225 protein-coding genes and 1 pseudogene (1 of these 226 running past the window's edge) are annotated in these 219,779 nt (G+C 72.0%); 110 read left to right on the top strand and 116 right to left on the bottom strand.

The window, feature by feature from the left end; all coding sequences use genetic code 11:
- Window positions 1-409: the 3' portion of an alpha/beta family hydrolase gene (locus ACBJ59_RS01130; RefSeq protein ID WP_375108281.1), read on the top strand. Its footprint begins 182 nt before the window's first position; 409 of the gene's 591 nt are visible here — the last part of the coding sequence; its start codon lies beyond the left edge, outside the window; its stop codon occupies window positions 407-409.
- 42 nt (window positions 410-451) lie between these two features.
- Here ACBJ59_RS01130 and ACBJ59_RS01125 read toward each other — a convergent pair whose 3' ends face one another.
- Both ACBJ59_RS01125 and ACBJ59_RS01120 read right to left on the bottom strand, forming a co-directional pair.
- On the bottom strand, window positions 452-643 hold the full coding sequence (locus ACBJ59_RS01125; RefSeq protein ID WP_090931239.1) for a DUF5999 family protein: 192 nt from the start codon (window positions 641-643) through the stop codon (window positions 452-454).
- 201 nt (window positions 644-844) lie between these two features.
- A complete protein-coding gene (locus ACBJ59_RS01120) occupies window positions 845-1,405 on the bottom strand; it encodes a TetR/AcrR family transcriptional regulator C-terminal domain-containing protein (RefSeq protein WP_375108280.1) in 561 nt (186 codons plus the stop codon).
- 114 nt (window positions 1,406-1,519) lie between these two features.
- Between ACBJ59_RS01120 and ACBJ59_RS01115 the strand changes: the two genes are divergently transcribed.
- Window positions 1,520-1,918, top strand: coding sequence for a hypothetical protein (locus ACBJ59_RS01115; protein WP_375108279.1), 399 nt, complete (start codon window positions 1,520-1,522; stop codon window positions 1,916-1,918).
- A 137-nt stretch (window positions 1,919-2,055) separates the two neighbouring features.
- Here the strand turns inward: ACBJ59_RS01115 and ACBJ59_RS01110 are convergent, their stop codons facing one another.
- From ACBJ59_RS01110 to ACBJ59_RS01100, 3 genes are all read right to left on the bottom strand, one after another.
- The gene (locus tag ACBJ59_RS01110; protein WP_375108278.1) at window positions 2,056-3,402 is read right to left on the bottom strand and encodes an RNA polymerase sigma factor; all 1,347 of its coding nucleotides are present in this window, start codon (window positions 3,400-3,402) and stop codon (window positions 2,056-2,058) included.
- 177 nt (window positions 3,403-3,579) lie between these two features.
- Window positions 3,580-3,924 (bottom strand): hypothetical protein, encoded by a 345-nt coding sequence (locus ACBJ59_RS01105; RefSeq protein ID WP_375108277.1) that lies wholly within the window; start codon window positions 3,922-3,924, stop codon window positions 3,580-3,582.
- Between the two features lie 43 nt (window positions 3,925-3,967).
- Window positions 3,968-5,116, bottom strand: coding sequence for an AMP-binding protein (locus tag ACBJ59_RS01100; protein WP_375108276.1), 1,149 nt, complete (start codon window positions 5,114-5,116; stop codon window positions 3,968-3,970).
- Window positions 5,117-5,198: 82 nt separating this feature from the next.
- Here ACBJ59_RS01100 and ACBJ59_RS01095 point away from each other — a divergent pair, with 82 nt between their 5' ends.
- Entirely contained in the window at window positions 5,199-6,092 is an 894-nt protein-coding gene (locus tag ACBJ59_RS01095) for an o-succinylbenzoate synthase (RefSeq protein ID WP_375108856.1), read from the top strand.
- A complete protein-coding gene (gene menD / locus ACBJ59_RS01090; protein ID WP_375108275.1) occupies window positions 6,089-7,750 on the top strand; it encodes a 2-succinyl-5-enolpyruvyl-6-hydroxy-3-cyclohexene-1-carboxylic-acid synthase in 1,662 nt (553 codons plus the stop codon). Before ACBJ59_RS01095 ends, menD begins: the two co-directional genes overlap by 4 nt.
- 42 nt (window positions 7,751-7,792) lie before the next feature.
- On the opposite strand, the gene ACBJ59_RS01085 is transcribed toward menD, so the two are convergent.
- Together ACBJ59_RS01085 and ACBJ59_RS01080 are read right to left on the bottom strand one after the other, a co-directional pair.
- Window positions 7,793-8,686 carry a 5'-3' exonuclease H3TH domain-containing protein gene (locus ACBJ59_RS01085; RefSeq protein WP_375108855.1) on the bottom strand — a complete coding sequence of 298 codons (894 nt, stop codon included), beginning with the start codon at window positions 8,684-8,686 and terminating at the stop codon, window positions 7,793-7,795.
- 52 nt (window positions 8,687-8,738) lie between these two features.
- Entirely contained in the window at window positions 8,739-10,085 is a 1,347-nt protein-coding gene (locus ACBJ59_RS01080) for a PP2C family protein-serine/threonine phosphatase (protein ID WP_375108274.1), read from the bottom strand.
- 144 nt (window positions 10,086-10,229) lie between these two features.
- Here ACBJ59_RS01080 and ACBJ59_RS01075 point away from each other — a divergent pair, with 144 nt between their 5' ends.
- Window positions 10,230-11,339, top strand: a complete 1,110-nt coding sequence (locus tag ACBJ59_RS01075; RefSeq protein WP_375108273.1) for a M24 family metallopeptidase — start codon at window positions 10,230-10,232, stop codon at window positions 11,337-11,339.
- Here the strand turns inward: ACBJ59_RS01075 and ACBJ59_RS01070 are convergent.
- Complete coding sequence (locus ACBJ59_RS01070; protein WP_375108272.1) at window positions 11,336-11,917, bottom strand: HD domain-containing protein; 582 nt, start codon at window positions 11,915-11,917, stop codon at window positions 11,336-11,338. The genes ACBJ59_RS01075 and ACBJ59_RS01070 overlap by 4 nt on opposite strands.
- Before the next feature lie 41 nt (window positions 11,918-11,958).
- Here ACBJ59_RS01070 and ACBJ59_RS01065 point away from each other — a divergent pair, with 41 nt between their 5' ends.
- The 6 genes from ACBJ59_RS01065 to ACBJ59_RS01040 all read left to right on the top strand — a co-directional run bounded on the left by ACBJ59_RS01065 (window position 11,959) and on the right by ACBJ59_RS01040 (window position 19,250).
- A complete protein-coding gene (locus ACBJ59_RS01065; RefSeq protein WP_375108271.1) occupies window positions 11,959-12,726 on the top strand; it encodes a protein phosphatase 2C domain-containing protein in 768 nt (255 codons plus the stop codon).
- A 102-nt stretch (window positions 12,727-12,828) separates the two neighbouring features.
- Window positions 12,829-15,405, top strand: a complete 2,577-nt coding sequence (locus ACBJ59_RS01060) for a LuxR C-terminal-related transcriptional regulator (protein ID WP_375108270.1) — start codon at window positions 12,829-12,831, stop codon at window positions 15,403-15,405.
- A gap of 171 nt (window positions 15,406-15,576) precedes the next feature.
- On the top strand, window positions 15,577-16,443 hold the full coding sequence (locus ACBJ59_RS01055; RefSeq protein ID WP_375108269.1) for a terpene synthase family protein: 867 nt from the start codon (window positions 15,577-15,579) through the stop codon (window positions 16,441-16,443).
- Between the two features lie 258 nt (window positions 16,444-16,701).
- Entirely contained in the window at window positions 16,702-17,295 is a 594-nt protein-coding gene (locus ACBJ59_RS01050) for an ATP/GTP-binding protein (protein WP_364136067.1), read from the top strand.
- Between the two features lie 23 nt (window positions 17,296-17,318).
- On the top strand, window positions 17,319-17,792 hold the full coding sequence (locus ACBJ59_RS01045; RefSeq protein ID WP_375108268.1) for an Lrp/AsnC family transcriptional regulator: 474 nt from the start codon (window positions 17,319-17,321) through the stop codon (window positions 17,790-17,792).
- Between the two features lie 84 nt (window positions 17,793-17,876).
- Window positions 17,877-19,250 (top strand): glycosyltransferase 87 family protein, encoded by a 1,374-nt coding sequence (locus ACBJ59_RS01040; protein WP_375108267.1) that lies wholly within the window; start codon window positions 17,877-17,879, stop codon window positions 19,248-19,250.
- Here ACBJ59_RS01040 and ACBJ59_RS01035 read toward each other — a convergent pair.
- Genes ACBJ59_RS01035 through ACBJ59_RS01010 form a run of 6 tightly spaced genes read right to left on the bottom strand, consistent with a single transcriptional unit; the run spans window position 19,153 to window position 25,801 of the window.
- A complete protein-coding gene (locus tag ACBJ59_RS01035) occupies window positions 19,153-20,139 on the bottom strand; it encodes an N-acetylglucosamine kinase (protein ID WP_375108266.1) in 987 nt (328 codons plus the stop codon). The genes ACBJ59_RS01040 and ACBJ59_RS01035 overlap by 98 nt on opposite strands.
- A complete protein-coding gene (locus tag ACBJ59_RS01030; RefSeq protein WP_375108265.1) occupies window positions 20,139-21,398 on the bottom strand; it encodes a 6-phospho-beta-glucosidase in 1,260 nt (419 codons plus the stop codon). Before ACBJ59_RS01030 ends, ACBJ59_RS01035 begins: the two co-directional genes overlap by 1 nt.
- Entirely contained in the window at window positions 21,395-22,288 is an 894-nt protein-coding gene (locus ACBJ59_RS01025) for a carbohydrate ABC transporter permease (protein ID WP_375108264.1), read from the bottom strand. Before ACBJ59_RS01025 ends, ACBJ59_RS01030 begins: the two co-directional genes overlap by 4 nt.
- The gene (locus ACBJ59_RS01020) at window positions 22,285-23,247 is read right to left on the bottom strand and encodes a carbohydrate ABC transporter permease (RefSeq protein WP_375108263.1); all 963 of its coding nucleotides are present in this window, start codon (window positions 23,245-23,247) and stop codon (window positions 22,285-22,287) included. The genes ACBJ59_RS01025 and ACBJ59_RS01020 overlap by 4 nt, the downstream gene beginning before the upstream one ends.
- A gap of 3 nt (window positions 23,248-23,250) precedes the next feature.
- A complete protein-coding gene (locus ACBJ59_RS01015; protein WP_375108262.1) occupies window positions 23,251-24,582 on the bottom strand; it encodes an ABC transporter substrate-binding protein in 1,332 nt (443 codons plus the stop codon).
- 22 nt (window positions 24,583-24,604) lie between these two features.
- Window positions 24,605-25,801 (bottom strand): ROK family protein, encoded by a 1,197-nt coding sequence (locus tag ACBJ59_RS01010; protein ID WP_375108261.1) that lies wholly within the window; start codon window positions 25,799-25,801, stop codon window positions 24,605-24,607.
- A gap of 346 nt (window positions 25,802-26,147) precedes the next feature.
- Between ACBJ59_RS01010 and ACBJ59_RS01005 the strand changes: the two genes are divergently transcribed.
- The 4 genes from ACBJ59_RS01005 (at window position 26,148) to ACBJ59_RS00990 (ending at window position 32,068) form a co-directional block, all read left to right on the top strand.
- Window positions 26,148-28,313, top strand: coding sequence for a HelD family protein (locus tag ACBJ59_RS01005; protein ID WP_375108260.1), 2,166 nt, complete (start codon window positions 26,148-26,150; stop codon window positions 28,311-28,313).
- Between the two features lie 910 nt (window positions 28,314-29,223).
- Window positions 29,224-30,729 (top strand): apolipoprotein N-acyltransferase, encoded by a 1,506-nt coding sequence (lnt, locus tag ACBJ59_RS01000; protein ID WP_375108259.1) that lies wholly within the window; start codon window positions 29,224-29,226, stop codon window positions 30,727-30,729.
- The gene (locus ACBJ59_RS00995) at window positions 30,726-31,475 is read left to right on the top strand and encodes a polyprenol monophosphomannose synthase (protein WP_375108258.1); all 750 of its coding nucleotides are present in this window, start codon (window positions 30,726-30,728) and stop codon (window positions 31,473-31,475) included. The genes lnt and ACBJ59_RS00995 overlap by 4 nt, the downstream gene beginning before the upstream one ends.
- Window positions 31,476-31,573: 98 nt before the next feature.
- Entirely contained in the window at window positions 31,574-32,068 is a 495-nt protein-coding gene (locus ACBJ59_RS00990) for an FxsA family protein (RefSeq protein ID WP_364136031.1), read from the top strand.
- Between the two features lie 139 nt (window positions 32,069-32,207).
- Here the strand turns inward: ACBJ59_RS00990 and ACBJ59_RS00985 are convergent, their stop codons facing one another.
- The 3 genes from ACBJ59_RS00985 to ACBJ59_RS00975 all read right to left on the bottom strand — a co-directional run bounded on the left by ACBJ59_RS00985 (window position 32,208) and on the right by ACBJ59_RS00975 (window position 33,932).
- Window positions 32,208-32,552, bottom strand: a complete 345-nt coding sequence (locus ACBJ59_RS00985; protein WP_043625492.1) for an RNA polymerase-binding protein RbpA — start codon at window positions 32,550-32,552, stop codon at window positions 32,208-32,210.
- A 158-nt stretch (window positions 32,553-32,710) separates the two neighbouring features.
- Window positions 32,711-33,328, bottom strand: coding sequence for a hypothetical protein (locus ACBJ59_RS00980; protein ID WP_375108257.1), 618 nt, complete (start codon window positions 33,326-33,328; stop codon window positions 32,711-32,713).
- 97 nt (window positions 33,329-33,425) lie between these two features.
- Entirely contained in the window at window positions 33,426-33,932 is a 507-nt protein-coding gene (locus ACBJ59_RS00975; protein WP_375108256.1) for a nuclear transport factor 2 family protein, read from the bottom strand.
- 34 nt (window positions 33,933-33,966) lie between these two features.
- Here ACBJ59_RS00975 and ACBJ59_RS00970 point away from each other — a divergent pair, with 34 nt between their 5' ends.
- Window positions 33,967-34,446, top strand: a complete 480-nt coding sequence (locus ACBJ59_RS00970) for a winged helix-turn-helix transcriptional regulator (protein WP_375108255.1) — start codon at window positions 33,967-33,969, stop codon at window positions 34,444-34,446.
- Between the two features lie 77 nt (window positions 34,447-34,523).
- Here ACBJ59_RS00970 and ACBJ59_RS00965 read toward each other — a convergent pair whose 3' ends face one another.
- The 7 genes from ACBJ59_RS00965 to ACBJ59_RS00935 all read right to left on the bottom strand — a co-directional run bounded on the left by ACBJ59_RS00965 (window position 34,524) and on the right by ACBJ59_RS00935 (window position 40,971).
- Window positions 34,524-35,957, bottom strand: coding sequence for an MFS transporter (locus tag ACBJ59_RS00965; RefSeq protein WP_375108254.1), 1,434 nt, complete (start codon window positions 35,955-35,957; stop codon window positions 34,524-34,526).
- Window positions 35,958-36,023: 66 nt separating this feature from the next.
- Window positions 36,024-36,821 (bottom strand): glycerophosphodiester phosphodiesterase family protein, encoded by a 798-nt coding sequence (locus ACBJ59_RS00960; protein ID WP_364136078.1) that lies wholly within the window; start codon window positions 36,819-36,821, stop codon window positions 36,024-36,026.
- 39 nt (window positions 36,822-36,860) lie between these two features.
- Window positions 36,861-37,400: a TrmH family RNA methyltransferase gene (locus ACBJ59_RS00955; protein ID WP_364136016.1), complete on the bottom strand. Its 540-nt coding sequence runs from the start codon at window positions 37,398-37,400 to the stop codon at window positions 36,861-36,863.
- The gene (locus ACBJ59_RS00950; protein WP_375108253.1) at window positions 37,397-37,987 is read right to left on the bottom strand and encodes a class I SAM-dependent methyltransferase; all 591 of its coding nucleotides are present in this window, start codon (window positions 37,985-37,987) and stop codon (window positions 37,397-37,399) included. The genes ACBJ59_RS00955 and ACBJ59_RS00950 overlap by 4 nt, the downstream gene beginning before the upstream one ends.
- Window positions 37,988-37,998: 11 nt before the next feature.
- Window positions 37,999-38,946: a VWA domain-containing protein gene (locus ACBJ59_RS00945; RefSeq protein WP_375108252.1), complete on the bottom strand. Its 948-nt coding sequence runs from the start codon at window positions 38,944-38,946 to the stop codon at window positions 37,999-38,001.
- Complete coding sequence (locus tag ACBJ59_RS00940) at window positions 38,943-39,878, bottom strand: DUF58 domain-containing protein (protein WP_375108251.1); 936 nt, start codon at window positions 39,876-39,878, stop codon at window positions 38,943-38,945. Before ACBJ59_RS00940 ends, ACBJ59_RS00945 begins: the two co-directional genes overlap by 4 nt.
- A 91-nt stretch (window positions 39,879-39,969) precedes the next feature.
- On the bottom strand, window positions 39,970-40,971 hold the full coding sequence (locus tag ACBJ59_RS00935) for an AAA family ATPase (RefSeq protein WP_364136004.1): 1,002 nt from the start codon (window positions 40,969-40,971) through the stop codon (window positions 39,970-39,972).
- 55 nt (window positions 40,972-41,026) lie between these two features.
- Between ACBJ59_RS00935 and ACBJ59_RS00930 the strand changes: the two genes are divergently transcribed.
- Together ACBJ59_RS00930 and ACBJ59_RS00925 are read left to right on the top strand one after the other, a co-directional pair.
- Window positions 41,027-41,800, top strand: a complete 774-nt coding sequence (locus ACBJ59_RS00930) for a hypothetical protein (RefSeq protein ID WP_375108250.1) — start codon at window positions 41,027-41,029, stop codon at window positions 41,798-41,800.
- 48 nt (window positions 41,801-41,848) lie between these two features.
- Window positions 41,849-42,712 (top strand): DUF2268 domain-containing protein, encoded by an 864-nt coding sequence (locus tag ACBJ59_RS00925; RefSeq protein ID WP_375108249.1) that lies wholly within the window; start codon window positions 41,849-41,851, stop codon window positions 42,710-42,712.
- On the opposite strand, the gene ACBJ59_RS00920 is transcribed toward ACBJ59_RS00925, so the two are convergent.
- Both ACBJ59_RS00920 and ACBJ59_RS00915 read right to left on the bottom strand, forming a co-directional pair.
- Window positions 42,709-43,356, bottom strand: a complete 648-nt coding sequence (locus ACBJ59_RS00920; RefSeq protein WP_375108248.1) for a response regulator — start codon at window positions 43,354-43,356, stop codon at window positions 42,709-42,711. The genes ACBJ59_RS00925 and ACBJ59_RS00920 overlap by 4 nt on opposite strands.
- Complete coding sequence (locus tag ACBJ59_RS00915) at window positions 43,353-44,765, bottom strand: sensor histidine kinase (protein WP_375108247.1); 1,413 nt, start codon at window positions 44,763-44,765, stop codon at window positions 43,353-43,355. Before ACBJ59_RS00915 ends, ACBJ59_RS00920 begins: the two co-directional genes overlap by 4 nt.
- A 143-nt stretch (window positions 44,766-44,908) precedes the next feature.
- Between ACBJ59_RS00915 and ACBJ59_RS00910 the strand changes: the two genes are divergently transcribed.
- From ACBJ59_RS00910 to ACBJ59_RS00900, 3 genes are all read left to right on the top strand, one after another.
- Window positions 44,909-45,472, top strand: a complete 564-nt coding sequence (locus ACBJ59_RS00910; protein WP_375108246.1) for a ClpP family protease — start codon at window positions 44,909-44,911, stop codon at window positions 45,470-45,472.
- A gap of 1 nt (window position 45,473) precedes the next feature.
- Complete coding sequence (locus tag ACBJ59_RS00905; RefSeq protein WP_375108245.1) at window positions 45,474-46,091, top strand: ATP-dependent Clp protease proteolytic subunit; 618 nt, start codon at window positions 45,474-45,476, stop codon at window positions 46,089-46,091.
- 570 nt (window positions 46,092-46,661) lie between these two features.
- Entirely contained in the window at window positions 46,662-47,423 is a 762-nt protein-coding gene (locus tag ACBJ59_RS00900) for a TSUP family transporter (RefSeq protein ID WP_375108244.1), read from the top strand.
- Here the strand turns inward: ACBJ59_RS00900 and ACBJ59_RS00895 are convergent.
- Together ACBJ59_RS00895 and ACBJ59_RS00890 are read right to left on the bottom strand one after the other, a co-directional pair.
- Window positions 47,370-48,605: an MFS transporter gene (locus tag ACBJ59_RS00895; protein ID WP_375108243.1), complete on the bottom strand. Its 1,236-nt coding sequence runs from the start codon at window positions 48,603-48,605 to the stop codon at window positions 47,370-47,372. The genes ACBJ59_RS00900 and ACBJ59_RS00895 overlap by 54 nt on opposite strands.
- On the bottom strand, window positions 48,602-49,354 hold the full coding sequence (locus ACBJ59_RS00890) for a DeoR/GlpR family DNA-binding transcription regulator (protein ID WP_375108242.1): 753 nt from the start codon (window positions 49,352-49,354) through the stop codon (window positions 48,602-48,604). The genes ACBJ59_RS00895 and ACBJ59_RS00890 overlap by 4 nt, the downstream gene beginning before the upstream one ends.
- Before the next feature lie 44 nt (window positions 49,355-49,398).
- Here ACBJ59_RS00890 and ACBJ59_RS00885 point away from each other — a divergent pair, with 44 nt between their 5' ends.
- The 4 genes from ACBJ59_RS00885 to ACBJ59_RS00870 all read left to right on the top strand — a co-directional run bounded on the left by ACBJ59_RS00885 (window position 49,399) and on the right by ACBJ59_RS00870 (window position 52,077).
- Entirely contained in the window at window positions 49,399-50,370 is a 972-nt protein-coding gene (locus tag ACBJ59_RS00885; RefSeq protein WP_375108241.1) for a helix-turn-helix transcriptional regulator, read from the top strand.
- A 145-nt stretch (window positions 50,371-50,515) separates the two neighbouring features.
- The gene (locus ACBJ59_RS00880; protein ID WP_375108240.1) at window positions 50,516-51,130 is read left to right on the top strand and encodes a LysE family translocator; all 615 of its coding nucleotides are present in this window, start codon (window positions 50,516-50,518) and stop codon (window positions 51,128-51,130) included.
- Window positions 51,127-51,861 (top strand): alpha/beta fold hydrolase, encoded by a 735-nt coding sequence (locus ACBJ59_RS00875; protein WP_375108239.1) that lies wholly within the window; start codon window positions 51,127-51,129, stop codon window positions 51,859-51,861. The genes ACBJ59_RS00880 and ACBJ59_RS00875 overlap by 4 nt, the downstream gene beginning before the upstream one ends.
- 3 nt (window positions 51,862-51,864) lie before the next feature.
- On the top strand, window positions 51,865-52,077 hold the full coding sequence (locus ACBJ59_RS00870; protein WP_127933033.1) for a hypothetical protein: 213 nt from the start codon (window positions 51,865-51,867) through the stop codon (window positions 52,075-52,077).
- Here the strand turns inward: ACBJ59_RS00870 and ACBJ59_RS00865 are convergent.
- Window positions 52,074-52,520 (bottom strand): SRPBCC domain-containing protein, encoded by a 447-nt coding sequence (locus ACBJ59_RS00865; protein ID WP_375108238.1) that lies wholly within the window; start codon window positions 52,518-52,520, stop codon window positions 52,074-52,076. The genes ACBJ59_RS00870 and ACBJ59_RS00865 overlap by 4 nt on opposite strands.
- Window positions 52,517-52,819: an ArsR/SmtB family transcription factor gene (locus ACBJ59_RS00860; protein ID WP_375108854.1), complete on the bottom strand. Its 303-nt coding sequence runs from the start codon at window positions 52,817-52,819 to the stop codon at window positions 52,517-52,519. The genes ACBJ59_RS00865 and ACBJ59_RS00860 overlap by 4 nt, the downstream gene beginning before the upstream one ends.
- A gap of 98 nt (window positions 52,820-52,917) precedes the next feature.
- On the opposite strand from ACBJ59_RS00860, the gene ACBJ59_RS00855 reads away from it, so the two are divergent.
- On the top strand, window positions 52,918-53,259 hold the full coding sequence (locus tag ACBJ59_RS00855; protein WP_375108237.1) for a VOC family protein: 342 nt from the start codon (window positions 52,918-52,920) through the stop codon (window positions 53,257-53,259).
- Between the two features lie 66 nt (window positions 53,260-53,325).
- On the opposite strand, the gene ACBJ59_RS00850 is transcribed toward ACBJ59_RS00855, so the two are convergent.
- Window positions 53,326-54,204 carry a hypothetical protein gene (locus ACBJ59_RS00850; RefSeq protein ID WP_375108236.1) on the bottom strand — a complete coding sequence of 293 codons (879 nt, stop codon included), beginning with the start codon at window positions 54,202-54,204 and terminating at the stop codon, window positions 53,326-53,328.
- Window positions 54,205-54,321: 117 nt separating this feature from the next.
- Here ACBJ59_RS00850 and ACBJ59_RS00845 point away from each other — a divergent pair, with 117 nt between their 5' ends.
- Complete coding sequence (locus ACBJ59_RS00845; protein WP_375108235.1) at window positions 54,322-54,807, top strand: CGNR zinc finger domain-containing protein; 486 nt, start codon at window positions 54,322-54,324, stop codon at window positions 54,805-54,807.
- Window positions 54,808-54,876: 69 nt separating this feature from the next.
- Here the strand turns inward: ACBJ59_RS00845 and ACBJ59_RS00840 are convergent, their stop codons facing one another.
- The 5 genes from ACBJ59_RS00840 to ACBJ59_RS00820 all read right to left on the bottom strand — a co-directional run bounded on the left by ACBJ59_RS00840 (window position 54,877) and on the right by ACBJ59_RS00820 (window position 60,170).
- Complete coding sequence (locus tag ACBJ59_RS00840; protein WP_375108853.1) at window positions 54,877-55,755, bottom strand: LLM class flavin-dependent oxidoreductase; 879 nt, start codon at window positions 55,753-55,755, stop codon at window positions 54,877-54,879.
- Window positions 55,756-56,049: 294 nt separating this feature from the next.
- Entirely contained in the window at window positions 56,050-57,081 is a 1,032-nt protein-coding gene (locus ACBJ59_RS00835; RefSeq protein WP_375108234.1) for a DNA-binding protein, read from the bottom strand.
- Window positions 57,082-57,254: 173 nt separating this feature from the next.
- Entirely contained in the window at window positions 57,255-58,640 is a 1,386-nt protein-coding gene (locus ACBJ59_RS00830) for an alpha-amylase family glycosyl hydrolase (protein WP_375108233.1), read from the bottom strand.
- A 211-nt stretch (window positions 58,641-58,851) separates the two neighbouring features.
- Window positions 58,852-59,220: a hypothetical protein gene (locus tag ACBJ59_RS00825; protein ID WP_375108232.1), complete on the bottom strand. Its 369-nt coding sequence runs from the start codon at window positions 59,218-59,220 to the stop codon at window positions 58,852-58,854.
- Between the two features lie 272 nt (window positions 59,221-59,492).
- Window positions 59,493-60,170 (bottom strand): alpha/beta fold hydrolase, encoded by a 678-nt coding sequence (locus tag ACBJ59_RS00820; protein ID WP_375108231.1) that lies wholly within the window; start codon window positions 60,168-60,170, stop codon window positions 59,493-59,495.
- Window positions 60,171-60,783: 613 nt separating this feature from the next.
- On the opposite strand from ACBJ59_RS00820, the gene ACBJ59_RS00815 reads away from it, so the two are divergent.
- Window positions 60,784-61,098 (top strand): hypothetical protein, encoded by a 315-nt coding sequence (locus ACBJ59_RS00815; protein ID WP_375108230.1) that lies wholly within the window; start codon window positions 60,784-60,786, stop codon window positions 61,096-61,098.
- On the opposite strand, the gene ACBJ59_RS00810 is transcribed toward ACBJ59_RS00815, so the two are convergent.
- A complete protein-coding gene (locus tag ACBJ59_RS00810) occupies window positions 61,067-62,017 on the bottom strand; it encodes an alpha/beta fold hydrolase (protein ID WP_375108229.1) in 951 nt (316 codons plus the stop codon). The genes ACBJ59_RS00815 and ACBJ59_RS00810 overlap by 32 nt on opposite strands.
- A gap of 497 nt (window positions 62,018-62,514) precedes the next feature.
- Here ACBJ59_RS00810 and ACBJ59_RS00805 point away from each other — a divergent pair, with 497 nt between their 5' ends.
- From ACBJ59_RS00805 to ACBJ59_RS00795, 3 genes are all read left to right on the top strand, one after another.
- Entirely contained in the window at window positions 62,515-63,315 is an 801-nt protein-coding gene (locus ACBJ59_RS00805) for a DinB family protein (RefSeq protein WP_375108228.1), read from the top strand.
- 2 nt (window positions 63,316-63,317) lie between these two features.
- Entirely contained in the window at window positions 63,318-64,001 is a 684-nt protein-coding gene (locus tag ACBJ59_RS00800) for an alpha/beta fold hydrolase (RefSeq protein ID WP_375108227.1), read from the top strand.
- A gap of 97 nt (window positions 64,002-64,098) precedes the next feature.
- Window positions 64,099-64,572, top strand: coding sequence for a GNAT family N-acetyltransferase (locus ACBJ59_RS00795; RefSeq protein ID WP_375108226.1), 474 nt, complete (start codon window positions 64,099-64,101; stop codon window positions 64,570-64,572).
- A gap of 50 nt (window positions 64,573-64,622) precedes the next feature.
- Here the strand turns inward: ACBJ59_RS00795 and ACBJ59_RS00790 are convergent, their stop codons facing one another.
- The 3 genes from ACBJ59_RS00790 to ACBJ59_RS00780 form a co-directional block, all read right to left on the bottom strand.
- Window positions 64,623-65,150: a signal peptidase II gene (locus tag ACBJ59_RS00790; RefSeq protein WP_375108225.1), complete on the bottom strand. Its 528-nt coding sequence runs from the start codon at window positions 65,148-65,150 to the stop codon at window positions 64,623-64,625.
- A gap of 72 nt (window positions 65,151-65,222) precedes the next feature.
- Window positions 65,223-65,564, bottom strand: a complete 342-nt coding sequence (locus ACBJ59_RS00785) for a hypothetical protein (protein WP_375108224.1) — start codon at window positions 65,562-65,564, stop codon at window positions 65,223-65,225.
- A 193-nt stretch (window positions 65,565-65,757) separates the two neighbouring features.
- A complete protein-coding gene (locus tag ACBJ59_RS00780; RefSeq protein ID WP_375108223.1) occupies window positions 65,758-66,225 on the bottom strand; it encodes a VOC family protein in 468 nt (155 codons plus the stop codon).
- Between the two features lie 667 nt (window positions 66,226-66,892).
- On the opposite strand from ACBJ59_RS00780, the gene ACBJ59_RS00775 reads away from it, so the two are divergent.
- Window positions 66,893-67,096, top strand: coding sequence for a hypothetical protein (locus ACBJ59_RS00775; protein WP_364137314.1), 204 nt, complete (start codon window positions 66,893-66,895; stop codon window positions 67,094-67,096).
- A gap of 77 nt (window positions 67,097-67,173) precedes the next feature.
- Complete coding sequence (locus ACBJ59_RS00770) at window positions 67,174-68,154, top strand: tyrosine-type recombinase/integrase (protein WP_375108222.1); 981 nt, start codon at window positions 67,174-67,176, stop codon at window positions 68,152-68,154.
- 307 nt (window positions 68,155-68,461) lie between these two features.
- Here the strand turns inward: ACBJ59_RS00770 and ACBJ59_RS00765 are convergent, their stop codons facing one another.
- Complete coding sequence (locus tag ACBJ59_RS00765) at window positions 68,462-68,605, bottom strand: hypothetical protein (RefSeq protein ID WP_375108221.1); 144 nt, start codon at window positions 68,603-68,605, stop codon at window positions 68,462-68,464.
- Between the two features lie 272 nt (window positions 68,606-68,877).
- Between ACBJ59_RS00765 and ACBJ59_RS00760 the strand changes: the two genes are divergently transcribed.
- Window positions 68,878-69,279 (top strand): nuclear transport factor 2 family protein, encoded by a 402-nt coding sequence (locus ACBJ59_RS00760; RefSeq protein ID WP_375108220.1) that lies wholly within the window; start codon window positions 68,878-68,880, stop codon window positions 69,277-69,279.
- Window positions 69,280-69,551: 272 nt separating this feature from the next.
- The gene (locus tag ACBJ59_RS00755) at window positions 69,552-69,893 is read left to right on the top strand and encodes a GNAT family N-acetyltransferase (RefSeq protein WP_375108852.1); all 342 of its coding nucleotides are present in this window, start codon (window positions 69,552-69,554) and stop codon (window positions 69,891-69,893) included.
- Here the strand turns inward: ACBJ59_RS00755 and ACBJ59_RS00750 are convergent.
- Window positions 69,880-70,038 (bottom strand): hypothetical protein, encoded by a 159-nt coding sequence (locus tag ACBJ59_RS00750; RefSeq protein ID WP_375108219.1) that lies wholly within the window; start codon window positions 70,036-70,038, stop codon window positions 69,880-69,882. The genes ACBJ59_RS00755 and ACBJ59_RS00750 overlap by 14 nt on opposite strands.
- Before the next feature lie 795 nt (window positions 70,039-70,833).
- Window positions 70,834-71,757, bottom strand: coding sequence for an AEC family transporter (locus tag ACBJ59_RS00745; protein ID WP_375108218.1), 924 nt, complete (start codon window positions 71,755-71,757; stop codon window positions 70,834-70,836).
- A 307-nt stretch (window positions 71,758-72,064) separates the two neighbouring features.
- Between ACBJ59_RS00745 and ctaD the strand changes: the two genes are divergently transcribed.
- The 3 genes from ctaD to ACBJ59_RS00730 are packed head-to-tail and all read left to right on the top strand — an operon-like array spanning window position 72,065 to window position 75,123.
- Window positions 72,065-73,732 (top strand): cytochrome c oxidase subunit I, encoded by a 1,668-nt coding sequence (ctaD, locus tag ACBJ59_RS00740; RefSeq protein ID WP_375108851.1) that lies wholly within the window; start codon window positions 72,065-72,067, stop codon window positions 73,730-73,732.
- 5 nt (window positions 73,733-73,737) lie between these two features.
- Window positions 73,738-73,995, top strand: a complete 258-nt coding sequence (locus tag ACBJ59_RS00735) for a hypothetical protein (RefSeq protein ID WP_375108217.1) — start codon at window positions 73,738-73,740, stop codon at window positions 73,993-73,995.
- Between the two features lie 51 nt (window positions 73,996-74,046).
- Window positions 74,047-75,123, top strand: coding sequence for a protein kinase family protein (locus tag ACBJ59_RS00730; protein WP_375108216.1), 1,077 nt, complete (start codon window positions 74,047-74,049; stop codon window positions 75,121-75,123).
- Window positions 75,124-75,143: 20 nt separating this feature from the next.
- On the opposite strand, the gene ACBJ59_RS00725 is transcribed toward ACBJ59_RS00730, so the two are convergent.
- Window positions 75,144-75,554, bottom strand: coding sequence for a MerR family transcriptional regulator (locus tag ACBJ59_RS00725; protein WP_375108215.1), 411 nt, complete (start codon window positions 75,552-75,554; stop codon window positions 75,144-75,146).
- Window positions 75,555-75,664: 110 nt separating this feature from the next.
- Here ACBJ59_RS00725 and ACBJ59_RS00720 point away from each other — a divergent pair, with 110 nt between their 5' ends.
- Entirely contained in the window at window positions 75,665-76,072 is a 408-nt protein-coding gene (locus ACBJ59_RS00720; RefSeq protein ID WP_375108214.1) for a hypothetical protein, read from the top strand.
- 10 nt (window positions 76,073-76,082) lie between these two features.
- Window positions 76,083-76,415 (top strand): YnfA family protein, encoded by a 333-nt coding sequence (locus ACBJ59_RS00715; protein WP_375108213.1) that lies wholly within the window; start codon window positions 76,083-76,085, stop codon window positions 76,413-76,415.
- 33 nt (window positions 76,416-76,448) lie between these two features.
- On the opposite strand, the gene ACBJ59_RS00710 is transcribed toward ACBJ59_RS00715, so the two are convergent.
- A complete protein-coding gene (locus tag ACBJ59_RS00710) occupies window positions 76,449-77,504 on the bottom strand; it encodes a LacI family DNA-binding transcriptional regulator (protein WP_364121545.1) in 1,056 nt (351 codons plus the stop codon).
- 150 nt (window positions 77,505-77,654) lie between these two features.
- Between ACBJ59_RS00710 and ACBJ59_RS00705 the strand changes: the two genes are divergently transcribed.
- From ACBJ59_RS00705 to ACBJ59_RS00675, 7 genes are read left to right on the top strand one after another with little or no spacing between them, the layout of a single operon-like run.
- Complete coding sequence (locus ACBJ59_RS00705; protein ID WP_375108212.1) at window positions 77,655-79,292, top strand: FAD-dependent oxidoreductase; 1,638 nt, start codon at window positions 77,655-77,657, stop codon at window positions 79,290-79,292.
- Complete coding sequence (locus ACBJ59_RS00700; protein WP_375108211.1) at window positions 79,289-80,806, top strand: FAD-dependent oxidoreductase; 1,518 nt, start codon at window positions 79,289-79,291, stop codon at window positions 80,804-80,806. Before ACBJ59_RS00705 ends, ACBJ59_RS00700 begins: the two co-directional genes overlap by 4 nt.
- Window positions 80,803-84,090, top strand: a complete 3,288-nt coding sequence (locus ACBJ59_RS00695; protein WP_375108210.1) for a hypothetical protein — start codon at window positions 80,803-80,805, stop codon at window positions 84,088-84,090. Before ACBJ59_RS00700 ends, ACBJ59_RS00695 begins: the two co-directional genes overlap by 4 nt.
- Window positions 84,091-84,146: 56 nt before the next feature.
- Complete coding sequence (locus ACBJ59_RS00690) at window positions 84,147-85,745, top strand: extracellular solute-binding protein (RefSeq protein ID WP_375108209.1); 1,599 nt, start codon at window positions 84,147-84,149, stop codon at window positions 85,743-85,745.
- A 15-nt stretch (window positions 85,746-85,760) separates the two neighbouring features.
- Entirely contained in the window at window positions 85,761-86,714 is a 954-nt protein-coding gene (locus ACBJ59_RS00685) for an ABC transporter permease (RefSeq protein ID WP_375108208.1), read from the top strand.
- Window positions 86,711-87,565, top strand: coding sequence for a carbohydrate ABC transporter permease (locus ACBJ59_RS00680; protein WP_375108207.1), 855 nt, complete (start codon window positions 86,711-86,713; stop codon window positions 87,563-87,565). The genes ACBJ59_RS00685 and ACBJ59_RS00680 overlap by 4 nt, the downstream gene beginning before the upstream one ends.
- 3 nt (window positions 87,566-87,568) lie before the next feature.
- Window positions 87,569-89,644 (top strand): hypothetical protein, encoded by a 2,076-nt coding sequence (locus ACBJ59_RS00675; protein ID WP_375108206.1) that lies wholly within the window; start codon window positions 87,569-87,571, stop codon window positions 89,642-89,644.
- A 52-nt stretch (window positions 89,645-89,696) separates the two neighbouring features.
- Here the strand turns inward: ACBJ59_RS00675 and ACBJ59_RS00670 are convergent, their stop codons facing one another.
- Window positions 89,697-90,461: a PIG-L family deacetylase gene (locus tag ACBJ59_RS00670; protein ID WP_375108205.1), complete on the bottom strand. Its 765-nt coding sequence runs from the start codon at window positions 90,459-90,461 to the stop codon at window positions 89,697-89,699.
- 78 nt (window positions 90,462-90,539) lie between these two features.
- Here ACBJ59_RS00670 and ACBJ59_RS00665 point away from each other — a divergent pair, with 78 nt between their 5' ends.
- Window positions 90,540-91,121 carry a GNAT family N-acetyltransferase gene (locus ACBJ59_RS00665; protein WP_375108204.1) on the top strand — a complete coding sequence of 194 codons (582 nt, stop codon included), beginning with the start codon at window positions 90,540-90,542 and terminating at the stop codon, window positions 91,119-91,121.
- A 38-nt stretch (window positions 91,122-91,159) separates the two neighbouring features.
- On the opposite strand, the gene ACBJ59_RS00660 is transcribed toward ACBJ59_RS00665, so the two are convergent.
- Window positions 91,160-92,389: an epoxide hydrolase family protein gene (locus tag ACBJ59_RS00660; protein WP_375108203.1), complete on the bottom strand. Its 1,230-nt coding sequence runs from the start codon at window positions 92,387-92,389 to the stop codon at window positions 91,160-91,162.
- A gap of 30 nt (window positions 92,390-92,419) precedes the next feature.
- Window positions 92,420-92,872, bottom strand: a complete 453-nt coding sequence (locus tag ACBJ59_RS00655; RefSeq protein ID WP_375108202.1) for a MarR family winged helix-turn-helix transcriptional regulator — start codon at window positions 92,870-92,872, stop codon at window positions 92,420-92,422.
- A gap of 127 nt (window positions 92,873-92,999) precedes the next feature.
- Here ACBJ59_RS00655 and ACBJ59_RS00650 point away from each other — a divergent pair, with 127 nt between their 5' ends.
- Window positions 93,000-93,563 (top strand): dihydrofolate reductase family protein, encoded by a 564-nt coding sequence (locus ACBJ59_RS00650; RefSeq protein ID WP_375108201.1) that lies wholly within the window; start codon window positions 93,000-93,002, stop codon window positions 93,561-93,563.
- A gap of 4 nt (window positions 93,564-93,567) precedes the next feature.
- On the opposite strand, the gene ACBJ59_RS00645 is transcribed toward ACBJ59_RS00650, so the two are convergent.
- Window positions 93,568-93,939, bottom strand: coding sequence for a winged helix-turn-helix transcriptional regulator (locus ACBJ59_RS00645; RefSeq protein ID WP_375108200.1), 372 nt, complete (start codon window positions 93,937-93,939; stop codon window positions 93,568-93,570).
- 39 nt (window positions 93,940-93,978) lie between these two features.
- Here ACBJ59_RS00645 and ACBJ59_RS00640 point away from each other — a divergent pair, with 39 nt between their 5' ends.
- From ACBJ59_RS00640 to ACBJ59_RS00615, 6 genes are all read left to right on the top strand, one after another.
- Window positions 93,979-94,134 (top strand): hypothetical protein, encoded by a 156-nt coding sequence (locus ACBJ59_RS00640; protein ID WP_375108199.1) that lies wholly within the window; start codon window positions 93,979-93,981, stop codon window positions 94,132-94,134.
- Window positions 94,131-94,319 (top strand): hypothetical protein, encoded by a 189-nt coding sequence (locus ACBJ59_RS00635; protein ID WP_375108198.1) that lies wholly within the window; start codon window positions 94,131-94,133, stop codon window positions 94,317-94,319. The genes ACBJ59_RS00640 and ACBJ59_RS00635 overlap by 4 nt, the downstream gene beginning before the upstream one ends.
- Entirely contained in the window at window positions 94,316-94,585 is a 270-nt protein-coding gene (locus ACBJ59_RS00630; RefSeq protein WP_375108197.1) for a hypothetical protein, read from the top strand. The genes ACBJ59_RS00635 and ACBJ59_RS00630 overlap by 4 nt, the downstream gene beginning before the upstream one ends.
- A gap of 348 nt (window positions 94,586-94,933) precedes the next feature.
- Window positions 94,934-95,920, top strand: coding sequence for a hypothetical protein (locus tag ACBJ59_RS00625; RefSeq protein ID WP_375108196.1), 987 nt, complete (start codon window positions 94,934-94,936; stop codon window positions 95,918-95,920).
- A 37-nt stretch (window positions 95,921-95,957) separates the two neighbouring features.
- Window positions 95,958-96,812, top strand: coding sequence for a sulfite exporter TauE/SafE family protein (locus tag ACBJ59_RS00620; RefSeq protein WP_375108195.1), 855 nt, complete (start codon window positions 95,958-95,960; stop codon window positions 96,810-96,812).
- A gap of 174 nt (window positions 96,813-96,986) precedes the next feature.
- Window positions 96,987-100,145 carry a BTAD domain-containing putative transcriptional regulator gene (locus ACBJ59_RS00615; RefSeq protein WP_375108194.1) on the top strand — a complete coding sequence of 1,053 codons (3,159 nt, stop codon included), beginning with the start codon at window positions 96,987-96,989 and terminating at the stop codon, window positions 100,143-100,145.
- A 3-nt stretch (window positions 100,146-100,148) separates the two neighbouring features.
- Here the strand turns inward: ACBJ59_RS00615 and ACBJ59_RS00610 are convergent, their stop codons facing one another.
- Both ACBJ59_RS00610 and ACBJ59_RS00605 read right to left on the bottom strand, forming a co-directional pair.
- Window positions 100,149-100,598, bottom strand: a complete 450-nt coding sequence (locus tag ACBJ59_RS00610) for an SRPBCC domain-containing protein (protein ID WP_375108193.1) — start codon at window positions 100,596-100,598, stop codon at window positions 100,149-100,151.
- A 183-nt stretch (window positions 100,599-100,781) separates the two neighbouring features.
- Window positions 100,782-101,705: a LysR family transcriptional regulator gene (locus ACBJ59_RS00605; RefSeq protein WP_375108192.1), complete on the bottom strand. Its 924-nt coding sequence runs from the start codon at window positions 101,703-101,705 to the stop codon at window positions 100,782-100,784.
- A gap of 104 nt (window positions 101,706-101,809) precedes the next feature.
- Between ACBJ59_RS00605 and ACBJ59_RS00600 the strand changes: the two genes are divergently transcribed.
- On the top strand, window positions 101,810-102,028 hold the full coding sequence (locus ACBJ59_RS00600) for a hypothetical protein (protein WP_375108191.1): 219 nt from the start codon (window positions 101,810-101,812) through the stop codon (window positions 102,026-102,028).
- Window positions 102,029-102,074: 46 nt separating this feature from the next.
- Here the strand turns inward: ACBJ59_RS00600 and ACBJ59_RS00595 are convergent, their stop codons facing one another.
- From ACBJ59_RS00595 to ACBJ59_RS00555, 9 genes are all read right to left on the bottom strand, one after another.
- Window positions 102,075-103,178 (bottom strand): hypothetical protein, encoded by a 1,104-nt coding sequence (locus ACBJ59_RS00595; RefSeq protein ID WP_375108190.1) that lies wholly within the window; start codon window positions 103,176-103,178, stop codon window positions 102,075-102,077.
- Window positions 103,175-103,693: a SigE family RNA polymerase sigma factor gene (locus tag ACBJ59_RS00590; RefSeq protein WP_375108189.1), complete on the bottom strand. Its 519-nt coding sequence runs from the start codon at window positions 103,691-103,693 to the stop codon at window positions 103,175-103,177. The genes ACBJ59_RS00595 and ACBJ59_RS00590 overlap by 4 nt, the downstream gene beginning before the upstream one ends.
- A gap of 100 nt (window positions 103,694-103,793) precedes the next feature.
- Window positions 103,794-104,384, bottom strand: coding sequence for a TetR/AcrR family transcriptional regulator (locus ACBJ59_RS00585; RefSeq protein ID WP_375108188.1), 591 nt, complete (start codon window positions 104,382-104,384; stop codon window positions 103,794-103,796).
- Between the two features lie 59 nt (window positions 104,385-104,443).
- Window positions 104,444-105,310 (bottom strand): aldo/keto reductase, encoded by an 867-nt coding sequence (locus ACBJ59_RS00580; protein WP_375108187.1) that lies wholly within the window; start codon window positions 105,308-105,310, stop codon window positions 104,444-104,446.
- A gap of 108 nt (window positions 105,311-105,418) precedes the next feature.
- Window positions 105,419-107,899 carry an ABC transporter permease gene (locus ACBJ59_RS00575; protein WP_375108186.1) on the bottom strand — a complete coding sequence of 827 codons (2,481 nt, stop codon included), beginning with the start codon at window positions 107,897-107,899 and terminating at the stop codon, window positions 105,419-105,421.
- Complete coding sequence (locus ACBJ59_RS00570; RefSeq protein WP_375108185.1) at window positions 107,896-108,666, bottom strand: ABC transporter ATP-binding protein; 771 nt, start codon at window positions 108,664-108,666, stop codon at window positions 107,896-107,898. The genes ACBJ59_RS00575 and ACBJ59_RS00570 overlap by 4 nt, the downstream gene beginning before the upstream one ends.
- 147 nt (window positions 108,667-108,813) lie before the next feature.
- Entirely contained in the window at window positions 108,814-109,479 is a 666-nt protein-coding gene (locus ACBJ59_RS00565; RefSeq protein ID WP_375108184.1) for a response regulator, read from the bottom strand.
- Complete coding sequence (locus ACBJ59_RS00560) at window positions 109,476-110,696, bottom strand: sensor histidine kinase (RefSeq protein ID WP_375108183.1); 1,221 nt, start codon at window positions 110,694-110,696, stop codon at window positions 109,476-109,478. Before ACBJ59_RS00560 ends, ACBJ59_RS00565 begins: the two co-directional genes overlap by 4 nt.
- A 127-nt stretch (window positions 110,697-110,823) precedes the next feature.
- A complete protein-coding gene (locus tag ACBJ59_RS00555; RefSeq protein ID WP_375108182.1) occupies window positions 110,824-111,210 on the bottom strand; it encodes a winged helix-turn-helix transcriptional regulator in 387 nt (128 codons plus the stop codon).
- Between the two features lie 157 nt (window positions 111,211-111,367).
- Here ACBJ59_RS00555 and ACBJ59_RS00550 point away from each other — a divergent pair, with 157 nt between their 5' ends.
- The 6 genes and pseudogenes from ACBJ59_RS00550 (at window position 111,368) to ACBJ59_RS00525 (ending at window position 115,536) form a co-directional block, all read left to right on the top strand.
- A complete protein-coding gene (locus ACBJ59_RS00550) occupies window positions 111,368-112,327 on the top strand; it encodes a zinc-binding alcohol dehydrogenase family protein (RefSeq protein ID WP_375108181.1) in 960 nt (319 codons plus the stop codon).
- A gap of 36 nt (window positions 112,328-112,363) precedes the next feature.
- A complete protein-coding gene (locus ACBJ59_RS00545; protein WP_375108180.1) occupies window positions 112,364-113,128 on the top strand; it encodes an SDR family NAD(P)-dependent oxidoreductase in 765 nt (254 codons plus the stop codon).
- A gap of 25 nt (window positions 113,129-113,153) precedes the next feature.
- Window positions 113,154-113,330 (top strand): annotated as a pseudogene (locus ACBJ59_RS00540) (nuclear transport factor 2 family protein); the annotation flags it as partial.
- A gap of 44 nt (window positions 113,331-113,374) precedes the next feature.
- Window positions 113,375-113,545 (top strand): hypothetical protein, encoded by a 171-nt coding sequence (locus ACBJ59_RS00535; protein WP_375108867.1) that lies wholly within the window; start codon window positions 113,375-113,377, stop codon window positions 113,543-113,545.
- Window positions 113,546-113,616: 71 nt separating this feature from the next.
- Window positions 113,617-114,162, top strand: coding sequence for a PadR family transcriptional regulator (locus tag ACBJ59_RS00530; protein ID WP_375108179.1), 546 nt, complete (start codon window positions 113,617-113,619; stop codon window positions 114,160-114,162).
- Window positions 114,163-114,213: 51 nt separating this feature from the next.
- Complete coding sequence (locus ACBJ59_RS00525; protein WP_375108178.1) at window positions 114,214-115,536, top strand: FAD-dependent oxidoreductase; 1,323 nt, start codon at window positions 114,214-114,216, stop codon at window positions 115,534-115,536.
- A 155-nt stretch (window positions 115,537-115,691) separates the two neighbouring features.
- On the opposite strand, the gene ACBJ59_RS00520 is transcribed toward ACBJ59_RS00525, so the two are convergent.
- Complete coding sequence (locus tag ACBJ59_RS00520) at window positions 115,692-116,513, bottom strand: SAM-dependent methyltransferase (protein ID WP_375108177.1); 822 nt, start codon at window positions 116,511-116,513, stop codon at window positions 115,692-115,694.
- 99 nt (window positions 116,514-116,612) lie between these two features.
- Window positions 116,613-117,119 carry an AAA family ATPase gene (locus ACBJ59_RS00515; RefSeq protein WP_375108176.1) on the bottom strand — a complete coding sequence of 169 codons (507 nt, stop codon included), beginning with the start codon at window positions 117,117-117,119 and terminating at the stop codon, window positions 116,613-116,615.
- A 57-nt stretch (window positions 117,120-117,176) separates the two neighbouring features.
- On the opposite strand from ACBJ59_RS00515, the gene ACBJ59_RS00510 reads away from it, so the two are divergent.
- The 3 genes from ACBJ59_RS00510 (at window position 117,177) to ACBJ59_RS00500 (ending at window position 118,656) form a co-directional block, all read left to right on the top strand.
- The gene (locus ACBJ59_RS00510) at window positions 117,177-117,746 is read left to right on the top strand and encodes a TetR/AcrR family transcriptional regulator (protein ID WP_375108175.1); all 570 of its coding nucleotides are present in this window, start codon (window positions 117,177-117,179) and stop codon (window positions 117,744-117,746) included.
- Window position 117,747: 1 nt separating this feature from the next.
- Window positions 117,748-118,137, top strand: coding sequence for a tautomerase family protein (locus tag ACBJ59_RS00505; RefSeq protein WP_375108174.1), 390 nt, complete (start codon window positions 117,748-117,750; stop codon window positions 118,135-118,137).
- A 75-nt stretch (window positions 118,138-118,212) separates the two neighbouring features.
- The gene (locus tag ACBJ59_RS00500; protein WP_375108173.1) at window positions 118,213-118,656 is read left to right on the top strand and encodes a hypothetical protein; all 444 of its coding nucleotides are present in this window, start codon (window positions 118,213-118,215) and stop codon (window positions 118,654-118,656) included.
- Here the strand turns inward: ACBJ59_RS00500 and ACBJ59_RS00495 are convergent.
- Genes ACBJ59_RS00495 through ACBJ59_RS00470 form a run of 6 tightly spaced genes read right to left on the bottom strand, consistent with a single transcriptional unit; the run spans window position 118,634 to window position 122,874 of the window.
- On the bottom strand, window positions 118,634-120,556 hold the full coding sequence (locus ACBJ59_RS00495; protein ID WP_375108172.1) for a S9 family peptidase: 1,923 nt from the start codon (window positions 120,554-120,556) through the stop codon (window positions 118,634-118,636). The genes ACBJ59_RS00500 and ACBJ59_RS00495 overlap by 23 nt on opposite strands.
- Complete coding sequence (locus ACBJ59_RS00490) at window positions 120,553-121,056, bottom strand: hemerythrin domain-containing protein (RefSeq protein WP_375108171.1); 504 nt, start codon at window positions 121,054-121,056, stop codon at window positions 120,553-120,555. The genes ACBJ59_RS00495 and ACBJ59_RS00490 overlap by 4 nt, the downstream gene beginning before the upstream one ends.
- Entirely contained in the window at window positions 121,053-121,610 is a 558-nt protein-coding gene (locus ACBJ59_RS00485; protein WP_375108170.1) for a hypothetical protein, read from the bottom strand. The genes ACBJ59_RS00490 and ACBJ59_RS00485 overlap by 4 nt, the downstream gene beginning before the upstream one ends.
- Window positions 121,607-122,053 (bottom strand): DUF6010 family protein, encoded by a 447-nt coding sequence (locus ACBJ59_RS00480; protein WP_375108169.1) that lies wholly within the window; start codon window positions 122,051-122,053, stop codon window positions 121,607-121,609. The genes ACBJ59_RS00485 and ACBJ59_RS00480 overlap by 4 nt, the downstream gene beginning before the upstream one ends.
- Window positions 122,054-122,098: 45 nt before the next feature.
- Window positions 122,099-122,398 (bottom strand): hypothetical protein, encoded by a 300-nt coding sequence (locus ACBJ59_RS00475; protein WP_375108168.1) that lies wholly within the window; start codon window positions 122,396-122,398, stop codon window positions 122,099-122,101.
- Window positions 122,399-122,400: 2 nt separating this feature from the next.
- On the bottom strand, window positions 122,401-122,874 hold the full coding sequence (locus tag ACBJ59_RS00470) for a hypothetical protein (RefSeq protein WP_375108167.1): 474 nt from the start codon (window positions 122,872-122,874) through the stop codon (window positions 122,401-122,403).
- A gap of 304 nt (window positions 122,875-123,178) precedes the next feature.
- Here ACBJ59_RS00470 and ACBJ59_RS00465 point away from each other — a divergent pair, with 304 nt between their 5' ends.
- Window positions 123,179-124,153, top strand: a complete 975-nt coding sequence (locus ACBJ59_RS00465) for a GlxA family transcriptional regulator (RefSeq protein ID WP_375108166.1) — start codon at window positions 123,179-123,181, stop codon at window positions 124,151-124,153.
- 132 nt (window positions 124,154-124,285) lie between these two features.
- Here ACBJ59_RS00465 and ACBJ59_RS00460 read toward each other — a convergent pair whose 3' ends face one another.
- The 3 genes from ACBJ59_RS00460 to ACBJ59_RS00450 all read right to left on the bottom strand — a co-directional run bounded on the left by ACBJ59_RS00460 (window position 124,286) and on the right by ACBJ59_RS00450 (window position 126,801).
- Window positions 124,286-124,867 (bottom strand): helix-turn-helix domain-containing protein, encoded by a 582-nt coding sequence (locus ACBJ59_RS00460; RefSeq protein ID WP_375108165.1) that lies wholly within the window; start codon window positions 124,865-124,867, stop codon window positions 124,286-124,288.
- A gap of 54 nt (window positions 124,868-124,921) precedes the next feature.
- Window positions 124,922-125,983 carry a phosphate ABC transporter substrate-binding protein PstS gene (pstS, locus tag ACBJ59_RS00455; RefSeq protein WP_375108164.1) on the bottom strand — a complete coding sequence of 354 codons (1,062 nt, stop codon included), beginning with the start codon at window positions 125,981-125,983 and terminating at the stop codon, window positions 124,922-124,924.
- A gap of 176 nt (window positions 125,984-126,159) precedes the next feature.
- Window positions 126,160-126,801 (bottom strand): TetR/AcrR family transcriptional regulator, encoded by a 642-nt coding sequence (locus tag ACBJ59_RS00450; RefSeq protein WP_375108163.1) that lies wholly within the window; start codon window positions 126,799-126,801, stop codon window positions 126,160-126,162.
- Window positions 126,802-127,043: 242 nt separating this feature from the next.
- On the opposite strand from ACBJ59_RS00450, the gene ACBJ59_RS00445 reads away from it, so the two are divergent.
- The 3 genes from ACBJ59_RS00445 (at window position 127,044) to ACBJ59_RS00435 (ending at window position 129,088) form a co-directional block, all read left to right on the top strand.
- Complete coding sequence (locus ACBJ59_RS00445) at window positions 127,044-127,490, top strand: DUF2690 domain-containing protein (protein ID WP_364121411.1); 447 nt, start codon at window positions 127,044-127,046, stop codon at window positions 127,488-127,490.
- Window positions 127,491-127,631: 141 nt separating this feature from the next.
- Window positions 127,632-128,225 carry a TetR/AcrR family transcriptional regulator gene (locus ACBJ59_RS00440; protein ID WP_375108162.1) on the top strand — a complete coding sequence of 198 codons (594 nt, stop codon included), beginning with the start codon at window positions 127,632-127,634 and terminating at the stop codon, window positions 128,223-128,225.
- The gene (locus ACBJ59_RS00435) at window positions 128,222-129,088 is read left to right on the top strand and encodes an alpha/beta fold hydrolase (protein WP_375108161.1); all 867 of its coding nucleotides are present in this window, start codon (window positions 128,222-128,224) and stop codon (window positions 129,086-129,088) included. The genes ACBJ59_RS00440 and ACBJ59_RS00435 overlap by 4 nt, the downstream gene beginning before the upstream one ends.
- Window positions 129,089-129,183: 95 nt before the next feature.
- On the opposite strand, the gene ACBJ59_RS00430 is transcribed toward ACBJ59_RS00435, so the two are convergent.
- A complete protein-coding gene (locus ACBJ59_RS00430) occupies window positions 129,184-130,128 on the bottom strand; it encodes a helix-turn-helix domain-containing protein (protein ID WP_375108160.1) in 945 nt (314 codons plus the stop codon).
- A 150-nt stretch (window positions 130,129-130,278) separates the two neighbouring features.
- On the opposite strand from ACBJ59_RS00430, the gene ACBJ59_RS00425 reads away from it, so the two are divergent.
- Genes ACBJ59_RS00425 through ACBJ59_RS00400 form a run of 6 tightly spaced genes read left to right on the top strand, consistent with a single transcriptional unit; the run spans window position 130,279 to window position 135,600 of the window.
- Complete coding sequence (locus tag ACBJ59_RS00425; RefSeq protein WP_375108159.1) at window positions 130,279-130,767, top strand: (2Fe-2S)-binding protein; 489 nt, start codon at window positions 130,279-130,281, stop codon at window positions 130,765-130,767.
- 4 nt (window positions 130,768-130,771) lie between these two features.
- Complete coding sequence (locus ACBJ59_RS00420) at window positions 130,772-131,773, top strand: FAD binding domain-containing protein (RefSeq protein WP_375108158.1); 1,002 nt, start codon at window positions 130,772-130,774, stop codon at window positions 131,771-131,773.
- Window positions 131,770-133,980, top strand: coding sequence for a xanthine dehydrogenase family protein molybdopterin-binding subunit (locus ACBJ59_RS00415; RefSeq protein WP_375108157.1), 2,211 nt, complete (start codon window positions 131,770-131,772; stop codon window positions 133,978-133,980). The genes ACBJ59_RS00420 and ACBJ59_RS00415 overlap by 4 nt, the downstream gene beginning before the upstream one ends.
- Window positions 133,970-135,079, top strand: a complete 1,110-nt coding sequence (locus ACBJ59_RS00410) for a hypothetical protein (RefSeq protein ID WP_375108156.1) — start codon at window positions 133,970-133,972, stop codon at window positions 135,077-135,079. Before ACBJ59_RS00415 ends, ACBJ59_RS00410 begins: the two co-directional genes overlap by 11 nt.
- A 36-nt stretch (window positions 135,080-135,115) precedes the next feature.
- On the top strand, window positions 135,116-135,352 hold the full coding sequence (locus ACBJ59_RS00405) for an alcohol dehydrogenase catalytic domain-containing protein (protein ID WP_375108155.1): 237 nt from the start codon (window positions 135,116-135,118) through the stop codon (window positions 135,350-135,352).
- The gene (locus ACBJ59_RS00400; RefSeq protein WP_375108154.1) at window positions 135,337-135,600 is read left to right on the top strand and encodes a hypothetical protein; all 264 of its coding nucleotides are present in this window, start codon (window positions 135,337-135,339) and stop codon (window positions 135,598-135,600) included. The genes ACBJ59_RS00405 and ACBJ59_RS00400 overlap by 16 nt, the downstream gene beginning before the upstream one ends.
- On the opposite strand, the gene ACBJ59_RS00395 is transcribed toward ACBJ59_RS00400, so the two are convergent.
- The 3 genes from ACBJ59_RS00395 to ACBJ59_RS00385 form a co-directional block, all read right to left on the bottom strand.
- The gene (locus ACBJ59_RS00395; protein ID WP_375108153.1) at window positions 135,587-136,636 is read right to left on the bottom strand and encodes a methyltransferase; all 1,050 of its coding nucleotides are present in this window, start codon (window positions 136,634-136,636) and stop codon (window positions 135,587-135,589) included. The genes ACBJ59_RS00400 and ACBJ59_RS00395 overlap by 14 nt on opposite strands.
- 36 nt (window positions 136,637-136,672) lie before the next feature.
- Complete coding sequence (locus ACBJ59_RS00390) at window positions 136,673-137,809, bottom strand: FAD-dependent oxidoreductase (RefSeq protein ID WP_375108152.1); 1,137 nt, start codon at window positions 137,807-137,809, stop codon at window positions 136,673-136,675.
- A gap of 107 nt (window positions 137,810-137,916) precedes the next feature.
- Window positions 137,917-138,921: a helix-turn-helix transcriptional regulator gene (locus tag ACBJ59_RS00385; protein ID WP_375108151.1), complete on the bottom strand. Its 1,005-nt coding sequence runs from the start codon at window positions 138,919-138,921 to the stop codon at window positions 137,917-137,919.
- A 112-nt stretch (window positions 138,922-139,033) separates the two neighbouring features.
- On the opposite strand from ACBJ59_RS00385, the gene ACBJ59_RS00380 reads away from it, so the two are divergent.
- The 3 genes from ACBJ59_RS00380 to ACBJ59_RS00370 all read left to right on the top strand — a co-directional run bounded on the left by ACBJ59_RS00380 (window position 139,034) and on the right by ACBJ59_RS00370 (window position 141,650).
- Window positions 139,034-139,456, top strand: a complete 423-nt coding sequence (locus ACBJ59_RS00380; RefSeq protein ID WP_375108150.1) for a VOC family protein — start codon at window positions 139,034-139,036, stop codon at window positions 139,454-139,456.
- Between the two features lie 68 nt (window positions 139,457-139,524).
- The gene (locus tag ACBJ59_RS00375) at window positions 139,525-140,553 is read left to right on the top strand and encodes an aldo/keto reductase (protein WP_375108850.1); all 1,029 of its coding nucleotides are present in this window, start codon (window positions 139,525-139,527) and stop codon (window positions 140,551-140,553) included.
- Window positions 140,550-141,650 carry a winged helix DNA-binding domain-containing protein gene (locus tag ACBJ59_RS00370; RefSeq protein ID WP_375108149.1) on the top strand — a complete coding sequence of 367 codons (1,101 nt, stop codon included), beginning with the start codon at window positions 140,550-140,552 and terminating at the stop codon, window positions 141,648-141,650. The genes ACBJ59_RS00375 and ACBJ59_RS00370 overlap by 4 nt, the downstream gene beginning before the upstream one ends.
- A 27-nt stretch (window positions 141,651-141,677) precedes the next feature.
- On the opposite strand, the gene ACBJ59_RS00365 is transcribed toward ACBJ59_RS00370, so the two are convergent.
- The 3 genes from ACBJ59_RS00365 to ACBJ59_RS00355 form a co-directional block, all read right to left on the bottom strand.
- The gene (locus tag ACBJ59_RS00365) at window positions 141,678-142,301 is read right to left on the bottom strand and encodes a peptide deformylase (protein ID WP_375108148.1); all 624 of its coding nucleotides are present in this window, start codon (window positions 142,299-142,301) and stop codon (window positions 141,678-141,680) included.
- A gap of 282 nt (window positions 142,302-142,583) precedes the next feature.
- Complete coding sequence (locus tag ACBJ59_RS00360) at window positions 142,584-143,477, bottom strand: alpha/beta fold hydrolase (RefSeq protein WP_375108147.1); 894 nt, start codon at window positions 143,475-143,477, stop codon at window positions 142,584-142,586.
- A 140-nt stretch (window positions 143,478-143,617) separates the two neighbouring features.
- Window positions 143,618-144,733 (bottom strand): hypothetical protein, encoded by a 1,116-nt coding sequence (locus ACBJ59_RS00355; RefSeq protein ID WP_375108146.1) that lies wholly within the window; start codon window positions 144,731-144,733, stop codon window positions 143,618-143,620.
- A 161-nt stretch (window positions 144,734-144,894) separates the two neighbouring features.
- Between ACBJ59_RS00355 and ACBJ59_RS00350 the strand changes: the two genes are divergently transcribed.
- Window positions 144,895-145,530, top strand: a complete 636-nt coding sequence (locus ACBJ59_RS00350; RefSeq protein ID WP_375108145.1) for an isocitrate lyase/phosphoenolpyruvate mutase family protein — start codon at window positions 144,895-144,897, stop codon at window positions 145,528-145,530.
- A 44-nt stretch (window positions 145,531-145,574) separates the two neighbouring features.
- Here the strand turns inward: ACBJ59_RS00350 and ACBJ59_RS00345 are convergent, their stop codons facing one another.
- From ACBJ59_RS00345 to ACBJ59_RS00335, 3 genes are all read right to left on the bottom strand, one after another.
- The gene (locus tag ACBJ59_RS00345; protein ID WP_375108144.1) at window positions 145,575-145,991 is read right to left on the bottom strand and encodes an ester cyclase; all 417 of its coding nucleotides are present in this window, start codon (window positions 145,989-145,991) and stop codon (window positions 145,575-145,577) included.
- Window positions 145,992-146,122: 131 nt separating this feature from the next.
- Window positions 146,123-146,428 (bottom strand): hypothetical protein, encoded by a 306-nt coding sequence (locus tag ACBJ59_RS00340; protein ID WP_375108143.1) that lies wholly within the window; start codon window positions 146,426-146,428, stop codon window positions 146,123-146,125.
- 141 nt (window positions 146,429-146,569) lie between these two features.
- On the bottom strand, window positions 146,570-147,640 hold the full coding sequence (locus tag ACBJ59_RS00335) for a LuxR C-terminal-related transcriptional regulator (RefSeq protein WP_375108142.1): 1,071 nt from the start codon (window positions 147,638-147,640) through the stop codon (window positions 146,570-146,572).
- Window positions 147,641-147,812: 172 nt separating this feature from the next.
- Between ACBJ59_RS00335 and ACBJ59_RS00330 the strand changes: the two genes are divergently transcribed.
- From ACBJ59_RS00330 to ACBJ59_RS00320, 3 genes are all read left to right on the top strand, one after another.
- Entirely contained in the window at window positions 147,813-148,850 is a 1,038-nt protein-coding gene (locus ACBJ59_RS00330) for an FAD/NAD(P)-binding protein (RefSeq protein WP_375108141.1), read from the top strand.
- Window positions 148,851-148,862: 12 nt separating this feature from the next.
- Complete coding sequence (locus tag ACBJ59_RS00325) at window positions 148,863-149,249, top strand: hypothetical protein (RefSeq protein WP_375108140.1); 387 nt, start codon at window positions 148,863-148,865, stop codon at window positions 149,247-149,249.
- A 107-nt stretch (window positions 149,250-149,356) separates the two neighbouring features.
- Complete coding sequence (locus ACBJ59_RS00320) at window positions 149,357-151,315, top strand: hypothetical protein (protein ID WP_375108139.1); 1,959 nt, start codon at window positions 149,357-149,359, stop codon at window positions 151,313-151,315.
- Here ACBJ59_RS00320 and ACBJ59_RS00315 read toward each other — a convergent pair.
- Together ACBJ59_RS00315 and ACBJ59_RS00310 are read right to left on the bottom strand one after the other, a co-directional pair.
- Window positions 151,300-153,318, bottom strand: coding sequence for a hypothetical protein (locus ACBJ59_RS00315; RefSeq protein WP_375108138.1), 2,019 nt, complete (start codon window positions 153,316-153,318; stop codon window positions 151,300-151,302). The genes ACBJ59_RS00320 and ACBJ59_RS00315 overlap by 16 nt on opposite strands.
- A gap of 346 nt (window positions 153,319-153,664) precedes the next feature.
- The gene (locus tag ACBJ59_RS00310; protein WP_375108137.1) at window positions 153,665-154,195 is read right to left on the bottom strand and encodes a YceI family protein; all 531 of its coding nucleotides are present in this window, start codon (window positions 154,193-154,195) and stop codon (window positions 153,665-153,667) included.
- Window positions 154,196-154,359: 164 nt separating this feature from the next.
- On the opposite strand from ACBJ59_RS00310, the gene sigJ (ACBJ59_RS00305) reads away from it, so the two are divergent.
- Together sigJ (ACBJ59_RS00305) and ACBJ59_RS00300 are read left to right on the top strand one after the other, a co-directional pair.
- Window positions 154,360-155,280 (top strand): RNA polymerase sigma factor SigJ, encoded by a 921-nt coding sequence (sigJ, locus tag ACBJ59_RS00305; RefSeq protein ID WP_375108136.1) that lies wholly within the window; start codon window positions 154,360-154,362, stop codon window positions 155,278-155,280.
- 45 nt (window positions 155,281-155,325) lie between these two features.
- Window positions 155,326-155,619, top strand: a complete 294-nt coding sequence (locus tag ACBJ59_RS00300; RefSeq protein WP_375108135.1) for a hypothetical protein — start codon at window positions 155,326-155,328, stop codon at window positions 155,617-155,619.
- On the opposite strand, the gene ACBJ59_RS00295 is transcribed toward ACBJ59_RS00300, so the two are convergent.
- Window positions 155,606-156,331, bottom strand: a complete 726-nt coding sequence (locus ACBJ59_RS00295) for an alpha/beta fold hydrolase (RefSeq protein ID WP_375108134.1) — start codon at window positions 156,329-156,331, stop codon at window positions 155,606-155,608. The two genes, ACBJ59_RS00300 and ACBJ59_RS00295, sit on opposite strands and share 14 nt — an antisense overlap.
- A 133-nt stretch (window positions 156,332-156,464) precedes the next feature.
- Between ACBJ59_RS00295 and ACBJ59_RS00290 the strand changes: the two genes are divergently transcribed.
- On the top strand, window positions 156,465-157,319 hold the full coding sequence (locus ACBJ59_RS00290; RefSeq protein WP_375108133.1) for a helix-turn-helix domain-containing protein: 855 nt from the start codon (window positions 156,465-156,467) through the stop codon (window positions 157,317-157,319).
- Here ACBJ59_RS00290 and ACBJ59_RS00285 read toward each other — a convergent pair whose 3' ends face one another.
- From ACBJ59_RS00285 to ACBJ59_RS00265, 5 genes are all read right to left on the bottom strand, one after another.
- The gene (locus ACBJ59_RS00285) at window positions 157,320-158,252 is read right to left on the bottom strand and encodes a DMT family transporter (RefSeq protein ID WP_375108132.1); all 933 of its coding nucleotides are present in this window, start codon (window positions 158,250-158,252) and stop codon (window positions 157,320-157,322) included.
- Between the two features lie 99 nt (window positions 158,253-158,351).
- Window positions 158,352-159,197 carry an ABC transporter permease gene (locus ACBJ59_RS00280; protein WP_375108131.1) on the bottom strand — a complete coding sequence of 282 codons (846 nt, stop codon included), beginning with the start codon at window positions 159,195-159,197 and terminating at the stop codon, window positions 158,352-158,354.
- A complete protein-coding gene (locus ACBJ59_RS00275; protein ID WP_375108130.1) occupies window positions 159,194-160,051 on the bottom strand; it encodes an ABC transporter ATP-binding protein in 858 nt (285 codons plus the stop codon). The genes ACBJ59_RS00280 and ACBJ59_RS00275 overlap by 4 nt, the downstream gene beginning before the upstream one ends.
- A 190-nt stretch (window positions 160,052-160,241) precedes the next feature.
- Window positions 160,242-160,721, bottom strand: a complete 480-nt coding sequence (locus ACBJ59_RS00270) for a Clp protease N-terminal domain-containing protein (RefSeq protein ID WP_375108129.1) — start codon at window positions 160,719-160,721, stop codon at window positions 160,242-160,244.
- Window positions 160,718-160,951 carry a hypothetical protein gene (locus ACBJ59_RS00265; protein WP_375108128.1) on the bottom strand — a complete coding sequence of 78 codons (234 nt, stop codon included), beginning with the start codon at window positions 160,949-160,951 and terminating at the stop codon, window positions 160,718-160,720. The genes ACBJ59_RS00270 and ACBJ59_RS00265 overlap by 4 nt, the downstream gene beginning before the upstream one ends.
- A 115-nt stretch (window positions 160,952-161,066) precedes the next feature.
- Between ACBJ59_RS00265 and ACBJ59_RS00260 the strand changes: the two genes are divergently transcribed.
- The 3 genes from ACBJ59_RS00260 to ACBJ59_RS00250 all read left to right on the top strand — a co-directional run bounded on the left by ACBJ59_RS00260 (window position 161,067) and on the right by ACBJ59_RS00250 (window position 164,384).
- On the top strand, window positions 161,067-161,927 hold the full coding sequence (locus ACBJ59_RS00260) for an alpha/beta fold hydrolase (RefSeq protein WP_375108127.1): 861 nt from the start codon (window positions 161,067-161,069) through the stop codon (window positions 161,925-161,927).
- Between the two features lie 89 nt (window positions 161,928-162,016).
- Window positions 162,017-162,904, top strand: a complete 888-nt coding sequence (gene sigJ, locus ACBJ59_RS00255) for an RNA polymerase sigma factor SigJ (RefSeq protein ID WP_375108126.1) — start codon at window positions 162,017-162,019, stop codon at window positions 162,902-162,904.
- A gap of 397 nt (window positions 162,905-163,301) precedes the next feature.
- Window positions 163,302-164,384: a threonine aldolase family protein gene (locus tag ACBJ59_RS00250; protein WP_375108125.1), complete on the top strand. Its 1,083-nt coding sequence runs from the start codon at window positions 163,302-163,304 to the stop codon at window positions 164,382-164,384.
- 159 nt (window positions 164,385-164,543) lie between these two features.
- On the opposite strand, the gene ACBJ59_RS00245 is transcribed toward ACBJ59_RS00250, so the two are convergent.
- Complete coding sequence (locus ACBJ59_RS00245; protein WP_375108124.1) at window positions 164,544-165,281, bottom strand: Type 1 glutamine amidotransferase-like domain-containing protein; 738 nt, start codon at window positions 165,279-165,281, stop codon at window positions 164,544-164,546.
- A gap of 354 nt (window positions 165,282-165,635) precedes the next feature.
- On the opposite strand from ACBJ59_RS00245, the gene ACBJ59_RS00240 reads away from it, so the two are divergent.
- Window positions 165,636-166,424: an STAS domain-containing protein gene (locus tag ACBJ59_RS00240; RefSeq protein ID WP_375108123.1), complete on the top strand. Its 789-nt coding sequence runs from the start codon at window positions 165,636-165,638 to the stop codon at window positions 166,422-166,424.
- Between the two features lie 46 nt (window positions 166,425-166,470).
- Here ACBJ59_RS00240 and ACBJ59_RS00235 read toward each other — a convergent pair whose 3' ends face one another.
- The 6 genes from ACBJ59_RS00235 to ACBJ59_RS00210 form a co-directional block, all read right to left on the bottom strand.
- Window positions 166,471-168,786, bottom strand: coding sequence for an ATP-dependent Clp protease ATP-binding subunit (locus tag ACBJ59_RS00235; RefSeq protein ID WP_375108122.1), 2,316 nt, complete (start codon window positions 168,784-168,786; stop codon window positions 166,471-166,473).
- Window positions 168,787-169,153: 367 nt separating this feature from the next.
- Window positions 169,154-170,629, bottom strand: coding sequence for a glycoside hydrolase family 130 protein (locus ACBJ59_RS00230; RefSeq protein ID WP_375108121.1), 1,476 nt, complete (start codon window positions 170,627-170,629; stop codon window positions 169,154-169,156).
- Window positions 170,626-171,630, bottom strand: a complete 1,005-nt coding sequence (locus ACBJ59_RS00225) for a glycosyltransferase (protein ID WP_375108120.1) — start codon at window positions 171,628-171,630, stop codon at window positions 170,626-170,628. Before ACBJ59_RS00225 ends, ACBJ59_RS00230 begins: the two co-directional genes overlap by 4 nt.
- Window positions 171,627-172,766 (bottom strand): glycosyltransferase, encoded by a 1,140-nt coding sequence (locus ACBJ59_RS00220; RefSeq protein ID WP_375108119.1) that lies wholly within the window; start codon window positions 172,764-172,766, stop codon window positions 171,627-171,629. The genes ACBJ59_RS00225 and ACBJ59_RS00220 overlap by 4 nt, the downstream gene beginning before the upstream one ends.
- Window positions 172,767-172,954: 188 nt before the next feature.
- Window positions 172,955-173,974, bottom strand: coding sequence for a glycosyltransferase family 4 protein (locus ACBJ59_RS00215; RefSeq protein WP_375108118.1), 1,020 nt, complete (start codon window positions 173,972-173,974; stop codon window positions 172,955-172,957).
- A 496-nt stretch (window positions 173,975-174,470) separates the two neighbouring features.
- Window positions 174,471-175,352 (bottom strand): universal stress protein, encoded by an 882-nt coding sequence (locus ACBJ59_RS00210; RefSeq protein WP_375108117.1) that lies wholly within the window; start codon window positions 175,350-175,352, stop codon window positions 174,471-174,473.
- A gap of 520 nt (window positions 175,353-175,872) precedes the next feature.
- Here ACBJ59_RS00210 and ACBJ59_RS00205 point away from each other — a divergent pair.
- From ACBJ59_RS00205 to ACBJ59_RS00170, 8 genes are all read left to right on the top strand, one after another.
- Window positions 175,873-176,130: a hypothetical protein gene (locus ACBJ59_RS00205; RefSeq protein WP_375108116.1), complete on the top strand. Its 258-nt coding sequence runs from the start codon at window positions 175,873-175,875 to the stop codon at window positions 176,128-176,130.
- Between the two features lie 306 nt (window positions 176,131-176,436).
- Entirely contained in the window at window positions 176,437-176,748 is a 312-nt protein-coding gene (locus tag ACBJ59_RS00200) for a UBP-type zinc finger domain-containing protein (RefSeq protein ID WP_375108115.1), read from the top strand.
- Window positions 176,749-176,767: 19 nt separating this feature from the next.
- On the top strand, window positions 176,768-177,769 hold the full coding sequence (locus ACBJ59_RS00195; RefSeq protein WP_375108114.1) for an acyl-CoA desaturase: 1,002 nt from the start codon (window positions 176,768-176,770) through the stop codon (window positions 177,767-177,769).
- Between the two features lie 305 nt (window positions 177,770-178,074).
- A complete protein-coding gene (locus ACBJ59_RS00190) occupies window positions 178,075-178,206 on the top strand; it encodes a hypothetical protein (RefSeq protein ID WP_375108113.1) in 132 nt (43 codons plus the stop codon).
- Between the two features lie 144 nt (window positions 178,207-178,350).
- Window positions 178,351-178,479, top strand: coding sequence for a hypothetical protein (locus tag ACBJ59_RS00185; protein WP_375108112.1), 129 nt, complete (start codon window positions 178,351-178,353; stop codon window positions 178,477-178,479).
- Window positions 178,480-178,531: 52 nt separating this feature from the next.
- Window positions 178,532-178,831 (top strand): hypothetical protein, encoded by a 300-nt coding sequence (locus ACBJ59_RS00180; protein ID WP_375108111.1) that lies wholly within the window; start codon window positions 178,532-178,534, stop codon window positions 178,829-178,831.
- Window positions 178,832-178,892: 61 nt separating this feature from the next.
- Window positions 178,893-179,510: a hypothetical protein gene (locus ACBJ59_RS00175; protein ID WP_375108110.1), complete on the top strand. Its 618-nt coding sequence runs from the start codon at window positions 178,893-178,895 to the stop codon at window positions 179,508-179,510.
- Entirely contained in the window at window positions 179,507-179,716 is a 210-nt protein-coding gene (locus tag ACBJ59_RS00170; protein ID WP_375108109.1) for a hypothetical protein, read from the top strand. The genes ACBJ59_RS00175 and ACBJ59_RS00170 overlap by 4 nt, the downstream gene beginning before the upstream one ends.
- 50 nt (window positions 179,717-179,766) lie before the next feature.
- Here the strand turns inward: ACBJ59_RS00170 and ACBJ59_RS00165 are convergent, their stop codons facing one another.
- Window positions 179,767-180,618, bottom strand: coding sequence for a universal stress protein (locus tag ACBJ59_RS00165; RefSeq protein WP_375108108.1), 852 nt, complete (start codon window positions 180,616-180,618; stop codon window positions 179,767-179,769).
- A 222-nt stretch (window positions 180,619-180,840) separates the two neighbouring features.
- Between ACBJ59_RS00165 and ACBJ59_RS00160 the strand changes: the two genes are divergently transcribed.
- From ACBJ59_RS00160 to ACBJ59_RS00150, 3 genes are all read left to right on the top strand, one after another.
- Window positions 180,841-181,482, top strand: coding sequence for a DUF5994 family protein (locus ACBJ59_RS00160; RefSeq protein WP_375108107.1), 642 nt, complete (start codon window positions 180,841-180,843; stop codon window positions 181,480-181,482).
- 151 nt (window positions 181,483-181,633) lie between these two features.
- Window positions 181,634-182,413: a DUF4389 domain-containing protein gene (locus ACBJ59_RS00155; RefSeq protein ID WP_375108106.1), complete on the top strand. Its 780-nt coding sequence runs from the start codon at window positions 181,634-181,636 to the stop codon at window positions 182,411-182,413.
- Between the two features lie 268 nt (window positions 182,414-182,681).
- Complete coding sequence (locus ACBJ59_RS00150) at window positions 182,682-182,951, top strand: hypothetical protein (RefSeq protein ID WP_375108105.1); 270 nt, start codon at window positions 182,682-182,684, stop codon at window positions 182,949-182,951.
- A 25-nt stretch (window positions 182,952-182,976) separates the two neighbouring features.
- Here ACBJ59_RS00150 and ACBJ59_RS00145 read toward each other — a convergent pair whose 3' ends face one another.
- Together ACBJ59_RS00145 and ACBJ59_RS00140 are read right to left on the bottom strand one after the other, a co-directional pair.
- Complete coding sequence (locus tag ACBJ59_RS00145; protein ID WP_375108104.1) at window positions 182,977-183,882, bottom strand: YihY/virulence factor BrkB family protein; 906 nt, start codon at window positions 183,880-183,882, stop codon at window positions 182,977-182,979.
- A gap of 298 nt (window positions 183,883-184,180) precedes the next feature.
- A complete protein-coding gene (locus tag ACBJ59_RS00140; protein ID WP_375108103.1) occupies window positions 184,181-184,693 on the bottom strand; it encodes a DUF5994 family protein in 513 nt (170 codons plus the stop codon).
- A 328-nt stretch (window positions 184,694-185,021) separates the two neighbouring features.
- Between ACBJ59_RS00140 and ACBJ59_RS00135 the strand changes: the two genes are divergently transcribed.
- Together ACBJ59_RS00135 and ACBJ59_RS00130 are read left to right on the top strand one after the other, a co-directional pair.
- A complete protein-coding gene (locus ACBJ59_RS00135; RefSeq protein WP_375108102.1) occupies window positions 185,022-185,864 on the top strand; it encodes an alpha/beta hydrolase in 843 nt (280 codons plus the stop codon).
- A 112-nt stretch (window positions 185,865-185,976) separates the two neighbouring features.
- Entirely contained in the window at window positions 185,977-186,510 is a 534-nt protein-coding gene (locus ACBJ59_RS00130) for a hypothetical protein (protein ID WP_375108101.1), read from the top strand.
- A gap of 51 nt (window positions 186,511-186,561) precedes the next feature.
- Here the strand turns inward: ACBJ59_RS00130 and ACBJ59_RS00125 are convergent, their stop codons facing one another.
- Both ACBJ59_RS00125 and ACBJ59_RS00120 read right to left on the bottom strand, forming a co-directional pair.
- Window positions 186,562-186,852, bottom strand: a complete 291-nt coding sequence (locus ACBJ59_RS00125; protein ID WP_364137241.1) for an STAS domain-containing protein — start codon at window positions 186,850-186,852, stop codon at window positions 186,562-186,564.
- A 374-nt stretch (window positions 186,853-187,226) separates the two neighbouring features.
- A complete protein-coding gene (locus ACBJ59_RS00120) occupies window positions 187,227-187,778 on the bottom strand; it encodes a hypothetical protein (protein WP_375108100.1) in 552 nt (183 codons plus the stop codon).
- A gap of 303 nt (window positions 187,779-188,081) precedes the next feature.
- Here ACBJ59_RS00120 and ACBJ59_RS00115 point away from each other — a divergent pair, with 303 nt between their 5' ends.
- Window positions 188,082-188,564, top strand: a complete 483-nt coding sequence (locus ACBJ59_RS00115; protein ID WP_375108099.1) for a hypothetical protein — start codon at window positions 188,082-188,084, stop codon at window positions 188,562-188,564.
- Between the two features lie 102 nt (window positions 188,565-188,666).
- Entirely contained in the window at window positions 188,667-191,204 is a 2,538-nt protein-coding gene (locus ACBJ59_RS00110) for a DUF6185 family protein (RefSeq protein WP_375108098.1), read from the top strand.
- A 318-nt stretch (window positions 191,205-191,522) separates the two neighbouring features.
- On the opposite strand, the gene ACBJ59_RS00105 is transcribed toward ACBJ59_RS00110, so the two are convergent.
- Window positions 191,523-192,083, bottom strand: coding sequence for a cysteine hydrolase family protein (locus ACBJ59_RS00105; RefSeq protein ID WP_375108097.1), 561 nt, complete (start codon window positions 192,081-192,083; stop codon window positions 191,523-191,525).
- 186 nt (window positions 192,084-192,269) lie between these two features.
- Between ACBJ59_RS00105 and ACBJ59_RS00100 the strand changes: the two genes are divergently transcribed.
- Window positions 192,270-193,163: a PASTA domain-containing protein gene (locus ACBJ59_RS00100; RefSeq protein ID WP_375108096.1), complete on the top strand. Its 894-nt coding sequence runs from the start codon at window positions 192,270-192,272 to the stop codon at window positions 193,161-193,163.
- Between the two features lie 26 nt (window positions 193,164-193,189).
- On the opposite strand, the gene ACBJ59_RS00095 is transcribed toward ACBJ59_RS00100, so the two are convergent.
- Complete coding sequence (locus ACBJ59_RS00095) at window positions 193,190-195,385, bottom strand: DNA/RNA non-specific endonuclease (protein ID WP_375108095.1); 2,196 nt, start codon at window positions 195,383-195,385, stop codon at window positions 193,190-193,192.
- Between the two features lie 455 nt (window positions 195,386-195,840).
- Between ACBJ59_RS00095 and ACBJ59_RS00090 the strand changes: the two genes are divergently transcribed.
- Window positions 195,841-196,200, top strand: coding sequence for a hypothetical protein (locus ACBJ59_RS00090; RefSeq protein WP_375108094.1), 360 nt, complete (start codon window positions 195,841-195,843; stop codon window positions 196,198-196,200).
- A gap of 100 nt (window positions 196,201-196,300) precedes the next feature.
- On the opposite strand, the gene ACBJ59_RS00085 is transcribed toward ACBJ59_RS00090, so the two are convergent.
- On the bottom strand, window positions 196,301-197,059 hold the full coding sequence (locus ACBJ59_RS00085; protein WP_375108093.1) for a MerR family transcriptional regulator: 759 nt from the start codon (window positions 197,057-197,059) through the stop codon (window positions 196,301-196,303).
- A 10-nt stretch (window positions 197,060-197,069) separates the two neighbouring features.
- Window positions 197,070-197,954 carry a DUF2268 domain-containing protein gene (locus ACBJ59_RS00080; protein ID WP_375108092.1) on the bottom strand — a complete coding sequence of 295 codons (885 nt, stop codon included), beginning with the start codon at window positions 197,952-197,954 and terminating at the stop codon, window positions 197,070-197,072.
- Window positions 197,955-198,143: 189 nt separating this feature from the next.
- Here ACBJ59_RS00080 and ACBJ59_RS00075 point away from each other — a divergent pair, with 189 nt between their 5' ends.
- Window positions 198,144-199,748 carry a BBE domain-containing protein gene (locus ACBJ59_RS00075; RefSeq protein WP_375108091.1) on the top strand — a complete coding sequence of 535 codons (1,605 nt, stop codon included), beginning with the start codon at window positions 198,144-198,146 and terminating at the stop codon, window positions 199,746-199,748.
- On the opposite strand, the gene ACBJ59_RS00070 is transcribed toward ACBJ59_RS00075, so the two are convergent.
- The 10 genes from ACBJ59_RS00070 to ACBJ59_RS00025 all read right to left on the bottom strand — a co-directional run bounded on the left by ACBJ59_RS00070 (window position 199,749) and on the right by ACBJ59_RS00025 (window position 215,126).
- Window positions 199,749-200,426 (bottom strand): response regulator transcription factor, encoded by a 678-nt coding sequence (locus tag ACBJ59_RS00070; protein ID WP_375108090.1) that lies wholly within the window; start codon window positions 200,424-200,426, stop codon window positions 199,749-199,751.
- Entirely contained in the window at window positions 200,366-202,309 is a 1,944-nt protein-coding gene (locus ACBJ59_RS00065) for a sensor domain-containing protein (protein WP_375108089.1), read from the bottom strand. Before ACBJ59_RS00065 ends, ACBJ59_RS00070 begins: the two co-directional genes overlap by 61 nt.
- Before the next feature lie 171 nt (window positions 202,310-202,480).
- The gene (locus ACBJ59_RS00060; protein ID WP_375108849.1) at window positions 202,481-203,704 is read right to left on the bottom strand and encodes an ROK family protein; all 1,224 of its coding nucleotides are present in this window, start codon (window positions 203,702-203,704) and stop codon (window positions 202,481-202,483) included.
- 118 nt (window positions 203,705-203,822) lie between these two features.
- Window positions 203,823-205,073 (bottom strand): serine hydrolase domain-containing protein, encoded by a 1,251-nt coding sequence (locus ACBJ59_RS00055; protein ID WP_375108088.1) that lies wholly within the window; start codon window positions 205,071-205,073, stop codon window positions 203,823-203,825.
- A 111-nt stretch (window positions 205,074-205,184) separates the two neighbouring features.
- Window positions 205,185-205,763, bottom strand: coding sequence for a hypothetical protein (locus ACBJ59_RS00050; protein WP_375108087.1), 579 nt, complete (start codon window positions 205,761-205,763; stop codon window positions 205,185-205,187).
- Entirely contained in the window at window positions 205,760-206,470 is a 711-nt protein-coding gene (locus ACBJ59_RS00045) for a hypothetical protein (protein ID WP_375108086.1), read from the bottom strand. Before ACBJ59_RS00045 ends, ACBJ59_RS00050 begins: the two co-directional genes overlap by 4 nt.
- A complete protein-coding gene (locus ACBJ59_RS00040) occupies window positions 206,467-207,558 on the bottom strand; it encodes a hypothetical protein (RefSeq protein WP_375108085.1) in 1,092 nt (363 codons plus the stop codon). The genes ACBJ59_RS00045 and ACBJ59_RS00040 overlap by 4 nt, the downstream gene beginning before the upstream one ends.
- 82 nt (window positions 207,559-207,640) lie before the next feature.
- Entirely contained in the window at window positions 207,641-208,282 is a 642-nt protein-coding gene (locus ACBJ59_RS00035; protein WP_375108084.1) for a hypothetical protein, read from the bottom strand.
- 153 nt (window positions 208,283-208,435) lie between these two features.
- Window positions 208,436-213,640: a ThuA domain-containing protein gene (locus ACBJ59_RS00030; RefSeq protein WP_375108083.1), complete on the bottom strand. Its 5,205-nt coding sequence runs from the start codon at window positions 213,638-213,640 to the stop codon at window positions 208,436-208,438.
- Between the two features lie 208 nt (window positions 213,641-213,848).
- Window positions 213,849-215,126, bottom strand: a complete 1,278-nt coding sequence (locus ACBJ59_RS00025) for an ROK family protein (RefSeq protein WP_375108082.1) — start codon at window positions 215,124-215,126, stop codon at window positions 213,849-213,851.
- A gap of 242 nt (window positions 215,127-215,368) precedes the next feature.
- Between ACBJ59_RS00025 and ACBJ59_RS00020 the strand changes: the two genes are divergently transcribed.
- The 3 genes from ACBJ59_RS00020 (at window position 215,369) to ACBJ59_RS00010 (ending at window position 219,604) form a co-directional block, all read left to right on the top strand.
- A complete protein-coding gene (locus ACBJ59_RS00020; RefSeq protein ID WP_375108081.1) occupies window positions 215,369-216,709 on the top strand; it encodes an ROK family protein in 1,341 nt (446 codons plus the stop codon).
- 495 nt (window positions 216,710-217,204) lie between these two features.
- Window positions 217,205-218,275 carry an ABC transporter substrate-binding protein gene (locus ACBJ59_RS00015; RefSeq protein WP_375108080.1) on the top strand — a complete coding sequence of 357 codons (1,071 nt, stop codon included), beginning with the start codon at window positions 217,205-217,207 and terminating at the stop codon, window positions 218,273-218,275.
- A gap of 321 nt (window positions 218,276-218,596) precedes the next feature.
- Window positions 218,597-219,604: a sugar phosphate isomerase/epimerase family protein gene (locus ACBJ59_RS00010; protein WP_375108079.1), complete on the top strand. Its 1,008-nt coding sequence runs from the start codon at window positions 218,597-218,599 to the stop codon at window positions 219,602-219,604.
- Here the strand turns inward: ACBJ59_RS00010 and ACBJ59_RS00005 are convergent.
- Window positions 219,535-219,779 (bottom strand): hypothetical protein (locus tag ACBJ59_RS00005; protein WP_375108078.1); only part of this gene is annotated, 245 nt, incomplete at its 5' end. The two genes, ACBJ59_RS00010 and ACBJ59_RS00005, sit on opposite strands and share 70 nt — an antisense overlap.

Below are 219,779 nucleotides of genomic sequence, written 5' to 3'. Positions count from 1 at the left end.
GGTGGCGGGGGCGCGGGCGCCCGGCTCGGCGGTCAAGCAGGACGAGGCCTGGGAGATCGTCCTGCGGAAGCTGCGTGCCCGGCGGCCCGGGCTGCCGATCGTGCAGGGCGGGCGGAGCAACGGGGCGCGGGTGGCGTGCCGTACGGCCAAGGCGGTCGGGGCGGCGGCGGTGGTGGCGCTGGCCTTCCCGCTGCACCCGCCGGGGAAGCCGGAGCGCTCCCGGGCCGACGAGCTGCGCGGCGCCGGGGTCGACGTGCTGGTGGTGAACGGGGATCGTGACCCGTTCGGTGTGCCCGACGCCGCGGACGCCGCACGGCTGGTGGTGCTGCCGGGGGAGGGGCACGACCTGAAACGTGACCCCGCCCGGGTGGGCGAGGTCGTGGCGGAATGGATCATCCGCTACGCGTAGGCCCGGAAGGCCGAGCGGGCGCGGGGCGCCCGCCGGAGCGGCTCAGGCCGCGCCGACCACGGGCCGGTGCGGGGCGATGACGGTGCCGCTGGGCAGGAGCTCACCGGTGTCCTCGAACAGGACGACTCCGTTGCAGAGCAGGCTCCACCCCTGTTCGGGGTGACAGGCGAGGGTGCGTGCCGCCTCGCGGTCAGGCGCCTCGGCATCCGGACAGGCCGGGTCGTGCGGGCACATCGGCGTGCCTCCGATATCTCGTGGGATGCTCCCGTTCTGGAGGGGCGGGAGCCGGCTCGGGTAGTTGTGCTGGCAAGTGTGCGACGTGTGTCACACGTTCCGACATAGTCCGTTCGGACTGTTACAGGAGGGTCCCCGGATCGTGTGACCTTCGACACAGCGTGCCTTATGCAGGATAACGGTCCAAGCGCGACACGCGCATCACGTTTGCAATCCCTTGAGCAGAGCGTCGAGTCCGCGCTCGAAGTCCACATCGGCTCTTTCGTCCCGCCTGACCCATTCATCAACTTCAGGGTCGGCCCATCCCGACTGTTGCACCTCCACCGCCACGCTGCCGAACACGAAGGCCCGAAGCGCGCGTACGGCCTCGGGAGCGTCGTCCAGGCCTCCCTCGGCGAGCTGCTCGGTCTGCTCCCTGATCGCGATGGCGGTGGCGCCCTTGGGCGGCTTGGTCAGCGCCAGGGCCAGCACGCCGGGGTGCTCCCGCAGCAGCTCCCGGCCGGCCCGGCACCACGCCTTGGCCGTCTCCTGCCAGGTGGGGCCCTGCTCGACGTGGACGGTGGTGACGTGCTCGGCCAGGGCGTCCATCAGCGCCTCCTTGCCCCGGGGCAGGTGGTGGTAGATGGCCATGGCCTCCACCTGCAGGGCGTCGCCCAGGCGGCGCATGGTGAGCCGGCGCAGGCCCTGGCTGTCGGCGATGTGGAGTGCGGCCTCGATGATGCGCTCGCGGGACAGGGGGACCGGCGGTCTCTTGGCGGGCATGGTGATCATCTTACTTCGTAAAGGGGCTCGCTCCGGGGCGATTTCCGCACGTGTCGCCGGACGGCGTACCCTTGGCGGTTGAACGAGTACCGACAGTTCGAAGGGGCCGGGTCGATGGCGTTTTTCCGTCCGCGGGTGAGCCGGGAGGCAGAGGTCCGCTACCACGCGGATCAGGAGATCTCCAGGGGCTTTCCCCAGTTGCTCGACAAGGCCCGGGACGCCGAGCTGACGCTGCGCGAGCTGCGCGCCGCCGGGGCCGACGAGCTCGAGCTGCTGGCCGCCGGGCAGGCGTTCGACCGGGCGCTGACGGAGGCGCTGCGGGCCGCCGAGGCGGGGCAGCGGGCCACGTTCGGGGTGAAGGCCTACGACGACCGCATCGCGCGGCGCAAGGCCAAGGCCACCCCGGCGGGGGCCATGTGGACCTCCGAGGTCGAGCGGCTGCGCACGCTGCGGGAGGACAACCGGATGTGGGGCATCCCGCGCATCCCCAGGCCGGTGCCCGCCTCCCGCTGACGGCCGCCCCGAGGCACATGGAAGAGCCCCGGCGCACGATGGTGCGCCGGGGCTCTTTCATGTCAGCCGACTCGGGCTCGCGATCATTGCGGTAGCCGGGCTCTCGTTGAGCCCGGGCCGGTGGCCGTGGCTGGTGTTCAGCTGGCCCAGTCGAGCAGCGGGCGGGTGTTGCTCGGGTGGCGCAGCTTGGACAGCGACTCCTTCTCCAGCTGCCGGATCCGCTCCCGGGTCAGCCCCAGGTGCTTGCCGATCTCGTCCAGGGTGTGCGGCTTGCCGTCCACCAGGCCGAAGCGGAGGGCCATGATCTTCGACTCCCGCGGCGACAGGTTGTCGAGCACGCCGCGCAGCTGGTCGCCCAGCAGCTGGCGGTCGACGATCTCCGACGCCTCGGGGGAGTCGACGTCCTCGATGAGGTCGCCGATCGTGGTCTCCCCGTCCTCGCCGATCGTCGCGTTGAGCGAGATCGGCTGGCGGCTGGTGCGCAGCAGCTCCTCGATCTGGTCCGGCGTCTTGTCGAGCTCGACGGCCAGCTCCTCGGGCGTGGGCTCGCGTCCCAGGCGCTGGTGCATGTCCCGCTCCACCCGCGACAGCTTCGAGAGCATCTCCAGCACGTGCACGGGCAGCCGGATCGTCCGGGCCGAGTCGGCGAACCCGCGCTGGATGGCCTGCCTGATCCACCACATGGCGTACGTGGAGAACTTGAAGCCCTTGGTGTAGTCGAACTTTTCCACGGCTCTGATCAGCCCGAGGTTGCCCTCCTGGACGACGTCCAGCAGGGACATCCCGCGGTCGGTGTACTTCTTGGCGACCGAGACCACCAGGCGGAGGTTGGCCTCCAGCATGTGGTCCTTGGCCAGCCTGCCGTCCTCGACCACCAGGTGCAGGTCATCCTGCACGGCGGCCGGCAGGTCGGGGTGGGTCTCCAGCTTGTACTCGGCGTACAGGCCCGCCTCGATCCGCCGGGCCAGCTCGACCTCCTGCGCGGCGGTGAGCAGGGTGCGGCGGCCGATGGACTTGAGGTAGGTGTGCACCGAGTCACCCATGACGGACTGCGTGTCGTCCAGGTCGAGGGGCTCGTTCTCCAGCTCCTCGGCGCTCAGGGCGAGGTCGTCGGGGACGTCCTCCTCGTGCTCCGGCTTGGCCTCGGACGGGGTGACCGCCTTCGCCGCTTCGGACGTGGCGTTTTTTGCCTCGCCCGCCTTGCGGCCGGTAGTCTTTGCCCGCGAGGTCTTCCTGGCGGTCGTGGCCTTCTTCGGGGTGCTGTTCTTGGGGGCGGTGGTGCTGAGAGACGGCTCGTTCTCCGCGGCCAGGCTCACGCCGGCCTCTGACAGCTCGCGCAGGATCGTGCGGCCTTCAGAGGGGCTGATGCCGGCCTGCGCGAACGCGTCACGCAGCTCCGAGAGAGAAAGGTGACCCTGGGCTCGCCCTCGTTCAATCAGCTGGTCGAGAGTTGCGGGTGGGGTCGCCACGGCGGTTCTGGGCATGAGGACACCTCCTCCGTACGGAGTGGAAGCGATCAGGCAGGTTGTGGTGGGGCGGCTTCGTGTCCGCACGGCGCACCAGTATCAATAACGCCAATCGTCGTTATTTGTTCCCGTGCGCCCGATGCGGGATGAAATAGGGGCGGATCGCCCCATATGCGAACCGCCCCCGGGCAGGTCTTATTCCGTCGAACCGGGTCCGAGCGAGACCTCGGGCATGGGCATGGGCTGGGCGTCTTCCATGCGCTGGTCCGTCCAGTATTCGATGACCTCGCGGGGGTCGGGGTTGACCTCCGTGGAGACCACGATCCCGTCGTCCGGGGGCCCGCTGGGGCTGCTCCCGGGGGCCGGAGTCTGCTGCTCCGGCGGCTGACCGGACGGTGACGCCTTCTCCACCACGGCTCGGGTCTCCCTTGCGACCTGGTCGAGCTTGCCCGCCGAGGCGGCCGCCGCGACTGAGGCGCCTCCGACGACGATGACGCCGACGACGGCCGCGGATGCCCACAGCTTGCGGGTCTGGTCCATGAAGGCTCCCTCCTTCTCCCCAATATGACGCAGCCGCAACTCGTCAGGTTCCTGCCCTCAGACGTACCAGGTCGGTCTTCCCGTTCGGCAGCAGGGGCAGCCGGGGGACCAGCCGCAGGTCGCGCGGGGTGGCGTGAGAGGGAAGCCTATCGCGGCAATATGCCCGCAATTGCGAAAGTGTGAGGGGCGTGTCGGGGTCGGCGGGCACCACGACGGCGGTGACCAGCTCGCCCCATTCGGGGTCCGGCGTGCCGATCACGGCAGCGTCGGCGATCGCCGGGTGGGCGCACAGGACGGCGGTCACGGCGGCGGCCACGACCTTCTCGCCGCCGGTGTTGATGACGTCGTCGGCCCGGCCCAGCACGCGCAGCCGGCCGCCGGTCAGCTCGCCCAGGTCGGAGGTGACGAACCAGCCGCCGTCGAGCGGGGCGGGCGGCTCGGCGAAGCGGTAGCCGGAGAACAGCACCGGCCCCGCGATCCTGATCAGGCCGTCCTCGCCGATCTTGAGATCTACATTGTAAAGGGGCTGGCCGTCGTACACGCAGCCGCCGCTCGTCTCGCTCATCCCGTACGTCGTCACGACCCTGGCGCCGAGGTCGCGGGCCCGATCCACCAGGCCGGGCCGCGGCGCGGCGCCGCCGAGCACGATCGTCCGGAACACCGACAGGTCCGCCTCCAGCTCCACCAGCCGGTGCAGCTGGGTGGGCACGAGGGACACGTGGTGGGCGCCGGAGGTCAGGACCGCGTGCGGGTCGAAGGCGGGATGGATGATCGGCTCGCTCTCCGACAGCAGGGCGCGTACCAGGACCTGCAGGCCGGAGACGTGGGAGACGGGCAGGCAGCACAGCCAGCGCTCGCCCTTGGCGGCCTCCACGCGGCGCAGCGAGGCGGCGGCGGAGGCGCGCAGCGCGGTGGCCGAGAGCATCACGCCCTTGGGTGCGCCGGTGCTCCCGCTGGTGGCGATCACGACGGCCACGTCGTCCGGGACCCCGGTGCCCTCGCTCCTGGGGACCCCGTCGACGTGCGTGGGGCGCAGGGTGTCGAGGACCGGACCGGAGTGGCCGGGAGACAGCGGGAGGACGGCCGGGCCGTCGCCGGACAGCGCTTCGCGGATCGCCGTGAACAGCGCGGGCCCCGGAGGCTGCACAATGGCATGCAGCGGACGGTCCGGATGCGACGGGTTCCTCCACATGCTCGTAAGGTTAATGGCGACAGGTCGGACAGTGGCGCAGGGGAGGGTCGTGACGCGTTCTCCCGTGGTCTTCCGGATCCCCATGCGCACACGATTCCGGGGACAGACCGTCAGGGAAGGGGTGCTGCTGCACGGCTCGGCGGGGTGGGGCGAGTTCTCCCCGTTCCCCGAATACGGCCCGCGCGAGTGTGCCCGCTGGCTGGCGTGCGCCCGCGAGGCGGCCTTCGAGGGCTGGCCGGAGCCGGTGCGCGACAGCGTCCCGGTCAACGCGACGGTGCCGGCCGTGGACCCGGAGCGTGCCCACGACATCGTGCGGCGCTCGGGCTGCGGCACGGCGAAGGTCAAGGTGGCCGAGCCGGGGCAGACGTTCGACGACGACGTGGCCCGGGTGGAGGCCGTGCGCGACGCGCTGGGGCCCGCCGGGCGGCTGCGGGTGGACGTCAACGGCGCCTGGGACGTCGGCGAGGCCGTGCGGCGGCTCAAGCGGCTCGACCGGTTCGACCTGGAATACGCCGAGCAGCCGTGCGCCACGCTCGAGGAGCTGGCGGCGGTGCGGCGGGCGTGCGACGTGCCGATCGCCGCCGACGAGTCGATCCGCAAGGCCGAGGACCCGCTGCGCGTCAGGGCGGCCGAGGCCGCCGACATCGCGGTGGTCAAGGTGCAGCCGCTGGGCGGCGTGCGCAACGCGCTGCGGGTGGTGGAGGCGTGCGGGCTGCCCGCGGTGGTCTCCAGCGCCGTGGAGACGTCGGTCGGGCTGGCCGCCGGGCTGGCGCTGGCGGCGGCGCTGCCGTCGTTGCCGTACGCGTGCGGGCTCGGCACGATGTCGCTGCTGTCGGGCGACGTCGTGGACGACTCACTGGTGCCGGTGGACGGCCGGCTGGCGGTACGCCGTCCTTCGGTGAATTTTCAGCATTTGTCGGCATTTGAGATTGAATCTCCTCAGTGGCTTCACCGGATGCAGGAGGCCTCACGTTGAACCCCGCTACGGCGCTGGCCACGGTGCTGGTCGACGAGCTGGTGCGCTGCGGCCTGACCGACGTGGTGGTGGCCCCCGGCTCTCGCTCCGCCCCGCTGGCGCTGGCGCTGCACGCCGAGTCGCGGGTGCGCCTGCACGTGCGCGTCGACGAGCGTTCGGCGTCGTACCTGGCCCTGGGGCTCGCCAAGCGCTCCGAGCGGCCCGTCGCGCTGATCTGCTCCTCCGGCACCGCCACCGCGAACTTCCACCCCGCCGTGATCGAGGCGAGCGAGTCGGGCGTGCCGCTGCTGGTGCTGACCGCCGACCGCCCGCCCGAGCTGCGCGGCACCGGCGCCAACCAGACGATCGACCAGATCAAGCTGTTCGGCACCGCCACCCGCTGGTTCGCCGAGGTCGGCGTGCCGGAGGACCGCCCCGGGCAGGTCGCCTACTGGCGTTCGCTGGCCTGCCGCGCCTACCAGCGCGCCGCCGGCGCCGGCAACCCCGGCCCGGTCCACCTGAACCTGGCCTTCAGGGAGCCCCTCATCCCCGACGGCGACACGAGCTGGTGCGAGCCCCTCGACGGCGGCGCCAACGGCCCCTGGGTGCGCGCCCGCGTCGCGCCCCCGCCGATCGCCCTGCACATCCCGCCCACCAGGCGCGGCGTGCTCGTGGTCGGCGACGGCGCCGCCAACGTGCGCCGCTACGTCGCGGCGGCGGGCATGGCGGGCTGGCCGGTGCTGTCCGAGCCCAACGGCGGCGCCCGCTACGGCGACCACGCCATCTCCACCTACCACTACCTGCTGGGCACGCCGGAGTTCGCCGATGCCCACCAGCCCGACGTGGTGGTCACGCTGGGCCGCCCCGGGCTGTCGCGGCCGCTGCTGTCGTGGCTGAAGCGGGCCGGCGAGCACATCGTGGTGGCGCCCGACCTCGACCGCTGGCCCGACCCGACCCGGTCGGCCACGCAGGTGGCGCAGGCCGTGGAGATCCCGGTCGCCTCGGGCGACGACACCTGGCTGCACGCCTGGCGGCAGGCCGACCTGGCGGCCAGGGCGGCCATGGACGAGGTCCTCGACCTGTCGGGCACCAGCGAGCCGCGCCTGGCCAGGGACCTGGTGGACGCGCTGCCGAACGGGGCGCTGCTGTTCTGCGGCTCCTCGATGCCGATCCGCGACCTCGACCAGGCGATGCGGCCCCGGCGCGGCATCCGGCTGATGGCCAACCGGGGCGCCTCCGGCATCGACGGGCTGGTGTCCACGGCCATGGGGGCGGCGCTGGCGCACAACGGCCCCTCCTACGCGCTGATCGGCGACCTTTCCTTCCTGCACGACCAGAACGGGCTCATCCTCGGGCCCCGCGAGCCCCGGCCCGACCTGTGCCTGGTGGTGGTCAACAACAACGGCGGGGGCATCTTCTCGCTGCTGCCCCAGGCGGCGGTGCGCGACCCCTTCGAGCGGGTCTTCGGCACGCCGCACGGCGTGGACCTGGGATACGTGGCGGCGGCGACGGGGACGCCGTACAAGCTGGTGGACGACATCAGCGACCTGCCCAAGGCGCTGCGCGGTGAGGGCCCCCGGGTGGTGGAGGTGCGTACGGACCGGGAGGAGAACGTGCTCGTCCACGCCCGGTTGCGCGACGCCGCCCAGGACGCCGTACGCGCCTGCCTGGCCGGCTGACCACCCGGCCCGCCGCCTCCCTCGGCCACCCGGAGCCTTGGGTCAGCCGCCGAGGACGTCGAGGAGCCGGTTGAGAGGGCTGTCCAGGCCGTACCGGTCGGCCAGGCGGACCAGTGCCTCCGGGTCGCGCGGCTTGGCCGGCAGGGTCAGGTCGGTGTCGGGGAGCGGGGCGTCCGGAGCCACCTCGACGACGGCCGGGGCGGCGCGCAGGTAGTCGCGGGCGGCGGCCAGGCGGGTGCGGCTGCCCGCCGGGAAACCGTCGGTGGCGCCCGAGTCGAGGGCTTCGAGCAGGGCGTCCAGGGAGCCGAAGCGGGTGATCAAGGCGGCGGCGGTCTTCTCGCCGACCCCCGGCACGCCGGGCAGGCCGTCGCTGGGGTCGCCGCGCAGGGTGGCGAAGTCGGCGTAGCCGCGGCCGGGGATGCCGTATTTGGCGGTGACGAACGCCTCGTCCACGATCTGCAGGTTGCGGATGCCGCGGGCGGTGTACAGGACGCGGACCGGGCGGGCGTCGTCGACCAGCTGGAACAGGTCGCGGTCGCCGGTCACGATGTCCACGGCGCCCGTGGCGCGGTGGGTGAGCGTGCCGATCACGTCGTCGGCCTCGTAGCCGGGCGACTCCAGGCGGGCGATGCCGAGGGCGTCGAGCACCTCCTGGATCACCGCGATCTGCGGCACGAGCGCCTCGGGCACCTCTTCGGTGTCGCCGTGGGCGACGCGGTGAGCCTTGTACGTGGGGATCGCCGCCACCCGGAAGGCCGGCCGCCAGTCGGCGTCCATGGTGGCCGCGAGCCCGGTGGGGGAGTGCTGGCGCACGAGGGTGGCGATCATGTCGATGAGGCCGCGTACCGCGTTGACGGGCGAGCCGTCCGGAGCCTTGATCGACTCCGGGATGCCGAAGAAGGCGCGGAAGTAGAGGGACGGGGTGTCCAGAAGCATCAGCACCCGTCTATGGTCGCACTCCTGGCGGGTCCTCGCCGGTCGGGCGCCGCTACGGCCCCGGGATGCCCACCGCCAGCAGGCACGCGTCGTCCTCCGGGTTGGGGCCGCCGATGTCGGCGAGCAGGCGGTCCAGCCCCGCGTCCATGCTCCCGTCCGTGCTCCCGTCCGTGCTCCCGGTCGTGCTCCCAGTCGTGCTCCCGATCGTGCTTCCGTTCGCGCGCCCGTCCAGGTCCGCGGCGCCGATCCGGCGGGCGGCGGCCAGGGCCAGGTCGAGGCCGACGTCGATGTCGCGGGTGCGCCGCTCGACCAGCCCGTCGGTGAACATCAGCAGCAGGTCACCGGGCAGTAGCCGGGTGGTGGCCAGCTCGTACGGGCGGCCGGCGGCGGCGCCGAGCAGCACGCCCCTGGGCTGCGGCAGCTGGCTGGCCACCCCGTCGCGCACCAGGATGGGCGCCAGGTTGCCGGCCTGGGCCCAGGCGAGCACCCGGGTCTCCGGGTCCAGGTGGCCCACGATCGCGGTGGCGGTGGTGTCCTTGAGCTGGTGCAGGACGAGCTCGTTCAGCCAGTCCAGCAGCCGGTTGGCGGCCTGCCCGGTCATGGCCAGGCCGACGAGGGCGTGGCGGAGCTGGGCCATGCGCGAGATCGCGGGCAGGCCGTGCCCGGAGACGTCGCCGATGGCCAGCAGCAGGCGGCCGTCGGAGGCCGGGGCGGCCTCGAACCAGTCGCCGCCGAGGTTCGCGGTCTTCTCGGCGGGCACGTACCGCACGGCGATCCTGGTGTGCGGCAGGTCGAGGCAGCCGGCCGGCTCGGGCAGGATGGCCTCGCGCAGGGCGAGCATCACGTGGCGATCCTCGGCGGCCTGCTCGCGGGCCTCCAGGAGCTGGCGGCGCGACTCCGACACCATGCGTTCGGCGCGGCGGCGGCCGGTGATGTCCTGGATCACGCCGTGCATGCCGATCGTGCCGCCGGGCCCGGCCAGCGGTTCCAGCACGACCCGCACGTCGCGCAGGTCGCCCGAGCCCGAGCCCGACTCCGGGCCCGTGCCCGCGCCTGAACCCGTGCCCGAGCCCGAGCCCGGCGCCGAGCCGCGCCGGATGCGGAACTCGGCCCGCACCGGCTCGACGCCCTGCACGGCCGACCACAGCAGGCGGTCGAGCGTGGCCACGTCGGCGGGCACGACATGCTCGGCCAGGTCGGGCAGGGCTATGGGGCCCTCGCGCGGGTCGCGGCCGAAGATCACGTACACCTGGTCGGACCAGATCGTCTCGCCGGTGTGCAGGTGCCACTCCGCCCAGCCCATGTTGCCGAGCCGCTGGGCGTGAGCCAGCCGTACGGCGAGCATCTCGGCGTCGGTCTCGTGGCCGAGCAGCTCGGCCGCGCCTATGACGTCGACCATGGCTCTCATCCTCGAAGCGCGGTGGAATTGGACAATTGGCCCCACAATACGTGATCGATCGTGAACGGTGTGTAGCGGAGGCTTGTCGTGTGGTGAGACCTTTTCGCGGATTTTAGGGAGGCGCCCAACGAGTAGATTGGCCCTGTGACGTCCTCAGACTTGTATCCCGTTTCCCGTCTTGCCGCCGTCCAGGAGGCCACCGCCAAGGCCGGGCTCGACGCCCTGCTCCTCACCCCGGGTCCCGACCTGCGTTACGTGAGCGGCTACGACGCCAAGCCGCTGGAGCGGCTGACGTGCCTCGTCGTGCCCGCCGCCGGGGAGGCCTACATGATGGTGCCCCGGCTGGAGCTGCCCGCCGCGCAGGCGTCGCCCGCCGCGCGGCTGGGGCTGGACTTCGTGGCGTGGGACGAGACCGACGACCCCTACGCGATCGCGGCGGCGCGGCTCGGGCAGGTGGCCAAGGTGGGCCTGGCCGACCGGATGTGGGCGATGTCGTCCCTGCGCTTCCGCGAGGCGCTGCCGCGGGCCGAGCAGGTGCTGGCCGGCAGCGTGCTGCGGGAGCTGCGGATGCGCAAGTCGCCCGGCGAGGTGGCGGCGCTGCGCGAGGCCGGCGAGGCGATCGACTCCGTGCACCGGAGGGTGCCGGAGTTCCTGCGCGCCGGGCGGACCGAGCGCGAGGTGGGCAGGGACATCGCCGAGGCGATCCTGGCCTCCGGGCACGAGACCGTCGACTTCGTGATCGTCGCCTCCGGGCCCAACGGCTCCAGCCCGCACCACGACGTGTCCGACCGGGTCATCCAGGCCGGGGAGCCGGTGGTGGTGGACATCGGCGGGCAGCTGCACAACGGCTACTGCTCCGACTCCACGCGCACCTACAGCGTGGGGGAGCCGCCGGCCGAGTTCGCCGCCTACTACGAGGTGCTGCGCCAGGCCCAGGAGGCGGCCTGCGCGGCGGTGCGGCCGGGGGTGTCGTGCGAGTCGATCGACGCGGCCGCCCGCGAGGTCATCGCCGAGGCGGGATACGGCGACTACTTCATCCACCGGACCGGGCACGGGATCGGGATCGAGACGCACGAGGAGCCGTACATCGTCGCCGGCAACGGGGAGCCGATGGAGGCCGGGTTCGCGTTCTCGGTGGAGCCGGGCATCTACCTGCCGGGGCGGCACGGGGCCCGGATCGAGGACATCGTGGTGTGCGGCGAGAGCGGCGGCGAGCGGCTGAACAACACGCCGCGCGAGCTGGTGATCGTCTAGCGCCTCGGGCTCGCGGCCGGGTAGGCGTTCTGGAAGGCCAGGCGGGCGTCGGCGGCCCCGGCGATGCCGGTCAGCAGGTCGTCCAGCTCCATGAACACCTGCCAGGCCGGCGCCGCGCCCGCGAGGCGGTCCACGACGAGCTGCTCCAGGCCGGGCACCCGCTTGGCCTTCCACACCTTGTCCGCCAGGCTGACCAGGTGGTCCTCGAGGGTGGTGCCCTCCTCCGTCCAGGAGGCGTGGGTGCGGGCGAAGCGGGCCAGCCGTTCGGGCACGCCCCGCTCCAGCAGGAGCCGGTGGCCGTCGATCTCGTGGGCCGAGCCGGGGCCGGACAGCTCGCCCGGGTGCAGGCACTTGCCGATGTCGTGGGTGGCGGCGCCGAACAGGACGGCCTCGTGGTCCACGGCGATCGCCGGGTGGCGGGCCCGCAGCCAGGCGGTCAGGTCGCGGGCCGCGTCGTGCACCGCGCGCAGGTGTGCGGCCAGGCGGGGCGGCGCGTCCAGCGAGCGCAGGAGCTCGTCGGCCGCCTGGGGCAGGCGGGGCAGGGGCGGGTCGGCGAGGGCGCGCTGGAGGGTGGTCACGCTGCCACGATAGGCGGGGCGGCTGTGGCACAGTCGCTGTCATGTTCGCGGAGATCACGTACGCCACCAGGCCCGGCTCGGAGCGGCCCAACGAGGACCTGGTGATCGCCGGGCCGTCGTGGATCGTCGTGCTCGACGGGGCCACGGCGGCGGCCGGGGTGGACAGCGGGTGCTCCCACGACGTCGCCTGGCTGGTGGGGCGGCTCGGCGGGGAGCTGGCGCGGCGGCTGGCCGCCGATGACGGCGCCCCGCTGGCGGCGGTCCTGGAGGCGGCCATCGAGGCCGCGGGGGCGGCGCATTCGGGCACCTGCGACCTGGGCAACCCCGACTCGCCGTCGGCGACGGTCGCCATGGTGCGGTGCGGGGGCCGGGGGCGGCTGGAACACCTCGTGCTGGGGGATTCGGCGGTGGCGCTCTCGCTGGTGGACGGCGGGGTCCGGGTGGTGAGTGACGACCGGCTGGACCGGCTGCCGGGCGGGCGGCCGTACTCGCTGGAGCTGGTGCGGCGGATGCGGAACGCTCCTGGCGGGTTCTGGGTGGCGGGCGCGCGGCCCGAGGCGGCGCGGGAGAGCCTCGCCGGGGAGACGGACGCGGCCGCGGTGCGCGGTGCCGGGGTGTTCACGGACGGGGTCACGCGGCTGGCCGAGTGGTACGGGTGGAGCTGGGAGGCCGTGCTCGGCCTGCTGGCGGGCGAGGGGCCGGCGGCGCTGATCGCGGCCGTGCGGGAGCTGGAGGCGGAGCGGGGGCCGGTCCGGGGCAAGCGGCACGACGACGCGACCGCCGCCTGGGGGTGCCTGACGCGCCGCTGAACGCGGGCTGCTGACGCGTATGGCCGGTTCGAGGCGGTGTGCGGTGTATCAGGCATCGGTGCCGCGGCTCTGGGATGGGCGAGGGCGGCGGAGGGAGTGCGCATGTACGTCGGCAGGACGGAGGAGCTCGCCCTTCTGCGCGCGGAGCTGCGCGCGGCGGGTGGGGGGTCCGCCAGGAGGGTGGCGGTCGAAGGTCCGGAGGGGATCGGCAAGACCGCGTTCATCCACCACGCGCTCGGCGGGGAGGCGGGCGTGCGGGTGCTGGCCGTCAGCGGCGAGGAGAGCGAGCGGGAGCTCCGGCTGGGGGTCATGCGGGAGCTCATGCGGGAGGCGGCGCTGCTGGGCCTGGGGGCAGCCGAGCGGCCGGCGGCGGGGGAGCCGGACGCGTGCGTGGCCGGGCAGGCGGCCTGTGACCTCGTCGCGGGGCTGCCGGCCGGGGAGGTGCTGGCGGTGGTGGTCGACGACGCCCAGTGGGCGGACCGGGCGTCGTTGCGGGCCCTGAGCTACGTCCTGCGGCGGGTACGGGCGGGCCGGGTGCTGGTCCTGGTGGCCTGCCGCGACCTCGCCGACCCGTGGCTGCCGGAGGGCCTGCGGCGGCTGCTGACCGGTGACGGCACCCTGCGCATCGCGCTGGGCGGCCTGAGCGCGGCCGAGCTGGCCGAACTCGCCACCGGCCCCGAACTGGGCGTCACGCTCGGCGAGGCGGCCGCCGCACGGCTGCGCCGGCACACCCTGGGCAGCCCGCTGCACGCCCGTGCCCTGCTGGCCGCGCTGCCGCCGGCGGTCCTGGACGACGACAGCGCGCGGCTGCCGGCACCGGGGACGTACCAGCGGCCCTTCGCCCGCCGCCTGCACGCCTGTGCTCCGCCCGCCAGGCGGCTGGTGGCGGCGTGCGCCGTCCTGGGCGGGAACTGCCCGCTGCACGTGGCCGCGGCCGTCGCCACGGGGATCGACGAGCCGCTGAACGCCCTGGAGGAGGCCGTCGCCGCCGGGCTGCTGCGCGAGCTGCCCGGCCGCCTGGTCGACCTCCCCGAGCCGCTGGCGCGGGCCGCCGCGTACGACGGGATCGGCGCGGGCGCGCGGGCGCGGATGCACCTGGCCGCCTCCCGGCTGACCGAGGACGACGGCGCGGCGCTGCGGCACCGGGCCGCCGCGGCGGGCGGGCCGGACGAGCCGCTGGCGGAGGAGCTGGCCAGGTTCGCCGCCAAGGCCGCGCAACACGGGCTGTGGCAGGAGGCCGCCGCCCATCTCGACCTGGCCGCCGGGCTCACCGAGTCGACGGCGCGCCGCGACGAGCTGCGTACGGCCGTGCTGGAACACGTCCTCATCGGGGGCGACGTGCTCCGCGCGTCCAGGCTCGCCGCGGCACGCAACGCCGACCCGCGCCCGGTGCGCCGGTATGTGCTGGGACGGCTCGCGCTGGCCGCCGGGCGCTTCGAGGAGGCGTCCGAGCTGCTGGCCGAGGCGTGGCGGCACACCGAGCCCGGATCGGCCGCCGACGTGGCCGAGCAGCTGGCCTGGCTGCACCTGGTCACGGGGGACCGCACGGCGGCGGCGCACTGGGCCCGTCTGGCGATCGAGCAGCCCATCCAGGGCGCGGTCGCCAGGCCGTGGGACGTGCTGGCGCTGGGCGGGGCACCCGGCGCCGGCACGCCGGCCGGCGGTCTCGCCGCGGCTGTGGGGCACCTGGCACGCGACGAGGCGGGCCAGGCGTGTGCCGTGCTCAAGCGGGCCGTGGCCGCCGCGGGGCTGCCGCAGCAGCGGCTGCTGGCCACCGGGCTGCTGGCCGCGGCCGAGCACGCCCTGGCGCGCTGGGACGAGGCCGTGGCGCACGCGGAGGGCGCCCTGGCCGAGGCGACGGCGCTCGGGCAGCGGTGGCTGCTGCCGTGCCTGGAGGCGGCGTGCGTGGCGCCCCTGGCCGCCCGCGGGGATCGTGAACGGGCCCTGGCGCACGCCATGGCCGCCGGGACCGCCGCCCGGGGGATGCGGCACGCCATGGGGGAGCGGCAGGCCGGGCTGGCCATGGCGCTGCTGGGCGCGGGCGAGGTGCCGGACGGGGAAGGGGACCCGTTCGTGCCGGACCCGGGGCCCGCCAGGATCGAGGCGCTGGTCGCCGACGGGCGGCTGGAGGAGGCCGAGCGGGCGCTGGCGGCGTACGGCGAGGGCGGGCCCGGGGTGCGCGCCCGGGCCGAGCGGCTGCGGCTGGCGGGGCTGCTGGTGGCCGCGAGGAACGTTCCAACCCAGGCCGAGGAGCGGTTCGCCGGCGCGCTGGCGCTGGTGGAGTCGGGGGTGTGCCCCCTGGAGGAGGCGCGGGTGCTGCTCGACCTGGGCCGGTTGCTGCGCCGCACCGGGCGGCGCCGGGCGGCGGCCGAGCGGCTCGGGGCGGCGCGCGCCATCTTCGAGCGGCTGGGGGCGCGCCCGCCGGCCGAGCGGTGCGCCCACGAGCTGGAGGCGTGCGGGCTGGAGCCGCCCGCCACCGTACGGCTCGGGCTCACGCCGCAGGAGCTCAGCACCGCCACGCTGGTGGCCGGGGGCCTGACGAACCGGCAGATCGCCAGGGAGCTGCTCATCAGCGTCAAGACCGTCGAGTACCACATCGGCAAGATCTACACCAAGCTCGGGATCAGCTCGCGAGTGGCGCTGACCACCAAGCTCGCCGCCTGCGGCCGGGCGTCATGACGGCCCGCTGCCCGGGGAGGTGTCGTTCCCGGGCAGCGGAGCAGGCTGATCGGCCAGGCTGCTGATACCTTGATCGGGAGCTCGTGATCATGAAACAATTCCCCTACAGGTGTATATCCGGGTATTGGGGGTCGTCGCCCATGATCCGCGAGCCGATCGAGCGGCCCTAGGGTGCGGGACGACGAGCTGGAGCAGGCGTTCGAGCTCGGCAGGACGTGCGCGCTGGCCGCGGAGTGCGGCAGGGACCTGCGGCGGTGCGCCCAGATGTACACCGGGCTGTTCCCCGTCGCGGCCTTCGGTGCCGACCTCGTCAACGGCCTGACCCTCTCCAACGCCTTCAGCGCCCCCTGGGCCGGCGCGGCCCGGCTGAAGGTGGTCAACCGGGCCGCCCTGTGGGTCATGGCCGTGGACCGGCTCGTCGACCACACCGCGACCACCCGCGAGCAGGTCAACCGCCTGACCCGCGAGTGCCTGTCCGTCGCCGAGGGGGCCGTGCCGCGCTCGGCGGTCACCCGGTTCCTCGCGGACCTGCGCGACGAGCTGGCCACCGTCAAGGAGTTCGGCGACCTGCGCTGGATCTGGCGCGACCAGCTCGCGAAGATGTTGCTGGGCATGACCACGGCCTGGGTGTGGCGGGAGACCCACGCCCTGCCGACGCTGGCCCGCTACGTCGACAACGCCGACAGCCGGGGCTCGTGCTTCGTGGACCTCTCGCACTGGATCTACACGGCCGACGACTGGGCGAAGGCCCATCTGGAGGAGCTGTGGGGCGTCAGCCGGCAGGTGCAGCGCTATCTGCACCTGCTCGGCGACATGGCCACCTATCGCCGGGACCTGAGCTGGGGCGACCTCAACGTGCTGGCGCTGGGCGTGGACCGCGCCGACGTGGCCGCGGCCATGGCGGAGCTGGCGCGCGAGGCCGAGGACCTCATCGGCCCGGTGGCCGAGCACAGTCCCCGTACGGCCGCCTACCTGCGAAGACAGATCGGTTTCAGTGCCGGATTCACCGATGTTTCGGGCTACGATCGGGCCACGTAACGGCCTCGTCTGATTCCATGACAGACAATCTTGACTCTTGACTTGTTAGATCGGCGAATATCGGGGCTCGATGCAACAAAACGTGACATTTTGTTTCTTGTAAAAGTTTGCGGCTTGAGTGGAAAATGTGGCGTTGCTAGGGTGTCTCGTTGCCAGGCATGTGGATCGATCTCCTCAACGCGCCTTAACAGGTACCACTGACCACGGCACCTCAGGGGTGGGGTCACGCATGCGCGGGATATGTACGGGCGGTGCTGGATGGAATTCGGTCGCACAGACCGTTGGCGGCTGCCGACCGCGATCAAGATTTTGATCGCGGGTGGATTCGGCGCGGGCAAGACCACCATGGTCGGCGCCGTGTCCGAGACCCGGCCTCTTCGCACGGAAGAGGCGCTCACCCAGGTGGGCACGCACATCGACGACCTGTCGGGCGTGGAGCGCAAGCTCACCACCACCGTGGCCATGGACTTCGGCCGCATCACCATCCGTAACGACTACATGCTCTACCTGTTCGGCACCCCGGGCCAGGAGCGGTTCTGGTTCGTCTGGGACGAGCTGGCCATGGGCGCGCTGGGCGCCGTGGTGCTGGCCGACACCCGCCGCCTGGACGACTGCTTCCCGGCCGTCGACTATTTCGAGAAGCGCGGCCAGCCGTTCATCGTGGCGCTCAACTGCTTCGAGGGCACCACGCCGTTCACCGTCGGCGAGGTGCGCTCGGCGATCGGCCTGGAGCCGGACATCCCCATCGTGCGCTGCGACGCCCGCCGCCGCGACTCCGGCAGGGAGGTGCTCATCACGCTCGTCGAGCACGCGATGCGCAGAGGGGTCACCCCGGTCGGGACCATGTCGTGACCACCACCGGCTACCTTTGACCGATGGAGGAGATCGACCGCCGGATCGTCACGTTGCTGGCCCATGACGGCCGCATGAGCTTCACCGACCTGGCCAGGGAGACCGGGCTCTCGGTCTCAGCGGTGCACCAGCGCGTACGCCGCCTGGAGAAGCGGGGAGTCGTCCGCGGCTACGCCGCGATCATCGACCACGACGCCGTGGGGCTGCCGCTGACCGCGTTCGTGTCGATCAAGCCGATCGACCCCGCCGCGCCCGACGACGCCCCCGAGCGGCTGGCCCACCTGGCCGCCATCGAGGCGTGCCACAGCGTGGCCGGCGACGAGAGCTACATCCTCAAGGTCCGGGTGGCCTCGCCGGTGGCGCTGGAGGACCTCCTGCAGCAGATCCGCGCCTCGGCCAACGTCTCGACCCGCACCACGGTCGTCCTGAGCACCCCCTACGAGCACCGTTCCCCCGACGTCACCAGCGAGCCCGCCCCCGGCCCCGACAGCGCCTGACCGGCCGCGTCAAGCCCTTACGAAATGCGGACGGATGCCCCCGGACGCACCCCGGGGGCCGGCTCCGGTGCCACGCTGCACCCCATGAGCCGCCGTACGCTCCTCGCCGCCGCCCTGCTCGCCGCTCAGGTGGCCGTCCTGGCCGCGATCTTCCGCGCGGCCCCGGCGGGCCTGCCCTGGTGGTACGGCGCCGCCTGGGCGCTGTTCGCGGCCGCCGTGTGGGCCCTGCGCGGCGTGCCCGGCCCGGCGGCCGGCCGGCTGGTGCTGGCGGGCGGCCTGGCCGTGATCGCCACCGGGCTCCTCGGGCCGCCCGCGACCAGCACCGACTCCTACCGGTACGCCTGGGACGGCCGCGTCCAGTCGGCCGGCCTGTCCCCCTACGACCACGCCCCGGCCGACCCGGCCCTGGCCGCCCTGCGCGACCCCTGGCTGTTCCCCGCCTGCTCCGAGGGTCACTTCTACCCGGTCGAAGGGGACACGTGCACGCGGATCAACCGGCCCGGCGTGCACACGATCTATCCCCCGCTGGCGGAGGCGTACTTCCTGCTGGTGGACCGGCTCTCGCCCGAGGGGGCCAGGCACGCGCCGCTGCAGGTCGCGGGGGCGCTGGTGGCGGCGGGGGTGCTGGTCGTGCTGGTCGTGCTGCGCCGCCGGGCGGCGAACCGCGCGGTGTACTGGGCGGCGTGCTGGGCGTGGTGCCCGGCCGTGCCCATGGAGGCGGTCAACAACGCGCACGTGGACCTGCTCGCCGTGGCCGCCGTCGTCCTCGCCCTCGGCGCCGTCCCCAGGGGCGCCGTGGCAGGGCGGGGCCTGCTGCTCGGGGCAGCGGTCGCGATCAAGCTCGTCCCCGCCGTGGCGCTGCCCGGCGCGCTGTCGGGGGCCCTGGCCGGCCGGGAGGGGGCGCGGCGGGCGCTCCGCACGCTCCTGCCCGCCGTCCTGCTCGTCGCCGCCGCCTACCTCCCGTACGTGCTCGCCTCCCGCTCCTCCGTGCTCGGCTACCTGTCCGGGTACCTGGCCGAGGAGGGCTACGACGAGGCCGGCGCTCGCGACCGGTACGGCCTGGTGCGCTGGCTCCTGCCCGACTCCTGGGCCCTGCCGGCGGTCCTGGCCGTCCTGGCGGCGCTGCTGTTCCACGTCCTGCGGCACGGCGACCCCGACCGCCCCGAACGCGGCGCCCTGCTGCTGACCGGCTCGGCCCTGCTGCTGCTCACCCCCGGCTACTCCTGGTACGCGCTGCTGGTCGTCGCCCTGGTGGCCCTCGACGGCCGCTGGGAGTGGCTCGGGGTCCCGCTGGCGGGCGCGGCGGCGTACCTGGTTCCGGGGGCGGGCACTCCGGCGTACGCGCTGGCCGCGGCGCTGGTCATCGCGGGGGCGGCGGCTCGTAGTGGCCGCGCAGGCGCGCCTTGGCCGCCTCGGAGGCTCCCAGCCGCTCCAGGCCGAGCAGCGCCGCCCCCATGACCGGCGGCAGGTCCGCCACCACGATCTTGGCCCGCGGCGCCCGCAGCGCGAAGCCCGCGTCCAGCAGCGAGGTCAGCAGCGGGTCCCGGGCGGTCAGCAGGCCACCGCCCAGCACCACCTCCACCGGCGTCTCCAGCAGGCCGAGCCGGCGCAGGCACACCTGCGCCATCACCGTCACCTCCTCCGCCTGCCGCGCCACCAGCGCCCCGGCCACCGCGTCGCCGTCACCGGCCGCCGCCAGCACGCCGGGGGACAGCTCGTGCAGGCGGTCCTCCGGCACCCGGCCGAAGTGCAGGGCCAGCACGAGCTCCTCGACCGTCGCCGTGCCGAAGTGAGCGGTGACCACGCCGGTCAGCGCGGTCGGCTCGCCCCGGCCGTCCTCGGCGCGCGCGGCGTGCCACAGCGCCTCCTCCGCCAGGCTCTGCCCGCCGCCCCAGTCGCCGCTGATGCGGCCCAGCGCCGGGAAGCGGGCCACCGTGCCGCCGGGGGAGACGCCGACCGCGTTGATGCCCGCCCCGCACACCACGGCCACCCCCCACGGCGCCGACGCGCCGGCCCGCAGCAGCGCGAACGTGTCGTTGCGCACCACCACGTCCGCCGCGAACCCCCGGGCGGCGAACTCCCGGGCCAGCGCCTCCTCCTCGACCGGCAGGTCCGCGCCGGCCAGGCAGGCGGACATGTGGTCGAAGCCGTCCATGGGCAGTCCGTCGACGGGCAGGGTGGTGAGGGCCGCCGCCACCACGTCCACCGCCGCCGCCACGCCGTCCCGCTGCGGCGTGAACGGCCCCGCGCGGCCCGTGGCGAGCACCTCCCCGTGCTCCGAAACCACCACCACGTCGGTCTTGCTGTTGCCGCCGTCCACGGCCAGCACGAGCCGGGCGCGCGCCACTAGCCCACCGTCCACGGCAGGTGCGCCCGGTTGGCCTCCAGCAGCAGCCCCGCCAGCTCCTCGGCGGTCTCGTCCTGCCCGACGAGCGGATGGGCGAGCAGCGCGTCCCGCACCCGGTCCGCGCCGCCGTGCAGGGCCGCCTCCAGGGCGAGCGTCTCGTACGCCGACACGTGCGCGATCAGCCCCGCGTACAGCGGCTCCACGGGCGGCACCGGCAGCGGCGCGGCCCCGGTGGCGGTGACGGCCGCGGGCACTTCGATCACCGCCTCGTCGCCGAGGAACGGCAGCGTGCCGGCGTTGCGCACGTTCACCACCTGCGTGTCGCCCCGGTCGCCGAGCAGCGAGGCGACCAGCGCCACCGCCGCCTCCGAGTAGAACGCCCCGCCCCGCTGCGCCAGCAGCTCCGGCTTGGTCACCACGCCGGGGTCGGCGTACAGCTCCAGCAGCCGCGCCTCCATCGCCGCCACCTCGGCCGCCCGCGACGGCTTCGAGCGCTGCTCGCGCACCACCGCGTCGTGGGCGTAGAAGTAGCGCAGGTAGTAGGAGGGGATCGTGCCGAGCCGGCGCAGCAGCTCCGGCCGCAGCCCCAGGCTGCCGGCGATCTCCTCGCCGTGCTCGCGCAGCAGCGCGGGCAGGACGTCCTCGCCGTCGAGGTGGACCGCCCGCTCCCAGGTCAGGTGGTTGAGCCCGACGTGGCCGAGCGAGACCCGCGCGGGGTCGACGCCCAGGGCCGCGGCGAAGCGGCGCTGGAAGCCGATCGCCACGTTGCACAGCCCGATGGCGCGGTGCCCGGCGTCGAGCAGCGCCCTGGTGACGATGCCGACCGGGTTCGTGAAGTCCACGATCCACGCCTCGGGGGCCACCTCGCGCACCGTCGAGGCGATCTCCAGCACCACCGGCACCGTGCGCAGCGCCTTGGCCAGCCCGCCCGCGCCCGTCGTCTCCTGCCCCACGCAGCCGCACCGCAGCGGCAGCGTCTCGTCGACCTCGCGGGCCGCCTGCCCGCCGACCCTGAGCTGGATCAGCACCGCCGCCGCCCCGGCCACCCCCTCCGCGACGGAGGAGGTGGCCAGCACGCGCGCCGGGTGCCCCGCGTGCGCCAGCATGCGCCGCGACACCCCCGCCACCAGCTCCAGCCGCCCGGCGTCCGGATCGATCAGGGCCAGCTCCGTCACCGGCAGCTCGTCGCGCAGCCGCGCGATCCCGTCGACCAGCTCCGGCGTGTACGTCGAGCCGCCCCCGACCACCGCGAGTCTCAACCCTTCACTCCCGTCAAAGTAACGCCCTCGATGAAGACCCGCTGGGCGAGGAAGAACACGATGATCACAGGCGCGGTCACCAGCAGCGTGGCCGCCATGGTGAGGTTCCACTGCACGCTGTGGAACGCCTTGAACGTGGCCAGGCCGAGCGACAGCGTCAGGTTCTCCTGCTCGACCCCGGCGTACAGCAGCGGCCCGTAGTAGTCGTTCCAGCAGTAGAAGAACTGGAACAGGGCCACCGCCGCGACCGCCGGGCGGGCCATCGGCAGGATCACCCTGATCAGCGTCCTGAAGTCGGAGCAGCCGTCCACCTTCGCCGCGTCGGTGTAGTCGCGCGGGATCGTGACGAGGAACTGCCGCAACAGGAAGATCGAGAACGCGTCGCCGAGCAGCATCGGCAGGATCAGCGGCCACAGGCTGTCGGTCAGCCCCAGCCGCGCCCACACCAGGTAGATCGGCACCGCCACGACCTGCGGCGGCAGCATCATGGCGGTGACGACCAGCAGGAACGCCGCCCGCCGCCCCCGGAAGCGGAACCGGGCCAGCGCGTAGGCCACCGGCACCGACGACACCACGGTGAACAGCGTCCCGAGCGCCGCGTACATGAGCGTGTTGCCAGCCCACCGCAGCAGCAGGGACTTCTCGAACACCTCGGCGAAGTTCGCCCAGCTCCAGGTGCGCGGCCACAGGTCGCTGGTCAGCGCCTGCTCGTCGGTCATCAGCGCGGTCAGCGCGATGAACACCACCGGCGCCAGGAACATCAGCGCCAGCGCGATGGCCAGCGCGTGCGTGGCGATCCACAGCAGCACCCGCCGCCTGCGCGCCCTGGTCCCGTCGCGGCGGGCGCTCGGCGCGAGGACGCGGCGCGGCGCGGTGACGGTGGCGCTCATGAGCCCTCCTCGGCCCGGCGGAACTGCCGCAGCAGGATCAGCGTGAAGATCATCGCGGTGCCGAACAGGAGCAGCGCGAGCACGGACGCGTACCCCATGGAGTAGTCGCGGAACCCGGCCTGGAACAGCCACTGCGGCAGCGTGAGCAGCGACTCGTCCGGGTAGCCGGGGGAGAACGAGCTGCCCGGCGAGTCGGTCGCGCCCGAGGCCACCCGGGAGGCGATCATCGCCTGCGCGAAGTACTGCAGGGCGTAGATGATGTTCGTGACCAGGGCGAACATCAGCACGGGCGCGATCACCGGGAGCGTCACGCTGCGGAACTGCCGCCAGGCGCCCGCGCCGTCGATGGCCGCGGCCTCGTACAGGTGCCGGGGCACGTCGAGCAGCGCCGCCATGAAGATCACGGCGAGCTGGCCGCAGCTCCACAGCGACAGCAGCGTCAGGCTGGGCTTGGACCAGGCCGGGTCGCCGAACCAGTCGGGGCCGTCGATCCCGAACAGGGCCAGGAACTGGTTCCACGGCCCGGTGGACGGGTTCAGCAGGAACACGAACGTGATCGTGCCCGCGGTCACCGGCACCAGCGAGGGCAGGTAGAAGATCGTCCGGAAGAACCCGGAGCCGGCCTTCAGCCTGATCACGAGCTGGGCCAGGCCCAGCGAGAACAGCACGGTGGCCGGGACCATGACGAGCACCAGCCACAGCGTGTTCCCCGCCGAGGTGAGCACCCTGGGGTCCTGGAGCAGGTAGCGGTAGTTGGCCAGGCCGACGAACTCGAGGGTGTACATGTCGTAGCGGTGGAAGGAGAAGTACACCGTGGACAGCAGCGGGTAGACGAAGAAGATCGACACGCCGACCAGCCACGGCGACAGCCAGAGGAGGGCGCGCGGGCCCTCCCCGCGCCGCCGCCACACCGGCGCGGGGGCCGGAGCGGGCGGCGGCGCGGGAGTCAGGGTGGCCACCGGTCAGCCTCCGGACAGCTTCAGCTTGTCGTTGATCTGCTTGTCCACGTCCTTCAGGCCGGCGTCCAGGTCCGGCACGTCGCCCTTCTCCCACTTGGCGATGAAGGTGGCGAAGGCCTCCTGGTTGAAGACGCTGTTGACGCTGGCGGGCAGGGTCGAGGTCTTCGGGTGGGCGAAGATGTCCAGGAAGGTCGTGAAATTTGCGTCTTTGGCGAGGTCCGGGGACTCCATCGACGCCTTCGTCGTGGGGACGTTGCGCAGGGCGTTCGACAGGGTCACCAGGGAGCCGGTGTCCATGGTCAGGTGCTTGATCAGCTCCCAGGCGTGCTGCGGGTGCCTGGCGCCCTTCGGCACGCCGATCACGGTGCCGGCGGTGAAGCCGCTGCCGTACAGCTCGGGGCGGTCGTCGGCGACGGGCAGGGGAGCGGTGCCGTAGTCCAGGTCCTTCGCGTCATTGGCGATCATGGCGTTGCGCCACTCGCCGTCGAGGATCATGGCGACCTTGCCCTTGAAGAACGGGTGCTCGGCGCTCCACTCGTCGCCCAGGCTCTTGCGGAACTTCTCCAGCTTGTCGTGGCCGTACCAGTCGACGAGCTCCTTCTGCCAGGTCAGCAGCTCCTTCCAGGCGGGGTCGGAGCCGATGGCCGAGGTGCCGTCGTCGTTGTACCACTTGGCGCCGACCATGGGGCCGAGGTGGCTTGGGCTGTTCTCGTAGTACTGGACGGTCGGGATGAAGCCGGCCACCTTGATCTCACCGTCGGCGTCCCTGACCGTCAGCTTCTTGGCCAGCTCGGTCAGCTCGCTCAGGGTCTTGGGCGGCTGCTCGCCCTTCATCAGGGCCTTGTTGTAGTAGAGGCCGTACGCGTCGGCCAGCAGCGGCAGCGTGCACTGCTTGCCCTCGAAGCCCGAGTAGGAGCGCGCCACCGCCGGCAGCACCGACAGGTCCACGCCGTCCTGCGCGATCACGGGCGTGAGGTCCTGGAACGATCCCGACCTGCACCATTGTGCGACGTTGTCGGTCGTGAACGAGGCCGCCACGTCCGGCGCCTTGCCGCCGCGGATGGCCTGGGTGATCTGGTCGTCCTGGACGCCTTTCACGGCCTTGACGGTGATCTGCGGGAACTTCTTGTTGAAGCCGGCGATGGCCGCCTCGAACGCCTTGACCTCGGCGTCGGTGGAGAAGCCGTGCCACAGCTCGAGCGTGGCCGCCGGCAGGGCCTGCGAGGCGGACCCTGAGGGTTTGGGCTGGGCGCCGAGGGAGGGCCCGGCCTCCCGGTTGGCGGTGCACGCGGTCAGCGCGAGTGCCGCGGCGACCGCCAGGGGGACGAAGCGCACGGGGGGTGCCTCCTGTCATGGATCATGACGGAACGGTGGAGCTGAAGACCTCGTCGCGTACGGCGTCGAGGGCGAGATCGAGGGCGCCGGCCAGGACGGGGTTGCCGTCCACGCTCGACAGGCGGACACGGGGGCGGGGGATGGTCAGGGCGTGCAGTTCGTGCTCGACCAGCTCGCGCAGCGTCTCGCCGCCCGACAGCACCACGCCGCCGGTCAGCACGATCAGCCCGGGGTCGATCACCGAGGTGATGGCGGCCAGGCCCACGGCCAGGCGGGCGGCGATGTCGCGCAGCCCGGCCCTGGCGTCGTCGGCCTTCTGCCCGGTCCGGGCCGCCGCGCGTACGGCGTTGGCGACGGCGTGGCGGAAGTCGGTGCCGCGCACGCCGTACGAGCGCAGCAGCTTGAGCACCGCCGGCCCGCCCGTCAGCGCCTGGTAGCCGTGGTTGGCGTAGCGGCCGGCCTCGCGGGCCGTCGGCGCGCCCGGGGTCGGCATGTAGCCCACCTCGCCCGCGCCGCCGGTGGCGCCCCGGTGCATCCGCCCGCCCAGCACGATGGCCGAGCCGATGCCCTCGTCCGCCCACAGCAGCACGAAGTCCCGGTGGTCGCGCGCGGCGCCGTGCGCCTGCTCGGCGATCGCGACCAGGTTGACGTTGTTCTCCACGTCCACCGGGACACCGAGGCCCGAGCTGAGCGCCGGCACCAGGTCGGGCATCTGCCAGCCGGGCACGTCCTTGGCCGCGGCGTACCCGAGCCTGCCGGTGGTCGGGTCGATCGCGGCCTGCACGCCGATCACGACCCGGCGCAGCTTGTCCGGCGGGTCCGCGCCGCGCAGCGCGGCGTTGAGCCGGTCCACCAGCTCGCCGTGCGGCCGGCGCGGCGTCGGCAGCGTGTGCTCGCCGACGACCGTGCCGGTGATGTCGGCCACCTTGGCCTCGATCCGGTCGGGGGTGACGTCGAGCGCGGCCACGTACGCCGCCGCCGGGTTGATCCGGTAGACCTCCGCCGTACGGCCCGGCAGGCCCTCCCTGACGCCGTCCAGCACGACCAGCCCCGCCTGCTGCAGCCGGGACAGGAGCTGGGACGCCGTGGGCTTGGACAGGCCGGTGAGCGCGCCGATCTCGGGACGGGTCAGCGGGCCGCGTTCGAGGAGGGCCTGCAGGGCGGCGCGATCATTGATGGCGCGTAGCAGACTGGGGGTCCCCGGAACCGGACCGCTCACGGCGTCTCCTTCAGCAAGGTTAGGAAACTTTCCTAACTTGAGACGACCATAAAAAGGCCCGCGCCCGGCGGTCAAGGGTCGAAACCAAGACGTAACCGTACGCGGGAAAGGGGGAAAGTGATGAAGGTGCCTCTACAGGCGTGCTAATGTCGTCGTTTGTCGTAACAACAAGCAGAATGGCCCGGAGTGTCCCATTAACCACAATAATGGTCAGGCGGCAACTCGTCAAACAGAGCTCGCCAGGGAGCAGGCGTACGTCACCGGCCTGTACGACCGCCTCGACACGCTGCGCGAGCGTACCCAGCGGCAGCTCAAAGAGGTGCTGGCCGCGGGCGCCGTCGGCACGATGCAGAACAGGTCCGAGCGCGACACGTTCGCCGACATGTACGCCTTACGCCTCGCGCGGCTCTGGGCGGTCGAGCGCGGCCTGGTTTTCGGACGGCTGGATCACGTCGACGAGGGCCGGCTGTACATCGGCAAGCTCGGCCTGACCGACGACGAGCAGCGGCGCCTGCTCATCGACTGGCGGGCCCCCGTGGCGCAGCCGTTCTACCGCGCCACCCCGGCCGCCCCGATGGGCGTCACCAGGCGCCGCCACCTGCAGACCAAGGGGCGCGCCGTGGTCGGCGTGGACGACGACCTGCTCGACCTCGACTCGCTCACCGACGACGACCGGGCCACGCTCAACGGCGAGGCCGCGCTGCTGGCCGCGCTCGACGAGCGGCGCACGGGCCGCATGCGCGACATCGTCGCCACCATCCAGTCCGAGCAGGACCGCGTCATCCGCAGCGACCTCAACGGCGTGCTGGTCGTCCAGGGCGGCCCCGGCACCGGCAAGACGGTCGTGGCCCTGCACCGGGCCGCGTACCTGCTCTACACCCACAGGGAGCGCCTGGAGCGGCGCGGCGTGCTCATCATCGGCCCCAACCTCACCTTCCTGCGCTACATCGAGCAGGTCCTGCCCTCGCTCGGCGAGACCGACGTGCTGCTGTCCACGGTCGGCGAGCTCTACCCCGGCGTGACCGCCAGTGCCAGGGAGCGGTCCGAGGTGGCCGCGCTCAAGGGCGACCCGCGCATGGCCGAGGTGATCGCCAAGGCCGTGCGCGACCGGCAGAAGGTGCCGCGCCAGCCGATCGAGCTCACCATCGGCCGCATCACGCTCACCATCGACCGCTCCATGCTGGACGCCGCACGGAACAAGGCCACCCGCTCGCGCCGCCCGCACAACCAGGCCCGCGCCGTGTTCGTCCGGTCGCTGCTCAACGCGCTGGCCAGGCAGCAGGCCCGCAAGATCGGCAAGGGGCTCATCGACGAGGAGGAGCTGGCCGACCTGCGCGAGGAGCTGCGTACCGAACCGGTGGTCAAGTCCGCGCTCAACCGGCTGTGGCCGTACCTGACGCCGCAGCGCCTCCTGCTCGGCCTGTACGGCTCCGCCGACCGCCTCGGCTACGCCGCCTCCGCCCTGACGCCCGAGGAGCGCAGGCTCCTGCGCCGCGACGGAGGGGAGTGGACCGAGTCCGACGTCCCCCTGCTCGACGAGGCCGCCGAACTGCTCGGCGAGATCGACGAGCAGGTGCTGCGCGCCAGCGCGCTGCAGGCCGAGGAGGAGCTGGCCGCCGCCCGCCAGGCCGAGGAACGCGAGCGCGAGGCCGAGCTCTCCTACGCCCGCGAGGTCCTGGAGCTGACGGGCCTGTCCGACGTCATGGACGCCGAACGCCTGGCCGAGCGCCAGCGCGGCGAGGGCCCCTACCTCACCACCGCCGAACGCGCCGCCGCCGACCGCACCTGGGCCTACGGTCACGTGATCGTGGACGAGGCGCAGGAGCTGTCGCCGATGGCGTGGCGGGCGGTCATGCGGCGCTGCCCGACCCGGTCGATGACGATCGTCGGCGACATCGCCCAGACCGGCTCGGCGGCCGGGGCCCGCTCGTGGGAGGAGGTGCTCGACCCGTACGTGGCCGGGCGCTGGCGCCAGGAGCGGCTGACCGTCAACTACCGCACCCCGGTGGAGCTGATGGCCGTGGCCGCCCGGGTCCTGGCCACCATCGACCCCGCGCTGAAGGCCCCCACCTCCGTCCGCGAGCTCGGCGTGGAGCCGTGGTCGGCGCCCCTGTCGGCCCTGCCAGGGCTGGCCAAGGCGGAGGTCGGCGAGGGCGGCAAGGTGGCCGTGGTGGTGCCCGACGCGCTGCTGTCCACCCTCGGCACGGAGGTCGCCGCCGTCGTGACCGGCACCGTGGTGGTCTCGCCGGGGGCCGGCCGGGCCAGGGGAGCCGAGGCCCTGGACGCGCCCGTGGCCGTGATGGGCGTGACGGACGCCAAGGGGCTGGAGTTCGACTCGGTCATCGTGGCCGAGCCCGACCTCATCGCCGCCCAGTCGCCACGAGGGCCCAGCGACCTGTATGTTGCTCTCACACGTGCGACACAACGGCTCGGGGTCGTCCACGGGCGGCCGCTTTCGCAGGCCCTCCAGGGCTTGCCAAGCCGCTCTCCGGCACCCGCTAATGGGCTTTGACCGGCTTTAGCGCCACCGGTCAAACATGTCCTACCTGCGAAAACTTGATGTTTCTGCTGATCGGGACACGGTTGACATCTGAGGTGGAGTCGGTAGTTTGCTGCGCAGTCCAGCACGGGACTTGGCCGGTTGGCCGTCTCTGACATCGCCGGATCCTGCGTCCGTGACGGAGCGTGACTTCGTCCACACAGCCAGGTGCAGGGCCGTCGGTCCGTCGAGTCGGGGCACCCCAACCGGGCGGGGGGTTGGACCCGGGACGGGTCCGGGAGCCCAGTAGACAACGGAATTCCGAGCTCGCCGCCGACGAGACGGATCCGGTCCGAAGGGTTTCCGGGCCCTCTTCCCGCTCTCGTGCGCCGGACCGCCACTGCGCCGGGTGGTCCCGTTCCGTCACGGGATCACCCTGCCGCCCCGTTCCCCCTACCGCCTTCTAGGGGCGATATTTCGATCTTCCGGGTGCCGTGCAGACCCGAGCGCGGCCGTGGGGCGGTAGCGTTTTCGCAAGCAGGCGTTTGCGAGGTGGCGAGGAGACCCCGGAGTGGTTCAGGAGAGAACGAGCCTACCGCCCGCCGCCCGGCCCGGCCCGGGCCGCGCGGACGGGCCATCCGAGCCTGCCGCCACCCCCGCGGAGGCCACCTCACCGCCCACCGCCGCCACGGCGGCCGCAGCATCCTCGGAGCCGGAACCCGCGACCGCTACCGGCGCCGTCGCCGGGGCCGCAGCCGGGGCCGCAACCGAGACCGACGGGGCGACCGTCGCGTCCTCTCACAGCGAGCCGTCCTCTCCCACGGAGCCCGGGGAACCGGCCGGCTCCGACGCGCACTCCGGTCCAGGAGCGCAGGGCGGAGGCGGGGAGCGGGGTAGCGAGCGGCCGATCGCCGGACCGGAAGCCGGGCGGGAGTCGCGGTGGGTGCTGCTGGGCAGGGTCGTGGCGGCCGTCGCCGGCGGTCTCGCCCTCTACACCGCCTTCCCGCCGCTCGACTGGTGGCTGTGCGCCCCCCTGGGCATCGGCCTCATCGTCGCCTCCCTCTACCGCACCCGTCCCAGGCGCGCCGCCTGGCTCGGCTACCTGTCGGCGGCCGTCTTCCTGCTGCCCACCGTCGCCTGGGTGCGCACCATCGGCGACGACGTCTGGTTCATGCTGGTCGGCACCGAGAGCCTGTTCTACGCCGCCATGGCCGCCCTGGCCGCGCTCGTGTTCAGGCTGCCCGCATGGCCCGTGTGGTTCGGCGGCCTGTGGGTGCTGATGGAGTGGGCCCGCAGCCTGGTGCCCATCGGCGGGTTCCCGTGGGCGCGCGTCGCCTTCAGCCAGGGTGAGTCACTGTTCACGCCCTACGCCGCGCTCGGCGGTGTGCCGCTGGTGTCGTTCGCCGTCACGCTGTGCGGCGCCCTGCTCGCCCAGGCCGTGCTGTCCAGGCGGGCCGCCGTCGTGCGCAGGGCCGTGCCGGTCGGGCTGGCGCTGGCCGTGCCCGTGCTGGGGCTGGCCGTGCCCAGGTTCGGCGACGAGGGCCGTACGGTCAACATCGGCATCGTGCAGGGCAACGTCCCCGGCCGGGGCATGTACGCGCTCGGCGACGAGCCCGCCGTCGTGCTGAAGAACCACGCCAACGAGACCAAGCGCCTCGCCCAGGCCGTGCGCGACGGCAAGCTCCCCAAGCCCGACCTGGTCGTCCTGCCGGAGAACTCCACCGACATCGACCCCTACCGCGACGAGACCGCCCGGCAGATCATCCACGACTCCGTCCAGGACGTCGGCGTGCCCACGCTCGTCGGGGCGGTCGTGGCGATCGGCGCCGAGCACCGCGCCACCCGGAGCCTCGTGTGGGATCCGGTGACGGGGGCGGGCGACTACTACGACAAGCAGCATCTCGTGCCGTTCGGGGAGTACACCCCGTTCAAGGAGATCGTGCTGGCGCTGTGGGAGCGGGCGAGCCTGGTCGGCAGGCAGTCCGTCGCGGGCGACCAGCCGGGCGACCTGAAGCTGGGGCCGGTCACGATCGGCGCGGTCAACTGCTATGAGGTCGCCTACGACGACACCGTACGCGGCACGGTGCGCGCGGGCGGCACCCCGCTCGTCGTCCAGACCAACAACGCCTCCTACGCCGAGTCCAACCTCCCGCCGCAGCAACTGGCCATGTCCAAGCTGCGCGCCGTCGAGCACAACAGGGCCGTCGTGACCGCCGCCACCACCGGGATCTCGGCATACGTCACGCCGGACGGTAAGGTCTCCTGGCAGACCCGCGAACTTGTCGCGGACATGAACGTGGTCAAGGTGCCCGTGCGCACCCAGGAAACGATCGCCACCAGGGTGGGCGCGCTTCCTGAGTGGGCATTGATGGTGATGGGGGCGGCGGCGGTTGGAGTCGCCGCATGGCGTGGCAGGCGGCGAGGCGATCGGATGAGGAACGACGGATGATGGAGACTCTTGGCCGGGTGCTCGTCGTCGTACCGACCTACAACGAGCGCGACAACCTGCCCATGATCGTCGAGCGGCTGCGCGCCGCCGTGCCCGACGCCCACGTGCTCGTGGCCGACGACAGCAGCCCCGACGGCACCGGCGAGATCGCCGACGGGCTCGCCGCCGACGACGACCACGTGCACGTCCTGCACCGGCCCGGCAAGCAGGGTCTCGGCGCCGCCTACATCGCCGGGTTCCGATGGGGTCTGGAGGAGGGCTTCGACGTCCTGGTCGAGATGGACGCCGACGGCTCCCACCAGCCCGAGGAGCTGCCGAAGCTGCTGGAGGCGCTGGCCGACGGCGCGGACCTGGCGATCGGCTCGCGCTACGTGCCGGGCGGCAAGGTGGTCAACTGGCCGCAGCGGCGGGAGCTGCTGTCCAAGGGCGCCAACATCTACACCCGGGTGATGCTCGGCCTGCCCGTACGCGACGCGACCGCCGGGTTCCGCGCCTACCGGGCCGCCACGCTGGAGAAGGTGGGGCTGGCCGGGGTGGAGTCGCAGGGCTACTGCTTCCAGGTCGACCTGACCCTGCGCACCTCCAGGAACGGGCTGCGGGTGGTGGAGGTGCCGATCACGTTCGTGGAGCGGACGGTGGGCAAGAGCAAGATGAGCGGCAAGGTCATGTCCGAGGCGCTGTGGCGGATCGGCCTGTGGGGCGTCACCGGCCTGCCCAAGCGATTCAAGGGCGCCCCCCGCCACTAGCTCAGGGATGTCCCTGATTTGGGCGGCATGCCGGAACGCTCGGCGGGCTCCGGGCGTTGTTCCTGCTGTAGCGCGCGTGTGCGGAATCGAGGGAAACGATGCGGCTCCTGCTCTTCCTGGCCTTCCTGGTCGTCCCCGTCCTGGAGATCTGGCTGCTGATCCAGGTCGGGTCGGTGATCGGCGGGCCCGCCACCATCGCCCTGCTCATCGCCGACAGCCTTCTGGGGGCCTGGCTGGTGCGGCGGGAGGGCCGCCGGGCCTGGCGGGCGCTGCAGGAGGCGCTGCAGTCCGGCCGCATGCCCGACCGCGAGCTGGCCGACGGCGGCCTCATCCTGGTGGGCGGCGCGCTGCTGCTGACGCCGGGGTTCTTCACCGACGTGTTCGGGTTCCTGTGCGTGCTGCCGTTCACCCGGCCGCTGATGCGCCGGCTGGGCGCCTGGTTCTTCGACCGCCGGGTCAAGAAGCTGGCCGCCTCCTCGCCGTACGCGAACCTCTTCCCGCCGTCCTCCGGCTTCCCCGAAGCGGGCGCGTCGCAGGGCGGTGGCGGCCGGGTGGTGCACGGCGAGGTCATCCGCGAGGACCGCGACTCCTGAAGGCTCGTGAGCGAGCGCCGGGGCACATGACATGTGCGCCCGGCGCTCAGGCATGTGTGCCGGCACTCATGGGCCTGCGCCATTCCGGGCAAGACAAAACCCCCGGGCCGTAGCCCGGGGGTTTCACCGTGAGAGTAGGTCAGGCGCTCTTACGACGTTGGGCCCGCAGTACCGCGAGCCTCTCGTTGAGCACCTCCTCAAGATCCTCGATAGACCGCCGCTCCAGGAGCATGTCCCAGTGTGTCCGCGGGGGCTTCGTCTTCTTGGACTCCGGCTGCTCGCCGTCCACCCGCACCGCGGTGGCGCCGCACATGCGGCACTCCCAGGTTGCGGGGATCTCGGCCTCGGCGGCAAGCGGAACCTCGAAGCGATGGCCCTTAGGACAGGTGTAGGACACCTCCTGGCGCGGGGCCAGATCCGTGTTACGGTCGTTCTCGTAGCTGGTTGCCCCGAGCCGGGTGCCACGAAGCGCGCGCTCGCCCATGTCTAAATGCCTCCTACAGGGCCCCCTTGCGTGGGGGGTCTGTCTCCCACGGTGTCTAACGCTTGGTACCGTGATGGGATTCCCATCCGCGGGGTGATCCAATCGCGGTTGGGGCCTCGGTTATTGACGTGATCGGCGATCAGGCGCGGGGCCTGGGGTTATGCGCTTCGAAGGGCTCGCCGATCGCCGGCCCGCCACAGGGCCGCCGCCGCCCAGAGACCGCCGATCATGATCAGGGCGCCGTGGGCGACGCGCAGCGGGTACGGCCCGAAGAACTGCGGGATGAACAGCACGAATCCCAGCGCCAGCGCCGTGAGACTCCACCTGGGCAGGGTGCCGGAGCGCCAGACGGAGACCGCGGCCATGACCGGGCCGACGGCGAGCAGCACGAGCCCCGCGGCGAACATGGAGACGGGCACGACGCCGTACCTGAACTCCCCGGCCAGTTCCATCAACGCCGGCGTCCCGTCGCGCAGGGAGCGCTGCGCGATCACGTACAGACCGAAGTCCTCGGCCCCGTAGTACGGCAGCGTCAGGCCCGCGCCCGCCCACGTCACCACCGCCGCCCGTAGCGACAGGCGGTCACCGAGCACCTGGTGCAACCCCAGCACGGCCAGGCCCACCAGGACGAAGCCGAGCATCGCGGCCGCGTGCCCGGTCACCCAGGCGGTGGAGGCCATGGCGGCGGCGTCGTCGCCCGACGGGCGGATCGCGGGATAGAGGAAGAAGAGGATGCCGCCGGTGGCGAAGGCCACGGAGGTGAGTCGGGGGGCCATCAGTGCTCCTTGAAGAGGGCATTGCTGCGTTGTGAGAGCAATGCTCTCGCTATGGTGCACTGATGTCAAGAGCGGTGCTCTCGCTTTGGATTGCCGCTTACCGGCGCCCGCGGGTCACGAGGGGGACCAGGGTCCGGTCGCCGAACCTGGTCATCGCCGCCAGCGGCTTGACGGCGGCGCCGACCAGCAGCGCGAGGGCGGGCCGGCCGGTGGCTCTGGCCAGGCCGGGGCCGAGCGCGGCCATCATCGTCGTCAGGGCCGGGAGGGGCCTGATCCACAGGGTGATCTCCTTGATCAGCCCGTCCTCGCCCATCTCGAGGACGGCCGCCTCGTGGAGCTCCATCCGGCCCAGCCGGGCGGTCGCCGTCAGCGCCCGCGTCCGCTCGTCCCCGACGTCGGTCAGGTAGCGCATGTCGGACAGCACGTCCAGCACGACGGAGAACAGCTCCCGTGCCTGCTCCTTGCCCCGGAACTCGGCCCCCGCGCTGAGCGGGGAGTGGAAGACGACGTCGTCGGCGAGCGTGGCCATGAGCGCGTCGAGGTCGTGCGCCTCGCCGGCCCGCCGGTACGCCAGGGCGGGTGAGTCCTGAATGTGAACTGACATGGGTTCACTTTATCAACCCACTATTCTGGGGTCCATGAACAGGTTCGGTGAGATGCACTGCTCCATCGCCCACGCCGCCGGCGTCGTCGCCGAGCCGTGGACGCCGCTGATCCTGCGCGACGTGTTCCTGGGGCTGCGCAGGTTCGACGACCTGGCGGAGGATCTGGGGATCTCGCGCAACCTGCTGACCCGCCGCCTGGAGCACCTGATCGCGGCAGGGGTGATCGAGAAGCGGCCCTACCAGGAGCGGCCGCCGCGCCACGAATACGTGCTGACGGAGGCGGGGCGCGACATCGTGCCCGCGCTGATGACGCTGATGGCCTGGGGCGACCGCTGGGCCACGCCGCCCGGCGGGCCGCCCGCGGTGCTGGTGCACTCCTGCGGCGAGCGCTTCACCCCCGTCGTGACGTGCCCGCACTGCGGGGGCGAGGCCACGGCGGACACGGTGACGGCCGTGCCCGGCCCCGGAGCGGCCCAGGGTCCCGGCACGATGCTCCTGGCCGCCGAGCTCTGACCCCGAGCTCTGCCGGCTGTTCCCAGGCCGGGCCTCGCGTGGCCGGCTCCGCGACGCCCCGGGCGCCGAGCGGGTGCTCAGACCCGCTCGGGCACCTCGTTGCCGGCCGCGCGGATGGCCTTGGGCAGGTTCGTCATGGCCAGCAGCACGAAGCCGATCACGAAGAAGATGATCATGGAGAGGATCGCGGTGCGGTAGCTGTTGGTGAACTGCAGCGTGATCGTGATCGTCAGCGAGCCGATGAACGCCGAGCCCTTGTCGCTGATCTGCAGCAGGCTGAAGTACTCGGCCTCCCGCCCCTTCGGGATCACCTGCGAGAACAGCGAGCGCGACAGCGCCTGCGTGCCGCCCAGCACGATCGCGATCGCGAACGCCATCAGGTAGAACTGCAGCGCCTGCCCCTCGGCGACGAACATGGCCATGGACACGATCGCCGTCCACACCACCAGGCTGGCCAGCACCGTCCGCTTGGTCCCGAAGCCGCGCGCCAGCCATCCGAGCAGCAGCGCGCCGAAGAACGCCACGAACTGCACCATGAGGATCGCCGTGATCTGCACGGTCTGGTCCAGCTTGAGCGCCTCGGAGGCGAAGGCCGCGCTGTTGCCGATGACCGTCTGCACGCCGTCGTTGTAGACCAGGTACGCCACCAGGAACAGCAGCGTCAGCGGGTAGCGGCGCAGCTCGGACAGGGTGCGGCCGAGCTGGCGGAAGCTGCCCCCGACCGAGCGCAGCGCCGTGCTCTCGTGCGCCGGCACGGGCCGGTTGCGCAGCCGCAGCAGCGGGATGATGGTGAACGTGGCCCACCACAGGCCCGCCGACATCATGCAGATCCGCACCGCCATGCCCTCGCTCAGGCCCAGGCTGTCGTGCTGGAGGAAGAGCACCAGGTTGAGGGCCAGCAGCAGCCCGCCGCCCAGGTAGCCGACGGCCCAGCCGCGCGAGGACACCCCGTCGCGCTCGGCGGAGGTGGAGATCTGCGGCAGGAACGAGTCGTAGACCACGACCGACGAGCCGTAGGCCAGGTTGGCCAGGACGAACAGCACCCCGCCCAGCAGGTAGCGGTCGCCCTCGACGAAGAACAGGCCCATGGTGGCCAGCGCGCCGACGTAGGCGAAGCCGCCGAGCATCTCCCGCTTGCGGCCGGTGTGGTCGGCCAGGGCGCCCACGATCGGCAGGAAGAGGATCTGCAGGAACACCGCGACGGTCGTGATCAGCCCGAAGTACGCGGCCGGCCTGATGTCGGCGCCGAGCACGTCGACGTACCCCAGGCCCGGGTTGGCGGCGGCCAGCTGGTCGAAGGTGTCGACGCACGTGGCGGAGGCCACGTTCGCGAAGTCCTTGGCGCAGGCCGCGGTCTTGGCGACCGGGATGAGGTACGGGCCGAGGAAGACCGAGATGACCGTGGTGTAGAAGGCGGAGTTGGCCCAGTCGTAGAAGTACCAGCCACGCTGCTCGCGCCGGCGCGCGCCGGGGGAGTCGTCGAGGGCCGCGGGGGGTGCGGGTACGGGCATGATGTGGTGTCGCTCCTATGCGGCGGGGGCGTCGGGGGGATGCTCTTGTCCGGGCCGGTACGGCCGTCAGGCCGCCATGCGGCCGGGATGCCACAGGCCGCGGCGATCGAGCACGTCGCGCAGGCCGGTGACGTTGTCGGTCATGATGCCGTCCACGCCCAGGTCGAGCAGCTGCTCCATGCGGGCGGTGTCGTTGATCGTCCACACGTGCACCTGCATGCCGATGGCGTGCGCGGTGCGGATCAGGCGCCCGGTGGTGACGCGCAGCCCGCGGAAGCCCACCGGCACCTGCGCGCACGGCACCCCGGCCCGCGACAGGCGGGCCAGCAGGCGGCCGTAGCCGGAGGTGGCCGCGGCGGCCCGGAGCGCGGCGACCCCGCGCGGCCCCAGCGCCGAGCACACCTCCTTGCCCAGCGCCGCCCTGGCCAGCACCAGGCGCTCGTCGGAGAAGGAGGTCAGGCAGATCCGGTCGTAGGAGTTGGTCCGCCTGATCGCCTCGGCCAGCGGCGCGATGGCGGCCGCCTCCTTGACGTCGATGTTGAAGCGGACCTCCGGCCAGGTGCCGAGCAGGTCCTCCAGCAGCGGGATCTCGTGCACCCCGCCGATGCGGGCCCGCCTGACCGCCCGGTAGGGCAGCTCGGAGATGCGGCCACGCCGGTCGGTCACGCGGTCGAGCGTGTGGTCGTGGAAGGCCAGCAGCACGCCGTCGGCGGTGGCGTGCGCGTCTGTCTCCAGGTGGGTGTAGCCGAGCGCCACCGCCCGCTCGAAGGCCGCGGCGGAGTTCTCCGCGCCCTCCGACGCGCCTCCGCGGTGGGCGAAGGCAAGCGGGCCCGGGTGGTCGAGGAAGGCGAATCGGCGGCTCAGCACGTCCTGAAGTATGCCCTTCCCTGGTAAACGGTTCGGTTACGAATCGGGGAGATTCTCCCACTCCTGGCGCCGGGCCTCCGCCAGCGCGATGGCTGCGGCGACGGCGACGTTGAACGAGCCCACCCGGCCGACCTGAGGGATGTAGCAGGCGCCGTCCACGGCGTCGAGCAGGGCGGGGGAGCAGCCGTGGTCCTCGCTGCCGACCACCAGGCACACGTCGCGGCCGAGGTCGGCGCGGTGCAGCGGCACGGCCTCGGCGGTCAGCTCGATGGCCAGCACCGTGAAGCCGCTCTCCCTGGCCGCCTTGACCGCCTCGGTGGCCGGGATCGCCTCGTGCCAGGTGACCAGCCGCTCGGTGCCCAGCGCGGTCTTGCCCGCCTTGGGGTTGGTGGGCGGGGTGGCGTTGCCCGCCAGCCAGACCTCGTCCACGCCGAACGCGGCGGCGCTGCGGAAGATCGAGCCGATGTTGAACGGGCCGGTGACCGACTCGATGATCAGGCCGAGGCGGTTTCCGGTGTTCCTGCGCCAGGTGCGGTTGAGCCGCTTGACGTCGGTGGGGCGCAGCTGCCTTCTCATCGGGTCACCTTCAGGATGCGGTAGGCGGCCCGGCTGGCCTCGCGGGAGGCCTGCCAGCCCTGCTCGCCGAGCCAGCGCTGCAGGGAGTCCGAGCCGAGGTGTTTCTGGACGACCAGGTAGGCCACGCCGTCGGGCGTCAGCCGGGTGAGCCACCTGGTGAGCATGTCGTGCAGGGCCTGCTTCCCAATTCGGATCGCAGGATTAGACCAGATGGCCCGAAATTTCACTTCATCTGGCACATCATCGACATGAACTGACCTTACTTTGTAAAGGCGCGCGGCCTGGGCGTTCCGCTCGGTGAGCTCCAGGCTGCGCCGGTTCACATCGACGGCCCACACGGTCGCCCCGGGCGCCCGCGAGGCCATGGTCAGCGCGATCGGCCCGTAGCCGCAGCCGAGGTCGAGCAGGTCGCCCTCCTGCGGCGGCGGCGGGACGCTCTCCAGCAGCACGCGCGTGCCGACGTCGACCCGCTCGGGGGAGAACACGCCGCTGTCGGTCTCCAGCCGCAGGTGCAGGTCGGGCAGGACGAGATCGACCGACCCCGGCCTGCTCGCGGTGTCCGGCCGCTCGGAGAAGTAGTGCGCCACGTCGCCAAACGTTACGGGATCCGGGAACCGAACAGGACCGCGGCACCGGACACCAGCAGCCCGGCCAGGATCGCGGCCACGATGAACCACTGGGTGACCTCTTGGTTGACCAGCTTGTAGCCGAGCGAGGTGCCGATCTGCTCGTAGACCTCGCGCAGCTCGCTGCCGGACTCGGCGGTGTAGGCGCGCCCGCTGGTGCCGTCGGACAGCGACTGCAGCGTCTGCTTGTTGACCGGCACGTTCACGGGCCTGCCGTCGATGTTGACGGTGCCCTCCTGGGTGCCGTACGCGATCGTGGAGACCGGCACGCGCGCCTGCTGGGCGGCCTCGATGGCCTCGTTGACCGACCGGCCGGAGGTGTTGTCGCCGTCGGACAGCAGCACGATGGCGGCCGGCGGCGGGTCGGTGGCGGCCTGCTGGTCGAACGAGCGCAGCGAGTCGAGCGAGTTGAAGACGGCCTCGCCGATCGCGGTGCCGGGGCGGGTGGTGAGGTTGCCGATGGCGGTGATGACGGCCTGGTGGTCGGTGGTGGGGGAGATGACGACGTTGGCCGAGCGGGCGAAGGTGACCACGCCCACGTTGAAGCGGTCGGGCAGCTCGCGGGCGAAGGCCTGGGCGGCGGCCTTGGCGGCGCTGATGCGGTCGGGCTGGACGTCGTCGGCGTCCATGGACAGCGACACGTCCAGGGCGATCATGATGGTGGCGCGGTCGCGTGGCACGCGTACCTCGTCGGCGGGCTTGGCGGCACCGATGACCAGCAGCGACATCATGACCAGGAACAGCGCGGGCGCGACGTGGCGGCGCCAGCCGGGGCCGGCGGGGGCGACCAGGTTGAGCAGGGCCAGGTTGGTGAAGCGCACGGTGTAGCGGCGGCGGGCGAACATGGCCACGATGTAGCCGGCCACCAGCAACAGCACCAGGGTGAACAGCCACAACCAGCCGGGGGCCAGGAATGTCATGGGGTGGGTCTCCTGTGGGCGAGGTGGCTCATTCGACGCTGGCGCAGGACGAACTGCGCGACGTCGAACACCCAGTCGCGGTCGGTGCGCAGGACGAGGTGGGCGATGCCGGCGCGGCGGAGGGCCAGGCGGGTGCCCTCGCGCTGCAGGGCGGCCGCCTCCGCGTACGCATGCCGAATCTTGGGCGAAAGGTGCACTTCGCGTACTTTCCCGGTCTCGGGGTCGGCGAACGCGACGCGGCCCACGTCGGGCAGCTCGAGCTCGCGGGGGTCGATGACCTCGACGGCCAGCACCTGGTGGCGGGCCGCCAGGCGCCTGATGGGGCGCTCCCAGGGGCGTTCGGCGTCGGGGTCGAGGTCGGGCTCGGCGTCGAGGAAGTCGGAGACGATCAGCCGCATGCCGCGCCGCCTGCGGGTGGCCGACAGCACCTCGATGCCCTCGGCCAGGTCGGGCGGGTCGTCCACGATCCGGCCGCGGGGGGCGTCCATGAGGGAGTGCAGCAGGCCGTACAGGGCGGGGCGGCCGGTGCGGGCGGGCATGCGGTGCACGTACTCGTCGTGCAGGACCAGCGCGCCGAACCGGTCGCCCATGCGGCTGGACAGGAACCCGATCGCGCCGACGGCGGCCACCACCAGGTCGCGCTTGTCGGTGTCGGCGGTGCCGAAGTCCATGCTGGGCGACAGGTCGGCCAGCGCCCAGGTCTCCAGCTCGCGGTCGGCGATGAGGTCGCGTACGTGGGGGATGGTCGTGCGGGCGGTCACCGCCCAGTCCATGCGGCGCACGTCGTCCTCGCCGGGCACGTAGACGCGGCTGTCGCCGGCCTCGCTGCCGGTGCCGGGCAGCAGGCCCTGGTGAGCGCCGTGCAGCAGCCCGTCGAGGCGGCGGGTGACGGTGAGCTCCAGCCGCCGCAGGGCCTGCTCAGCTGTGCTCATCGGTCGCTCACCAGCTCCTCGTTCGCCACGCGGCCGCACTCGTCCCTCGCGCGTCCGCTTCGCTCACCGCGTCGGGTTCGCTCCCGGGCCGTCAACGGCTCTGGTTCCAGACGACGAGGGGCGGGGGGACCGCCTGCAGGATCTGCTTGACGACCTGCTCGGGGTCGACGCCGTCGGCCAGGGCGTCGAAGGTGAGCATCAGCCGGTGGGACATGACGTCCACGGCGACGTCGCGTACGTCGTCGGGCAGCAGGTAGTCGCGGCCGCGCAGCAGGGCCAGCGCCCGGCCGGCCGAGACCAGGCCCAGGGTGGCGCGGGGGCTGACGCCGATCTCGATCGTCTCGCCGAGCTCGGTCAGGCCGTACTCGGCGGGGGTGCGGGTGGACATGACCAGCCGTACCACGTAGTCGGCGACGAGCTGGTGCACCGAGACCTGCTCGGCCGCCTCCTGGAGGGCAAGCAGCTTGGCGGGGTCGAGCACGCGATCGGCGACCGGCGGGGTGACGCTCATGCGGTGCAGGATCTCCAGCTCCTCGTGGGCGCTGGGGTGCGGCACCCGCACGCGGAACAGGAACCGGTCGCGCTGCACCTCGGGCAGGGGGTAGACGCCCTCGGACTCGATGGGGTTCTGGGTGGCCAGCACGATGAACGGCTTGGGCAGCGGGTGGGTGACGCCGGCCAGCGTGACCTGGCGCTCGGCCATCACCTCCAGCAGCGCGGACTGGACCTTGGCGGGGGCGCGGTTGATCTCGTCGGCCAGCAGGAAGTTGACGAACACGGGGCCGAGCTCGACGTCGAACTTCTCGTTGGAGGGGTGGAAGACGCGGGTGCCGACGATGTCGCTCGGCACGAGGTCGGGGGTGAACTGGATCCGGGCGAACGTGCCGCCCACGACGGTGGCCAGGGTGGAGGCGGCGAGGGTCTTGGCGACGCCCGGCACTCCTTCGAGCAGGCAGTGCCCGCGCGCCAGCAGGGCCACGACGAGCCTTTCGACCATGTGGTCCTGCCCGACGATGACACGCCGGACCTCGTCGAGACTCTGACGCAGCAGAGCCGCATCGTTTCCGCCTGGCAACTCTTCGGCGACGCTCATGACGCCATTCCACCAAACGCGCCGCAAACGTGCACGACGCCACGTCTGTGCTTTCATGGCAAACGTGGCAAGTCCCCTGCAGTACGGTGATCCACCCCGGCTGGGGCCCTACGCGGTGCAGGCCCGCCTGCACACGGCGCCGGCCGGATTCGTGTACCTGGGCCAGGCGCCGGACGGGCGCGCCGTGTCGCTGGCCGTGCTGACGAGAGGCGCCGCGTACGACGCCGCGGCGCGCGACCGGTTCATCACCGCCGTCAGGGAGGCCGGCGGGCGGGAGCGGTCCGGGATGCGCGCCTGGCTGGGGCGTCCGGGCCGGCCGCGGGGCGCGGTGCTGGACGGCGTGCCGGAGGTGCTGGACTTCCACGCCGGGCCCGCGCCGTGGGTGGCGGTGCCGTACGCGCCGGGGCGGACGGGGGCCGAGTGGTTCCTGGAGCCGGTCATGGTGGGCGGGACGTTCATCGGGGAGGCGCACGGGCCGGACTTCGTACCGTACTGGCTGACCGATCGGGCGCCCGCGCTGCCGGGGCCGACGAGGCGGCGCCGGCCGCCGACCGAGACGCGCAAGCGGGTGCTGCTGGCGGCGCTGGTGCTGGTGCTGCTGCTCCTGCTGGTGACGACGATCCTGCTGTTGCTGCTGCTCGGGCGGCAGGACAGCGAGCCGCAGCCCAGGCAGCTGCCGCCGACGGTGTTCGTGCCGACGCCGCCGCCGACGCCGGAGACGCCCGTGCCGCAGCCCTCGCCGTCGCAGTCACCGTCGCCGACCGACAGCGGGCAGAGCACGCCCGGCCGGTCGCCGGGGGAGGACCCGGGCGACGAATCGCCGCTGTGACGATATCCGGTTGAGCCTCACGTAACGGGAGGCTTTAGCGTCCGCGGCATGGAATTCATCGTTCACGACACCCTCACGGCGATGGCCGAGCTGCTGGAGCAGCCGGTCGAGCGCCGGCCCGACGCGCTGCGGGAGCTCCTGGCGCCCATGCGCGAGGTCATCCCGGTGCCCGGCGACATCGTCGACATCCACCACCAGGGCGGCGGCTTCCGCGTCGACGCCGACGACCCCCGCTACCTGCCGGCCGTGCGCCGCATGATCGAGGCCGACGTGCTCGGGCAGGTGCGGCGCGAGCTGACCCGCGCCTCCGAGCGGCTGGGCGGGGCCAAGCAGGCCGATTCGCTGCAGGTCATGTTCGTGATGGGCAATCCCGACGACGAGCACCTGATGACGACCACGGGCGGCTACTACGGCATGGGTGGCGCGCCCGGCTGGCTCTACCTGCTGGCCTGGCCCTCGCCGGAGGTGATCGGCCGGATCGGGCATCTCGCGGTGCACGAGTTCCACCACAACGTGCGTTACACCAACGTGGAGTGGAACCCGGTGACCGTGACCGTCGGGGAGCACGTGGTGGCCGAGGGGCTGGCGGAGGCGTTCGTCCGGGAGCTGTCGGGGGCCGAGGCGATGGGGCCGTGGTCGTCGATGGTGACGGGGGAGGCGTTCGAGCGGGCCCACGAGCGGATCATGGCCGACTTCGACCTGCAGGGGATGCAGAACACGCCGGCGTACGTGCTGGGCGACAGCGCCGTGCGCAACTTCGGGCAGGAGCCGCGGGGCATTCCCGACATGGCGGGATATGCGGTGGGGCTGAGCCTGGTCGACCGGGCCCTGGCCGTCACCGGGCTGAGCGCGGCGGAGGCGACCCTGCTGCCCGCCGCCGAGCTGTTGCGGCGCGGTGGCGTGCGTCCTTAGGCGGTGGGGGAGACGAAGCCGGATTCGTACGCGGCGATCACCGCCTGGGTGCGGTCGCGCGCGCCGAGCTTGGCCAGCACGTTGCCCACGTGCGTCTTGACCGTCTCCTGGCTGACGACCAGCTCGGCGGCGATCTCCTGGTTCGACAGGCCCCTGGTCATCAGGCGCAGGACGTCGCCCTCGCGCCCGGTCAGCCGGTCGATGCCGGGCACGCGGGCGGTGCCCTGGGGGCGGCGGCCGGCCAGCGTCCGGATCGCGGCGGGGAACAGCAGCGACTCGCCCGCCGCGACCAGCCGTACCGCCTGGGCCAGGTCGTCCGGGCGGGTGCGCTTGAGCAGGAAGCCGCTGGCGCCGGCGCGCAGCGCGTCGTAGACGTGGTCGTCGTTCTCGAACGTGGTCACCACCAGCACCTTGGGCGGCTCGTCCAGGGTGAGCAGCAGCTCGGTGGCGCGGATGCCGTCGAGGGCGGGCATGCGTACGTCCATGAGGACGACGTCGGGCCGCTCGCGGCGCACCACGGGGATGACGGCGGCGCCGTCGGCGGCCTCCCCGACGACGCTCAGGTCCGGCTCGGCGTCGAGGATGATGCGCAGGCCGGCGCGGACGAGGTCCTCGTCGTCGGCGATCACGACTCTGAGTGTCATGGGCTCGACCGTAGCGGCAGCCGCACGGCCACCCGCCACCCGGCCTCGGTGGGCCCGGCCTCCAGCTCGCCGCGCAGCAGCCGGACCCGCTCCCGCATCCCCGCCACCCCCCTGCCCCCGACCCGCGCGCTCTCCCTGCGGGGTCGGGTGCCATCGTGCGGGTTGCTCACCTCCAGTCGCAGGTCGCCGCCACGGACGGCGGCGGTCAGGCGTACGGGGCCGTGGCCGTGCTTGATGGCGTTGGTGAGCGCCTCCTGCAGGATGCGGTACGCCTCCCGGGACACCACGGCGGGCACCCCGGACAGGTCACCCACCTCCTGGCGCACCTCGGCGCCGGAGGCCGCGACGAGCCCACCGAGATCGGCCAGCGTCGCCCGCGGCACCCGGCGGGCATCGCGATCCTCCGCACCCGCCCAGCGGCCCGAGCCTTCCGCATCGCGGCCCCCCGCCGCGCCGCTCGCCGCGCCGCCCGTCGTGCCGCCCGTCGTGCCGCCCATCACGCCGCCCGTTGTGCCGCCTGGGTGGCCTTTTGCGTGGTGGCCGGCCGTGCCGCTCGTTGTGCGGGCGGGGGGACCGTCTGGGCGGTGGTCGGTTGCACCGCGCCGGTCGTTCGCGCGCAGGACGCCGAGGACGTGGTCGAGGTCGTCCAGGGCGGCGCGGGCCGACTGTTCGATGGCGGCCAGCGCGGTCCTGGCAGTGGCCGGGTCGCGGTCGAGGACCCGGCCGGCCGCGGCGGCCTGCAGGGTGACGACGCTGAGCGCGTGCCCGACCGAGTCGTGCAGCTCGCGGGCCAGCCGGTTGCGCTCGGCCAGCGCGCGGGCGTGCTCCTCGGCGGCGGCCAGCCGCTCGCCGGGGGTGGGGCCGAGCAGGACCGGGGCCAGCCGGGCCAGCAGTTCGCCCGCCCCGGCGGCCATGGCGACCAGCGCGCCGAGCAGCGCCACCCCGCCCACCGCCCACCACACCGCGACCCACCCCGGCGTGATCAGGAACCCGAGCACCGGCGTCGTCCGCCCCGTGAACGGCAGTACGAGCGTGAACAGCGTGAACGGCACGATCGCCAGCGTGCAGCCGCTGACCACGCCGCCGACGCCCAGGTGCAGCGTGAACCAGGCGGCGGTGCGCCGCCGCTCCTGCCAGGACCGTCCGGCCTGCCGCGGCGGGGTCTCGACGCGCGCCCCGAGCAGGCCCTGCGCCGCGCTCACCACCAGCCCCCGCACCGGCAGGAACAGCCCGGTCATCGCCACCACGGGCAGCACCGCGGCGAACACGCCCACCTGGGCCGGCAGCAGCAGGTTGGCCGACTCGCCGCGCACCATGCCCGAGATCAGCACGCCGACCATCATGTACGGCATCAGCAGCGCCCCGCCCAGGATGAGGCACGCCCACCGGCGCGGGAGGTTCCTTCTCACATCCGCGATTGTATGTCGATAAAAATTCGCTGACGGAGTAATGCGCCCTTAGAGAAATGCGCCGCCAGCGAAAAGATTCCATAATTCACGGCCGCCGGGGCTAGCGTTTTTCACAGAAATACCCGCACAGAAAGGCGTCCGTCATGACGGAGACACAGCGCGCACCTTGGCCTGACCAGCTCAGCCACCGCCTGCTGAAGGAGCGCATCGTCGTGCTCGGCCAGGAGGTCGACGACGAGATTTGCAACCGGCTCTGCGGGGAGCTGCTTTTGCTGGCGGCCGAGGACCCCAGGCGCGACATAACGCTTTACATCAATTCACCGGGCGGTTCCGTGCAAGCGGGGATGGCGCTCTACGACATGATGCAGTTCATTCCGTGCGACGTGCAGACGGTGGCGATGGGATTCGCCGCCTCGATGGGTCAGGTGCTGCTGTCGGCGGGCGCGAAGGGCAAGCGCTTCGCCCTGCCCAACGCCCGCATCGTCATGCACCAGCCGCTGGGCGGCATCGGCGGCTCGGCCACCGACATCCAGATCCAGGCCGAGAACATGCTCTACACCAAGCGGCGGATGGCCGAGATCATCGCGCACCACACGGGCCAGCCGCTGGAGCGCATCCAGGAAGACTCCGACCGCGACCGCTGGTTCACCGCCCAGCAGGCGCTGGAATACGGGATCGTCGACCACATCGCAGAAGGGATGAACTGACATGTCCGGCCGATACGTGCTGCCGACGTTCACGGAGCGCACCTCCTACGGCATCAAGGAGATGAACCCGTACAACAAGCTGTTCGAGGACCGGGTGGTGTTCCTGGCGGCGCCGATCGACGACACCGTCGCCAACGACGTGATGGCGCAGTTGCTGACGCTGGAGTCGCTCGACCCCGACCAGGACATCAACATCTACATCAACTCGCCTGGCGGGTCGTTCACGGCGATGACGGCCATCTACGACACGATGCAGTTCGTCCGGCCCGAGATCCACACGGTCTGCATCGGTGAGGCGGCCTCGGCGGCGGCCGTGCTGCTGGCGGCGGGCACGCCGGGCAAGCGGGCGGCGCTGCCGCACTCCCGCGTGCTGCTGCACCAGCCGCACGCCGAGGGCGGGCGCGGGCAGGGCAGCGACCTGGAGATCCACGCCAGGGAGATCCTGCGGATGCGCGACCAGCAGGAGGAGATCCTGGCCCGGCACTCCGGCAGGGGCGTGCTGGAGATCAGGAAGGACATCGAGCGGGATCGCATCTTCACGGCCGAGCAGGCGCGGACCTACGGGCTGATCGACGACATCTACGCCTCGAGGAAGCGGACGCTGGCGAAGACCCGCTGATCGATGCGGCGGCTCGCTGATTGATGATGGGGCGCGGGGCCCCGGATGCCAAGGGCATAGGGAGGTTCCAGGAGGGTCGGAGGGTCCCGAGTTCGCGGAGATCCCGAGGGTTCGGGCAGGTCCCGAGGTGTCGAGCAGGTCCCCGAGGGTTTGGGCGGTCCCGAGGGGTCGAGCAGGTTCCGAGAGTTCGGGGGAGACCGGGGATTGGCTGGAAGGGTCCAGGGGTTCCGGGAAGGTTCCGGGAAGGTACCGGGAGCTCGGGAGCTCGGGAGCTGGCGACTTTGAGGAGTCGGGCGGCGGCGTGTCGTGTCGCGGGGCGCGCCGCTCCCGGCATTCGCCATGTCACGGGGCCAGGGGGTCGGCGGCTCCGTCCTCGCCGGTGAATGTCGTGGCGACGACCAGCAGCCGGGTGCTGCTCCCCGCTTTCGCCCTTCCGTTGGGGAAGCCGTTTCCGGCCTTCGGTCGTGCCCGGCCTGAGCTGCTGTGTCCCCTGAGGTGAGGGGGTGACAAGTAACAGATTTCCGACTTGTACACTCTTGACGTTTCTTGGGGGAATCGGGGGAGTGGCGCGTGCCGCTGGAGCAGATCGTGGTCTTGCTGATCGCAGCGGCCGGGGCGGGGTGGGTCGATGCCGTCGTGGGCGGCGGCGGCCTGCTGCAGCTTCCCGCGATCCTGGTGACCGGCATTCCGACGGTCGAGGCGATGGCCACCAACAAGCTGTCGTCGGTGTTCGGCACCACCTCGGCCGCCGTGGCGTACGCGCGCTCCACCAAGGTGGACCGGCAGGTGGCGATCCCGGGTGCGGTGATGGCCGTGGTGTGCGCCGGGCTGGGGGCGTGGGCGGCGGCGGCGATCTCGGCCGAGGTGCTGCGGCCCGCCGTCATGGTGGTGCTGCTGGCGGTGGCCGCGTTCGTGACGCTGCGGCCGGCGATGGGCGCCGTGCCGGTGCCGCACCTGCGTACCAGGCCGCGGGTGTTCGCGGCAGTGGCGACTGCGGGTGTGGGGATCGCCTTCTACGACGGCATCATGGGGCCGGGGACGGGAACGTTCCTCATCATCGCCTTCACCACCATCCTCGGGCTGGACTTCGTCTCCGCGTCGGCTTCCGCGAAGATCATCAACATCGGGACGAACGTCGGGGCGCTCGTGGTGTTCGGGCTGCAGGGGCACGTGAACTGGGCGCTGGGGCTCAGCATGGCCGTGTGCAACGTGGCCGGCGCCCAGTTCGGGGCGCGGATGGCGCTCAAGCGTGGCGCCTCATTCGTGCGGATCGTGCTGCTATGTGTGGTGGTGGCGATGGTGATCAGGCTCGGCTGGCAGCAGTTCGGCTGAGACCTGCTCCGGGTGGGCCTCTTCGCGGGGTCGGGGTCCGGCTGGGTCGCGGGTCTCGCCGCGCACCCGGAGGGCCGTGGCCGCCAGGGCGACGAAGGCGGCCAGCAGGGCCGGGATGGCCAGTGCCCGCGGCAGGCCCGTCAGCTCGGCGGCGGCGCCGATGAACACCGGGCCCGACAGGAAGCCCAGGTAGCCGATCGAGGCCACCCGTGCCAGCGCCCGTCCCGCGAAGGCCGGGTCGCGGTGGCCGGCGGCCGAGAACACCTGGGGCACGATGCACGACAACCCCGCCCCGAAGCAGCCGAACCCGGCCACCCCCGCCGCCGGGTGCCCGCCCAGCAGCGCCAGACCCAGCCCGGCCGCCGCCAGCAGCCCGCAGCAGCGCACCAGCGGCACCGGTCCGAACCGGGCGGCCAGCCGGTCTCCCGCCAGCCGGCCCGCCGTCATCATGATGGAGAAGGCCGCGTACCCGGCGGCGGCGAACCCCGGCGAGGCCGCCAGATCCTCGCGCAGGTAGACCGAGCTCCAATCGGCCGCGGCCCCCTCGCCCACCAGGCAGCAGAACGCCAGCACGCCCAGGAACACGACCCCCTTCGGCAGCCTGGCCCGCCCGCCACCGGCCGGCGCGGGAGCGGGCGCCGAGCGCAGCGCCCACCGCGCCGCCCACACCGCCAGCGCCGCGATCACCGCCCCCGCAGTCCAGAACGTGAGCGCGGGAGGCAGCCCGTAGTGGGCCGACAGCCCGCCCGCCGTGGCCCCGGCGAACCCGCCGACGCTGAAGACGGCGTGGAAGGAGGACATGATCGGCCGCCCGTGGGCCCGCTCCACCTCCACGGCGTTGGCGTTCATGGCCACGTCCAGGATCCCGTGCACGATCCCGAACAGCAGCAGCGCCCCCGCCAGCGCCCCCAAGCCGGGGGCGTACGCGGCGGGGACCAGCGCCAGGCCCTGCACCAGGGCGGCCGGGATCATGACCCGGTTGCTGCCGTACCGGTCGACCAGGCGGCCCACCGCCGTCATCCCGACGACCGCCCCGGCCGCGATGGCCAGCAGGGCCAGGCTGAGCTGGCCGTCGCCGAGCGCCAGGCGCTCCTTGATGGCGGGGATGCGCGCGGTCCACGTGCCGACGGCCGCGCCGGCCAGGAAGAACAGCAGGTAGACGGCCGTACGCTCGCGTCTCACCCGGCCTCCCTGACCAGCACCCCGGCCGCCACCAGCGCGTCGCGCTCCTCCGGGGGGATGCCCGGATCGGTCACCACCACGTCCAGCCGGGTGATCGGGCACACCGCGCCGAACGCCGTACGCGCGAACTTGCCCGAGTCGCACGCCACGATCACCCGCCGCGCCGAGGCGATGGCCGCCTGCTTGACCGCCACCTCGGGCAGGTCGTGCGCGGTCAGGCCGTGCTCGGCCGACAGGCCGCAGCAGCCGATCACGGCCGTGTCGAAGCGCAGCGCCCTGATCGAGCTCTCGGTGAGGGGCCCCATGAGGTTCAGCTCGCCCTTGCGCACCTCGCCACCGGGCAGCACCAGGCGCACCCGCGGCGCGGTGGCCAGCGACATCAGCGCCTGCAACGCCAGCGGCAGCACGGTCACGCGCCGGTCGACCAGCGCCCGGGCCACCTCCAGCGCGGTCGTGCCGCCGTCCAGCACCACCGCCTCCCCGTCGGCGATCAGCGCGGCCACCTCCATGCCGATGAGCCGCTTGACCTCCACCGCCTCCCGCTCGCGCACCCCGAACGGCGGCTCCTCGCCGCGCAGCAGCAGCGACAGCGCGCCGCCCCGGATGCGGCGCACCACCCCCTGCTGGGCCAGCTCGTCCAGGTCGCGCCTGATCGTCATCTCGGACACGCCGTGCTCGGCGGCCAGCTCGGCCACGGACACGCTGTCCTGGGTCCTCAAGGTGTTCATGATGGCTCGCACACGTTCCATGTGTTCATACAAACACGACATATGTGAGCAATACAATGGGGGGCATGCGTGCCAGCCGTCTCCTCTCGCTGCTCCTGCTCCTGCAGACGCGCGGCCGCATGACCGCGCCGGAGCTGGCCGCGGAGCTGGAGGTGTCGGTCCGTACGGTCTACCGCGACGTGGAGGCGCTGTCGGCGGCCGGCGTGCCGGTCTACGCCGACCGCGGACCGGCCGGGGGTTACCAGCTGCTCGACGGCTACCGCACCCGGCTCAACGGGCTGACGGCCGAGGAGGCCTCGTCGCTGTTCCTGGCCGGTCTGCCCGGCCCCGCCGCCGAGCTGGGACTGGGCGAGGTGGCCGCCAACGCCGAGCTGAAACTGCTGGCCGCGCTGCCGCCCGAGCCGCGCTCGCACGCCTCGCGGATGCGCGAGCGGTTCCTGCTGGACGTGCCCGGCTGGTACCGCTCGGCCGACGACGTGCCGCACCTGAGCGAGGTGGCCGAGGCGGTGTGGGACCGGCGGCCGCTGCACATGACCTACCGGCGCTGGGGTCGGCAGGAGGTGGACCGGGTCATCCATCCGTACGGGCTGGTGCTCAAGGGGGGCTCCTGGTATCTGGTGGCCGCGCCGCCGGACGGCAGCCCCCGTACGTACCGGGTGGCGCGGATCCTGACCCTGGAGACGCTGCCCGGGCGTTTCGCCCCGCCGGAGGGGTTCGACCTGGGCGAGTTCTGGGCGGCGTACGCCAAGGAGTTCCGCGAGCGCATGTACACCGCCGAGGCCGTCATCAAGCTCGCCCCCGGGTACGGTGACCTGCTGGCCTACACCATGGGCGCCGACGTGGTGGGCGCCGCCCTGGCCGCCGCGGGGCCGCCCGACCCCGAGGGCTGGCTCACGCTCACCGTGCCGATCGAGTCGCTCACGCACGCGCGCTGGCTGCTGCTGCGCATGGGCGCCGGCGTCGAGGTGCTCGGCCCGCCGGAGCTGCGCGCGCTGATGGGCGAGGCGGTCGCGGAGCTGGCCAAGCTCTACGGCTGAGGCGGTCGCAGGGACCGGCCGAGCTGTACGGCTGAGGCGGGCCGGCCGAGCCGTACGGCTGAGACGGTCACGGAGCCGTGCGGTCGAGGCGTGCGGACGGAAAACCAGGAGATATTCGGCCCCCGGGTCTGTCAGCATGCCGCGCATGTACCTTCTAGCATTCGCGGGCGCCTGCGTCCTGGTGGCCATGGTGCCCGGGGTCAGCACCGCCATCATCCTGCGCCAGACGCTGCGCGCGGGCCGCGGCTCCGGCCTGGCCGCCACCCTGGGCAACGAGACCGGGATCCTGCTGTGGGGGCTGGCCGCCGCGTTCGGCCTGTCGGCCCTGCTGGTGGCCTCGCAGGTGGCCTACGACGTCATGCGCGTGACCGGCGCCGCCGTCCTCGTGATCATGGGTGCCCAGGCGCTGTGGCAGGCCCGCAAGGGTGCCCCGCCCGCGCCCGAGGGTGAGGTGGTGCCCGGCTGGCGCGGCCCGTACCTGGCGGGGCTGGGAACGTGCCTGGCCAACCCGAAGGCGGCGGTGTTCGCGCTGTCGTTCCTGCCGCAGTTCGTCCCGGCCGGGCAGGACGTGCCGCTGACGCTCGTGACCCTGGCCGTGGTGTGGGTGGCGGTGGACCTGCTGTGGTACGGGCTGCTCATCTGGGCCGTGGGCAAGGCCAAGGAGTGGCTGGGGCGTCCGGCGGTCCGGCGGCGGCTGGAGCGGATCTCCGGCGTGGTGCTGATCGGGCTGGGCGTGCGGATGGTGGTGGAGGCGCGATGACGATCTGGCACGCCGAGCGGGGGACGGGCGAGCCGGTGGTGCTGCTGCACTCGACGGCGACCGACTCCGGCATGTGGGACCACCAGTGGGAGGCGCTGGCCGAGCGCTTCCGCGTGATCAAGGTGGACTTCCGCGGATATGGGCACACCCCCTACCGGGCGGAGAAGCCGTACAACCACGCCGACGACGTGGCCCGCGTGCTGGCCGCGCTGGGTGTCACACAGGCGGCGCTGGTCGGCTCGTCGGGCGCGGGCCGGGTGGCGCTGGAGCTGGCGGCCGCCGGGCTCGCCGGGCGGCTGGTGCTGCTCAACCCCATCTCCACGCTGGAGCCCACGCCGGACCTGCGGGCGTACTGGGAGGAGGAGGGGCGCCTGCTCGAACGGGGCGACGTCCAGGGGGCCGCCGAGCTGAACGCGCGCACCCTGCTCGGCCCCGAGGCGACGGACGTGGCCTGGCGGCGGGTGGTGGAGATGCAGCGGCACGCGTTCGAGGTGCAGCTGGCCGCCGATCCGGAGCCCGAGCAGTTCGAGCACGAGGTGTCGCCGGCGGACATCGACGTGCCGGCGCTGGTGGTGGCCGGCGCGCACGACCTTCCGTACTTCCTGCACAGCGCCCACCACCTGGCCGGCGAGCTGCCCCGGGCGCGGCTGGTGGAGCTGGAGTGGGCCGGGCACCTGCCGGCCCTCGAACGTCCCGAGGAGATCAGTTCGCTGCTGCTGGACTACCTTTAGTGCATGACGAACGACCTGGCGGCCCTCATGAGACAGGCGCAGGACGACGATCCGCTGCTGGCGCTGCACGCCACCACCGCGCTGCGCCGTGAGATCGAACGCCTGGAGGCGGTTCAGGTCCGGCGGGCGCGGGTGGCGGGGCTGGCCTGGGCCCAGATCGCCGACGCGATCGGGGTGAGCAAGCAGGCCGTGCACAAGAAGTACGGCCGCCGCTAGCCTCCCGCCTGCTCGTCCCGGCCCGGCTCCCACTGGTCGGCGAACCAGCCCAGCACGATGTTCCAGGAGTAGCCGCGCCGGATCCGGCCGGCCACGTCCGCCGGCAACGAGTCCAGCCCGCGGTGCTCCAGCAGCACCTCGGTGCCGCCCTCGACGGCGCTGAAGGCCACCTCGATCTCCATCCGGCCGCCCTCGTTGATCAGGTCGGCCCAGACCAGGCGGTGCGGCGGCTCCCAGGTGAGGATCCTGCCGGTGTCGACGTGGCCGCCGTCGGACCACAGCTCGCGCAGGTAGCCGTCCTCGAACCGGATGCCGACCGCGCGGGCGGGGTCGACCCAGCTGTGGCGGCCGCGTACGTACCAGTGGTCGATCTCGTCGGTGAAGACGCGGAACGCGGTCGCCGGGTCGACCGGGACGGTGACGCTGGCCCGTACGGAGTTCATCGGGTGCGCTCCACGTGGTCCTTGAACGAGCCGAGCTGCTCGGTCCAGAACGCCTGCACCTGGTCCAGCCACGCCTGCAGCGCGGTGAAGGGCTCCTGCTGCAGCGTGTAGAGGCGCAGCCGGGCGTCGGCCCCGCCGGCCTCGGCCCGGACGAGACCGCCCGCGCGCAGCACGCGCAGGTGCCTGCTGAGCGCGGGCGCGCTCATCTGCACGGCCTGCGCCAGCTCGCCGGCCGGGCGCGGCCCGTCGCGCAGCAGGTCGATCACCTTGCGCCGGGTCGGGTCGGCGAGCGCCGCCAGCGTGGCGTCGATTTCGTTAACGTTGGTGTTAATCTTTGCCTGCTTCCGTTAGGCTGTTAATCCTTAACGACAGCGACAATTATTGCGGAGGTACGTACATGCCTGTCGAGCTCGGCTACTACACCCTGTCGGTTCGTGACCTGGACCGGGCGGCCGCCTTCTACGGGGCGCTGTTCGGCTGGGAGTTCAAGCGGGAGCACGAGACGTACCTGCACGTCACCAACACCACCGTGCCGATGGGCTTCGTCGCCGGCGGCCCGTCGTCCCAGCCGAACCTGTACTACCACGTCACCGACATCGACGCGGCGGTCGAGCGGGTGCGCGAGCTCGGGGGCCGCACCGGCGAGCTGCTCGACAGCAAGTCGGGACGCGGCTGCACCTGCACCGACGACCAGGGCACCGAGCTGGGCCTGTGGCAGCCCGCCCCCGGCTTCGCCTGACCCGCCCGCGTGCCCCCGGGGCTGTTCGTCAGTCGGGAACCCGGACCGTCGTGATGCCGAGCGTGCTCAGTCGGGGACCCGGACCGTCGTGATGCCGAGCGTGCTCGTCATCGGCAGCAGCCCCGCCTCGAACACCGCGCCCAGGAACGGCGAGGCGAGCTGGGCCAGCCGCCCGGCCCGCTCCTCCCCGAGGAGCCGCCACGGCTCGGCGGCCAGCTCGTCCGTCATCCGCTCGACCTGGTCGCGCAGCGCCCGCCCGCGCTCGGTGGCCTGCCCGTCATCCTGGACCAGCCCCCGCGCGGCCAGCCGCTCCCGGGCCTCGGCCCATTCCTGCTCGCTCCAGCCCCGCCCGGCGAAGTTCCGCACCGGCGCGGCCCCGATCGCCGCGAACGACACCAGCGCCTCGCACGGGTCCAGCTCTGCCGCGGCCAGGGCCGCCAGGTGGCCGTCGCCGCGGTGCTCGCGCAGCACGGTGGCGGCCTGCCACAACACCAGGTGCGGCTCGTCCGGCCACGGCAGGTCCAGGTTGGCCGCCGCGAACGGCCGCCCGCCCACCGTCACGCTCTCGGCCGCCCGCCTGGCCAGCTCCGCCGCCTCGGCCGCGCCCGGCCCGGTCACCTGGTCGCCGAGCAGCCTGCGATAGGTCTTGTCCACCGCCTTCAGTCGCGCCTCCAGCACCTTCTCGGGCGCGGCGACGTCCCAGACGCCGGGCACGTGCCCGGCCACCATGTCCGGGCTGAAGCTGTAGTAGAGCGCGGTGGCGAGCCGCGCGCCGGCCCGCCCGAGCGGCGCCGTGCGGTAGGCGAAATAGCTGGGCCAGCGCGACTCCACGTCGTAGCCGAGGGCCGCCGCCTCCGCGAACGCCTCCGGCGAGAAGTACAGAACGGCGTGGATGGGCTCGAGCTGGTGCCACATGCTGCGGGCGAGCCTCGACAATGCGCTCATCACAATCCCTCACTGTCTAGATAAGCTATGCCAGTGACGATAGAGGCATGGCGCATCACTGGTCAATCGCAAATAGACAGTTATGTCGGGAGGTGGGCGGAGCTCGCCGTCATCCTGGTGAACGAACTGCACGTCACCCGGGCCCGCGGTCGCCCCGTCACCCCGCCCGCCGACCGCCGGGCCGCGCTGGAGGAGGCGTTCCTGCGCCAGGGCTGGACGCCCAGCCGCGCCCTCACGTCCGCGGACGCCGACCGCCTCGCGGAGGTGGCGGCCGAGCTGTACCCCGCCTTCGCCGGCGACGTCACCGCCCTCAACCAGGCCCTCGTACGCCACGCCGCCGTCCCGAACCTGCACGGCGACCCGCCCGTCCTGGCCTTCCACGGGCCCGCGGCGGACCTGCCGGACGCCTGGGCCGCCGACGCCGCCACGGCGCTGGCCATGGTGATCGGGGTGGGGCAGGGGGTACGGCTGCGGTCGTGCGAGGCGGACGGGTGCGAGCTGGTGTTCTTCGACGTCACGCGGAACGCCTCACGACGCTTCTGCGGCCTGTCCTGCCAGAACCGCGCCAAGGCCAGCGCCTACCGGGCCCGCCGCCGCGCCTGACGGCCGTCGCGGTCGCGTGGGGTGGCGCGCGCACGTAGCGCCACCGCGCCGCAGGACAGGTGGCGGACGTCAGCGGGACAGCCGTGCCCGGGCCTCCGCCAGGATCTCGGCCTGCCGCATCCAGTCCCCGCCGTCCAGGCCCAGGCCGACCGCGTCCGCCCCGGCCTCCGCGTACGCCGCCAGCCGATCGGTCACCTGCGCCACCCCGCCGGTGACCGGGATGTCCCGGGCCTCCTCCGCCGACATGCCGTGCATGCCGACCAGGCTGCCGATGAAGGACTCCAGGGCGGCCCGGTCGTCCACCAGGATGGCGTGCCCGCCGACGGACACCGACGGCACCGGGCGGCCGAGCTCCCCGGCCAGCTCCCGCAGCCGCGCCACCTTGGGAGCCAGGCCCGCCGGGCTGATGAGGGACGGGGCCCAGCCGTCCCCGTACAGGACGGCCCGGCGCATGGCCGCCTCCGAGTTGCCCCCGACCAGGATCGGCGGGACGGCTGCGGCCGGCCCCAGCGTGACCTCCGCCTCGCCCACCCGGGTCGGCTCCCCGCGAACGAGTCCCGGCAGCGCCTGCAACGCGGCGTCGGTCCAGCGTCCGCGCCCGCTCATCGGCGCGCCCACCGCGCGCCAGAACGGCGAGCCGGGAAAGCCGCCGATCCCGACCCCGAGCACCACCCGCCCGCCCGACAGGTGCTGCAAAGCCTGCACCTGCGCGGCCACCCACGCCACCGGCCGCAGCGGCAGGCTGAGCACGCCGAACTCCAGCTCGATCCGCTCCGTGGCGGTCGCGGCGGCGGCGAGCACGACCGCGGGATCCCACCCCGGCGTGCCGTCCCCGATGATCACATCGGCCATCCCCACGGCGTCGTAGCCGAGCTGCTGGAGGTGGCGGGCCTGCGCGAGGTCCCGCACGCCGTTCGCGTCCATGGGCAGGCTGGTGGTCAGCCGCATCACGATCCCCCCTGTACGTTGCCGACGGCTAGGTTGCGGACGGCCAGGTTGCGGACGGCCTGGAAAGCCACGCTAGAACCTCAAGCAGAGTTGACATCAACCCCACCGCCGCCGTCGGCACCCCCCATCAGCACGGCCGCCGGTGCCCGCCGCCGCATGACCGCAGTGCCGCAGCGGCTCGCCCTGCCCGTGCGACACCCGCCGTGCAGGCCGTCCCTCGGCGCCGGCACCGCCCGCGACGCGGCCTCGGCTCGGTGCGGGCGCCGGTACCGCTGGGGCGGCCGAGCTCGGGTGTCAGCCGGTGATGTCGGTTTCGATGTGCGTGACGGCCGTCATCGCGCCGTAGGACAGCAGGTAGACGGTGCAGTGATCGCTGAAGCGCCGGTCAGTGGCGCGCCAGGCGGCCACGTCCTCATCGGTGAGGGTCTCCGGCGCCAGCCCGGCCAGGATCGCGACCCGAGCACCCAGAACCTCCTGCTCCGACAACCCCGGCAGCTCCGGCAGCTCCAGCAGCCCCGGCAGCCCTGTCAGCGCCTGGTCCACGTCGCCGAACAAGCGGCGCCCCCGGTGCTCGGCGATCACTCGCGTGACCGCGCTCGCCGCCGCCGGTGAGAGCAGGCCGCTGCCCTGGGCCGCGGTGGCGACCAGGGCGGCGTACGCCGTGCCGATCGGCAGGCCGGCTGCCCACTTCGGCTCGGGTCCGGTGGGCAGCCCGTCCAGCAGCGGCAGCGTGGCGCCCGGCCGCAACTCCTGGCCGAGCTCGCGCAGGACGGGGGCACCCTCGAACGGCGGCTCGTCGTCCGGGTCCATGCTGCCCGGCGTCAGCCCGGCCGGCAGCATGGCCGCCGACACCCGGTTGACGAAATGCCCGAACAGCGCGGTGCCGACGTACTCGGCGGCCCGCTCGCGCGGGAACGGCGCCGGCTCCGGCTCCCGGTTCGCCACGCCGGTGGCGGCCGCCCAGCTCAGCAGCGCCGCGAGCCGCTGGTCGCCGGGCGGGTCACCGCGCTCGACGGTGTCGGCGAGCTCATGCTCGCCCAGCAGACGGAGCACCGACAGGAACGCCTGGACGTCGTACTCCAGCCTGTTGGCCTGCGCCACCCCCAGCGCCACCACCATCTTCTCCAGCTGCGGAACGTCCCCCGCGAGCTGCGCCTCCCGCATCAGTGACCAGCCGGCCGCCATCACCTCCGGTGCGGGCGACGTCATCATCACCGCCGGCCCGATGCTGCTGAACTCGGCGTTCACCTGCGCGTACACCTCAGCCACCACGCCCTTGGCGCGCTGAGGGGAGACGGGGGTGATGTGGCGGATCAAAGACGACATGGACGATGCCCTTCATGGTGGTCGTGCTCGGCAAGGGTTCGAGCATCGCCGCCGGGGACTGGCCGTGTCGTCGTACGGGCGGAGACAACGTGCGTTACTTCGCAGGGGGTACGGGCGGGCGCGGCTACCGCTGCGGAGGTACTCCCGAGGGGCGCGCCTGATGAGGGGTGCGGTCAAGCGCGGGAGGAGAGGATGCGCCAGCCGTGGGGCGGGACCAGGGCCGGGTCGTCGTTCGCCGGCGCGCCCGCCTCCGTCACGAGGGTCGCGTGCTCGTCGGTCAGCGGGAAGCGGCGCGGGGCGTCGTCCAGGTTGAGCAGGGTGAGCAGGGTCTCGCCGCCGTCTCCGGCGGTATGCAGGGCGGCGCCGTGGTTGTCCAGATTGTGCACGCTGGTGCGGGCCCGGGCCAGCCAGGGGCGTCGGCGGCGCAGGGCTATCAGGCGGCGGTGCAGCTCGAACACCTCCCACGCGCCCTCCGGCAGATCGGCGGAGAAGGCGCACGGCGCCGCGGGCTCGGCGGACTCGGCGGACTCGGCGGGCTTGGTGGGCTCGGGGGTGGCGGGGAAGGCAGGGGAGTGGTCGGGGTCGCGGAGTGCGGGCGTGGCGGGGAAGGCCGGGCGGATGGCGTCGTCGCCGCCCTCCCGTTCCTCCTTGACGCCGCGCAGGCCCAGCTCGTCGCCGTAGTAGACGCTCGGCACGCCCCCGACCGTGAACAGCACCGCCAGCGCGTGGCCCAGGTGGCGGGGGTCGTCCAGGCGGCTGGCCAGGCGGGTGACGTCGTGGTTGCCGGTGAAGGTCTGCGGGGCGAAGGTGGCGAGCATGGCGTCGTGCCGGTCCAGGGCGTGCGCGAGCTCGTACAGGTTGCGGTCGTTGAGCGAGCTCCAGAGGGCCTTCCACAGCTCGTACTGGGTGACGGAGTCCAGGCCCGAGCGCGCGACGTAGTCGGCGTAGTCGCCGTGGATGACCTCGCCGACGAACCACGCCTGCGGGTGGCGAGCCCGTACGCGGGGCAGCACCGCCTTCCAGAACCCGGCCGGTACGGCGTAGGCCGCGTCCAGCCGCCAGCCCGAGGCGCCCCGGTCGAGCCAGTGGGTCAGCACCGAGGCGACATGATCGCGTACGCCCTCCTGCCCGTGGTCGAGCGCGACCAGCCGCCCGTGACCCTCGAAGGTCTCGACGTCGCCGTCCGGCCCCCGCCTGAGCCAGCCGGCGTCGCCGGTGAAGGAGCGGCCGACGTGGTTGAACACGCCGTCGAGCACGATCCGCAGGCCGCGCTCGCGGGCCTCGCCGACCAGGGCGTCGAAGTCGGCGTCGTCGCCGAGCCGGGGGTCGAGGGCGAAGTGGTCCACGGTGTCGTAGCCGTGCGTCTCGGAGGCGAAGATCGGGCCCAGCAGCAGCCCGGTGCAGCCCAGCTCCGCCACGTGGTCCAGCCAGGGCAGGAGCCGGCGCAGCCGGTGCCGTACGGGGCCGTTGCCCGGCGTCGGCGGGGTGATGGGGGCGCCGGTGAAGCCGAGCGGGTAGACCTGCCACCAGATCGCCTGGTCACTCCACGAAGGCGCCATGCCCTTTACGGTAGACCGAAATCCCCGCCACGCCTCCGCCCGGGTGCCGTCCCGTCTACCCGTCCGGTACGCCCCACTTCTCGCCGCGCCTCCCGCTTTCCGGCGCCACAAACCGTGCCGGGCAGGCGTTCGGTCGTCCACCGAAGGCCTGCCCGCTCATGGATCGCCCCCGCCGATCGGCGATCAGCGATCAGCGATCAGCGATCAGCGATCAGATCGTCACGCAGGGCAGGCCGACCGAGTTCCACTTCCCTCCGACGCGGGACCAGCCCTCCGCGCAGACCTTCCCGCTGCCCTTTCCGGCGTAGCGCCGGGTGTCGTGGTTGGCGGGCCAGTAGCCGTTGGGCGAGCTGACCCTGGGCCGGCCGGGGCCCCAGAAGTCCAGGTGACCGTCCTGAACGTTGGTGTGGTCGAATTCGCCCCAGACCTGATATCCGGAGCCGGTGTAGGCGGTGTAAATGCATACGTTGTTGTTGCAGCCGGATGGCCCGTTCTCGTCGGCTCGGGCCGTGCCGGCCGACGCGAAGAGCGTTGCGCTCGCGGCGAGCATGGAGAGGCCGAATGTGATGGGTCGACGCATGTGTTTCCTTCCCCCGGTTGAATGTCCGGCCGCAGCGCGGCCCGTACGTCTCCATTTTCATGGGTCAGGGGGCATTGCTCCAGGTCAGAAATAGGACATTGACCGGACAGGGGACGGACATATCGTGGACGATTTCGTCGCTTGTGAATTATGTGTGCCGCGGAGTTGAAGTCGTGTCACTGGTGATATTGGGATAATTCGGCGCGGGGGCGGTGCGATTTTGAATGACTTTGCTGGAATTGAGGGGGAAATCGGTGCATTACGGTTGGAGTTCATCGTGGACGCGTGGTCAGGTGGGTGAGGATCAGGTCGGCCACCTCGTGCGGGGCCTGGAGGTGCATGTCATGGCCGGTGGCGAGGTCGGCGAGGGAGAGCAACGGGGTCTGCTCGGCGGCCGCCGTCAGTTCGCGGGCGAAGCCCCGGACGTAGGCGTCGAAGGCCGCCGAGACGTCCGGGGGCAGCATCGCGCTCAGGTCGGCGCCGCTGGAGGAGACGACGAGGAGGGGGCAGCGGGGGCGCCGGTAGACGTCGAGCAGGTCGAGCGCGTCCATCTGGGCGATGAAGTGGGACATCTCCGGATCGTTCGTTGTCTCCTCGGCGAGGAACGCGCGCATCGTACGCTCGGCCTCGACCGGGTCGACCCCCTCGAAGGGGCCGGTGGGATTGGTGTGCCCGTCCAGGTTGACCGCGAGCGGGCATTCGGGGTGTTCCGTCGCCCATAGTGCTGCGACGATGCCGCCCAGGGAGTGCCCGGCCACGGCTGGGCGCGTCAGGCCGTGGCGCTCGATCGTCTCGCCCACGTACGCCACGGCCCCGGCCCAGGACCACGAGCCCAGTTCCGGCAGCTCGACCGCCACCGTACGCAGGCCCGCCGCCTCCAGCAGCGGGGCGGCCGATCGCCAGTCCGCAGACGTGCGCCCACCGCCCGGCAACAGGAGAATCTCCACCACCCCGGCACCTTTTCCGACCGGCGTCCCACCCCGCAACCCGATTTCGTCCGTATCCGTTCAGGCTCGTCGTTGATCCGCGTTGGGTATGGGGCGGAGCGCCGGTTTCGGGTGAGTGTGGGTGTTGCGGGATTGTGTTCGTACCTCGAGGGGGTTTCCTCCTCTGGTGAGCGCGATGATCTGAGCCGTGAGGAGTCGCTGGCCGCGTTGGCCGAGCGGGATGCGGCGTCGCGGCCTTGCTGGCCGAGATCGAGCAGCTGAAGCGGCGGGTACGGTCCGGCGGCGCGGGCCAAACGGGTCAGCAAAGCCGAAGAAGCCTTCGCCTCGGCCGCGTGGTGGGCAGGCTGGGCATGAGGGTCACGCGCTGGTGCGGCAGGCCGAATCGGACCAGGTGACCATCGTGGCCCCCATGCATGCGTCGATTGCGGTCGGACGCTGGCCGGTGTGCCTGGGCAGGTCGCGGCCAGGGGGTACGTATTCGACACCCCGACCTGGACGCCGATGACAGCCGGGTACAACGCTGCTGGACCGGCCTGCCGCCCAAGCCCTGACCGACGTCGCAGCGACTGTCGCCAAGGCCCGCGCCGAAGCCGCCACCGCACTGGATGACGACGTCTTGAACGCGTTGCGCGCCCGCTACGACACCGCGGTGGCCAGGGGCACGGCCACCAGCGCCCACCAGGTCTGGCGTTCTGTGGTCGACTTCACTGTGCCGTTCACCCCCACCGAGCAGCCGCAGCGTACGCACCGCAGCTGCAACTGCCTCATCCGCTCCTACCTCGGCACCGCCCGCAACCACGGCATCCATCCGCTCGACGCCCTCACCAGAAACCCCTGGATGCCCGCCACGAACGGCCTGATCCATCACGGGCCAGAACGGATGCGGCTCATCGTCTCGTTCAGTCCGCCCGCGCGGCATGGATCGCGGTGAAGGCCAGGAGGGGTGCGGCGGTCCGTGGCGGATCCTCGAGCATGGGTGAGTGTCCAACATCGGGCAGCAACTCGACTCTCGCACCCGGAACGGCGTGGTAGCCGGCGGCGGAGGAGGATCGCCATCTCCGGTCTTCCTTGCCGAAGATCACCAGCAGCGGCTTGCCGAGGACCTTCAGCCGATCGGGTAACGCGCGCTGCTTCAGGTAGTCGTCGGCTGCCCGTGATGTCGCGGTGAGCGCGGGGTAGGTCATCCCGCGTACATCGTTGACGAGCTGCTGTGGGATCTTGTAGCCGCGGCGGCTGAACGCGGTGTCCAAACCCTGACGAACAATCTCGTCCGTCCGAAACCGCCACAGCAGTTGCCCGACGACGGGGACGAACAAGAGCTGGCCGACGAGCCCGTCTGAGAAGAAGGCGTCCAAATGGGGACCGGAGTCGATGAGCGCGAGCGCGGTCACCAGGTCGCGTCGTTGCTCGGCGAGAGCGGCGGCGACCGAGCCGCCGGTGGAATGGCCGGCCACGATGGCGCGCTCGACGCCGAGCCGGTCCAGTGCCTCGCCGACCCGGCGTCCCTGCTCCGGGATCGTATAGCCGCCGCCGGCCGGTTTGGCTGACCGGCCGTGCCCGAGCAGGTCGACCCGGATGACGCGATAGGACCTCGCCAGCATCGGAACCAGCGGGTCCCACCAGCGGGTCGACGCGGCGAGCCCGTGGATCAGTACCAGTGCCGGGGCATCGCGGGGGCCGTCCTGGTGCACGTAGGTGTTCCCGCCCTCGAGAGGCAGGGTCGAGTCCCCAGAGGCCTCGCCGCCCTGCCGCGCTACCGCCACCGTGTTCACGACGAGCAGTGCGGCGACGGCGAGCAGGACGGCCGAGGCGATCAGGCGGCGCCGTCGGCGGCTTACCGCGCGGTTCACGTGCGGTTCCCGCTCAGAAGACCGCGGATCGGTGTCGTCGAACTGGCGGGGTCATCGAGCCCCGGGGGAATAGTCATGAGCCCACTGTCGCGGCCGGTGCGCGCCGGTGGCTTGGACAAATGTCCGTCTCAGTCGGTTCGCGTGGCCTGGGACGAGGCAGTCCGCCATGCACGAGCGTGACGATGCGGCTGTGTGGGACGTCGTACGCCCAGCGCGGCCCAACCGAGTGGCCGCTGTCACCATGGCCGGGTTTGGTGACCGTGGCATGACCCTGCCGGCCTGGCGGGGTGTCCGTGAGGCGAGGCGTCCGGTGGGGAGATTGCGGGACCAGGAGGCACCCGGCGAGATGGGCGGGAACAGGAGTGGGACCCGGGAGGCGGGTGGTGGTCGTGGACAGGTCGGCTGGATCTCTCATCCTGCCGGCGGCCGTCCTCCGTGGCGTCTCACGGGCGGAACCGGCAGCGGATCGTCCGGAACAGGTCCTACCCTGATGCCCCATGACCGAGTTCCACGAGCAGGATCTCAGCGGAGCGGACTTCGAGCGCGTGAGCCTTCGGGCCGCCACCTTCAGCCGGGTGTCCCTGAATGACGCCCGCATGCAGGCGATCGACTTCACCGGCGCGCACATCCGCGGCGCCCTGTTCAACCGGAGCCGGCTGCGCGGCGTGGAGCTGGTCGACGTCGAGATCAGCGGCGAGCTGGGGCACGTCGTCGTGAACGGCGTCGACATAGCCCCGCTCGTCGACGCCGAGCTGAACCGTCGCATGCCCGAACGGGCGAAGATGCGCCCCCGCGACGCCGACGGGTTCCGTGAGGCGTGGGCGATCCTGGAGCGGCGGTGGGCGGACACCGTCGCCCGCGCGAGGACGTTCCCCGAAGAGGCCCTTCATCGCAGCGTCGACGACGAGTGGTCCTTCATCCAGACCCTCCGGCACCTCAACTTCGCCTCCGCCGCCTGGGTGGGCCGGATGGTCCTCGGTGACACCTCGCCGTGGCATCCGCTGGACCTGCCGTGGGACGGAGCACCGGGATGGGACGGAATCCCGTGGGACCGCGCGGCACGGCCCTCGCTCGACGAGGTGCTGGCGGTCCGAGGCGAGCGGCAGGCGATGGTGCGCGGAGTCATGGAGTCGCTCACCGACGACCAACTCGCCTCCGAGGTGAGCCGCACCGAGCCGGGCTGGCCGCAGGAGGAGAACTTCCCCGTCAAGGACTGTCTCAGCATCGTCCTCAACGAGGAATGGGAACACCGTCTCTACGCCGAACGTGATCTGACCGCACTCGAGAAAGACAACTGATCATGGACATCCTGCTCATCGCCGGCCTGTGGCTCGATGGATCCGTATGGCGCGAGGTCGTGCCCGAGCTGGAGGCGCTCGGCCACCGTCCCGTGCCGATCACCCTGCCCGGGCAGGGCGACGGAACAGCCTCGGCCACGCTCGACGACCAGGTGGCGGCGGTGCTGGCGGCGGTGGACTCCACCTCGGAGAAGCCGATGGTGGTGGGGCATTCCGCCGCCAGCACCCTGGCGTGGCTGGCCGCCGACGCCCGGCCGGAGCGGGTCGCCAAGGTCGCGCTCATCGGCGGCTTCCCGGCCGCCGACGGGGCGGCCTACGCCGACTTCTTCGAGGTGAAGGACGGTGTCATGCCCTTCCCCGGCTGGGGGCCGTTCGAGGGGGCGGACTCTGCCGACCTCGATGAGGAGGCCAAGGAAAGCTTCGCCTCCGCCGCGATCCCCGTTCCCGAGGCGGTGGCCAAGGGCGTGGTGCGCCTGACGGACGAGCGGCGGCTCGAGGTGCCGGTCGTCGTCGTGTGTCCCGAGTTCACGCCCGCCCAGGCACGGGGATGGATCGACGACGGCGACGTGCCGGAGCTCGCCGAGGCCAAGCACCTCGACCTCGTCGACATCGACTCGGGCCATTGGCCCATGATCACGAAGCCGGCCGAGCTCGCCCGGCTCCTTGCCGCGGTCGCCGACGGGTGAGCGGTGGCGGCTGTGTGGCGGGGGTCGGCGAGCGGCGGGGCCGGTGGGGGAGCGGCGGTGCCTGGGGGTCGGCCGGGTCCCCTTTAGCATGGGGATCATGGTTGCCATCAGGAGTGCTTCGTCCGGTGACGTGGAGGCGATCGCCGCGCTGATGGACCGGCGGCGGGAGACGTACGAGCAGCACCAGCCGGTCTTCTGGCGGCGCGCGGCCGACGCCCGGGCCCGCCACACGGCCTTCCTGGCCATGCTGGTGGACGACCCGAAGGTCATCTGCCGGGTCGCCGAGCGGGAGGGCGGTTTCGCCGGGTTCGCTATCGGCTCGCTGGTGCCCTCGCCTCCCGTGTACGACCCGGGCGGGCCGACGTGCACCCTCGACGACTACGCGGTGATGGACGACCACGACTGGGCCACGATCGGCGTCGACCTCCTGCGCGCGGTCACGGACGAGGCCCGCCGGCGTGGTGCCGTCCAGGTCGTGGTGGTGTGCGGTCGCGAGGACGGCGCCAAACGCGAGGCGCTCGGCCTGGCCGGGCTCTCGATCGCGTCGGAGTGGTGGACCGCCCCGCTGTGAGCGGCCGGCCCCAACCCCCTGCCCGGCCCGACGTACCTACGCGGACCTCCCTACGCGGACGGCCGTTCCGCCTCGGCCGCGTCACCGATGGGGACGCCGCGCAGGCTGAGCAGCAGGAGCAGGGCGCAACTCCCGGTGAGGGCGATGTCGGCGACGTTGCCGACGAAGAGGCCGCCGTAGTCGATGAAGTCGACGACATGCCCCTGGGCGAAGCCGGGCGGGCGGAAGAGGCGGTCGAGCAGGTGGGACGTGGCGCCGCCGAGCAGCCCGCCCAGCGCCACCGTCCAGCCGGGGGAGCGCAGCCGGCGCCCGGTGTAGAGGATGCCGGCGACCGCGGCCGCCGCCGCCAGGGTGAACACCCACGTCACGCTCTCGCCGATCGAGAACGCGGCACCGGCGTTCATCAGCAGCCGGAACCGGATCACCTGCGGGATCACCGTGATGTTCTGACCGTCCGACAGCGCGGAGATCGCCCAGAGCTTGGAGCCCTGGTCAACGAGCAGCACCACCGCGCCCAGCACGAGCATCCACCCGTACAGGCGCAGCCCTCGTCCCTTGGAACCACGTACGTCCGACACCCACGCCTCACAATCTCCGGCTTTTCGCATCGAATCTAGCGGGGCGCGCGCCGCCGTGCGGAGCTCAGGAGATCACGTTCCGGGGAGGGAGGCGTAGGGCAGCGGAGCCGCCTCGCGGGCGTTGTGGACGGCCGTGACGAGCGCCGGCTGCTGCCGCACCAGAGCGATCAAGATCGTCGGCAGGATCGGCGCCGAGCAGGCAGTCGCACGGATCCGCGCCAGAGAGTCTTGATGGTCAAGAAAAGCAAGATCGTCGTCGCCGAGCGCCGCAAGGCCGTTGTTCTGTGCCACGCCGAACGCCGGGCTGGGCTGAATGAGGCCAACCGGACTGGGCCACGGAAGCGGGCCGAGGCCGTACAGCAACTCCAGGGACAGCGCCTGCTTGCCGCTGAAGCCGGAGTAGAGCGCGCCCATGGTGTGGCCGGCCGCCTCGGCGGATCTCCTCCACCGAGGCGCCGGCGAACCCGTTGCGAGCGAACACCCGCGCGGCGGCCTCCAGGAGCCGTTCCCTCGTACGGGGCCTTGGGACTCGTCGCGGCTCAGCCGACGGGGTGCGTCATCGTCATTCACATAGCGGACGCCATTCGGATGATCCTTGCTGTGCCGATCACCCGGCAGCCTCCTCCAGCGCCTTGATGTCGATCTTCTGCATCCCGAGCATCGCCTGCATGGCCTGCTGGGCCTTGGCCGGGTCGGGGTGCTGCAGCAGCTCGTGCAACCGGCCGGGGATGATCTGCCAGGACAGGCCCCACCGGTCCTTCAGCCAGCCGCACTGCGACTCCTCGCCGCCCTCGGTGAGCTTGGCCCACAGCTCGTCGACCTCCTCCTGGGACTGGCAGTCGACGTAAAGCGAGATGGCCTCGTTGAACGTGAACTCCGGGCCGCCGTTCAGCGCCAGGAACCGCTGCCCGGCCAGCTCGAACGAGACCATCATCGCCGTCCCGGCCGGACCGGGGCCCGCCTCGCCGTAGCGCTGGACGTCGAGGATCCGGGAGTCGGCGAAGAGCGAGGTGTAGAAGGTGGCGGCCTCCTCGGCCTGGTTGTCGAACCACAGGTAGGGGGTGATCTTCTGCATGGTGAATCCCTCCATCGGGTGGGTTGTCGTTGTCGTCACCAACGCGTCGAACGCTCCCGACGCGGATCGACATGAGTTCAGAAGATTTTTTCGGCGCTCGCAGGCCCTGGATCAGCCGAGATGGCGGCGCCGATCGCGGTCATGATCGGGATGGGCGGGCGGGTGGTCACGAGGACGGTTCCGCTGGCCAGGCGCCGGGCGGTGTGGAACAGAACCGGAGTCCCCTGCGACGGCGAAGACTGCTGCTGTCCGGCTGGGCCGGGGCGGTGACGATCCGGCAGTGGGGGCGCCGGTACGGCGTGCGGTGCTGAGCGGGAGTCGCTGAAGGCGGACCTGAAGGGCCGGTGCTCGGCGGGTGGTCCGTTCGAGTTGGCGACGGCGACGGGCGTTCGTACGGGTTCGGGCATCGGCTATTGATGCCGATAGGGATGGAAGCGCGGCGGATCTGAGCACGCCAGCGAGGAAGATGATCAATTCGCGGCGCCAGGCGGCGTGAACCGTCGGGTGTCGCCCTGTTGCGTCGTGTGGTGGCCGGTGTGGAGGCGATGGTAGGCGAACCTTGATAATCACGCTCCGAGATCGATAAGAGCGGAACATAATTCAGGTTATGTTCCGCTCCGCGTGCTACGCTCGAAGAAGATCACCTATCAGCGAAGGAAGATCACCCATGAGCGTGCGATCATTTCCGCTGACCCTGCGCGTCGCCGTAAACGGAGCAACGCCAGATGAGATCAGAGAGGCCGCCGTGGCGCAGGCCCTCTCGTTCTTCGGGTCGAGTGCCGAGTTGGACGTCATCAGCGCAGAAGCGGAGCCGGACGGGGAGCATCACAACCGTTACCACGCGACCGTCGTCTTCCGGAAGGTCGCCTGATGAGCCTTGCCAGCGAGAGCATCGGAAAAGATGCCTCCGGTGGGGCAGCCGCGGCCGTACGGCGTCGGTGACGATCGATGACCGCTGAGCCGGCCGTCGCCCGGGGCGAAGAGGTCACGCTTCCGCTTGTCCTGCCGCCGCTCGTCATCGAGATCACGCACCTGTGGCTGGAGACCCGCCGGTCGCCGAACACCCGCGACGCGTACCGGCGAGCGATCCGGCCGTGGTTCACGTACTGCGAGCGCATCGGGCTGGACCCGCTGGAGATGTCGGTGCGGCACGCCGAGCTGTACGCCCGGTGGATGGTCGAGACCGCGTTCGCGGCCGGGGACGATCCGCCGGCGCCGAAGACGATCGCGCAGCGGATGTCGGCGGTGTCGGCCTGGTACAAGTACCTGATCAAGAACGACGCCGCGAGGTTCAACCCGTTCGCGGAGGCGGGCAGGCCGAACATCCCTCGACGCCGCTCGGAAACGGCGGCCCTGACGGAGGGCGAGGCGCACGCCCTCGTCGAGGCGGCCGACAAGGACCACGGCCGGGAGCGGCTGCGCACCGCGGCGCTGATCCGGCTGCTGGTCCAGGTCGGGGTGCGCATTTCGGAGGCGGTGGACGCGCAGGTCGACGACCTCGGGTTCGCACGTGGCTACCGGACATTGCGGCTGGCGCTGAGGGACGGCAAGCCGCACCACCGGAAGCTGCCGGTCGAGACGGCGTACGCGCTGGACCGGTACCTCGCTGAGCGGGCGCGCCGGGCGGGCGTAGAGCTGCGGGACCTTCGGGGGCCGCTGTTCGCCACCGCCTCGGGCCGCCCGCTCCCGCGGGAGAAGGCGTGGGAACTGGTCCAGCGGATCGCTCGCCAGGCTGGGATCGAGTCGAAAGTGACGCCGCACACGCTGCGGCACACCTGGGCGTCGGTCGCGGAGGCGCGCGGTGCCAAGCCGCGCGAGATCCAGGAGGCGCTGGCACATGAGTCGTTCGAGACGACGCTGATCTACCTGCGTTCGCGGGATCGACTGGAGGAGGATCCTTCGCAGCTGGTGGCGTCGGCGATCGAGTAGGAGGTCTACGTGCCCACGTTGAGAACGAGCGGAGCTGGACAAGTCGGCGTGGGCGCACGCGCCACGGCGATGCGATAAACCTGGGAACGTGGGCCCTCGTTCGGTGTGCGGCGGCTGCCGGTGCTCGGTGGTGAACGCCGAGGATGTCGAGCGGTTCCGGCTCGTGCGCGTCTGGGTGATGCGGCGGGAGAAACCGTCCGGCATGCGCCGCCGCAGGCGCCTTGCCCCCGCCCGAACAGAGGGCAGTGCGGTGGTCTCGTTTTTCCTCGCCGGAGGGCGGGGGCAAGCCTGGCGCCGCGCGGAGTTCTTACTGCACGCAGATGTCACCGGGGATCAGATCGCAGAGGGCTCCGATTGGATCGATTTGGGCTGCGGCTGGTGCTGTGGTGCCGATGACCAGCACCGTGGTGGCGAGGGTGGTGGCTGCGAGGGCGGCCAGAATGCGACGCATGTACGTCTCCTCCAGGGTGGTAGGACCTGACACTCCATATTTACCCAGAGTAAGATCGTTGCTACTTTACGTTATGGTAAGGGTGGTTGGCGAAGGGGGACTAGGCCCCTTACCTGCCCAAACGCCATTGGATCGTTGTTGGCAGGCGCTGCCAGGCCGTCCTGGGCACACGGTGGTCACGCAGTGGGCGTACTCGTTCTCACCTGGCCCCAGCACTACCTATAACCAAAGATCTATGCCATCCCACCACGCAGCTGCGGCAGGGTGACCATATGAGAGCCGACACACACCCGAACGCCGTGCTTACCCGGCGCTTGTACGATCTGATCGGCAATGGCGATCTCACCGGTTATCTCGACCTGATCGCCGACGACGCCGTCTTCCACATCGGCGGCGACAGCATCGTGGCAGGCGAGCATCGCGGCAAGGACGCCATCATCAGGCTCGGCATGCTCGTGCTCGAAGAGACGGGCGGCACCTTCCAGACCGGGCTGCTCTCTGTACAGGCCAACGACTCTTACTCGGTCACTCTGCACCGCTGGACAGCGGAGCGCCGTGGGGAGCGCGTCGAGATGGACAATTTCAACGTCTACGGCTTCGAGCGAGGGCTGGTCGTGGAACGCTGGGAATATGTGGCCGACCAGCGCGCCCACGACGCTTTCTGGCGCCGATGACGGCTCGGCTGACGCCTTCAGCGGTCAGGCAGCCGGGTTCCCAGCGCTGATCTCCAGGTGGCGCACGTATTACCCACTACCAGCGACAAAGCAGCCATGAGAAATGAAGATCACGATTTACGGCTGGAGTGTTGGGGGTGGCGCTGACGGGTGATCGCGACCATTTAAAGGACATCGGATGGACCGAAAGCCGATCTCGCTGGCGTCGCACTGAGACGTTTCTGCAGGTCGCCGACATAACGACAAGCCGCGACAGCCGGTAGCCGGGCGGCATCGACGGCGAGCCGGTCGCGTTCTTGGCCTACCGCCGCATCCAGCACCCCGCGACTCGCAACCTGAAGATGGAGCACAGGTTGGTGGTTCTGCCCGACTATCAGGGGCTCGGCATCAGGAGCCGCCTCTCTGAGTGGATGGGGCAGCGGCTGTACGAGGAGGGGTTCCGCCACCAACGTCCTCGTGATCGGAGAGCACGGTTCAGCTCTCCCTGTGCGGCCGGGACGGGATGCGGCACTTGGCGGCTGCCCGTACGGCATGAGGGCCCGAATCCCGGGAGCGTGGGTTCGGGCCCTTCGCTACGCGTGCCGCTGACGAGGGTTGCGCCTAGTAGACGATGAGCGACTTGTCGTAGTTGAGCACGTCCTGGAGGACCTGGTTGATCAGCGGGGGGTCGGTCGGCGCGGTCTGGGCGGCGGCGGGGGCAGCCAGGGCAGCGATTCCGATGCCAGTGGCGGCCATGACGGTTGCGATGCGGTAGAGCATGTACAGCGCTCCTTGTGCTGATGAGGTTCCGGTTCTTTATGGATGGTTGCCTTAATCCATGTGACAGACCGTAGTCATTGGTTACATGCCGCTATCGTGCGTGTCTGCACTGCATGTCTCACGGTGGGCAGCGAGCGCGCCAACGGCGGGCTTCGGCTCGACGGCTGGTCGGGCGTCCGTGACCAGCCAGTGACAGCCGCCGAGCACGGCCCACCGCGACGAGCTGTTCACCGATTCGAGGATCATGCCGCGCAGCAGCGGTCCGTCGAGGGCGCCCCCCGTTCTTCGACGAGCAGCGCCGCCCATGGCTGCCGGACGCGCGGTACAGGGAGGCAGGCCGACGTGCGGGCCTGGGAGGAGGCGCAGCAGGCGACGATGTCGGGCCAGTCCCCGCCGAACCTGTGGTGCCTGACCTGGAACGGCTGACCTTCATGGACAGCACGGGACCTGGCCGCCACCCGACGGGCTCTGGCGTCGCTGCGTAAGAAGGTGAAGTCGCGCCCGGACCGGCGGTCGCTCACCTACCTCATTGGCCAGCTCGACAAGCGGGTCGCCGATCTGCGGCGCAGCCCCTGCAGCCTGCCGGGGCCTCAGGAGTTCGAGTGCATGCCCGAGATCGCCTTCGTTGATGCGGGTTGGGCCAGCCTGCAGTCCGATCTGCAGAACCAGACTGCTGGGCGTGCGCGATGTGCCGGCCCGCGTGCTCCGGATCCCCGGCGTGCGGCAGTTCCGTTCCATCCGGAAGAAGATCGCCGAGGCTGGAGACGTGCGCCGTCACGCTGGATCACCTCCGCATCACCCCAGCGTGGCGCCGATCGCGGTCATGATGGGGATGGACAGGCCGGTGGTCACGAGGATGGTTCCGCGAGCCAGGCGACGGGCGGTGTCGTAGGTGACGGCGTACACGTAGATGTTCTGGGCGGTGGGCAGTGCCGCGAACAGGGTGGCGGCCAGCAGGTGCGTGCCGTCCAGGCCGAGGAGGAAGCGGGCGGTGACGTACGCGACGGCGGGCTGGACGAACGCCTTGAGGGTGGCCGCCAGGAAGATGTCCTTGCCGACGCCGTTCTCCTCGGGGGCGGTCGTCGTGCGGCGCGAGCCGTACAGGCTCAGGCCGTAGGCCAGCAGCGCGACGGGTACGGCCGCGCCGCCGAGCAGGTCGATCGGCCGCATGACCGTGACCGGCAGCGAGATCCCGCTCAGCGCGAACGCGAGCCCGAGCAGCGAGGCCACCGTGAGCGGGTTGCGCAGCGGGAGCAGCAGCGCCGCCCGCGGCGAGCGGGAGCCCTTGTCGAGAATCTGGAACGAGAGCGGGGTGAGCACGAGCAGTTGGAAGAGCAGCACGGGGGCGACGAGCGCGGCGTCGCCGAGCACGTAGAGCGAGATGGGCACGCCGAGGTTGCCGGCGTTGACGTAGGAGGAGGCCAGCGCGCCGATCGTGGCCTCCCTCGTGGTGCGCCGCCACGCCAGCTTCGCCACCAGGACGAACACCAGCTGCGTGAACGCCACCGCGATGACCTCGGTGAGCAGCACCGGCGACAGCAGCGCGCCGAGGTCGGCCTTGGACACGGTGGCGAACATCAGCGCCGGCGTCGCCACGAAGAACGCCAGCCGTGACAGCACCAGCTCGTCGCTGGCCCGCAGCAGCCCGATGACACCGATGACGTAGCCCAGCACGGCGACCGACACCAGAGCGGCGAACGCCGCGACAACCCCCGACACCCAATACCTCCCAAACTGGACGTTCAGGAGCGTATCGGAGACCTCTCGTGTGGCCTGGTAGAGCACCGGCGGCGCGGGCGGTGCGCGTGCTCGACGGGGCCGAGGGACGGGTGCGCGGCGGGGGCTGAGGGCCGGACCGGGGTCAAGGAGTGCGGAGGGTCGCGTACAGAGAATCCCCAGAAACGGTACGGCCCGGATAGTGCTCACGGGAGGGGGTAAAGCCCGTCGTACGACGCTGACCTGGGAAACAAGCTGCCGGGCCGGGCATCGCAGGCATCACGGGGCAAATGGGGGATCTTCGGTGACCATCGACGAACCGCGCACTGACGAGCCGTTGACGTCCGCCCTGACGCCGGTCGAGGTCACGTCCAAGGGACGACTGCTGGCGAGCTGGCTGGCGACCACGGACCACAAGGTCATCGGCTACATGTACCTCATCGCCTCCTTCATGTTCTTCGCGTTCGCGGGCGTGATGGCCCTGCTCATCCGGGCCGAGCTGATCCACCCGAACCTGCAGCTGATGACCAACGAGCAGTACAACCAGCTGTTCACCATGCACGGCACGATCATGATGCTGCTCTTCGCCACCCCGCTGTTCGCCGGGTTCGCCAACGTCGTCATGCCCCTGCAGATCGGCGCCCCGGACGTGGCCTTCCCCCGGCTGAACGCGGTCAGCTTCTGGCTGTTCCTGTTCGGCGGGCTGATCGCGGTCAGCGGTTTCCTGACGCCCTCGGGAGCGGCCAGCTTCGGCTGGTTCGCCTACACGCCGCTGTCGGACGCGATCTACTCACCCGGCGCCGGCGGAGACCTGTGGGTCATGGGGCTGAGCCTGGCCGGCCTGGGCACGATCCTCGGCGCGGTCAACTTCATCACCACGATCATCTGCATGCGGGCGCCCGGCATGACGATGTTCCGGATGTCGATCTTCACCTGGAACGTGCTGCTGACCAGCATGCTCGTGCTGATGGCGTTCCCCGTGCTGGCCGCCGCCCTGCTCGCGCTGGAGGCCGACCGCAAGCTCGGCACGCACGTCTACGACCCCACCAACGGCGGCGCGATGTTGTGGCAGCACCTGTTCTGGTTCTTCGGCCACCCCGAGGTGTACATCATCGCCCTGCCGTTCTTCGGGATCATCACCGAGGTGCTGCCCGTCTTCAGCCGCAAGCCCGTCTTCGGCTACATCGGCCTGGTCGGCGCGACCATCGCCATCGCCGGGCTGTCGATGACCGTCTGGGCGCACCACATGTTCCCGACCGGGCAGGTGCTGCTGCCGTTCTTCTCCTTCTTCACCTTCCTGATCGCCGTCCCGACCGGGGTGAAGTTCTTCAACTGGACCGGCACGATGTGGCGCGGGCACCTGACGTTCGAGTCGCCGATGTTGTTCGCGGTCGGGTTCCTCATCACGTTCCTGCTGGGCGGTCTGACCGGGGTGATCCTCGGCTCGCCGCCGCTGGACTTCCACATCACCGACACCTACTTCGTCGTGGCGCACTTCCACTACGTGGTCTTCGGCACGGTGGTGTTCGCCATGTTCGCCGGGTTCTACTTCTGGTGGCCGAAGATGACCGGTCGGATGTTGCACGACGGGATGGGCAAGCTGCACTTCTGGTTGCTGTTCATCGGCTTCCACACCACGTTCCTCGTCCAGCACTGGCTGGGCGTGGCCGGCATGCCGCGCCGCTACGCCGACTACAGCGCCGCCGACGGGTTCACCGACCTGCACATGATCTCCTCGATCGGCGCGTTCATCCTGGGCGCCTCGACGCTGCCGTTCCTCTACAACGTCTGGTACACCGCGCGGCACGGGAAGAAGGTCTTCGTCGACGATCCCTGGGGCTTCGGCAACTCGCTGGAATGGGCCACCTCCTGCCCGCCGCCCCGGCACAACTTCAGCTCCATCCCGCGCATCCGCTCCGAACGACCGGCCTTCGACCTGCACCATCCGCACTTCGGCCGCGCGGCGGAAGTGGAGTGAGCGCCATGGACAGCCTGTCGCCGCAAGAGCGGCTGATCCTGGCGGAGATCGAGCTGGAGCTGCTGCACGGCGGGGCCCGGCTGGCCGGCCGGTTCGAGGAGTTCAACGCCCGGGCCTGCCGGGAGGGCCCGCAGCGCTTCGCCCCGCACGTCAGCCGGTGGGAGGTGGTCGCGATCCTGGCCATTGTGCTGGCGGTGACCGCCGTCCTGACCCTGGTGATCCTCTCCTGCGGGACCGGTACGGCGGCCGGGTCGCTAGGCTGATCATCGCCCGGGCCGGGCCGGACGGGCGCGGCGGGCCGGATCGGAGGACCGGTGTCGCACGAACCTTCCAGGTCGCGTCAGGCGCGGCTGACCTCGTACGCGGCCGTCTCCACGTCGCTGGCCCTGCTCGGCGACGACGAGCTGGCCCGGCTGCTGGACGAGGCGGCCGTCCCGCTCGGCGCCGGCATCGGCGGGACGTCGGCGCGGCTGGAGGTCGAGGGGACGCCGGTCTTCGTCAAGCGGTTGACCCTCACCGACCTGGAACGGCAGCCCGGCAACGTGCGCTCGACGGCCAACCTGTTCGGCCTGCCGCCCTTCTGCCAGTACGGCGTCGGCTCGATCGGCTCGCCGGGCTTCGGCGCCTGGCGGGAGCTCGCGGCGCACACGATGACCACCGACTGGGTGCTGGCGGACCAGTTCGCGGGATTCCCGCTGATGTACCACTGGCGCGTGCTGCCGCACCCGGCGCCCGCCCTGGTCGAGCAGCTGGCCGACGTGGACCGGGCGGTCGCCTACTTGGGAGGCGGGACGGAGGTACGCCGCCGCATCGAGGCGCTCCGCACGTCGTCGGCGAGCCTCACGCTGTTCCTGGAGCACCTCCCGCAGAACCTGCACCAGTGGCTGAACACCCAGGTGGAGGCGGGCGACGAGGCCGCCGTCCGGGCCTGCGCCGTGGTGGACCGGGGCCTGCGCGAAGGGGTGTCCTTCATGAACTCCCGCGGGCTCATGCACTTCGACACGCACTTCGGGAACATCATGACCGACGGGCGGCGCCTCTACTTCACCGACTTCGGGCTGGCCACCTCCTCCCGGTTCGCCCTGTCGCCGGAGGAGCGCGACTTCCTGCGCCTGCACCGCACCTACGACGAGACCTACGCGATCTCCTATCTGGTGTACTGGCTGGTCACCGCTCTGTACCGGGAAGAGCGGCGGGAGCTGGTGCGGGGCTGGGCCGGGGGCGGGCGGCCCACCGGGGTTCCCGGGGAGATCGCTGAGCTGCTCTCCCGCGACAGCCTGCTCACCACCGTGATGTGGGACTTCTACGGGAAGCTGCGGGACGAGAGCAGGAAGACGCCGTACCCGGTGGAGGAGGTCCGCCGGATCGCCGAGCGGCCGGCCGCGGGCTGACCGGTCGGGTCGGGGGCCGGTCAGTTCGGGGGATCGGTCAGTTCGGGGGGCCGGTCAGTTCGGGGGCTGGGCAGGAGGCGGCAGTGGCCGGCGCGGCAGTCGGCCAGGCTCTCGACCGCGGCCCGGCGGGCGCGGGCCAGTTCGGCCATCTTGGCGTCGATCCGCTCCACCACCACCTCCAGCCGCCATCGCTCGCTGTCGCAGGTGGCGCCGCCCGCGTCGTGGGCGGCCAGCGCGTCGGTGACCTCGTCGAGCGTGAAGCCCAGCTCCTGCAGCGCCTTGGCCATCCGGATCCGCTCCACCGCCGAGGGGCCGAAGACGCGGTAGCCCGACGGCCTGCGCCGGGCGGGGGGCAGCACGCCGCGGCGCTCGTAGAAGCGTACGGTGTCCACGCTGACCCCGGCCTCCCGCGCGACCTGACCGATCCGCACCGGCCTCACTCCTTGACTCTGGACCTGAGTCCAGACTTTAGGCTGCCGGTGACCGGTGCCACAAGGCCCGTAAGGCCCGAAGGCCCGCAAGGCCGTGAAAGGAGCCTGACATGGACATTCCCCCTGCTTCCACCCCCGTGGTCTGCGACATGACCGACGCCACCGACACCCCCGAGCAGCGCCTGGCCGAATACCGGCGGCTCTTCGGACAGGCCCTCGCCGGGCGGGAGCGGACCGGCGCGGGCATCCGCTTCCGGCTGCGCGCGGAGCCGGGCGTGGAGGCGTGGGTACGCGACCTGGCCGCGCGGGAGAAGGCCTGCTGCGCGTTCTTCGCCTTCGACATCACCGTCGAGGGCGGTGAGGTGCTGTGGGACTGCGCGGTGAGCGACGACGAGGTCGCCCGGGCGCTGCTGGAGGAGTTCTACCAGCTGCCCGACACCATCGGCGGCGATCCGGCCGGGGTGCTCGACCGCCTGACCGGCCGGGGCCTGCGCATCACCGGAGCCGCGGGCGCCTAAGGTGATCGGCATGGCCGTGCTGCGCTCCATCGCCCTGTTCGTCCTGGCCGCCGTCGCCGAGATCGGCGGCGCGTGGCTGGTCTGGCAGGGCTGGCGGGAGCAGCGCGGCCTGCTGTGGATCGGCGCGGGTGTGCTCGCGCTGGGCGCGTACGGGTTCGTCGCCACCTTCCAGCCGGACCCGAACTTCGGCCGCATCCTGGCCGCCTACGGCGGCGTCTTCGTCGCCGGCTCGCTGGCCTGGGGCATGGTGATGGACGGGTTCCGCCCCGACCGCTGGGACGTGATCGGGGCGCTGATCTGCCTGGTGGGCGTGGCGGTGATCATGTACGCCCCGCGCGGCTGACCTCGCGCGGCGCGAAGGTGCGCGGCCGCGCCGTCAGGGAGAGGGGCGCGCGGGCGCCACCGTGCCGTCGAGCGTGTGGGTGCACGGCAGCAGGATCTGCCGCTCGTAGTCGCCGGCCGGGTCGGTGATCTGCGAGGTCAGGAGGTTCACCGCGCGGCGGCCCATGGCGTTGCGGGGGATGCGGAGGGTGGCGAGCGGGTCGAGCCCGGACTCGCCGCCGGGGTCGTCGACGAGGAGGACCAGCGACAGGTCGCCGGGGATCTCCAGGCCGCGCAGCCGGGCCATGGCGACCAGCACCCGGATCAGGCTGACCGCCTCGACGAGGACGGCGGTGGCGCCGTCGCGGACGGTCTGGTCCAGCCACTGGGCGGTCAGGTCGTCGGGACGGGCGAAGACGGGTTCGGGCACCGGCAGCCCGAAGCGCTCCAGGGCGGCGCGGAAGCCCTCCCACCGGTCGGTCTGCGGCTCGTCGCGCTTGGCCTCGCCGAGGTAGGCGAAGGTGCGGTGGCCCAGGCCGACCAGGTCGTCCACGATCCGGCCGGTGGCGGCGCGGTAGTCGCCGCCGACGTAGGAGATCTCCGTGCCGGGGACCTCGCGGTGGCCGATGTAGACGAACGGGTGCCGGTCGGCGGCCAGCCGGGTCAGGTCCTCGCGGTGCGTGTGGTGGCCGAGCAGCAGGCTGCCGTTGGCCTGGCGCAGCCCGTTCGTGGAGCCGCTGTAGATGCGGCGTACGCCGTCCTCGTTCGGGGCCGCGGTGAACAGGACGAGGTTGCAGCCCTCGATCCCGGCCTGCTCCTCGATGCCCTGCAGGAACTCGAAGTAGTAGTCCCGGGCGCTCGTCGGGAAGATCGGCTCGAACGTGTGCACGCCGAGCAGCAGCGGCGCCTGCCGGCCGCCGCCCGCCGCGCGTTGCTGGCCCGCGGAGACGTATTTGAGCTGCCGGGCGGCCCTGAGCACCTTGCGCTGTGTCTCGGCCGAGATGCGGCCGAGGTCGCCCGAGCCGGTCAGCACCATCGAGACGGTCGACTGCGACACGCCCGCCTCCCGTGCGATGTCCGCCTGGCTGGGCCCTCCCCTTGATCGCGACATGCCCCGATTGTGCATTAGCAATAACCGGGTTGTCCACTGCTGATATTTGCAGAGCTATCAGCTATTGACATGCGCATTTGGCCGAGGCTTAACATGTGCGAAACCTGATGGCCTGGCGCAGAGAAAGCAAATAAATTAGCAATGAGTGACATGAAGGTTGATCTGCTGGTGGTGGGTGGCGGGCTCGGGGGAGTGGCCGCCGCGCTGACGGCGGCCCGCCTGGGCCACCACGTGGTGCTGACCGAGGAGACGGACTGGCTGGGTGGTCAGCTGACCTCGCAGGCCGTGCCGTCCGACGAACATCCCTGGATAGAGACCCCGCACGTCTCCTCCGGCTACCGGGAGTTGCGCGACCGCATCCGTGACTATTACCGGCGCAACTATCCGCTGCTCCCCGAGGTGGCGGCGCAGCAGGTGCTCAACCCCGGTTTGGGCAACGTGAGCAAGCTGTGCGTCGAGCCGCGGGTGGCGCTGGCGGCCCTGGAGGAGATGCTCATGCCGTACGTCTCCGCGGGCCGCATCACCGTCCTGCTCGACACCGTCCCCGTACGGGCGGAGACCGACGGCGACCGGGTGACCGCCGTGACCGTGCGCAGCTCCCGCACCGGCGAGCTCACCACGGTCGTCGCGCCCCTGGTGGCCGACGCCACCGAGCTGGGCGACCTGCTGGAGCTCACCGGCACCGAGCACGTGATCGGCGCCGAGTCGCAGGACGAGACCGGCGAGCCGTACGCCTCCCCGGTGGCCGACCCCACGGACCAGCAGGCGATCTCCTGGTGCTTCCCGCTGGAATACCGGCCCGGCGAGGAGCACGTCATCGACAAGCCCGCCTCGTACGACCACTGGAAGACCCACGTCGACCCCTTCTGGCCGGGCCCGCAGCTCTCCTGGGAGAAGATCGACATCCACACCATGAAGGGCCGGGTCAACCGGATCTTCGAGGGCGACATGGACGCCGTGAGCCTGGCCGACCTGTGGCACTTCCGCCGCATCCGGGCCCGCACCCAGTTCGACCGCGCGGTCATCGACACCGACATCACGCTGGTGAACTGGCCGAACATCGACTACTGGGAGGCGCCGCTGCTCGGCCCCGGCGCCGACCGGGAGAAGGCGCTGCAGCGGTGCAAGGAGCTGTCGCTGTCGTACCTGCACTGGATGCAGACCGAGGCGCCGCGGCCGGACGGCGGCCAGGGCTACCCGGGCCTGCGGCTGCGACCCGACCTGACGGGCACGGCCGACGGGATGGCGAAGGCCGCCTACATCCGCGAGTCGCGCCGCATCCGGGCCCGGTTCACGGTGCTGGAGCAGCACATCGCGGTCGTGGACCGCCCGGAGGGCGCCGGGGCCGAGCGGTTCGCCGACTCGGTGGGCGTCGGCCACTACAACATCGACCTGCACCCGAGCACGGCCGGGATCAACTACGTCAACCTGGAGGTCTACCCGTTCCAGCTCCCGCTGGGCGCGCTGGTCCCGGTCCGGATGCGCAACCTGCTGCCGGCCAACAAGAACATCGGCACCACCCACATCACCAACGGCAGCTACCGGCTGCACCCGGTCGAGTGGAGCATCGGCGAGGCGGTCGGCGCGCTGTCGGCGCTCTGCCTGAGCCGCGGCACCGAGCCGCACGCCGTGGCCGACTCCACCGACCTGACCGAGGAGCTGCAGCGCCTGCTCACCGGCACCCTCGGCGTGCCGGTCGCCTGGCCGGAGGACATCGCCGTCATGCGCCCCTCGCAGGCCCGCAAGAACGCCACCCCCACCTACGTCCTGCCCGAGCGGCGCGCATGAGCCCGGCGACCGACGAGCCAGACGTCGTCATCTACGGTGCCACGCTCGCCGGCATCATGGCCGCGCTGCGCCTGCGCCTGCGCGGGCTCAGCAGCCTGATCCTGGAGCCGACCGGGCACGTGGGCGGCATCGTCGCCGGCGGCCTGGTCAAGAGCGACCCGCCGAACATCCTCGCGGCCCTGGCCGGGCTGACCCGCGACCGCTTCTTCGGCGGCATCGGCCGCGAGTACGGCTCCACCGAGCCGCAGTACCGCTTCGAGCCGAAAGTCGCCGAACGCGTCGCCCGGCGGTTGCTCGCCGAGGCGGGCGCCCAGGTCGTGACCGGCGCCCGCGTCCACGGCCCGGCGGACGTCGAGACGCGGGGCCGCCGGATCGTGGCGGTGCTGGGCCGGCGGGCCCGGTTCTTCATCGACGCCTCCTACGAGGGCGACCTGATGGCCGCCGCCGGGGTGCCGTACACCTACGGGCGCGAGCCGCGCTCCCGCTACGACGAGCCGTTCGCCGGCGTGCTCCCGCACCGGGCGCTGCGCCGCAGCGAGTTCTCGCCCAACAGCGGCTACCCGGTGGGCCCGCCCCCGGCCGAGCCGCCGGGCGAGGGCGACGCGAAGACGCAGGCGTACAACTTCCGCGGCGTGCTGTCCAAGGCGCCCGACCGGCTGCCCTTCACCGAGCCGGACGGGTACGACCCGCGCCTGTACAGCCTGCTCGGCCAGCTCGTCCGGCGGCGCGGCCTGGCGGGCCTGTCGGACATCGTCACGCACACCGCCCTGCTGCCGCCCGGCGACAAGTACCAGACCAACCAGGCGTTGTTCATCGGCTTCGACCTGCCGGGCGCGTCGTGGGACTACCCGGACGGCACCTGGGTGCGGCGCGAGGAGGTCATCGCCGAGCACGTGCGCTGGCACCAGGGCATGCTCTACTGGCTGAGCCACGACCCGTCGCTGCCGGAGTCGTTCCGCGCCGACACGCGCACGTTCGGGCTGCCGGCCGACGAGTTCACCGACAGCCCGTACGGCGCCGGCTTCCCGCACGCCCTCTACGTACGCGAGGGCCGCCGCATGATCGGCCAGTACGTCCTCACCCAGCACGACCTGCGCATCCCCGGCAACACGAAGGCGACCCCGGTGTGCTGCTGGAAGTACGGCATCGACTGCCACATCGTCCAGCTCTACCCGGAGGGTCAGGACACGATCGCGGGGGAGGGCCCGCCCAGCGGCACCGAGTACAACGAGCCGGCCGACCTCTACCAGATCCCCGCCGAGTGCCTGTTCCCCGCCCGCGGCGGCATCGAGAACGTGGCCGTCCCCGTCTGCTTCTCCGTCAGCCACGTCGCCTGCCTGTCGGCCCGCATGGAGCCGAACTACGGCATGCTCGGCGAGGCCGCGGGCGAGCTGGCCGCCCAGTCCCTGCGGACCGGGCAGGCCGTGCAGGACTACCGCTACCCCGACCTGGCCGCCGCCCTCGAGGAGCACGGCAGCGTGCTCTCCCTGCCCGAGCTGGAACTCCGGACATGATCCCCGACCCGCCCTTCCAGCCCGGCCCCCTCGACGCCGCCGCGGGGTGGCGACCGCACCGGATCGAGGTGCCGCTGCACGTGGGCGAGGCCCGTGACCGGTGGGTGCTGCGGCTGGCGTTCACGGCCGGGCACGGGCCCTGCCCCGACCTGGAGATCGAGATCGACGGCGAGCACCGCGGGCTCATCCACCCCGAGGTGCGGCGCGAGGACCGTGCCGAGGTGTACCGGCACGGCCCCATCGCGGGCGAGGTGCTGGCGGAGGTGCCGATCCCCGGCTCGATGCTGCCGCCGGGCGAGCACGTCCTGGCGATCACCACGACCCTGGATCCCGAGGCCGCGACCGGCCCGGTCACGATCCCCGACGGGCAACCGCACCGGCACCGCGAGCAGTTCGGGCACCATTTCGGCAGCGGCATCACCTGGCGCTCGATCACGCTGGCGCCCGCGACCGGGCCGCCGCCCGCCCCCACGCTGCGGGTCACGCCGCTCTACCTGCACGACGGGCACGAGCTGGTCGAGCTCACCGCCCCCCTGCCCGCCCGCCGGGCGGAGGTCCGGCTCGGCGGCCGCACGTACGTCTTCGACCTGCCCGGACGCGACTTCGGCCAGGCCCGCGTACGCTTCCCCGTCCCGGAGGCCCGTGGCCCGGCCGAGGTGTCGGTGGACGGCGGCGAACCCGTGACGTTCACCCTCACCCCGGCCCGCAGGTGGACGCTGCACCTCATCCCGCACGTGCACCTCGACGTCGGCTACACCGACAGCCAGGGCAAGGTGCTGGAACTGCACAGTCGCAACCTCGACCGGGCCCTGGCGGCGCTGGACCGCGACCCCGGCTTCGCCTTCTCCGTGGACGGCTCACTGGTCCTGGCCCAGTACCTGGCCACCCGCTCGGAGAAGAGCGCCGGTCGCGTGCTCCAGGCGCTGCGGGACGGCCGTATCGCGGTCAACGCCTTCCACAGCCTCTTCCTGTCGGGGGTGGCCTCGCTGGAGGAGATCTACCGGGCGGCCTACCTGGCGGCGCGGTTGCGTGACGAGCACGGCGTGCCCGTCACGTACGCCAACCTCACCGACGTGCCCTCCTACAGCGCCGCCGTGCCGTCCGTCCTGGCCGCGCTGGGCATCGACGGCTTCGTCGGCATCGAGAACCACCACCGCGGCGGCAACGCCGACAGCGACCTGCAGCACCTGCTGAGCCCGGTCATGTGGGAGGGCGTCGACGGCTCGCGCGTGCTCACCCACTTCTCCGACACCTACTCCCAGCTGCGGTTCATGGTGGGCGACCCGCAGACGGTCGAAGGCGGCGCCCACGCGCTGTGCCGCCTGCTCGCCCGCTACGAACGGCCCGACTACCTGCCCCATGATCTGGCCGTCATCGGCACCCACGCCGACAACGAGGACCTCGCCGACGGCGACGCCGGCTTCGCCGCCCGGTGGAACGCCGTGTACGCCCACCCCCGCATCGTCGTCTCCACCATGGCCGGCTACCTGGACGCGGTCCGGCCGCTGGCCGACCGGCTGCCGGTGTGGCGCGGCGACGGCGGCAGCTACTGGGAGGACGGCGTCGGCACCGGCGCCACGGTGGTGGCCGAGCACCGGCGGGCCCAGAGCGCGCTGCCCGCCACCGAAGGGCTGGCCGCCCTGGTGGCGCGGGCGGAGCCGGCCTACCGGCCCAACCGGCAGGCGCTCGACGACGCCTGGGAGGGCGCGCTGTTCGGCGCCGAGCACACCTGGACCTGGTCGCACGCCCTGGCCCACCCGCACGGCGAGCAGGTCGGCGACCAGCTCGACTGGAAGCGCCACCAGGTCCACACCGCCCTGCGCACCGCCGTGGACGAGGGCCGCCGGGCGCTGAGCCAGCTCGGCGAGCTGGTCACCACCCAGGGTCCGACGCTGCTCGTGCACAACCCGCTGAGCTGGGCCAGGGACGTGGAGGTCGAGTACGAGTCCACCGCGCCGCCGCCGCTGCCCGCCGAGGTCCTGTCCGACTGCGCCGGGCTGCGCCGCTACCGGATGACCGTCGCCGCGGTGCCCGCCTTCGGCTACCGCACGATCCCGCTCGCCGACCCGGCCGAGCTCGCACCGGGGGAGGAGGACGGCCGCGGCGCCTCCTCGGGCGATCACGACGAGGGCTGGCAGGAGGTGCCGCCCCGGCTGGTCACCGATCTGTGGGAGGCCGAGCTCGACCCCGCGACCGGTGCCGTGCTCGGGCTCACCCACCGGCCCACCGGCCGGCGGTTGCTCGACGGGCCCCTCGGCCAGGTGCTGTACGTCCGCAACGGCCCGTCCACCCGCATCGCGACCGGGCACAGCGGTGAGCCGCACCACCACCCGCCCGCTCCCCGCACCTCGCTGAACGGCCGCCGCCCGCACGCCGACCCGCCGGAGCTGGACGTCTTCCCGGCGGCCATGCGGCCGGTCGGGCTGCGCCGCACGTACGACGGCTGGCGGCTGCGGGCGGTGGGCAGCGCGCCGAGCCTGCCGCACGTCGAGGTGGACGTCCTGCTCAGGGACGCCGACGACCGCGTGGACGTGCTGGTGCGCCTGGAGAAGGAGCGCGAGCCGGCCAAGGAGGCGGTGTACGTGACCTTCCCCTTCGCGGCCGAACGCCCCCGCTTCCACTACGACCGCCAGCAGGGCTGGATCGACCCCGCCGCCGACCACGCCCCCGGCGCCTGCCAGGAGTGGTTCACCACCCAGCACGGCGTCGTCGTCGCCTCGCCGGCCGGCGCCGTGGCGTGGACCTCGGCCGACGCCCCGCTGTTCACCGCCGGGGACATCGTGCGCGGCGCCTGGCCCGAGCGCTTCGCCCCCGCGAGCGGCACCATCCACTCGTGGGTCATGAACAACTACTGGCCCACCAACACCCCGCCCGAGCAGGACGGCACGCTGACCCTGCGCTACGCCTTCCGCCCGCTGCCCGCGTTCGATCCGGTGGCGGCCGGGCGGCTGGGCCGGGAGGTCCGGGCGGCGCCCATGGTGTCGGAGGTGAGCAGGCTCGACAAGTTCGACACCGGGCCGCGCCCGCTCGCCGCGCCCGCCGGGAGCCTGCTCGACCTCGGCCTGCCCGGCTGGGTCGCCGCGACCGTGGCCGAGCCGCGCGACCGTACGGGACTGCTCGTCCGCCTCCAGGACCTGTCGGGTCACGGCGGCGAGGTGCGGCTGCGCCACCCCGGCCGGATCGTGCGGTGCCGGGCCGACGAGACGGAGCTCGGCGAGCCGCCCGAGCTCGGCGGCACCGTCCGGCTGGACCCCTGGCACGTGATCACCCTGAAACTCCGATAGGCCCCGACGGACCTCCCCGACGACTTTCCGACAACCCCCCGACGAAAGGAAAGGCCATGTCTGACGCGCGTCACAGCAGGCGCCAGTTCCTCCAGCTCACCGGGAGCACCGCTCTGCTGGCCGCCTCGGGCGGCCTGCTGACAGCGTGCGGCTCGCCGTCACCCCAGGCGAGCCCGCAGGGCGCGACGCGCAAGGCGGTCTTCCCCGCCTACGTCCCGTCCGGCGTTGTCAAACCCGACCTGCCGGCCACCGCCGACGGCGTGCTGGCCGCCTACTACACCTACCCCGCCCAGCCCGTCACCGCCTTCACCGACAAGCCAGGGGAGGGGCTGGGCGAGGTCAGCGTGCTGACCAACATGTTCAACCCGGTGCCACCCGGCCCGGACGCCAACCGGTTCTGGCAGGAGCTGAACACCCGGCTCGGCGCCACGCTGAACATCACGATGGCGCCCGCCGTCGACTACGTGAGCAAGCTGTCCACCGTCGTCGCCAGCGGCGACCTGCCCGACATCCTCATGCTGTCGGCCAGCCTGGCCAACCGCTCGCAGATCCTCACCCGCCTGTGCGCCGACCTCAGTGATCTGGTCTCCGGCGACGCCGTCAAGACCTACCCGTTCCTGGCCAACATCCCGCGTGACTCCTGGCTGACCACCGCCTACCAGGGCGGCGTCTACGCCATCCCGATCCCGCGCGCCATCGTCGGCACGATCATGTTCGCCCGCTCCGACCTCATCGCCGAGCGCGGCCTGAGCGGCGAGCCCAAGAGCTACGACGACTTCCTCGCCCTGGCCAAGGGCCTGACCGACCCGGCGAAGAACCGGTGGGCCTTCGGCAGCGCCAAGGGCGTCATCATGTACGTCGGCACCATGCTCGGCGTGCCCAACACGTGGCGGGAGGAGGGCGGCAGGTTCACCTCCGAGCACGAGGTCGAGGGCCGCAAGGAGGCCATCGCCAAGACCGCCGAGATGGTCAAGGCGGGCCTGTTCCACCCCGACGCCATCGGCGCCAAGCTCAACCTGCGCGACCTGTTCGGCAACGGCACCATCGCCCTCAACTCCGACGGCTACGCCGCCTGGGACATCCTCGCCGACACCTACAAGGTGGACGTCGGCGCGGTGGTCTCCCCGGGCCCCGCCCGCGCGGGGCAGGCGAACTTCGCCATCACCGCGTTCAAGAAGGCCGACCCCGGCCGCCTCGCCAAGCTGCTGCGCATCTGCGACTGGCTGAGCGCGCCGCTCGGCACGAGCGAGTACATGTTCCGCAAGTTCGGCGTCGAGGGCACCCACTACACGATGAAGGACGGCGCGCCGGAGCCGACGAGCCTCGGCAAGGCCGAGGTCAAGCTGCCCCTCGAGTACGTCGCCGACGCCCCCCACGTGCTCGGCCCCCGCCCCCGCGAACGGGTGGACGCCCAGCGCGCCTACCAGGAGCGCGTCGTGCCCGGCATCGTCCGCAACCCGGCCGCCGCCCTCTATTCCGAGACCGCCGTCAACAAGGGCGGCACCCTCATCAAGATCATCGATCAGGCCGAGCTCGACATCGTCTTCGGCCGCAAGCCCGTCAGCCACTGGGACGAGGTCGTCAAGCAGTGGCGCAGCCAGGGCGGCGACCAGATCCGCCGCGACTACGAGACCGCGCTGGCCAAGGGCGACTGAGCGATGGCGCTGGACGTGAAATCCCCACCGGCCCGCCCAGCCGCCCCGCCGCGGCGCGCGACCCCGAAGGCCTCCCGGCTGCGCAGGGACGGGCTGCTGCTCCTGCTCGGCGTGCCGGGCCTGCTCGTGATCCTGCTGTTCCACTACGTGCCGATGCTCGGCAACGTGATCGCCTTCAAGGACTACCAGCCCTTCCTGGGCATCTGGGAGGCGCCGTGGGTCGGCTTCGAGAACTTCCGGGTGATCTTCAACGGTGACCCGGCGTTCCTCAACGCGCTGGTCAACACGCTGCTCATCTCGCTGGTGCAGATCATCTTCGTCTTCCCCGTGCCGATCGCACTGGCGTTGCTGCTCAACTCGCTGGCCGGTGCGCGGGTCAAGCGGCTGGCCCAGTCGATCCTCTACCTGCCGCACTTCATGTCGTGGGTGGTCGTCGTCGCGATCTTCCAGCACATGCTGGGCAACGCGGGCCTGCTGAACGCGTTCCTGCGCTCGCACGACCTGGCGACGCTGCCGCTCCTGGGCAATCCCGACCTGTTCCTGGCCCTGATCACCTCGCAGGTGATCTGGAAGGACGCCGGCTGGGGCACGATCATCTTCCTGGCCGCGCTCTCCCGCGTCGACCCCGAGCTGTACGAGGCCAGCGCCATGGACGGCGCCTCCAGGACCCGCCAGCTCTGGCACGTGACGCTGCCCGGCATCCGCGGCGTGATCGTGCTGATGCTCATCCTCAAGCTCGGCGACGTGCTCACCGTCGGGTTCGAGCAGATCATCCTGCAGCAGGCCATGGTCGGCACCGAGGTGTCGGAGGTGCTGGACACCTACGTCTACACCTACGGCGTGGTCGGCGGCAACTGGGGCGTGGCCGCCGCGGTCGGCCTGGTCAAGGGGCTGGTCGGGCTGGTGCTCGTGCTCGGCGCCAACAAGGTCGCGCACCTGCTGGGCGAGAGGGGGCTGTACTCCAAATGATCATTCGTACCGTCAAGGGCGTGGTCGTGGCCGCCTGCTGCGCCCTGGTGATCCTGCCGTTCCTCGCGGTCCTCTCCACCAGCCTGGCCGACCAGGCGCAGGTCACCGCCACCGGCGGCTATGTCCTGTGGCCAGACCGGCCCAACCTCGACGCCTACCGGGCCATCCTGGCCGGCGGGGTCGTCACCCGGGCGCTGGTGGTGTCCGTCGGCGTCACGGTCGTCGGGACGCTGCTGTCGCTGACGTGCATCACGCTGCTGGCGTACTCGCTGAGCCGGCCGGGCTCGCTGCTGCACCGGCCGATCCTGCTGGCCGTGCTGTTCACCCTGCTGTTCGCGCCCGGCATGATCCCGATGTACCTGACGATCAAGCAGCTCGGGCTGCTGGACTCCTACTGGTCGCTCATCCTGCCGGGGCTGGCCAGCGGGTTCCAGATCATCATCATGCGGGCCTTCTTCCAGGAGATCCCGGGCGATCTGATCGACGCCGCCCGCATCGACGGTGCCAGTGAGCTGCGCATCCTGCTGCGGGTCGTGCTGCCGCTGTCGAAGGCGGTCATCGCCGTCGTCGGGCTGTTCAGCGCGGTGGCGTACTGGAACGCGTTCTTCAACGCCATGCTCTACCTCAACGACACCGAGAAATGGCCGTTGCAGCTGGTCCTGCGCACGTACGTGGTCGACAACAGCGCGCTCGGCGTCGACGCGGCGGACCTGTCGGGCGGCTTCCTGCCCCCTCCCCAGTCCATGCAGATGGCGATCCTGGTGCTGAGCCTGGTCCCCATCGCGATCGTCTACCCGTTCCTCCAGAAGCACTTTGCCAAGGGCATCCTCATCGGCGCGGTGAAAGGCTGACACATGAAGATCAACGAGGACCGCCGTCGGATTCTGTCGGTGTTAGGCGCGGGCGGCGCGGCCGCCATGGCGCTCAGCGCCACCCCCGCGCAGGCCGCCAAGCGCGACGTCCGGCAGATCGCCGGCGTCACCGACCTGCGCACCACCCCCGGCCAGCCGGGGGAGCAGATCTACCTGCTGGGCTACCACCAGGCCGAGCCCGGCGTGACGGCCACGCCGGGCCGCGGCGGCGGCGACCTGTACTGGGACGAGACGAGCACCGCGCCCGACGACGGCGGCACCGTCTTCGCCGTCGCGGGCGTGGCCACCGGCCGGTGGAAGCGGCCCGTCGCCGCCACCGTGGACCTGGCCTGGTACGGCTGGCGCGGCACCGGCACCGACGACGACACCCAGCGCCTGCAGAGCGCCGTCGACGCCCTGCCCACCGGCGGCACCATCGAGATCGGCCCCGGCAAGGTGCTCGTCAAGAAGACGATCTCGGTCAAGCGCGTGCCCATCACCTTCGACGGCGCCGGCCACACCGACAGCCTGGACCACGGCACCCAGATCCTGCTCGACACCGGTGCCGCCGACGGGTTCGTGCTGACCGGCGTGCACGGCGGCGGCTTCCGCAACCTGCAGATCCGCGGCCTCGGGCTGAGCGGCGGCGCGATGATCCGCACCGAGCGGGCCGGAGCGGCCAAGGAGGACGGCAACTACATGCTGGCCTTCACCAACGCCCGCTTCCGCGACGGCCACAACGGGCTCGTGCTGCGGGCCTGCAACACGGTCAGGTTCCAGAACTGCGTCTGGAACACCTTCACCGGCGACCAGGTCATCCTGCTCAACGGCGTCGCCGACGACCAGCGCGCCGACCCGGTCGAGTTCGTGCAGTGCGGCATCGCCGCCGGCAGCGGCAACAAGGTCACCGACAACGTGGTCATCGACGGGCTCGGCGGATCGATCAAGTTCATCGCGACCGCCATCCTGTTCGGGCGGCACGGGCTGTGGATGCGCAACACCACCGGCAGCACGGCGCTGCCGAAGTTCGTCTACTTCGAGGGCGGCGGCTTCGAGAACGGCTACGGCGTGCCCGTCCTGCTGGAGGCGGGGGCGCAGGCCCAGTTCGCCAACACCTACATCTCCGCCGACGGCGAGCTCGACAACGTCCGGGTCGGCCCCAAGTTCGTCGGCGGGGTCACCTTCACCGGCTGCGTCATCCGCGGCGCCGGCCGCAACGGCATCGACGTCGCCTCCGCCCGTACCACCGTGACCGGCTGCCTGATCGGCAACAACGGCCGGATGGCGCACCCCGACTTCGCCCGGCAGATCAGCTCCGTGGCCGGGAACGGCTCGGGCGGCGTCCGCGTCACCACCTCCGCCCCGCACGGCTGGGAGAGCGACGACCGCGTCACCGTCTCCGGGATCACCGGCCTCGACGGCGCGTGGACGATCCAGGTGGTCAGCCCGACGGCCTTCGACCTCAAGGGCGCCGAACCCGGCACGTACACGGGCAGCGGCCAGGTCTACCGGCACGGCGCCGGCATCAACATCCGCGCGGAGGCCACCCGCGTGGTCGTCACCGGCAACGCCATCGGCGGCTTCGTCGGTGACGGCGTCAACCGGCAGGACTACGGCATCGTCAGCGCCTCGCCCGACGTGCTCATCACCGGCAACGACCTCAACGGCAACCACGCCGGCGCGTACGCCCTGACCGGCGCGCAGACCGCGCAGACCCGCGCCACCGGCAACAAGGGCGTCCAGCAGATCGACGGCTGGCTGACCGCGCGCATCGACGGCGCCGTCACCGACGGCCTGCACGACCTGTCCAACCTGCTGTACGCCGACGGCCAGCGGCTGCGCATCGTCCGGGTCTCCAGGAAACTGGGCGCGGGCACCTGCCAGGTGCGGCTGGACGCCGACGGCGACAGCGCCGGCGGGACGGCGACGGGCGCGACCACCACGTTGCAGTCCACGACGCTCACCTCGCCGTACGTGGTGGACGGCACGTCGGTCGCCAGACGGCTGCAACTGCGGGTGCTCGGCAGCACCGGCGCCAGCGGGCTGGTGGTGCAGTTCGGCTACCAGGTGATCGCCTGACCGGACGGCGCCGGGCGCAGCGCGTACCCGTACCCAGGTACGCGCTGCGCCGTCAGCCGCGCAGGGTCGTGGTCCGACTCCCGCCGGCGTAGGCCACCCGGCGGTACCACTCGTTGGCCAGCATCTGGGCACGGGCGTGCTCGGGCAGCGAGGTCAGCAGCGTCATCGAGGCCCCGCGCCCGACCTCCGACTCGTGCGCGTGCATGGCCGCCCACTTGCGCTCCGCCCACGGCCCGACGTCCAGGTGGGCGGCGATCTGGTCGTCGGGGACCCCCGGCAGCGTCTGGCCCGGGTCCGGGGGCGCCCCGAAGACCGCCTGCCAGTGCGACACGACGACGGAGCGCGGGATCGTGGCCAGGTAGACAGCCCGGGGCCGCCACGGCTCGCCCGTTCCGGGGTAGAGCTGGTCGTATCCGGCCGCCTCGACCGCGGCCAGGGTGACCCGGTGGGCGTGCACGTGGTCGGGGTGGCCGTAGCTGCCGTAGCCGTCGTAGGTGAGCACGACGTCGGGCCGGACGTCCCTGATGTGCCCGACCAGCCGCCCGACCGTCTCCTCCAGCGGCACGTCCACGAAGCGCGGGGCGCCGGGGGCGGACTCGGGCTTGCGGGCGTCGGCGTAGCCGAGCAGTCTCGGGCTGCCGGCGCCGAGGAGGCCGAGGGCGCGCTCCAGCTCTCCGGCCCGCCCCGTCCCCTCCGCCCAGGTGCAGGTCACCACCGCGGTCCGGGCGCCCTCGTCGGCGTATCTGGCCAGGGTCCCGCCCGTCCAGATCGCCTCGTCGTCCGGGTGGGCATGTACACACAGGAGCCCGAAGTCCACCGTTGTCCCCCTGTAAGGCATGATCGAGGTCGTTCATCGTAGCGGCCCGTCTCCCCATGCGAACCCGGAGGAACCCGTATGCCCCAGCTCCTGCCGCCGGTCGTCGCGCGCGGGTCGTTCGGCAAGGCGCCGCAGCCCGTCCTCACGTCGGAGCGGAACCTGCTGCTGAGGCCCTGGGCCGCGGCGGACGCCCCCATGATCGTCGACGCGTTCAGCGACCCGGCCACCCGGTACTGGCACGGCCGCTCCGTGGAGTCCGTCGCCGAGGCCGGCGACCTCATCGACGACTACACCCGCGGCTGGAGCGAGGAGACCAGCGCGAACTGGGCGGTGGTCACGGACGAGGGCGAGGTGCTCGGCCGGGTCGCGCTGCGCACCATCGACCTGGAGCAGGGGGAGGCCGAGGTGGCGTACTGGATGCGGGCCGCGGCGCGCGGGCGGGGCGCGGCGCCGGCCGGCGTCCGCACGCTGAGCGCCTGGGCCTTCGGCATCGGGCTGCACCGCCTGTTCCTCAACCACTCCGTCCGCAACGCGGCCTCCTGCCGGGTGGCGGAGAAGGCCGCGTTCGCCCTCGAGGGCACCAGGCGCAGCGCCTACCTGCACTCCGACGGCTGGCACGACGTGCACCTGCACGCCTTGATCGGTCCGGAGCCCGGGTAGGTCGCGGAGCATGCCGGCCCCGGCGATGCGCCGCTCGGTCAGCGGCGGCCGCGGAAGGTGCGGCGCAGGTCCCCGACCCACTCGCCGGGGATCTCCCACGGGATGAAGTGCCCGCCCCGGTCGTGCACGGCGATGTTGACGTGGTTGTACCAGGCGGCCCGGTCGCCGTCGAGGAAGCCGCGCACCCGCTGCTCGCCGGTCGTCACGCCCGGCGGGTTCTCGTAACCGACGAACGTGATGCCCGTCGGCGCCTCGACCACCGGCCGGCGGTCGTGCGACGGCGTCCACGGGTAGCGGTTGTTGTTGGCGTAGGTGCGGATCGAGGTGTCGATCGCGTCGCCGGCCCAGAAGATCGTCGCGTGGGTGAGCAGGTCGTCCTTGGTGAACACGCTCTCCAGGTCCCCGCCGTTGTCGGACCAGCGGGCCCAGCGCTCCAGGATCCAGGCCAGCATGCCGGTGGGGGAGTCGGCCAGCCCGTAGCCCAGCGTGGAGGGGGCCAGCACGTGCGCCGCCAGGTGCGCCGCGAAGCGCCGGTCCAGCTCCAGGATCCGGGCGCGCACGTCGGCGGGCAGGCCCTCCGGGATGGGCATCCCGCCGCTGAGGTCCCAGGCGCGGTCGCCGTTGAACATGGTGAGCTTCTGCGCCGAGCCGATGTGGATGCCATGCAGCTCGCCGGCGTACTTGTGGCCGAGCTGGCCGGTGACCAGCGCGCCGACGTCGCAGCCCGCGGCGGCGTACCGGTCGTGTCCGAGCACGCCGGTCATCAGCTCGTGCCAGACCTCGGCGATCTTCCAGAAGTTCATGTCCGGGTGGTGCGGCAGCGGGGTCGAGAACCCGAACCCCGGCAGCGACGGCACGATCACGTCGAACGCCTCCGCCGGGTCGCCGCCGTGGGCGGCCGGGTCGGCGAGCGGGTCGACGACCTTCGACCAGTGCCAGAAGGTCCACGGCCAGCCGTGGCTGAGGATCAGCGGCACCGGGTCCGGGCCGACGCCGGGCCTGCGCATGAAGTGCACCGGCACGCCCCCGACGTCCACGCGGTAGTGCTCGTAGGCGTTGATCGCCCGTTCGGCCGCCCGCCAGTCGAACCCGTCCGCCCAGTACGCCACCAGCTCCCGCAGGTAGCCGGCGCGCACCCCGTAGTAGCCGTCGTCGTTGCCCGCGTCCAGCGGCCACTTGGTCCTGGCCAGCCTGTGGCGCAGGTCGTCGAGCACCTCGTCCGGCACGTGCAGCGGCACCGGACGGAGGGGGAACGGTCGGGTCGGCATGGAAAGTCTCCTCCTGATCTTCGGGGCGCGTCAGCCTTCGAGGCGGGCGGCGATCTCGGTCAGGCGGGCCAGGACGCGCGCCGAGCCGGCCAGTGCCACGCGCTCCTCGTCGCTCAGGTGGTCCACCAGGCGGGACAGCCTGGCCACCCGGTCCGCGTGACGGGAGCGGACGACGTCCCTGCCCTCCGGGGTGAGGTCCAGCAGGACGGCGCGCCCGTCGCGGGGATCGGGGCGGCGTGACACCAGCCCGTCCCGCACGAGGTTGGCCACCAGGCTCGTGAGCGCGGGCTGCTTGAGCTGCTCGGTCGCCGTCAGATCGGTCAGGCGCAGCGGGCCCCTGCGGTCGAGCGTGTGCAGCACGGACAGAGCCGAGAAGCTGAACCGCCGGACCGAGGGCAGCCGGATGAAGTAGGCGTTGAAGTCCTCGATCACGGTGGTCAGCCCGTCGAGGTCCACCACAGGGCGGTCCGGCGAAGGCGTCACGCCGCATTTATATCAAAGTTCGATGTATGTCTGACCGGAAGGATGCCGTAAACAATCCGTAAGCGATCTCCGCGAAGCTGAGGGCACATCAGGGCACCACCACTGAAGCACCGGAAGGACGAACCCCATGCGTACGTTCAAGCTCCAGGTCCAGACCACCGTCGACGGCTACATGGCCGGCCCGAACGGCGAGATGGACTGGATGAAGATGCCGTGGAGCGACGACATCAACACCTACATCGACGCGCTCACCGAGCCGGTCGACTGCATCGTGCTCGGCCGCAAGCTCGCCGAGGGCTTCATCCCGGCCTGGGCCTCCGAGCCCGAGCACGAGACCAAGGAGTCCATCGACTGGATGAACAACACGCCCAAGGTCGTGGTCTCCAACACCCTCACCGAGTCGCCCTGGGCGAACGCCACCGTCGCGGGCGGCGACCTGACCGAGATCGTGAACCGGCTCAAGGCCCAGCCCGGCGGCGACCTGATCGCCTACGGCGGCGGCACCTTCGTCTCGAACCTGATCGCCAAGGGCCTGCTCGACGAGCTGCACCTGTTCGTCAACCCGACCGCGATCGGCGCCGGGATGCCGGTCTTCCCCAAGCTCGACACCAACCAGCGCCTCCGCCTCGTCGCCGCCCGCGCCTTCGAGTGCGGGATCACCGCGCTGCACTACGAGCCGGAGCGCTCCTGAGCCGTCAGTTGCGGCTGTCGTAGTCCCGCCTCGCCGCGACCAGCGACGGGATGGCGCGGCGGGCCCACTGCGCCAGTGCCTCCAGGGGCTCGCGGATGTCCTCGGCCAGCGGCGTGACGGCATATTCGACGCTCGGCGGCGAGTCGGGGCGGACGGTCCGGGTGATCAGGCCGTTGCGTTCGAGGTTGCGCAGGTTGAGCGTCAGCATGCGGCGGCCGATGCCCTCGATCGCCCGCTCGAGCCGGCTGAACCGGCGCGGCCCCAGGCCCAGCTCGACCAGGATCTGGATGCACCACTTGTCGCCGATCAACGCCAGCACCTGGGGGAGCGGGCATTCGTCGACCTGGTCCGTTACCGCGGTGTTCCGTCGCGACAAGGAAGTGCCTCCTTCTTCTCCGGCGACGGCCCGCCCGTCGTGCTGCAGCCCGGGATGTTCGAGGACGGCGGGCACTGGGCGCACCTCGGCTACACCGAGGTCCTGGCCGCCTCCCACACGGTGATCGCCATCGACCCGCTCGGGCTGGGGGCGAGCGACGCGCCGCCTTCTGGGGGTACTCGCTGGGCGCCATGACCGGCTACGCGGTGGCCGCGCACGCGCCCGAGCGGCTGACCCGGCTGGTGGCCGGCGGCTTCGACCCGGACGGTTTCCGGTCGCGGGTGCCGGGCGTGCTGGCCGCGCTGGGCTGCCGGGCGACTTCGACGTGTACGAGATCGTCAAGGGTGGTGCGCTGGAACACCCGTACCAGGTTGCCGTGATCGAGGCCGGCGACCCGGCCGCGCACCGAGCCAACTACGACATGTTCTCGCGCGAGCCCGGCCTGGGCGGCGAGCTGGCGGCCTCCGGGGTGCCGACGCTGATGTACACGGGCACGGCCGATCCGTGGCACGACCCGATGCGGGACTACGCGCGGGCCCACGGCGCAGGGTTCTTCCCGGTCCCCGACGCCGACCACGGCGGGGCCCCGCGGCGGACGGCCGAGGTGCTGCCGCGCGTGCTGCCGTTCCTGGGGGCCGCTCCGTGAGAAGATCGAGATCATGATTGGACTGCCTGGCTCCAGCCGCCCGGGCGCTCACGCCCGCGCGACGGCCACCGACGCCTCTGTTGCCGCTGTGAGGGTGGGTACGGTCGAGTGCTGAGCATGCCCCGAATCGACGACGCGTCCGGACCGGCCGGGAGCCTGCGGGCCGCGTTCTTAGGCGGACCCGGAGGCCCGGGCCGCGACCCGCGCCCGGTTGCGGCGACTCCGGCCACAGCGGCCCCGGCCCCGGCCCCGGCTGTGGCCCGCCCGGCAGAGGCGGCAGCGGGACCGGGCGAGGCGGCGGCGGGACCGGCTCAGGCGGCGGGACCGGCTCAGGCGGGCCCAGCGGAGATGGGCCGAGCGGGGACGGGCGGTCCGGGGATCGGCGGTCTCGACGCGGGCGGTCTTGAGGCGGGCGGTCTTGAGGTCGGCGGTTCCGGGGCGGCCGGTTCCGAGACGGCCGGGGTCGGGGCGATCGGCGGGTTGCGGCCGCGCCACCGTCCCGGTGACGGCGGAGACGTGCCCGCCGCCGACGTCGGCCTCGTGGAGGCCCTGGCCCCGCGGACCCGCCGCACGGTCGCCGCCTGGCTGCTGGACGGGCCGTCACCGGCCACCCGCCAGACCCGCCTGCAGGTCCTGGCCGCGTTCCTGCGCTGGCTGCACGCCGTGGAGCCGGACCTCGACCCCCTCGCCGTCACCGGGGCCCACCTCGACGCCTACTGCGCCGGCGCGCTCGCCGGCACCCTCACCGTCGGCGTACGCACCCCCGGCAGGCCCCTCGCCCCGGCCACCGTGGCCAGGAAACGCGCTGTGCTGTCGTCCTTCTACACCCACGTCTGGCGCAGCGGCGCCGTCCGCCATGACTCCGTGCCCGGCGAGTCCCGGACGCTGACCCGGGAGGACCGGCGGCAGCTGCGCCGGGGCATCGCCCGGCTGGCCGCCGACGGCCGACCCGCCGAGGCGGCTGCCGTGGCGCTGCTGGAGGCCACCGGCGCCACCGCCGACGCCCTGGCCGGCCTGACCCTGCAGGACCTGCGGGCGGTGAACGCCGGCGAGCCCGCCATCGTGACCGTGCACGACGGCCGGGGCGACCTCGTCGCCTTCCCGGTGCCGGAGCCGGTCCGCCCGCTGCTGCGCGCCCTGTCGTCGGCCCGGACCCCCGGGGAGCCGCTGCTCCGGCGGGCCGACGGGCAGGCCGTGGACGTGCGGTGGCTCAGGGCCGCGCTCACCGACGCCGCCCTGGCCGGCGGCATGCCGAGGGCGCGGGCCGAGCTGCTGGACCCGTACCTGATGCGCGCCACGACCGTGACCGAGCTCCTGCGCGGCCGGGCCACCTGACGGGTCGACGGCGCACGTCATGCCCCCGGGAGGCGAGATGGGAGCATCCGGCGGAGAGCCGGGCGGGCTCCGCTCGTCGCCGGTGGTGTTCGCCGCGGGGGCGGCCGTGGGCACGCTGGGCGGCATGATCGGCCTGGGCGGCGCGGAGTTCCGGCTGCCGCTGCTCATCGGCCTGTTCGGGTTCGCCGCGCTGGCGGCGGTCATCGTGAACAAGGCGATGAGCCTGGTCGTGGTGGTCGCCGCGCTGCCCGCCCGGCTGGCGGCCGTCCCGCTCGCCGAGCTGGGGGCGCACTGGACGGTCGCGGTGAACCTGCTGGCCGGGAGCCTGCTGGGGGCGTGGGCGGGCGCGTCCTGGGCGGTGCGGATGCGGACCGCCACCCTGTACCGGGTGCTGGCCGGGCTGCTGGTGCTCATGGCCGCGGCCCTGGTCCTCACCCACGTCACCGTCCTGGGCGCGATGGCGCTGCCCGGCCCGGTGCGGGCGGTGGCGGGGATCGCGGCCGGGTTCGGCATCGGCGTGGTGGCCGCCATCATGGGCGTGGCCGGCGGGGAGCTGCTGATCCCGACGATCGTGCTGCTGTACGCCGTGGAGATCAAGGTCGCGGGCAGCCTGTCGCTGCTGGTGTCGCTGCCCACGATGCTGGTGGCCTTCGCCCGCTACAGCCGCGACAGCAGCTTCGCCGTCCTGGGCGCCAACCTGCGCTTCACCGCGATCATGGCGGCCGGTTCCGTCGCGGGGGCGCTGCTGGGCGGCCTGCTGCTGGGCGTGCTGCCGGACGCGGTCCTCATCCCGGGCCTGGCCGCCATCCTGCTGGTCTCGGCGGTCAAGCTGGCCCGCCAGGCCGTGCCGGAATCCGGCGGAAAGATCACCGGGAGCGGTACGGCCGGGTGATGGCATCACCCCTGGGGAAGGCCGTCCTGCCGGTCGCCCTGATCTCGGTGCCGGCAGGGTGCGGGCGGCTGCGGAGCGGGGAGCCGGTCGATCGACGCAGTCGCCTCCCGCAGTGCTGGAGGGGGCGTTAAATGTTCTTTTCGTGCGTTTACGGCCGCACATAAGGTGACGAGCATGCGTTTTGGAGTCTTGGGGCCGCTGGCCGTGTGGACCGACGCGGGGGACGCCGTCACCGTCCCCGGTCTCAAGGTCCGGGCCGTCCTCGTGGACCTGCTCGTCCACGTGGGCCGTCCGGTGTCCGTGGACCAGCTGGTCGACGACCTGTGGGGGAACGAGCCGCCGGGCAATCCGGTGGGCACGCTCCAGGCGCGCGTCTCACAACTGCGCAAGGCACTGGAGGACGCCGAACCCGGCGGGAAGAACCTGGTCGTCTCCCGCGCGCCCGGCTACCTGCTGCGCCCCGACGACGGGGCCGTCGACGCCACCCGCTTCACCGCGCTGCTGGCGCGGGCCGAGGCCGCCGACAGCCACAGGACCAAGGCGGGGCTCCTGGCCGATGCGCTGGCGTTGTGGCGGGGCTCGGCGTACGCGGACTTCGCGGACCAGGAGTACACCAGGTCGGCGATCCTCCGGCTGGAGGAGCAGCGGTTGTCGGCGCTGGAGCAGCACGCCGAGGCGCGGCTGGAGCTGGGCGAGCACGGGCTGCTGGTGGGCGAGCTGGGCGACCTGGTGGCCCGGCATCCGCTCAGGGAGCGGCTGCGTGCCGTGCACATGCGGGCCCTCTACCGCGCCGGACGCCAGAGCGAGGCCCTGGCGGGGTACGGCGAGCTGCGCGACCGGCTGGCCAAGGAGCTCGGGCTGGCCCCCGGCCCCGAGCTGGTCGCGCTGCACCAGGCGATCCTCGGGCAGGACCCGGCGCTGAGCGTGCCCGCCGAGCGGCCCGTGACGAACCTGCCCGCCTCCGTCAGCAAGCTGATCGGCCGGGACGAGGCCGTGGCGGAGGTGTGCGCGCTGGTCGGGGAGGAGCGGCTGGTGACGCTCACCGGCACCGGCGGGGTCGGCAAGACCCGGCTGGCGCTGGAGGCGGCGAACCGGCTGGTGGACGGCTTCCCGGACGGGGCCTGGCTGGTCGCGCTGGACCAGGGATTACGCTTCCCGGCCGAGGCCGTCATGGCGGCCCTGGACATCCGTGAGGACGCCGCTCCCAAGGCCACGGGCGCCGGGGACGAGGCCGACAGGGCGCCGGCGCGTCAGCTGGCCGCCGCCCTCAGGCCCCGGCGGATGCTGCTGGTGCTGGACAACTGCGAGCACGTGGTCGACCAGGTCGCCGAGCTGACCGAATTGCTCCTGCGGGCCTGCCCTGACCTGCGCATCCTGGCCACGAGCAGGGAGCCGCTGGCCGTGGCCGGCGAGGTGTTGTGGAGCGTGCCGCCGCTCGACGTCCCCACCGCCGCCGACCTGGCGACCATGGCCAGGTCCGACGCTGTCAGGTTGTTCGTGATCCGGGCCGCCGCCTCCACCCGCGGCTTCGCGCTCGACGCGGGCAACGCGGCAAGCGTCGCGCAGTTGTGCAGGCGGCTCGACGGCATCCCGCTGGCGCTGGAGCTGGCCGCCACGCGGGTGCGGGCGCTCGGCGTGCGGGGCGTGGTGGCCCGGCTGGACGACAGGTTCCGGCTGCTGGCCTCCGGCCAGCGCGGCGCCCCGGCCCGCCAGCAGACGCTGACCGCGGTGATCGACTGGAGCTGGGACCTGCTGTCCGAGGACGAGCGCGTGGTGCTGCGCCGCCTGGCCGTGCACGCCGACGGGTGCACGCTGGAGGCCGCGGAATCCGTCTGCGCGCAAGCCGGTCTCGATGTGCTCGACCTGCTCGTACGCCTGGTCGACCGCTCGCTCGTGGTCGTCGCGGACGCCCCGGCCGGAGTCAGGTACCGGCTGCTCGAATCGGTGTCGGCGTACTGCGTGGCCAGGTTGTCCGACGCCGGCGAGCTCGACCGGGTACGCCTCGCGCACCTGCGCCACTACCTGGCCCTGGCCGTACAGGCGGAACCGGGACTGTACGGGCACGAGCAGCGCGACTGGCTGCTGCGCCTGGACGCCGAGGCCGCGAACATGCGGGCGGCACTGGACACGGCCGTCGCCCACCGGGACGGCGAGAGCGCGGCGCGGCTGGTGAACGCGCTGGCCTGGTACTGGGTCCTGCGCGGCAGGCTGGCCGAGGGCAGGCGGTCCCTGGCGACCGCGCTCGCCATCAAGGGGGAGGCCGCTCCCGGCCGGGCCAGGGCGGCGGCCTGGGAGGCGGGGTTCGCGCTCATGCTGGGCGAGGACGTCGAGTGGGAGGCGGCGGTCGAAGCAATCGAGGACCCGGGTGAGAGGGCCCGGGCCCAGCTGTTCGTCGCCCTGCACATCAGGGACATGGCGGCCGGGCAGGACCTGGCGCGCAGGGCGCTGGCGACATTCAGGGCCGTCGGGGACCGGTGGGGCATCGCCGTCGTGCTCAGCAGGCGGGCCAGGGACGCGTTCACGCGGCGGGACGTCGTGGCGCTGGAGCGCGACGGCGAGGAGAGCGCGCGGCTGTTCACCGAGCTGGGCGACCGCTGGGGCCTGCTGCGCGCCACGGAGTGGCTCGGCGGGCTGGCCGAGATGGCGGGCGACTCCGAGCGAGCCAACCGGCTGTTCGGCGAGGGACTGCGCATGGCCGAGGACCTGGGGTTGTGGCCGGAGGTCGCCAAGCGCATCGCCTGGCTGGGCTGGATGGCCATGCAGACCACCGACTACGACCGTGCCATCGAGTTCTGCGAACGCGCCATGAAGCTGGCCATCGGGCAGGGATACAAGGAGGGTGAGACCATGGCCGAAATGGGCCTCGCCTTCTCCGCGCGCCGGGCCGGGCGGCTGGACCTGGCCGAGAGGCACCTGCGCCACCTGCTCGAAGGGGTGCCGCGCGACCCGGACATCGAGCCGGACCTGCACCTGCCGACCACACTCATCGAGCTGGGCCACCTCACCGAGCTGCGCGGCGATCCGGCCGCGGCCATGGACCTGCACAGGGAGGCGCTGGCCGCCGCCAGGAAGATCGGCGACCCCAGGACGGCGGCGTGGGCCGTGGAGGCCGCGGCCCACGCCTCGGGTCCGACCGAGCAGGCCGCCAGGCTGCTGGGGCTGGCGGCCGCGGCCAGGGAACGCAACCAGACTCCCGGGAGCCCGTCGGAGCTGAGCGAGATCGAGCGCGTCGCGGCCGTGGTGCGCGCCGCGCTCGGGGAGGAGACGTTCAAGGCGGCCTACGAGCAGGGTGCCACTCACAAACTCGACGAGGCGTACGAGCTGATGAGGTGATCTCTAGTCCACCTGCTCGGCCAGGCGGTCGAAGAACTCGATCCAGCCCGCCTTGGCCTGCTCGGCGTGCTCCTGGTCGGTGTTGACGCCGTACTGGTGGAAGCGCATCTCCGTCCGGTCGCCGCCGTCCACCGCCGTGAAGTCGATCGTCACCACGGACGCCGGCCCCTCGCCGGGATCGTCGGGGTCGCCGGTGGTGAAGACGAGCCGCCCAGGGCCCTCCACCTCCCGGTACGTCCCGCCGAGCGTCACCTCGAATCCCTCGTCTCCCACCAGCGCGACATGCCAGATCCCGCCGGGCCGGGTGTCCAGAGTGATCCGGTCCACCGGAGTGGCCGGCATCCGGGGCCCGAACCACCGCGAGAAGCGCTCGGGCTCGGTCCAAGTAGCCCAGACCAGCTCGCGGGGGGCGTCGAAGAGGCGAGTGATCTCGTATTCGGCGGTCTGGGTCATCGTTCTGCCTTCCGTGCTCGGTTTCGATGACTCCAAGGTGCCGGGCCACGCTTACGATCCCCTTCTTGTGGGCTTAAGCGCTCCCCGGCGGCCGGACAGGGCGGCGCCGACGGCCGCCGCCACCGTCCAGCTGCCGAACTGGTCGGCCTGGACCTGAGCCAAGGAGAGCCGCTCCGGGTAACGTCAGGACCCGCCATCGTGGCGGTACCCGGCCGGAAAATCCGTTTCGAGGAACGCCCGGGCCTGCGCGGTGATGTGGTCGCGGCGCCAGATCAGCGTCAGAGGGCGGCCCAGGGCGGGCTGGCGCAAGGGGAGGGTGACCAGCCGCGGGCCCAGGCGCCGGGCGGCCGAGCGCGGCATGAGGGCGATGCCGAACCCGTGCTCGACCAGTTCGGCCAGCAGGGCCAGGTCGTCGGTCTCGGCGCGTACGTCGGGGGCCAGGCCCGCTTCGGCGCAGGCATGCTCCAGCGCGGCACGCAGCCCGGTACCGGGAGTGAGCGTGACGAGCGGCTGCTCGTGCAGGTCGGCGAGAGCGGCGTCGGCGCCGGCGGCGAGCGGGTGCCCGGCGGCGACGGCGATCACGAGCGGCTCATGGCCGAACTCGCGGGCGGCCAGTGTCGCAGGCAGTCGCTGCCCGGTGGGGCCGGCGGGCAGGCGAGGGCCCGCGGTGCCGATGAGGGCGGTGTCGAGGTCACCGGCGACCACCTGCTGGACGAGTTGCTCCGGGTCGCCGGTGCGTACGGTGAGGCGTACTCGGGGGTGGCGGCGCTGGAAGTGGCCGAGCCGGTCGAGCAGCGTCGCCGGCGGCGCCGGGACGGTGCCCATGGTCAGGTGCCCCGCCAGCACGCCCCGCAGCGCGGTGACCGCGTCCCGGCCGGTGGCGGCCGCCTGGAGGGCGGCACGGGCGTGGGGCAGGAAGGCCTGCCCGGCAGCGGTCAGCCGGACCTGCCGCTCGGTCCGGTCGAAGAGCTTCTCGCCGAGTTCGCGTTCGAGCTGGGCGATCTGCTGACTGATGGCGGGCTGGGCGACGTGGACGCGGGCCGCCGCACGGGTGAAGCTGCCCTCTTCCGCCACGGCCAGCGTGTACCGCAGCTGGCGAAGCTCCATAAGCCCTCCTTATCGTGGTGCCTAAGGATCATATCTTGGACTTATGGGACGCGTGGCGGCAGGCTGGGACGTACACACCCCGGCCCGCTGGAAGGAGACAGCTCATGTCCCGTCACCACCAGGCACTGATGGTCTGGATCGCCGTCCTGCCCACCCTCACCGTCGTGCAGTTCGCGCTCGGCGGCCTGCTGGAGGCGGTCCCGCCGTACCTGCGGCCGCCGATCGTCGCCACCCTGGTGGTGCCGATCGTCGTCTACGGGCTGCTGCCGCGACTGCAGCAGGTGCGCGCCCGGCTGACCAGGGCGCGGGCGGCCGGCGAGTGAATCCGATCGGTCGCCTGAACCGGCTCGACGCCTTGCGGAACACGGCCTAGTCGCCGGGCTGCGACACCGCTCCCGGCAGGGTCAGGCGGGTGATCCTGGTGCCGTAGCGGGCCAGCAGCCGGGCCTTCCCGGTCGTGACGTCCACCCCGTAGCGGCTGCGTCCCTTCCGGCCCAGGTACTCGACCGACACCTCCGACCCGCTCCGCCACACGGAGCTGTCGACGGGCCCCTGGTCCGCGGGCATGCCGTGGACGGCCACCTTCCGCAGGGTCCGCCCGGTCCGGGCGTCGAGCAGGGTGAGCCTCGGCTTGCCGCGGTCCTTCGTGTCGAACGCGGCCACCGTCCGGCCGTCCGGCGCGACCTCGCTGAAATTGATGAACACGCCGTCGAAGCGCACCGGCTTGCCGCCCCCCGTGATGGGCATGAGCCACAGGTCCGTCTTGATGTACCGGACCAGCTGGACCACGCCGCCCTTGATGCCGACCACCTCGTACCTGCCGTCCACCGGCATCGTCCCACCGGTACGCGTGTCGATCAGCAGCGCCGGCTCCTTGCTCCCCTCCCGGGGGTCGAAGAGCAGATGACGGCCGTCGTCGGAGACCGCGAGCATGGAGCTCGTACTGATCCGCTCCTCCGGCACCCTGACGGGCGAGGTCACCTCGGCCCCGGTCACCAGGTCGCGCACCACGTGCGCCTGGGCGTCGCGGCTGTAGTAGGCGAGCAGGCGCCCGTCCCGGCTGATCGCGACCGGCACGGTCTCCTGCCCGGTGCGGGCGAGCGCCTGCGGCACGCGGTACGTCCGGCCGGCGGCCGTGACCACCCGCCACTCCACGTCGTCGCAGTCGATCGTCCGCGCCTCGCGGTCCACGCGGCACGGCGTCTGGTACGCGTGGTCGAGCGCTCCGACCCCGCCCCCGGGCAGGTCGGGCAGCGTGGCGGCGTCCTGCTGCGGCGTGGCCCGGTCCGCCGCCCACCGCCACGGCAGCGCCACGGCCGCGCTCGCCGCGCAGAGCACCGCGACCGTCGCGACGGAGGCCAGCGCCACCGTGGCCCGCCTCCGGCGCCGGTGACCGGCGATGGCCACATCGGCCAGGTGCACCAGGGGAGCCTCGGTGGCGAGGTCGCCCAGCGCCTCACGCAACCTCGTCATCGCGTCACCTCTTCGAGCTGGGGGTCGGACAGCAGGTGGATCAGCTCGGGAGCGATCGTGCGCAGGCGGGCCAGCGCGTGGTGGGTCTGGCTCTTGACGTTGCCGACCGAGCAGCCGAGCACCTCGGCTGTCTGCGCCTCGGTGAGGTCCTCCCAGAAGCGCAGCACGATCACGGCCCGCTGCCTGGGGCCGAGCCTGGCCAGCGCCTGGCGCAGCACGATCCGGTCGAGCGCGGACTCGTCCGAGGAGACCCCGCGCTCCGGCACCTCGGCGCTCGGCAGCTCGAACCTCGGCCGGCGGCGCCACGAGATGTACTGGTTGACCAGCGCCTTGCGGGTGTAGGCCTCGGGACTGCCGCCCCTGGACAGCTTGCCCCACTGCCCGACGACCTTGATCAGCACACTCTGCAGCAGGTCCTCGGCGAGATGGGCGTCGCCCGTGAGCAGGTACGCGGTCCGCATCAGAGCTTGCTGGCGGGCCAGCACGAACTCGCGGAAGCCGTCGTGACGGTCCAATGTGTTCTCCTCTCGCCCGTTCCCAACGCCATCCGGCGGGCGAAAGGTTGCACCCCGGCCCGCGGCGATCCCGCCGCGCGTGCCGGGGCTCGCGAACCGTTCAGCGATAGGGGTCGATCGCGCGCCGCATGGCGTCGCGGACCTGCTCGGGAGAGTCTCCCTGGCGCAGGCTGGTGAGGGCGGCGCCGCCGACCGCGCCGCACATGCCGCCGACCAGGGCGGCCGCGCCCACCCGGTCGAGCTCCTCGGGGCAGGCCCGTAGCAGCGCGTCGGTCAGCTCGGCGTGCGCGGCCAGGAAGCGCTGCAGCAGCCGGCCCTGCGCCGCGGGCGAGGAGGCCAGCACGTCGGCCCGCAGCCGCGCGGGCCCGCCGGCCAGGTCGGCCTCCCAGGTGCGGGCGATCATCTCCTCGATCGCCCGCGCCAGGACCGCGGCGGGCTGCTCGCCGGGGCGCCGCCCGGCGACGGCGGCCAGCCCGAGGTCCATCCGGACCTCGGTGTTGGCCAGCAGCACGTCCTCCTTCGTGGGGAAGTGCAGGAAGAAGGTACGGGTGGACACGTCGGCCGCCGCGGCGATCTCGGCGACCGTGGTCCTGTCGTATCCCTGCCGCTCGAACAGCCTCAACGCCTCGGCGATGAGCGCTTCCCGCGTGCGCTGCTTCTTGCGTTCCCGGCGCCCCGGTTCCTCCACCATAGGGATCCCGATGCTAGTCCCATCGGCCCCCTGAGACGCCGCGAGAGGCGATCAAGGGACTAGCCGAGGCGGGCGAGCTCCTCCTCGCTGAGCTCCAGCGTGGCGGCGGCGACGGAGTCGAGGATGGTCTCGGGGCGGCTGGCGCCGGGGATCGGGATGACCACCGGGCTGCGGGCCAGCTCCCAGGCCAGGCAGACCTGCTGCGGGGAGACGCCGTGCGCGGCGGCGATCTCGGTGAAGGCGGCGTTGCGCTCGCGCAGCTCCCCGGTGCGGCCGATGCCGCCGAGCGGGGACCACGGCAGGAAGGCCAGCCCGAGCTCGGCGCAGACGTCGATCTCGGGCTCGCTGGAGCGGAACCGCGGCGAGTACTCGTTCTGTACGCTGACCAGGCGGTCGCCCAGGATGTCGTGGGCGAGCCTGATCTGCTCCGGATTGGCGTTCGAGATGCCGGCCCGCTGGATCTTGCCGGCGTCGTGCAGCTCCTTCAGCGCGCCGATCGTCTCGGCGTACGGGACCTTCGGGTCGGGACGGTGGTGCTGGTAGAGCCCGATGCTGTCCACACCGAGGGCCTTCAGCGAGCGGTCGCACGCCTCCTTGAGGTACGACGGGCTGCCGTCGACGTCCCAGCCCCCGGGGGTGCGGGTGTGGCCGCCCTTGGTCGCGACGAGCACGGCGCCGGCGTCCCCGCCCCACATGGACAGGGCCCGGGCCACCAGGCGTTCGTTGTGGCCGACGTCCTCGTGGGAGGGCGTGTAGGCGTCGGCGGTGTCGAACAGGGTGACACCGGCGTCCAGGGCCGCGAGGAGGGTACGGATCGACTGCGCCTCGTCGGGCATGTGACCGGCCACCGACATGGGCATGGCCCCGAGCCCGATGACCCCGACCTGGAGGTTTCCGATGGCGCGCGTTGGCATGGCGTTGTGCATGGCAACACCTTGTCTGCTGGAGCGCACTCCAGGTCAAGCCGGCCGGGGACACGTTCGGCGAGAGGGGCGCCGGTCGCGAGCGGTTCGCCACGGTCGAGGCCCGCCCGGTCACGTCTCGGCGAGAGCGTCCACCGGCGTCGCCCGGGCCGCCCGCCGGCCGGGCAGGACCGAAGCGAGGACGCCGGCGACGGCGGCCACGACGGTGACCCCGAGTGTCTGCGGCACCGACATGGCGAACTGGATGTTCTCGAGGTTCAGCTGGCCGCTGACCGCGTGGGCGCCGACCCAGCCGAAGAACGTGCCGGCGGCGATGCCGACGGCGGCGCCGACGAGACTGAGCAGGGCCGCCTCGATGGCGAGCATCCAGCGCAGCTGCCGGCGTTGCAGTCCGAGGGCACGCAGTAGCGCGGACTCGCGGGTCCGTTCGAGCACCGACAGACCGAGGGTGTTGCCGACGCCGACGAGCGCGATCAGGACCGCCACCGCGAGCAGCATGGTGGTCAGCGCCAGCAGCCGGTCCAGGGCCGTGTGGTAGACGTACTTCGCCGACAGCCCGCCGCCGACCTCCGCGCCGGTGAGGGGTTCGACGACGGTACGCAGCTGCGATCGCAGCTCGGTGATGTCGGCCCCCGGCCGGGCTTTCGCCCACGCCGTGCCGACCGGGGCGTCGCCGTCGAGGGTCGAGAGCACGCGGGGTGCGACGATCAGCGCGTCGGCGGGTGCGAGGTGGTCGGCCTCGACCGGTAGGGTGACCGACCCGGACCGGCCGGTGACGGTGACCGGGCTGCCGGCCCGGATGCCGGCGTCGGAGAGCAGGTACGGGTCGGCGAGGATGACTCCGGCGGTGATCGGCGGGTGCGGGGCCGACACCAGGGCCATCGCGTCGGCGTCGGGGCCCAGCGCCCGGACGCGCTTCGGTTTCCCGCCGCCCTCGAAGGTGACCCGCGCCGACCGTACCCCCGTGACGTCGGCGATCCCGGCGACCGCGGCGATGTCGTCGGCGGCGCGGGCCGGCAGCGGCCCGTCGAACATCGACACGGTGACGTCGACCGGGAAGCGGGCGTCGAGATTGCCGTCGGCCGTCGCCTTCATGCTCGCCGCGCCGACCTGGAGGGCGACGACCAGCCCGACGGCGAGCATCAGCGCGGCACCGGTCGCGGCCGCCCGGCCGGGATTGCGCAACGTGTTGTCGGTGGCCAGCCGCGCGGTCGGCCCGGTGCGACGCAGGGTCGAGCCCAGGCCGCGCAGCAGCGCGGGCAGGTACAAGCCGACGGCGGAGAGCAGCCCGACGGCGCACACGAACGACCCCGCGACGGAGTACAGCAGCGCGAAGGCGGTGTCGGCGAAGCCGAGGCCGATCGCGGCCAGCCCGAGGACGACCATGGCGAGGGAGCCGGTACGGCGGACGAGTGACGTCCGGCGCCCGGTCGCGTCGCCGGCGACGGTGCGGAGCGCCTCCAGCGGTGCGATCACGGCGGCCCGTCGCGCCGGCACCAGCACTGACAGCACCGCGATCGCGACCCCGACGAGGGCGACGGCGGTCACCTGCCCGGCCGGTACGGTGAGCGGCCCGCCCAGCACGACCGCGACCACGGCCGAGAGCGCCACGCCGAGCCCGACGCCGAGCAGCGACCCGATGGCGCCGATCGCGGCCGCCTCGACGAGCAGCCCGCGCTGGATCTGGCCGCGCTGGGCGCCGACCGCCCGTAGCAGCCCGATCTGCCGGCGCCGCTGTGCGACCAGGATCAGGAACGTGTTCACGATCATGATGCTCCCGACCAGCAGGGCGACCGCGCCGAACACCAGCAGCAGGAGCTGGAAGATGAACACGCCCTGGGTCTTCTCGGACATCTTGCGCTGGGCGAATCCGGAGGACGTCTCCACCCGGTTGCCTCCGGCCACCGCCTCGACGTCTTCGGCGAGCCGGTCCTGCGGGACCGTGCCGTCGCCGATGACGAGGATCTCGGTCTGCAGCGACGTGTGGATCGAGTCCGCGGCGGAGTAGAACGACGGTGCGACGAAGGAGAACTGCGCCAGTCCGGACAGCAGCTGGTTGCCCTCGTGGGTGAGGCCGGTGACGGTCAGCGTCGCCGAGGAGTTGCTGTCGTTGATCGTGATCCGGTCGCCGACGCCCAGGTTGAGCTGCCGCGCGGTGAGAGTGGTGAGGACGATCTCGTCGGGCGTCCCGGGCCAGCGCCCCTCGGTCAGGTCGGTCCAGCGCAGCCCCGGGTTGGCCGGCACCGACTGCTGCTGCACGTACTCGGAGGAGCCGGTCACCCGCCCGCGGGAGAGGAAGCTGAGGTCGGCCGAGGCGACCCCGGCCACCTCCGTGATCCGGGCGACCAGGCGGGCGTGCGCGGCCGGGTCGCCGGTGCCGACGGTGACCACGACGTCCGTCTCGGCGGTCCGGGCGATGACGCTCCGCTCGAACGCCGCCGTCTCACCGGCGAGGACGGTCACGGAGGCGGTGAGGTAACCGACGCTGATCATGATCGCGACGACGACGGCGATCACGCGGCGCGGGTTGTGGCGCAACTCGGTGAGCGCTGTGCGGGCCATGGGGAAGCGGGTCTGACGGCCGGTGGTCATGCGGCGAGCCTCCGCATCGCGCCCAGGACCGCGTCCGCGGTGGGGCCGTTCAGCTCGTCCACGATCCGCCCGTCGCTGAGCAGCAGCGCCCGGTCGGCGTACGACGCGGCGATCGGGTCGTGGGTCACCATCACGATCGTCTGGCCCAGCTCACGGCAGGAGCGGCGCAGGAAGCCCAGCAAGGTCGCCGCGGTGTGGGAGTCGAGGGCGCCGGTCGGCTCGTCGGCGAAGACCACCTCCGGTCCGGTCACCAGGGCACGCGCGATCGCGACCCGCTGCTGCTGCCCACCGGACAGCTCGGCGGGACGGTGGTGCAGACGGTCGCCGAGACCCAGCGAGTCCACGACCGCTGCGAGCCGGGCGGGGTCCGCCGGACGGCCCGCGAGCTCCAGCGGCAGCAGGATGTTCTGCACCGCCGTCAACGTCGGGAGCAGGTTGAACGACTGGAACACGAACCCGATCCGGTCTCGCCGGACCCGGGTCAGCTGCCGGTCGTCGAGCGCGGAGATGTCCTGGCCGCCGATGTACGCCTGGCCGCCGGTGGGCCGGTCCAGCCCGGCCAGGCAGTGCATGAACGTGGACTTGCCGGAGCCGGACGGGCCCATGACGGCGGTGAACGTCCCGCGCCCGAAGGCGGCCGTGACGCCGCGCAGCGCCGGTACGGCCGTGTCGCCGGTGCCGTAGGTCTTGGTGAGGTTCCGTGCGGCGGCCGCGGATGTCGTGTCCTGCGGCTCCCGGCGGTCCACGGCGGAGCTGTGTGCGGTCATGAAGACCCCGTCTGTCGCTGCTGATTTCGTCGCGTCCCAACGTATGGAGCAGCGGGCGGGCAACAGATCGGCCCACGGTCCGGACCTCGGCACGGCGTCTGCGACCGTGGTCGTAGGACCGGGGTCGTGGGATGACGTGGCCGGGGATCACCGGCGGTCCAGTGTGGCCACGCCGGTCTCGAACGCGAAGAGCACCAGGGCGACCCGGTCGCGGCACTGCAGCTTCGACAGCAGGTTGCCGATGTGGGTCTTCACCGTGCCCTCGGCCATGTGCAGCCGGGCCGCGATCTCGGCGTTGGTGGCGCCGGACGCGATCGCGTCGAGCACCTCGACCTCCCGGGGTGTGATCAGCCCGAGGCGTTCGTCGGGGGCGGCCGGCCCGCCCGGCAACCGGTCGACGAAGTGAGCGATCAGCCGCCGGGTCGCGGACGGCGCGACGACCGAGCCGCCGGCGGCGACGCCGCGGACCGCCGCCAGCAGCTCCTCCTGGCGGGCGTCCTTGAGCAGGAACCCGGCCGCGCCGGCGCGCAGCGCCGCGAACACGTACTCGTCCAGATCGAACGTGGTCAGGATGAGCACTCGCGCCGGATGGCCGAGCCGGGTCAACCGCCTGGTCGCCTCGACGCCGTCCATGACCGGCATCCGGACGTCCATCAGCACCACGTCGGCGTCGACGTCTTGCAGCTTCGTGACGGCTTCCCGGCCGTCACCGGCCTCACCCACCACGGTCAGGTCGTCCTGCGTCTCGATCATCATCCGCAGCCCGGCGCGGACGAGCCGCTGGTCGTCGACGAGGAACAGGCCGAGCGTCATCCGCCCGCCGATCCCGTCGCACGGTGCGCCGGCAGGACCGCGTGCACTTCGAAGCCGCCGCCGGCGCGAGGGCCGGCGGTCAGAGTGCCGTCGTGCATCTGGACCCGCTCCCGCATCGCCGCCAGGCCCGTGCCCCGGCCGTCGGCGGCCGACGCCGCGCCGTACCCGTCGTCGCGGACGACGAGGTCGATCGCCCGCTCGCCGATGTCGAGCCGTACGTCGACCGCGGCGTCGGGCCCGGCATGCCGCAGCACGTTGGTCAGACTCTCCTGGACCACGCGGTACACCGTCATCCCGGCCACCGGGCCGACCTGCCGCCGGTTGCCGACGACCCGCAGCCGGACCCGGCCGTCGAGCCGGGACACCAGCTCGTCGATGTCGCCGATCCCGGGCGCCGGTCGGTAACTGGCCTCCGGCCGGCCGGTCGCCGCCGGTCCGTCGCCGCGCAGCATCGCGACCAGCTCCCGCAGGTCGCCGAGGGCCTCCCGGGCCGTCTCGGCGATGGTCTCCAGGATCTCCGGGGCACGCTGCGGGGACCGCGCCGTCAGCGCCCGGCCGCCCTCGGCCTGGACCGCGATGACCGACAGCGAGTGCGCGACGATGTCGTGGACCTCCCGGGCCACCGCGGTGCGTTCCTCGGCCGCCGCCGCCTGGACGGCACGTTCGTGCTCGGCCAGCGCCAACCGCTGCCGTTCGGCGCGTTCCCGGTCCCGCCGCTCCCGAAGCTCCTCCCGCTCGCGGGCCCGCCGGCCGGCGACGTACGCGGCCACGACGACGGCGCCGCTGCCGGCGATCGAGGTCACCCAGTCCCGCAGGGTCGGCGATTCCGGACGGCCGGTCAGCCACCGGGCCGGCCCGACCACCGCTCCGATCAGCGCCACCGCCAGCGCGGCCCGGGCCGCCCCGATCCTCGACCAGCGGGCCAGGCTGTGCACCACGACCGGCACCGCCACGACCGACAGCGTCGAATCGGCCAGCACCACGACGTGGACCACGGCCGCGACGGTCACCGCGGCCAGCGCCGCCCACGGGTAGGCCCGGCGCAGCACCAGCGGGGCGCACATCGCCACGACGAGCGCCGCGTTGGGCAGGCGCGGGTAGACGGCGATCCCGGCCGCGGCCAACCCGATGGCGAGCCGGGCGTCGCGGAGCAGGAGGCCGGCGGGGTGGGTGTCGAGGAGCAGCCGGCCGGCGGCGGAGCGGTGCGGAGAAGGCATGGCGCACACCACCGTAGACGAGATCGGAGCCGCCGCCATCCGACCACGGTCGCAGTCAGCCGGCCGCGACGTGTCCGCGGATCGCGCGGCCCAGCCCGTCGATCGCCTGGTAGGTGGGGTGCCGTGGTCAGCGGGCGTCGAAGGCGGTCCTCGAGTCCAGGATGCCGGCGGCGTTGTCCTCCGCCCAGCCGGCCAGGGCGCGGACGACCTCCAGCAGGCTGAACCCGCGCGCGGTCAGCGCGTAGTCGACCCGCGGCGGCTTGGTGTCGTGGACCGTCCGTGTCACCAGGCCGTCCCGCTCCAGCCCCCGTAGTGTCGCGCTGAGCATGCGCTGGGTGATGGGCTCGCTCATCCGGCGCAGCTCGTTGAACCGCCGGGTGGTGTCGCCCAGCTGGCAGATGACGACCACCGACCACTTGTCACCGATCCGTTCGAGAACGTCGCGGATGAGGTCGCGGCCCTGCTCGCACAGATCGGCGGCGGTGTCGTCCAGCTCCGTGATCGGATGCGCCATGTGCGCAGTATACGAGAGATACCAGGTTCCGCACGGGGTGGTTCTTCCGGGGATACCTGGGCACGTTGAAGTGCTCTCTTGTCACGTTCACCGCAGCGGTGCCAAGGTACGAATTGCGAACCTGGTATACGAAGAGAACCGCCTTGGAGCTGCGACTATGCGAGCAATCGGATTGTATGAGTTCGGCGGGCCCGACGTTTTGCGGGTCGTCGACCTGCCGGAACCGCATGCCGGGCCCGGGGAGGTACGGGTGCGGGTGCGCGCGGCCGCGGTGAATCCGGCGGACACGCTGCTGCGCTCCGGCGTGCACGCGCGGGCGTTCGCCGGGGTGCCGGCTCCGTACGTGCCCGGGATGGACATCGCCGGCGTGATCGACGAGATCGGTCCGGGGGCGGAGACCGAGCTGTCCCCGGGGGAGCCGGTGATGGCGATGGTGATGCCGCTCGGCCCGGCCGCGGGCGGCTACGCCGAGTACGTCGTGCTGCCGGCCGGCTGGGTCGTCCGCGCGCCCGCGGGCACCGATCACGCGGCGGCGGCGACGCTGCCGATGAACGGGCTCACCGCGCAGCTGACGCTTGACCGGCTGGCACTCGCCCCCGGCTCGGTCCTGGCCGTGATCGGGGCCGCCGGGACGCTCGGCGGGTACCTGGTCCAGCTGGGCAGGCACGCGGGGCTGACCGTGGTCGCCGATGCCGCGCCCGCTGACGAGCCCCTGGTCCGCCTGTCCGGCGCGGCCGACGTCGTGCCCCGGGGGTCCGATGTCGCCGCACGCATCCGGGACCGGTATCCGGACGGCGTGGCCGCGATCGCCGACACCGCGCTGGTCGGGCCGCGGCTCCTCGGCGCCGTACGTGACGGCGGCACGTACGCCCGGTTCCGCAGCAGCGGGGAACCCGGCGCCCACGAGGTCGACGGCAACGGCCGGATCACGGTGCGGACGCCGTTCGTCCCCGACTACGCGGGCCGGACCGACAAGCTGCACCAGATCCGCCGGCTGGCCGAGGACGGCGTGCTCACCCCGCGCATCGCGGCGACCCTCCCCGCCGCCGAGGCGCCCGACGCGCACCGGCGGCTGGAGGCCGGCGGGCTGCGCGGCCGGCTCGTGCTCACCTTCTGACCTCACTCACCATCACTGACAAAGGAGTTAGCAGTCATGTCCGCACGTTTCGCAGGGAAAGTCATCCTGATCACCGGCGCCACCTCCGGCATGGGCCGTGCCACCGCCGAGCGGATCGCGGCCGAGGGCGGGCGGGTCGTCCTGGCCGCACGCGGCAAGGAAGCCGGCGACGCGCTGGCCGCCGAGCTGCGTTCCGCCGGAGGCGAGGCCACGTTCGTACCCGCCGACGTGACGGTGGAGGCGGAGGCGGCGGCGCTGGTCCGGCAGGCGGTCGAGCGGTACGGCCGGCTCGACGGCGCGTTCAACAACGTCGGCGCCGCCACCGCGATCGGCCCGGTGACCGACATCGACGGCGACGCCTGGCAGGCCGACCTGGCGCTCAACCTCAGCAGCGTCTTCTTCGGCCTGAAGCACCAGATCCCCGCGCTGCGGGCCGCCGGCGGCGGCGCGATCGTGAACAACGCTTCCGTCCTCGGCGTCACCGGGGCGGCGGGCATGGCCTCCTACAGCGCCGCCAAGCACGGCGTGGTCGGGCTCACCCGCTCGGCGGCGCTCGACGTGGCCACGGCCGGCGTACGGATCAACGCCCTGGTCACCGGCGGCGTCGACACCCCGCTGACGCGGGCCAACCTGGGCCCGACGCCGGAGGAATCCCTGCGCGCGGCCGCGGCGATGCACCCGCTCGGCCGGATCGCCCGGCCGGAGGAGATCGCGGCGTTCGCGGCGTTCCTGCTGAGCGACGAAGCCGGCTTCATCACCGGGGCCGCGCTCGCGATCGACGGCGGGATGACCGCCGCCTGACGAGCGGCGGCGAACGATCGAATCCATGCTCCGTGACGCGTTGCGGCGCCTTGTCGACATCGAAGAGATCAAGCAGCTCAAGGCGCGCTACTTCCGGTTCCATGACACCAAGGACGGGGACGGATGGCTCAGGCTGTTCGCACCGGAGATCCACCTCGAGGTCGACGGGACGGTGCTCCGCGACCCCGCCGAGCTGGTCCGCATCACCAGCGGCTGGAACGGGAACGCGATCGCGGTGTCTGGAGCATGGACGGCTATCTCGAATGGCCCGAGAAGGACGGCCTGCCGCAGGGAATGCGCGGCTACGGGCACTACCACGAGGAATACCGGAAGATCGACGGCAAGTGGCTGATCAGCCGCCTGCGCCTGGATCGCCTGAAGCTCGAGGTGTTCGAGGGCGGCCTGCCTCCCGTGTGAGGTCGATCCGGAATGCCGGTCTTTGCGCGCACCCCTTGCGCGACTTCAGCTACTCGTGTTTGAGTACTCATATGCGAGCAACCCGCCTGTTCATCCTCGGCGCCCTGGCCGACGGCGGCCCCATGCACGGGCACCGGATCCGGGCCGCCGCGCAGGTGGACCGGGTCGAGCTGTGGGCGGACGTCAAGCCAGGCTCGCTGTACGGCGCGTTGCGCCGGATGGCCGACGAAGGCGTGGTCGAGGTGGTCCGCACCGAGCAGGAAGGCAACCTGCCCGCCCGCACGGTGTACGGCATCACCGGCAAGGGCCGGGCGGAGCTGGTCTCGCTGATCAGATCCGTCCTCGCCGACACGAAGCTCCGGCCGGACCCGATCCAGCTGGTGCTCCTGCACGGCGGCGAGATCGGCCCCGACGAGCTGCGCGCCGCCGTCCAGCGGCGGCGCGACGCCTACGCCACCCAGCTCGGTTTCTGGCGCAACCTGCGCGTCGAAGCCGAGCCGTATCTGACCAGGCTGGAGGCCGTCGCCTTCGACTACACCCTGATGCGCCTGGAGACGGAGCTGGCCTGGCACGACCGGCTGTTCGCGGAGCTCACGGACGCGACCGGACAGCCCTGACGGCTTCGGGCGCGCCCCGAGGCCGCGCCCTCTACCAGGAGGCGGGAACCCATGTCCCCAAGGCGCCTGAACGTCGCCGTGATCGGCGGCGGGATCGGCGGGCTCTGCCTGGCGCAGGGCCTGAGACGCGCCGGCGTGCAGGTCACCGTGTACGAACGCGACCGCACCGCCGACTCACGGCTCCAGGGCTTCCGGCTGAACATCGATTCGGCCGGGAGCCTCGCCCTGCACGCCTGCCTGCCACCCGCCCTGTGGGAGCTGCTGGTGGCCACCGCCGGCGACCCGGGCCCCGGCATCAGGTTCCTCGACGAACGGATGCGGCCACTCGTCCGCATCGGCCGGGACGACCGCGAACCAGACCCGCTGGATCCCACCACCGGCCGGCACGCGGTCAGCCGCGTCACCCTGCGCAGGCTGCTGCTGGCCGGCCTGGACGACGTCGTCCGCTTCGGCAAGGAGTGCACCGGCTTCACCCGGACGGACGGCGGGACGGTCACGGCCACGTTCGCCGACGGCACCACCGCGACCGCCGACGTGCTCGTCGCGGCCGACGGCGCCGGCTCCCGGGTATGGGCGCAACTCCACCCCGCGGCCGGCCGCGACACCCTGCCCGCGACGGCCGTCGCCGGCAAGCTCTTCCTCACCGAGGACAACCGGCGATGGCTGCCGCAACAGCTGCTGGCCGGCATGAACGTCTTCTGGCCGCCCCGCGACTTCCTGTTCACCGCGATCTTCCGCAGGCGCGAGGATCCGGCGTCGATCGCCGCCCGGCTCGGCGACCGGGTACGCGCGCTCGGCCTGGACCCCGACCGCCTGCTGGCCGACGCGCGGGACGACGACTACGTGCTGTGGGCGTTCATCGCGCACCGCGACTGCCTGCCCGCGGACTTCACGCCCAAGGCCCGGGCCGATCCGGCGGCGGTGCGCGAACTGCTGGCCCGGCGGACGGCCGGCTGGCATCCCGACCTGCGCCGGCTGCTCGCCGACTCGACCCCGGACACCCTCTACCGGACCGAGTTCAGCGCCGCCGTACCCCTCCGGCCATGGCGGACGGGCAACGTCACCGGGCTCGGGGACGCCGTGCACCACATGCCCCCGGTCGGCGGGCTCGGCGGCAACACGGCGCTGCGCGACGCGCACCGGCTCTGCGCCGCGCTCGCCGCCGCCGACCGCGGCGACATGCCGCTGCGGCAGGCGTTGCACGCCTACGAGGCGGAGATGCTGCGCCACGGGTTCCGGACCGTTCGGGAGGTCGTCCGCAACACCGGCGCCGCGATCACCCGCAGCCCCGTCAGGCGGTCGGCGAGCCGGTGGTTCTTCCGCGCATGCGGAGCCGTCCCGCCCCTCGGCCGGGCGGCGCTCGGGGAGCACTGACGTCGCCGCCCGCGACGGTGTCCCAGCGGCACCGCGCCGAGCAACGTCGACCAGACGGGGGTCACGTACGTCACAGTGGCCACCCCTCGCCGGGGAGGCGTCCATCAGCGTGGGGGACCTGGACGACGATCCCTGCCTGCGTCCTGACGCGATCGTCAGGGGCGGACGCGGGCGACGCCTCCCAGCACTCCGCCCTTGGCCAGGCCCGGCGGCATGTACGGGTCGTCGTTGCGCCAGTCCTGGACGGGCACGATCCCGGGCTCCAGCAGCTCCAGCCCGTCGAAATAGCCTCGTACGGTCTCGCGGTCGCGCCAGGCGATGGACCCGGAGGCGGAGCGCCGGTAGACGCCCTGGGCCTCGGCCATCTTGTCGGCCTCGCCGGCCTCCGGCTCGATGTAGCTGTGCGAGATCACCAGGTGGCCACCGGGCACCAGGGCGTCGCGCAGGGTGGAGACGATCGCGGCCACCTCGTCGTCGTCCTGGAAGAAGTGGAAGACGGCGGCCACGACGATCGCGACCGGGCGGCTGAAGTCGAGGTGGGCCGCCGCGGCCTTCAGGATGTCCGCGGGCCGGTGCAGGTCGCCGTCGAGCACGAAGGTGTCGGGGTTGTCGGCGAGCAGGGCCTGGGCGTGGGTCAGCACGATCGGGTCGTTGTCGACGTACACGACCTTCGAGCCGGGCGCGGCGCGCCGTACCACCTGGTGCACGTTGTCCTGCGTGGGCAGGCCCGTGCCGATGTCGAGGAACTGCCGCACTCCGGACTCGGCGATGTGCCGAACGGCGCGGACGAGGAAGCCCCGGTTGGCGCGGGCCATCTCGCGCACGTCGGCGCCGCTCTCGCGGGCGAGCCCGACGATCTGCTCGGCCGCCTCCCGATCCGAGTGGAAGTTGTCCTTCCCGCCCAGGTAATAGTCGTACATCCGCGCGACACTGGGGATCGTGGGGTCGATGCCCGGTGGAGCCTGCTCGTCCGCCATTGCCCTGCCTTCCTCGCCTGCACGGGATCATACGAGGAAACTCGGACTTCTTGTGATCTTCCACCGCACAATCCGCGCCGTTCACCGGATCGCCCGCGCTCAGGCGCGCACCCAGGCGAGCACCTGAGCCGCCATGCCCCGGCCCGACTCGAACCCCGACTCGAACACGGTCGGGATCAGCGTGCGCCCCTGGGCGGCGTCCGCCACCGCGTCGTCGATCCACTCCGGTGGCGCGCCGCGCTCCCGCAACCGGCGTACGCGCTCGTCGTCGGGGCAGTCGAGCAGCGCCCAGCGCACCGGCTCCTCCCACCGCGCCCCCGGCGCGACCTCGGCGGCGTCGGGGATCGGGCACAGCAGCAGCACGGGGTGCCCGGCCCGGCGCACCATGGTCACGATGCGCGACCACATCCGGTCGTAGGCCGGCCACACGGGCGCGGCCGCCGGCTCGGCGATGGGCACCCCGATCAGCTCGCCGTCCTCGAGCAGCTCGTCCATGTCCATCACGACCAGCCCGTCGGCGGCCCGGAGCAGGTGGGGGAGCAGGGTCGTCTTGCCCGCGCCGGGCGCGCCCGCGAGGAGGTGGAGAGGTGCGCGATGATCGTCCATCCGGCCGATCGTACCGGCCCGCACGCGTTGTACCTACTAGTATGTATGCTCGTCGTCATGGACACGAGGGAACGGCTCATCCAGAGCACCCGCGAGCTGCTGTGGGAGCGCGGCTACACGGGCACCAGCCCGAAGGCGATCCAGGAGCGGTCCGGTGCCGGCCAGGGCAGCATGTACCACCACTTCCACGGCAAGCCCGACCTGGCGCTGGCCGCGATCGGCCGCAGCGCCGAGGAGCTGAGGGACAGGGCGGAGGCCGCGTTCGCCGGCCCCGGCACCGTGGCCGAGCGGGTCGCGGCCTACCTGCGGCGGGAACGGGACGCGCTGAAGGGCTGCCCGGTCGGCCGCCTCACCCAGGACCACGCCGTGATGGCGGATCCGGACCTGCGCCGGCCGATCGAGGAGACCTTCGCCTGGCTCACCGACCGGCTGGCCGGGCTGCTGGCGCGGGGCCGCGCGAGCGGCGAGCTCGACGCCGGGCTCGACCCCGTGGCCACGGCCACCGCACTCGTCGCGGTGCTCCAGGGCGGCTACGTGCTGGCCCGCGCCGCCGGCTCGGCCGACGTGTACGCCCAGGCGGTCGAGGGCGCCCTCGGCCTGCTCACCCTCCGGAAGGAGAACGCCTGACATGCCCTTCGTCCGCATCGACGCGTTGACCGCCGACACCGACCGGCTCGACGCGCTCGGCCGTGCCGTGCACGACGCCCTCGTCGAGACCATCGGCATCCCGCCCGACGACCGCTTCCAGGTCCTGACCGGCCACGACGGCAGGACCAGCACGCTGCGCTACGACGGCTTCCCCGGCGTCCACCGCGACGACGGGCTCGTGTACGTCGCGATCACGCTGCGCTCCGGCCGCACGCCCGCGCAGAAGCAGTCGCTCTACCGGCGGATCGCCGAGCTCGCCCACGACTACGCGGGCACGGAGCCGCGCAACGTTTTCGTCACCCTGGCCGAGAACGAGTCCGCCGACTGGTCCTTCGGCCACGGGGTGGCGCAGTACATCGAGCCGTCCTGAGGCGGGGCGGCCGTCGCGGCGCGCACCCTGAGGTGTGTTCCGTGGAGCTCGTAGGTCCGTGCGTAGAATGCCCGGATGCAGACGCCGCTCAGGTACGCCGCCGCCGGCTCCGTGCTGGCCGCGCTCCTCGTCGGTGTCGGGCCCGCCCGGGCCGAGCCGCCCACCTGGCACGACCTGTTCCCCGGGCTGCCCCGCGACCTTCCCGCCCAGGCCGGAGGGCCCGTCGTCACCGACGGCCGCCACCTGCCCGGGACGGTGCCGCCCGGCGTGTACATGGCCCCGGCCGGCCACTGCCGTTTCACCTTCGAGCTGACCCGCGAGGCGCGGCAGGCCAACCGGATCACGCTGTCGGCGGACAGCTCCGGACCGGAGCCGCGCGGCCCGAAGCACATCATCGTCCACGAAGAGGGCGAGGACGGCATCATCGCCGCGTACGTCCTCTCCGGCGGCTGCGAGTGGAGGCGGGTCGGCAGCGTCGAGGACGCGCGGCGGTGGTTCAGCGAGTACGCCGGCTCCTGACGGGCCGTTCAGCGGTGCGGCCGTGACCCGGGGCCGGCTCGCCGAGCCACCGGTCGAACCACTCACGCGTACGCCGGAGCACGTCGAGCCGGTGACCGCGCTCCCTGAACGCGTGCCCCTCTCGCGGGTAGACCACGAACTCGTGCTCGACGCCGAAGCGAAGCAGCGCCCGGTGAAAGAACGTCGCCTGACCGAGGGGCACGTTCGTGTCGTTCTCTCCGTGCAGGATCAGCACCGGCGTACGGATCTTCGAGGCGTACGAGATCGGGCTGAGCTCGTCGTGGCGGTGCGGCCCCGGCCCCTCCCAGCCGACGCTGCCGCCCAGCCCCGCCTCCAGCGTGCCGAGCTCCCCGGTCGCCGCCTGCATTCCCCAGTCGCTGATCCCGGCGCCCATGATCGCGGCCCTGAACCGATCGGTCTGCCCCACCGCCCAGGCCGCCATGAAGCCGCCGTGGCTCCACCCGCCGATCCCGAGGCGATCCGGATCCGCGATCCCGGCGTCGATCAGCGTGTCGATCCCGCTGCTGATGTCGGACCATTCGTCCAGGCCGACCCGGCCCGCCACCGCCGCCGCGAACGCGTGGCCATGGCCCTCACCGCCCCGGGGATTGGGCAGGAAGACCGCGTACCCGGCGGTCGCGAGCCACTGCCCCGGGGGGAACGAGCCACCGCCGAACTCGTCGGCGTGCCGCGCGTACGGGCCGCCGTGCACCAGGGTGACGAGCGGGAAGGGGCCGTCCTGGCGGCTCCGGCCCGGCGGCAGGATCAGCAGCCCGTCGAGGCCGAGCCCGTCGCCGGCCCGGTAGGACAGGCGTTCCTGCGTTCCCCACCTGATCCGGCGCAGCTCCGGCGTGGTGTCGCCGAGCCGGATCAGCGGGCCGGCGGGCGGCCCGGAGTGGACGCTGCGCGGAGCGTGGGCGGTGCTCGCCACCACCGCGATCGCCGCACCCGAGCGGCTCGCGGTGAGCGAGTCGAGCCGGCCGGCACGGGTGGACACGCGCTCGAAGCGCCGCGAACCGGGGTCCAGCCGGTATACGGCGGTGTCGAGGCCGTCGGCGAACAGCGCCAGCGCCGAGCCGGACGCGGTCTGCGCCAGCTCGGCGGGGCAGACGGTCATGTCCGAGGTCAGGTTGCGATGCTCACCCGCCGGGCCGGACACCGCGACGTCGAACACGGCACAGCCGCCGACCGGACCGGGCGGGGTCACCGCCAGATAGGCCACGTGCCAGCCGTCCCGCGCCAGCCACCAGCACAGGGAACGGGCCTCGAGCTCGACCCCGCCGAGATCGCGGACCGTCCCGGTCCCGGGATCCACCACGTGGAGCTCGGCGGTGTACGTGCCGGGATCGACCTCCGGGCAGGCCCAGCTGATCACCGCCAGCGGGCCGCCGTCCGGTCGCTGGACCGCCTCGACGACGTGCCGGTCGCCGAGCCCGTCCACCGCCCGCAGCTCGCGCGTGCCGAGATCGAGCAGGCGCAACCGGTCGTTGCGCCCGCTCTTCCCCCACACCAGCGCGTCGCCACACCCGTCCGCGTCGTCGGGCTCGTCCGTGGCGATCACGGCGACCGTCCGGCCGTCGGCGAGCGGCTCGTGGCCGGAGATCCTGCCCCGCCAGGTGGTCAGGGGTTCGGGTGCGCCGCCGTCGAGGCGTAGCCGGTGCAGTTGCCCGTCCGACCGGAAGAAGATCGACATCGAGTCCGGCGCCCACCTCGGAGGCCCCTCGCACCCCGTGCCGCAGGGCAGCCGCGCGGGAGGCGAGCCTGCCGACGCCACCCACAGCTCGCCGGCCGGGGGCGCCACGTACGCGACCCGGGAGCCGTCCGGGGAGATCACCGGGGACCGGGGCAGGGCGGCGTCGACGAGCAGCTCGGCGGTGAGCCGCGGTGTGCGGTCGGTCACGCCGGGGACCGGTCCGTTCGCAGGAAGTCGGGGGCCGCGCCGTTCCAGGCGGGGGCGTTCAGCGTGTTGAGGGCCGTGACGATCTTCCGCTCCTCGTAGGTGAAGTGTGACTCCAGCAGCGCGGCCAGGCCGTCCAGCTCGGCTCGTACGTCCCGGGGCCGTGCCGCCGCGTCCGTGTCCAGGGTGTCGAGCAGCTCCTGCAGCTTGCGGAGGAGCTCGCTGACCTGGTGGTGGTCGCGGGTCAGCTCCTCCAGCACGGGGCGCAGCTCGGGGAACTGCTCGGCGAGGGTGGGAAACGCGGCGGCGTCCTCGCCCGTGTGGTGGCGCTCCAGGGCGGAGCAGAAGGCCAGGCAGTGAGCACGGAGGTCGCGGGGGCGTCCGGCGTGCCCCGCCAGGTGGGCGTCGATGCCCTCGCGGAGCCCGGCCAGCTCGTCGCGGAGCCAGGAGTGCACGCTGATCAGCTGATCGCCGAAGGCCTTGAGCCGGTGGTCGGGGGTCACGCGTGTCCCACGCGCCAGACGACGTCGTCGAGGAAGCTCTCGATGGCCGTGGTCACCCGCCCGAGCGCCTCGGTGCTCTCGTGCAGGGGGCCCGGCAGCATCAGGCCGTGGTCACCGCCGCCGATCTCCAGCACGTACGGCGTGAGCTCCCGCGCCACCGCCCCGTCCCAGGAGGGGTCCGCCGTGCCGCCGATCAGCAGGAACGGTGCCGTGGCCCGGCGCAGCGCGTCCAGGCAGGCGGGCCGGGTGATCAGCGGCGTCAGCCACACCGCCGGCAGGCCGCGATCCGCCGCCACGGCCGCGCCGAACGAGCCGAGCGACTTGCCGATCAGCAGCGGCCCGGGCAGCGGCTCCACGACGGGTTTGACCTGCCCATGGACCCAGGACGGCCACTCCTCCAGGGGGTGGTCCTCCGGCGCGGCCCAGCGGATCAGCTCGAGGCGGGCACCACGACGGGCGGCCGCCTGGCCCGCGTAGAAGAGCATGCCCACCTGCGGTCCGTAGTTCCGGCCGGGGATCACGACGGCGTGCCGGTCCTGCCGTGCTTGACTCATGAGCGAACGCTATCGGCCTCCTGCACCGGCTCTCCAGCCCCGGACCGGCGGGACAGGCGGGCGCGGATCCAGCCGGTGATCGACGGCCCGCCCGCGAAGCACCACAGCGCGATCACCGGGTCGCAGATCGCGCAGCCGAAGGAGGAGTGCTCGGCGAAGGGGAGGATGGGGCTGCCCTTCAGGTGGTGCACCACGTCCCAGGCGGTGTGCAGCAGCCAGCCGATGCCGATGAAGGTCCAGCTCTCCAGCCCCCGGTACGCCACGTAACTCATGACGACCGGCAGGACGAGCTCCCAGTAGCCGAGCCCGCCCCCGCTGAGATAGGCGGCGCCCGCGCCGCCCACCACGACGGCGTTGAGGTGGCGCCGGTGCGGCTCGGGGACCAGGGACATGCAGCAGACGGCGACGAGGCCGATCACGATCGGCAGGATGAAGGACAGCATGGGGAGCGACATTCCGTTCTGCGAACAGGGGTGATGGGGGCGTCGTCAGCGGGGGCGGACCTGCTCGGCTCGCTCCGCCGTCGCGGCCGGCCGCCGCACGGCCAGGCGCCGCACGGCCAGCAGCCCGCCGATTCCCGGCAGCAGCGCCAGGCCGGTCGTGGCCAGGCTGCGCCGCGGGTGGCGGGCGGCGGCGATGACGGTGAACAGGTACGCGCAGCCGTGGAGGGGGCCCATGAGGGAGGAGACGGCGGGCAGGTGCGCGGTGGCGAGGTTGCCCAGCAGGACGACGAGCGAGCCGAGCTCGACCGCGGCGGCGATGCGCAGAGGTTGTCCGGTACGGCTCACGCTCACACCCCCGTCGTGGAGCCGGGGCGGACGATCATCAGGACCGTCACGATGGCCCAGAGCAGGTTGAAGACGCCGGTGAGCATGCCCAGGCGGGCCGTGGCGGCCCGTACCGTCGAGGTGCCGGTGCCGGTGTGGTCCAGGTCGGTGAGGAGGCGCTCCTGGCCGGGGAGGACGAGCAGCGCGAGGACGCCGGCCGCCGCGGCGGTGAGCACGATCGAGGTGATCAGCCACGCGTCGGTGAGGACCCCGAGACTGCCGGCGGTGGCGAAGCCGAAGACCGGCACGGCCAGCCCGACGACGGAGTAGACGCGGCAGATGCGGTGCAGCAGCCGCACGGAGGCGAGCGCGGGCGAGCCCGGCCCCGCCTCCCGGGCGCGGCGCATCGCCGCCGGGAACATGCCGGCCGCCACGGTCACCGGACCGATGGCGACGATGGCGGCCAGGACGTGTACGGAGAGGAAGAGCTTCGTCATCGGCCGGCCCCGGCCCCCCGCTGCCCGGTCACCTTGGTGGCGTTCAGGACCTCGTACGGCGCGACGACCTCCATCGGGTCGGAACCATCGAACAGGACCACTTGAGCACGCATACGTGCAGCTCCAATTTCCGGGTGGCGGAATCGTGCGGAGCAAGGCTAGAACGGCCGTCCATCGGCGCCCCATGGGCTGAATCGACAATTTCCAACGGGTTCCCGCCACCCGGCACGGTCTGGGAAAGCCGGCCAGGCAACTGGCTGACCTGCTCTTTCGTGGATGGCGAGTTCTCGCCTACCGTGTCCCCATGCACACGGTGGCGGTCCTGGCTCTGGACCATGTGGTGGCGGCCGACATGGCGACCCCGATCGAGGCGTTCGGGCGTGCCCGGCTGGCCGACGGGCGCCGCCCGTACCGCGTCCTGGTCTGCGCGGCCACGCCGCAGGTGGTCACCGACACCTTCACGATCATCGCCCCGCACGGCCTGGAGGCGCTCCGGGAGGCTGACACGATCATGGTGCCGGGCTGCTCCGAGCAGGGCTCGCCGCCCGGGCCCGAGGTGCTCGACGCCCTGCGCGCCGCGGCGGCCACCGGCACCCGGATCGCCTCCATCTGCGCGGGAGCGTTCACCCTGGCGGAGGCCGGGCTGCTGGACGGGCTGAGCGCGACCACGCACTGGGTGGCCGCCCACCGGCTGGCCGAGCGGTTCCCGCTGGTGGACGTGCGGCCCGACGTGCTCTACGTCGACAACGGGCAGATCCTGACCTCCGCCGGGGCCGCCGCCGGCCTGGACCTGTGCCTGCACATCATCCGGCGGGACCTCGGCTCGGCGGTGGCCGCCGACTCGGCCCGGCTGTCGGTGATGCCCCTGGAGCGGGAGGGCGGGCAGGCGCAGTTCATCGTGCACGCCCAGCCGCCCGTGCCGCAGGGGTCGCTGCTGGAGCCGGTGCTCTCCTGGATCGAGGACAACCTCGCCCAGGAGGTCACCCTCGCGGACATGGCCGGGCGCGGCGGGCTCAGCGAGCGTACGTTCAGCCGGCGGTTCCGGGAGCACACCGGCACCACGCCGCTGCAGTGGCTGCTGCGGGCCCGCGTACGCCGGGCGCAGTTCCTGCTGGAGACCACCGACCACGGCGTCGAGCGCATCGCGGCGCAGGCCGGGTTCGGCTCGGCGACCGCCTTCCGCGAGCGGTTCAAGCGCGTCGTCGGCGTCACCCCGCAGTCCTACCGCGCCTCCTTCCGCGCCGCGCCGGATCCGGACGGCAGGGTGGGCCGCGCTTGACCGTTGCTGTCGTTCGGGGCGATGGCGGCCGCGGCCCTGGTGGCGCGGGTTCTCGCCCTGCCGTTCGTCGCCCGGGTGCGGCCCTGGGGAGGCGGTCAACCGGTCCCCGCCCGGCGGCGCCGGACGGCGGCGTCAGGGCGCCGGGACCTCGTCCAGGTGGATGCGCCCCCCGCTGTGGTCCAGGATGGTGAGGAGCTCCACGGGACCCTCGTGGGCGCCGATCGAATGCGGCGTCATGGTCGAGAACTCCGCCGCGTCGCCCGCCTCGACCAGGATCGTGCGCTCGCCCAGGTGCAGCCGGGCGGTCCCGGACAGCACGGTGAACCACTCGTGGCCGGGGTGCACCTTCAGATGCTCGGCGCCGGCGGGCCGGTCGGGGGTGATGCGCAGCTTCGCCACGGTCACCCCGTGGAGGGAGCGCTCGCGCGACAGGAGCCAGCTCGTCAGCCCGGGAGTGTGACAGGGCTGCGGCCGGATCACCACGTCCTGGTCGTCGGCGGACTCCACGAGCTGGTCGAGCGTGGTGTCCAGGGCCCGGGCGATGGGGACGAGCTGGTCGAGCGCGATCCTGCGGCGCCCGGTCTCGATGCGGCTCAGGTTGGACGGGCTGATGTGGCAGCGGGCCGCGAGCACGTCCAGCGACCAGCCCCGCGCCAGCCGCAGGCCCCTGATGCGCTGCCTGATCACGCTGTCCAGGTCGAAGTCTTGCGTCATGGGCAAGAGTGTATGCCCCTCGGGCATGGGCCTGCGGGAGGCCTCTCGGGCCGGTCAACCGGTGACCCCGAGGCGGGCGCGTACCTTGGCGAGGAGGTCGTGCGGGAGCGGGGCGTAGCCGTACAGGGAGAGGTTGGACTGGCCGGCGTCGCCGGCGGTGTAGCGCAGGAAGGCCCGCACCAGCGGGTCGGTGTTCTGCGAGCAGGCGATCTCGTACGTGACCAGGACGATCGGGTAGGCGGCCCGGACCTTGGTCCGGTAGTCGAAGCGCACCACCAGGTCGTCGTCCCTGCCGACGATCTTGGCGCCTTCCAGGGCCTTGGAGGCGCTCTGGGGCGAGAGCGCGACGAACTGGCCGGAGGCGTTGCGGACCCGGGCGGTCCGCAGGCGGGCCTCGCTGGCGAAGCCGTACTCCACGTATCCGATGGAGTCCACGGTGTGCTGGACGGCCTTGGTGACCCCGGTGGAGCCGGTGACGCTCTGCCCGGCGCCGTTCCACTTCCTGGACGGCTGGTGCGGCCAGTGGCCCGCCGCCTTGAGGTAACTGGTGAAGTTGTGGGTCGTGCCCGAGTCGTCGGCGCGGTGGAAGACCCGGATGTCGGTGCGCGGCAGGCGCCTGCCGGGGTTGTCGGCGACGATCTGCGGGGCGTCCCACCTGGTGATCCGCCCGCTGAAGATGCCGGTCATGGTGGTCGGTGAGAGCTTGAGATCCGGTACGGACGGCACGTTGTAGGCCAGCGCGATGGGCCCCACGACCATGGGCAGGTGTACGGCGCGGTTGCCGCAGCGCCGGTCGGCCCGCACCTGCTCGCAGGGCCGCATCGCGACGTCGGAACCGGCGAACGCGGTGGTGCCCGCGACGAAGTCACGGATCCCCGCCCCAGATCCGTTGTCCTGGTAGTGCACGCGCAGCCCGGGGTGGTCCCGGTGGAACTCGGCCCGCCAGGCGTCCATCGCGCCCTTCTGCGCGCTGGATCCGGAGGCGTAGATCGATTTCATGACGGGCGGGCTCTGCGGCACGTCCTCGCGGGTGAGTATCACGGCTCCGCTCAGACCGGCCGCGCAGGCGGCCAGGGTCAGAGCGACGATTCCCGCGATCCATGTCAGCTTTGCCATTCGACCGAGGCTATGAAGCGGTCGTGTCCGCCCGGTGAATCGACCGTCAAGCTCCCTGCCGGAAACGGTCATTTCCGCGTCAAGTGTCATATTTTCGGCAGATCGCACGCCTTCGTCCTGCCGGTGGCCGCGCTGAGTCTCGGCGCCGGGGGCGCACCGGTGGCTCGTGGCCGCCGTCAGGCGAGGTAGCCGTGCAGGAAGGCGCGGACGCCGGAGGTGACCATCTCGTCCACCTCCCGCTCGTCGGGAGCGGCTACGAGATAGGGCGGGGTGCCCGCGGCGATCAGCAGCATGAGGTGGAGGGCGGCCCGGTCGGGGTCGTCGGTGCGCAGCAGCCCCTGCTCCGCCCACCGCCGCAGGTGACCGGCGAGCTCGCGGCGGACCCGTAGCGGCCCGGTCTCCTGCCAGGCGTCGATGACGGCCTGGGGGACGTGCCCGGCCTCGGCGTTGATCTGGCGTACGAGGGCGAAGTGCTCCGCGTGCTCGGCGGTCATCGGCCGGGCGAAGTCGCGGCCGAACTCCACGAGGTCGGACTCCAGGTCGGTGATCTTGCGCAGGTGGCGGTCGATGACGGCGATCTGCGCCTCGGCGGCCCGCCCGGCGCTCTCCTGGATGACGGTGCGGAACAGCTCGGTCTTGTCGGTGAAGTGGTTGTAGATGGTACGGGTGGAGACCCCCGCGGTGGAGGCGATGGCGTCGATGCTGGCCCGGGTGTAGCCGTCACGGGCGAACACCGTGAGCGCCCCGGCGAGGATCGCCCGGCGCTTGTCGGCCAGCCCGCCGCGTGGCCGTGACGGCGTGCTGTTCGTCCTGGTCATAGCCCGGGTTCTCCGCATCTCTTACAACGAACGTTTTATCCATTACCATGCACGTTGTACTTTACCTCAGGTCCACGTCCTGCTCTGCGAGATTGTCCAACGGCGTCTCTGGACAATGTTCGGACGAATATCCGCCGATTCTTTCTTGTCGCCCGGGCGGAAGGCCGATTGCATTCCTGGCGGAGAGATCGGGCCCAGCCGGCACACGATCTGACCTTCCCTCGGAAAGGAGTCGGTTCGACATGAGGATCCGCGTAGCAGCGGTGGCGGTGTCCGTGACGGCGATCGCGTCGCTCGGGATGGCCGCGGGACCCGCGAGCGCCCACCCGTACGACGGAAAGGACCCGTACCGGAGCGGGTGTGCCAACAGCAAGGTGAACACCGGGAAGAAGGCCGCGCTGAAGAACGAGATCGGCGACGTCCTGGGCACGATCCGGCTGTACTACTCCCGCCGCTGCGGCACCAACTGGGGCGAGGTGACGGTTCCCAAGAGCGCTTCCGGGAGCATCACCGTGTTCACCAGCAGGACGAGCAGATCCTTCAGCTACCGCCCGGGGAACGGCGGGCACCACTGGGGCGACATGGTCTACGCCCCCAGCGGCGTCTGCGCCAAGGCTTCGGGGACCGTGACGGCCGGGATCGGCCGGGTCAACAGGGGCAGCGGCACCACGCCGAAGGCCTGCGACTAGCCCGGCGTTCCGGCGGACGGCCCGGCTCGTCATCGGCTGAGCCGGGCCGCCGCCTTCCCGGGCGAGGGTGCGTCCGCCGGAAATCCGTTTTGCAACCTAGGCCCTCTAGGCTATACCTAGAGAGCCTAGGAAGGACAGCGCATGGTGCGGGCGGGGCTGACGGTGGAGCGGGTGACGATCGCGGGCGCCGAGCTGGCGGACGAGGTCGGGTTCGAGCAGGTGACCATGTCGGAGGTGGCGCGGCGGCTGGGCGTGAAGGACGCGAGCCTCTACACCCACGTCCGTAACGTGGAGGACCTGCGCGGTCGGATCGCGCTGCTGGCCGCGGACGAGAAGACCGTCCGCATCGCCGAGGCGACCGCCGGCCGCGCGGGCAGGGACGCGCTGGTCGCGTTCGCGAACGCCTGGCGCGACTACGCCCGCGAGCATCCGGGCCGCTACACCGCGACGCAGACCCCGATCCAGATCGACCCGGAGCTGGTCGCGAAGGCGCCGGGACCGCGGCGCGCGATCGAGCTGACCTACAGCATGCTGCGCGCCTACGGGCTGGCCGAGCCCGACCTGACCGACGCGGTGCGCGTGCTGCGCAGCACGTTCCACGGGTTCGTCGCGCTGGAGGCGGCGGGCGGGTTCGCCCACGAGCGCTCGCCGCAGCAGACCTGGGTCCGTGCCCTCGACGCCCTGCACACCCTTCTGGAGCGTTGGCCCCCGTCCCGAGAAGGAGACCAGAAATGACCACCCCGACCGCCGGCAGCCTGCGCGTGAGCGGTGCCACCCTGCACTACGAGGTACGCGGCGAAGGGCCCCTGCTGCTGCTGATCCCCGGAGGGTCGGGCGGGGCGGCGTCCTTCGACGGCGTCGCCGGCGACCTGGCCGCCGACCACACGGTCGTGACCTACGACCCGCGCGGCATGTCCCGCAGCACGCTGGACGATCCGGAGGCCGAGCAGCACGTGGCCGAGCACGCCGACGACGCGTATCGGCTGCTGGAGCTGCTGTCGCCGGGCGAGCCCGCCCGCGTGTTCGGCGCCAGCTCGGGCGCGATCGTCTCCCTGCACCTGCTCGCCACCCACCCCGAGCGCCTCGAACGCGTCGTCGCGCACGAGCCGCCGGTGGTGGAGGTCCTGCCGGACGCCGACGAGCATCGTGCCCTCATCGCCCGCGTACGCGAGACGTTCCGCGCGGAGGGGCTCATGCCGGCGATGGCCGTGTTCGCGGCGGGGCTGAAGAAGGACGGGGACGGGGACGGCGGCGACGCCGACGCCGATGCCGACGCCGGGGCCGGGGCCGAGGTCAGGCTTCCGCCGCAGGCGGCGGCACGGGCCGAGCAGACGATGGCCAACCTGCCCTACTTCGTCGGGCGCATCGTCCCCGCGTTCATGTCCTACACCCCGGACGTCCACCGGCTGGAGCGGCTCTCGGACCGGCTGGTGCTGGCGTGCGGCCAGGACTCGGCCGGCGAGCTGCCCTACCGACCGGCGGCGTTCCTGGCCGAGCGCTTCGGCACGGAGCTCGTGCACTTCCCCGGCGGGCACACCGGCCTGACCACGCACCCCGCCGAGTTCGCCGAGCTCCTCCGGAAGGTCTTCCGCGCCTGACCGCGCCCCGCCACCGGGATCAACCTCCCACGACCTGCACATGGACGGCGGCCTGCCGGCGACCCGAGGGGCCCGGCGAGCGGGCCTGAGCGGGCTCAGCGGCCGCCGGCCGACCGGTCACGGGACGCGTCCGCGCCCCAGCTCGCCAGCAGGCGCAGCGCCTCCTCCGACGCCGAACCGGGCTCGGCGTGGTAGGTCGACACCGACTGCTCCTGATCGCCGGGAAGCGTGAAGTTCTCGTAGCGGAGCGTCAGCTCACCCGCCAGCGGGTGCCTGATCCGTACGCTGCCGTACGCCTTCCTCTTGACGTCGTGGGCCGCCCACAGCCTGCGGAAGTCCCCGCTCTTCCTGGACAACTCCCCGATCAGCGCCGCGAGCAGCGGATCGTCCGCGTGCAGCCCGGCGTCCAGCCGCAGGTTCCCCACCACGTCGGAAGCCTTGGCCTCCCAGTCGGCGAAGAGCCGCCGGGCCGCCGGGTCGAGGAAGGCGATCCTGGCCCAGTTCCGCTCCTGCGGGGCCCGCGCCGCCCAGTCGCCGAAGAGCGCCGAGGCAGTGCGGTTCCACGCCAGCACGTCGGGGCGGCGGCCCCACACGTACGCGGGCACGCCCTCCATCGCCGTCAGCAGGTCCAGCAACGCGGGCCGCACCCGCTGGCGCTGCGGCGCGGGCCGCCGCCTGCGCTCCTTCGGCTTGGCGAGGTGCACCAGGTGGGCGTGCTCGGCGTCGGAGAGCTTGAGCGCACCGGAGATCGCGTCCAGCACCTCGACCGAGACGTTGCGGGCGTTGCCCTGTTCGAGGCGGGTGTAATAGGCCACCGAGACCCCGGCGAGCTGGGCCAGCTCCTCCCGCCTCAGGCCCGGCATCCGGCGTGACCGGCCGTGCTCGGCCAGCCCCACGTCGCCCGGCTTCAGCCGGGCCCGGCGGGTGCGCAGGAACGCGCTCAGCTCGGCGCGCGGGTCCAGGTGCCGCTCATGCCCCGGTTCCGGGCCGGGGCCCGGCACCGCTGCCGGGTCGGTGCGGAGGCCGGGACGGGTAGCCATGCCTCCAGTATCACGCCAGGTGGGCAGGGTCGATACCGCCGGCCTGACCCTGCTGGTGGTAGGCACACGGGACGTACGCGGAGCGGGGGTCTGGGTAACGACGCACGGCCGGAGCAACCTGGATGGCCTACGAAGGGTTGCGGCATGTCGATGAATGACTTGACGGTGGAGCTCGCCTGCACGGTGAACGGCGAGCAGGTCCGGCTCAGGTTGGACCCGAGGGAATCGCTGCTCGACGTGCTGCGCGAGCGGCTCGCGTCGACCGGCTCGAAGAAGGGCTGCGACCAGGGCCATTGCGGCGCCTGTACGGTGCACGTGGACGGCCGGCGGGTGGTGTCCTGCCTGACGCCCGCGGTTCAGGTCGCCGGTCAGGCCGTCACCACCATCGAGGGCGTCGCGGGTGACGGCGGCGGCCTGCACCCGTTGCAGCAGGCATTCATCGACAACGACGCGTTGCAGTGCGGCTACTGCACGCCCGGCCAGATCATGTCCGGCATCGCCTGCATCGCCGAGGGCCACACCGGGACCGACGACGAGATCCGCGAATACCTCAGCGGCAACATCTGCCGGTGCGGCGCGTACGCGGGCATCGTCGCGGCGGTCCGGCAGACCGCGGACGCGACGCGGAACGGGGCCTGACGTCATGCGCGCCTTCACCTATCTCGCGCCGGAAACCGTGGACGCCGCCCTGGACGCGCTGCGCACCGCCCAGCCCGGCACCAGGATCCTGGCCGGCGGCACCACCCTGTACGACCTGATGAAGCTGGGCATCGAGGCACCGCCTGCGGTCATCGACGTGCACCGGCTCGCCGAGCTGAACACCATCGACGTCGGCGAGCGGGAGCTGGTCCTCGGGTCCGGCGCGCGCATGGCCGATGTGGCCGACCACCCGGCGATCAAGGCCGGCTACCCGTGCCTGTCGGAGTCGCTGTGGCGCGCCGCGTCGCAGCAGTTGCGCAACATGGCGACCGTCGGCGGGAACCTGTTGCAGCGCACCCGCTGTACCTACTTCCGCGGCGGTTCGGAATTCCCCTGCAACAAGCGCGAACCGGGCAGCGGCTGCGCCGCCATCGGCGGCCACGACCGTGGCCACGCCCTGCTCGGCGGCAGCGACTCGTGCATCGCCACCTACGCCGGCGACTTCGCCATCGCGCTGATCGCGTTCGACGCCGTCGTGGACGTTGCCGGACCTGACGGCGAACGCGGCGTGCCGATCGCCGAACTCCACGTCGAACCCGGCGACGACCCGGCCCGCGAACACGTGCTCGCCCCGGACGAACTCATCGTCCGCATCCGGGTGCCGGCGACTCCGGCCGGACGTGGATCCACGTACCTGAAGATTCGCGATCGCGAGTCCTACGCGTTCGCCCTCACCTCGGCCGCCGTCACCCTGACCCTCGACGGCGACGGCGTGGTCGGCGAGTGCCGGATCGCGCTCGGCGGTGTCGCCACCCGCCCGTGGCGGGCGACGGAGGCCGAACGGAGCCTGCTCGGTCAGCGGCTGACCCCGCGGACCGCCCGCCAGGCCGGAGAGGCCGCCTTCGCCGCGGCCCGCCCCGGCACCTCCAACGGATTCCGCGTCGAACTGGGCATTCGCACGGTCGCCGACGCGCTGCGCGCGGCAGGAGAGCGAGCCACCCGATGACCGTCACCGACACCCCCGCCACAGGTATGCCACCGCTGGACACCCGCCGCGTCGATGCCTACGAGAAGGTCACCGGCACGGCTCGTTACAGCGCGGACCGCGTACCGGAGGGCGTCGCGTACGCGGCGTTCGCCACCGCGCGGATCGGCAAGGGCCGCATCGTGGCGATCGACACCTCGGCCGCCGCGGCCGTGCCCGGCGTTTTGCTGGTGGAGACCACGTTCGGCCCGGACGAACTGCGCGACGTCGGCTTCGTCATGGCCGGCGGGCACGCGGTGCAGAGCCTGCAACCACTGCGCGGCGACCACGTCGCCTACCGAGGCCAGCCGATCGCCCTCATCGTCGCCGACAACCTGGTCGCCGCGACCGAGGCAGCGCGGCTGATCACGGCCGAGTACCGGCCGGAACCGTTCACGGTGAAGATCGACGCCGCGGGCGCCGACACCCTGCTGCAGGAGCGGGCGATCCCGCTGCCACCGCTGGCCGACATCAGCATCGGCGACGCGGACGCGGCGTTCGAGGCCAGCCCGGTGCGGATCACTGGCACCTACGAACACCCCGCGCAGCACGCGGTGCCGATGGAACCGCACGCGAGCGTCGTGCGCTGGGACGGCGACAGGCTCATCGTCGACGACAGCACGCAGAATGCGAACGCGGTGCGCTTCGGCCTGGCCACCCAGCTCGGCCTGGACCCGGCCGACGTCGAGGTCAGCTCGCCCTACATCGGCGGCGGGTTCGGCAACAAGAACTCCCTGTACGGGCACCTCGGGCCGATCGCCATCGCCTCCCGCCGGCTCGGCCGGCCGGTCAAGATGGTGCTGCCCCGGCCGCAGACCTTCCACCTCGGCAGCTTCCGCCCGAACTCGGTGCACACCGTACGGCTCGGCGCGGACGAGAACGGCAACCTGCTCGCCGCGATCCACGAGGTCGACCAGCAGACCTCGAGACACGACCTGTTCCCGTGCGAGGTCACCACGGTCTCCTCCCGGCTCTACGCGGTGCCCGCGTTCCGCGGCCGGCAGCGCCTGGTGCGGACCGATGTGCAGACCCCCGGTTTCATGCGCGCGCCGTGGGAGAGCCCGGCCATGTTCGCGTTCGAGTCCGCGATGGACGAGCTCGCCCACGCGACCGGCCGCGACCCGGTGGAACTGCGGCTGGCCAACGACGCCGCGGCCGACCCGGTCACCGGTCTGCCGTTCTCCGGCCGGCACCTGGCCGAGTGCCTGCGTCGCGGCGCGGCCCGGTTCGGCTGGGACCGGCGCGATCCGCGGCCAGGATCGATGATCGCCGAGGACGGTACGATCCTCGGCTGGGGCGTGGCGGCAGGCTGCTATCCGGGCGGCATGGTGCCCGCCGTCGCGCACATCACGGCAGCGCAGGACGGCACCGTCACCGTGGCCGTCGGCGGGCACGAGATGGGCCAGGGCATCCGCTCGGCCATCGCGCTGCTCGTCGCCCGCGACCTCGGCGTGCCGGTGAACAAGGTGATCGTGCAGGTCGGCGACACCCGCCTGGTGCCGCAGCATCTCACCGCGGGCTCCTGGGGCACCGCGACCGCGCTGCCCGCCGTGCGGGCCGCCATCGAGGAGCTGCGCAAAGCCCTGGATGTCACCGGCCCCGGCGGCGTGGACATCGCGGCCGCGGTCCGCGCCCAGGGCAGATCGGTGGTGACGGCCGAGGCCACCACGCTCGCGCCCGGCCAGACCCCGGAGATCCTCAAGCGGCTCGACGGCGGCTTCCTCGCCTACGCCGGCCCGGTCTACCCCGAGTTCGTCACCTTCAGCTGGATCGCGCACTTCGTCGAAGTGCGGATCGAACCCACCACGCGGCGCATCCGGGTGCCGCGGGTGGTCAGCGTCGCCGACTGCGGCCGGGTGGCCAGCCCGGTCACCGCGGCGAGCCAGGTGCGGGGCGCCGTGGTGTGGGGGATCAGCGCCGCACTGCGCGAGGAGAGCGACGTGGACGAGCGCTTCGGCGGGTTCCTCAACACCACGCTGGAGGAGTACCCGGTGCCGGTCAACGCCGACATCCACCGGATCGAGGTCGAGTTCATCGACGAACCCGACCTGCTGTTCAACCCCCTCGGCGTGAAGGGCGTCGGCGAGGTCGGCATGGTCGGGGTGGCCGCGGCGGTCGCCAACGCCGTGCACCACGCGACCGGCCGGCGCATGCACCGGCTGCCGATCCGGTTGGAAAATGTCCTCTGAGCAGCTGGCGGTGCCGACGGCCGCACCATCTGCCGGCGCCCTCGACAACCGCCCGTCGGTCAGCCGGCCGGACGCGCTCGGCCCGGCCGCGCTGGCCGCCGCCAGACGGCACCAGCCGCCGCGCGGCCTGATCGGCCTGGGCTTCGTCGTCCCCGTCACCGTGCTGCTGTCCGTCGGCGCGGGCGGTGCCCACCACTCGTTGATCCTGCTCGGGCCGATCATCACGTTCGCGCTGCCGGTCATGGCGATGATCGCGTTCTGGTGGGAGGACTGGCCCGGCACGCTGCTCCCGCGCCCCTGGTCCGGCCTGTACGACACCGCGATCGTCGCGGCCGGCGGCGTACTGCTGACCATGCTCGGCCAGCTCGTGGTCAACGGGCCCGACCTGGTCGGCGTGTTCGCGCCGGGCCCTGCCCACCCCGGCGCCTATCCGGCCACGGTGCAGCTGGCCGGCGGCATCTTCACGATCATGCTGCAACTGACCCTGGTCTGCGAACGCCGGCCACTCAGGGGCCTCGGCCGGGTCCCGGCCGGTCTCGCCGCCCTGGCGCTGTGCTGGCTGCTCGGCCTGATCGCCTGGGCGGTCGCGGTGCGCTCGCACGCGATTCCGGGGGAGGACTACGGTGCCTGGTGCACGTCGATCGGCCTGTGGCAGATGATCTTCTACACCGCCTTGCGCGGCTGGCCGTTCGCGCGGATCGGCCGTGAGTGGCTGCGGCTGCTGCTCGGCAACGCGGTCGTGATCGCCTGCGGGTGGGGCAGTTACCTGCTCGCCGACGGCCTCACCTGGCCTGGAACCCGGATCACCGCGGTCGCGGGTGCCGGAATCGGCGGCATCCTGCTGGTGTCCATGCTGTTCGAGGTCTGGCCGGCGATCCGGGTGACCAGGCTCGCGCCGGGTCGCGCCATCGCCGTGTCGGTCGCGGCACTCCTCACCGCGCTGCTGGTCTGGTCGCTGCCGATGCTCGCCCACACCCTCGGCGTGCCGCAGGAGCGCGAATGGAGCTGGACCACGCACGTCACGTTGAACGCGCTGAGCACCGTGGTGATCCTGCACGTCGCGGTGTGGCGACGGTGGCCGGTGCGGCGACCGTTGTAGAACGTTACAGAGACAACCCGAAACCGAGGTCCACTCATGTTCACGGCCATTGCCACCGCGGCCGATGCGCCGCTCACGGTCACCGAACGCGACGTGCCCGAACCCGGCCCGGGCGAGGTCCTGGTCGAGATCACCGCGTGCGGGGTCTGCTACACGGACCTGGACGTGCTCCAGGGTCACTGGCCCATCGCCCGCTTCCCGGTCGTGCCCGGCCACGAGATCACCGGCGTGGTGGCCGCCGCCGGTCCCGGCGTGTCGTGGCCGACTTCGTGACCCCGCTGCCGGAAGGGCTCGACCCGGTCGCCGCGGCCCCGCTGATGTGCGCAATGGCGCTCAACCGGTTGCACACCCTGATCAATCCGTCCGGCTCCCCGCATGACGCGCGGGACACCCTCGCGTTCTCGGTGGCGCACGGCATCCTGCCCGAGTTCACCCCGATCGGCCTGCGCGACGCCGACACGGCGCTCGACGCCATGGCCGAGGGGCACTCCGGCAGGCGGTCGGTCATCAGCTTCGGCTGACCAGGGGGACGCAGTCGAGGAGGAGGTGGCCGAGCGGGGTGCTGCGGACTCCGGCGAGGTGGAGCCCGGCCTCGGCGGTGATGGCGGCGTAGTCGTCGGCGGTGCGCTCGCGTCCGCCGTTGAGCACCAGCATGCGCAGGCTCATCTCGGCGAACATGGCCGCGTCGGCATCGCCCGGTGTGTCGATCACCACGACCCGTCCGTGCGGTCCGGCCGCCTCGGCGCACCGGCGCAGGATCAGTACGGCCTCGTCGTCGCCCCAGTCGTGCACCACCCGCCTGACCACGTACACGTCGCCCCCGGCGGGCAGCGGATCGAAGAAGCTCTGGCCGGCGAACTCGCACCGCGCCTCCAGGCCGCTCTCGGCCAGGTGCCGCCGGCCCCGCTCCACGGTGTCCGGCAGGTCCACGAGCGTGGCCCGCAGGTCCGGGTCGGCGCGCAGCAGGCCGGCGAGCAGGGCCCCGGTGCCGCCGCCGACGTCGACCACGTGCCGCACGCCGGACCAGTCGTACGCCTGCACCGCGTCGGCGACCTCGTCGGCCACGGAGGCCATCATCGCGTCGAAGGACGCGCCCATCTGCGGGTTCGTGGCGAGATAGCGCCAGATCGGGGCGCCGAAGACCGTCTCCCACGCCGGTTGCCCCGTGCGGACCGTGTGCAGCAGGCCGGTGAAGGCCAGGTCCATCTGCCCCCCGAAGCCGCCCAGGTCGAGCCGCTCCCGCATGCCGGACGGGTGGCCGGACGCCAGCAGCGCGGCGGGCCCGTTGACGGCGAACCTGCCCGGCTCCCGTTCGGTGAACACGCCCCGGCAGACCAGGAGCCGCAGCAGCCGGGCCAGCGCGTCGGCGTCGGTGCCGGACCGGCGGGCCAGCTCCTCGACGGGCACCGCGTCGCCGGCCATCAGATCGGTGAGCCCCAGCGAGGCCGCGACCCGCACCGCCATCGGCGTGACCAGGTCTGTCACGGGGGCCAGCACTTCCCAGGCCGCGTGCCAGGCCGACGACCGGCCGTCATGATCGTCTTCCGTCACGGTCACGTCACGACCCCCTCTGCACGCGGGACGGGCCCGAGCCTACCCCTGCGTCACCCGCCCCGGAAGATCGGAGAGGCGGTTGCTGAAGCGGGCCAGCATGGCGGTCTGCATCGTCTCGGGGAACAGCCGGGCGATCATCGGCGGGATGCGCCAGTTGGCGGGATTGCGCCTGGCCAGCCGGGAGACCAGGGAGATGCGCGGGTAGCGGGCCCTTTCGTAGGCGCGCAGCCGTACCGACGGGTCGCCGCCCTTGGCGAGCTCGCGCCCGAGCACCCACGCGTCCTCGAGCGTCTGGTTGGCGCCCTGCCCCAGGGTGGGCGGCATCGTGTGGGCGGCGTCGCCGGCCAGCGTGACGCGGCCCTCGCCCCAGACCTTGCGGACCCTGTTCCAGTGGTGGCCGAAGAACTCCAGGTCCTGCTTGGTGGCGGCGGCGAGCACCTCGGGAACGGGCGAGGCCCAGTGGCCGAACCGGCGCCTGAGCTCGGCCAGCGGCGCGGCCGGCCGCGGGTCGGCGGGTGACCAGCGTACGTCGAACCACCACTGCAGCAGGCCCTTCCCGGCCGGCATGAGCCCGCAGGCGCCCTCCCGGCCCGAGATCATGAGGTGCCGGGTCGTGTCGGTGATGTCGATCCCGATCGGGCTCAGCCCCTGCCACGTGCCGAACGTGGCCGGCCGGACGGTGCCGTCGCCCCACAGCTGCCGCCGTACGACCGAGTGGTGGCCGTCGGCCCCGATGAGCAGGTCTCCCGTGGCGGTCGACCCGTCGGCGAAGGCCGCGGTGACCCGGTCGCCGTCCTGGGTGACGTCCCGGCAGGCGACGCCGTAGCGGACGAGGTCGCCGGGCAGCCCGTCGGTCAGGCGATCCTGCAGGAGGCTTCGGGGGACGGCCTGGGTGGGGAAGCCGTACCGGTCGGCCGCGTGGGCGATGTCCATGGTGGTACGCAGCCGGCCGTCGGAGGCCAGCCCGTCGATCCGGTCGATCCGGGCCCCGGCGCCGGCCAGGCTCACGCCAAGATCCTCCAGCACGGCGTTGCCGTTGCTCCAGACGAGTAAGGCCTTGCCGCCCGTCCGGGGCGCCGGGGCCTGCTCGAAGACCCGCACCTGGTGACCGGCCGCCAGCAGCACGCGGGCCACGGCCAGGCCGCCGACGCCGGCGCCTATGACAAGGACGTCCATATTTCCTCCACTCCGGAGTATCTTCAAATCGAAGATACGCCTGGGGGTGGCCGGTCCCGGAAGTGGCTCACGGGCTCGCGGGCTCACGGGCTCACGGGCTCGCGGGCTCACGGGCGGCGGGGCGGGGCGGGCGCGCCGGTCGCGGCGGCGGAGTAACGGCGGGCCAGGAGCGCGAAGGCGTCCTTGAGCTCGGCCGGCCCGACGACCTCGATGTCGGCGTCGAACCTGCCGACGGCGGCGGCCAGGCCGGGCCAGGACCACGAGCCCAGGACCACCCGGCAGCGGTCCGGGCCGAGCGCCTCGACGACGCCGTCGCGGGTGTAGCCGGACACCATGTCGGCGGGCAGGTCGAGGATCACCTCGCCGCGGCAGGGCCAGTCGCCCGAGCCGTCGGAGCCGCGGAACCGGCCGCTCACGAAGCCGGCCACGTCACCTCCGGGCAGCTCGCGCGGGGTGAAGCGGGGCCCGGTGGGCGTGCGCGGGGTGATCCGATCGGCGCGGAAGGTGCGCCAGTCCTCGCGGTCGAGGTCCCAGGCGACGAGGTACCAGCGCCCGCCCCAGGTGACGAGGTGGTGCGGCTGCACCCGGCGCGGCGGGGCCTGCCCGCCGCCGTTGTCGGCTCCCGGCTGGGCGTAGTCGAAGCGCAGCACCTCGCGGGCGTGGACGGCGGCGCCGAGCGCGGTGAGCACGCCGCCGTCGACCGGCGGCTCCGGCCGGGTCGCGGGCGGCTCGACGGCGGTGACCCGGAGGGTGTCGATCCGGTGGCGCAGCCGCGCGGGCATGACCTGGCGGACGGTGTTCAGCGCGCGCGACGCGGCCTCCTCGATGCCGGCCCCTGACGTGGCCGCGATCTGGAGCGCGACGGCCAGGGCGACGGCCTGCTCGTCGTCGAACAGCAACGGGGGCAGCTCCGCGCCGGCCTCCAGCCGGTATCCGCCGTCGGGCCCCTTGAAGGTCATGATCGGATATCCGAGCTCGCGCAGGCGGTCGACGTCGCGGCGCACGGTGCGCGGGCTGATGTCCAGCCGCTCGGCCAGCAGCGCTCCCGGCCAGTCCCGGCGCGTCTGGAGCAGCGAGAGCAACGCCAGCAGCCGCGCTGAAGTTTTCGGCATGCCCTCCATGTTGCCGCAAGTAGCGGCCACACCCTGACCGCTACTCCTGCGACTGTTTGTCCCGCGCCGGACGACGGCGTGCACGACGAATGATCGAAGTCAGGAGCCAAGAATGTCCGTCAAGTCCGTCACCCACCTGAACTTCCGGGGCGACGCCCGCGCGGCGCTCGAGTTCTACCGGTCCGTGTTCGGCGGTCACCTCGCCGTCGTCACCTACAAGGACGCCGGGAACGTTGACGACCCCGCCGCGGCGGACCAGGTGATGTGGGGCCAGGTGGCCGCGGACAGCGGTTTCCACGTGATGGCGTACGACGTGCCCGCGGGGATGCCGTGGGACCAGGGTGAGAACGCGTTCTTCGTCTCCCTGCGCGGCGACACCGCGGAGGAGGTCACCGCGTACTGGGAGAAGCTCTCCGCCGGGGCGACCGTCGTGCGGGCGCTGGAGCCCGCGCAGTGGTCCCCGCTCTACGGGATGCTCAGGGACCGCTTCGGTGTCGTCTGGGTCGTGGACGTCGCGAGCGAATACAACGGCTGAGCGTCCGGCGTGGTGCGGGACGCCGCACCACGCCCCCAGAGGAAGATCGAAGGGACATCCACATGAGAATGCGGCCTTTGGGACGCACCGGAATACAGGTCAGCCCCTATTGCCTGGGCACCATGCTGTTCGGCCGGGTCGGCAATCCCGACCACGACGACTGCGCCCGCATCATCCACCGGGCCGTCGACGCCGGGATCAACTTCATCGACACCGCCGACGTCTACTCCTACAGCGAGACCGAGGAGATCGTCGGCAAGGCGCTCAAGGGCCGCCGCGACGACATCGTCCTGGCCACCAAGGTGAACGGCCCGATGGGCGACGACCCCAACCGGGCCGGCAACTCCCGGCGCTGGATCGTCACCGAGGTCGAGCACTCGCTGCGCCGCCTGCGTACGGGCCACATCGACCTCTACCAGATCCACCACCCGGACCCGCGGACCGACATCGAGGAGACCCTCTCCGCGCTGACCGACCTCATGCGCAGCGGCAAGGTGCGCGCCATCGGCACCTCCAACTTCCCGGCCGCGGACATCGTCGAGGCCCAGTGGGTGGCCGAGCGGCGCGGCCTGGCGCGCTTCCGCACCGAGCAGCCGCCGTACTCGCTGGTCAACCGCGGCGTCGAGCGCGAGGTGCTGCCGGTCTGCGAGCGCTACGGCATGGGCGCGCTCGTGTGGAGCCCGCTCGCCATGGGCCTGCTCACCGGCCGCTACCGCAAGGGCCGCGAGGTGCGGACCTCCGGGAACCGGATGGCCTGGGTGCCCAGGCACATGACCGACCAGCGCACCCTCGACACCGTCGAGCGACTCGCCCTGCTGGCCGAGGAGGCCGCGATCCCCTTGACCCACCTGGCGATGGCGTTCGCGGTCGCCCACCCGGGCGTCACCTCGGCGATCATCGGTCCGCGCACCATGGAGCAGCTCGACGACCTGCTGGCCGGCGCCGGCACCGTCCTCGGCGACGACCTCCTCGACAGGATCGACGAGATCGTGCCTCCCGGCACCGACATCGGCCCGCTCGACGTCGCCTACCGGCCGCCGGCCCTGACCCGGGCGGCGCTGCGGCGGCGGCCGGCCGGCGAGCGCGTCGCGGCATGACCGTTCTCGGAACCCGGGCGCTCAACCGCGCGACGCTCGCCCGGCAACTGCTGCTCGACCGCTCCGACATGCCGGCCCTGGACGCCGTCGCGCACCTCGGCGGACTGCAGGCGCAGGAACCGCAGGAACCGTTCGTCGGGCTCTGGTCGCGGCTGCGCGCGTTCCACCCGGCGGTGCTCTCCGACCTGCTGACCGGGCGGCGCGTGGTGCGTACCCACCTCATGCGGCGCACCGTCCACCTCCTCGCCGCCGACGACGTCCTGGCCTGGCGGGCCCGCCACGACGCCATGCTGCGTCAGCGGGTGCTGGGGACCTACCGCCGCGAGCTCGCCGGGGTGGACCTCGGCGAGCTCGCCGCGGCGGGCCTGGCGGTGATGGCCGACGGCGAGCCCCGCTCGATGGGCGAGCTCGCCCGGGCGCTGGCGGGGCGGTGGCCCGAGCCGGGGCCGCGGGCGCTGGGGGAGATGCTGGTGGCCGCGCTCCTGCCGATGGTGCAGCTGCCGCCGCGTGGGGTGTGGCGGGCGCGGGCGGGAGTGCGCAACGCGCTGCTCTCGTCCTGGCTGGGCCGCGAGATCGACCCCCTGCCCCCGGACGGCGGCGACCCGGTGGGCCAGGCGCTCGTACGGCGCTACCTGGCCGCGTTCGGTCCCGCCGCCACGGCCGACCTGCGCGCCTGGTGCGGCCTGGCCGGGCTGCCGGGCGCGGTGGCCGCGATGCGCGGGGAGCTGGTCGCCTTCCGTGACGAGCGGGGCCGCGAGCTGCTGGACCTGCCCGGCGCGCCGCGCCCCGACCCCGACACCCCCGCCCCGGTACGGTTCCTGCCGGCCTTCGACAACGCGATCCTCGGCTACCACGACCGCGGCCGGATCATCGACGACGCCCACCGCGGCCTGTCGGTCGCCGGCGCCCGCGTCGTCCTCGTCGACGGCCGGGTCGCCGCGACCTGGAACGCCGAGGCCGGCACCGTGACCGTCCTCCCGCTGCGCCCCTTCTCCCCGGCCGACCGCGAGGCCGTGGCCGAGCAGGGGCGGGCGCTGGCGGCGTTCCTGTCCGACGGTGACGGCGACCGCGTACGGATCGCCGCGCCTCCTCCTTGAGCGGCCGGTGGATCGCCGGGCCGGTCGTCAGCCCTGGGCCTGCGGGGGAGCCCAGAAGCGCTCGTAGTTGGCGGTGGTCGACAGGGAGCGCGGCTCCGCGCGGTCGAGGTAGAGCATGCCCTTGAGGTGGTCGGTCTCGTGCTGGGCGATCCGGGCCGGCCAGCCGGACAGCTCCATCTCGTACGCGTGCCCGTTCCCGTCGAGCGCCGACAGCCGCACCTCCGCATGGCGCGGGACGACGGCGGTCAGCCCTTCGACGCTGAGGCACCCCTCGTAGAAGGCGTGATAGCGGGACCCCAAGGGGGTGACGACGGGATTGACGAGCTCCAGCGGCGGCTGGCGCACGCGCTCGCGCTCCGCGGCGATCTCCGGCGGCACGTCGGCGGGGTCCTCGATGACGGCCAGCGCCAGCGGGATGCCCACCTGCGGCGCGGCGAGCCCCACCCCGACGCCCGGCAGGTGCAGGAACATCGCGTCGAGCAGCTTGCGCAGCAGGCCGTCGGGGAGCTGGCCGTCGTACGGCTGGGCCGGGCGGCGCAGCACGGGGTCGCCCACCTGGGTGACGGACCAGGGCCGGGGCGCCGCCAGCAGGGCATGCACCCGCTCGACCAGCTCGTCGCCGCCGGTGGCGGGCTTGTGCTCGATACGCAAGGGGGGGTCCTTTCCGATCAGCGGTCGCTCAGCAGACGATAGAGCACGCCAAGGTCGGGTACGGAGCGTTCCGGGCACCGGCGGCCAGGAGCCTGCTCGCCACCGGCACGACGATCCCGAGCTGGTGATCGCCGCGGTCCGGGACGTCCTGCACAGCGTACGGACCGGGAACCGGCTCGACGGCGCCCCGCCCGAGCGGATGCCGACGACCCGCGACGCCGGTCCGCTCTAGCCCGCTCGGTCAGGTCGGCGTGCTGCTGTGTGGGTGGTGCCTCGACCGTGTCACGAAGGGCGGCCGGTGTGTGCGGTGATCGCCGCGGCGAGGGACGGTACGACCGCGCGGGGCAGGGCGTGGCCGAGGCCGGGCACGGTGACGAGGGTGGCGCTGGGGATGGCACGGGCCAGCCGGGCGGCGTGCGGCGGCGGGGTGATGGGGTCCTCCGGCGCGTCGATCACCAGGGTGGGCACCGTGACGTGCGCGAGCTCGGCCCCGCGGGCCATGCCCGACTGGTCGGCCAGGGCATGGGCGACGGGACCGCGCCAGGTGCCGCTGTGGGCGGCGATCCGGCGTTCGAGCCCGGCGAACTCCTCGGCGTCGAACGGCAGGACGTCGCCGTTCAGCACCCGCCAGTGCTCGACGCGCCAGCGCAGCTCCGCCTCCTGGTCGCGCTCCTGACCGAGCTCCGCCCACAGGGCGAGCAGCCGGGGGTCCGGCCCGGGCAGGTCGTCGTCGGCGATGGCCGGATCGGGGGCCGCGCCGCCGAGCAGGGCGGAGCCGAAGATCGTGGCGCTCAGCAGCCGGTCCGGGTGGTCCAGGAGCAGCAACTGCACCAGCGTGCCGCCCAGAGACATCCCGACCACATGGGCACGCGCGATCCGCAGCGCGTCGAGGACCGCGATCGCGTCGTCCGCCAGCGCCCGGATCGGGTAGGGGCGCTCGTCGAAGGCATGGGTGGAGCGTCCGGTGTCGCGGTGGTCGTAGCGGACGACGAAGTGGTCGCGGGCCAGCAGCTCGACCAGCTCGTCGGGCCAGCCCAGCCCGCTCGCGTTGGCGCCCATCACCAGCAACAGGGCTGGACGCTCCGGGTCGCCGGCCGTCTCCACCCACAGGCGGTTGCCGTCCGTGACCGCCACGAAGGTCTCGTCGCGGCGTAGGGGGTCGGTCAATCGGGGCATGGCGTCATCCTCATCGGTCCGGGTTCAGGAGGGCTTCACCATAACACGAGACGGTACGTCTCGTCTCGCGTGCGCAGGTAAGTACGGACTGCCCGGCCGTCCCGCCGTCGCCGGTCCGGGCGGGCGTCGGTGCGCACGGCCTAGGAAGCGAGCAGGTCCAGGGCGAAGCCGTAGACGAACAGGAACAGGCCGAACCACCGCAGCGGGTGGGCCGGGCGTTCGCGGTCGAGCAGCCTCGCGAGCCCTTCGGTGACGACCCTCGCGGGCAGGTGGACGGCGTGCAGCCAGCGCTCGTAGAGCTCGCCCTCACCCTGGGACAACACCGCCACGATGGCCACCGCGATCACGCCGGACGCGAGGGTGAACCAGTCACCCAGGTACACCTGGGCGTAGGCCGACACCAGCACCGCTCCGAAGAAGAGGAAGAATCCGGCGAGCAGGGCCGTGCGTCCCATCGACCGCCATCTGCGGGTCCGGTGCAGCCGTGCGGCCTCCCCGGCGGTGAGGCGCTCGGTCATGAGCTCCCACACCATGGCGTACAGCCGCTTCTCGTCCTCGGAGGTGATCGCCCGCCCGTCGACCTCGCCGCTGAACCGGGCATGGAGGACGCGGTGGTCGAGCAGGCTGAACGGCGCCTCGTCCGGCACGTCCACCACGCTCTCGGCGTCGACCAGGACGGGATCACCGTGTTGCGCGTGCTGGACGCCACCGATGGGCGGCCCCACCAGCAGCGGGCGGGTGACGATGTGCTCGTGCAGCCAGGCGGCCATCCGGAGGTTGGTGTCGGTGCTCCGGCGCTCGGCGATCCTCGGGTCGATGCCGCGCTGCCGGAGCCGGGCCCGCTTGCCCGCCTCGCGCAGCCTGTCCGGGTCGGCAAGGTCGATCAGGACGACCAGGCCGGCGGCGAACTGCAGCCCTTTGCCGATCCGCCCCCACCACAGCATGGTGGTGAACCCCAGCCGGACCTCCTCGGTGCTCCCGCCGTTCCCCCACTGCGCCAGGACGGATCCGAGGCCGTTGGCCGCCGCCCAGCCGACGCTGAGCAGGATCACGACCGCGTACAGCGTCCGCCGCCTGCGCTTGCGTCCCCCGGCGCTCAGCCGCCGGCCCCACCTCGACCAGAGCACGGCCACCGTCACGCACGCGGCGACGGCGACGATCGTGGCGAGCACGCCCATCGCCAGGCCGCGCTCCAGCTTGGCCAGCGTCGCCACGACGACGATCAGCAAGAAGAGCCAGAATCCGACGACGCGCATGGTTCACACCGAAGCGCCTGCGCGCGGGGCCGTCCAGTGGGTTCCTCATATCGCCGTGACGGGGTTCCGGGAGGGGCGCATCCGGGGCTCGTCGAGGCTCACGTGACCGGTGGCGGGCGCCGGGTAGGGGGCGCGGGACGAGGGGACGGGGGACAGGGCACATGACACGACACACGACCAGGTTGCGGGAGCTGATCGGCGCTCCCGAGATCCTGGTGGCGCCCGGCGCGTACGACGGGACCGGCGCCCGGCTGGCCCAGGAGCTGGGCTTCCGGGCGATCTACCTCAGCGGTTTCCAGACCTCGGCCAGCGTGCTGGGCCGGCCCGACGTCGGCTATCTGACGCTGACGCAGATGGTGGCACGGGTCGCCGCCTTCGCCGAGGCCGTGGACCTGCCGCTGATCGCCGACGCCGACACCGGTTACGGCAACCCGCTCAACGTACGGCGCGCGGTACGCGAGTACGAGGCGGCCGGCGCGGCGGCGATGCACATCGAGGACCAGACCTTCCCCAAGCGCTGCGGGCACATGCTGGGCCGCCATGTCATCGCCGAGGAGGACATGATCCAGAAGATCAGGGCGGCGGTGGACGCGCGGCGCGACCCCGACTTCACGTTCGAGGCGATCCTGGACGACGCGATCGCGCTCGGCGGCACCGTCACCGGCGAGCACGGCGTGGGCCTGCTGAAGAAGCGCGGCATGCACGCCGAGCTGGGCGAGGACGTGCTGGCACTGCACCGCGCGATCAAGTCGGCCCTCGACCCGGCCGGGATACTCAACCCCGGCAAGGTCATCTGAGGAGGCGTGGTCCCAGGTGGCGGGCGGTGACGTTACGCGAACCTTCAGAAGGCCGGGATCTCGTCAGGGACGAGGTTCGCCTGGCGCAACAGACCGTACACGTCGGTCTCACCCCAGAACTCGACAATCTTGCCTCTTCGAAGTCGGTATGACTTGATCCCCGTCATGGTCAGGTCCCTCCCCGTGCGGTCGTGCGTGTAGGTCAACGTGAAGGCCACGGTCACCCGGTCCTCGGCCGCGAAGAGATCGTCGATGCGTACGCGGCAGTTCGACAATCCGGGGGTCAGAATCGCCCCTTCGGGGTGGTGCCGTCCTCGCACGTGCTGTCCCGCGCCGTGGATGAGCACATCCTCCGCTACAAGCTCCTCAAGGTCGGCTACCTGGCGTGTCTCGAAGATCCGGAGATAGCGACGGACCACCTCGGCATTGCGCCGGGCGCTCGAATCGGGTGCGTCAGGCATGTGACAACCCTATTCATCCGGCGTGCGAAAGGGCGGCGGGACGGCAGGGACCGGGTGGCGTCACGTCGGCGGACGGCAGCGGCGGGCGCCGGTGACTCCACCGGTTTTCGGCGGGTCCCGGCGCTGCCTGACTAGGCCGCGTCCACGCAGCGGACCGTGACCACCGCGAAGAACACCAGCGTGCGCGGATCCTGGGAGACCACCGACTCGAACACGTCGCACTCGGTGAACCCGTGCTTCAGCGCGTTCAGCCTGGCGGCGCTCTCGGCGTCGGCGAGCGCGACGTCCTCGTCCAGGTTCTTGGCGAACCCGTTGAACAGGGCGCCGGCCTGCACGGTCGCGCCGGCGGAGGCGGGCAGCGCGGCGACGGCGGCGCCGGCACCGGTCAGCGTGACCGCCGCCAGCGCGACCAGCAGCTTCTTCATCCGGTAGGTCATGGGATCTCCTCGTGGCTCGATCAGTGGGCCTACATCCCATGGGCGTGCCACCCCGTTCCACCGCCGTGCCGCAGATCCCGGCTCACGTACCAGCCGCGCCAATCCACCGATCGGAGTCCGGGGTGTGCGGGGAGCCCGGACCTACCGCTCGGCGAACAGCCGCGCGACGAGCTCGCCCCGGCTGGAGACCCCCGTCTTGCCGAAGACGGCCTTGAGGTGACCGCGGACGGTGTGCGGGGACAGGAACAGCGCCGCGGCGATCCCGGCGGTGGGCAGCCCTTGCGCGACGAGCCGGGCGATCTCGAGCTCGCGCGGCGTCAGCCCGTACGCCTGCGTGACGATGACCGCCAGGTCGGCGGGGGCCGCCGGCTCGATGACGAGCGCCGCCGGGCCCGGCCGCCCGCCCGGGCCGGTGAGGCAGGAGGCGTGGCAGGTCAGCCACCGGCCGTCGACGGTGCGGATGCGTACCCGGGCGGTGCCGCGGTCGCGGCCGCGGGAGATGGCCCGCGCCTGCAGGGCCGTGCCGACCACCCAGATGGGCAGGCTCAGCCCCAGGGCCGACGGCACGGAGGGGCCGTCAGTCAGCAGCGCGAGATAGTGGCGCGCCTCCTCGTTGATGGACGTGGCCTCGCCGTACTCGTCGAACAGCAGCAGCCCGGGAGCGGACGCGCGGGTCGCGCCGCCTGGCGCGGCGGGACGGGCGAACCGGCGGAGCCGGTCGGCCAGCGGCGCGGACAGATCGGCGAGCAGCGCGACCTCGTCCGGGCCGAACGCCGCGCCCGGCCGCATCCGGAAGAGGCTGACCACACCCCACGGCCGATCGCCGGTCCGCAGCACGGCACGCAGCTCGTCGTCCACGCCCTGGGCTCCCAGCAGGCGGCGGAAGCGGGCACTGCGCGCGGGCAGGTCGCCGGTGGCCGCGCGCAGACCGGCCGCGGGAACGGCGGCCCGGGCCAGGTCCCGGAACGCCAGGACGTTCTCCTCCAGGAGCTCGCTCTCCCAGTAGGCGCCGCAGCGTTCGCCGGAGCCGAGGTTGTCCACCAGCATGGGCGCGGTGACGAGGCCGGTCTCGGGATCCGTGGCGGTCCACACGGCCGCGTCGTACGGAACGAGCCGCCGCAGCCTGTCCGAGGCGCGGCTGAACAGCTCCAGCGCGTCGCCGGCGCGCTCGGCGGCGGACATCACCTCGGCATGGCGGCGCCGCTCGGTCACCAGGGCTCCCTCCTGTGCTGTGTACGCCGGTGAAGCCTGCCCGATCCTCCGCCCGGCGCCAACCCCCCGTTTGGGGGGATCACCGCCCGGCGGTCGCCCGAGGCGGGGGATGGGGATCGGCGGCGGTGACCGGAAGGCTCAGGACCTCAGGAGACGCTACGAGAGGACAGACATGGACATCGCCATCGTCGGCGGGGGCGCCGCCGCCGTCGCGCTGCTGGACCAGCTGGCCGCCACCGCCCCGGGGTCCGGTGGCGTCACGGTGTTCGAGCCGTCGGCGCACCTGTGGCGAGGCCGCGCGTACGCGCCCGACCTGGACTCGGTGCTGGTCAACTCCCCGCCCGCCCTCATGTCGATCCGCCCGGGGGACTTCGGCCACTACGCGGCCTGGCTGGGCGAGCGTGGGCCGGCTCACCTCGACGCACTGCTGGGTCAGCCGCTGGTCCCCCGCGCGGTCTACGGCGGGTACCTGGCGCGGACCGCCGAGACGGCCCTGGCCACGCTGCGCGGCCGCGGGTGGCACGTGGACGTGGTCCCGGCCCGCGTCACCGCGCTGGCCGGCTCGGGGGAGCGGCCGGTGCTGCGCACCGAGGACGGGCAGGCGCGCGAAGCCGATCACGTGGTCCTGTGCGTGGGCGCCGGGACGCCCGAGGACCTCTACGGCCTCGGCGGGGCCCCGGGTTTCGTGGCCGACCCGTACCCGCTGGCGCGCACGCTGGAGGGGGTGGCCGCGGGGAGCGCCGTGGCGGTCATCGGCAGCGGGCTGACCGCGGTCGACGTCGTCGTCTCGCTCGCCGCGCGCGGCCACACCGGCCCGATCCGGCTGGTGTCGCGCAGCGGCCTGCTGCCGTACGTCTGGCAGCGCCCCCTCGGCCACCAGCCGCGGTACGTAACCGCCGAGCGGGTGGCGGCGCTGCACCGCGAACACGGCGCCGTCACGCTGGACGACCTCGTCCGGCTGCTGCGCGCCGAGCTGGCCGAGGCGGGTGAGGACTTCGACGACTTCGCGGCCGGCGTGCTGGCGGCCCCGTCGGAGGATCCCGTCCGGCGGTTGCGGCGGGAGCTCGCCGCCGTCGGCGATCCCGAGATCGGCCGCCGCGTCCTGCAGTCGGCCGCGCACAGTGTCGGACCGTACGCCTGGCGGCTGCTGCCCGAGGCCGACCGCGTCCGGCTGCGGCGCCACTTCCGGCTGGCGACCAGCCTGGCCTAGCCCATGGTGCCGGTGAACGCGTCCATCCTGATGGGGTTGTTCGACAGCGGGCAGCTCACCGTGGCCAGGGGCGTGCGCGAGATCGAAGCGGCGCGGGGGCGGTTCCGGGTGCGCTGCGACGACGGTACGTGGGACGACGGTACGTGGGACGCGGACGTCGTCGTCAACGCCGTGAACCCGCCGCCCCGGTCGGTGCCGCCCGCGGCCGCGTCCCTGGCCGGCTCCCTGGTGGCGGGCGGCCTGGCGGCGCCGCACCCCGCCGGCGGGCTGGTGCCGGCCGATCCGCGCCTGCACGTGGTCGGCGACCTGGCCGGCGGCGGCTCGTTCATCACCGCGAGCATCCCGGGCGTCGCCGCCCAGGCCGCCCTGGCCGCCCGAGCCGCACTCGCGCTCCGCTGAGCCACCTGCCGCCGGGCGCCGGGCGACGGGAGTGGGGACACCCTCTTGCCAGGATCCGCTGAGCGAATTACGGTCGGGTCCGTTATCTAACGATCGCGGAGGTCTCCATGCGGGTCATCCTGGTGGCGCTGCTCGTCGCCTTATCCATCTCCTCTCCGGCCCGGGCCGAATCGACCGCGTCCCCACCCACGGGATGTGGCTTCCACACTCTCGGCACGCTGCCCCTCACCGGCGCCACCACCGCGGGCACCGCCCTGGACGCCCGGTACCCGCAGGGCCCCCGCGTCTACTCCGTCACCTCCAGCGCCTCCGGCCCGGCGCTGCTGGGGATCCGGGACGCACGGGACGGCCGCTTGATCGGCGAGCGGCCGCTGCCCCTGGCGCTGGGCTCGTGGGCCGTGACCGTGGCCCCCGACCACTCCGTCTACGTGGGGAGCTACAACGCCACGGCCGGCGCCATGGGCCGCCTCTTCCGCTACAGCCCGGCCACCGACCAGGTGAGCGAGCTGGGCATTCCCATCGCGACCGAGACGTTCGTCTGGACGGTGGCCGCCACCCCCGACGGATCTGCCGTCTACGGCGGCACCTCGCCGTCGGGCAAGCTCTTCCGGTACGACACCGCGACCGGCCGCAGCACCGACCTCGGCAGCCCCGTGCCCGGCGACCAGTTCGTGCGAGACCTCGCCGTCGGCGAGGACGGCACCGTGTACGCCGGCGTCGGCGCGCTCAGCATGAAGGTCGCGGTGCTGACCCGCGAAGGGACGGTCGAGCGGGTGATCGACCCGCCCGTCCAGGGCAACGGCTACGCCTACGACGTGGACGTGGCGGGCCGTTACCTGCTGGTCCGCTTCGTCACCTCCACGGGCGCCAACCCGATGGGCGTGTACGACCTGGTCACGAGCAGGTGGAAGGACGTCGTCGAGGACGTCGACAGCCTGACCGTCGGAGGTGGCCGCCTCGGCGCCGACCTCTACCTGTTCCAGAACGACGAGCTCGTCAAGTACGACCTCAAGTCCGAAAAGATCACGAAGCTGGGCTTCAAGGACTATGGTGACGGCGCGGCCCGCCCCCTCGGCTGGGTCGGTCACACGCTCGTCGGCACCAGCTCGACGGGCCGCATCTGGCACTTCGACCGCAAGAAGGGCCAGGGCGAGCTGCTCGACGCGACCCTGACCGGCCAGCACGTCAGCATCCGTTCCCTCGGCACGGGGCCGGACGGCCGCGTCTACGCCGGCGGCTTCTTCACCGGCGGCCTGGCGGCCTACGACCCCGCCGGCGGGCAGACGCAGAACTGGCCGGACGTCGGCCAGAGTGAGGGCATCGTCACCCACAAGGGCAAGCTCTACCTCGGCGTCTATCCGGGAGCCCGCATCTACGAGTTCGACGGGAACGCGCCCCGGCTGCTGCTCGACCTCGGCGGCCAGGAACAGGACCGCCCGTTCGCGATGATCTCGGCCGGCGACTGGCTCGCCTTCGGCACGGTGCCCAAGTCGGGCACGCTGGGCGGCGCGCTCGGCCTGCTCGATCCCGCCACCGGCCGGTCGGTGATCAGGCGGAACATCGTCCCCGGCCACAGCGTCGTGGGCTTGGCCTACCGCGACGGCGTGATCTACGGCGCCACCTCCGCCTTCGGCGGCACCGCCACTCCCCAGGGCGAGGCGGCGGCGTTCGCGTACGACGTCGCCACGGACGCCGTGCTGTGGCGGACCACCCCGGTCGCCGGCGACCTGGCACTCGGCTCGATCGCCTTCGACGGCGAGGGGCGGCTGTGGGGGCTGACCCCCGACACGCTGTTCGAGCTCGACCCGGCGACCGGGCGGACGGTCCGTTCGGTCAAGCACCAGACCTACCCGTGGGCCACCGCCACGCAAGTCTGGCTCGACACCAACCTGGTGTTCCACCAGGGGTTCCTCTGGGGCAAGGTGCAGGGGAAGGCGTACCGGATAGATCCGGGGACGATGGCGTTCACGCTCATCGCCCGCCCGATCTCCAACCTCCTCCTCGGCCCTGACGGCCACCTCTACCTGTCACGCTTCGAGAACTTCTACACCTACCGGATCTGCTGACGGGTCAGCCGGAACAGGCGTGGCCCCTCGGCGAAGTAGACGTCTCCGGACCCGTGCACCGCGAGCTGGTGCACGGGTCCCTGCTTCACCACGGCGTGCCGTCCGGTCAGCGGGTTCAGGGAGAAGACGTACTGGCCGGCGTGCGCTCCGTACAGGGTCAGGTCACGCCGGTTGAAGGTGAGCTGCCCGCTCGCGCTCTTGCTGTCCGACAGCGTGACGCGCTGGGTCACCTTGCGGGCCGTCGTGCTGATGGAGAACACCTCGCCGCCCGCGATGCCCCACAGCCGGCCCAGCGCGTCGAACGTCAGCGCCGGGACGGCCGGCTTGCCGGTGGCGGGGACGATCTCCCACAGCAGCCGGTCCTCCTTCACCGACCAGGCGAACACCTTGGCTTCCGGCTGCGTCGGCGGCGTGGCCGACTGGCCGCTGTAGATGGAGGTGCCGCCGTACAGCACGCCGTCGCGGTAGGCGAGCGAGACGATGCTCTGGTCCTTGACCACGTTACGCTCGGCGTGCTTGAGCGCCCCCGTACGCGGGTCCCAGATCGCCAGCACGCCGCCCAGATGGCCCAGGTCGGGCATGGTGCCGGCGGCGAGATAGCGGCCCGCCGAGGCCAGCGCCCGCGGGCGGATCTGGTGGTCGGAGGCGAAGTCGAACAGCCGGGCGGGGTTCGGCGCGGGGCCCGGCTCCGGGCTGGGGGAGTACTCGGTGCTGTGCCACGGCAGCTCGGGGTCGTAGGCGTAGACCCTGGCCTCGGGGTAGGCGCCGACGTAGAGCTTGCCGTCGTGCGCGGTCATGTCCTCGCTCTGGGAGAACGTGTGGAACTCGGCCCGCTCGCCGGTCTCCGGGTCCAGCGCGGCGAAGCCGCCGTTGAGGAACCCTCCGGCGTACATGCGCCGGTCGGGGCCCTCCGCGAGGGCGGTCACGTCGATGGGCTCACCCCTGACGCCCGTCTGCACGAACGACTTGGCCCCGGTCTGCGGGTTGTAGCGGAACATCAGGCCGCGCCAGAGCAGGCCGACGACGCTCTTGCCCGGATAGTCCGGCAGGCCCAGCTCCGCCCAGCCGATGCCGCGCGTGTTGGCGACGCGGCCCGTGATCGGCACCCCCGTCCCCGTGGTGGTCTTGGTCCTCGCGTCGTAGCGGACGAGCTCGCCGTCCCTGACCAGGTAGACGGCGCCGTCCTGGTCGGGGGGCGAGACGTCCAGGCCGTGCGCGGATTCCAGGACGTCGCTCCACCGTCCGGCGGCGATGTCCCACACGTGCAGCGGCCCGGGGGACGCGCCGCCGTAGCGCACGTAGAGGTGACCGGCGGCCACGTTCACGTCGTAGGCCCACTTGCCCGCGGGATCCAGGCCGTCGGGCACGGGGAGTTGCCTGGCCGCGCCGGAGACCGCGTCGATCTCGAAGACGGCGGCGGGGGCCTCGGTGCCCGCGTAGATCTTCCCGTCGGCATAGGCGACGCTGCGGACGTAGGCGTGGGACGAGGAGAGCCGGCCGTAGTCGCGCACCCCCGTCGCGGGGTCGTAGGCGAACAGGCGGCCGCCGGGGGAGGTGCCCCCGTAGACCGTGGCGCCTTCGCCCGCGGCCACGGACCAGATGAAGTTCTCCGAGGCCAGGGGCCGGCCGAGATCCGTGATCCCGCCGCCGTCCGTCCAGCGGTAGAGGCGGCCGTCGCCGTACGTGCCCGCGTACACGCTGCCGTCGGGGGTGGCCTCCAGGGCCCACGAACCGCCTGCGCCCGGCAGGTCGTACCTGGCCTTCTCGGCGCCCGTGGCGGGGTCGACGGCGTTGAGGTGAGCGGGATCGCCGGAGGAGGCGCCCCACAGGACGGTCTCGCCGCCCGGCCCCGCCGCCACGACGCCGCCGATCAGCAGCACGTCCTCGAGGGGGATCCCCAGGTCCTCGATCCGGCGGGCGGTGGCGTCCGCAGGAGCCGAGACGGTGAACGCGGCGAGCACGGCCGCCAGCCCGGTCGCTAACGATCGTTTGATTAAGGTCATGACCGAAATATTGAAACGCGCGCCATGTCGCGTCAAGAGGGCATTACGGTAAAGGCCGAAACCAAGTAGCCGATCCTCCGCGCATGGTGAGTCACCGGGTCTCGGCGAACGCCTCCGACGCTCAGCCGGTGAGGAACTCGCGGACGATCGCGGAGAACCCGGCCGGGTCGCTCTCGTGGACGGTGTGGCCGGTGGGGAGCTCCGCGAGCCGGGTGCCGGGGCGGAAGGCCAGGCCCCAGCCGTCGGGGCGGGCCGGGCCGCCGAGCCGCTCCAGCAGGGCGCCGCGAAGCTGACCGTCGGCGCCGGCAACGTCTTCCGGTACGCGGCGGGTGCCCGGCGGGGCGGGTCAGGAACGCCGGATCGCGACGACGTCGAACTCCAGCGCCACCTCGGGGCCGACCATGACCGCGGTCGCGGCGTTCCAGTTCACGCCCCAGTCCATGCGGTTGACCGTGACGCCGCCCCGGAAGGCGACCTGGTCGCCCCGCGCGCCGGTCAGCTCGACGTCGACGGTGACCGGCCTGGTCACGCCGCGGATGGTCAGGTCACCGGTCATCCTGAAGCGGGTGTCGCCGACCCGCTCCACCCCGGCCGAGACGAAGGTCACGGTCGCGTGGTCGTCCAGGCCCAGGAACCGGCGGCGCAGGTGCTCGTCGCGCCGCCGGTTGCGCGTCTGGACGCTCCTCGCCTGGACCGTCAGCTCGGCGCTCGACCTCGACGGGTCGTCGCCGTCCAGATGGACGCGGCCCTCGAACGCGTCGAACTGCCCGCGCACCCTGGTGGCCATCGTGTGCCGGGCGACGAAGCCGATCCGGGTGCGGGCGGTGTCGAGGACGTAGTCGCCGGTCAGCGCGCTGAGAGGGGTCGTGGTCGTCATGGCTTACTCGCTCCTGGAAGGGAAGGGGGTTACGCGGTCCCGCTGCGAGTACGACGACGTGACCCGGCAGAATGTCAGCTTCCCGCGTCGCATCACATTCCGGGGTGCTGTCTCGTCGGGTGTGATGAGGGCAGCCACGTGCAGAAGGAAGGCCGGCGACAAGCATGACCACGAGAACCGAGCCAGGGGACGGCCAGGTCGATCCGGCTCTGAGCGCGATCATGAGCGAGCGCCGGCAGCTGATCAACCTGGCGTACCGGCTCCTGGGCTCCCTGGCGGAGGCCGAGGACGTCGTGCAGGAGACGTACGCCCGCTGGTACGCCATGTCGCGGCAGCAGCAGGAGGCCATCGAGACCCCCGGCGCCTGGCTGACGACGGTCGCCAGCCGGATCTGCCTCGACCTGCTCGGCTCGGCCCGGGTCCGCCGGGAGCGCTATGTGGGCGAGTGGGTCCCGGAGCCGGTGCCGGACCGTATGGAGTGGACGAGCCCTGAGGGGGACCCCGCCGACCGCGTCACCCTCGACGAGTCGATCAACATGGCCTTCCTGGTCGTGCTCGAATCGATGAACCCGGCCGAACGCGTCGCGTTCATCCTGCACGACGTCTTCCGCTACTCCTTCGACGAGGTGTCCGAGATCGTCGGCCGTACGCCGGGCGCCTGCCGCCGGCTGGCCTCGGTGGCCCGCCGCCGCATCCGGGAGGCCCAGGCCCCCGCGACGCCGAACGCCCGGCAGGCCGGCATCGTCCGGGACTTCAAGCGGGCCTGGGAGAGCAAGGACATCGACGCCCTCGTCGGCCTGCTCGCCCCCGACGTCACGGGGATCGCCGACGGCGGCGGCGTGGGCGGGACCATTCGCCGCCCGATCGTCGGCGCTGCGCGGCTCGCTCGCTTCCTGGTCAAGGGCTTCGAGAAGGTGCCCGGACTGGCGCTCCTGGAGCGCACGGTCAACGGTCAGCCCGGCCTGGTGGTCCAGCAGGACGGCGTCACCGTGGGGGTGATGGCCTTCGACCTCGCGGACGACCGGATCACGCACGTGTGGGCGGTGTCGAACCCCGACAAGCTCCGCCCCTGGACGGCGGACTGACGCGCGGGGCCTGAGGCGGTCGTGACGTGCTCGGCCTTGTGCTCGGTGAGCAGGCCGGCTCACGGGCCCGCCCTCGTCGTGGCCGCCGGGGAAGGTGAGCACGTCGGCGGCGCGGCCCTGGACCCGGATCGCGGGCAGGGGGCTGCCGCACGGGCAGGGGTCGGGACGGGTCAGGACCCGGTCGCCGAGGTCGTGGCGCAGGATCGGCTGCACCCGGTTGACCAGGTTGCTCACCAGGGCCGTGTGCGACAGCTCGCCCGGCGGGACCGGCCGGTGGTCGGCGTCGACCGGCCCGGGCGCCGCCGGGGCCGGGTCGGGGAGCGGGTCAGCCGAGCTTGAGCAGCAGGCCGGAGAGCTCGTCCGGCATGGTGATCATGCAGTCGTGGCCGGTCTCCAGCTCCCACACCTGCGCCGGGCTGCCGTTCGGCTGGATCGGCGGGACGGGCCGCCGGGTGATGCCCTCCGGTACGCCGGCCACGCAGTGGATGTGTGTCCGCGGGATCGCGTTCGCCGCCGGGTTGTCCAGCCGGACCGGTTGCTGGAGGCAGCGCACCGGCTGATCCGACAACAGCGTGCGCAGCCAGGCGGCGTCCGCCGGGTCGGTGACCCCGAACAGGCCCATGGGCGGCGGCAGCTCGGGCAGCGGCGGGATCCGCCAGCCGGCCCCGGATCCGGCGGCGCGGTCGATCAGCGCCTGCGTCATGGGCTGGACGTCGACCGCGCTCTCGCCGTCCTCCGGCACCATCGCGTCGAGGTAGACCAGGTGGGCGATGCGATCCGGGACTTGGTCGGCCACCGACGAGATCACCAGCCCGGCGTAGCTGTGTCCCACGAGGATCACGTCGGTGAGGTCTTCCGCGGTGACCAGCCCGGCGATGTCGCCGACGTGGGTGTCGAGCCCGACGTCGGGGCCGAGCAGGTGGGCCTTGTCGCCGTAACCGGTCAGCGACGGGGCGAGCACCCGCTGCCCGGCCGACGCCAGCAACGGGACCACCCGCTCCCAGCACTGTCCGCTGTGCCAGGCGCCGTGTACCAGCAAATATGTTGACATGGTGTAGCTCCTTGGTGGGGTAATCGTGCTGAAGGTGAGGTTTCCGCTCGCGTTCGGCCGGAGCCAGAGCCCCCGCGATCCTGGGGGTGACAGGACCAGGCACGTACGAGGTCGCGCAACCTACAGTGGAGACATGAGGGACGAATCCCACCTTTTGGGCGATTACGTACGCGCCCGCCGCGAGCTCGTCACCCCTGAACAGGCCGGAATCCCCGTCCACGGAGCGCGGCGCGTGCCGGGCCTGCGCCGGGAGGAGGTCGCGATGCTCGCCGGCATCAGCGCCGACTACTACCTGCGCCTGGAGCAGGGCCGCGACCGCAACCCCTCCGCGCAGGTCCTCGAGTCCCTCGCCCGCGTGCTGCGGCTCGACGACGACGCGACGGCGTACCTGCTGCGGCTCGGCGCCGGCCGGCCACGGCGGCCGCGGCGCCGGCCCGGGAAGGAGACCGTCCCTCCGGGCACCGCCAAGCTCGTCGCCACGCTCCCGCTGCCCGCGTACGTCGAGGGCCGCTACTTCGACGTCCTGGCCGCCAACACCCTGGCGACCGCGCTGTCACCGCGCCTCGCGGTGGGGGGCAACCGCCTGCGGGACGTGTTCCTCGACCCCGCCGAGCAGGCCCTCTTCCCGGACTGGGAGGACGCCGCGGCGGGCATGGTCGCCGGCTTCCGCAAGTCCGTCGGCACCGACACGGACGACCCCCGATTCATCGAGCTCGTCGGCGAGCTCTCCCTCGCCAGCCCCCGCTTCAGCCGGCTCTGGGCCCGCCACGACGTGAACACGTGCGAGGGCGCATCCAAGCACATCGACCACCCCCAGGTCGGCGGCCTGCGGCTGAACCGGGAGAGGCTGGGCGTCAACGGCACGGCCGGCCAGACGCTCGTCGTCCTCCATCCGGACCCCGGCACCGACACCGCCGACAAACTGGCCCTCCTCGCCTCCGTCACGCAGACGGGACCGGCCGCCGGAGCCGCGCGCATCGACCGCTGATCAGGAAGCGGCGACGACCGGGCGGCGCGAGGCGGAGCGGGTCGCGGTCTGGGCCAGGAGCGCGCCGGACAGCAGGATCGACCCGCCGACGATCTGGAACCCGCTCAGCGTCTCCCCGAGCAGCCCCCAGGCCACCAGCGCCCCGCCGACGACCTCCAGCGACGCCACGGTGGCCCCCACGGCGGCCGACAGCCGCCGCACGGCGTGCACCCCCAGGATGTACGCCACCACGGTCGCGACCAGCACCATCCACAGGTACGCCACCAGCACGGGCAGCCGCTGACCATCCGCGGCGGGGGCGACGGACACCGTGAACGCCTCCCACCTGACGTCCCAGGGCCGCGCGAACGGGATCAGCACCACGGCCGCCCCCGTCATCCCCCAGGCGATGAGCCCCAGCGGGTCCACGTCGGCCCCGAAGCTATCGTTCATCAGGAAATATCCGGCCGAGCACGCCCCCGCCAGCAGCCCCAGCACCAGGCCCAGCGCGTCCAGCCGTACCTCCTGCCACACCTCGGCGACGATCCCGAGGCCCACGACCGCGACGACCGCCCCGACGTACGCGGCCGGCGCGAGCCGTATCTTGTGTACGAGCCGGACCCACGCCACCACCATCACGGGCGCCATGTACACCAGCAGCAACGCGATCCCCACCGGCAACCGCGTGATCGCCACGAAGTACAGCGACTGCACCCCGGCCACCGCCATCACCGCGTAGAGCCCGAAGAACGGCAACCTGGAGCGGGAGATCCGCAACGCCCGCGGCCTGGTCACGGCCAGCACGGCCACCAGGAGCAGCCCCGCCCCCGCCATCCGCGCCCACACGGCCTCGAACGGCGTCAGCCCGGCGGTGATGAGGTATTTGGCCATCGGCCCCGAGAACGCGAAACACGACGAAGACATGAACGCGAGCGCGAGCCCCGCATACCTCATCCCACACCACCTGCACCGTCATCACCGTCCAGCAGGTTTGACGCTGACATGTCCGACCTTCGGCACGCAACGGGATAAACCCGGCCGGGGGTGGTGGCGTCACCCGATCCGCTGGAGGGCCCGCTCGCGGCGGGCCGCCACGCCGGAGCCGGACTCCCCGCGCGCCATCCGGCGCAGCAGCACCGGCGCCAGCAGGAGGCCGAGCACCGCCCAGGCGCCCAGCACGCCGACGGTCTCCAGGTGCCGCCAGGACTCGCCGATCTCCACCGCGGCCGCCGAGTCCGGCAGCAGGGCCGAGCGCACACCGAGGCCCATCCAGTAGATCGGGAAGATCTGGGCGATCGCCTGCAGCCATTCGGGCAGGACGGTGATCGGGTAGAAGATGCCGGAGATGCCGATCACGGCGAGGAACGGCAGCTGGATGAGCCCCTGGGCGCGTGCGCCGGTGAACACCGAGCCCAGGACCGCGCCGAGGGGCAGGGTCGCGAGCAGGCCCAGCGCCAGCACCCAGGCCAGGGCCGGCCAGGAGCCCAGCCCGATCGCCAGCCCTTCGACGATGAGCAGGCCGGGCACGAGGAAGATGGCCAGATCGGCGACCAAGCCGCCGGAGACCGAGATCACCTTGCCGACGAGGTAGGCGGGCATGCCGTGCGGGGTCGCCTTGGCACGCAGCAGGGTGCCGTCCTCGCGGTCGGCGGTCAGCTGCTGGCTCATGCTGATCATGACGGTCGCGGCGTTCATGCCGAGGATGCTGGGCAGGGCCAGCGCGCCGAGCAGCAGCCCACTGGTTCCGAACGACATGTCGCGGATGAAGAACATGACGGCCAGCATCAGTCCCGGCCAGAGGAAGTGGGAGAACAGCTCGGCGCCGTTGGTGAACGACTGGCGCAGCTCGATCAGGCCGCGGGACCAGCCCGCGCGCAGTGTCGCCGTGGCGGGGTTCATCGGAGGGCGTCCTCGGGGGTCTCGGCCTGGCGGACCAGGGTGAGGTAGGTCTGTTCCAGGGAGGCCCGGTGGATCTCCAGCTCCTGGATGTCGTCGCCGAAGCGGGCGAACAGGTCGCGGGCGAAGCGGGTGGAGTCGCCGGTCGTCTCGACGAAGCGCTGACCGCCCCGCGACCAGCGCACCTCGTCCGGGCCGGCGATCCGCCGAGCCAGCTCGGCGGCGGTGCCGTCGGCGATGATCCGGCCGCCGTCGAGGACGAGGATGCGGTCGGCGAGCTTCTCGGCCTCGTCCAGGTCGTGCGTGGTGAGCAGGACGGTGGTCTGCCCGGCGCCCACCAGGCGGCGCATCAGGTCGTGGAACTCGCGTCTGGCCTGAGGGTCGAACGCCGCGGTCGGCTCGTCGAGGAACAGCAGCTCGGGCCGGCCCACGAGGCCGATCGCCACGTCCAGCCGGCGCCGCTGGCCGCCCGAGAGGGTCCTGAGCTTCTTCCGGGCGTGCTCGGTGAGGCCGACCGTCTCGATCAGCTCGTCCGGGTTCCAGGGCCGCGGGATCTCCGGGGTGGCGAAGGGGGCGTAGTAGGTGCCGAGGTGGGCGAGGAACTCGCGTACGCGCCATTTGCCATGGTCGCGCCAGGACTGCAGCACGACCCCGAGCCGGGCCCGCCACCGCTCGTCCCCGTGCTCGGGGTCGGTGCCGAGCACCTCCACCCGGCCCTGCGAGCGGGTGCGGAAGCCCTCCAGGATCTCGATCGTGGTGGTCTTGCCCGCTCCGTTCGGCCCGAGCAGGGCCAGCACCTCGCCATGGTGGGCCCGGAAGGTGACATCGTGCAGCACGTCGACCGAGCCGTAGCGCATGCGCAGCCCGTCGACGTGAGCGCGACCTGCTCGCTGCTCGTCATGAGATGACCTCTCTTCGTGATCGGACGCCCTCGCGAGGGGGAGACATGCCGGTGGGATCCGGCGCGAGGGCATGACATGTCGCCGCCCGGGGATCACATGAGGGGACGGCGAGCAGGGGATCAGGCGCGGCCGCGGTGGGCCGGTTTCACCAGCTGTCGTGGGCGAGCGTCCGCCGGGCGCGTGCCATGAGGTCCACGCGGTCGACACCGGCCAGGGCGAGCGCCCGCGGGACCGTGCCGTGCTCGGTGTCCAGGATGCCGAGCAGCAGATGCGCGGGGCGGAGGTCCTTCTTGCCGGTGGCGGCGGCGAATCCGCGTTCGATCGCGAGCCGGGCCGAGGCGCCGATCTTGGGCGGCTTGGGATCGCGGCTGGGCGCCGGAAGGGTGAAGGACGAGAGGGACACGCCGACCGCGTTCAGGCTGCGCTCGAACTCCCGGGCGAGCGCGTCGCTGATCGCCTGCCGCCCGAGCCCCGCGCCGGCCAGCACGCGGTGGGCGGCGGTGCCCTCGTGGGCGGCGATCGCCAGCAGGAGGTGGTGGGCCTCGGTCGCCGGGGAGCCGTCCTCCCGCGCCTGCGCCGCGCCCTCCTCCAGGATCGCGTTGATGTAGTGGTCGATCGCGCTCACTGGCGCCTCCTCAGCGTGACGCCGGCGGCGATGAGCCGCTTGGCGTGCTTCTTGTGGACCGCCTGACGGGTGACACCGAGGGACTCGGCGACGTCGGGCCAGCTCCAGCCCGCGCGCATGGCCTGCTCCACCGCCGCGTCCTCCAGCCGGTCGGCCAGGCGCCGCAGCGCGACGACGGCCGCCAGCGCGTCGGCCGGGTCCTCGGGAACGGATAGGTCTTCTGCCGACATGCAAGCAACCTTAGTTGACTAATTCCGGGATAGTCAACTAAGGTTGCTTACAGCGACTCCTGGCCGGTGACGTGCCGAATGTCACAGTCCAAAGCGTCCGTCTCGTCCTTGGGGCATGAGTCGTAACCGGAAAGGCGATCCCGCGCCCACCGACGCGCACCCTCGAACCGGCCGGCCCGGCCCGCGCGGGCCGGCGGTCACCAAGGCCGGTGCCGGGCCGCCGCTGGTGCTGCTGCACGGTGCCGGGTCCGCGCGCTCGTCCTGGGAGCCGGTGCTCGACCGCCTGGCGGGCTCGCACACGGTGTACGCGGTGGACCTGCCGGGCCACGGCGAGTCCGAGCCGCTGAGCGGCGGCCACGCGTCGACGCCGCGCCGGCTCGCCGAGGTCGTGGCCTCGGCCTTGGACGAATGGGGTGTCGGCACGCCGCACGTCGCCGGGCACTCGGTCGGCGGGTGGACGGCGCTGGAGCTGGCGAATCTCAGGCCGGTCGCCTCGCTGACCCTGCTGGCCCCGGCCGGTCTGTGGAAGAAGGGCCAGCCGACGTACTGCCTCGTGAGCTTGTTCCTGACCTGGGCCGGGTGCCGCTTCGCCGCGCGGCCGCTCACCGCGCTGGCCCGCCGCGCCTGGGCCCGCAGGCTGCTGTTCTGGCAGCTCTTCGCCCATCCCGAGAGGCTCAGCCACCAGGACGTGGTCCGCGACGTCACCGCCTTGGGGCGGGCTCCGGGTTTCCTGCCGACCTTGTGGGCCGTCCGGAAGATCCGCTACCGGGCGAGGCGGGACGTGGTCGCGCCGGTGACGCTCGTCTTCGGGGCCTCGGACCGCCTGCTCCTCGCCCGGCAGTCCCGGTTCACCGACCAGCTCCCGCCGCACACCCGGCAGCTGGTCCTGCCGGACGCCGGTCATCAGCTGGTGAGCGACGCCCCCGAGGCGGTCTCGCGGCTCATACTCGCGACCACGGAGACGACGGCGCCGTGATGTCACACTCGGACGGTCAACGTCCCGCGCTCCTGGGGGCCCAGGAAGGTCTCGCCGGACGGCGACCGCGGCGAGCGGATCTTCGGGGCATGGCCGGGCTGAGCGGCGACCGGGAAGCCGAGCTGTCGGTCGGCTACGCCGCGGCCCGCTCCCACCTGACCCGGGTGGCGTACGCGATCCTGGGGACGGTGTCCGAGGCCGAGGACGTGGTCTCCGAATGCTGGTTCAAGCTCGTCCGCGCCGACCGGGAGGATCGCGTCCAGGACGTCGGGGCCTGGGCGACCGTGGTCGTCGCGCGGGAGGCGATGGACGTGCTCCGGTCCGCACGGGTACGCCGTGAGACCTACACCGGTCCCTGGCTGCCCGAGCCCCTCCTGGCTCCCGTGGCGGACCCGGCCGACCGGGTCACGCTCGACGAGTCCGTCAGCTTCGCGCTGCTCGTCGTCCTGGAGTCGCTCACCCCGGCGGAGCGCACCGCCTGGGTGCTCCACGACCTCTTCGGCCTGACCTTCGAGGACGTCGCCGCGACCGTCGGCCGCACCCCGGCGGCGGTACGCCAGCTCGCCGCCCGGGCCCGCAAGCACGTCGGCGAGGGCGCGCCGCGCGTCGACGTCGACCGTGACCATCACCGCCAGGTGGTCGAGCGGTTCCTGGCCGCCGCGTCGGGCGGCCACCTGAGAGCCCTCGTCGCGATCCTCGACCCCGGCGCCGTGCTCACCAGCGACGGCGGCGGCAAGGTCAACGCCGCCCGCCGGCCCGTCCACGGCGCCGAACAGGTCGCCCGCTTCGTGCTCGGCCTCATGGGCAAGGCCGGACCCGGCCACGTCCTCACCCCGGTCGCCGTCAACGGCGTTCTCGGCGTGGCCGGGCATGTTCACGGCAGGCTCGACACGGTCGTCTCGTTCACGGTCGCCGGCGGGCTGGTCCATCGGGTCGACTTCGTACGCGCCCCGGACAAGCTGCGGCTCCGGTTTTGACGCTCGGAAAAGTAAAGCCTAGGCGATGTCCCTAAAATCGTGAAATCCGGGGAAGGATCGTTATACCCGAGTGGTTCCTCTACATATTGGCCTAATAAGAGAGGTCACTATTCATGGGAGGGAACCATGATGATCAAGCAGTACCTCGGATTGCTGGGATTCCGGCAGCCGTACCCGGATCCCCGGTCGCCCAGTGGTGGTTCTGACAGCAGCCGCAGCTCGCGCCGACGGAGGCGCCGCCGCTGACAGCTGTGACCCGACCACAATCGAACAGTACGACGTGGCCAGAGGGCGGCGTGAGCGCGATGTCTGAACGCTCGACGCCGCCCTCTGGCGTTCCCGTCCTGTAGGGTTCCGGCAGGTTACTGCGAACCACTTGCAACAGCAGAGGATGCGGATGTCGGACACCCCCTCGTCCATTCGGCGGTCGTTGTTCCTGCATGCGCCGATCCGGCGTGGCCCGCGCGTGGTGCTGCGGCAGATGCTGGAGCTCGTCGACGACGACACCCCGCCGGACGGCCCCGACGGTCCCGTCGCCGTGCTGGAGCGGGGGCTGGCGCACCTGCTCGGTAAGCAGGCGGCGCTGTTCTTCCCCAGCGGGACGATGGCCCAGCAGGTGGCGCTGCGCGTACACGCCGACCGGCGGGGGCGCCGCGCCTTCGCCGCCCACCCGCAGTCGCATCTGGACGTGTGGGAGGAGCAGGGCTACAACGCCGTGCACGGGCTGTGGCTGCGCCGCACCGGCGACCCGCACGAGCTGATGACGGCCGGCGACCTCGCGGCAGCCGCCGGCGAGCCGCTCGCGGCGGCCGTCTGGGAGCTGCCGCAACGCGACCTCGGCGGCCTGCTCCCGGAGTGGGCGGAGCTGTGCGAGCAGGTCGGGCTCGTACGGGCCACCGGCGCAGCCGCGCACCTGGACGGCGCCCGGCTGTGGGAGGCCCAGACCTACTACCGGCGGCCCTTCGACGAGATCGCGGCCCTGTTCGACACGGTGTACGTCTCGCTTTACAAGAGCCTCCAGGGAGTGCGCGGCGCCGTGCTCGCCGCCGACACTGAGACCGTCCAGGCCGCTCAGGTGTGGCGCCAGCGGCTCGGCGGCGGCATCCGCGACGCCTGGCCGCTCGCCCTGGCCGCCCTGGTCCACCTGGACACCCTGGCCGAGCGCATGCCCGCCTACCGCGAGCACGCGATCGCCATCGCGGCCGCGATCAACGCCGACGGCGCCGCCCGAGCCCACCCCGACCCGCCGCAGACCCCGATGTTCCACATCCATCTGCCGGCCCCCAAGCGGGCCGTGGAGCGGGCCGGCGCGGAGCTCCTGGCCGAGCACGGCATCCAGCTGTGGGGCCGGGTGCGGACCGTCCCGGATCCCTCGCGGTGCAGCTTCGAGGTCAGCGTCGGCGAGAACGCCATGGAGTTCACCCCCGACGAGGTGGCCGCCCTCCTCCGCGACCTGCTGACCCGGGCAGGGCCCGACTGACCGGCGGATCCGCACACCTGCACCGCCAGCACCGCCTGCACACCGCCTGCACCGCCTGCACCGCCTGCGCCGCCTGCGCCGCCTGCGCCGCCACCCGCCGAGGCGCGTCCTCCGAGGCCCCGGTCCCGACGCGGACCCGGGGTCTCATCCGGCCCGGGGTCAGGCCGGCGGGGGCGTCCAGAGGCGGGCGGGCAGGGCCGTCTCGCGGTGCTTCCCGTCGCCGTCGGGCTCGACGAACCACGCGTTCCTGCCGGGCAGGACGGCGAGCGCCTCGTGGCAGCGGGTGCCGACGAAGTGCAGGGCGACGCCGTCCTCGGTGGCGTACCCGGCGGGGAGCGTCCCCTCGGCGACGAACCGGCGGAAACTGGACCGCCGGGGCTGGTCGGCCAGGTCGTCGTGGACCCCGTTGCTGAACGGCAGGAAGCCCAGGCCGTCGTCGACGGCGTCGAGGTCGTCGCCGTAGGAGTCGGTCACCCCGCCCACGTGCCAGCACAGGCTGCCCGCGCTCTGGCCGGCCAGCACCACGCCCCTCTCCCAGCACTCACGCAGGATCGCGTCGAGCCGATGCGCGCGCCACACCGCCAGCAGGTTGATCACGCTGCCGCCGGACACGAAGATCACGTCCTGGGCCAGCAGGTGGGCCCGCACGTCGGGCACGTTCGGCTGCGTGAACAGCCGCAGGTGGGACAGCTCCGCCTCGCCGAACGAGCCGGCCCGCGCGTACCAGCCCTCGATGAGCTCCCGCGAGTCACCGGCCGCCGTGGCGATGAGGCACACGCGCGGCCTGCGTACGTCGGCCAGCCGCATCGCCTGCCAGATCTGCACGCCCGGGTGCCGGAACCCTTCAGGGGGGTACAGGACGCCGGAGCAGGCCAGGATCTGAGGTTCTCTGATCATGGGCACCCATCCTCCGGCCCGGTGAGGCGCGCCCGCAAGGTCGCCGGGCACAGCCAAGATGATCAATCAGGCCGAGCGCCAAAATGGCTCGGTGATGAGCGGAAGCCAACCTTACGCTCCGGACGTTTTCTAAACCCATTGCCGCATTTTGCTTTCCAGGGAAATGTCATTTCATACCCCGGGATTATCCTGGAGTTACCGAGGATATTTCGAGCGTTGGCTTTCAGGTCGGCGTCGCCCCCGGCGATAGACGATGGGCCCTGGAAGGGGCCGGGCAGGCCAACGATCATGAATGTTCTGACGAATCCCGCGCCGCTGAGCGCCGTTGGTGCACCGCCCACGACCGACTCCCAAGTGCGCCTCTGGCTGGATCCTCTTGTTGACCGGCAGAGTGCCAGGGACGGGGTGTGGTGGCCGTACTCCTGCGACGCCGCCGCCGAGTTGCCGGGTCTCATCGCCGCGGTCGACCAGCGGTTGGGCCAGGTCGTGCTGCGCATCGGCCTGGATGCCGACACCTGGGCCGACATCCCTTACCGTGTTCCCGCCCGGGGCAGGCAGGTCGCGGTGGAGTGCCTGCGCGCGGCCGATGCTCATCTGGTCGTCCTGGCCTTCGCCGACGCCGAGCCCGTCACGCTGCTGGTGGTGCCGCCCTGCATCGGAGCCGCGCACGCGCACGACGCGTACGCGCCCGCCGAACCGGCCACCGGCACGCCCGAGGCCGACGCCTTCGCCGACTGGGAAAACGAGCGTGAACACCACATCGGGGTGGACTCGCCGCTCGATCAGCCGGAACCCGCATCCCTGCACCGATCCGAGAGCCGCACGATCGTCATCGACGCTTACCCGCTCGGCACAGCCGACCGGTCGAGGCCGACCACCGTCGGGCTGTCCGGCGAGATCGACATCTCCACCAGCCCGGCGCTGCGCTCGCGCCTGGAGGACGTCCTGAAGTCCAGCACGCCGCTGCTCGTCCTGAACCTGTCCGCGGTGTCCTTCTGCGACGCCTCCGGCTTGGGCGTCATCGTGAACATGCAGCGGCACGCCCGGCTCATGGGCATCACCGTGGCGCTGGCGGAACCCCGCCCGTTCATGACCAGGCTGCTGCACATCACCGGGCTGGACCGCAGCCTGCCCATGGTGTAGCCCGGCTTCCCGGGGACCGGCCTGATCGTGCGCGGCGCCGCCCGTCTCAGGCGGGCGCCGCCACGCCCTGACGCAGGTCGCTGGGCGCGCTCTCGCTGGTGAAGACGAACCCGAGGCCGTCGACCGTGACCTTGGCGATCTGCCCCGGCCGGAGGTCACCGTAGAGGATCTTCTCCGACAGCGAGTCCTCCAGGTCGCGCTGGATGGTCCGGCGCAGCGGCCGGGCGCCCATGACGGGGTCGTAACCCCGGTCGGCCAGCAGCTGCTTGGCCTCGGGCGAAACCTCGAGCCCCATGTCGCGGTCCTTCAGCCTGGCGCCGACCTGGACGAGCATCAGATCCACGATCTTGATGATCTCGGCCCGCGTGAGCTGGTGGAAGACCACGATGTCGTCGACACGGTTGAGGAACTCGGGCCGGAAGTGCTGCTTGAGCTCTGCCCGTACCGCCGAGTCCATCCGATCGTGGCCGAAGTCGGCGGACTTGGCGAACCCGACCCCGATGCCCTTGGAGATGTCGCGGGTGCCGAGGTTGGTGGTCATGATGATGACCGTGTTCTTGAAGTCCACCACCCGGCCCTGGGCGTCGGTCAGGCGACCGTCCTCCAGGATCTGCAGCAGCGAGTTGAAGATGTCGGGGTGGGCCTTCTCGATCTCGTCGAACAGCACCACCGAGAACGGCTTGCGCCGCACCTTCTCGGTGAGCTGGCCGCCCTCCTCGTAGCCGACGTAGCCGGGAGGCGAGCCGAACAGCCTGGAGACGGTGTGCTTCTCCATGAACTCCGACATGTCCAGGCTGATCAGAGCGTCCTCGTCACCGAAGAGGAACTCCGCCAGCGCCTTGGACAGCTCGGTCTTACCGACCCCGGAGGGACCGGCGAAGATGAACGAGCCACCGGGACGGCGCGGGTCCTTCAGACCGGCGCGGGTGCGCCGGATGGAGCGCGACAGGCCCTTGATGGCGTCGTCCTGACCGATGATCCGCTTGTGCAGCTCGTCCTCCATGCGGAGCAGGCGCTGCGACTCCTCCTCGGTCAGCTTGAAGACCGGGATGCCGGTGGCGGTCGCCAGGACCTCGGCGACCAGCTCCTCGGTGACGACGTCCTCGACGTGCGCGCCGTCCGAGGCGGTCATCCGGTGGATCCGCAGCCGCGCCCCCGCCTCGTCGATCAGGTCGATCGCCTTGTCGGGCAGGTAGCGGTCGCTGACATAGCGGTCGGCCAGCTGCGCGGCGGCCACCAGCGCGTCGTCGGTGATCGTGACGGCGTGGTGCGCCTCGTAGTGCTTGCGCAGGCCCTTGAGCATCTCGATCGCGTGGCTGAGCGAGGGCTCGGCGACCAGGACCGGCTGGAAGCGGCGGGCGAGCGCGGCGTCCTTCTCGAAGTGTTTGCGGTATTCGTCGAGCGTGGTCGCGCCGATCGTCTGCAGCTCGCCGCGGGCCAGCATCGGCTTGAGGATGCTGGCGGCGTCGATCGCGCCCTCGGCGGCGCCCGCACCCACGAGCGTGTGCAGCTCGTCGATGAACAGGATGATGTCGCCGCGCGTGCGGATCTCCTTGAGCACCTTCTTCAGGCGCTCCTCGAAGTCACCGCGGTAGCGCGAGCCGGCGATCAGGGCGCCGAGGTCGAGCGTGTAGAGCTGCTTGTCCTTCAGCGTCTCGGGCACCTCGCCGCTGACGATCTTCTGTGACAGGCCCTCCACGACGGCGGTCTTGCCGACGCCGGGCTCGCCGATGAGAACGGGGTTGTTCTTGGTCCTCCGGGAGAGGACCTGCATGAGCCGCTCGATCTCCTTCTCGCGGCCGATGACCGGATCGAGCCTGCTGTCGCGGGCGGCCTGGGTCAGGTTGCGGCCGAACTGGTCGAGCATCGCGGAGGTCGGCCGGGGCGCCTCCTGGAAGGCCATGGGCGCGGCCGGCTGCTCGGTCGTGCCGCCGGAGAGCGACTGGAGGATCCAGTCCCGGACCCGCCCGGGATCGGCCTCGAGCTTGACCAGCACCTGGGTGGCCACGCCTTCGCCTTCGCGGATCAGCCCGAGCAGGATGTGCTCGGTGCCGATGTGGTCATGACCGAGCTGCAAAGCCTCGCGGACCGAGAGTTCGAGGACCTTCTTGGCACGCAGGGTGAACGGAATGTGCTCAGACTCGGCCGGCCGGCCCTGGCCGATGATCTCCTCGACCTGCCGGCGAACCCCCTCAAGGCTGACGCCGAGACTCCCCAGAGCCTTCGCGGCCAAACCCTCACCCTCATGGAGCAGACCGAGCAGGATGTGCTCGGTGCCGATGAAATTATGGTTGAGCGTCCGGGCCTCCTGCTGGGCCAGGACGACGGCATGCCTCGCTTGGTCGGTGAACTTCTCGAACATCTCAAGCCTCCTGGCCGAACGGGGTATGCCGGGTGAGCGCGGCCGTCTGTCAGCGGGGCACCGTGTCGGCGGGGCGCACGGCCTCGGCTTCGGGCCGTGCTCGATCAGCGGGTCTTCGGTGCCGGCCGTCGGCCATGATGCCCCCAGGTGGTTCCCACGCGTTCCACGGAACGGGCGGTGTGATCACCGCGCGACATCGTCCGGCGTACTGAGTCGGCGACTGCTGGCCTTGGCATGGGTCTGCAAGGGAGACCTCGTCGGGGCTCCGGCGGGTGTCCCGCCCAATTGCCAGCTTAGTACCCATTACGGTGATTGCTGCTGATTAAGCCACCGGCCGAACGAGGCACTCGCGTGCGGGGCGGCCTGCTCAGTGTGGTGGACGCATCGCCCCGACGAGAGTGGGGACCGGCACGCGGGCGAATCCGATGCGAGTGTCGCTCGCCCCGTAGGGCAGCCACACGGCGTCGTCATGGAGCAGGCCGCCGCAGGAGTAGACGACGTTGGGCACGTATCCGTCGCGCTCGGTGCCACCGGCGGTCAGGAGCGTGCCGGGGAGTTCGGCGATGACGCGATGCGGCTCGTCGGAGTCGAGCAGCAGGGCGCCCATGGCGTAGTCGCGCATGGGGCCGACGCCATGGATCAGGACGAGCCAGCCGAACCCGGTCTCGATGGGGGACCCGCAGTTGCCCACCTGGATCAGTTCCCAGCCGCGGCGAGGGGTGTGCAGCGGGACCGGCCGTTGCCATCTGTTGTGCCCGTCGAGGGTGGTCAGGCCGATGGTCTCGCCGTCGGAACGGCACAGCGCCAGCCGGCGTCCCCCGACCGGCCGCGGGAACAGGGCCATCCCCTTGTTGACGGCGGCGGGGCCGCGCATGGGGGTGACCGCGAAATGCCGGAGATCATCGCTTTCGATCAGGTGGGAACGGATGTGCCGCCCGTCGTACGCGGTGTAGGTCGCGCGATACGACGGCCGGCCGTCCTCGTCCACGACCCGTACGAACCGCGCGTCCTCCATGCCGTTGCTCTCGTCCGCGCTCCCCGGCCAGAGCACCCGCCGGTGAAGGGGAAGGTCGGCCGGGAAGGCCACGCCGTAGTCGGAGCGCGTCGCGCGGCGCATCTCCTCCACGGTTCGCTGGGTGGTGGTTCGGGTGAGCAGGTCGGCGGGCAACCGGCCGATCGCCTGCTCGAAGTCGTCGTCGTCGAAGCGTTCCGGCAGGGACTCCAGCATGGTCGCCGTCACCTCGTTGTCCCAGGCGTCGTCGGAGAGCCCCGCGGCGAGCAGGTCGCGCCGGTGGTGGGTCCGGTGCCGGCGTCCGACGGACAGGACCCCGGAGCGGTCGGCGAGGGCCAGGTCGGAGCCCGGACCGAGCACCGCCGCGGTGAAGCCGATGGAGGACAGGTGTCCCTCGCCGATCTGCCGCAGGCTGATCGCCACGCGCAGCTGTCCGGGGCCCAGACCGGACTGGTCGGGATGGGGGACCATCGAGGGGTTGCACACCGCCGCGGCCTCCACGGCGTACTCGTGGCTGAAGTAGGCGCCCACGAGGAGGCGGGCCGGCAGGGACAGGTCCGCCTCGCGCGGGATGCGATGGCGGACCAGGTCGTGGTGATGGGCGAAGACCGCTTCGAGGTCGTGGTGCCGGCCGCCGAATCGCCGCAGGGTCTCCTGGAGCATCCCGGTCGTCTGGTCGTCGTCGAGGAGCATGATGCGGTCGATCAGCGCAGCGGCTCGTGTCCGGGTGAGCGCGGCGTCCTCGCCGGGCACGAAGAGCTTGATGATCACTCTTCGCGGGTCGGGAGCGAGCGTCGGGCCGAGCCGCGTGGCCAGATCTCCGCTGGTCATGGGCGCCGCTCGGCATACTGCATGGTGGAGATCAGCGCGAGGGTCGACTCCGCGCCCTGGTTGAGGTTCGGGCCGTGCTCGGTCAGGCCGTCGTAGCCTCCGCCGGTCGCCGGGTCCCACATCAGGGCACCGGCGTCGTTGGCGCCCTGGAACCACGCCACCGCCTGCCGTACCTTCTCCCGCCACGCCCGGTCACCCGTCGCGCGGGCGGCGGTGGCGCAGGCGTCGGCGAGTGCGGCCACCTCGATCGGCTGCTGGTCGAAGCGGGATCGTGGCGCGTCCGGGCGCCAGCCGGTGGCGGGAACCACCGCGAGCCGGCCGTCCCTCGTCTGGATCTCCCACAGCCAGGCGAGCATGTGCAGGCCGGAGGCGAGCAGCTGCCGGTCGTCGCTCAGCTCTCCGGCGGCGATGGCCACCTCGGCGAGAGCGGCGTTGGCGTAGGTCAGGTGCGGTTGCGGCCACGGCCAGGAGGGGTTCTCCGAGGGAGTGCCGATCGCCGCCGCGGCGTCCGTCAGCAGGCCGGCGGCCACGGTGCTGTCAGGACTGGCACGCAGCACCTCGGCCGCGCCGAGCCCGGCGAAGACCATGGCGCGCGGATGCGGGGAGCGCTGTTCGGCGCCGAGGGCGAAGGCGAGCAGCGCCTCCTCCCGGATCCACGGAGCCGGGCTGCGGGCCGCCGCGGTGCCCAAGCCCCACATCGCCCGTCCCCACCAGTCGCCGACGCCCGGCCGGTCGCTCCAGCGCCGGTCGAAGGAGAGCCGGTTGCGGAACGCGCCGGTACGGTCCTGAGCGTGGGTGAGGAAGGCGAGGTAGGACTCCGCCAGCCGGGTCAGCCGGTGGGCGGGGTGCGGCTCGCGGCTGACGACGACGAGCCCGCGGGCGACGTCGTCGGTGCAGTAACCGTGATCGCGGCGGACGAGAGCGCCCCGGGCGTGCTCGAACAGCCCGGTGTCGTCGCTCAGCCGGAGCAGGTGCCGGTAGCCGGGGGTGAGGGCGCTCATGGCAGCATCGCGACCGCCGGGGCGGGCCGCCCGGCGACGAGCGCGCGGACGAGGCCGTCGTACCGGGCCGCGACCGCGGGCCACAGCAGGGTCGGGATCAGGCCGCGGGTACGCCCGGTGAGTTTGCCGGCCAGCCCGGGTTCGGTGAGGACCCGGCGTACGGCGGAGGCGAGCTCCGTGGGGTCCCCGTGCGGAACGAGCAGTCCAGGACCGCTGGAGAGCAGCTCCACGGCGTGCGGGAACGAGGTGGCGACGACCGGCACGCCCGCGGCCACGGCCTCGATGAGGACACCGGAGGTGACCTGCTCCGCGGAGTCATAGGGCAGGACGACGACGTCTGCCGAGCGGACCAGCCGGCTCAGCGAGTCCTGGTCCCGGTAGACAGGGTCGTGCCGGACGGCCGTGGACACCCCGAGCCGGGCGGCGAGCTCGTACAGCCCGTCACGATAGGCCTCGCCCTGGTGCTCCAGCACCTTGGGGTGGGTCTTTCCGGCGATCGTGTAGATCGGTGGCGGGTCGAGGCCTCCCAGGAGGGCCAGCGCGCGCAACGCCCACTCGATGCCCTTGCCGGGGCCGAGCAGTCCCCAGGTGAGCAGGTGCGGACGGGAGCGGCGCTGGGCCGGGACCCGCATGTGGTCGGCGGCCCCGTGCGGAATGACGAACACCTTGCCGGTCTCCACCCGGTAGCCGGCCGTCAGCCGGTCACGAGCGGTGCCGGTCATGGTCACGATCGCGTCGGCGGCGGCGGCGATCTCCTCGAGCAGGGCCTTCTGCCGGGGAGTGGGCCTGGCCAGGACGGTGTGCAGGACCACGATGCTCGGCACGGTGAGGCACCGGAGCAGCGGCAGGACGTCCTGGCCGTCGCGACCGGGGTAGATGCCGTACTCGTGCTGCACGATGGCCACATCGAAGCTCTCCAGAGCGGTGGCCGCGGCTCTCCAGCCGCCGAGTCCGCCGGGGGTCCAGGTGTGCACGACCCCGGGCTGCGGGCGTTCGTCGTCGCCTTCCGCGGTGACACGGACGATGCCGCCGAACAAGCCGCCCCCGGTGAGATGGGCGGCCAGCGCGGAGTTGAAGGTCGCGAGACCGCACTGGGTGGGCGGATGGGTGCTGAGAAAGCCGTATGTGAAGGCCAACTGCCATGCCTTTCGGTCGGCCGCACCAGAAGGGATGCCGATGCGGCTCGTTCGGTGAAGACGGCTACCCCGTCAGGATGTGCGGTGGAACCCGGAGCCTTCACCGGGGGCCCGTCCTCATGCGGGGGCCCGGCTGTCGCGACCCTCGGCCGATGGCGTGGTCTACGTCCACCTGACAGTATCAGCCGCTAACTTCGTCCTAATATTTCGCGATAGATGCGCAAGTAACTGGCCACCATCTGATCTGCACTGAACCTGCGTTCGGCCCGCGCGCGGCAGCCCGCGCGATCGACCGTCGAGATGCGCGCCAGCGCGGTGACCGCCTCGTCGAGGCCGTCCACCAGGAAACCCGTCACTCCGTGGTCCACGACTTCGGCCATGGATCCGCGCCGGTAGGCGATGACGGGTGTGCCGCAGGCCATCGACTCGACCACCGACAGGCCGAAGGGCTCGTCGAACGCGATGGGATGCAGCAGGGCGGCCCCGCCGCCGAGGATCTCGCCACGCCGTCCAGGTCCCACCGATCCGAGGTACCTGACCCGCTCTCCGTCGACCTTCGGAGCGACCTCCTTCTCGAAGTACCGCTCGTCCTGGACGATCCCGCAGATGGTCAGCGGCATGCCGGCCCGCCGGGCGATCTCGATGGCCGTGTGTGTGCCCTTGTCGGGATGAATGCGGCCGAACGCGATCAGCCGCCGGCCGCCCACCGGGTCGAAGGGGAACGCGTCGAGATCGATGCCGTGGTGCACCGTGGCGACGTAGTCCAGCTCCGGGGCCCGGTCCGCGTCCGAGATGGACACGTAGGCGGACCCGGCACGGGCGTAGGCCGGCAGGATTCCCCTTCCGGAGAATCCGTGAACGGTGGTGAGCAACGGGGCCCGGCAATGCTCGGCGAAGGCCAGGGGCAGCCAGTCGAGATGGTTGTGCACGAGGTCGAACTCGCCCGAACGGCTCAACGCGTGCGCGACATGCATCGCCTCCCACACCCGCCCGTCGAGCGATGGATCGTCGGCGTACCCGCGCGGGCACACTCCGTCCAGCGATGCGGAAGTGACGGAGTCCAGCGTGGCGAACAGCGTCACATCGATCCCGGCGGCGGTGAGCCCCTCGGCGAGCAGGCTCGTGACCTGCTCCCACGGGCCGTAGTGGTGCGGAGGCGTACGCCAGGCGACCGGTCCCAGCAGCGCCACCCTCATCTGCCGCGACATGGGCACCCTCACTCCTTCCGACGCTCGTCCGTCCCGAGCCAACGCCACGGGGGGCCGGACGGAAACAGCCGATTTCGCAAGGCGCCATCACCACAACTGATCACCAGAGGTCCGGCCGCTCCCGGGGACGAGATCGGTGGTGGCGGACCGGCTTGGCATGATGGGGAAATTTGAGGGCAAAGGTGGCGGAGGCCAATGGGCTGCCCCGTCCCCCGGTGGTCCTTCATCTGCGATCGCGTACCGATCGCGTGGAGTGCATGAAGGTTGCTGATGCACGGTAGGCGCAAGTCCGTCGTTTCTGTCCGCCCCTCACCCATCCTCGATCCGCCGCTCGCCCAGGGCGCCGTCGGCGGCATTCCGGGCCCCGATCCGATCCCGCCCGCGGCGATGCGGGACAGGCCGCAGGCGATGCGGCCGATCCGGGTCGTCGCGCCGTCGCCGGTCGGCCCGCGGCTGGTATGCGGCGACGTACCGGTTTGACCCGTGACCGTGGTCGTCAGTCCGGTGGCGGGGTCACGGCCACCGGGCAGTGAACCTCGGACAGGGCAGCCTGCGTGACGGCCCCCAGCAGGGTGCGTTTTCCGGAGCCGAGCCCGCTGCGCCCCAGTACGAGCAACGTCGCGCCCCTGGCGGCTTCGACGATCGCGCGCGGGGGCCGCTCGGCCACGAATTCGGTGGTCACCGGCACGTCCGGGTACTGAGCGGTCAGCGCCGACACCACCTGCTGGAAGCGGGTCTCCGCTCCGGCCCGCACCGCCGCGGCGTCCACGAAGGGGAGCCGGTCAGGCCCGGGCAGGGCACCGGGATCCCACCAAGCGCAGACGGCCGTCACCGTGCCGCCACGCAAGGTTGCCTCGCGCAGGGCGAAGCCGAAGGCCTCCTGACTCGCGGGGGAGCCGTCGACGCCGACAACGATCCGGGCGCCGTAGTGGTCCGCCGGCTCGGCCGCGGGGCGGACGACCACCACCGGCCGGGCACTGTGCGCGGGCACCTGCACGGCCGCCGACCCCACCCTCAGGTCCTCGAATCCGCCCACCCCCCGGGAGCCCAGCACCACGAGTTCGGCCTCGTGCGCGGCCTCCAGCAACACCGCCGAGACCGGGCCCTTGGTCAGGAGCGGCCGGACCTTGATGCCGGTCCGATATTCGCGTACGTGGTCGGCCCCGTTCTGCACCACGGTGGTGGCGACGTGCTCGACCTGCGCCAGTATCTCCTCGCTGATGGGGCGCAAGGGGTATGGCCACTGCCACGCGTGGCAGACCAGTACCGGACAGTCCCTTAGCTGCGCCTCCTCGGCCGCCCATCGCAACGCCTGCTCGCTTCCCGGTGATTCGTCGTAGCCCACCAGGATGGACCGCCCGCCATCACGATCTCTCACTCTGCCTCCCGAAAGGGACCAAATTCGTCTGCTTCGGAGGTCAACTTCCCTCCATCGCCGACTGGAGTCCCGTAGCCGACAAGAGTTTGGACTTTCGCGAAAACGCCTTTCGGGTGTGGTCGGCCACCGCGGTCGCCGGGATGTGGCGGGCCCGCGGATCGCCCTCGATCCGCGGGCCCGCGAGCTCGACGAGCGGCGTGATGTGCGGGAGCCGGTCGGAATTCGTTCTGGTGTGAGATCGTCGCGGTGGTCATGCTGTCTCCTGCGGTCGGGTGGCAGGGGACGACGCGGCCAAGGGGGAGGCGGCCATGAACACGATCGCTGTGGCCGTCGTGAGCAGAGCAGTCGGGTGCCGTGATGTGATCGTCCAAGAGGGTCGACCAGACGGAAGGCGGCAATCTGTGTCCTGCTTATCACCAGGTGTGAACACCCCGTGGACGCCGGCATGGCGACCGGGCCGGTTCGACGGCTGCCCCTCATGGCGTGTGTCGTGGGATCGAGGACGGCAAGGTGAACGACGTTGAATGCCCGACCTTCGCGGCCGCCGGACCCGAACGCCGACGTGGTTCAGGCACTGGCCGAGGTCTTGAAGGAGATTGGCATCGCCGCGCGCACGCTCGCCATTCGGCGCGCGGTGAGCATGGCGTGCCGCGATGACCGGCAGCGGCTCGCCGCCTGCCTGGATGCGATGACGCCCGATCAGCTCGCCGAGGTGGCCGCCGCCGCCCGCTTGCTCAGCACCGAGGCCGAGCAGGCGCTCGCCAGAAGGGAGGAGTGACGGGCTGCGGCCGTCTCAGAAGATGGCCCGGACCCGGTGCGAAAGCGGCGCGGACGCGGCGTTCCCGAATGCCCGGCTCTACGCGCCTCGAACGGCATGCCATGCGGACGGTCAAAGACCGACTCGGCTTCCGTGGCGCGTTCGGCGTCGAATTCCACGGCATATCGGGAACGTGCTGCAGGCTCGCTATCGCGGTAGCTGATGAGCTTAGCTGGGATTGCGTGTTTCCGTCCGCTCGCGGGTCACCTTGACTGGTCGGTGACCAGACGGCGCAGCTTGCGTCGCTGTCACCGTGAGGGGGTCGTCATGACCCTGGACATACAAGGAACAGACGCCACCGACCGCTCGGGCCTGAACGGTCAGGCCCCACGCTGCGATCACGTCGACCAGTTCTCGGCTGTGGTGTACGGACTGCCCGAATGCAAGCAATGCCTGGCCCTCGGACAGACCTGGATGCGGCTACTGGTGTGCCTGACCTGCGGGTGGGTGGCCTGTTCCGACGATTCGCGCGGCGGCCACGCCCGCGCCCACTACCAGGAGACCGACCACCCGGTGGTCGCCACCCTGGGACCGAGGTCGACCTGGCGCTGGTGCTACGTGCACCGCCGGACCGTGTAGACGAGACGAAAGAAGCCATGTGACCATTTCCGAGCAGGCGGCGGAACGCCGCCAGTACTACGACGGCACGTCGCCCTTCCCCGGGGCGGAAGAGCACGTTCCTGCCGGCAGGGCCCAGGTGGGGCTGACGGCCGCGATCGTGGTCCTGCCGTTCATCGCGCTCGGCGTCGCGATCTTCCTGGCATGGGGGCAGGGAGTCACGTTCACCGACCTCTTGCTGGCGGCGATCCTGTACGTGGTGACCGGCCTGGGGGTGACGGTCGGGTTCCATCGGCTGCTCACCCATGCCTCCTTCACCGCGCGGCCGTGGTTGCGCGTGACGCTGGCGGTCGCCGGGTCGATGGGCTTCCAGGGGAACGTGATCGACTGGGTGGCCGTGCACCGCCGCCATCACGCGTTCACCGACCGGCCGGGCGATCCGCACTCCCCCCACCCGGACGGCACCGACCTGCGCGGGCAGCTTCGGGGGCTTGCCCACGCCCATCTGGGCTGGCTGTTCGCCGACGACCGGACCCCGGCCGACGGGTACGCCCCGGACCTGCTGGCGGAGCCGGCCATGCGGCGCGTCGCCCGGGCCTTCCCCGCGTTGTGCGCGCTGTCGCTGGCGCTGCCGTTCCTGGCCGGGTGGGCGTTCTCCGGCACCCTGTACGGCGGCCTGACCGCCTTCCTGTGGGCCGGGCTGATCCGCATCGCGCTGCTCCAGCACGTCACCTGGAGCGTCAACTCGCTCTGCCACGTCATCGGCGACAGGCCCTTCAAGACCCGGCGCCACGACCGCTCGACCAACGTGTGGCCGCTGGCCCTGCTGTCCTTCGGCGAGAGCTGGCACAACGGCCACCACAGCGAGCCCAGCTGCGCCCGGCACGGTGTGGATCGCGGCCAGGTCGACCCGTCCGCCGCCATGATCCGCCTGTTCGAGCGGGCCGGCTGGGTGAGCGACGTGCACTGGCCCGACCACGAGCGCACCCAGCGCCGCCGCGCCGGCCCGCCACCACCCGCCCGCGCCCCGGCAGGAGACTGATCGATGCAGCCTGCGGCTTCGCCGCCTTCATGGCCGCCCACCGGTGTCGCGTTGTCGTGGTGATCGGCCGGGCGAGGCCACCGCCCCAGTCCTGTGCCGCGTCCCGCGTACGAGAATGCTCATCGATTCCAGTGATAACCGCGACCGTGATTGCTCGTTTCCGCATCGTCGGCCGGGAAGCACACTGGGGCTCTACGCCGCGTATCCGCGGCGAATCCGCAGGCTCATGGCTCATGGACGTGTACGGATCAACGAGATCCACGCCCGGGCCGGATGACCGAGCTGCGCGGTGAAAGGAAAGCGCGATGAGCTTGCGATGGGAGATCGACAACAAGGTACAGGCCCTCAAGGGCTGGGTCAGGCGGCGCTTCGGCCGCGCGACCGGTAACCAGCGTCGCCAGGTCGCGAGCAAGGACGTTCCCACTCCGCCACGGTAGCGAGCCTGGCAGCCGCTCTGCCGGCAGATCCAGCGGCTGGAACGAGCACTCGGCGTGAGCCTGCCGGACCGCGGCCCCCTGCTTCGACCGGTCCGGAAGACCGATCCCGTGCAGCCATCGATGCACCGCCAGAGGAGTACGGCCATGGACATCATCGCCTGGAACATCCTCGGACCGGTCGCCGGTGCCGTGGCCGGAATGCCGGCAGTCGTGCCGCCCGGCCACCACCTGATCACCGGCAGACGCTCGAATCGCCGGGCAGGCCGCCGATGAGCCCGCCGAGCGCCCTGCGAAGCTCGCGCCCCGGCTGTGGCGGAAAGCTCGCGTGATGGTCATCGCCGGAGCCATCGCGGTCATCGCCTTCGGCGCCATCCTCACCTTCGCGCCGGACGACGGGTCGGTGGGCGGATTCGCACTGCGTGGCGCGGGGATCGTCCTGATGCTCGGCGGTGCTCTCGGATTGTTGCTGGCCTTGCTCCGCACCGGGTCACGCTGGAGCCAGTCGACCGCCCGCAGCCGGCAGGATGCCATCGACCACCGGCCACGCCCGAATCGGAAAGAGCCGGTAGGCCACGCCGCCAGGCGAGCTCGCGGCCACGGACCTCCCGGTAGTCGCCCGCCCTGACCAGCCGGGAGAGACGGTTGACCGGATCCTCATGCAACTCGTGGAGACAGACATGCCCTCGATGACCACAATCGTCGCGGTCGCTGTGGTGGCGATCCTGGTCGCGGCCATCGGTTTCGTCATGGTGCAGCAGCGCTGGGAACGCATTCTCCGGCACGTCACCCGCCGAAACCAGGCCGTGCCGAACGAAGCAGACGACCGCAGCGGGGCCGAGCAGGATCCACGAGCCCGGCCAGGGCGAATCGCCACCCTCGACATCAAGCCGCTCACCTCCGAGTCACGGCAGGCCTGCATCGAACGCTGGACAACGATCCAGAAGCAGTTCGCCATCGCGCCGGGCCCGGCAATGAGCGCGGCTCACCGGCTGGTCACGGCCACCATGACCGAACGGGGATATCCCACCGAGGACCTCGTCAACCGGGAACCGGAATGGCCGGTGGTGCACGGCCGGACGCTGCACCGCTACCGGCAGGCCCACGAGATCAGCGCCCGCGCCGCCCAAGGCAGTGTCTCCACCGAGGACCTGCGACAGGCCATGGTGCACTACCACGTCCTGTTCCAGGACCTTCTCGACGACACCGGCGAACACCACCCTCAGCTCGCCGAGGGCACCCGCTACGACCAGCCGACGCTCCAGGGAGACCCCCGGACCGTCTCGCGAAAAGGTGACACGACATGAACCTGCACAACGACGACGAACACGAACACCACCACGAAACCGCTGACCTGCCGCCGCTCCCGCTCGTGCCCGTGCCGAGGCCCGGCAACGAAGGCAAGAGCAGGCTGCCGCCGCCATCTGACAAGCTCGTGTTCGGCCCGGTAGCCCGGTCCGACGTATCGCCGGCGCCGCCCGAGCCGCTGGTCAGCAGCGATCCTGCCGGCTGACCTGCTCTGCCGGCCGCCGGCCGGGGCTCAGGTCTCCGGCCAGGGCGCCGTCATGGCCGTACCACCACGACGGAGCTGCGCGCGTGGTGCAGGACGCCGAGGGTGACGGATCCGAGCATCACGGTGCCGATCGCTCCTCGGCCCTGGGAGCCCACGACGACCAGATCCGCCTTCTCGGAGGCGCGGGCGAGGGCGTCGACCGGGTGGGCGCGCCGGACGTCCTCGATCACCTGGACCTGCGGATATCGCTGCCGCCATCCCAGGAGGATGCCGGCAGCGGTCCGACACTGGGCGGCGTGGATCTCGTCCAGGTCATGGGCGCTTTCGGGGATGTGGGCGTGGGGCGGCGGTTGCCACGCGTACACGGCGCGCAGCCTGCTCGCGCGGAGCATCGCCTGCTCGAAAGCGTACGCGAGGGCCGGTTCACCGGCGTGATAGTCGTCCAGCCCGATGACGACCTCCCCATGGGCGACGTCGGGAGCCGCGCGGACGACGACCACGGGACCGTGCGCGTGCCCGGCCACGTGGGTGCTCACCGAGCCCAGCACGGCTCCGGGGAAGCCACCAAGGCCTCTGGCGCCGATCACGATCTCGGCGGAGTTGCCGGCTTGACCACGCAGCACCGCGGCGGCGGCACCCTCATGGAGCTCGCCGGCGACGTCGAGGCCGGGCTGTCGCTTGCGCGCGACCTCCTCTGCCTCGCTCAGAACGCTCTGCGCGCTGAGCGCGATGGCATCACCTTGGTCCGGGGTGGAGAACTTGGCGATCTCGTACGGCGAGCGGTCCACGACGTGCACGATGCGGAGCCGGGTGGCCGCGCGTGCGGCGGCGTCGGCCGCCCATTCGACGGCTGCGGTCGCGGCTTCCGACCCGTCGGCTCCCACGACAATGACACGATTCATGGCTCCTCCATATTTGGACCGGCTATTTGCTCATCGCTCGAAACGGCAATATGCAGGGCTCCGAGCTGTCCCAAGGATGCTCTCCGGACCGGGAGCAGGAAACAAGTAATCGCCGACCTTGTTATCACCACGATCGATAACCGTGCTGATTTCACCGATAACGACTTGATGTCGTTCCTTTTCTCGCGAAAAGAGGTACAATGAAAATACCGAGGACATTTCGTGCGTTGGCATTCAGTTGGCGTCGCCCGCGGCGATAGACCACTTCCGGCCCATGATTCGGGCTTGACAGGCCAGGCAGCGATGATGACAACAACAACATTCCGCACACCGTCGAACCCCATTACCGCTGCCGTCCCCCCGGCTCATTCCGCGCTCAGGCTCAGCCTGAACGCCCTCCTTGACCGGAGAGGCACGGTCGACGGGGCGTGGTGGCCCCGCAGCCGCGACACCGCCGGCGAACTGCCCGCCCTCATCTCGGCCGTCGACGAGCGGCTTGGCAGGGCCGTTCTGCGTGTGGGCCTGTATCGGGACGCATGGGACAACATCCCGGCCCGCATCCCGGCCCGCGGCCGCCAGGTCAGGGTGGGCTGGTTCCTCAGCGCCGACCCACACCTGATCACCCTGAGCGTCGCGGGGACCGCGCCCATCACCTTGCTGGTCATTCCCCCCGGCACCGCGAACGTCCAGGCCATGGCCGCGCTCACGCTCGCCGCCGCAGGCACGGTCGGTGTCCGTCCCGCTGACATCCTCCAGCCCGGTGCCGCGGACGAGGGCACACCCGGCCGCGACGGCTCGGCCTCCTGGGAGAACGAGGGTGGCCGCCTCACCGATCTCGAGCCCGCGCGACCCGCCGTAACCTGAGCCTGCGCCGCGGCGCCGTTCCCGGCGGTCACCGACTTCCGACGAAGACGGACACTACCCGGTCCCTCGGCGCGACCAGGGACGCCCGTAGCTGGGCGCTCATGTGCGACCCCCGCCTTCCTCCGGCTCTCTGACAAGAGAGGAACCGACCATGAGCTCGACAACCCCGTTCGCCACGCGAGCCCCCACACCCGCGGTCCGGCCGTACCCGATCCGGGTGCACGCCCAGCAGGACGTTTCTCTGTCCCGCTGGTTATGGCTGGTGAAATGGCTGCTGATCGTTCCGCACGTGCTGATTCTGATCCCGCTGTGGATCGCCTTCTGCCTGCTCACCCTGATCGCGCTGGTCGCGATCGTGATCACCGGCCGGTATCCGCGGCCGATCTTCGACTTCAACGTCGGTGTTCTCCGCTGGAGCTGGCGAGCGGGCTATTACGCCTACAACGTGCTCGGCACCGACCGCTACCCGCCGTTCGCGCTGCGGGAGATCCCCGGATACCCGGCCGGACTGCGCGTCGAGTACCCGGCGCGGCTGCACCGCGGTCTCGTTCTGGTGAAGTGGCTCCTGGCCGTCCCGCACCTCCTGGTCGTCGGGATCCTGTTCAGCGGCAGCGCGTGGTTGAGCCGGCAGGCCGGCGGCGAGATATGGAGCTGGGGCGGCGGCGGTCTGGTCGCACTGCTCGTCCTGATCGCCGGGGTCGCACTCGCCGTCACCGGCCGGTACCCCCGGCCACTGTTCGATCTCATCCTCGGTCTGAACCGCTGGGGGCTGCGGGTCGCCGGCTACGCGGCCCTGATGACCGACCGGTACCCGCCCTTCCGTCTCGATCTCGGCGGAGCCGACCCAGGAGCCGACCCAGGAGCCGACCCCGGCGGCACAGCCGTCCCGAGCCGGGAGCCCGCCGCTCACTCCGGTCTGGACACCGCGTAGGAGATCACGGGGGAGTGCCCGCTACGTGGGCACTCCCCCCGACCTCACGCGGTGGTCCCCCCAGCGACCCGACTGGCGCCGACCTACGACGTCGCGCCCCGGCATCACCCTGCACGATGCCGGGGCCTCCCTCCCAAGAAGCTGTCTCCAATGAAGGGGCGGACACCGCTTCGGCGGCGGTCCTGGCAGCGGCTCATCAAAGAGCGCAGCATCGCCGAGTACGCCGGATGGCTCGCGAAGAGAGTGATCATGGGTCACGATGGCCAGTATGAGCAACGACGACGATGACGCGCGCGCCGAGCTGGAGGAATGGAGCGAGTTCATCGGCCGGATCCGTTACGACGGGCCACGTCCCGGTGACGCCGGCGACGAGCGGGTGGCCGACGAGGCGGTGTCCAACGAGTTCTCCAGCTGGGGGCGACTCGACGGCTCCGCCGAGATGAACAACCTGATCTGCCGCGCCTTGGAGATCGGCTACCTGCGGGCGTTGCAGGACGTGCGCGAGCAGCGCATCGCCGGGCTGGGCCCCACCGTCTGACCTCGGTATGGACGGCGCGGCCCGCCTACGCGGGTCCCGATCGGTCTGACCGCGTGGCCAGGTCGGTGACGTCCCCGGTGGCGCTGGTGGCCGCCAGCGCGGTGGCGAACAGGATGAGCTGGTTGAGCACCTTGAGGAAGAGCAGCATCGCCACCGCCCCGGCGACGACCTGGTAGGCGGGGTTGGCGGCGGTGAGGTTGAGCAGGGCCTGGCCGAGCGTCTTGAGGATCTCCAGGCCGATCGTGATGACGAGCGCCGGCGCGATCAACCGCCGTAGCGGCAGGTGCAGCCGTGGTGGCGCGGTCAGCAGCGCCATGGCCAGCAAGGTGTTGACGGCCAGTCCCAGCACGAACGCCGTCACCGACAGCACCCCCCGGGCCGGGGTGGCGTCCACACCCACGGTGCTCACGGCGAGCCAGGTCAGCACCCACTCGGCGGCGAAGGCGACGGTGAGCGACAGGGAGAGCAGCACCCCGAGCCCGGCCACGATGCCCAGGTCGATGACCTGGCGCAGGAAGAAGTTGCCCGGATACTCCTCGAGCCGCCAGATCGCCCTGGTCGCCGAGCGCAGCGTGTCCATCCAGAACAGGCCCGTCAGCGGCAGCACCACGCAGGCCACCAGCCCGGCCGTGCCTCCGGCGTTGCGTAACGCCTGCACGTCCAGGCGCGGGAAGGTGTCGCTCAGGTAGCGCTGCATCTCGGTCAGCGCCGGCGGATAGTCCAGGATGCGGCTGAGGATGGCGAATCCCAGCAGGGCCAGGGCGAAAGTGGCGAAGAAGGCGTAGTAGGTGAGCGCGGCCGACAGCCGGCCGGCGTCGGCCTTGTCGTAGCGGATCAGCGCGCGGACCGTGTGATCGAGCCAGCCGTGCCGGCTCCTCGCACGCTCCCAGCCTGCCGCCATCCGGCCGGCCCAGCGGCGCGCGGCGTTCATGGCCGCACCCGGTACGTCGGCGGGATCCGGCCGTGATCGCGCGCCGGGGTCGTGTCACAGAAAATGGCTCACCGCGCCGTAGTGAGGAGCTGACAGGGGGAATGCCCCCTACCCCTTGGCGCTGATTTCATCTCTCCAACCTGCCCTGACCGAGCGAGGCGGTGTCGATGACGGTCATGGGCGTCTCCTCGTTGGAGAAACTGGAACGGATGGGAAGCCTGCCGGCCGGAGATCGGCCCGCCGCCATTACCGGCGGTGCCCTGAGCCGCTCAATCCGGCCGGCAGGCGGTACGTGGGGTCACACGGGTGCTGACCGTTCGCCGGTCGAGGTGGCCGTCCGGCCCTCGTTCACCCTGTCGAGGATGCCGTCGAGCGCCAGGCCGGCGATGTCCTGGGCGGAGAGCCGGAGCGTCGCCTCGGCGGCCCCGGCTGGCGTGCCCGGCGGGATGACCAGCAAGACGACCGGATCGCCCGAGGCGAAGCTGAGAGTGATCACGCGCGGGTCGGTGTAGCGGAACCAGCCGATGCGGACCTGCCGCCCGCGGGCCGGAACGCGGGGCGGGATGTTCTGCCACGCATCCCCATGGACGCCGATGCGGAGCGTGACCCGATCGAGCAGCCGGTCGGCGGCGGCGATGAGGCCGGGCAGTTCGGCCGCCGCGTCGGAGGAGCGGGGCCACCAGGCTCCGTCCACCACGGACCGGTGGTTCGGCAGCGGGTGGAGGGTGAGCCGTGCCGCGGAATCAACCTGCGGGACAGACGACGACGGGGAGCCGAGCGGTGCCGGTTGAGGAAGAAGCGTCGACGTCATGCTCGCCTGACCTGTCCGGGCCCGTCGAAGGGCCGGTGGTGGTTCGCCGCGGGCGACGCCGACCTGAGTGCCAACGCTCGAAGAGTCCTCGGTTTCCTTATCGTACCCCGTGACGGGGTGATGTCGGTCTCCTCCGGTTATCAGCTGAGGAGATGAGCCTCGCGTGTATTGCCCGTTTCCTCGGGCCGCGTACTGCTGTCCGCTGGAGGCGACGACACGGATCTCGGAGGCACTCGTGGCAGCCAACCCCCATCCCCTGAAGGTGGCCGGCACCCGGCGACCTCCACGGCTGCCGGCAGCCTGACCAATGACCTTGCAGGAGAGCCCCATGACCGACAACACAGAGACCAAGCCCCCCATCGTCCTCATCCATGGGTTGTGGCTGACCCCGCGCGCCTGGGAACACTGGATCGAGCGCTACACCGGGCTCGGCCACCAGGTGTCCGCCCCGGCCTGGCCCGGCATGGAGATCGAGGTCGAAGCCCTGCGCAAGAACCCGGAGGTCATGAACGGCCTGGGCGTCACCGAAGTGGCCGACTTCTACGAGAAGATCGTCCGCGAGCAGACCCGGCCGCCCATCATCGTCGGCCACTCCTTCGGCGGCCTGATCACGCAGATCCTGCTGGACCGCGGCCTCGGCGTCGCCGGCGTGGCGATCCACCCCGCCCCGATCCAGGGCGTGTGGCGGCTGCCGATCAGCAGCCTGCGTTCGGCCTTCCCGGTCCTGTCCAACCCCGGCAACCGCTCCAGGACCGTGGCGCTGAGCGCCAAACGGTTCCATTACGCGTTCACCAACACGCTGACCGCGCAGGAGTCGGAGGCGATCTACCAGCGTTACCACGTGCCCGCCCCCGGCCGGCCGCTGTTCCAGGCCGCCACCGCCAACCTGCGACGGCACCCCGCCACCAGGGTGAACGTGCACAACGACACCCGCGCCCCGCTGCTCCTGATCGCCGGCGGCGCCGACCACACCGTCCCCGTCACGCTCGTACGGGAGACCTACCAGCGCTATCGCAAGTCCCGTGCGGTCACCGACTACCAGGAGTTCGCCCGCATGCCGCACTTCTCCCTCGGCGCCCCCCAATGGGAGCGAGTAGCCGATCACGTCGTCTATTGGGCCGAGCGGCACATCGCGAGATCCGCCAGGAAGAGCGGCGGAGACACGCGGTAGGCGGCGCCGTCACGCGCTCATGGGAGAGATCGCTAGGGTGTGGCATGCGTTTCGCCAGACGTGAACGCTCCGCTCCGCCCTCCGGCGGCTCGCCCACGGGAAATGAGTGCTGATGCTGACAGGGTTCTTACGCGACCAGTGCTTCACGACGGCGTGGTTCGGACTGATGGCCTTCGTGTGGTTCGGCTGGGCTCAGGAGGACCCGGATCGGCGCTGGAGGATCTGGCTGGGCGCGGGGTCGGTGCTGGGCGTCGGGTTCGCGGTGGCTTACGGGGTGCTGACCGCCGCGAACTGGGGCCAGCCGAGCGCGCTGGAGGGGAAGTACGCCTGGTTCGGCGTCCTGGTCGCGGCAGAGGTCGTCGCCGCGGGAGCCGGGTGCCTCGTGCTGGCCAGGCGCGGGGCGTCCCGGTGGATGGCGTGGTGGGTCGCGCTGGTCGTGGCGGCGCATTTCCTGCCCCTGGCGCTGTTGCTGGAGGACCTCGGTGTGGCGGTCGTCGGTCTCGTGCAACTGGTCGCGCTCGGCGTGGCGGCACGAAGCCTGCGCGGCGCCACCACGCCGACCAGCCGATCGGCCGGGCCGATCATGGGCGCGACCTTGCTGCTGAGCGCGGCGATCAGTGCCGTGCTCGCCGCGCCAGGACTGTGAGGACTTTCGCGGGTGGGCGACCGGCTCCGGTCCGGCGGCGAACCGCGAAAGTCACAGCAGGACGCGATCCAGCCCGGTCAGCCGCAGCAGCCGGGCCATGAGCACCGGCACCGCCACCAGCCGCAACCGCCCTCCCGCCCGTACGGCCATGAGCCGGCTCACCACCAGGGCCGACAGCCCTTGCGCGTCGATGAACGACACCCCGGCCACATCCAGCACCACATCGGCCCGCCGCTCCCGCAGCGCCCGGCGCACCGCCGTGCACAGCGCCGGCTTGCCGACGATGTCCAGTTCCCCGGACACCACCAGCGTGCCCGGTCGCCGGCCGTCCTCAATCGTCACGCCACCCACCGCGCCGCTCCGCCCTCTCCGTGAGGGGACCGGACGAGACGCCCCCTCCGGCGTCCCGCCCGCACGTCGATGGCCTGCGGATCCGCCTCCGTCACCGGCCCCTTGGTCTCCCCACCAGCGGGCTCGGCTGTTTGCTCGAGGTGCGTGTCGCAAGGTCTGGGCGGCACGGGCAGCTGCGCACGCAACACGCGCTGCCACACGACCGAAGATTGCTCATAGTTATCGATCGCATACAAAGAGAAGTGTAGTGTCGCTGCGGCCATCGCAAGGCGCAATTCCGTCAATCCACTACTGATGGCAGGTGACGAACGCGCCGGGTGAGATCAAGAGGGGGACTGGGTTCGGTCAGCGGTGACGGTGCGCCGTCATGCCGGGACCGCCAAGCTCGGCCGGCCCTGGAGCGGCCGGCCGGATACCGGCCCGGTCAGAGGTTCGCTCCACAGCCGCCGCAGGTTGTCGATGGCGGAGATGTCCGGCAGGTCCTTGGGCCGGCGAGCGGATGCCTTCCACGCGAGGACGTCGCCCAGCCGCATGAACGGGATCCCGTCGATCAGATCGGCGGTCTCGATGAGGCGGTGCGTCGACCATCCGGGCGTCCAGCGGTCGACGAACTCGATGGCGAACGCCGGGTGGTTGATCACCTGCCCGTGGCCGGACGGGGCCGCCCTGGGCGTGACCCCGAGGGCGAGCGCGATGCCCCACGCGGCGCCGCGGGCCAGCACGTCCAGGTCGCCCATGCAGGTCCGCAGATTGCGTACGTACAGGACGGCGGAACCGCACACCACGTAGTCGCCGTACGGGAGGTTCAGCCGGGCGAGTTCGGTGAAGAGGCCTGCCGGGTCCGTCACCAGCGTGCGCGGCTGCGCCACGGCGGCTGGATGCCGCGGCGGCGCGTCGGCGCGAAGCCGGTACATCATGTGTTCGTCCTTCGGGCTGGGGGATGTGAGGGTGCCGCGCCGGCCGGGGCCGCCATGACGGTGGCGATCAGCGCGAGGAGGAGGAGTACGGCCGCCCAGATGCGTCTGGCTGCTGCGGGATCGCGGGTGCCCCCCCGGCCTTCGGCGAGCACGGAATCCGGCCTCCCCCACCATCGCCCCTGGCCTTCGATCGTTCTGCGCACATCTACCCGCTGGCCTGGTGCTCCTGCGCACAGCGCGGCGGCTCCGGATGTGATGTGCTTTGACGCCAAGAGAGGGAGGATTCGGGGGAGTTGCCCGCCGGTGAGCTTCGTTCGCCGCAAGGAGGAGACCGTGGTCGCCGCGCCGCCCCCGAACGCTTTGCCGCTGCTCACGATGACCGCGGTGGGCGCCATGCTGCTCGCCGGCCGCGGCAGCCCCGTGCTGTGCGGGCCGTGCCCTGGAAACAGGGTGCAACTCATCGCGGACCAGGCGATCCTGGCGGCGGGGCGGACCTACGAGCTGTGCGACGGACGGGGGCCATGCCAGGAAGGCGCCTGGGTGGTGCCCACCGGCACCGGCGCGCCCTCTGCTGCGGTTCCGGCCTTCGGCGTCTCACTGCCGGGAAAGCTCCAGGACTATTCACGCGTGACAGTCAAAGCCGTCGTACGTGACCAGTCCGGGCGGGAGATCGGGGAGAGGCAGGCGACGTTTCCCGAATATCAGCCCATTGAGCACCCAGAGACCTGTCAGTGCCAGGACGCTTCCGTCGAGCTGCGGGTGAGGGCGACGGTCGGCCGCTCCTGACCTTTGCGGGTTCGCTCACTGCGAACCGTGATCGTCCCGGGGCTCGCACCGTGGTGAGGGCGGGAGCCATGGTGACCGCCGGGATACGATTCCGAATCATTCGTGATCGACGGGTCCGCGCCGCACCTCTTCGCCGTCAGCATGTGCCTCATGCTGCGCCGCCTGCGTTCGGGTCCGTTCCCGGCACGGACCCGCCTCGCCGCCCGTCCGACCCGGATCCGGAGATCGGACCGGCGCCCGTGGAAACCGGGGGAGAAGGCCCTTCTGGCGTCCCTCCTGCTCTCCGCGCTCGCTCTGACCGGGGCGGTGATGGCGATCGTCGACACCGGCGTGAACCACCCGGCCACGGCCGCCGGCTGCCGCGCGGACGTCCTGGCGGACGCGAGGATGACGGCCAGGCTGGCGGTCGTGGCCGACCACGTGGACATCCCGTCGATCCGCAGCCGGTTCACCGTCTCGATACCGGTGAGCTGGCCGTGGACCGGCGACCTGCTCGCCCATCCCGAATCGGCCGGATACCGGCACGCCATGCGCTGCCTGTTCGGCCCCGCCGGCGAGTCCGGCAGCGAGTGGGAGGAGCGGCGGCACCTTCCCACGGTGGAGATCGGCGACTCGACCGTGACGGTCGCGGACGAGGTGGAGACCTCCGCCAACAACGCCGGCACGGCCACCGCGGTCGGCCCCTGGCGTACGGACCTCACACCCGCGGTGTGGAGCCTCACTCTCGCCGCCCCCAAGGCGCTGGACCGGGCGACCTGGGAGCGGATCGACGTACACCTGCCTGCCGGTTGGACCTCCGACCCGGGACTCACCCCGGACACGGCCCGGGCCGGCGTCCTGACCTGGACGGACAAGACGGCGTTACGGGAGCAGCCGGTCCTCACCCTGACGCCTGACCTGCAGGCCCGCGCGGTGGTGGCCATGGCGGAGGTCCCGGGCAGCACGTGGGCCTTCGCCATGGAACACCTGTCCTATGCCGCCGTGCTGGCCTGGGCCCTGGTGGCGGTCCGGCGGGCGCGCGCGGAGGAGCCCTGGCGGGCCGAGCACCCGCGACGGTCGGCCGGCTCCGACAGCCGGCGGTACCTGGCGGCCACCTCCCGCCGGGCGTACCGCATCCTCCTGCTGCAGGTCGTGGTGTCGCTCGCCGTCGTCGCCGACATGGTCCTCTACGACGCGCTGGACACCGGGGGGATCCTCGACACGGAGCCTTGGAGGCAGCTGTACATCCTGCTCGACGTGCTCTTCTGGACGTCCATGATCGTTGTGGTGGCCAGGATCGGCGCGTTCCGCATCCCCCTGTGGGGAATCGTGCTGATGGTCCTCGGTCCCTTTGTCGCCGACGAGTCCGGAATCCTGCTGAACGCCTACATCGTCACCCTGACCGTCGTCATGACCGTGCTCCAGCTTCTCCACGTGATGCGCGATCGCCCCTTGGACGAACAGGTGGGGCGGGTCCGCCGCTGGGTGGTGCTCGGCGGGCTCGCGATCGCGACCGCGGCGATCGCGGTCTTCGTCAACCATCACGCACAGCGTGTTCCGTACTCGAACTGGCTCCACGACAAGGTGCAGCCCTTCGACGAGCTCGTGACCGGCGTCACCTGGTACAGCTGGGACCTGGCGCTGACACTCACCGACCTGCTCGCCGCTGTCACCATCCTCGCCGTGATCGCGCAACTGCACGCCAGAACCGCGGTGCACGGCCCGCTCGCGGCCGGGCGCGACCTCGCGCTGGTCATCTGGGTCTTCGCGGCGGCCACGTTCGACTGGACCGACAGCCTGCTGGGGACCTCGTTGCCCCTGTCCGTGGTCGCGGCCGGGCTCGTGCTCTGGCTCGCGCTGGCCTGCAGCCGGTCATGGGCGCCGCTGAACCGGCCGGCGGTTCGCGCCGCCGTGGAACGGCTGCCCGGCTCGGCGGTACAGAAGCACGCCGCGCTGCTCGACGAGGCCCGCAGGCGTTATCGTTCCTCCCGCGCGGAGCAGGATGAGCGGGACGAGCCCGCGACGGACGACATCGACTACGTACGCCTGGCCTTCGCGTACGGGCCCCACCTCGACCCCTGGCGGACGGCCCGTTTCGCCGCCGCCATCACGGGCGCGCTGGGCTGCGTTCCCGCGATCTGGTTCCTGTACGCCGAGCTCAGCACGCCGTACTGGAGCGTCGCCGGCGGGCAGCCCCTCGGTGGGCTGCGCGTGCCCGCGCTGGTCCTCCACGAGATTCTCTTCTGGTCCGTTCCCGGCCTGCTGCTCGGCCTGCTGTGGCGGCATCTGCCCGGCCGGGCCGGCGCGATCAAGGTCCTGCCGATCGCCGTGAGCTATGTCGTCGCCGCGCTCGGGCACCAGCTGGTGTCGCGGCTGATCGGCCAGGACCCCGCCGTCTGGACGGTGCAACGCTCGCTGCTCGTCTGGGGTGTGCTGTCCATGGCCGCCATCGCGATCGACGTCAAGACCGTGCGCCGGCTCGAACGCCGGCCCACGACCACCAGGAACGATCTCGCCGCCCTCTACGGGTTCGTCGGCTGGCCGGCGCGCCTGAGCGGGGTGCTGCCGCAGGTGGTCGCGGTCGCGCTGATGGTCTACGTCGTCCTCCAGCCGGACGCCGGCCTGGTGCAGAGCGATCCTCTCCAGGTCCTCAAACGCTGAGGCGGGGTCACGGCCATCGTCGCCCGCACCCGCGGCCTGGCCAGGGGCTGCGGCAGTCCGGCCGGCTGGACGGTCGGTCCCGTCATCGCCGCGGTGTCGGCTGCCTGAGCACCTCGGTGAGGGCCGAGATGCTGTGATCGCCGTGGCCCGCCTCAGCCGCCGCCTCACCAGGTCGTGGAGCGGGGCGAGCCAGGCCGTGTCGACGCTCGTCTCCTTGGCCAGGTCCTCGTCGTGGGGTGCAGTACGGAGGAAGCGGCGTCGGTGTAGTCGCCGCTGTAGTACAGCAGGGTGTCCGGCGCTCCCACGGCCGAGGGCCGGTCACAGGCGGGCGGTCCACTCGTGGCCGGTGAGGACGTCAGCACCCCTGGCCGGGAAGACGCGGTTGATCAGGAAGTCGTGCACGTCCGGTTCCGCGTCGGCGCAGGCGTCGCTGAGCACCGTCACGTGGTAGTCGCGGTCGGAGGCGTCGTAGAGGGTAGCGGCGATCATCGCGCCGGTCGCGACACCGGTCAGCACGATCGAGTCGATGTGCTGGGCGCGCAGGAGCCGATCGAGGTCGGTCGCCGCGAAGGCGCTGGCGCGGCGCTTGAGGACGACGGCCTCGCCCGGCAGCGGCGCGATGCGCGGGTGCACGAGCGTCTCGGGGGATTCTTCGTGAAACAGCGTCCCCGCCCCGTGCAGGCCGCTGATCAACCGGTTTCCCGCGGCCACATCGAGGCCTGAGGCCCGGAGCCCGAAACGGATGAAGATCACCGGGATTCCGGAGGCTCGGGCCGCGGGGAGCACCTTTTCCACGACGGGGAGCACGCCGGCAGCGAAGGGATAGTTGTCCACGATGCCCGCCTGCAGGTCTCCGACGATGAGCGCGGTGGTGGTCATACGGTTTCCTTGTCTGTACGGGCGCGCCGCCGGCCATCCTCACGGCCGTATCCCTGGCGCTGTTGCCGTCGATCTTGTACGGATCCAGTACGACGATAGTGGGACACACCGGTGCTCATGAACTACCGTGGACAGCGGGTGAGCCGGGAAGCCTGGTCGGCATCGGCAACGATGCCCGGAGGCCGGATGAATCCCGAAGTGGGAATTGCCGTCGCGCTCGCCCTGGCTGTGCTTGCCTTGCCGGCCACTGGATTCCTGCGAAGAAGGTCCCGCATTCTCTCCCGCCGGGCAGAGCTGGAGCGGGTACTCGCCGCCGTGGAGGAGGACATCACCAGCTTCGGCGAGGAACTCGATCAGCTGGACTTCCCACCCGGGGAACCCGAAGCCGACGAGGACATGAGAGCGGACATGATCAAGGCTCTCGACAGCTACGAGACCGCGAAGAGAACGGTCGCGCGGGTGGTGCGCCTGGAGGATGTGAGCGCCGTGACCGAATGCCTGATGGAGGGCAGGTTCACGCTGGCGCTCCTGGACGCGCGCCGTACCGGAAACCCGCTTCCCGAGCGACGACCGGCCTGCTTCTTCGACCCGCGCCACGGCATGTCCACGAGCGATGTGCCGTGGACCCCACCGGGAGGGGTCACCCGGCCCGTGCCGATGTGCGCGGCAGACGCCACGCGTGTGGCGAACGGCGCCGAACCGGTGATACGCGAAGTCGTCACCGCGAGTGGTGAGCTGCGCCCTCACTGGGAGGCCGGCCCGAGCTACCGCCCCTGGGCCGACCCCTACTTCGGCGACTTCGACATGGCACGCTCACCGCAGCCGCCCTTCTGGCCGCTGCCACGCCACATGACCATCACCCCCGACCTCACCGGCATGGCGATCGACGACGCCCGGCTCGATGCCTCGCGTGCCCACGTCGATCTGGACGCTCGACACATCGATCCCGAGTCACCTCCCACGCAGGGCATCGTGGCTCGTCAGCACCCTCAACCGGGTGACCAGGTGGTCAGGAACACCACGGTCACCGTGTGGCTGCGATTCGCGCTGCCGTACCCGACGTGGGGCAAGCCGCGCTGACACCTCGAGGTTGCCGCCGGACAGGCTCACAGCTGGATCCGACGTGGGTCGGAGATCTCCTTCGCGGTGGTGGCCGCCTCCATGCGGTCGAAGGGATCCGCCGCGGCGAGGTCACCGAACGACAGCCGGGTGAGGCCCTCGATTCGCCGCACCGGCACCTGGAAGGTCTTGTACTCGCCGTACGAGAAGTCCTCGGGCACGACCTCCAGGCCGTTGATGAGCCGTTCCTGGCTGAGCAGATATCCGGTCGCGGACAACTCGCCGGTCCGCTTCACCATGACGACGACCTTCCAGAACTGGCGGGGGAGCTGAACCCCCCGGTACGGATCGTCGTCGTCCGCCAGGACCGGCCCCGTGAAGACACTCACCGTGAGGTCCCGGTTGTCGGCGTTCTCCAGGATGTAGTCCTCCAGCCCGGCCCAGGTGGTCTGGTTCTGGTTGAAGTCCGCGTGCTGCGGGGCGCAGTTGGTGAAGTGGAAGGTGTCGTCGTTGCCCAGCTTGGCGACCCCGCGAGAGGGGCCCCACGCGGGGTCCAGGCGGCGGACCAGGTGACCGCGGTCGAGCGGGTTGGCGCGGTAGATCTCCTCACCGGCCTGGTGTTCGTCAGGAACCCGCGGGTCGAAAGTCCAGCGGTCGGGCTCCCTGCGCAGCCGGACACTGGCGTTGCCGTCGATGTTGACCGCCGTGAAGAACGCCAGCCGCCGCCGCTTGTTCAACACCACACTGAAGTGGTGGTAGGGCAGCACGTACGGAGGGCCGGCGGCGGGTGAAGGAGAGCGGTTGACCGCCGCCAGCGGCACCAGGTCGGGATGCAGGGCGGGCAGCGGGACGCGATGGCCCCCGGCGAGGAAGGCCGGGTCGTAGCCCCGGCGGGTGGAGTAATCGGGATCGATGGAGACGGCCTCCTGCGTCGGCGACTGTCTGCCGGGATCGGCCGCCTCGCACCGGATGTACAGGTCGAACGGCGCCGTGACCGCCAGGGTCCGCGCCGTCCCATCGGAGGGCGGCCGCACCGTTCCCTCAGACGGCGTTCCCTCAGCCGGCGTTCCCTCAGACGTCGTTCCGGCGGGCACCGGTCCGTCAGGCGTCCACCCATCGGGCGTCCACCCGTCATGGCCGGGCCGCGCCGTTCCAGCGGGCGTCGGACGCGCCACCCCGTCACTCGCCGCCCCGTCACTCGCCGCCCCGTCACTCGCCGCCCCGTCAAGCGGCGGGCGCGGCTCCCTGGGCGTGGTGCCGGTCAGCCTGATCTGTTCGGCGAACACCCTGTCGAGCAGGGCCTGCTGTGCGGAGGGGAGCCGCTGGTCGCGGAGGAAGGCGAGCAGCCGGCTCACCCTGATCCCTTCGTTGACGATGCCGCCGAGCTCCGCATGCCCGGGTGCCGCCACGCTCGCATGATGCAAGGCGACGATCTCCCACTGGTCGTTGAAGACAGGGGAACCGGAGGAGCCCGGATCGGTGTCGCTCTCGTAGTGCAGGAACAGGTCCTTGACGTCGACGATCCGGTTCTCTCGCAGGGCGATCTGCTTCTTCTCGCCCCGTGGGTGCTGGATGATCGTCACGAAGTCCCCGACGATCGCCTTGCCCTCCGCCTGCACCAGCGGGTTGAACCCGAACGACGCCAGCTGCGCCGGGCTCGCCTTGACGGCCACGAGTGCGATGTCCAGCCCTTCGTCGGCGAGGAAGAAGCGGCCCGGGTCCAGCGGCAGGTCCCGTAGCGGGCGCGGGCGGCCGTCGATACCGTCCTGGTAGTCGAATTCGACGATGCTGGGCTCGGCGGTGCCGGCGTCGCTCAGGACGTGATGGTTGGTCAGCAGCAGCTCCGGCGACACGAGCGAGCCGGTGCCGTACCCCGCGAGCCGTCCCCGCCGGTCGCGGATCGTGATCCGGCCCACCGCCCGTGCGGCGGCGACGCCGCCCTCCAGGTACGCCACGCCGAGCAGGTCGTTGGTCTGGATGATCCGTTCCAGGATCGCGCCGGCCGCCGCCATCGCCGCCGGCTCGTGCGCGGCGATGGCCGCCGGGCTGACCGGACGCACATCCGGGTGATAGCGGCTGAGCCGGTCGATCCGGGTCGCGATCCGCGCCGGGTCGTCGGCCATGGCGATCCCGCCCGGCTCCTGGAGGAGCTCGATCCTCCGGCGGCGCTCCTCGCTACGCTCCACCACGCGGGCCTCGACGGCCTCCTGCAATCCGGTGGGCACCATCACAGCGGAATCCATCTCGCCCCCGACTCCGTCGCTCCACATCGCCCCAGGTAGGGCGCTGTTTCCCTGTCTAACCTCAGGCGGGGATCCGCGTCGCGGACGACGCACGCCGAGCACCATTCATGGCCGACCCTTTAGGGATCGTCTGCGTCCAGGCGGGGCTTGGGCCGGCTGCGCCTGCCCCTGGGAGGCAGGCGAGGGGGGTTCAGGGGGGTGGCCATCGCCATGGCGCGTGGAGACCTCACCGATCCGTGGCCGAGCGGGGCCCGATCCAGGGGTTACGGCGGCGGTCCAACGCGGTGATGCGGCAACAGGATCCGCCCAGCAAAGCTCGCCATGGAACCGAAACCGGACTTTCGACCGTCCTCTCGATAGAAGGGATCGACCAACCGCCCACCCATCGCATCAGTCCCCGTGACAGCCCGTAGGTCAACTCCGCTGGACCCCGTTCGAATAAGGAGTACGAATCGGTGAATCCACACGCGCTCACCCACCGGGCAAACCGACTCGGCTGGGATGTGCAGACCGTTCCGCGATCCTCCGGCCCTACGGTCATCCTGCGGCGTGACGGCTGGCGTCTGGAAATCGCCTTCGACGGTCACGCACCCAAGGAGGCCACCGCCAACGAACCCGGTCACAACGTCGGCAGGCAGCTCAACCTCCGCTCGATCAACGACTTCGTACACCAGCCACGCACAGATCGGTTAGCTCGCCCGCGCCACGATCGACGGCAGGATATCCGCCGCCCGGGCGACCATGAAGTGGGCAAGCATCTCGACGACGGAGACGGCGACCGCGACCAGGACGCCCTGCGGGACGGTGATCGTTGATCGTCATCCGATGTGCGGGTACGGCCCCGCAGGTGACGAGGCGTTCAGGCCGTGGCGTTTCCACGAACCGCCTGCTGTCGCGGTCCGCGGACCGCACGAGCTACATCCGGGTCCGGGCGTACGTGTGCAGTGCGTCGCGGACGAACGCCGCCCCCGCGGCGTCGTCGTACATGCCGGTGAAGCGGGGGTCGTCGACGTACATGTCCCCCAGGCCCTTCACCATCTCGATCGAGCGCTCCCGGTCGCCGTCGGCCGTGGGGGTACCCGGGATCTGGCTCAGCCACCGGACGTGCCGGGCGGCCAGCGACTGAGCGTGTTCCGATGCCGGGGAAAGCCCGGCCTTCGCCGCGGCGACCCATGCGGCGACGAGGTCCTCGGTGTCCTGCTTCCAGGCCCGCTGCTGGTCGAGGGTCTTGCCGTGCCACCAGTCGTTGCTCACTTGGAACGCGCGCTCGCCCCAGCGTGAGATCACCTCGTCCTTGTAGTGGTCGTTGAACCCCGCCAGCATGACGTCCATCCGCGGTTCCGCCCCCGCCTGTAGGGCCTCCAGCGTGTGACGCACCGAGCGGATCTGGCGTTCGATGCGGTCCCGTTCCTCCTCCAGCGCGGCGATGTGGCCGCGGAGCCCGTCGCACGTGTCCACCTCGTCCGCCAGGACCTTGGCGATGGCCGGCAAGCCCATGCCGAGCCGGCGCATGAGCAGGATCCGCTGTAGCCGGGCGACCGCGCCCGAGTCGTAGTAGCGGTAGCCGTTCGCGCCGACCCGGGACGGCGACAGGAGCCCGACGCGGTCGTAGTGACGCAGGGTGCGGCTGGTGATGCCGGCCCTCGCCGCGAGCTCCTGGATCGTCCACTCCATCGTCCCAGTGTCACCCGCGGCGCAGCGTGGTCGCGATGATCTCCGAGCTGTCGGCGTGCAGGGCCTGCGCCGCCGTCCGCCCGGTCGCCGCCAGGTAGGTGTCGACCAGCCGGTTGCCGGCGGCGTACCCGGCGCCCATCGGCAGTCCCACCGGGGTGACGCCGAGGTGCTCGGCGCCGGGGTCGCCGTGCACCCAGGCGGTGAAGTTGTGCATGCCTGTCACGTCGAGTCCGGTGAGCACCTTGGCGAAGACCTCGTCGTCGTGCAGGTGCGGCACGCCGATGCGGGCGGGGCCGAGCTCGTCGCCGTAGAGCTGACGGGCGAAGGCGTCGGCCAGGCCCTCACCGACGATGTGCTCGCCGACCGTGACGGTCATCGGGTCCCACACGACCCCGCCCGGGCTCCACCGCAGGTTGTGGTGCAGTTCGTGCACGGCGGTGGCCTCAAGTCGCTCCACGTTCTCGGGGAAGGGCCAGCACGTGATGGCGATGTTGCCCGAGATGCCGCCGAACCCAGTCAATCCTAGGCAGGGACCCATGAAGTGTTCGTCACCCGGATCGCCGAGGACGAACAGCACGGTGATGTCCGGGGCCTCCAGCCCCGGCGTCGCCTCCAGCAGTACGGCGAGAGCGTTGTCGAGCGCGCGTTGCATCCGCTCCCAGGCCCCGGCCGCCGCCAGGGTTTCGAGCGCCGCCAGGCAACGTTCCTCGTCGCGGTCGATGGGGAACCCGGACGATTGGAGGTGTACGGCTACCAGGTCAAGCTCGCCGGGGTGGTAGCGGTACATACCCTTGTTGGCCTCCAGCATCGAACGCAGCAGGTCAACGCGGTCCGCGACCGGGGACAGCAGGATTCGCCGCATGGCGGCGTAGGTGTCAAGAACAGTGATCGACATGGCCCCGATGCTAGAAGTTGACGCAGCGTCAACGTCAAACCGGCGGCGCCCGTACGGCATCCGCCACAGCCGGTTGACTGGGGGTTATCTCCCATCTCAGACGGGTGCCAAGGCGGTTCCCCGCCCGGTGACCACGCTCCTAGCGTTGCCAACGCACGGATTTCAGCTGCGAGCAGGAGGTGGTCGATCGTGAGCAAGGTGACCCGGCGCGGGTTCATGGGCGGGGCGGCGGCAGTCGGCGGAACGGCGGTGCTGGGCCTCGGCCCGCCTTCCAGAGCGGGGGCTCAGGAACTGGGGCCGGTCCGGGTAGCCGCGGGTGACCCGCGCTATGAGGATCTCGCCGTGCGCCGGACGAACCAGCGGTTCACCCCCCGACCGGAGTACTTCCACGTGGTCGGCTCGACCGAGCAGGTGGAGAGGGCCGTGGAGGAGGCTGTCGGCGCCGGCAAACGGGTCACCGTGCGCAGCGGCGGCCACTGCTACGAGAACTTCGTCGGTGACGGCGCGCAGGTCGTGATCGACATGTGTGAGATGTCGGAGGTGTACTTCGACGACAGGCGCGGCGCGTTCGCGATCGAGGCGGGCGCGACGTTGATGCAGGTGTACCGGAAGCTGTACCTGGGCTGGGGGGTGACGATTCCCGGCGGCCAGTGCGGCGGGGTGGCGGCCGGCGGCCACATCGCCGGCGGCGGCTACGGCCAGCACTCGCGCCGGTTGGGGGCGGTGGTCGACTACCTGCACGCCGTGGAGGTCGTGGTGGTGGACCGCTCGGGGCGGGCACGAGCGGTGGTCGCCACGAGGGATCCGTCCGACCCCGACCATGACCTGTGGTGGGCGCACACGGGCGGCGGAGGCGGGAACTTCGGCGTCGTGACGCGCTACTGGATGCGCGACCCGAAGGCGAAGGGGAGGGACCCCCGTGCGCTGCTGCCCAAGCCGCCGCCCGCCCTGCTGGTCTGCCCTCCGGCCTGGTCGTGGAGCGATATGACCAGGGAGTCCTTCACCACCTTGCTGCGCAACCACGGCGAGTGGCACGAGCGCAACAGCGCCCCCGGCTCGCCGTACGCGGGGCTCTGGAGCGCGCTGATCGTCCAGAGCCGCGCCCAGGGAGCGGATCCCGGCGGCATGATCCTGCCGACCATGATGGACGCTTCCGTTCCGAACGCCGAACGCCTGCTCACCGAGTACTTCGCGGCGCTGACGCGGGGAGTGGGGGCGCGGGCGTACATCCCTCCGGTGCGACGGCTGCCGTGGTATCACGCGGTCAGCACGCAAGCGCTCGGTGCCGACCAGGAGTCCGGGAGGTTCAAGGCCAAATCCGCCCAGCTGCGCCGGCGGTTCACCGACCGGCAGATCGGGGTCGCCTACGACCATCTCAGCGTGGCCGGTCCGGCCTCTTCGAGCGGGGTGCTGCTGCTGGCGTCGTACGGCGGGCAGGTCAACACCGTGGCCCCCGGCGCGACCGCCATGGCCGAGCGCGACTCGATCCTCAAGGCGCTCCATCTGGGCACCTGGACGGAAGGGGAGGGCGCCGACAGCATCGCGTGGGTGCGGCGCTTCTACCAGGCGATGTACGCCGACACGGGCGGCGTACCGGTCCCGGGCGGCGCGAACGGCGGCGCCTACGTCAACTATCCCGACATCGATCTGGCCGATCCGGCGTGGAACACCTCCGGCGTGCCCTGGTCCACGCTCTACTACGGCGGCAACTACCCGCGGCTGCAGCGGGTGAAGGCCCGCTGGGACCCGCGCGGGGTGTTCCGGCATGCCCTGTCGGTCCGGCCCACCCGTTGATCAAGGCCCAGCGGGGTCCGGCGGCCCCGGCCGTGCGTGGTTGAGGAACGCCAGCACGGCCAGGACCCGGCGGTTGGTGTCGTCGGTGGCCTCGAGGCCGAGCTTGGCGAAGACGGCGGCGATGTGCTTGCCGACCGTACCCTCGCTGACGTAGAGCCGGCCCGCGATGGCGGCGTTCGACCGCCCCTGCGCCATGAGCTGGAGCACCTCGCGCTCGCGCGGGCTCAGCGACGCGACCGGGTGCAGGGGAGAGGTGCCGCCGAGCAGCTTCGAGATCACCTCCGGGTCCATGGCGGTGCCGCCGGCCGCGACCCGGCGCAGCGCGTCGACGAAGTGGCCCGTGTCGAACACCCGGTCCTTGAGCAGGTAACCGACGCCTCCGGCGCCGTCGGCCAGCAGCTCGCGGGCGTAGATCTGCTCGACGTACTGCGACAGGACCAGGACGGGAAATCCGGGATGGCGGGTGCGGGCCTCGATGGCGGCTCGCACCCCTTCGTCGGTGTAGCCGGGCGGCAGGCGCACGTCCACGATCGCGGCGTGCGGCCGGTGCGTGGCCAGGGCGTCCAGTAATTCCTCGCCGGTGTCCACGGCGGCCACGATCTCGACGCCGTGAGCTCTCAGGAGGTGGGTGAGCCCTTCCCGGAGGAGGTAGACGTCCTCGGCGAGGACAACGCGCATGGGATCTCCAAGATGGCAACGGTCGGTCCGCCCGGTGGGCTGGACAGGATCAGAACTCCGTCGAAGCCGTCGAGCCGACGGCGGATGCCGTGCAGCCCGCCACCGCGCCCGGCCGCGGCGCCGCCCCGCCCGTCATCGGCCACGGTGACCGTCAGCACGCCGTCCGCGTGGCGCAGCTCCACCAGGACACTTGTCGCGGTGGCGTGCTTGGCGGCGTTGGTCAGTAACTCGGACACGGCGAAGTAGACCGCCGCCTCGATCGGTGCGGCCACCCGGCCCGGCAGGTGCACGCGAACCTCCGCCTCCAGCGGAGCGTCCATCGCCAGGGTGCGAACGGCGTCGGCGAGCCCGCGGTCCGCGAGCACCGGCGGATGGATGCCCCGGATGAGCTCGCGCAGCTCGCCGAGCGCGATCACCGACATGTCCTTGGCGCCAGCGATCATCGCCCTGGCCGCCTCGGGATCCCGATCGATGAGCCCTTCCGCCGCCCCCAGCGTCATCCCGACGGCCACCCACCGGGCCTGCGCGCCGTCATGCAGGTCGCGTTCGATCCGGCGCAGCTCGGCCGCCTGGGCGTCCCGGATCTGGGCGCGGCTGCTGGTCAGCGTGTCCACCCGGCTCGTCAGCAGCGCCGCCCTGGTCGGGCCGAGCAGCGACCGGCTCAGCAGGGCATGGCAGCGCAGCAGCGCCGGGGCGACCGCCAGGCCGAGGGCGGCGGCGGCCAGGCCGGCCACCGGAGCCGGGACGCCCGCCAACGCCGGTACGGCGGCGTGCAGCAGGTCGTCGGGCGACCACGTCAGCCCGGTGAGGAGGCCCAGCCCCTCGGCCCACAACCACAGCCAGCACAGCCCGGCCAGCCCGCCGACGATCAGCGCGGCCGGCCCGGCGAAGAGCACGGCGGCGACGGGCACCTCCAGGAACAACCACGCCAGATCCCGCCACGAGGCCCGGTCGCGTACCATCCATCCGAAGCGCCGCGCCCGCACGGCGGCTCCCCGCGATTGGTGGACCGTCCCGACCGGCCCCCACCCCAGCCGGTACGACCCGTCCGGCTCGGGGTCGGGCAGCGGCGGCTCGGGGCGGTACGGCTCGGCGATCCGCACGCCCGTCCACTCGCCGATCCGGGCCCGGCGCCAGGACACGAAACGACGCGAGCCCAGCACCGTCTCAGGCCACAGCCGCATCGGCATCAGCCCGATCGACACCACCTGGGCCACGGCGAACACCATCGCCACCCCGGACAGCACGACGCTCGCGCACAGACGGGCCCCGGCGCCGGCCCCCGCCCCGACGGCCCGCGCGAGGCGACCCGGCGCGCGGCGTGCCGACGGCGCGAGCAGCACCCGGGTCCAGCGGGCGTGCAGGTGCAGCAGCCCGGGCCCGAGCGCGAGGCCGAGCAGCATCGCCGCGGCGCCGGCCGGGCGGTGGAACCACACCGCCGCGAGCCCGCCGCCGATCAGCGCCGGCGCGAGTCCCGCCAGCACGCCGCCGACCAGCGGGTTGAGCATCATCCACGACAGGTCGCGCACGGTCGCCGGATCGCGGCCGATCCACCGCAGCCGCGCCAGGTAGGCGGGCAGGAACGCCGAGCGGAACAGGGCGTCGCCGTCGCGGTACCAGCCGTCGGCATCGCGTACGGGCGGCGGCGGAGCCGGATGGTAGGGCGAGGCGATCTCCACGCCACCCCACCGGGCGGCCAGCCGCCGGGCCAGTGCCGGCAGCCGGCGGCCGTGCTCGACGAAGAACGCCGGGGACGGCAGCCCCGCGTGCGCGCCCACGAAGATCACGATCAGGAGCGGCGGTCCCAGCAGCGCGAGCCCTGCCAGCGCCAGGCCGCGCAGGGGCGCGCTCGTGTACCCGACGAACCCTCTGCTTCGCCCCACCCTGCGCCTCCACGAGCCTCACGGTCCCGGCCGCGCCCGTGGGCCCGGACCGTCCGACTCCTCGATTCTGCGTCGCCGTACCTGCGGTCGGCACGATGAAAGCACGCCGGGGGAAAGCCGCGGCATGGGTGCCAGCACCCATCCGCGGACGGTGCGGGAAGGTGACCGGGATCAGCGGAGGGCGGCCAAGGTGCTGAGGGGGTTGTCCAGGAGGTTCGCGAAGGCGAGTTCGGCGGCCCCGGCGAGCGTGGTGTCGTCGCCGAGGGCCGTCACGGCCAGGCGGACACGTTCGCGCGACACCGGCAGGACATGCGCGTCGATCCGGGCGTGCACGCGTGGCGCGGCGCCCGGGTAGACGTCGCGGAGCATCCCGCCGAAGACCACGAGCGCCGGGTTGAACAGGTTGATGAGGTTGACGACGCCGACGCCGAGCCAGTCGCCGACGCGGTCGAGGGCGTCCCGCGCGCGGGCGTCGCCGGCCCCGGCGAGGGCGACGACGGCCCGGATGCCGTCGCGCCCGACGAGTTCGTCGGACCGTCCCGCGTAGTCGAGCAGCGCCTCTTCCCCCACCTCGGCCTCCAGGCAGCCGCGCGACCCGCACAGGCAGGGCCGCCCGTCGAACGGGTTGACCAGCATGTGCCCGAGCTCGCAGCCGTAGCCCGCGTCGCCGTCCAGGAGTTTGCCGCCGACGATGATCCCGCCGCCGACGCCGACGTCCCCGTGCAGGTAGATGAGGTTGTCGACGTCGCTTCCCGCGCCGCGCACGTGCTCGGCGATCGCACCCAGGTGCGCCTCGTTGCCCACCTCGACGGGAAGCCCGAGGCCGAGCCCGGCGGCGAGTTCCGCGCCGAACGCCTGGTCCACCCAGCCGAGGTGCGGCCCGTACCGGACCGTGCCGTCGGCGCGCCTGATCAACCCGCAGTACGACGCGCCGACACCCACGCACAACGCGCCCGGACCGGCCCCGACGACCAGTTCGCGACCGAAGGCGGCGAGGACGCCGACGACGTCCTCCAGGTCGACCCCGGCGCGGGCGCGCACGGCCTCGCGGCGGTCGAGGACCCGGCCCCCGAGCCCGACGCGGGCCGCGAGCAGCCGATCCACGGCGACGTCGAAGGCGAGCCCGTACACCGTCCCCCGCTCGGGCATGACGACGATGGACGGGCGCCCGGCGCGGCCCCGCCCGATGGGAGCGCCCTCGCGGACGAGCCCGGCCGCGGCGAGTTCGGCGGTCAGGTCCATGATGGTGCTGCGGTTGAGGCCCATCCGGCGGCTGAGCGCGGCCCGGGACACCGCCCCGTCCTTGTGGACGCACCGCAGCACCTCGCTCAGGTTCCGCTGCCGCATCTGCTCCTGCGTCCGCGCGCCCGCCGCCGATCCCGTCACCCCCGCCAGCCTAGGACCTGCCTGCGAATGATCACAGCCCGCCCGGGAGGCAGGCCATGGTGACGACGGCAAGACCGGAAGCGGCGGCCTTGCCGTAGCGGGTGACCCGCCCGCGCCGCGCCGCCGGTCACGGGGTGGCGGTGCCCCTGTCCACGCCGATCGCCGGGAGCGGCAGGGCCGCCCTGGTCGCCGCCCCGGCGTCAGGCCCGCACGCCGCCTCCAGCAGGTGGTCCCCGAGCGCGAAGTCGATGGCGTGCGTGACAGGACTACCACTCTCGTCGAGCTGCTGGTAGTTCCTCAGATTGGTGCCGAAGGCGAACTGGCGGCCGCCGTCGGCGTCGGAGAACGCGAAGGTCTGCATGCCGGGGATGCTCCCGTCGTGCCCCCAGAACCTGCCGCACGGCAGGTCGAGGGGGTAGATCCCGAGACCGTAGTCGAACACGGCGCCCGAGAACGACCGGATGGGCACGGTCTTCTGCATCTCGGCGAGCAGGGGAGCGTCGAGCAGCTCGCCGCGCAGCAGCAGCCGGAAGAAGCGGTTGAGGTCCTCCATCGTCGAGGCGACCGCACCAGACGTCCAGGCCCAGGACATGTTGTAGACGCTGTAGTCCTTGGGCGGGTCGAAGTAGCCGAACAGCGCCTCGTACGCCTTGGAGCTCGGCCCAGGGAGGTACGGCGTACGCGGGAACGACGTGTGCCGCAGCCCGGCCCTGCGGAAGACCTGGTCGGTGATGTACCGCTCGGCGCTCGTGCCCGTCACCTTCTCCAGCAGCAGGCCGGCGATGACGAAGTTCGTGTTCGAGTACGCCCCGGGTGTCACCCCCGGCTGCCCGGTCGCGGGGGCGCCGAGCCCCGCCCGCGCCAGCTCCTCCGGCGGGAAGGCGCGGAAGCGGTTGGCGTCCAGGCTCTCGATCGTCGGGAAGATCACCTCGGTGTGGTTGGCGATGTGGCTGGTGTGGTCGAGCAGCATGCGTACGGTGATCCGCTGCCCGCGCTCACCCGGGACCAGGTCCGGCAGGTAGCGGCCGATGGGCGCGTCGAGCTCGATCGCGCCCTTGCCGACCTGCTGTAACACGGCCACGGCGACGAACGATTTGGTGACGCTCCCGGCCCGGTGCACCATCTCGGGACGCGTCGGGCGGCGGGTCTCGACGTCGGCGACACCCGCGGCGCCCTTCCAGCTCCGCCGGCCGTCCACGACGCTCGAGTAGGTGCCGTACATGCCGGCCTCGTGCATGGCGTCCAGCGTCTGGCGCAGCCGCTGCCGGTCGAGGCCGCCGTCCTCGGCGGCGGCCGCGGGTCCCGCCGCGAGCAGCGCGGCGGCCAGGGTCGCGGCTCCCAGCCGCGAGGCGAACGTGCTGAATCGACGAATGGTCATGGCGCTCAGCATGAGCCTTCCGCCCGGCGGGGGTCAGTGCGCTGTGTCACGGGTCCCGCATGACAGAAGTCAACTCTCGCACCGAGCCGGCGTGGCCGTCGCCGAGGTCCTTCAGCGCCGGACACCCGCGTGGTTGTGCCGCCAGGCGAGGCCGATCCAGGCCCCGACGGCGGCCAGCGCCGCGAGGACGATGATCCCGATCTTGAGCGGAGTCCCCATCGCGCCTTCGTCGTCCACCACGGTCGACGCCGCGGCGGCCCTGTTCCGCGCGGGCGCCGTCGCCTGCTCCGGGGTGGGAGCGCTCACGGGCACGGCGGCGACCACGCCCGCCTTCACCTTCACCGTCTTCTTCGCCTTGGAGGGTTCGGTGGCGGTCACGGTGACCCGCCACTCCCCGCTCGGCAGCGGCTCGGCGGAGCGGTAGAGGTTCTGGCCCTCGCTCGCCGACCGGAGCGGCACCGGGCCGAAGGACCGGCCGTCGGCCGAGGTCGCGGTCAGCGTCGCCTCGACGATCTCCGTGACGGGATGGCCGTCCTTCTTGTACGTCACCAGCACGTTGACGTTGTCGGCGCCGTCTCCCGTCACCTCCAGCTCGATGGGTCCGCCGTGCGCGGAGGCCGCCGGTGCTCCGAGCACCAGAGCGAGCCCGGCCAGCAGGACGGTGAGGACGTATGCCGGTGCCTTCTTCACGAGTGGTGACTCCCCTCGGGTTCGGTGTCGGGGGTGAGCGCCCCTTCGCCGGGTGATGTCGGTAGGAACACGTGCTGGTGGCCGTAGCCCGCGTCGATGTTCACGGCGTCGAGAGCGGTGGCTCCGATCGACCAGGTGAAGAGCGCGTCGGCGCGCTGCCGTACGGCCAGGTCCATGGCGGCGGCGCGGGCCGCTCCGGTGAGGTCCCGCGCGGCGGCGTAGGTGTCGACGGTGGTGGCGATCTGCCGTACGGCGGAGGCGAGACTCGACCGCGCCACGTTGGTGGCGGTCTCACCGGACGGCGGGTCGGCGAAGCCTTGGACGGCCGCGGCCGCCGCCTGCTGCCAGGTCTCGACGTCGGCGGCGGTCACCGCGACGGGCCCCGCGGTGCCGTCGGCGGGCATGGCCCGGTTCAGCCCGTCGAGCACGGGGACGAGCCGGGCCCGCGTGCTGCGGGCCAGCTCCGTCAGGGTCTTGATCTGCGTCTTGTCGCGGAGGGCGGACTCGGCACGGAGGCGATCGGCCGTCCGCTCGATCGAGCTCGGCCGGGTCATGCCGAACACCGCACCGCCGGCGACGATCGCGCCGAGCGTGAACGCGGCGATGAGGGCGAGCACGCGGCCCCGCATCGCACGCCGTACCGGGGGCGGTTGCCTGAGTCGGTTGATGGTGGCCACCTCCTGAGGGCGGATGTCGATGGTGCTCACGCCTGCTGAGGCGCGCCTCGGGCGGCAAGCATGATCAACTCTTCGATACGCCTGCGGCGCCGGGCGGCGATCAGCCGGATGGCGAGGAAGGCGAGGACGAGCAGGGCGAGGAAGCCGAGCTGCGGCCACGGCAGGGCCCAGACCGTGGTGTCGATCGCCACCCGCTCGGCGGTGACGCCAGGAAGCGGCTGGCCCGCGGGGGAGGGGATCGCCGTGACCGTCGTGCCGACGGGCCCCAGCGGCCAGGCGCCCGGCACCCGCGCGACGAACGTGCGGCTGCCGCCCGGCATGAGTTCCCTGGCCTTGGCCGCGGACGGGTCGCTCCAGCTGCTCTCACCCACGAACGTGGACGTCAGAACCCGGTTGTCCGTGACCAGCCGGACGTTGCCGACGTTGGCCACGGTGTAGGTCACCGCGACCGATCCGGCGGCGAAAGGGTTCCACGACCCCGTGTACTCGGCCCGCACGTCGGTCACGGCGACCTTGGCCACGAAGTCGCCGGTGACGCGGATGTTCAGGCGGACGCCCACCCGGTTCTGGACCCGTACCTGGCCGGAGACGGTCTCCAGGGACGCGGTCACACCCGCGGGGTGGTCCCCCGGCGTCGCGTTCTGCGGGATCGACACCGTCACCGGCACGACGGAGGTGGCCCCGGCGGCGATGGTCACCTTCTCGGGGACCGCTATCCAGGAGCCGCCGTCGGTGGGTGCGGTGTCCGAGGGCCGCATGTCGAAGTAGCCCTTGGAGGTCAGGTAGCCGTCGTTGGCGTCGATCGCGAAGTCGACCGGCTGGGTGGAGCGGTTGATGACCGCCACGTGCTCCACCACCTGCTGGCCGCCGGCGAGTTCGAGGTCGATGACGCTGCGGCCGTCGGGACCGCCGGCGTTGGCCGGCACCACCGACCAGGTGATGTCGGCGCCGGCCGGGGTGGCGGACGCCACCGTGCCGTACGGGGTGGCGGACGCCACTGTGTCCGACGGTGTGGCGGACGCCACCGCGTCGGACGGAGTGGCGACCAGCAGGGCAACGCCGAGAACGGGTAAGGCGGCGAGGCGGGCGAGGGCGGCTCGCTTACGGCTTGTGGTCAACAGAGGTGTCTCCAGTCTCATCGTGGGCGGCCTGGCACAGGCCCCGGCCGCCCACAGCGGGCGATGGCGTCCTGCCTCCGGTTCAGGACTGGTTGAACAGCGAAAGCGTCAGGGTCGAGTGGTACTCGCCGGCGGCGACGTCGGCGGGAGTGCGCAGCGCGAGGTCGGCGTTGACCTGCCAGGTGCCGATCTCGTCGGCGGAGTTCGCCGTCGACACCAGCAGTTCCTGGCCCTGCAGACCGACGGTGGGCGCCCCGGAGCCGTCGGAGATGACACTGGAGACGGGCTCACCGGCCTCCACCGCCCCGGTGGAGGAGTCGCTCAGCAGGCGCGGCCGCCAGCCCAGGTACTGCGGGCCGATGGGCGGCGCGGAACCGCTCGTCGCGGTGAACTCGCTGGCCTGGCCGACGACCGCCCAGAAGTCACCGGCGGGGATCTCCTCGGGACGGCGGCTGTCGGTCACCGTGACCGTCGGCAGGGTGCCGATGAACTGGCGGGCGGCGGCGTTGGAGCCGTCCTCCTGCAGGGACACCCCGCCGTTGTCGGCGACGGTCATGGACACCTGACCGGGAGTGGTGTTGGGCTCGATCGTCACCGACACGTCGATGCCCTTCTCGGGGTCGTCGTCCGCCACCGCGGGACCGGCCACGCCGGCGCCGACGCCGGCGAGCGCAACACCGAGCACCGCCGCGGCGAGCAGTTGCGTAGTCCTGTTGATCTTCATGTCTTCGCTCCATTGATGGGGGGCGGGGGCGGCCGGCGGATAGGGCGGGCGGGGCCGGGTGGGGGGGGGGGACGGCGGGCTGATCGGCCGGCCGGCCCCGGTTCTGCTGGGGCGGTGTCCCGGTCGCCTGGACCGTGGTCACCGCCGGCGCGGTCAGCCGCAGCTGAGCGCCGGGTAGGCGGCCTCGTACGACGAGGTGACCTGCTCGCCGCCGATCGTCGCGGTCCCCTTCACGGTCGCCGTGCCCGCGTCGATCTGCCCGGCCCGGCTGTTGAAGGACTGGTACGCCTGCTTGCCCGGGGCCACGCCGGCCACGGTCTTGGAACCGAACGGGGTGGTCAGCGTCACCGTCGCCGGCACGTCGGAGCCGTTGACGGCCGTGACCGCCACGTACGCCGAGGTGCCGATGCAGCGGGACGAGGCGGAGACCGTCAGCTTGACCTGCGACGAGGACGCCGAGATGGTCAGCGTCAGCGTCTTGGCCTCCTCGACGTTGCCCGCCTTGTCGGCCGAGCGGTAGCGCAGCTCATGCTGCCCGTCGCCGGTCACGGTGACCGGTCCGGTGTAGGCGGTCCAGCCGCCGCCGTCGAGCTGGTACTCGGTCTTGTCGACCCCGCTGCCGCCGTCCTCGTCGGCGGCCGTCAGCGTGACCGAGACCGGACCGGTGAACGTGCCGCCCGCCGGCGGCTGCTCCGGATCGGTCGTCGCCGTCGTCACCGGCGCGGTCTCATCCTCGCCCGACGCTCCCTTGGTCAGGTGGAAGTAGTCGAACGTGACCGTCTTCGACGCCGACTGGTTGGTGCCGATGGCGTACACGCCGGCCTTGGCGCCGGTGGCCACCGCGCTGTTCTCCACCGGCGCGGCGAGATCCGTCCAGGTCTGGCCGTCGGAGGAGTAGGAGCCGGTGAAGGTGCCGCCCTCCTTCTTCAGCCGCAACCACCACACGCCGGTGGTGAGGTTGTTCACCTGCGGCTGCGGGTTCTGCACGGTGCCGCCGACCTCGCTGCGCAGTTCGATGCTCCGCGCCACCGTCGACCCCGCGGAGTTGGTGGTGAGGAAGTCGAGCTTCACGTAGTCGTCGTCGCCGGCGTACACCATCAGGCCGCCCTGCTGGTACTGCTCGCTGAGGGCCGAGGCGTCCACCTTGGTCTCCAGCGTCCAGTCGCCGCTCGGCGCCTTCTGCAGGATGAGGTTCTTCGGGTCGCTGTTGCCGGTCCCGTAGATGTCACCCTGCGGGGTGTCCAGCTCGAGCTTGCCGCCGCTCACGCGCGCCGCCGTGGCGTCGGGGCGCACGATCGCGTTCCAGCGGCAGGCGTCGAGCGAGGTGCCGTCGAACTCGTCGTCCGGTTCAGGCCCGGTCGCCTTGTCGTCCGGCGTGATGTGGAACCAGTCGAAGGACGCGTCCACCACCGGGTGATCGGCCCCGGCCAGCGAGAGCAGGCCGATCCTCGGGTTGGTGATCCCGGCGAGCGACTTGGTCTGCGGCATCGCGGTGAACGTGGTGCCGTCCGAGGAGTAGTGGGCGGTGATGTCGCCGCCGTCGCTGACGAACCGCACGTACACCGTGTCGGGGTAGGAGTCCCCGAGGTTGGCCGTGTTGCTCTGCGACACCTCGTTCGGGGCGGCGTTCTCCTCCCGGATGAACTGGAAGATACGGCTGGCGTGGTTGGAACCCGAGGTCGAGCGCGCCTGCAGCACCATCTTGGCGTAGTTGTCGTCGTCGCCGTAGATGATCAGGCCCGCCTGCTGGTACGCGTCACGCGCGTCCAGCGTGAGCTTGGCGGTGGCGGTCCAGGCCCCCGACGGCGCCGGCTGCACCACGATGTTCGGCGTGTTGCCGCCCGTGCCGTAGATGTCGGTGGTCGAGGTCGGGATCACGAGCTTGCCGTCCGCGACCTTGAGGTCCTGGTTCTCCCGGATGACCGACCAGCGGTCACGGTCGAGCTGGTTCCCCGGGAAGTCGTCGGAGCGGCCGGTGAAGCACACCGTGGCCGGCGCGTCCACCTTGATCGGGACCTGGGCGGTGGCCGACGCGCCCTTGTCGTCGGACACGGTCACCACGGCCGTGTAGGTGCCCGGCGCGGTGTAGGTGTGGCTCGCCTCGGCGGTGGTGGGCTCCGGCGCACCGTTCACCCCGAAGTTCCACTTGTAGGTGATCGGGTCGCCCTCGGGGTCGGTGGCCGTCGCCTTGAGGTCGACCTTCAGCGGGGCTACGCCCGTCGCCGGGGTCGCCGTCGCGGTCACGACCGGATGCTGGTTGTCCGTGGCGCCCTTGCCGACGAAGTCGACCCAGTTGAAGTTGGCCAGGTAGGCGTTGTCGGCCGCGCTCGCCGGCTTGCGCACCACGAAGTACAGCGGTCCGCTCTCGGTCGGTGGGCCGGTCAGGTCGAGTGTGACGTCGGTGAACGTCTGCCAGCCGCCGGTAGGTGTCACGTCGACCGAACCGATCAGCGTTCCGGTCGCCGGGTTGCCCGCCCGGACCTGCACGGTCCCGCCGGCGCCGCCCGAGGAGGCCCGGAGCCGGATCGCGGTGACGTTCGACAGGCTCACCGGGTCGAACGACCACCAGTCGCCGTCCTGGACGAACGCGACGTGCTGGTTGCCGCCCTGGGTGTCGCTCGTGGTCTCCGCCTGGACGCCCGCGGTGTCAGTGCCCTTGCCGTCGGCCACCCGGCCGGTCTGCGAGAAGTGCTCGGCCTGCTTGCGCTTGGGCTCCAGGAGGACCTGGCCCCGCCCGGTCAGCGGCTTGGCGCCGCCCGCGCCCTCGTCGGTGTAGCTGGCCTCGATGGCGTAGAAGAGGTTGTCGTACTCGCCGTGGCCCGCCTGCTGGGTCTGCAGCACGCCCTCACAGCCCTTGAGCTGGTCGAGCGGGTGGCCGTGGCTGTCGTGGCCGAGGATCGCCTGGATCTGGACCTTGTCGCAGTCGATCGTGGCGTCCTCGGGGTCGGTGACGGTGACCTTGAACTTCACCTGGTCGCCGAACTCGAAGAAGGCGCCGTTCGGCGGGACGTTCACCGAAACGGTGGGACGGGTGTTGCCCGCGCTGATCGACACGCTGGCGGTGGCGGTCTTGCCGTCGGGGTTCGTGACGGTCAGGACCACGCTGTAGTCGCCCCCCTCCTCATAGGTGAAGGAGGGATCCGGGTCGGTGGAGTCGGTGTCCCCGTCACCGTCGAGGTCCCACGCGTAGGTGAGCGTCTTGCCGTCGGGGTCCCGGCTGCCCTCGCTGGAGAACGTGACGGCCAGCGGCAGCGGCCCGTCCGTCTTGTCCGCCGTGGCGCGGGCGATCGGCGGGCGGGTGCCCTTGGTGTACTCGATGCGGTAGATGCCGGAGTCGGCGTTGTCGCCGCCGAAGCCGGAGCCCCACTCGACCATGTACAGCGCGCCGTCGGGGCCGAACTTCATGTCCATCGGCTTCTTGAACGTCAGGGAGCCGAGGATCGGGTTCATCTCGACGAGCTTGGTGCCGGTCTCGTCGACCTGGAACGACCACACCTTGTCGTTGTTCCACTCACCGAAGACCGCCTTGCCGTCCCAGTACGCCGGCCACTTCACGTCCGACTGCAGGTTCGGGTCGGAGCGGAAGACCGGGCCGCCCATCGGCGCGCCACCGCTCAGCTCCGGGAAGTTCTGCGGGTCGGCCGCGTAGTGGTACCAGATCGTCGCGGGCACCACCGGCGGCAGGCCGGCCAGGCCGTCGTTGTTCGGGGAGTCGTTGACCGGCGCGGCACAGTTGAACGGCGAGCCCGACTGCTTGGTGGCGAAGTTGTAGTCGACGTACGGGGTGTTGTTGCCGACGCAGTACGGCCAGCCGTAGTTGCCCGGCTTCGAGACGAGGTTCCACTCGACCGTGTTCTGCGGACCCCGGGTGGAGCTCGCCGAGTTGGCGTCGGGGCCGTACTCGCCGAGCATGATGTGGCCCGTCTTGGGGTCGAGACCCATGCGGAACGGGTTGCGCAGGCCCATGCCGTAGATCTCCGGCTTGGTCTTCGCCGTGCCCGGCGCGAACAGGTTTCCGGCCGGGATGGTGTAGGTGCCGTCGGCCTCGGGGTGGATCCGCAGCAGCTTGCCGCTCAGGCTGTTGGTGTTGCCCGCGGTGCGCTGGGCGTCCCAGCTGGAGCGGCCCGACTGCTCGTCGATCGGCGTGTAGCCGTCGGAGGCGAACGGGTTGGTGTTGTCGCCCGTGGCCAGCCACAGATCGCCGGTCTTGGGGTCGATCACCATGCCGCCGCCGTGGTGGCAGCACTCGGCCCGCTGCACCGGGACGTCGAGGATCCTCTTCTCGCTCGTCAGGTCCAGCGTGTCACCGGTGACGGTGAACCTGCTCAGCCGGTCGACGTTCGTCCCGGTGGGCGAGTAGTAGAGATACACCCAGTGGTTGGAGTCGAAGGCGGGGTCGAGCGCCAGCCCGAGCAGGCCGCTCTCGTTGGCGGTGAAGACGCTCAGCTTCGCCGCCGTCACCGTGCCGCCGGCCGGCTTGATGATCTTGACTTCGCCGAGCCGGTCGATGTAGAAGACCCGGCCGTCCTTGGCGACGTCCACCATCATCGGGTTCGAGGTGTTGTCGTCGAGCGTGACCTTCTCGAAGCTGGAGCTCTGCGAGGCCGAGCAGTCGGCCTTGACCGCGCCGGCGGCGGTCTGGATGCCGCCGAGCAGCAGCTTCAGGAAGTTGGGCTCGCTGTAGTTCTCCTTGAGGTGGCCGAGCCCGGTGTACCACGAACGGCCGCCGTCGTAGTCCTGACACCACGTGTTCGGGTGGTCGGCGCCCATCGTGGCGCCCGTGTAGGACTTCTCGTCCATCGAGGTCAGCACGTGGACCGTGCCACGCGGGTTCGCCTGGTAGTCGTACCACTCGTCGGTACGGGTCCAGGTCGTCGGCAGGTCCTTGGTCGACGGGTGCGCCGGGTCCTCGACCTTGACCGTGGCCTGCTGGATCGCCGGGTGCTGCTTGAAGTACGCCCCGACCAGCTTGCCGTACCAGGCCCAGTTGTACCCGCTGTCGGCGGCGGCGTGGACGCCGACGAAGCCGCCGCCACCCTGGATGTAGCGCTGGAAGGCGTCCTTCTGGTCCTGCGTGCCCAGCGGGTCGCCGGTCGTGGACATGAAGACCACGGCCTGGTACTGCGCCAGGTTCTGGTCCGTGAACAGCGCGCTGTCCTCGGTGGTGTCGACCGCGAAGTTGTTCTCCTGGCCGAGTTTCTGCACGGCCGCGATGCCCTCGGGGATCGAGTCGTGCCGGAAGCCGGTCGTCTTCGAGAAGACGAGCACCTTGAACGCGGGCTCCGCCGCCGTGGCGGCCTCGGCGCTCACGGGCGCCGCGAGGAGCGTGATGAAGGGGGCGATGATGGCTAAGGCCATCGTCGTCGCGATTCGACGCCTCGGGCGTCGTCCGCGTGCTGGCAGGGCCGCGTTGAGCAGCCTGGCCCACGTTCGATGACGTGGTGACATGGAAACCCTTCCTGACCGGGGGACGTCAGGCAAGGCGCGCGCCGCCGCGCTGTTGCCACTTGGTGGTAGCGGATGTTGCGGGTGCTGGAGGGTGCCGTCTCCAGGTCTGTGGGGGCCGTCAGTAAGGTGCCGGCCTGGGTGGCGAATCCATGATCGTCGTCGGGTCGTCGATGATGTCGCTGACCACCATGCTCGCGGCGCCGCGGGAGGCGGCGCCGAAGCCGAGCGTGGAGGCGACGAATCGGCACTGGGCGGCGGGAGCGGCCACCATGAGCCGTTGCAGCTGGTCCTGCGCGTGTGGCAGCAGCCACTCGGCCAGCGAGGCGAAGTAGCCGCCGATGACGATCACTCGCGGGTTGAACAGGTTGGCCAGGATCGAGCCGCCGAGCCCGAGCCACTCGCCGACCTGTGCCACCGCCGTCGTCATCCGCTGGTCGCCGGAGGCCAGGCCCCTGGCGATGTCGGCCACCCTTTCGCCGGGGTCGGGCACCGGCATGCCGGGCAGCCCGTACGCCTGCTCCGGCATGGCCGCCCGTACGAGCGCGGCCAGGCCGACCTTGGTCTCCCAGCAGCCGATGCGGCCACAGCCGCACTGGGTGCCGTGCGGGTCCACCTGCAGATGCCCGACCTCACCGGAGAATCCGTCCGCTCCGCGCAGGAGCTCGCCGCCCAGGATGATTCCCCCGCCGACGCCGACCTCGCCCGTGAGGTACACCAGGTAGGGCGTGCCGGCGGCGACGCCGGAGGTGAACTCGGCCAGCGCGGCGAGGTTCGCGTCGTTGTCCACCCGGACCGGCACGCGCAGCGGGCCGAGCACGGAGCTCAGCTGGTCGGCCAGGGGCAGCTCGTGCCAGTAGAGGTTCGGCGCGAGCGTCACGACGCCGCGGGCCACGTCCACGAGCCCGGGGACGGCCACCGCGATGCCGGCGGGAGCCGCTCCGGCCCGCCGCATCGCCTCCACGGCCTCCTTGGCCACGAGCCCGAGCCGGCGGACGGAGCTGTCCGGGCCGCTGCCCATGGCGTCGTAGACGACCCGGCGCTCGACCAGGACCCGGCCGCTGAGGTCGGTGCCGTGGACCGCGATGTAGTCGACGTTGATCTCCATGCCCAGGGCGCCGACGTGCGCCCCGTGCAGCGCCACCGCCCGTCTGGGACGCCCGACCGCCCCCACGTGCTCGACGCCGACCTCGCGTACCAGGCGCCGTTCCAGGAGCTCGGCCATGAGGTTGGAGACGGTGGCCCGATGCAGCCCGGTCGCCTCGGCGACGTCGGCGCGGGACAGGGACGTGTGCTCGCGCAGTTCGCGCAGCACCAGAGACAGGTTCGCCCGGCGCAGCGCGGCGGGACCCGCCGGCGGAGCGCCGCCCGGAGCGCGGTTGGGCGGCTTGTACGTCATGCGCACCACCTGCCCCTTTGTTTGTCTCCGAGATCAATTAATCGGAGTTGTAACACGCGAATGTCCGGCCGTGCACCCCTCACATTCGTAACGAGTTGGCATCGCTGATCTCCGTGCACTTCAGCGGCCATTCCCGGGCCAGTTACCGGAACGTTACCGAAATTGCAACCGATTTCAGCCTTGTGTCCTCAGAAGCCGCCCCCTTTAATTCGGCTAGCCATCCGCACTAATCGAGGAGGAGCGTGGACCACGACCGGGCCGACGGCCACGCGACCGACTCGGCGAGTCGCGGCGGACCCGCGGGAGCCCCCGCGGACCAGGCCACCGTGCGCCGCTCCAACCTCGCCCTCGTGCTGCGTCACGTGAGCGCGTGCGGCCCGTGCTCCCGGTCGGCCGTCGCCGTCGCGACCGGGTTGAACAAGGCCACCGTCACCAGCCTGGTGAACGAGCTGCAGGCGCGCGGGCTGGTCAAGGAGATGGGGCCGCAGTACGCGGGCTCCGTCGGCCGCCCGGGTGTCGCGCTCGGCCTGGACGGCTCCCGGGTCGGCGCCCTGGGCGTGGAGGTCAACGTCGACTACATCGCCGCGATCGCCACCGACCTGGCCGGAAGAGTGCTCATCGACCGGCGCATCGGCTTCGACGCCATGGGTTCCGGCCCCGGACGCTCACTGGACGAGCTGGCCCGCATGGTCGAGAGGACCGTCGCCGACCTCGACCGGCTCGGGGTCACGCCGGCCGGGATCACCGTGGCCGTCCCCGGCCTGATCGACACCACCACCGGCACCGTCGTCGTCGCCCCGAACCTCGGCTGGCGCGGGGTGGCGGTGGCCGAGCGGCTGTCCCAAGCGGACATCGCGGGGGACATCCCCATCGCGGTGGACAACGACGCCAACCTCGCCGCCCTGGCCGAGTACACCTCGGGCGTCGCGGCGGGCACCTCCGACCTGGTCTGCCTCACCGGCGAGGTGGGCGTCGGGGGCGGCGTCATCTCCGGCGGCCGGCTCCTGGGCGGGGCGGACGGCTTCGCGGGAGAGGTCGGCCACGTCATGATCGATCCGTCCGGCGAGCGGTGCCGGTGCGGCCGTGTCGGCTGCTGGGAGACCAAAGTCGGGCTGGCCGCGCTGGTCCGCATGGCCACGCCCGACCGCGCGTACGGCACGGGCCCGCAGGTCGTCCGCGACCCGGAGGAGCGCCTGGCCGAGATCGAGCAGCGGCGAGCCGAAGGAGATCCCCGCGTCGACGCCGCCGTCGCGGAGGTCGGCCGGTGGCTCGGGATCGGAGCGGCCATGCTGATCAACCTCTTCAACCCGCGGGTGATCGTGCTGGGCGGCTACTTCGCCCGGCTCGCCGACCCGCTCATCCCCGCGGCGCGGCGGGAGCTCGCCCGCATGGGCATGAGCGACGCCGTCGAGCGCTGCCGGTTCGCCGCCTCCGACCTGGGCTTCGGCGCCGCCTCACGCGGAGCGGCCGGAGTCGTCGTCGAACGAGCGCTGTCCGACCCCACCAGCATCTCCATCCGAATGTCTCCGGCCATCGGGGTGATCGAGGGAACCCCGACGGCCTGGTCGCCCCACTCACCCTGACCCGCGCGCCCGCCACGCGGTCCCGACCCGCCCCCTGAACAGCCCGCCCCTGACCGCCCCGTCCGCCTGACTGTCCCGTTCGCACCGCCTCGGCACATTCCGCGTGCCGCGGCCATGGCGTATGCCGTCGAGCGGACGGGCACCGCCGTGCCCTTACCCTGCCGTGCCTTCTCTGACCAGCGCCTTTCCACCTCAGTGCCTTTTCCACCCAGCGCCCTTTCCATCCAGTGCCTTTTCCGCCCAGAACGTCCCGCCCGCCTGATCGGCCGTCCGAGCCGCACCGGCACCGTTGACGCCGACCTCGGTGCTGCCGCGGTGGTGCCAACCGGCGCCGTCAGGCGGGCGGGGCACAGCCACGCCGAACCGAGGGAGGCCCGTGTGCCGCGGTCACCGTCCGACGTCCACGCTAGCGGGCGGTTCGGGCGAAGCCTCAAGACACACCCCTGACACCAGAGCCGGACCGTCACCCTTCCGGCTTCAGCAAGGAGAGAACAGATGGACAAGAACGTCGCCCGGCGCGGCTTCCTCTTCAGCGGCGCCGCCCTCGGCGCGGGCGCCCTGGTCAGCGCCTGCACCAGCAACGAGCCGGCCGCCACCCCGCAGGCGGCGCAGGCGAGCGGGCCGGCCGCCGCTCCCTCGGCGAACAGCGGCAACGACACCCCCGGTGAGAAGGTCGTCATCGGCTTCTCGGCCCCGGCCGCCGACCACGGCTGGATCGCCGCCATCAGCAAGAACGCGGCGGACGCGGCCAAGCAGTACACCGACGTCGAGTTCAAGCCGGTCGAGCCGACCAACGACATCAACCAGCAGATCTCGGCGGTGGAGTCGCTGATCCAGGCGAAGGTCAACGTGCTGGTGATCCTGCCGAACGACGGCCAGCAGCTCAACCAGGTCGCCCGGCAGGCCATGGACGCGGGCATCCCGGTGGTCAACGTGGACCGCATCTTCCCGGACAAGCTGTCGTACCGGGCCTGGATCGGGGGAGACAACTACGGCATGGGTGTGGCCGCCGGCCACCACGTCGGCAAGACGCTGAAGGACAAGGGCGTCTCCAACCCGGTCATCCTGGAGATCCAGGGCATCGCCACGCTGCCGCTGACCCAGGACCGCAGCAAGGGCTTCGCCGACGCCTTGAAGACGTACGGTTTCACCGTGACCGCGCAACAGGACGCCAAGTTCACGGTGGAGTCCGGCACGCAGGTGGCCAGCAACCTGCTGCAGGCGCACAAGAAGATCGACGCGATCTGGAACCATGACGACGACCAGGGCATCGGCGTGCTGGCCGCGATCAAGGAGGCCGGCCGGAACGAGTTCTTCATGGTCGGCGGCGCGGGCTCGGCCAACGCGATGCGTGACATCCAGGCCGACAGCGGCGTGCTGAAGGCCACCGTCACCTACCCTCCGACCATGGCCGCCTCGGCGATCAAGATCGCCCGGCTGATCGCCCAGGGCAAGGGCATGAGCGACCTGCTGGAGCAGCAGGTCCCGCAGTCGATCACGCTGGCCTCGGAGACCATCACCAAGGACAACGCCGCCCAGTACCTGCCCCTCGGGTTCGAGTCTTGAGACCCGTCATCGGGATCGGCACGGTCGGCTACTCGTTCACGGGCCGGCCCCGTTCCCAGACGTGGCGCAGCATGGTCGCCCAGCGCCGAGCACGGATTCCGGCGGGTGCAGGTCACCGAGCCGGCCACCCGTACGCCGGGGCGCGGTGGCCGCCGGGTCACGGCCTCGGTTACGAGCACGCCTTCGTCCATGAGATGAAGGACTTCGGAGACGATCGCCGCCGGCACCGACCCCGCTCCGTCCTTCGAGGGCGGTCCGCGGGCGCCGGCGGCCGTCGAGCAGAGCGCGGCTGAGCAGCCGCTTCACGACTGTGGAGGATTCATGACGAGACCGGTCACGTTGTTCACGGGGCAGTGGGCGGACCTTCCGTTCGAGGAGGTCTGCCGGCTGGCTTCCGAATGGGGCTACGACGGCCTGGAGATCGCCTGCTGGGGCGACCACTTCGAGGTCGACAAGGCCATCGCGGACGACTCCTACATCGAACGCAAGAAGGAGACCCTGGCCAAGTACAACCTCGGGGTGTGGACGATCTCCAACCACCTGGTCGGCCAGGCGGTCTGCGACCACCCCATCGACGAGCGGCACAAGGGCATCCTGCCCGCCCGCATCTGGGGCGACGGCGAGCCCGAAGGCGTACGGCAGCGCGCCGCCGAAGAGATCAAGGACACCGCCCGGGCGGCGGCCGCGCTCGGCGTCACGACCGTCGTCGGCTTCACCGGCTCGTCGATCTGGCACACGCTGGCGATGTTCCCGCCGGTGCCGCCGTCGATGATCGAGGCGGGGTACGCCGACTTCGCCGACCGCTGGAACCCGATCCTCGACGTCTTCGACGAGGTGGGCGTGCGCTTCGCCCACGAGGTGCACCCCAGCGAGATCGCCTACGACTACCACACCACGGTGCGCACGCTGGAGGCCATCGGGCACCGGCCGGCCTTCGGCCTGAACTGGGACCCCTCGCACATGGTGTGGCAGGACCTGGACCCGGCGAACTTCATCCTCGACTTCGCCGACCGGATCTACCACGTGGACTGCAAGGACGCCCGGGTGGCCACCCGCGACGGGCGGCGCGGCCGCCTGTCCTCCCACCTCGCCTGGGCCGACCCCCGGCGCGGCTGGGACTTCGTGTCCACCGGCCGGGGCGACGTGCCGTGGGAGGCGTGCTTCCGGGCGCTCAACCACATCGGCTACGACGGACCGATCTCCATCGAGTGGGAGGACGCGGGCATGGACCGGCTGCACGGCGCGCCGGAATCCCTCGCCTACATCCGCTCGCTCAACGCCATCACCCCGCCGGCCGCCGCCTTCGACGCCGCCTTCTCCTCCGAGTAACCCGTCACGCTCCGGGCGGCGGCCGCGCCGCGGCCGCCGCCCGCCACCGACCGGCCCGCCACCGACCGGCCCGCCACCGACCGGCCCGCCACCGACCGGCCCGCCACCGACCGGCCCGCCACCCACCGGCCCGCCACCGCCCGCCCCGCCACCGACCGGCCCGCCACCGACCGGC

Source organism: Nonomuraea sp. MTCD27 (assembly GCF_041950495.1).
Lineage (GTDB): Bacteria > Actinomycetota > Actinomycetes > Streptosporangiales > Streptosporangiaceae > Nonomuraea.
This window is presented reverse-complemented; position numbering and strand designations above follow the sequence as displayed.

Bases quoted from the DNA above. Each gene is read 5' to 3' on its own strand.
- ACBJ59_RS00515 (WP_375108176.1), bottom strand. From the start codon at position 117,119: ATGGACGATCATCGCGCACCTCTCCACCTCCTCGCGGGCGCGCCCGGC.
- ACBJ59_RS00675 (WP_375108206.1), top strand. From the start codon at position 87,569: ATGAAGATCAACGAGGACCGCCGTCGGATTCTGTCGGTGTTAGGCGCG.
- ACBJ59_RS00025 (WP_375108082.1), bottom strand. From the start codon at position 215,126: ATGACGTACAAGCCGCCCAACCGCGCTCCGGGCGGCGCTCCGCCGGCG.
- ACBJ59_RS00530 (WP_375108179.1), top strand. From the start codon at position 113,617: ATGCGAGCAACCCGCCTGTTCATCCTCGGCGCCCTGGCCGACGGCGGC.
- ACBJ59_RS01045 (WP_375108268.1), top strand. From the start codon at position 17,319: ATGGAGGAGATCGACCGCCGGATCGTCACGTTGCTGGCCCATGACGGC.
- ACBJ59_RS00920 (WP_375108248.1), bottom strand. From the start codon at position 43,356: ATGACACTCAGAGTCGTGATCGCCGACGACGAGGACCTCGTCCGCGCC.
- ACBJ59_RS00595 (WP_375108190.1), bottom strand. From the start codon at position 103,178: ATGACGAGGTTGCGTGAGGCGCTGGGCGACCTCGCCACCGAGGCTCCC.
- ACBJ59_RS00485 (WP_375108170.1), bottom strand. From the start codon at position 121,610: ATGAGTCAAGCACGGCAGGACCGGCACGCCGTCGTGATCCCCGGCCGG.
- ACBJ59_RS01115 (WP_375108279.1), top strand. From the start codon at position 1,520: ATGGCGTTTTTCCGTCCGCGGGTGAGCCGGGAGGCAGAGGTCCGCTAC.
- ACBJ59_RS00955 (WP_364136016.1), bottom strand. From the start codon at position 37,400: ATGAGAAGGCAGCTGCGCCCCACCGACGTCAAGCGGCTCAACCGCACC.
- ACBJ59_RS00855 (WP_375108237.1), top strand. From the start codon at position 52,918: ATGCCTGTCGAGCTCGGCTACTACACCCTGTCGGTTCGTGACCTGGAC.
- ACBJ59_RS00560 (WP_375108183.1), bottom strand. From the start codon at position 110,696: ATGCCTTCTCCGCACCGCTCCGCCGCCGGCCGGCTGCTCCTCGACACC.
- ACBJ59_RS00215 (WP_375108118.1), bottom strand. From the start codon at position 173,974: ATGTCGCGGCAGATGAGGGTGGCGCTGCTGGGACCGGTCGCCTGGCGT.
- ACBJ59_RS00705 (WP_375108212.1), top strand. From the start codon at position 77,655: ATGAAGGTTGATCTGCTGGTGGTGGGTGGCGGGCTCGGGGGAGTGGCC.
- ACBJ59_RS00290 (WP_375108133.1), top strand. From the start codon at position 156,465: ATGAGGGACGAATCCCACCTTTTGGGCGATTACGTACGCGCCCGCCGC.
- ACBJ59_RS00465 (WP_375108166.1), top strand. From the start codon at position 123,179: ATGCACACGGTGGCGGTCCTGGCTCTGGACCATGTGGTGGCGGCCGAC.
- ACBJ59_RS00875 (WP_375108239.1), top strand. From the start codon at position 51,127: ATGACGATCTGGCACGCCGAGCGGGGGACGGGCGAGCCGGTGGTGCTG.
- ACBJ59_RS00865 (WP_375108238.1), bottom strand. From the start codon at position 52,520: ATGAACTCCGTACGGGCCAGCGTCACCGTCCCGGTCGACCCGGCGACC.
- ACBJ59_RS00770 (WP_375108222.1), top strand. From the start codon at position 67,174: ATGACCGCTGAGCCGGCCGTCGCCCGGGGCGAAGAGGTCACGCTTCCG.
- ACBJ59_RS00480 (WP_375108169.1), bottom strand. From the start codon at position 122,053: ATGCTGTCCTTCATCCTGCCGATCGTGATCGGCCTCGTCGCCGTCTGC.
- ACBJ59_RS00500 (WP_375108173.1), top strand. From the start codon at position 118,213: ATGCAGACGCCGCTCAGGTACGCCGCCGCCGGCTCCGTGCTGGCCGCG.
- ACBJ59_RS00150 (WP_375108105.1), top strand. From the start codon at position 182,682: ATGAGCAACGACGACGATGACGCGCGCGCCGAGCTGGAGGAATGGAGC.
- ACBJ59_RS00230 (WP_375108121.1), bottom strand. From the start codon at position 170,629: ATGACCAGCGGAGATCTGGCCACGCGGCTCGGCCCGACGCTCGCTCCC.
- ACBJ59_RS00155 (WP_375108106.1), top strand. From the start codon at position 181,634: ATGAGCTCGACAACCCCGTTCGCCACGCGAGCCCCCACACCCGCGGTC.
- ACBJ59_RS00870 (WP_127933033.1), top strand. From the start codon at position 51,865: ATGACGAACGACCTGGCGGCCCTCATGAGACAGGCGCAGGACGACGAT.
- ACBJ59_RS00015 (WP_375108080.1), top strand. From the start codon at position 217,205: ATGGACAAGAACGTCGCCCGGCGCGGCTTCCTCTTCAGCGGCGCCGCC.
- ACBJ59_RS00390 (WP_375108152.1), bottom strand. From the start codon at position 137,809: ATGGACGTCCTTGTCATAGGCGCCGGCGTCGGCGGCCTGGCCGTGGCC.
- ACBJ59_RS00775 (WP_364137314.1), top strand. From the start codon at position 66,893: ATGAGCGTGCGATCATTTCCGCTGACCCTGCGCGTCGCCGTAAACGGA.
- ACBJ59_RS01060 (WP_375108270.1), top strand. From the start codon at position 12,829: ATGTACGTCGGCAGGACGGAGGAGCTCGCCCTTCTGCGCGCGGAGCTG.
- ACBJ59_RS00980 (WP_375108257.1), bottom strand. From the start codon at position 33,328: ATGGCCCCCCGACTCACCTCCGTGGCCTTCGCCACCGGCGGCATCCTC.
- ACBJ59_RS00245 (WP_375108124.1), bottom strand. From the start codon at position 165,281: ATGATCAGAGAACCTCAGATCCTGGCCTGCTCCGGCGTCCTGTACCCC.
- ACBJ59_RS00030 (WP_375108083.1), bottom strand. From the start codon at position 213,640: ATGGCCTTAGCCATCATCGCCCCCTTCATCACGCTCCTCGCGGCGCCC.
- ACBJ59_RS01110 (WP_375108278.1), bottom strand. From the start codon at position 3,402: ATGCCCAGAACCGCCGTGGCGACCCCACCCGCAACTCTCGACCAGCTG.
- sigJ (WP_375108126.1), top strand. From the start codon at position 162,017: ATGGCCGGGCTGAGCGGCGACCGGGAAGCCGAGCTGTCGGTCGGCTAC.
- ACBJ59_RS00545 (WP_375108180.1), top strand. From the start codon at position 112,364: ATGTCCGCACGTTTCGCAGGGAAAGTCATCCTGATCACCGGCGCCACC.
- ACBJ59_RS01120 (WP_375108280.1), bottom strand. From the start codon at position 1,405: ATGCCCGCCAAGAGACCGCCGGTCCCCCTGTCCCGCGAGCGCATCATC.
- ACBJ59_RS00415 (WP_375108157.1), top strand. From the start codon at position 131,770: ATGACCGTCACCGACACCCCCGCCACAGGTATGCCACCGCTGGACACC.
- ACBJ59_RS00130 (WP_375108101.1), top strand. From the start codon at position 185,977: ATGCTGACAGGGTTCTTACGCGACCAGTGCTTCACGACGGCGTGGTTC.
- ACBJ59_RS00330 (WP_375108141.1), top strand. From the start codon at position 147,813: ATGGACATCGCCATCGTCGGCGGGGGCGCCGCCGCCGTCGCGCTGCTG.
- ACBJ59_RS00200 (WP_375108115.1), top strand. From the start codon at position 176,437: ATGACCCTGGACATACAAGGAACAGACGCCACCGACCGCTCGGGCCTG.
- ACBJ59_RS00610 (WP_375108193.1), bottom strand. From the start codon at position 100,598: ATGACCCAGACCGCCGAATACGAGATCACTCGCCTCTTCGACGCCCCC.
- ACBJ59_RS00260 (WP_375108127.1), top strand. From the start codon at position 161,067: ATGAGTCGTAACCGGAAAGGCGATCCCGCGCCCACCGACGCGCACCCT.
- ACBJ59_RS00765 (WP_375108221.1), bottom strand. From the start codon at position 68,605: ATGCGTCGCATTCTGGCCGCCCTCGCAGCCACCACCCTCGCCACCACG.
- ACBJ59_RS00435 (WP_375108161.1), top strand. From the start codon at position 128,222: ATGACCACCCCGACCGCCGGCAGCCTGCGCGTGAGCGGTGCCACCCTG.
- ACBJ59_RS00890 (WP_375108242.1), bottom strand. From the start codon at position 49,354: ATGGAACGTGTGCGAGCCATCATGAACACCTTGAGGACCCAGGACAGC.
- ACBJ59_RS00975 (WP_375108256.1), bottom strand. From the start codon at position 33,932: ATGTCAGTTCACATTCAGGACTCACCCGCCCTGGCGTACCGGCGGGCC.
- ACBJ59_RS00285 (WP_375108132.1), bottom strand. From the start codon at position 158,252: ATGAGGTATGCGGGGCTCGCGCTCGCGTTCATGTCTTCGTCGTGTTTC.
- ACBJ59_RS00105 (WP_375108097.1), bottom strand. From the start codon at position 192,083: ATGACCACCACCGCGCTCATCGTCGGAGACCTGCAGGCGGGCATCGTG.
- ACBJ59_RS00680 (WP_375108207.1), top strand. From the start codon at position 86,711: ATGATCATTCGTACCGTCAAGGGCGTGGTCGTGGCCGCCTGCTGCGCC.
- ACBJ59_RS00720 (WP_375108214.1), top strand. From the start codon at position 75,665: ATGGACATTCCCCCTGCTTCCACCCCCGTGGTCTGCGACATGACCGAC.
- ACBJ59_RS00355 (WP_375108146.1), bottom strand. From the start codon at position 144,733: ATGCGCGTCGTCGGATTCTGGCTCTTCTTGCTGATCGTCGTCGTGGCG.
- ACBJ59_RS00600 (WP_375108191.1), top strand. From the start codon at position 101,810: ATGTCCCGTCACCACCAGGCACTGATGGTCTGGATCGCCGTCCTGCCC.
- ACBJ59_RS01095 (WP_375108856.1), top strand. From the start codon at position 5,199: ATGCGCACACGATTCCGGGGACAGACCGTCAGGGAAGGGGTGCTGCTG.
- ACBJ59_RS00565 (WP_375108184.1), bottom strand. From the start codon at position 109,479: ATGACGCTCGGCCTGTTCCTCGTCGACGACCAGCGGCTCGTCCGCGCC.
- ACBJ59_RS00135 (WP_375108102.1), top strand. From the start codon at position 185,022: ATGACCGACAACACAGAGACCAAGCCCCCCATCGTCCTCATCCATGGG.
- ACBJ59_RS00965 (WP_375108254.1), bottom strand. From the start codon at position 35,957: ATGCCCGTACCCGCACCCCCCGCGGCCCTCGACGACTCCCCCGGCGCG.
- ACBJ59_RS00615 (WP_375108194.1), top strand. From the start codon at position 96,987: ATGCGTTTTGGAGTCTTGGGGCCGCTGGCCGTGTGGACCGACGCGGGG.
- ACBJ59_RS00385 (WP_375108151.1), bottom strand. From the start codon at position 138,921: ATGCCGAAAACTTCAGCGCGGCTGCTGGCGTTGCTCTCGCTGCTCCAG.
- ACBJ59_RS00420 (WP_375108158.1), top strand. From the start codon at position 130,772: ATGCGCGCCTTCACCTATCTCGCGCCGGAAACCGTGGACGCCGCCCTG.
- ACBJ59_RS00170 (WP_375108109.1), top strand. From the start codon at position 179,507: ATGAACCTGCACAACGACGACGAACACGAACACCACCACGAAACCGCT.
- ACBJ59_RS00445 (WP_364121411.1), top strand. From the start codon at position 127,044: ATGAGGATCCGCGTAGCAGCGGTGGCGGTGTCCGTGACGGCGATCGCG.
- ACBJ59_RS00840 (WP_375108853.1), bottom strand. From the start codon at position 55,755: ATGCGGCTGACCACCAGCCTGCCCATGGACGCGAACGGCGTGCGGGAC.
- ACBJ59_RS00175 (WP_375108110.1), top strand. From the start codon at position 178,893: ATGACCACAATCGTCGCGGTCGCTGTGGTGGCGATCCTGGTCGCGGCC.
- ACBJ59_RS00940 (WP_375108251.1), bottom strand. From the start codon at position 39,878: ATGAGCACAGCTGAGCAGGCCCTGCGGCGGCTGGAGCTCACCGTCACC.
- ACBJ59_RS00715 (WP_375108213.1), top strand. From the start codon at position 76,083: ATGGCCGTGCTGCGCTCCATCGCCCTGTTCGTCCTGGCCGCCGTCGCC.
- ACBJ59_RS00035 (WP_375108084.1), bottom strand. From the start codon at position 208,282: ATGAAGATCAACAGGACTACGCAACTGCTCGCCGCGGCGGTGCTCGGT.
- ACBJ59_RS00760 (WP_375108220.1), top strand. From the start codon at position 68,878: ATGAGAGCCGACACACACCCGAACGCCGTGCTTACCCGGCGCTTGTAC.
- ACBJ59_RS00805 (WP_375108228.1), top strand. From the start codon at position 62,515: ATGACCGAGTTCCACGAGCAGGATCTCAGCGGAGCGGACTTCGAGCGC.
- ACBJ59_RS00800 (WP_375108227.1), top strand. From the start codon at position 63,318: ATGGACATCCTGCTCATCGCCGGCCTGTGGCTCGATGGATCCGTATGG.
- ACBJ59_RS00460 (WP_375108165.1), bottom strand. From the start codon at position 124,867: ATGACGCAAGACTTCGACCTGGACAGCGTGATCAGGCAGCGCATCAGG.
- ACBJ59_RS01065 (WP_375108271.1), top strand. From the start codon at position 11,959: ATGTTCGCGGAGATCACGTACGCCACCAGGCCCGGCTCGGAGCGGCCC.
- ACBJ59_RS00935 (WP_364136004.1), bottom strand. From the start codon at position 40,971: ATGAGCGTCGCCGAAGAGTTGCCAGGCGGAAACGATGCGGCTCTGCTG.
- ACBJ59_RS00910 (WP_375108246.1), top strand. From the start codon at position 44,909: ATGACGGAGACACAGCGCGCACCTTGGCCTGACCAGCTCAGCCACCGC.
- ACBJ59_RS00010 (WP_375108079.1), top strand. From the start codon at position 218,597: ATGACGAGACCGGTCACGTTGTTCACGGGGCAGTGGGCGGACCTTCCG.
- ACBJ59_RS01125 (WP_090931239.1), bottom strand. From the start codon at position 643: ATGTGCCCGCACGACCCGGCCTGTCCGGATGCCGAGGCGCCTGACCGC.
- ACBJ59_RS00905 (WP_375108245.1), top strand. From the start codon at position 45,474: ATGTCCGGCCGATACGTGCTGCCGACGTTCACGGAGCGCACCTCCTAC.
- ACBJ59_RS00690 (WP_375108209.1), top strand. From the start codon at position 84,147: ATGTCTGACGCGCGTCACAGCAGGCGCCAGTTCCTCCAGCTCACCGGG.
- ACBJ59_RS00145 (WP_375108104.1), bottom strand. From the start codon at position 183,882: ATGAACGCCGCGCGCCGCTGGGCCGGCCGGATGGCGGCAGGCTGGGAG.
- ACBJ59_RS00055 (WP_375108088.1), bottom strand. From the start codon at position 205,073: ATGACCATTCGTCGATTCAGCACGTTCGCCTCGCGGCTGGGAGCCGCG.
- ACBJ59_RS00375 (WP_375108850.1), top strand. From the start codon at position 139,525: ATGCGGCCTTTGGGACGCACCGGAATACAGGTCAGCCCCTATTGCCTG.
- ACBJ59_RS00440 (WP_375108162.1), top strand. From the start codon at position 127,632: ATGGTGCGGGCGGGGCTGACGGTGGAGCGGGTGACGATCGCGGGCGCC.
- ACBJ59_RS00620 (WP_375108195.1), top strand. From the start codon at position 95,958: ATGGGAGCATCCGGCGGAGAGCCGGGCGGGCTCCGCTCGTCGCCGGTG.
- ACBJ59_RS00825 (WP_375108232.1), bottom strand. From the start codon at position 59,220: ATGCGTCGACCCATCACATTCGGCCTCTCCATGCTCGCCGCGAGCGCA.
- ACBJ59_RS00850 (WP_375108236.1), bottom strand. From the start codon at position 54,204: ATGAGCGCATTGTCGAGGCTCGCCCGCAGCATGTGGCACCAGCTCGAG.
- ACBJ59_RS00265 (WP_375108128.1), bottom strand. From the start codon at position 160,951: ATGTCGGCAGAAGACCTATCCGTTCCCGAGGACCCGGCCGACGCGCTG.
- ACBJ59_RS00450 (WP_375108163.1), bottom strand. From the start codon at position 126,801: ATGACCAGGACGAACAGCACGCCGTCACGGCCACGCGGCGGGCTGGCC.
- ACBJ59_RS00430 (WP_375108160.1), bottom strand. From the start codon at position 130,128: ATGGCTACCCGTCCCGGCCTCCGCACCGACCCGGCAGCGGTGCCGGGC.
- ACBJ59_RS00190 (WP_375108113.1), top strand. From the start codon at position 178,075: ATGAGCTTGCGATGGGAGATCGACAACAAGGTACAGGCCCTCAAGGGC.
- ACBJ59_RS00735 (WP_375108217.1), top strand. From the start codon at position 73,738: ATGGACAGCCTGTCGCCGCAAGAGCGGCTGATCCTGGCGGAGATCGAG.
- ACBJ59_RS00605 (WP_375108192.1), bottom strand. From the start codon at position 101,705: ATGGAGCTTCGCCAGCTGCGGTACACGCTGGCCGTGGCGGAAGAGGGC.
- ACBJ59_RS00320 (WP_375108139.1), top strand. From the start codon at position 149,357: ATGCGGGTCATCCTGGTGGCGCTGCTCGTCGCCTTATCCATCTCCTCT.
- ACBJ59_RS00835 (WP_375108234.1), bottom strand. From the start codon at position 57,081: ATGTCGTCTTTGATCCGCCACATCACCCCCGTCTCCCCTCAGCGCGCC.
- ACBJ59_RS00555 (WP_375108182.1), bottom strand. From the start codon at position 111,210: ATGGCGCATCCGATCACGGAGCTGGACGACACCGCCGCCGATCTGTGC.
- ACBJ59_RS00405 (WP_375108155.1), top strand. From the start codon at position 135,116: ATGTTCACGGCCATTGCCACCGCGGCCGATGCGCCGCTCACGGTCACC.
- ACBJ59_RS00570 (WP_375108185.1), bottom strand. From the start codon at position 108,666: ATGACCGCACACAGCTCCGCCGTGGACCGCCGGGAGCCGCAGGACACG.
- ACBJ59_RS00350 (WP_375108145.1), top strand. From the start codon at position 144,895: ATGACACGACACACGACCAGGTTGCGGGAGCTGATCGGCGCTCCCGAG.
- ACBJ59_RS01080 (WP_375108274.1), bottom strand. From the start codon at position 10,085: ATGGTCGACGTCATAGGCGCGGCCGAGCTGCTCGGCCACGAGACCGAC.
- ACBJ59_RS00310 (WP_375108137.1), bottom strand. From the start codon at position 154,195: ATGACGACCACGACCCCTCTCAGCGCGCTGACCGGCGACTACGTCCTC.
- ACBJ59_RS00780 (WP_375108223.1), bottom strand. From the start codon at position 66,225: ATGCAGAAGATCACCCCCTACCTGTGGTTCGACAACCAGGCCGAGGAG.
- ACBJ59_RS01050 (WP_364136067.1), top strand. From the start codon at position 16,702: ATGGAATTCGGTCGCACAGACCGTTGGCGGCTGCCGACCGCGATCAAG.
- ACBJ59_RS00550 (WP_375108181.1), top strand. From the start codon at position 111,368: ATGCGAGCAATCGGATTGTATGAGTTCGGCGGGCCCGACGTTTTGCGG.
- ACBJ59_RS00345 (WP_375108144.1), bottom strand. From the start codon at position 145,991: ATGCCTGACGCACCCGATTCGAGCGCCCGGCGCAATGCCGAGGTGGTC.
- ACBJ59_RS00580 (WP_375108187.1), bottom strand. From the start codon at position 105,310: ATGCACAACGCCATGCCAACGCGCGCCATCGGAAACCTCCAGGTCGGG.
- ACBJ59_RS00225 (WP_375108120.1), bottom strand. From the start codon at position 171,630: ATGAGCGCCCTCACCCCCGGCTACCGGCACCTGCTCCGGCTGAGCGAC.
- ACBJ59_RS00710 (WP_364121545.1), bottom strand. From the start codon at position 77,504: ATGTCGCGATCAAGGGGAGGGCCCAGCCAGGCGGACATCGCACGGGAG.
- pstS (WP_375108164.1), bottom strand. From the start codon at position 125,983: ATGGCAAAGCTGACATGGATCGCGGGAATCGTCGCTCTGACCCTGGCC.
- ACBJ59_RS00510 (WP_375108175.1), top strand. From the start codon at position 117,177: ATGGACACGAGGGAACGGCTCATCCAGAGCACCCGCGAGCTGCTGTGG.
- ACBJ59_RS00370 (WP_375108149.1), top strand. From the start codon at position 140,550: ATGACCGTTCTCGGAACCCGGGCGCTCAACCGCGCGACGCTCGCCCGG.
- ACBJ59_RS00470 (WP_375108167.1), bottom strand. From the start codon at position 122,874: ATGACGAAGCTCTTCCTCTCCGTACACGTCCTGGCCGCCATCGTCGCC.
- ACBJ59_RS00250 (WP_375108125.1), top strand. From the start codon at position 163,302: ATGTCGGACACCCCCTCGTCCATTCGGCGGTCGTTGTTCCTGCATGCG.
- ACBJ59_RS00120 (WP_375108100.1), bottom strand. From the start codon at position 187,778: ATGATGTACCGGCTTCGCGCCGACGCGCCGCCGCGGCATCCAGCCGCC.
- ACBJ59_RS01040 (WP_375108267.1), top strand. From the start codon at position 17,877: ATGAGCCGCCGTACGCTCCTCGCCGCCGCCCTGCTCGCCGCTCAGGTG.
- ACBJ59_RS00660 (WP_375108203.1), bottom strand. From the start codon at position 92,389: ATGCCGACCCGACCGTTCCCCCTCCGTCCGGTGCCGCTGCACGTGCCG.
- ACBJ59_RS00830 (WP_375108233.1), bottom strand. From the start codon at position 58,640: ATGGCGCCTTCGTGGAGTGACCAGGCGATCTGGTGGCAGGTCTACCCG.
- ACBJ59_RS00785 (WP_375108224.1), bottom strand. From the start codon at position 65,564: ATGGGCGCGCTCTACTCCGGCTTCAGCGGCAAGCAGGCGCTGTCCCTG.
- ACBJ59_RS00930 (WP_375108250.1), top strand. From the start codon at position 41,027: ATGGCAAACGTGGCAAGTCCCCTGCAGTACGGTGATCCACCCCGGCTG.
- ACBJ59_RS00750 (WP_375108219.1), bottom strand. From the start codon at position 70,038: ATGCTCTACCGCATCGCAACCGTCATGGCCGCCACTGGCATCGGAATC.
- ACBJ59_RS00885 (WP_375108241.1), top strand. From the start codon at position 49,399: ATGCGTGCCAGCCGTCTCCTCTCGCTGCTCCTGCTCCTGCAGACGCGC.
- ACBJ59_RS00070 (WP_375108090.1), bottom strand. From the start codon at position 200,426: ATGCGCGTTGTCCTCGCCGAGGACGTCTACCTCCTCCGGGAAGGGCTC.
- ACBJ59_RS00970 (WP_375108255.1), top strand. From the start codon at position 33,967: ATGAACAGGTTCGGTGAGATGCACTGCTCCATCGCCCACGCCGCCGGC.
- ACBJ59_RS00295 (WP_375108134.1), bottom strand. From the start codon at position 156,331: ATGTCAACATATTTGCTGGTACACGGCGCCTGGCACAGCGGACAGTGC.
- ACBJ59_RS00985 (WP_043625492.1), bottom strand. From the start codon at position 32,552: ATGGGCGAGCGCGCGCTTCGTGGCACCCGGCTCGGGGCAACCAGCTAC.
- ACBJ59_RS00315 (WP_375108138.1), bottom strand. From the start codon at position 153,318: ATGACCTTAATCAAACGATCGTTAGCGACCGGGCTGGCGGCCGTGCTC.
- ACBJ59_RS00990 (WP_364136031.1), top strand. From the start codon at position 31,574: ATGCGGCTCCTGCTCTTCCTGGCCTTCCTGGTCGTCCCCGTCCTGGAG.
- ACBJ59_RS00795 (WP_375108226.1), top strand. From the start codon at position 64,099: ATGGTTGCCATCAGGAGTGCTTCGTCCGGTGACGTGGAGGCGATCGCC.
- ACBJ59_RS00165 (WP_375108108.1), bottom strand. From the start codon at position 180,618: ATGAATCGTGTCATTGTCGTGGGAGCCGACGGGTCGGAAGCCGCGACC.
- ACBJ59_RS01085 (WP_375108855.1), bottom strand. From the start codon at position 8,686: ATGCTTCTGGACACCCCGTCCCTCTACTTCCGCGCCTTCTTCGGCATC.
- ACBJ59_RS00410 (WP_375108156.1), top strand. From the start codon at position 133,970: ATGTCCTCTGAGCAGCTGGCGGTGCCGACGGCCGCACCATCTGCCGGC.
- ACBJ59_RS00360 (WP_375108147.1), bottom strand. From the start codon at position 143,477: ATGCCCCGATTGACCGACCCCCTACGCCGCGACGAGACCTTCGTGGCG.
- ACBJ59_RS00665 (WP_375108204.1), top strand. From the start codon at position 90,540: ATGCCCCAGCTCCTGCCGCCGGTCGTCGCGCGCGGGTCGTTCGGCAAG.
- ACBJ59_RS00585 (WP_375108188.1), bottom strand. From the start codon at position 104,384: ATGGTGGAGGAACCGGGGCGCCGGGAACGCAAGAAGCAGCGCACGCGG.
- ACBJ59_RS00520 (WP_375108177.1), bottom strand. From the start codon at position 116,513: ATGGCGGACGAGCAGGCTCCACCGGGCATCGACCCCACGATCCCCAGT.
- ACBJ59_RS00995 (WP_375108258.1), top strand. From the start codon at position 30,726: ATGATGGAGACTCTTGGCCGGGTGCTCGTCGTCGTACCGACCTACAAC.
- ACBJ59_RS00925 (WP_375108249.1), top strand. From the start codon at position 41,849: ATGGAATTCATCGTTCACGACACCCTCACGGCGATGGCCGAGCTGCTG.
- ACBJ59_RS00275 (WP_375108130.1), bottom strand. From the start codon at position 160,051: ATGCGCTACGGCTCGGTCGACGTGCTGCACGATGTCACCTTCCGGGCC.
- ACBJ59_RS01105 (WP_375108277.1), bottom strand. From the start codon at position 3,924: ATGGACCAGACCCGCAAGCTGTGGGCATCCGCGGCCGTCGTCGGCGTC.
- ACBJ59_RS01005 (WP_375108260.1), top strand. From the start codon at position 26,148: ATGCAGAACAGGTCCGAGCGCGACACGTTCGCCGACATGTACGCCTTA.
- ACBJ59_RS00095 (WP_375108095.1), bottom strand. From the start codon at position 195,385: ATGGATTCCGCTGTGATGGTGCCCACCGGATTGCAGGAGGCCGTCGAG.
- ACBJ59_RS00140 (WP_375108103.1), bottom strand. From the start codon at position 184,693: ATGACGTCGACGCTTCTTCCTCAACCGGCACCGCTCGGCTCCCCGTCG.
- ACBJ59_RS00080 (WP_375108092.1), bottom strand. From the start codon at position 197,954: ATGTCGATCACTGTTCTTGACACCTACGCCGCCATGCGGCGAATCCTG.
- ACBJ59_RS00695 (WP_375108210.1), top strand. From the start codon at position 80,803: ATGATCCCCGACCCGCCCTTCCAGCCCGGCCCCCTCGACGCCGCCGCG.
- ACBJ59_RS00340 (WP_375108143.1), bottom strand. From the start codon at position 146,428: ATGACCTACCGGATGAAGAAGCTGCTGGTCGCGCTGGCGGCGGTCACG.
- ACBJ59_RS00380 (WP_375108150.1), top strand. From the start codon at position 139,034: ATGTCCGTCAAGTCCGTCACCCACCTGAACTTCCGGGGCGACGCCCGC.
- ACBJ59_RS00505 (WP_375108174.1), top strand. From the start codon at position 117,748: ATGCCCTTCGTCCGCATCGACGCGTTGACCGCCGACACCGACCGGCTC.
- ACBJ59_RS00945 (WP_375108252.1), bottom strand. From the start codon at position 38,946: ATGACATTCCTGGCCCCCGGCTGGTTGTGGCTGTTCACCCTGGTGCTG.
- sigJ (WP_375108136.1), top strand. From the start codon at position 154,360: ATGACCACGAGAACCGAGCCAGGGGACGGCCAGGTCGATCCGGCTCTG.
- ACBJ59_RS01025 (WP_375108264.1), bottom strand. From the start codon at position 22,288: ATGAGCGCCACCGTCACCGCGCCGCGCCGCGTCCTCGCGCCGAGCGCC.
- ACBJ59_RS00880 (WP_375108240.1), top strand. From the start codon at position 50,516: ATGTACCTTCTAGCATTCGCGGGCGCCTGCGTCCTGGTGGCCATGGTG.
- ACBJ59_RS00085 (WP_375108093.1), bottom strand. From the start codon at position 197,059: ATGGAGTGGACGATCCAGGAGCTCGCGGCGAGGGCCGGCATCACCAGC.
- ACBJ59_RS00575 (WP_375108186.1), bottom strand. From the start codon at position 107,899: ATGACCACCGGCCGTCAGACCCGCTTCCCCATGGCCCGCACAGCGCTC.
- ACBJ59_RS00635 (WP_375108198.1), top strand. From the start codon at position 94,131: ATGACCGGCTACGCGGTGGCCGCGCACGCGCCCGAGCGGCTGACCCGG.
- ACBJ59_RS00650 (WP_375108201.1), top strand. From the start codon at position 93,000: ATGCGTACGTTCAAGCTCCAGGTCCAGACCACCGTCGACGGCTACATG.
- ACBJ59_RS00235 (WP_375108122.1), bottom strand. From the start codon at position 168,786: ATGTTCGAGAAGTTCACCGACCAAGCGAGGCATGCCGTCGTCCTGGCC.
- ACBJ59_RS01100 (WP_375108276.1), bottom strand. From the start codon at position 5,116: ATGTGGAGGAACCCGTCGCATCCGGACCGTCCGCTGCATGCCATTGTG.
- ACBJ59_RS00425 (WP_375108159.1), top strand. From the start codon at position 130,279: ATGAATGACTTGACGGTGGAGCTCGCCTGCACGGTGAACGGCGAGCAG.
- ACBJ59_RS00100 (WP_375108096.1), top strand. From the start codon at position 192,270: ATGAATCCCGAAGTGGGAATTGCCGTCGCGCTCGCCCTGGCTGTGCTT.
- ACBJ59_RS00625 (WP_375108196.1), top strand. From the start codon at position 94,934: ATGGGCCGAGCGGGGACGGGCGGTCCGGGGATCGGCGGTCTCGACGCG.
- ACBJ59_RS00525 (WP_375108178.1), top strand. From the start codon at position 114,214: ATGTCCCCAAGGCGCCTGAACGTCGCCGTGATCGGCGGCGGGATCGGC.
- ACBJ59_RS00280 (WP_375108131.1), bottom strand. From the start codon at position 159,197: ATGAACCCCGCCACGGCGACACTGCGCGCGGGCTGGTCCCGCGGCCTG.
- ACBJ59_RS00185 (WP_375108112.1), top strand. From the start codon at position 178,351: ATGGACATCATCGCCTGGAACATCCTCGGACCGGTCGCCGGTGCCGTG.
- ACBJ59_RS00700 (WP_375108211.1), top strand. From the start codon at position 79,289: ATGAGCCCGGCGACCGACGAGCCAGACGTCGTCATCTACGGTGCCACG.
- ACBJ59_RS00535 (WP_375108867.1), top strand. From the start codon at position 113,375: ATGGACGGCTATCTCGAATGGCCCGAGAAGGACGGCCTGCCGCAGGGA.